The sequence below is a fragment of the Paenirhodobacter sp. YD-8 genome (assembly GCF_056590935.1).
Window position 1 is genome coordinate 714,993 of the sequence record NZ_CM152649.1, and the last position, 219,917, is coordinate 934,909.

The 219,917-nt window shown below is 69.1% G+C and carries 212 protein-coding genes, 3 tRNA genes, 1 other RNA gene and 1 riboswitch (2 of these 217 cut by a window edge); of the genes, 100 read left to right on the top strand and 116 right to left on the bottom strand.

The annotated features are described in order from the left end of the window. Both AC0QTQ_RS03500 and AC0QTQ_RS03505 read right to left on the bottom strand, forming a co-directional pair. A protein-coding gene (locus tag AC0QTQ_RS03500; RefSeq protein WP_480258269.1) for a MerR family transcriptional regulator crosses the window boundary here: on the bottom strand, positions 1-99 show its 5' end (the start). The gene continues 306 nt to the left of window position 1, outside the view; only the first 99 of its 405 coding nucleotides appear in the window; the start codon lies at positions 97-99; its stop codon lies off the left edge, out of view. A 240-nt stretch (positions 100-339) separates the two neighbouring features. Further along, complete coding sequence (locus AC0QTQ_RS03505; RefSeq protein ID WP_121531853.1) at positions 340-714, bottom strand: MerR family transcriptional regulator; 375 nt, start codon at positions 712-714, stop codon at positions 340-342. Positions 715-870: 156 nt separating this feature from the next. Between AC0QTQ_RS03505 and AC0QTQ_RS03510 the strand changes: the two genes are divergently transcribed. Genes AC0QTQ_RS03510 through AC0QTQ_RS03520 form a run of 3 tightly spaced genes read left to right on the top strand, consistent with a single transcriptional unit; the run spans position 871 to position 3,138 of the window. Next, complete coding sequence (locus AC0QTQ_RS03510; RefSeq protein ID WP_121532052.1) at positions 871-1,314, top strand: PaaI family thioesterase; 444 nt, start codon at positions 871-873, stop codon at positions 1,312-1,314. After that, positions 1,311-1,820, top strand: coding sequence for a PaaI family thioesterase (locus AC0QTQ_RS03515; protein WP_480258270.1), 510 nt, complete (start codon positions 1,311-1,313; stop codon positions 1,818-1,820). The genes AC0QTQ_RS03510 and AC0QTQ_RS03515 overlap by 4 nt, the downstream gene beginning before the upstream one ends. Beyond that, positions 1,813-3,138 carry an MATE family efflux transporter gene (locus tag AC0QTQ_RS03520; protein ID WP_480258271.1) on the top strand — a complete coding sequence of 442 codons (1,326 nt, stop codon included), beginning with the start codon at positions 1,813-1,815 and terminating at the stop codon, positions 3,136-3,138. The genes AC0QTQ_RS03515 and AC0QTQ_RS03520 overlap by 8 nt, the downstream gene beginning before the upstream one ends. 118 nt (positions 3,139-3,256) lie before the next feature. Here the strand turns inward: AC0QTQ_RS03520 and trpS are convergent, their stop codons facing one another. Next, on the bottom strand, positions 3,257-4,300 hold the full coding sequence (gene trpS / locus AC0QTQ_RS03525) for a tryptophan--tRNA ligase (protein WP_480258272.1): 1,044 nt from the start codon (positions 4,298-4,300) through the stop codon (positions 3,257-3,259). Positions 4,301-4,394: 94 nt separating this feature from the next. Between trpS and AC0QTQ_RS03530 the strand changes: the two genes are divergently transcribed. Beyond that, entirely contained in the window at positions 4,395-5,078 is a 684-nt protein-coding gene (locus AC0QTQ_RS03530) for a rhomboid family intramembrane serine protease (protein WP_480258273.1), read from the top strand. 31 nt (positions 5,079-5,109) lie between these two features. Here AC0QTQ_RS03530 and murJ read toward each other — a convergent pair whose 3' ends face one another. From murJ to AC0QTQ_RS03545, 3 genes are read right to left on the bottom strand one after another with little or no spacing between them, the layout of a single operon-like run. Further along, on the bottom strand, positions 5,110-6,657 hold the full coding sequence (gene murJ, locus AC0QTQ_RS03535; protein WP_480258274.1) for a murein biosynthesis integral membrane protein MurJ: 1,548 nt from the start codon (positions 6,655-6,657) through the stop codon (positions 5,110-5,112). Beyond that, positions 6,654-9,416, bottom strand: coding sequence for a [protein-PII] uridylyltransferase (locus AC0QTQ_RS03540; protein ID WP_480258275.1), 2,763 nt, complete (start codon positions 9,414-9,416; stop codon positions 6,654-6,656). The genes murJ and AC0QTQ_RS03540 overlap by 4 nt, the downstream gene beginning before the upstream one ends. A 50-nt stretch (positions 9,417-9,466) precedes the next feature. Continuing rightward, a complete protein-coding gene (locus tag AC0QTQ_RS03545; protein ID WP_480258276.1) occupies positions 9,467-10,642 on the bottom strand; it encodes a penicillin-binding protein activator in 1,176 nt (391 codons plus the stop codon). Between the two features lie 97 nt (positions 10,643-10,739). Between AC0QTQ_RS03545 and rsmI the strand changes: the two genes are divergently transcribed. From rsmI to AC0QTQ_RS03565, 4 genes are read left to right on the top strand one after another with little or no spacing between them, the layout of a single operon-like run. Beyond that, entirely contained in the window at positions 10,740-11,645 is a 906-nt protein-coding gene (gene rsmI / locus AC0QTQ_RS03550) for a 16S rRNA (cytidine(1402)-2'-O)-methyltransferase (RefSeq protein WP_480258277.1), read from the top strand. Continuing rightward, positions 11,642-12,001: a YraN family protein gene (locus AC0QTQ_RS03555; protein ID WP_121531871.1), complete on the top strand. Its 360-nt coding sequence runs from the start codon at positions 11,642-11,644 to the stop codon at positions 11,999-12,001. The genes rsmI and AC0QTQ_RS03555 overlap by 4 nt, the downstream gene beginning before the upstream one ends. Positions 12,002-12,057: 56 nt before the next feature. Continuing rightward, a complete protein-coding gene (gene gshB, locus AC0QTQ_RS03560) occupies positions 12,058-13,005 on the top strand; it encodes a glutathione synthase (RefSeq protein WP_480258278.1) in 948 nt (315 codons plus the stop codon). Beyond that, positions 13,002-13,913 (top strand): alpha/beta hydrolase, encoded by a 912-nt coding sequence (locus AC0QTQ_RS03565; RefSeq protein ID WP_480258279.1) that lies wholly within the window; start codon positions 13,002-13,004, stop codon positions 13,911-13,913. Before gshB ends, AC0QTQ_RS03565 begins: the two co-directional genes overlap by 4 nt. Here AC0QTQ_RS03565 and AC0QTQ_RS03570 read toward each other — a convergent pair. Then, positions 13,891-15,405: a YifB family Mg chelatase-like AAA ATPase gene (locus AC0QTQ_RS03570; protein WP_480258280.1), complete on the bottom strand. Its 1,515-nt coding sequence runs from the start codon at positions 15,403-15,405 to the stop codon at positions 13,891-13,893. The two genes, AC0QTQ_RS03565 and AC0QTQ_RS03570, sit on opposite strands and share 23 nt — an antisense overlap. Before the next feature lie 237 nt (positions 15,406-15,642). Between AC0QTQ_RS03570 and AC0QTQ_RS03575 the strand changes: the two genes are divergently transcribed. The 8 genes from AC0QTQ_RS03575 (at position 15,643) to AC0QTQ_RS03610 (ending at position 23,836) form a co-directional block, all read left to right on the top strand. After that, positions 15,643-16,521, top strand: coding sequence for an RNA polymerase factor sigma-32 (locus tag AC0QTQ_RS03575; protein ID WP_121531879.1), 879 nt, complete (start codon positions 15,643-15,645; stop codon positions 16,519-16,521). Then, positions 16,518-17,324 carry a ChaN family lipoprotein gene (locus AC0QTQ_RS03580; RefSeq protein ID WP_480258281.1) on the top strand — a complete coding sequence of 269 codons (807 nt, stop codon included), beginning with the start codon at positions 16,518-16,520 and terminating at the stop codon, positions 17,322-17,324. The genes AC0QTQ_RS03575 and AC0QTQ_RS03580 overlap by 4 nt, the downstream gene beginning before the upstream one ends. A gap of 51 nt (positions 17,325-17,375) precedes the next feature. Then, positions 17,376-18,578 (top strand): bifunctional phosphopantothenoylcysteine decarboxylase/phosphopantothenate--cysteine ligase CoaBC, encoded by a 1,203-nt coding sequence (gene coaBC, locus AC0QTQ_RS03585; protein ID WP_480258282.1) that lies wholly within the window; start codon positions 17,376-17,378, stop codon positions 18,576-18,578. A 19-nt stretch (positions 18,579-18,597) separates the two neighbouring features. After that, complete coding sequence (dut, locus tag AC0QTQ_RS03590) at positions 18,598-19,065, top strand: dUTP diphosphatase (RefSeq protein WP_480258283.1); 468 nt, start codon at positions 18,598-18,600, stop codon at positions 19,063-19,065. Continuing rightward, a complete protein-coding gene (locus tag AC0QTQ_RS03595) occupies positions 19,065-20,159 on the top strand; it encodes a HesA/MoeB/ThiF family protein (RefSeq protein ID WP_480258284.1) in 1,095 nt (364 codons plus the stop codon). Before dut ends, AC0QTQ_RS03595 begins: the two co-directional genes overlap by 1 nt. A 37-nt stretch (positions 20,160-20,196) precedes the next feature. Further along, entirely contained in the window at positions 20,197-20,973 is a 777-nt protein-coding gene (locus AC0QTQ_RS03600; RefSeq protein WP_480258285.1) for a transporter substrate-binding domain-containing protein, read from the top strand. Further along, positions 20,970-21,752: an amino acid ABC transporter permease gene (locus tag AC0QTQ_RS03605; protein WP_480258286.1), complete on the top strand. Its 783-nt coding sequence runs from the start codon at positions 20,970-20,972 to the stop codon at positions 21,750-21,752. Before AC0QTQ_RS03600 ends, AC0QTQ_RS03605 begins: the two co-directional genes overlap by 4 nt. Positions 21,753-21,817: 65 nt before the next feature. Beyond that, entirely contained in the window at positions 21,818-23,836 is a 2,019-nt protein-coding gene (locus AC0QTQ_RS03610) for a M3 family metallopeptidase (protein WP_480258287.1), read from the top strand. 65 nt (positions 23,837-23,901) lie between these two features. Here AC0QTQ_RS03610 and AC0QTQ_RS03615 read toward each other — a convergent pair whose 3' ends face one another. Both AC0QTQ_RS03615 and AC0QTQ_RS03620 read right to left on the bottom strand, forming a co-directional pair. Next, positions 23,902-24,798: a cation diffusion facilitator family transporter gene (locus tag AC0QTQ_RS03615; protein WP_480258288.1), complete on the bottom strand. Its 897-nt coding sequence runs from the start codon at positions 24,796-24,798 to the stop codon at positions 23,902-23,904. A gap of 53 nt (positions 24,799-24,851) precedes the next feature. Further along, on the bottom strand, positions 24,852-25,418 hold the full coding sequence (locus AC0QTQ_RS03620; protein WP_480258289.1) for an SH3 domain-containing protein: 567 nt from the start codon (positions 25,416-25,418) through the stop codon (positions 24,852-24,854). Between the two features lie 176 nt (positions 25,419-25,594). On the opposite strand from AC0QTQ_RS03620, the gene AC0QTQ_RS03625 reads away from it, so the two are divergent. Next, entirely contained in the window at positions 25,595-26,587 is a 993-nt protein-coding gene (locus tag AC0QTQ_RS03625) for a 2-hydroxyacid dehydrogenase (RefSeq protein WP_480258290.1), read from the top strand. A gap of 72 nt (positions 26,588-26,659) precedes the next feature. On the opposite strand, the gene AC0QTQ_RS03630 is transcribed toward AC0QTQ_RS03625, so the two are convergent. Continuing rightward, positions 26,660-27,433, bottom strand: a complete 774-nt coding sequence (locus tag AC0QTQ_RS03630) for a PRC-barrel domain-containing protein (protein ID WP_480258291.1) — start codon at positions 27,431-27,433, stop codon at positions 26,660-26,662. 251 nt (positions 27,434-27,684) lie between these two features. Between AC0QTQ_RS03630 and AC0QTQ_RS03635 the strand changes: the two genes are divergently transcribed. Continuing rightward, the gene (locus AC0QTQ_RS03635) at positions 27,685-30,186 is read left to right on the top strand and encodes a GcvT family protein (protein WP_480258292.1); all 2,502 of its coding nucleotides are present in this window, start codon (positions 27,685-27,687) and stop codon (positions 30,184-30,186) included. Positions 30,187-30,347: 161 nt separating this feature from the next. On the opposite strand, the gene AC0QTQ_RS03640 is transcribed toward AC0QTQ_RS03635, so the two are convergent. The 5 genes from AC0QTQ_RS03640 to AC0QTQ_RS03660 all read right to left on the bottom strand — a co-directional run bounded on the left by AC0QTQ_RS03640 (position 30,348) and on the right by AC0QTQ_RS03660 (position 33,696). Continuing rightward, on the bottom strand, positions 30,348-31,181 hold the full coding sequence (locus AC0QTQ_RS03640) for a GH25 family lysozyme (RefSeq protein ID WP_480258293.1): 834 nt from the start codon (positions 31,179-31,181) through the stop codon (positions 30,348-30,350). A gap of 95 nt (positions 31,182-31,276) precedes the next feature. Next, complete coding sequence (locus tag AC0QTQ_RS03645) at positions 31,277-31,819, bottom strand: EF-hand domain-containing protein (RefSeq protein ID WP_480258294.1); 543 nt, start codon at positions 31,817-31,819, stop codon at positions 31,277-31,279. A 90-nt stretch (positions 31,820-31,909) separates the two neighbouring features. Further along, positions 31,910-32,251: a carboxymuconolactone decarboxylase family protein gene (locus tag AC0QTQ_RS03650; protein WP_113899760.1), complete on the bottom strand. Its 342-nt coding sequence runs from the start codon at positions 32,249-32,251 to the stop codon at positions 31,910-31,912. Positions 32,252-32,404: 153 nt separating this feature from the next. Continuing rightward, complete coding sequence (locus tag AC0QTQ_RS03655) at positions 32,405-33,094, bottom strand: EI24 domain-containing protein (protein ID WP_480258295.1); 690 nt, start codon at positions 33,092-33,094, stop codon at positions 32,405-32,407. Further along, positions 33,091-33,696, bottom strand: coding sequence for a nitroreductase family protein (locus AC0QTQ_RS03660; protein ID WP_480258296.1), 606 nt, complete (start codon positions 33,694-33,696; stop codon positions 33,091-33,093). The genes AC0QTQ_RS03655 and AC0QTQ_RS03660 overlap by 4 nt, the downstream gene beginning before the upstream one ends. 101 nt (positions 33,697-33,797) lie before the next feature. Here AC0QTQ_RS03660 and AC0QTQ_RS03665 point away from each other — a divergent pair, with 101 nt between their 5' ends. Then, positions 33,798-34,046, top strand: a complete 249-nt coding sequence (locus AC0QTQ_RS03665) for a DUF167 domain-containing protein (protein WP_480258297.1) — start codon at positions 33,798-33,800, stop codon at positions 34,044-34,046. Positions 34,047-34,193: 147 nt separating this feature from the next. On the opposite strand, the gene AC0QTQ_RS03670 is transcribed toward AC0QTQ_RS03665, so the two are convergent. Beyond that, on the bottom strand, positions 34,194-34,454 hold the full coding sequence (locus AC0QTQ_RS03670) for a hypothetical protein (RefSeq protein WP_113899756.1): 261 nt from the start codon (positions 34,452-34,454) through the stop codon (positions 34,194-34,196). A 141-nt stretch (positions 34,455-34,595) separates the two neighbouring features. Between AC0QTQ_RS03670 and AC0QTQ_RS03675 the strand changes: the two genes are divergently transcribed. The 4 genes from AC0QTQ_RS03675 to AC0QTQ_RS03690 all read left to right on the top strand — a co-directional run bounded on the left by AC0QTQ_RS03675 (position 34,596) and on the right by AC0QTQ_RS03690 (position 37,330). Then, positions 34,596-35,351 (top strand): M48 family metallopeptidase, encoded by a 756-nt coding sequence (locus AC0QTQ_RS03675; protein ID WP_480258298.1) that lies wholly within the window; start codon positions 34,596-34,598, stop codon positions 35,349-35,351. A 63-nt stretch (positions 35,352-35,414) separates the two neighbouring features. Further along, positions 35,415-36,674 (top strand): DUF2254 domain-containing protein, encoded by a 1,260-nt coding sequence (locus tag AC0QTQ_RS03680; RefSeq protein ID WP_480258299.1) that lies wholly within the window; start codon positions 35,415-35,417, stop codon positions 36,672-36,674. A gap of 68 nt (positions 36,675-36,742) precedes the next feature. Further along, positions 36,743-37,057, top strand: a complete 315-nt coding sequence (locus AC0QTQ_RS03685) for a DUF6455 family protein (protein WP_480258300.1) — start codon at positions 36,743-36,745, stop codon at positions 37,055-37,057. A 12-nt stretch (positions 37,058-37,069) separates the two neighbouring features. Then, on the top strand, positions 37,070-37,330 hold the full coding sequence (locus tag AC0QTQ_RS03690; protein ID WP_480258301.1) for a DUF6455 family protein: 261 nt from the start codon (positions 37,070-37,072) through the stop codon (positions 37,328-37,330). 4 nt (positions 37,331-37,334) lie between these two features. Here AC0QTQ_RS03690 and AC0QTQ_RS03695 read toward each other — a convergent pair whose 3' ends face one another. Beyond that, positions 37,335-37,604 carry a DUF1467 family protein gene (locus AC0QTQ_RS03695; protein ID WP_480258302.1) on the bottom strand — a complete coding sequence of 90 codons (270 nt, stop codon included), beginning with the start codon at positions 37,602-37,604 and terminating at the stop codon, positions 37,335-37,337. Further along, a complete protein-coding gene (gene mce / locus AC0QTQ_RS03700) occupies positions 37,604-38,008 on the bottom strand; it encodes a methylmalonyl-CoA epimerase (RefSeq protein ID WP_121531915.1) in 405 nt (134 codons plus the stop codon). Before mce ends, AC0QTQ_RS03695 begins: the two co-directional genes overlap by 1 nt. A 138-nt stretch (positions 38,009-38,146) precedes the next feature. Here mce and AC0QTQ_RS03705 point away from each other — a divergent pair, with 138 nt between their 5' ends. Then, entirely contained in the window at positions 38,147-38,854 is a 708-nt protein-coding gene (locus AC0QTQ_RS03705; RefSeq protein WP_480258303.1) for a response regulator, read from the top strand. Between the two features lie 4 nt (positions 38,855-38,858). Here AC0QTQ_RS03705 and AC0QTQ_RS03710 read toward each other — a convergent pair whose 3' ends face one another. After that, the gene (locus AC0QTQ_RS03710; RefSeq protein WP_480258304.1) at positions 38,859-39,584 is read right to left on the bottom strand and encodes a GNAT family N-acetyltransferase; all 726 of its coding nucleotides are present in this window, start codon (positions 39,582-39,584) and stop codon (positions 38,859-38,861) included. 140 nt (positions 39,585-39,724) lie between these two features. On the opposite strand from AC0QTQ_RS03710, the gene AC0QTQ_RS03715 reads away from it, so the two are divergent. Next, positions 39,725-39,859, top strand: coding sequence for a hypothetical protein (locus AC0QTQ_RS03715; protein WP_480258305.1), 135 nt, complete (start codon positions 39,725-39,727; stop codon positions 39,857-39,859). 2 nt (positions 39,860-39,861) lie between these two features. On the opposite strand, the gene AC0QTQ_RS03720 is transcribed toward AC0QTQ_RS03715, so the two are convergent. From AC0QTQ_RS03720 to aspS, 3 genes are all read right to left on the bottom strand, one after another. Then, positions 39,862-41,133 (bottom strand): DUF1501 domain-containing protein, encoded by a 1,272-nt coding sequence (locus tag AC0QTQ_RS03720; RefSeq protein WP_480258306.1) that lies wholly within the window; start codon positions 41,131-41,133, stop codon positions 39,862-39,864. Between the two features lie 4 nt (positions 41,134-41,137). After that, entirely contained in the window at positions 41,138-42,505 is a 1,368-nt protein-coding gene (locus AC0QTQ_RS03725) for a DUF1800 domain-containing protein (RefSeq protein WP_480258307.1), read from the bottom strand. Between the two features lie 119 nt (positions 42,506-42,624). Next, positions 42,625-44,403 (bottom strand): aspartate--tRNA ligase, encoded by a 1,779-nt coding sequence (gene aspS / locus AC0QTQ_RS03730; protein WP_480258308.1) that lies wholly within the window; start codon positions 44,401-44,403, stop codon positions 42,625-42,627. Positions 44,404-44,674: 271 nt separating this feature from the next. On the opposite strand from aspS, the gene AC0QTQ_RS03735 reads away from it, so the two are divergent. The 4 genes from AC0QTQ_RS03735 (at position 44,675) to AC0QTQ_RS03750 (ending at position 51,401) form a co-directional block, all read left to right on the top strand. Further along, positions 44,675-46,009, top strand: a complete 1,335-nt coding sequence (locus tag AC0QTQ_RS03735; RefSeq protein ID WP_480258309.1) for a glycosyltransferase family 87 protein — start codon at positions 44,675-44,677, stop codon at positions 46,007-46,009. Between the two features lie 79 nt (positions 46,010-46,088). Then, entirely contained in the window at positions 46,089-49,421 is a 3,333-nt protein-coding gene (carB, locus tag AC0QTQ_RS03740; RefSeq protein ID WP_480258310.1) for a carbamoyl-phosphate synthase large subunit, read from the top strand. A 308-nt stretch (positions 49,422-49,729) separates the two neighbouring features. Continuing rightward, positions 49,730-50,164, top strand: coding sequence for a YqaA family protein (locus AC0QTQ_RS03745; protein WP_480258311.1), 435 nt, complete (start codon positions 49,730-49,732; stop codon positions 50,162-50,164). A 13-nt stretch (positions 50,165-50,177) separates the two neighbouring features. Then, positions 50,178-51,401, top strand: a complete 1,224-nt coding sequence (locus AC0QTQ_RS03750; protein WP_480258312.1) for an MFS transporter — start codon at positions 50,178-50,180, stop codon at positions 51,399-51,401. A gap of 20 nt (positions 51,402-51,421) precedes the next feature. On the opposite strand, the gene AC0QTQ_RS03755 is transcribed toward AC0QTQ_RS03750, so the two are convergent. The 4 genes from AC0QTQ_RS03755 to AC0QTQ_RS03770 all read right to left on the bottom strand — a co-directional run bounded on the left by AC0QTQ_RS03755 (position 51,422) and on the right by AC0QTQ_RS03770 (position 54,482). Then, positions 51,422-53,032, bottom strand: a complete 1,611-nt coding sequence (locus AC0QTQ_RS03755) for an ABC-F family ATP-binding cassette domain-containing protein (RefSeq protein WP_480258313.1) — start codon at positions 53,030-53,032, stop codon at positions 51,422-51,424. A gap of 317 nt (positions 53,033-53,349) precedes the next feature. Further along, positions 53,350-53,424, bottom strand: a tRNA-Asn gene (locus AC0QTQ_RS03760). Positions 53,425-53,464: 40 nt separating this feature from the next. After that, positions 53,465-53,539 (bottom strand) — tRNA-Asn (locus tag AC0QTQ_RS03765). A 70-nt stretch (positions 53,540-53,609) separates the two neighbouring features. Then, a complete protein-coding gene (locus AC0QTQ_RS03770) occupies positions 53,610-54,482 on the bottom strand; it encodes an MBL fold metallo-hydrolase (protein WP_480259189.1) in 873 nt (290 codons plus the stop codon). A 48-nt stretch (positions 54,483-54,530) separates the two neighbouring features. Here AC0QTQ_RS03770 and AC0QTQ_RS03775 point away from each other — a divergent pair, with 48 nt between their 5' ends. Together AC0QTQ_RS03775 and lon are read left to right on the top strand one after the other, a co-directional pair. Beyond that, the gene (locus AC0QTQ_RS03775) at positions 54,531-55,880 is read left to right on the top strand and encodes an ATP-binding protein (RefSeq protein WP_480258314.1); all 1,350 of its coding nucleotides are present in this window, start codon (positions 54,531-54,533) and stop codon (positions 55,878-55,880) included. A 183-nt stretch (positions 55,881-56,063) separates the two neighbouring features. Continuing rightward, on the top strand, positions 56,064-58,478 hold the full coding sequence (lon, locus tag AC0QTQ_RS03780) for an endopeptidase La (protein ID WP_480258315.1): 2,415 nt from the start codon (positions 56,064-56,066) through the stop codon (positions 58,476-58,478). Between the two features lie 91 nt (positions 58,479-58,569). Here the strand turns inward: lon and AC0QTQ_RS03785 are convergent, their stop codons facing one another. Beyond that, positions 58,570-58,788, bottom strand: coding sequence for a hypothetical protein (locus tag AC0QTQ_RS03785; RefSeq protein WP_480258316.1), 219 nt, complete (start codon positions 58,786-58,788; stop codon positions 58,570-58,572). Positions 58,789-58,963: 175 nt separating this feature from the next. Here AC0QTQ_RS03785 and AC0QTQ_RS03790 point away from each other — a divergent pair, with 175 nt between their 5' ends. From AC0QTQ_RS03790 to AC0QTQ_RS03820, 7 genes are all read left to right on the top strand, one after another. Then, positions 58,964-59,344, top strand: coding sequence for an HU family DNA-binding protein (locus tag AC0QTQ_RS03790; protein WP_480258317.1), 381 nt, complete (start codon positions 58,964-58,966; stop codon positions 59,342-59,344). Between the two features lie 19 nt (positions 59,345-59,363). Next, positions 59,364-59,438, top strand: a tRNA-Val gene (locus tag AC0QTQ_RS03795). A gap of 152 nt (positions 59,439-59,590) precedes the next feature. Beyond that, complete coding sequence (locus tag AC0QTQ_RS03800; RefSeq protein ID WP_480258318.1) at positions 59,591-61,072, top strand: FAD-linked oxidase C-terminal domain-containing protein; 1,482 nt, start codon at positions 59,591-59,593, stop codon at positions 61,070-61,072. An 11-nt stretch (positions 61,073-61,083) separates the two neighbouring features. Beyond that, positions 61,084-62,154 carry an FAD-binding protein gene (locus AC0QTQ_RS03805; protein WP_480258319.1) on the top strand — a complete coding sequence of 357 codons (1,071 nt, stop codon included), beginning with the start codon at positions 61,084-61,086 and terminating at the stop codon, positions 62,152-62,154. After that, positions 62,154-63,437, top strand: a complete 1,284-nt coding sequence (glcF, locus tag AC0QTQ_RS03810) for a glycolate oxidase subunit GlcF (protein ID WP_480258320.1) — start codon at positions 62,154-62,156, stop codon at positions 63,435-63,437. The genes AC0QTQ_RS03805 and glcF overlap by 1 nt, the downstream gene beginning before the upstream one ends. Positions 63,438-63,496: 59 nt before the next feature. Then, positions 63,497-64,276 (top strand): trypsin-like serine peptidase, encoded by a 780-nt coding sequence (locus AC0QTQ_RS03815; RefSeq protein WP_480258321.1) that lies wholly within the window; start codon positions 63,497-63,499, stop codon positions 64,274-64,276. Positions 64,277-64,436: 160 nt separating this feature from the next. Continuing rightward, positions 64,437-64,916, top strand: a complete 480-nt coding sequence (locus tag AC0QTQ_RS03820) for an Hsp20 family protein (RefSeq protein ID WP_121531947.1) — start codon at positions 64,437-64,439, stop codon at positions 64,914-64,916. A gap of 60 nt (positions 64,917-64,976) precedes the next feature. On the opposite strand, the gene modC is transcribed toward AC0QTQ_RS03820, so the two are convergent. From modC to AC0QTQ_RS03840, 4 genes are all read right to left on the bottom strand, one after another. Next, positions 64,977-66,062, bottom strand: coding sequence for a molybdenum ABC transporter ATP-binding protein (gene modC, locus AC0QTQ_RS03825; protein ID WP_480258322.1), 1,086 nt, complete (start codon positions 66,060-66,062; stop codon positions 64,977-64,979). Next, positions 66,059-66,754 (bottom strand): molybdate ABC transporter permease subunit, encoded by a 696-nt coding sequence (gene modB / locus AC0QTQ_RS03830; protein WP_480258323.1) that lies wholly within the window; start codon positions 66,752-66,754, stop codon positions 66,059-66,061. The genes modC and modB overlap by 4 nt, the downstream gene beginning before the upstream one ends. A gap of 4 nt (positions 66,755-66,758) precedes the next feature. Beyond that, on the bottom strand, positions 66,759-67,499 hold the full coding sequence (modA, locus tag AC0QTQ_RS03835; RefSeq protein WP_480258324.1) for a molybdate ABC transporter substrate-binding protein: 741 nt from the start codon (positions 67,497-67,499) through the stop codon (positions 66,759-66,761). A gap of 64 nt (positions 67,500-67,563) precedes the next feature. Continuing rightward, positions 67,564-67,947 (bottom strand): winged helix-turn-helix domain-containing protein, encoded by a 384-nt coding sequence (locus tag AC0QTQ_RS03840; RefSeq protein ID WP_480258325.1) that lies wholly within the window; start codon positions 67,945-67,947, stop codon positions 67,564-67,566. Positions 67,948-68,054: 107 nt separating this feature from the next. Here AC0QTQ_RS03840 and AC0QTQ_RS03845 point away from each other — a divergent pair, with 107 nt between their 5' ends. The 5 genes from AC0QTQ_RS03845 to AC0QTQ_RS03865 all read left to right on the top strand — a co-directional run bounded on the left by AC0QTQ_RS03845 (position 68,055) and on the right by AC0QTQ_RS03865 (position 73,818). Continuing rightward, the gene (locus AC0QTQ_RS03845) at positions 68,055-69,245 is read left to right on the top strand and encodes an MFS transporter (RefSeq protein WP_480258326.1); all 1,191 of its coding nucleotides are present in this window, start codon (positions 68,055-68,057) and stop codon (positions 69,243-69,245) included. 9 nt (positions 69,246-69,254) lie between these two features. Beyond that, positions 69,255-70,292, top strand: coding sequence for a glycosyltransferase family 4 protein (locus tag AC0QTQ_RS03850; RefSeq protein WP_480258327.1), 1,038 nt, complete (start codon positions 69,255-69,257; stop codon positions 70,290-70,292). Next, positions 70,289-70,906: a glycosyltransferase family 29 protein gene (locus AC0QTQ_RS03855; RefSeq protein ID WP_480258328.1), complete on the top strand. Its 618-nt coding sequence runs from the start codon at positions 70,289-70,291 to the stop codon at positions 70,904-70,906. Before AC0QTQ_RS03850 ends, AC0QTQ_RS03855 begins: the two co-directional genes overlap by 4 nt. 69 nt (positions 70,907-70,975) lie before the next feature. Next, entirely contained in the window at positions 70,976-71,998 is a 1,023-nt protein-coding gene (locus AC0QTQ_RS03860) for an aspartate-semialdehyde dehydrogenase (RefSeq protein WP_121531961.1), read from the top strand. 236 nt (positions 71,999-72,234) lie between these two features. Continuing rightward, the gene (locus AC0QTQ_RS03865; protein WP_480258329.1) at positions 72,235-73,818 is read left to right on the top strand and encodes a DUF4139 domain-containing protein; all 1,584 of its coding nucleotides are present in this window, start codon (positions 72,235-72,237) and stop codon (positions 73,816-73,818) included. Between the two features lie 71 nt (positions 73,819-73,889). Here the strand turns inward: AC0QTQ_RS03865 and AC0QTQ_RS03870 are convergent, their stop codons facing one another. After that, the gene (locus AC0QTQ_RS03870) at positions 73,890-74,540 is read right to left on the bottom strand and encodes a carbonic anhydrase (RefSeq protein ID WP_480258330.1); all 651 of its coding nucleotides are present in this window, start codon (positions 74,538-74,540) and stop codon (positions 73,890-73,892) included. A 174-nt stretch (positions 74,541-74,714) separates the two neighbouring features. Here AC0QTQ_RS03870 and AC0QTQ_RS03875 point away from each other — a divergent pair, with 174 nt between their 5' ends. The 3 genes from AC0QTQ_RS03875 to AC0QTQ_RS03885 all read left to right on the top strand — a co-directional run bounded on the left by AC0QTQ_RS03875 (position 74,715) and on the right by AC0QTQ_RS03885 (position 77,430). Beyond that, positions 74,715-75,101, top strand: coding sequence for a hypothetical protein (locus AC0QTQ_RS03875; protein WP_480258331.1), 387 nt, complete (start codon positions 74,715-74,717; stop codon positions 75,099-75,101). 101 nt (positions 75,102-75,202) lie between these two features. Further along, positions 75,203-76,603: a leucyl aminopeptidase family protein gene (locus tag AC0QTQ_RS03880; RefSeq protein ID WP_480258332.1), complete on the top strand. Its 1,401-nt coding sequence runs from the start codon at positions 75,203-75,205 to the stop codon at positions 76,601-76,603. Then, a complete protein-coding gene (locus tag AC0QTQ_RS03885) occupies positions 76,600-77,430 on the top strand; it encodes a C40 family peptidase (RefSeq protein ID WP_480258333.1) in 831 nt (276 codons plus the stop codon). The genes AC0QTQ_RS03880 and AC0QTQ_RS03885 overlap by 4 nt, the downstream gene beginning before the upstream one ends. Here AC0QTQ_RS03885 and AC0QTQ_RS03890 read toward each other — a convergent pair. Then, positions 77,427-77,774 carry a DUF2794 domain-containing protein gene (locus AC0QTQ_RS03890; protein ID WP_113899826.1) on the bottom strand — a complete coding sequence of 116 codons (348 nt, stop codon included), beginning with the start codon at positions 77,772-77,774 and terminating at the stop codon, positions 77,427-77,429. The genes AC0QTQ_RS03885 and AC0QTQ_RS03890 overlap by 4 nt on opposite strands. 274 nt (positions 77,775-78,048) lie before the next feature. After that, on the bottom strand, positions 78,049-78,384 hold the full coding sequence (locus AC0QTQ_RS03895) for a hypothetical protein (protein ID WP_121531972.1): 336 nt from the start codon (positions 78,382-78,384) through the stop codon (positions 78,049-78,051). 71 nt (positions 78,385-78,455) lie between these two features. Here AC0QTQ_RS03895 and AC0QTQ_RS03900 point away from each other — a divergent pair, with 71 nt between their 5' ends. After that, a complete protein-coding gene (locus AC0QTQ_RS03900; RefSeq protein ID WP_480258334.1) occupies positions 78,456-79,586 on the top strand; it encodes an S-(hydroxymethyl)glutathione dehydrogenase/class III alcohol dehydrogenase in 1,131 nt (376 codons plus the stop codon). Between the two features lie 53 nt (positions 79,587-79,639). Here AC0QTQ_RS03900 and thiQ read toward each other — a convergent pair whose 3' ends face one another. From thiQ to AC0QTQ_RS03920, 4 genes are all read right to left on the bottom strand, one after another. After that, complete coding sequence (gene thiQ, locus AC0QTQ_RS03905) at positions 79,640-80,335, bottom strand: thiamine ABC transporter ATP-binding protein (protein ID WP_480258335.1); 696 nt, start codon at positions 80,333-80,335, stop codon at positions 79,640-79,642. Further along, positions 80,319-81,875, bottom strand: a complete 1,557-nt coding sequence (locus AC0QTQ_RS03910) for an ABC transporter permease family protein (RefSeq protein ID WP_480258336.1) — start codon at positions 81,873-81,875, stop codon at positions 80,319-80,321. The genes thiQ and AC0QTQ_RS03910 overlap by 17 nt, the downstream gene beginning before the upstream one ends. Beyond that, entirely contained in the window at positions 81,851-82,840 is a 990-nt protein-coding gene (locus AC0QTQ_RS03915; RefSeq protein ID WP_480258337.1) for a thiamine ABC transporter substrate-binding protein, read from the bottom strand. The genes AC0QTQ_RS03910 and AC0QTQ_RS03915 overlap by 25 nt, the downstream gene beginning before the upstream one ends. 39 nt (positions 82,841-82,879) lie before the next feature. Then, positions 82,880-82,987, bottom strand: a riboswitch (TPP riboswitch). A gap of 270 nt (positions 82,988-83,257) precedes the next feature. Continuing rightward, a complete protein-coding gene (locus AC0QTQ_RS03920; RefSeq protein WP_480258338.1) occupies positions 83,258-83,674 on the bottom strand; it encodes an SRPBCC family protein in 417 nt (138 codons plus the stop codon). Between the two features lie 155 nt (positions 83,675-83,829). On the opposite strand from AC0QTQ_RS03920, the gene aroC reads away from it, so the two are divergent. Continuing rightward, a complete protein-coding gene (gene aroC, locus AC0QTQ_RS03925; RefSeq protein WP_480258339.1) occupies positions 83,830-84,930 on the top strand; it encodes a chorismate synthase in 1,101 nt (366 codons plus the stop codon). 91 nt (positions 84,931-85,021) lie between these two features. Further along, positions 85,022-85,651, top strand: a complete 630-nt coding sequence (locus tag AC0QTQ_RS03930) for a TetR/AcrR family transcriptional regulator (protein ID WP_480258340.1) — start codon at positions 85,022-85,024, stop codon at positions 85,649-85,651. 12 nt (positions 85,652-85,663) lie between these two features. On the opposite strand, the gene AC0QTQ_RS03935 is transcribed toward AC0QTQ_RS03930, so the two are convergent. The 6 genes from AC0QTQ_RS03935 to AC0QTQ_RS03960 all read right to left on the bottom strand — a co-directional run bounded on the left by AC0QTQ_RS03935 (position 85,664) and on the right by AC0QTQ_RS03960 (position 90,700). Next, positions 85,664-86,437, bottom strand: coding sequence for an NYN domain-containing protein (locus tag AC0QTQ_RS03935; RefSeq protein ID WP_480258341.1), 774 nt, complete (start codon positions 86,435-86,437; stop codon positions 85,664-85,666). Between the two features lie 103 nt (positions 86,438-86,540). Next, on the bottom strand, positions 86,541-87,323 hold the full coding sequence (locus tag AC0QTQ_RS03940; protein ID WP_480258342.1) for a cytochrome c1: 783 nt from the start codon (positions 87,321-87,323) through the stop codon (positions 86,541-86,543). Between the two features lie 18 nt (positions 87,324-87,341). Further along, on the bottom strand, positions 87,342-88,655 hold the full coding sequence (petB, locus tag AC0QTQ_RS03945; protein ID WP_480258343.1) for a cytochrome b: 1,314 nt from the start codon (positions 88,653-88,655) through the stop codon (positions 87,342-87,344). Between the two features lie 18 nt (positions 88,656-88,673). Then, complete coding sequence (gene petA, locus AC0QTQ_RS03950) at positions 88,674-89,243, bottom strand: ubiquinol-cytochrome c reductase iron-sulfur subunit (protein ID WP_480258344.1); 570 nt, start codon at positions 89,241-89,243, stop codon at positions 88,674-88,676. A gap of 237 nt (positions 89,244-89,480) precedes the next feature. Further along, positions 89,481-90,200 carry a response regulator gene (locus AC0QTQ_RS03955; RefSeq protein WP_480258345.1) on the bottom strand — a complete coding sequence of 240 codons (720 nt, stop codon included), beginning with the start codon at positions 90,198-90,200 and terminating at the stop codon, positions 89,481-89,483. Beyond that, positions 90,200-90,700 (bottom strand): MarR family winged helix-turn-helix transcriptional regulator, encoded by a 501-nt coding sequence (locus tag AC0QTQ_RS03960; protein WP_121531998.1) that lies wholly within the window; start codon positions 90,698-90,700, stop codon positions 90,200-90,202. The genes AC0QTQ_RS03955 and AC0QTQ_RS03960 overlap by 1 nt, the downstream gene beginning before the upstream one ends. Before the next feature lie 148 nt (positions 90,701-90,848). Between AC0QTQ_RS03960 and AC0QTQ_RS03965 the strand changes: the two genes are divergently transcribed. Further along, the gene (locus AC0QTQ_RS03965) at positions 90,849-91,718 is read left to right on the top strand and encodes a branched-chain amino acid aminotransferase (protein WP_480258346.1); all 870 of its coding nucleotides are present in this window, start codon (positions 90,849-90,851) and stop codon (positions 91,716-91,718) included. Positions 91,719-91,769: 51 nt separating this feature from the next. Here the strand turns inward: AC0QTQ_RS03965 and AC0QTQ_RS03970 are convergent, their stop codons facing one another. The 13 genes from AC0QTQ_RS03970 to ileS form a co-directional block, all read right to left on the bottom strand. Beyond that, positions 91,770-91,961 (bottom strand): hypothetical protein, encoded by a 192-nt coding sequence (locus AC0QTQ_RS03970; protein ID WP_480258347.1) that lies wholly within the window; start codon positions 91,959-91,961, stop codon positions 91,770-91,772. 107 nt (positions 91,962-92,068) lie between these two features. Then, positions 92,069-92,995 carry a DMT family transporter gene (locus AC0QTQ_RS03975; protein WP_480258348.1) on the bottom strand — a complete coding sequence of 309 codons (927 nt, stop codon included), beginning with the start codon at positions 92,993-92,995 and terminating at the stop codon, positions 92,069-92,071. A 5-nt stretch (positions 92,996-93,000) separates the two neighbouring features. Beyond that, a complete protein-coding gene (gene queG, locus AC0QTQ_RS03980) occupies positions 93,001-94,062 on the bottom strand; it encodes a tRNA epoxyqueuosine(34) reductase QueG (protein WP_480259190.1) in 1,062 nt (353 codons plus the stop codon). 147 nt (positions 94,063-94,209) lie between these two features. Beyond that, positions 94,210-94,875, bottom strand: a complete 666-nt coding sequence (fzlA, locus tag AC0QTQ_RS03985) for an FtsZ-binding protein FzlA (protein ID WP_113899694.1) — start codon at positions 94,873-94,875, stop codon at positions 94,210-94,212. Positions 94,876-94,928: 53 nt separating this feature from the next. Then, positions 94,929-95,285, bottom strand: a complete 357-nt coding sequence (locus AC0QTQ_RS03990; RefSeq protein ID WP_480258349.1) for a TfoX/Sxy family protein — start codon at positions 95,283-95,285, stop codon at positions 94,929-94,931. Next, a complete protein-coding gene (recR, locus tag AC0QTQ_RS03995) occupies positions 95,285-95,884 on the bottom strand; it encodes a recombination mediator RecR (RefSeq protein ID WP_480258350.1) in 600 nt (199 codons plus the stop codon). Before recR ends, AC0QTQ_RS03990 begins: the two co-directional genes overlap by 1 nt. Position 95,885: 1 nt before the next feature. After that, on the bottom strand, positions 95,886-96,233 hold the full coding sequence (locus AC0QTQ_RS04000) for a YbaB/EbfC family nucleoid-associated protein (protein WP_113899691.1): 348 nt from the start codon (positions 96,231-96,233) through the stop codon (positions 95,886-95,888). Positions 96,234-96,298: 65 nt separating this feature from the next. Beyond that, positions 96,299-98,074 (bottom strand): DNA polymerase III subunit gamma/tau, encoded by a 1,776-nt coding sequence (locus AC0QTQ_RS04005; protein WP_480258351.1) that lies wholly within the window; start codon positions 98,072-98,074, stop codon positions 96,299-96,301. A 72-nt stretch (positions 98,075-98,146) separates the two neighbouring features. Further along, positions 98,147-98,989: a class I SAM-dependent methyltransferase gene (locus AC0QTQ_RS04010; RefSeq protein ID WP_480258352.1), complete on the bottom strand. Its 843-nt coding sequence runs from the start codon at positions 98,987-98,989 to the stop codon at positions 98,147-98,149. 91 nt (positions 98,990-99,080) lie between these two features. Continuing rightward, entirely contained in the window at positions 99,081-99,569 is a 489-nt protein-coding gene (locus tag AC0QTQ_RS04015; RefSeq protein ID WP_480258353.1) for a cell wall hydrolase, read from the bottom strand. Between the two features lie 123 nt (positions 99,570-99,692). Beyond that, a complete protein-coding gene (locus AC0QTQ_RS04020; RefSeq protein ID WP_480258354.1) occupies positions 99,693-100,613 on the bottom strand; it encodes an endonuclease/exonuclease/phosphatase family protein in 921 nt (306 codons plus the stop codon). A gap of 97 nt (positions 100,614-100,710) precedes the next feature. Beyond that, positions 100,711-100,809, bottom strand: an RNA gene (gene ffs / locus AC0QTQ_RS04025) — signal recognition particle sRNA small type. 124 nt (positions 100,810-100,933) lie between these two features. Next, complete coding sequence (gene ileS, locus AC0QTQ_RS04030) at positions 100,934-103,840, bottom strand: isoleucine--tRNA ligase (RefSeq protein WP_480258355.1); 2,907 nt, start codon at positions 103,838-103,840, stop codon at positions 100,934-100,936. Positions 103,841-104,218: 378 nt separating this feature from the next. Between ileS and AC0QTQ_RS04035 the strand changes: the two genes are divergently transcribed. From AC0QTQ_RS04035 to AC0QTQ_RS04110, 16 genes are all read left to right on the top strand, one after another. Beyond that, entirely contained in the window at positions 104,219-104,878 is a 660-nt protein-coding gene (locus AC0QTQ_RS04035; RefSeq protein ID WP_480258356.1) for a hypothetical protein, read from the top strand. Further along, the gene (ybgC, locus tag AC0QTQ_RS04040) at positions 104,875-105,276 is read left to right on the top strand and encodes a tol-pal system-associated acyl-CoA thioesterase (protein ID WP_480258357.1); all 402 of its coding nucleotides are present in this window, start codon (positions 104,875-104,877) and stop codon (positions 105,274-105,276) included. Before AC0QTQ_RS04035 ends, ybgC begins: the two co-directional genes overlap by 4 nt. A 163-nt stretch (positions 105,277-105,439) precedes the next feature. Further along, on the top strand, positions 105,440-106,135 hold the full coding sequence (gene tolQ, locus AC0QTQ_RS04045; RefSeq protein ID WP_128152067.1) for a protein TolQ: 696 nt from the start codon (positions 105,440-105,442) through the stop codon (positions 106,133-106,135). 3 nt (positions 106,136-106,138) lie between these two features. After that, positions 106,139-106,624 carry an ExbD/TolR family protein gene (locus AC0QTQ_RS04050; protein ID WP_121532022.1) on the top strand — a complete coding sequence of 162 codons (486 nt, stop codon included), beginning with the start codon at positions 106,139-106,141 and terminating at the stop codon, positions 106,622-106,624. 6 nt (positions 106,625-106,630) lie between these two features. Further along, a complete protein-coding gene (locus AC0QTQ_RS04055; protein WP_480258358.1) occupies positions 106,631-108,100 on the top strand; it encodes a cell envelope biogenesis protein TolA in 1,470 nt (489 codons plus the stop codon). A gap of 107 nt (positions 108,101-108,207) precedes the next feature. Further along, positions 108,208-109,527, top strand: coding sequence for a Tol-Pal system beta propeller repeat protein TolB (gene tolB, locus AC0QTQ_RS04060; RefSeq protein ID WP_480258359.1), 1,320 nt, complete (start codon positions 108,208-108,210; stop codon positions 109,525-109,527). Positions 109,528-109,595: 68 nt separating this feature from the next. Further along, complete coding sequence (gene pal / locus AC0QTQ_RS04065; RefSeq protein WP_121532028.1) at positions 109,596-110,123, top strand: peptidoglycan-associated lipoprotein Pal; 528 nt, start codon at positions 109,596-109,598, stop codon at positions 110,121-110,123. Between the two features lie 4 nt (positions 110,124-110,127). Continuing rightward, the gene (gene ybgF, locus AC0QTQ_RS04070; protein ID WP_480258360.1) at positions 110,128-110,976 is read left to right on the top strand and encodes a tol-pal system protein YbgF; all 849 of its coding nucleotides are present in this window, start codon (positions 110,128-110,130) and stop codon (positions 110,974-110,976) included. Between the two features lie 95 nt (positions 110,977-111,071). Further along, positions 111,072-112,196 carry a tRNA lysidine(34) synthetase TilS gene (gene tilS, locus AC0QTQ_RS04075; RefSeq protein ID WP_480258361.1) on the top strand — a complete coding sequence of 375 codons (1,125 nt, stop codon included), beginning with the start codon at positions 111,072-111,074 and terminating at the stop codon, positions 112,194-112,196. Positions 112,197-112,273: 77 nt separating this feature from the next. Then, the gene (ftsH, locus tag AC0QTQ_RS04080; RefSeq protein ID WP_480258362.1) at positions 112,274-114,169 is read left to right on the top strand and encodes an ATP-dependent zinc metalloprotease FtsH; all 1,896 of its coding nucleotides are present in this window, start codon (positions 112,274-112,276) and stop codon (positions 114,167-114,169) included. Positions 114,170-114,184: 15 nt separating this feature from the next. After that, positions 114,185-114,979, top strand: coding sequence for a methyltransferase domain-containing protein (locus tag AC0QTQ_RS04085; protein ID WP_480258363.1), 795 nt, complete (start codon positions 114,185-114,187; stop codon positions 114,977-114,979). After that, positions 114,979-115,572 carry an MOSC domain-containing protein gene (locus AC0QTQ_RS04090; RefSeq protein ID WP_480258364.1) on the top strand — a complete coding sequence of 198 codons (594 nt, stop codon included), beginning with the start codon at positions 114,979-114,981 and terminating at the stop codon, positions 115,570-115,572. The genes AC0QTQ_RS04085 and AC0QTQ_RS04090 overlap by 1 nt, the downstream gene beginning before the upstream one ends. A 52-nt stretch (positions 115,573-115,624) precedes the next feature. Continuing rightward, positions 115,625-117,292 carry a formate--tetrahydrofolate ligase gene (locus tag AC0QTQ_RS04095; RefSeq protein ID WP_480258365.1) on the top strand — a complete coding sequence of 556 codons (1,668 nt, stop codon included), beginning with the start codon at positions 115,625-115,627 and terminating at the stop codon, positions 117,290-117,292. A 67-nt stretch (positions 117,293-117,359) separates the two neighbouring features. Next, positions 117,360-117,665, top strand: coding sequence for a chorismate mutase (locus AC0QTQ_RS04100; protein WP_480258366.1), 306 nt, complete (start codon positions 117,360-117,362; stop codon positions 117,663-117,665). Beyond that, a complete protein-coding gene (gene folD / locus AC0QTQ_RS04105) occupies positions 117,662-118,552 on the top strand; it encodes a bifunctional methylenetetrahydrofolate dehydrogenase/methenyltetrahydrofolate cyclohydrolase FolD (RefSeq protein WP_480258367.1) in 891 nt (296 codons plus the stop codon). Before AC0QTQ_RS04100 ends, folD begins: the two co-directional genes overlap by 4 nt. A 184-nt stretch (positions 118,553-118,736) precedes the next feature. Continuing rightward, positions 118,737-119,516 carry a LytTR family DNA-binding domain-containing protein gene (locus AC0QTQ_RS04110; RefSeq protein ID WP_480258368.1) on the top strand — a complete coding sequence of 260 codons (780 nt, stop codon included), beginning with the start codon at positions 118,737-118,739 and terminating at the stop codon, positions 119,514-119,516. A gap of 11 nt (positions 119,517-119,527) precedes the next feature. Here AC0QTQ_RS04110 and AC0QTQ_RS04115 read toward each other — a convergent pair whose 3' ends face one another. Then, positions 119,528-120,838, bottom strand: coding sequence for an ATPase (locus AC0QTQ_RS04115; protein ID WP_480259191.1), 1,311 nt, complete (start codon positions 120,836-120,838; stop codon positions 119,528-119,530). A gap of 116 nt (positions 120,839-120,954) precedes the next feature. On the opposite strand from AC0QTQ_RS04115, the gene AC0QTQ_RS04120 reads away from it, so the two are divergent. Beyond that, entirely contained in the window at positions 120,955-122,601 is a 1,647-nt protein-coding gene (locus AC0QTQ_RS04120; RefSeq protein ID WP_480258369.1) for a hypothetical protein, read from the top strand. 9 nt (positions 122,602-122,610) lie between these two features. Here AC0QTQ_RS04120 and AC0QTQ_RS04125 read toward each other — a convergent pair whose 3' ends face one another. The 13 genes from AC0QTQ_RS04125 to AC0QTQ_RS04185 form a co-directional block, all read right to left on the bottom strand. Then, positions 122,611-123,114, bottom strand: a complete 504-nt coding sequence (locus AC0QTQ_RS04125; protein WP_480258370.1) for a prepilin peptidase — start codon at positions 123,112-123,114, stop codon at positions 122,611-122,613. A 3-nt stretch (positions 123,115-123,117) separates the two neighbouring features. Beyond that, positions 123,118-123,984 (bottom strand): tetratricopeptide repeat protein, encoded by an 867-nt coding sequence (locus tag AC0QTQ_RS04130; protein ID WP_121534933.1) that lies wholly within the window; start codon positions 123,982-123,984, stop codon positions 123,118-123,120. A 26-nt stretch (positions 123,985-124,010) separates the two neighbouring features. Further along, entirely contained in the window at positions 124,011-124,574 is a 564-nt protein-coding gene (locus AC0QTQ_RS04135; RefSeq protein ID WP_480258371.1) for a tetratricopeptide repeat protein, read from the bottom strand. Then, positions 124,574-125,575 (bottom strand): type II secretion system F family protein, encoded by a 1,002-nt coding sequence (locus tag AC0QTQ_RS04140; protein ID WP_480258372.1) that lies wholly within the window; start codon positions 125,573-125,575, stop codon positions 124,574-124,576. Before AC0QTQ_RS04140 ends, AC0QTQ_RS04135 begins: the two co-directional genes overlap by 1 nt. Before the next feature lie 10 nt (positions 125,576-125,585). Then, positions 125,586-126,554, bottom strand: a complete 969-nt coding sequence (locus AC0QTQ_RS04145) for a type II secretion system F family protein (protein WP_480258373.1) — start codon at positions 126,552-126,554, stop codon at positions 125,586-125,588. Between the two features lie 9 nt (positions 126,555-126,563). Continuing rightward, a complete protein-coding gene (locus tag AC0QTQ_RS04150; RefSeq protein ID WP_480258374.1) occupies positions 126,564-128,042 on the bottom strand; it encodes a TadA family conjugal transfer-associated ATPase in 1,479 nt (492 codons plus the stop codon). A gap of 23 nt (positions 128,043-128,065) precedes the next feature. Beyond that, positions 128,066-129,328: a CpaE/TadZ family protein gene (locus AC0QTQ_RS04155; RefSeq protein ID WP_480258375.1), complete on the bottom strand. Its 1,263-nt coding sequence runs from the start codon at positions 129,326-129,328 to the stop codon at positions 128,066-128,068. A gap of 230 nt (positions 129,329-129,558) precedes the next feature. Then, positions 129,559-130,227 carry an OmpA family protein gene (locus AC0QTQ_RS04160; protein WP_480258376.1) on the bottom strand — a complete coding sequence of 223 codons (669 nt, stop codon included), beginning with the start codon at positions 130,225-130,227 and terminating at the stop codon, positions 129,559-129,561. Between the two features lie 3 nt (positions 130,228-130,230). Beyond that, complete coding sequence (locus tag AC0QTQ_RS04165; RefSeq protein ID WP_480258377.1) at positions 130,231-131,664, bottom strand: type II and III secretion system protein family protein; 1,434 nt, start codon at positions 131,662-131,664, stop codon at positions 130,231-130,233. 180 nt (positions 131,665-131,844) lie between these two features. Next, positions 131,845-132,714, bottom strand: coding sequence for a Flp pilus assembly protein CpaB (gene cpaB, locus AC0QTQ_RS04170; protein ID WP_480258378.1), 870 nt, complete (start codon positions 132,712-132,714; stop codon positions 131,845-131,847). A 51-nt stretch (positions 132,715-132,765) separates the two neighbouring features. Continuing rightward, a complete protein-coding gene (locus tag AC0QTQ_RS04175; protein ID WP_480258379.1) occupies positions 132,766-132,912 on the bottom strand; it encodes a hypothetical protein in 147 nt (48 codons plus the stop codon). 243 nt (positions 132,913-133,155) lie between these two features. Next, positions 133,156-133,341: a hypothetical protein gene (locus AC0QTQ_RS04180; protein WP_480258380.1), complete on the bottom strand. Its 186-nt coding sequence runs from the start codon at positions 133,339-133,341 to the stop codon at positions 133,156-133,158. A 248-nt stretch (positions 133,342-133,589) separates the two neighbouring features. Further along, entirely contained in the window at positions 133,590-133,775 is a 186-nt protein-coding gene (locus AC0QTQ_RS04185) for a hypothetical protein (protein ID WP_480258381.1), read from the bottom strand. Between the two features lie 346 nt (positions 133,776-134,121). Here AC0QTQ_RS04185 and AC0QTQ_RS04190 point away from each other — a divergent pair, with 346 nt between their 5' ends. Together AC0QTQ_RS04190 and AC0QTQ_RS04195 are read left to right on the top strand one after the other, a co-directional pair. Next, positions 134,122-134,991 carry a lytic transglycosylase domain-containing protein gene (locus AC0QTQ_RS04190; protein WP_121534944.1) on the top strand — a complete coding sequence of 290 codons (870 nt, stop codon included), beginning with the start codon at positions 134,122-134,124 and terminating at the stop codon, positions 134,989-134,991. Positions 134,992-134,993: 2 nt separating this feature from the next. Then, entirely contained in the window at positions 134,994-136,427 is a 1,434-nt protein-coding gene (locus AC0QTQ_RS04195) for a UbiA family prenyltransferase (RefSeq protein ID WP_480258382.1), read from the top strand. 135 nt (positions 136,428-136,562) lie between these two features. On the opposite strand, the gene AC0QTQ_RS04200 is transcribed toward AC0QTQ_RS04195, so the two are convergent. The 7 genes from AC0QTQ_RS04200 to dprA all read right to left on the bottom strand — a co-directional run bounded on the left by AC0QTQ_RS04200 (position 136,563) and on the right by dprA (position 145,117). Further along, a complete protein-coding gene (locus tag AC0QTQ_RS04200) occupies positions 136,563-137,294 on the bottom strand; it encodes an SDR family NAD(P)-dependent oxidoreductase (RefSeq protein WP_480258383.1) in 732 nt (243 codons plus the stop codon). Continuing rightward, a complete protein-coding gene (locus AC0QTQ_RS04205; protein WP_480258384.1) occupies positions 137,294-138,589 on the bottom strand; it encodes an FAD-binding protein in 1,296 nt (431 codons plus the stop codon). Before AC0QTQ_RS04205 ends, AC0QTQ_RS04200 begins: the two co-directional genes overlap by 1 nt. 10 nt (positions 138,590-138,599) lie before the next feature. Beyond that, positions 138,600-139,586, bottom strand: coding sequence for a lysylphosphatidylglycerol synthase transmembrane domain-containing protein (locus tag AC0QTQ_RS04210; protein ID WP_480258385.1), 987 nt, complete (start codon positions 139,584-139,586; stop codon positions 138,600-138,602). A gap of 209 nt (positions 139,587-139,795) precedes the next feature. Further along, entirely contained in the window at positions 139,796-140,440 is a 645-nt protein-coding gene (locus AC0QTQ_RS04215) for a 3-oxoacid CoA-transferase subunit B (protein WP_480258386.1), read from the bottom strand. Next, entirely contained in the window at positions 140,440-141,144 is a 705-nt protein-coding gene (locus AC0QTQ_RS04220) for a CoA transferase subunit A (protein WP_480257295.1), read from the bottom strand. The genes AC0QTQ_RS04215 and AC0QTQ_RS04220 overlap by 1 nt, the downstream gene beginning before the upstream one ends. A gap of 110 nt (positions 141,145-141,254) precedes the next feature. After that, on the bottom strand, positions 141,255-143,876 hold the full coding sequence (topA, locus tag AC0QTQ_RS04225) for a type I DNA topoisomerase (protein ID WP_480258387.1): 2,622 nt from the start codon (positions 143,874-143,876) through the stop codon (positions 141,255-141,257). A 128-nt stretch (positions 143,877-144,004) separates the two neighbouring features. After that, entirely contained in the window at positions 144,005-145,117 is a 1,113-nt protein-coding gene (gene dprA / locus AC0QTQ_RS04230; RefSeq protein ID WP_480259192.1) for a DNA-processing protein DprA, read from the bottom strand. 261 nt (positions 145,118-145,378) lie between these two features. Between dprA and AC0QTQ_RS04235 the strand changes: the two genes are divergently transcribed. From AC0QTQ_RS04235 to AC0QTQ_RS04245, 3 genes are all read left to right on the top strand, one after another. Next, positions 145,379-147,544 carry an esterase-like activity of phytase family protein gene (locus tag AC0QTQ_RS04235; RefSeq protein ID WP_480258388.1) on the top strand — a complete coding sequence of 722 codons (2,166 nt, stop codon included), beginning with the start codon at positions 145,379-145,381 and terminating at the stop codon, positions 147,542-147,544. A 171-nt stretch (positions 147,545-147,715) separates the two neighbouring features. Continuing rightward, the gene (locus AC0QTQ_RS04240; protein WP_480258389.1) at positions 147,716-148,579 is read left to right on the top strand and encodes a L,D-transpeptidase; all 864 of its coding nucleotides are present in this window, start codon (positions 147,716-147,718) and stop codon (positions 148,577-148,579) included. 507 nt (positions 148,580-149,086) lie between these two features. Continuing rightward, positions 149,087-149,251, top strand: coding sequence for a hypothetical protein (locus tag AC0QTQ_RS04245; RefSeq protein WP_480258390.1), 165 nt, complete (start codon positions 149,087-149,089; stop codon positions 149,249-149,251). An 82-nt stretch (positions 149,252-149,333) separates the two neighbouring features. On the opposite strand, the gene AC0QTQ_RS04250 is transcribed toward AC0QTQ_RS04245, so the two are convergent. Together AC0QTQ_RS04250 and AC0QTQ_RS04255 are read right to left on the bottom strand one after the other, a co-directional pair. Next, on the bottom strand, positions 149,334-149,675 hold the full coding sequence (locus AC0QTQ_RS04250) for a cupin domain-containing protein (RefSeq protein WP_480258391.1): 342 nt from the start codon (positions 149,673-149,675) through the stop codon (positions 149,334-149,336). 5 nt (positions 149,676-149,680) lie between these two features. Then, the gene (locus AC0QTQ_RS04255; protein WP_480258392.1) at positions 149,681-151,153 is read right to left on the bottom strand and encodes an ABC transporter substrate-binding protein; all 1,473 of its coding nucleotides are present in this window, start codon (positions 151,151-151,153) and stop codon (positions 149,681-149,683) included. Positions 151,154-151,365: 212 nt separating this feature from the next. Between AC0QTQ_RS04255 and panB the strand changes: the two genes are divergently transcribed. After that, positions 151,366-152,190: a 3-methyl-2-oxobutanoate hydroxymethyltransferase gene (gene panB, locus AC0QTQ_RS04260; RefSeq protein ID WP_480258393.1), complete on the top strand. Its 825-nt coding sequence runs from the start codon at positions 151,366-151,368 to the stop codon at positions 152,188-152,190. Beyond that, entirely contained in the window at positions 152,187-153,026 is an 840-nt protein-coding gene (gene panC / locus AC0QTQ_RS04265; RefSeq protein ID WP_480258394.1) for a pantoate--beta-alanine ligase, read from the top strand. The genes panB and panC overlap by 4 nt, the downstream gene beginning before the upstream one ends. A gap of 126 nt (positions 153,027-153,152) precedes the next feature. On the opposite strand, the gene AC0QTQ_RS04270 is transcribed toward panC, so the two are convergent. After that, positions 153,153-154,430, bottom strand: coding sequence for an acetylornithine deacetylase/succinyl-diaminopimelate desuccinylase family protein (locus tag AC0QTQ_RS04270; RefSeq protein ID WP_480258395.1), 1,278 nt, complete (start codon positions 154,428-154,430; stop codon positions 153,153-153,155). A gap of 120 nt (positions 154,431-154,550) precedes the next feature. On the opposite strand from AC0QTQ_RS04270, the gene AC0QTQ_RS04275 reads away from it, so the two are divergent. Genes AC0QTQ_RS04275 through AC0QTQ_RS04290 form a run of 4 tightly spaced genes read left to right on the top strand, consistent with a single transcriptional unit; the run spans position 154,551 to position 156,570 of the window. Next, entirely contained in the window at positions 154,551-155,273 is a 723-nt protein-coding gene (locus AC0QTQ_RS04275; protein WP_480258396.1) for a hypothetical protein, read from the top strand. 24 nt (positions 155,274-155,297) lie between these two features. Next, positions 155,298-155,606: a hypothetical protein gene (locus tag AC0QTQ_RS04280; RefSeq protein WP_480258397.1), complete on the top strand. Its 309-nt coding sequence runs from the start codon at positions 155,298-155,300 to the stop codon at positions 155,604-155,606. Between the two features lie 24 nt (positions 155,607-155,630). After that, positions 155,631-155,909: a hypothetical protein gene (locus AC0QTQ_RS04285; protein ID WP_480258398.1), complete on the top strand. Its 279-nt coding sequence runs from the start codon at positions 155,631-155,633 to the stop codon at positions 155,907-155,909. Positions 155,910-155,916: 7 nt separating this feature from the next. Continuing rightward, positions 155,917-156,570 carry a DUF1523 family protein gene (locus AC0QTQ_RS04290; protein WP_113899117.1) on the top strand — a complete coding sequence of 218 codons (654 nt, stop codon included), beginning with the start codon at positions 155,917-155,919 and terminating at the stop codon, positions 156,568-156,570. A gap of 45 nt (positions 156,571-156,615) precedes the next feature. On the opposite strand, the gene AC0QTQ_RS04295 is transcribed toward AC0QTQ_RS04290, so the two are convergent. The 7 genes from AC0QTQ_RS04295 to AC0QTQ_RS04325 all read right to left on the bottom strand — a co-directional run bounded on the left by AC0QTQ_RS04295 (position 156,616) and on the right by AC0QTQ_RS04325 (position 164,864). Continuing rightward, positions 156,616-158,808 (bottom strand): aldehyde dehydrogenase family protein, encoded by a 2,193-nt coding sequence (locus tag AC0QTQ_RS04295; RefSeq protein WP_480258399.1) that lies wholly within the window; start codon positions 158,806-158,808, stop codon positions 156,616-156,618. A gap of 7 nt (positions 158,809-158,815) precedes the next feature. Beyond that, positions 158,816-159,769 carry a deoxyribose-phosphate aldolase gene (deoC, locus tag AC0QTQ_RS04300; protein WP_480258400.1) on the bottom strand — a complete coding sequence of 318 codons (954 nt, stop codon included), beginning with the start codon at positions 159,767-159,769 and terminating at the stop codon, positions 158,816-158,818. Between the two features lie 127 nt (positions 159,770-159,896). After that, positions 159,897-160,256 (bottom strand): Grx4 family monothiol glutaredoxin, encoded by a 360-nt coding sequence (grxD, locus tag AC0QTQ_RS04305; RefSeq protein ID WP_480258401.1) that lies wholly within the window; start codon positions 160,254-160,256, stop codon positions 159,897-159,899. A 31-nt stretch (positions 160,257-160,287) separates the two neighbouring features. Next, on the bottom strand, positions 160,288-160,530 hold the full coding sequence (locus AC0QTQ_RS04310) for a BolA/IbaG family iron-sulfur metabolism protein (protein WP_480258402.1): 243 nt from the start codon (positions 160,528-160,530) through the stop codon (positions 160,288-160,290). Between the two features lie 172 nt (positions 160,531-160,702). Then, positions 160,703-162,865, bottom strand: coding sequence for a phosphoribosylformylglycinamidine synthase subunit PurL (gene purL, locus AC0QTQ_RS04315; protein ID WP_480258403.1), 2,163 nt, complete (start codon positions 162,863-162,865; stop codon positions 160,703-160,705). A gap of 133 nt (positions 162,866-162,998) precedes the next feature. Continuing rightward, positions 162,999-163,553, bottom strand: a complete 555-nt coding sequence (locus AC0QTQ_RS04320) for a hypothetical protein (protein ID WP_480258404.1) — start codon at positions 163,551-163,553, stop codon at positions 162,999-163,001. Positions 163,554-163,955: 402 nt separating this feature from the next. Continuing rightward, a complete protein-coding gene (locus AC0QTQ_RS04325; RefSeq protein ID WP_121530135.1) occupies positions 163,956-164,864 on the bottom strand; it encodes a LysR family transcriptional regulator in 909 nt (302 codons plus the stop codon). Between the two features lie 303 nt (positions 164,865-165,167). On the opposite strand from AC0QTQ_RS04325, the gene murI reads away from it, so the two are divergent. Continuing rightward, entirely contained in the window at positions 165,168-165,980 is an 813-nt protein-coding gene (gene murI, locus AC0QTQ_RS04330; protein ID WP_121530136.1) for a glutamate racemase, read from the top strand. 30 nt (positions 165,981-166,010) lie between these two features. Here the strand turns inward: murI and AC0QTQ_RS04335 are convergent, their stop codons facing one another. After that, positions 166,011-166,742 carry a DUF805 domain-containing protein gene (locus AC0QTQ_RS04335; RefSeq protein ID WP_480258405.1) on the bottom strand — a complete coding sequence of 244 codons (732 nt, stop codon included), beginning with the start codon at positions 166,740-166,742 and terminating at the stop codon, positions 166,011-166,013. A 102-nt stretch (positions 166,743-166,844) separates the two neighbouring features. Here AC0QTQ_RS04335 and argC point away from each other — a divergent pair, with 102 nt between their 5' ends. From argC to AC0QTQ_RS04355, 4 genes are all read left to right on the top strand, one after another. Beyond that, positions 166,845-167,873, top strand: coding sequence for an N-acetyl-gamma-glutamyl-phosphate reductase (gene argC / locus AC0QTQ_RS04340; RefSeq protein ID WP_480258406.1), 1,029 nt, complete (start codon positions 166,845-166,847; stop codon positions 167,871-167,873). A gap of 64 nt (positions 167,874-167,937) precedes the next feature. Continuing rightward, positions 167,938-168,387 carry a cytochrome c maturation protein CcmE gene (gene ccmE, locus AC0QTQ_RS04345; protein WP_480258407.1) on the top strand — a complete coding sequence of 150 codons (450 nt, stop codon included), beginning with the start codon at positions 167,938-167,940 and terminating at the stop codon, positions 168,385-168,387. 73 nt (positions 168,388-168,460) lie between these two features. Further along, the gene (locus tag AC0QTQ_RS04350) at positions 168,461-169,072 is read left to right on the top strand and encodes a holin-associated N-acetylmuramidase (protein WP_480258408.1); all 612 of its coding nucleotides are present in this window, start codon (positions 168,461-168,463) and stop codon (positions 169,070-169,072) included. Then, complete coding sequence (locus AC0QTQ_RS04355) at positions 169,063-169,560, top strand: holin family protein (protein ID WP_480258409.1); 498 nt, start codon at positions 169,063-169,065, stop codon at positions 169,558-169,560. The genes AC0QTQ_RS04350 and AC0QTQ_RS04355 overlap by 10 nt, the downstream gene beginning before the upstream one ends. 3 nt (positions 169,561-169,563) lie before the next feature. Here AC0QTQ_RS04355 and rocF read toward each other — a convergent pair whose 3' ends face one another. Continuing rightward, the gene (gene rocF, locus AC0QTQ_RS04360) at positions 169,564-170,487 is read right to left on the bottom strand and encodes an arginase (protein WP_480258410.1); all 924 of its coding nucleotides are present in this window, start codon (positions 170,485-170,487) and stop codon (positions 169,564-169,566) included. A gap of 55 nt (positions 170,488-170,542) precedes the next feature. Beyond that, positions 170,543-172,252 carry a methionine--tRNA ligase gene (metG, locus tag AC0QTQ_RS04365; RefSeq protein ID WP_480258411.1) on the bottom strand — a complete coding sequence of 570 codons (1,710 nt, stop codon included), beginning with the start codon at positions 172,250-172,252 and terminating at the stop codon, positions 170,543-170,545. 147 nt (positions 172,253-172,399) lie between these two features. On the opposite strand from metG, the gene AC0QTQ_RS04370 reads away from it, so the two are divergent. The 10 genes from AC0QTQ_RS04370 (at position 172,400) to AC0QTQ_RS04415 (ending at position 182,398) form a co-directional block, all read left to right on the top strand. Continuing rightward, positions 172,400-173,488 carry an ABC transporter ATP-binding protein gene (locus AC0QTQ_RS04370; protein ID WP_480258412.1) on the top strand — a complete coding sequence of 363 codons (1,089 nt, stop codon included), beginning with the start codon at positions 172,400-172,402 and terminating at the stop codon, positions 173,486-173,488. Beyond that, entirely contained in the window at positions 173,488-174,567 is a 1,080-nt protein-coding gene (locus AC0QTQ_RS04375) for an MBL fold metallo-hydrolase (protein ID WP_480258413.1), read from the top strand. The genes AC0QTQ_RS04370 and AC0QTQ_RS04375 overlap by 1 nt, the downstream gene beginning before the upstream one ends. Continuing rightward, complete coding sequence (locus AC0QTQ_RS04380; RefSeq protein WP_480258414.1) at positions 174,564-175,127, top strand: histidine phosphatase family protein; 564 nt, start codon at positions 174,564-174,566, stop codon at positions 175,125-175,127. Before AC0QTQ_RS04375 ends, AC0QTQ_RS04380 begins: the two co-directional genes overlap by 4 nt. Positions 175,128-175,199: 72 nt before the next feature. Then, on the top strand, positions 175,200-176,189 hold the full coding sequence (locus AC0QTQ_RS04385; protein ID WP_121530146.1) for an ABC transporter substrate-binding protein: 990 nt from the start codon (positions 175,200-175,202) through the stop codon (positions 176,187-176,189). Next, positions 176,182-177,915 (top strand): ABC transporter permease, encoded by a 1,734-nt coding sequence (locus AC0QTQ_RS04390; RefSeq protein ID WP_480258415.1) that lies wholly within the window; start codon positions 176,182-176,184, stop codon positions 177,913-177,915. The genes AC0QTQ_RS04385 and AC0QTQ_RS04390 overlap by 8 nt, the downstream gene beginning before the upstream one ends. 477 nt (positions 177,916-178,392) lie before the next feature. Continuing rightward, positions 178,393-179,223, top strand: a complete 831-nt coding sequence (locus AC0QTQ_RS04395; RefSeq protein WP_121530148.1) for a substrate-binding periplasmic protein — start codon at positions 178,393-178,395, stop codon at positions 179,221-179,223. A gap of 65 nt (positions 179,224-179,288) precedes the next feature. Further along, a complete protein-coding gene (locus AC0QTQ_RS04400) occupies positions 179,289-180,050 on the top strand; it encodes an amino acid ABC transporter ATP-binding protein (RefSeq protein ID WP_480258416.1) in 762 nt (253 codons plus the stop codon). 7 nt (positions 180,051-180,057) lie between these two features. After that, entirely contained in the window at positions 180,058-180,726 is a 669-nt protein-coding gene (locus AC0QTQ_RS04405; RefSeq protein WP_480258417.1) for an amino acid ABC transporter permease, read from the top strand. Positions 180,727-180,738: 12 nt separating this feature from the next. Next, positions 180,739-181,407, top strand: a complete 669-nt coding sequence (locus AC0QTQ_RS04410) for an amino acid ABC transporter permease (protein WP_121530151.1) — start codon at positions 180,739-180,741, stop codon at positions 181,405-181,407. 70 nt (positions 181,408-181,477) lie between these two features. Further along, a complete protein-coding gene (locus AC0QTQ_RS04415) occupies positions 181,478-182,398 on the top strand; it encodes a LysR family transcriptional regulator (RefSeq protein ID WP_121530457.1) in 921 nt (306 codons plus the stop codon). Here AC0QTQ_RS04415 and lhpI read toward each other — a convergent pair whose 3' ends face one another. From lhpI to AC0QTQ_RS04445, 6 genes are all read right to left on the bottom strand, one after another. Next, a complete protein-coding gene (lhpI, locus tag AC0QTQ_RS04420; protein ID WP_480258418.1) occupies positions 182,399-183,337 on the bottom strand; it encodes a bifunctional Delta(1)-pyrroline-2-carboxylate/Delta(1)-piperideine-2-carboxylate reductase in 939 nt (312 codons plus the stop codon). A gap of 10 nt (positions 183,338-183,347) precedes the next feature. After that, positions 183,348-184,610, bottom strand: coding sequence for an FAD-dependent oxidoreductase (locus AC0QTQ_RS04425; RefSeq protein WP_480258419.1), 1,263 nt, complete (start codon positions 184,608-184,610; stop codon positions 183,348-183,350). A gap of 10 nt (positions 184,611-184,620) precedes the next feature. Then, positions 184,621-185,238: a helix-turn-helix domain-containing protein gene (locus AC0QTQ_RS04430; protein WP_183077410.1), complete on the bottom strand. Its 618-nt coding sequence runs from the start codon at positions 185,236-185,238 to the stop codon at positions 184,621-184,623. 118 nt (positions 185,239-185,356) lie between these two features. After that, entirely contained in the window at positions 185,357-186,589 is a 1,233-nt protein-coding gene (locus tag AC0QTQ_RS04435; protein ID WP_480258420.1) for an efflux RND transporter periplasmic adaptor subunit, read from the bottom strand. 1 nt (position 186,590) lies between these two features. Next, positions 186,591-188,960 carry an ABC transporter permease gene (locus AC0QTQ_RS04440; RefSeq protein ID WP_480258421.1) on the bottom strand — a complete coding sequence of 790 codons (2,370 nt, stop codon included), beginning with the start codon at positions 188,958-188,960 and terminating at the stop codon, positions 186,591-186,593. Then, a complete protein-coding gene (locus AC0QTQ_RS04445; RefSeq protein WP_480258422.1) occupies positions 188,954-189,664 on the bottom strand; it encodes an ABC transporter ATP-binding protein in 711 nt (236 codons plus the stop codon). Before AC0QTQ_RS04445 ends, AC0QTQ_RS04440 begins: the two co-directional genes overlap by 7 nt. 176 nt (positions 189,665-189,840) lie before the next feature. Between AC0QTQ_RS04445 and AC0QTQ_RS04450 the strand changes: the two genes are divergently transcribed. Next, positions 189,841-191,058, top strand: a complete 1,218-nt coding sequence (locus AC0QTQ_RS04450; RefSeq protein ID WP_480258423.1) for a bifunctional alpha/beta hydrolase/OsmC family protein — start codon at positions 189,841-189,843, stop codon at positions 191,056-191,058. On the opposite strand, the gene AC0QTQ_RS04455 is transcribed toward AC0QTQ_RS04450, so the two are convergent. The 9 genes from AC0QTQ_RS04455 to AC0QTQ_RS04495 form a co-directional block, all read right to left on the bottom strand. Continuing rightward, a complete protein-coding gene (locus tag AC0QTQ_RS04455) occupies positions 191,059-191,802 on the bottom strand; it encodes a glycerophosphodiester phosphodiesterase family protein (protein ID WP_480258424.1) in 744 nt (247 codons plus the stop codon). Positions 191,803-191,813: 11 nt separating this feature from the next. Next, positions 191,814-192,668 carry an ABC transporter permease gene (locus AC0QTQ_RS04460; protein WP_480258425.1) on the bottom strand — a complete coding sequence of 285 codons (855 nt, stop codon included), beginning with the start codon at positions 192,666-192,668 and terminating at the stop codon, positions 191,814-191,816. A 10-nt stretch (positions 192,669-192,678) separates the two neighbouring features. After that, positions 192,679-193,605, bottom strand: a complete 927-nt coding sequence (locus AC0QTQ_RS04465; protein ID WP_480258426.1) for an ABC transporter permease — start codon at positions 193,603-193,605, stop codon at positions 192,679-192,681. 11 nt (positions 193,606-193,616) lie between these two features. Beyond that, positions 193,617-194,606 (bottom strand): ABC transporter ATP-binding protein, encoded by a 990-nt coding sequence (locus AC0QTQ_RS04470; protein WP_480258427.1) that lies wholly within the window; start codon positions 194,604-194,606, stop codon positions 193,617-193,619. Continuing rightward, positions 194,603-195,595, bottom strand: coding sequence for an ABC transporter ATP-binding protein (locus tag AC0QTQ_RS04475; RefSeq protein WP_480258428.1), 993 nt, complete (start codon positions 195,593-195,595; stop codon positions 194,603-194,605). Before AC0QTQ_RS04475 ends, AC0QTQ_RS04470 begins: the two co-directional genes overlap by 4 nt. A gap of 92 nt (positions 195,596-195,687) precedes the next feature. Beyond that, positions 195,688-197,325, bottom strand: coding sequence for an ABC transporter substrate-binding protein (locus AC0QTQ_RS04480; RefSeq protein ID WP_480258429.1), 1,638 nt, complete (start codon positions 197,323-197,325; stop codon positions 195,688-195,690). A 148-nt stretch (positions 197,326-197,473) separates the two neighbouring features. After that, on the bottom strand, positions 197,474-198,370 hold the full coding sequence (locus AC0QTQ_RS04485) for a LysR family transcriptional regulator (RefSeq protein ID WP_480258430.1): 897 nt from the start codon (positions 198,368-198,370) through the stop codon (positions 197,474-197,476). 49 nt (positions 198,371-198,419) lie between these two features. Further along, positions 198,420-198,749, bottom strand: a complete 330-nt coding sequence (locus AC0QTQ_RS04490; protein WP_480258431.1) for a GNAT family N-acetyltransferase — start codon at positions 198,747-198,749, stop codon at positions 198,420-198,422. Then, positions 198,742-200,271: a VOC family protein gene (locus AC0QTQ_RS04495; protein WP_480258432.1), complete on the bottom strand. Its 1,530-nt coding sequence runs from the start codon at positions 200,269-200,271 to the stop codon at positions 198,742-198,744. Before AC0QTQ_RS04495 ends, AC0QTQ_RS04490 begins: the two co-directional genes overlap by 8 nt. A 163-nt stretch (positions 200,272-200,434) precedes the next feature. On the opposite strand from AC0QTQ_RS04495, the gene AC0QTQ_RS04500 reads away from it, so the two are divergent. The 3 genes from AC0QTQ_RS04500 to AC0QTQ_RS04510 all read left to right on the top strand — a co-directional run bounded on the left by AC0QTQ_RS04500 (position 200,435) and on the right by AC0QTQ_RS04510 (position 203,918). Beyond that, positions 200,435-201,367 carry a pirin family protein gene (locus AC0QTQ_RS04500; RefSeq protein ID WP_480258433.1) on the top strand — a complete coding sequence of 311 codons (933 nt, stop codon included), beginning with the start codon at positions 200,435-200,437 and terminating at the stop codon, positions 201,365-201,367. A 170-nt stretch (positions 201,368-201,537) separates the two neighbouring features. Beyond that, entirely contained in the window at positions 201,538-202,605 is a 1,068-nt protein-coding gene (locus tag AC0QTQ_RS04505) for a phosphotransferase (RefSeq protein WP_480258434.1), read from the top strand. After that, positions 202,602-203,918: an aspartate aminotransferase family protein gene (locus tag AC0QTQ_RS04510; RefSeq protein WP_480258435.1), complete on the top strand. Its 1,317-nt coding sequence runs from the start codon at positions 202,602-202,604 to the stop codon at positions 203,916-203,918. Before AC0QTQ_RS04505 ends, AC0QTQ_RS04510 begins: the two co-directional genes overlap by 4 nt. Positions 203,919-203,920: 2 nt before the next feature. Here AC0QTQ_RS04510 and AC0QTQ_RS04515 read toward each other — a convergent pair whose 3' ends face one another. Continuing rightward, positions 203,921-204,721, bottom strand: a complete 801-nt coding sequence (locus AC0QTQ_RS04515) for an AraC family transcriptional regulator (protein ID WP_480258436.1) — start codon at positions 204,719-204,721, stop codon at positions 203,921-203,923. A gap of 85 nt (positions 204,722-204,806) precedes the next feature. On the opposite strand from AC0QTQ_RS04515, the gene AC0QTQ_RS04520 reads away from it, so the two are divergent. Next, on the top strand, positions 204,807-206,192 hold the full coding sequence (locus AC0QTQ_RS04520) for an SLC13 family permease (protein ID WP_480258437.1): 1,386 nt from the start codon (positions 204,807-204,809) through the stop codon (positions 206,190-206,192). 4 nt (positions 206,193-206,196) lie between these two features. Here the strand turns inward: AC0QTQ_RS04520 and AC0QTQ_RS04525 are convergent, their stop codons facing one another. From AC0QTQ_RS04525 to AC0QTQ_RS04560, 8 genes are all read right to left on the bottom strand, one after another. Continuing rightward, positions 206,197-207,168 (bottom strand): quinone oxidoreductase family protein, encoded by a 972-nt coding sequence (locus AC0QTQ_RS04525; protein WP_480258438.1) that lies wholly within the window; start codon positions 207,166-207,168, stop codon positions 206,197-206,199. Positions 207,169-207,180: 12 nt separating this feature from the next. Further along, complete coding sequence (locus AC0QTQ_RS04530; RefSeq protein ID WP_113899162.1) at positions 207,181-207,585, bottom strand: carboxymuconolactone decarboxylase family protein; 405 nt, start codon at positions 207,583-207,585, stop codon at positions 207,181-207,183. Positions 207,586-207,607: 22 nt separating this feature from the next. Further along, positions 207,608-209,107 (bottom strand): sugar ABC transporter ATP-binding protein, encoded by a 1,500-nt coding sequence (locus tag AC0QTQ_RS04535; RefSeq protein WP_128147915.1) that lies wholly within the window; start codon positions 209,105-209,107, stop codon positions 207,608-207,610. A 2-nt stretch (positions 209,108-209,109) separates the two neighbouring features. Next, a complete protein-coding gene (locus AC0QTQ_RS04540; protein WP_480258440.1) occupies positions 209,110-210,156 on the bottom strand; it encodes an SMP-30/gluconolactonase/LRE family protein in 1,047 nt (348 codons plus the stop codon). Continuing rightward, positions 210,153-212,276 carry an ABC transporter permease gene (locus AC0QTQ_RS04545; protein ID WP_480258441.1) on the bottom strand — a complete coding sequence of 708 codons (2,124 nt, stop codon included), beginning with the start codon at positions 212,274-212,276 and terminating at the stop codon, positions 210,153-210,155. The genes AC0QTQ_RS04540 and AC0QTQ_RS04545 overlap by 4 nt, the downstream gene beginning before the upstream one ends. A 90-nt stretch (positions 212,277-212,366) precedes the next feature. Further along, positions 212,367-213,392 carry a sugar ABC transporter substrate-binding protein gene (locus tag AC0QTQ_RS04550; protein WP_480258443.1) on the bottom strand — a complete coding sequence of 342 codons (1,026 nt, stop codon included), beginning with the start codon at positions 213,390-213,392 and terminating at the stop codon, positions 212,367-212,369. Positions 213,393-213,453: 61 nt separating this feature from the next. Next, positions 213,454-214,425 carry an ABC transporter permease gene (locus AC0QTQ_RS04555; protein WP_480258446.1) on the bottom strand — a complete coding sequence of 324 codons (972 nt, stop codon included), beginning with the start codon at positions 214,423-214,425 and terminating at the stop codon, positions 213,454-213,456. A 132-nt stretch (positions 214,426-214,557) separates the two neighbouring features. Next, the gene (locus tag AC0QTQ_RS04560) at positions 214,558-215,505 is read right to left on the bottom strand and encodes a LysR family transcriptional regulator (protein ID WP_480258450.1); all 948 of its coding nucleotides are present in this window, start codon (positions 215,503-215,505) and stop codon (positions 214,558-214,560) included. Positions 215,506-215,754: 249 nt separating this feature from the next. On the opposite strand from AC0QTQ_RS04560, the gene AC0QTQ_RS04565 reads away from it, so the two are divergent. Next, on the top strand, positions 215,755-216,993 hold the full coding sequence (locus AC0QTQ_RS04565) for an aromatic ring-hydroxylating oxygenase subunit alpha (RefSeq protein ID WP_480258454.1): 1,239 nt from the start codon (positions 215,755-215,757) through the stop codon (positions 216,991-216,993). Positions 216,994-216,997: 4 nt separating this feature from the next. Continuing rightward, positions 216,998-218,089, top strand: coding sequence for an FAD-binding oxidoreductase (locus tag AC0QTQ_RS04570; RefSeq protein ID WP_480258458.1), 1,092 nt, complete (start codon positions 216,998-217,000; stop codon positions 218,087-218,089). A gap of 87 nt (positions 218,090-218,176) precedes the next feature. Here AC0QTQ_RS04570 and metH read toward each other — a convergent pair whose 3' ends face one another. Then, positions 218,177-219,917: the 3' portion of a methionine synthase gene (gene metH, locus AC0QTQ_RS04575; protein WP_480258461.1), read on the bottom strand. The gene runs 983 nt beyond the window's last position; only the last 1,741 of its 2,724 coding nucleotides appear in the window; the start codon falls outside the window, past its right edge; it ends in the stop codon at positions 218,177-218,179.

Genomic DNA, 219,917 nt, shown 5'->3' on the forward strand with positions numbered 1-219,917 from the left:
CGGGAACAGCAGTTCCTTTGCCTCGTAGAAGCGCAAGGTGCGCGGCGTCACGTCGAACGCATCGCACATCTCGCGAATCGTCATCACTTCATCACTCATTCGACCGCCCCTCGCGTTGTCCCTGCGTAATGCGACGCGGCAGATCGAATTTCCGCAACCACATTACAAGTGAAGTTGACGTTTGCGTCACTGTAACGTGGCGTCACGGTGACGCTGACGTAATGTCAGCAAAAAGCCACACGGGAAAAAGCAATAATCTGTTGGCTGGAAACGACGTCGGGCGGCCGCGAGGGTCGCCCGGCGAACGGTTCGGCTGAACAGATCGAAGCGCTTTGGCGCTCAGGAATCAAGGGATTTCGCGACCTGGTCGCGCAGCTCGCGCAGATCGCCGATGGTCCCGGCAAGTTCGTCATACTGCTCTTGCAGCACCTTGAGCTGACGATCGGCCAGTTCGACCCAGACACGGCTTTGCTCTTCCGTGCCCTTCTTGTCGTAGATGTCGAGCCATTGCCGCAGCTCCTCGAGAGAGAAGCCGAAGCGGCGGCCACGCAGGATCAGCGTCATCCGCGCGACTTCGCGCGGCCCGTAGAAGCGGGCGCGGCCCTCCTTCTGCGGCGACAGCAATTCGATATACTCGTAATAGCGCAATGTGCGGGGCGTCACGTCGAAGCGGGCGCACATTTCCTTGAAGGTCAAAACATCAGGTTCGGGCATAGTGGTCTCCCCTGGCGCGGAAGCTAGCGCCTCGCCGGACGGGCTTCAACTGCGATTGCGCCCTTTCGTGACGCTGCGACCCGGGGGCGGCCGACTTGCGCGGCGGCGCGCGGCGAAGGATAGTCGGCGCAAACGGGAGGAACGGAGATGGCGCAGATGTCGGAAGACGAGGAAAAGCTCGCGCTGGCGCGACGCTTCATCGAGGCGATCCCGCACAGCCGGGCGCTGGCCATGCACCTCGAGGCGATCGGCGGCGGGCATGCGGTGATCTCGATGCCCTGGGACGAGCGGCTGGTGGGCGATCCGCGCACCGGGGTGATCCATGGCGGCGCGGTCTCGGCACTGATGGACACCTGCTGTGGCGCCGCGGTGATGAGCCACCCCGAGGCGCCCGCGGGCACCGCGACGATCGACCTGCGCATCGATTACATGCGCGCGGCGACGCCGCGCCAGCGCATCACCGCCCGCGCCGAGGTCTATCACATCACCCGCACCGTCGCCTTCCTGCGCGCCACCGCGCATGACGAGGAGGCGGGCCTGCCCGTCGCCACCGCGACCGGCGCCTTCACCGTCGAACGTCCGAAGGGAGAGGCGAAATGACCCGCGTGAAACCGGAGCCGATGCAGGTGGTCAAGCAGCGCCGCGACGCCGCGCTGCGTGCGCTCGTGTCGGGCGTGCCCTATATCCGCTTCCTCGGCATCGAGTTCGACCGTCGCGGCGACGAGATCACCGCGACGCTGCCCTTCGACGAGAAGCTGATCGGCAACCCGATGCTGCCCGCCCTGCACGGCGGGGTGACCGCGGCCTTCCTCGAGGTCACGGCGATCGTCGAACTCAGCTGGGCGACGCTGTGGGAGGATGTCGAGACCGGGCGGATCGACCTGAGCGCACCCGAGCCGGTGCTGCCGCGGCTGCCGAAGACGATCGACTTCACGGTGGATTACCTGCGCTCTGGTCTGCCGCGCGACGCCTATGCGCGGGCGCGGGTGAACCGCTCGGGCCGGCGCTATGCCTCGGTGCATGTCGAGGCCTGGCAGGACAACCGCACCCGTCTCTACGCGCAGGCCACCGGGCATTTCCTGATGCCCGAGCGGCCGCATGGCTGAGATCAGCCACGCGCGGGTTCTGAAGATCGCCGCGCCGATCGTGCTGTCGAACGCCACCGTGCCGATCCTCGGCGCGGTTGACACCGGCGTGGTCGGGCAGATCGGCACGGCCGCCCCGATCGGGGCGGTGGGGATCGGTGCGGTGGTGCTGGCCTCGCTTTACTGGATCTTCGGCTTCCTGCGGATGGGCACGACCGGCCTTGTCGCGCAGGCGAAGGGCGAGGGGGACGCGGCCGAGGTCGCCGCCGGGCTGATGCGGGCGCTGATCATCGCCGGCCTCGCCGGGCTCGGCCTTGTCGCGCTGCAATGGCCGCTCTTTTGGGCGGCCTTCCGCATCGCGCCGGCCAGCCCCGAGGTCGAGGCGCTGGCGCGGCAATACCTGGGCGTGCGGATCTGGGGCGCGCCCGCGACGATCTCGCTTTACGCCGTCACCGGCTGGCTGATCGCGCTCGAGCGCACGCGGGCGGTGCTGGCGCTGCAGCTGTGGATGAACGGGCTGAACATCGGGCTCGACCTTGCCTTCGTGCTGGGCCTTGGCTGGGGCGTGCGGGGCGTCGCGGCGGCGACGCTGATCGCCGAATGGTCGGGCGTGGCGCTGGCGCTCTGGCTGGCGCGGGCGGCCTTCGCGGCGGGGCTGTCCCGCGCGCTGGTGCTGGCCGCGGGCCCGCTGAAGCGGCTGGCGCGGGTCAATACCGACATCATGATCCGCTCGGTGCTGCTGCAGGCGAGCTTCGCCGCCTTCCTGTTCCTCGGCGCGGGGCAGGGGGATGTGACGCTCGCCGCAAATCAGGTTCTGGTGCAGTTCCTCGAGATCACCGCCTATGCGCTCGACGGCTTTGCCTTCGCCGCCGAAAGCCTCGTCGGGCAGGCGGTCGGCGCGCGGTCGCCCCTGCGGCTGCGCCGCGCGGCCCTGCTCAGCGGCGAATGGGCGGCAGGCGGTGCGCTGCTTCTGGGCGTGGTCTTCTTTCTCGCCGGTCCGGTCATCATCGACACCATGACCACGGCGCCCGAGGTGCGCGCGGCGGCGCGGCTTTATCTACCCTGGCTCGGCCTTGCGCCGCTGATCGGGGTGGCGAGCTGGATGCTCGACGGGATCTTCATCGGCGCGACGCTGACGCGCGAGATGCGCAACGCGATGGCGCTGTCGGTGCTGGTCTATGCGGCGGCGCTGGCGCTGTTGCTGCCCGCCTTCGGCAATCACGGGCTCTGGGCGGCGCTGATGGTGCTGAACCTCGCCCGCGGCACGACGATGGCGCGGCTTTACCCGCGGGCCGAGGCGCGGGCGGCGCCGGGGCAGGGGGGCGCTGCCCCCCTCTGACCTGCGGTCATTCACCCCCCGGGATATTTGAGGCAATTGGAAGCAGACGAGCCTTTCGCTTCCAATCGCTCCAATGATCCTGCGGGGGGGGCGGGGGCGCAAAGCCCCCGCGCGGTGCTTATCGCGCGCGCACCATGCCCATGATGTCGAGCGCGCCTTCGAGGATCGGCTGGGCGATGGCGCGGGCCTGCTCGGCGCCGGCGCCGAGGATCCGGTCGATCTCGGCCGGGTCGTTCATCAGCCGCGACATCTCCGACGAGATCGGCTCGAGCTTGGAGACGGCCAGATCGGCAAGGGCGGGCTTGAACGTGCCCCAGCCCTGACCGCCGAATTCCGCGATCACCGCCTCGGCGTTCCGGTTCGAAAGCGCCGCGTAGATGTTCACGAGGTTGCGCGCCTCGGGCCGCTCGGCCAGCCCCTCAAGGCTTTCGGGCAGCGGCGCGGGGTCGGTCACCGCCTTGCGGAACTTCTTCGCGATGGTGTCGGCATCGTCGGTCAGGTTGATCCGGCTGGCGTCCGAGGGATCGGATTTCGACATCTTCTTGGTGCCGTCGCGCAGGCTCATCACCCGCGTCGCGGTGCCCTCGATCAGCGGTTCGGGCATCGGGAAGAAGTCGGTCTTGTAATCGTGGTTGAACTTCGCCGCGATGTCGCGGGTCAGCTCGACATGCTGCTTCTGGTCCTCGCCCACCGGCACCATCGTCGCGTGATAGACGAGGATGTCGGCCGCCATCAGCGCCGGATAGGCGAACAGGCCCAGCGACTGCTGTTCGGCGTTCTTGCCCTGGGTCTTGTCCTTCCACTGCGTCATGCGGTTCATCCAGCCCATCCGCGCGACACAGTTGAGAAGCCAGGCCATCTCGGCATGGGCCGAGACCTGGCTCTGGTTGAAGAGCACGGAGCGCGACGGATCGACGCCCGAGGCGATGAAGGCCGCCGCCGCCTCGCGGGTCTGCCGCTTCAGCGCTTCCGGTTCCTGCCAGACCGTGATCGCGTGAAGGTCGACGAGGCAATAGATCGTCTCGATCCCTTCGTCCTGCTTCTCGGCAAAGCGCTTGAGCGCGCCGAGATAGTTCCCGAGCGTCAGGTTCCCCGACGGCTGGATCCCCGAAAACACGCGGGGCTTGAACTTGGCGTTGATGGCGGCAGGTTGATCGGTCATGGCAATGCTCCTCAGCCGGGCTGGAAATCGGCTGTGCGAGGGCTTATCGCTAAAGCGCGCGGGGCGTCAACCGGACCCGCCCGAGGGAGGCCTGATGGACCATCGCACGAACGAACACCCGCTGAACCCGCTGCCGCCGGTGGTCTGGCTTCTGGCGGGCCCGATCATCCTGGGCGAGATCCTGTTCGGGATCGGTCATGCCGGGGTGGCGGGGGATGCGGCGCTCGGCTGGCGGCTCGATGCGCTGCAGCGCTTTGCCTTCGACCCGGGCATCCTGCGCCAGATGATCGCACAGAACCTCTGGCCCTGGCGACAGGTGGCGCGGATCGTCACCTATCCCTTCGTGCATGGCTCGCTCACCCATGCGGCGATGGTGCTGGTGTTCCTGCTGGCGCTTGGCAAGATGGTGGGCGAGATCTTCCGCGGTTGGGCGGTGGCGGCGGTGTTCTTCGGCGCCTCGATCGTCGGCGCGCTGGTCTATACCGCGGTGCCCTTCACCCAGGGCGCGCTCTATGGCGGCTATCCGGGCGCCTATGGGCTGATCGGGGCCTTCACCTGGCTCCTGTGGGTGCGGCTTGGTGCGGCGAATGCGAACCGCACGCGGGCCTTCTCGCTCATCGGCATGCTGATGGCGATCCAGCTGGTCTTTGCCGCGATCTTCGGCGGCACCTCGGACTGGATCGCCGAATTCGCGGGTTTTGCCGCGGGCTTCGGGCTGAGCTTCCTGGTCGCGCCGGGCGGCTGGCGCCACACGCTGGCGCGGCTGCGCAAGCGCTGAGATTGCGCGCCAAGGCCCGGGCAGGCGGGGCTCAGCCCCGCTTGCGCCGCAGCATCGCCCTGAGCTCGCCCGCGCCATAGGCGCCGATCAGCGCGCCAAGGCCGAAGTAGACGGCAATCCCCGAGCCGCACAGGATCGCGAGCGCTCCCCAGCGGGCGCCATGCGCGGCCAGCATCGGCGCCAGTGCGTCGGCGGTGAACCACAGCTGCACCCCCATCACCGCCGAGGCGAGGGCGATGCGCCAGAACCGGCGCCAGAAGCGGGCGTCCGGATGTGCCGCCGCGCCCATGTTGCGCGCCCCCCACCACAGCTGCGCGACCATCACCCAGCCCGAGACGGTGGTGGCGAGCGCCGCCGCCATGAAGCCCATCACCGGCATCATGCCGACGGCAAAGCCCGCATTGGTGATCATCGAGACAACCGCGTAATAGAACGGCCTGCGTGTGTCTTCGCGCGCGTAGAACAGCGGTTGCAGCACCTTTTGCAGCACGAAGGCCGGCAGGCCGAGACCATAGGCGGCGAGTGCCAGCGCCGTCGCCGTTGTGTCCTCGGCTCGCCAGGCGCCGCGGTCGTAGAGCACCGAGATCAGCGGCGTCGCGATCACCACAAGGGCGACGGCGGCGGGCACGGTCAGGAACAGCGCGAATTCCGCGCCGCGCGAGAAGCTGTCGCGCGAGGCCGCCATGTCGCCTGCCCGCAGGTGGCGCGACAGCACCGGCAAGAGCACGGTGCCGATCGCGATGCCGACGACGCCGAGCGGCAGCTGATAGAGCCGGTCGGCATAGCTGAGCCAGGCGACCGCGCCCTCGGTGAAGGAGGCGACCTGACGGCCGACGAGCAGGTTCACCTGCACCACACCGCCCGCCAGCACCGCGGGGCCGGCGATGATCAGGAGCCGTTTCAGTTCGGGCGTCATCCGTGGTCGCCCGGGCCAGAGCGCAAAGCCAAGCCGCTGTGCCGAGACCCAGGTGAAGGCAAACTGCGCCACCCCCGTCGCCGGCACCGTCCAGGCGAGCGTCAGCCCCATGTCCCAGCCGGCCTTGTCCGCCATCCACATCGCCACGATGAACATCAGGTTCATCAGCACCGGCACCAGCGAGGCCTCGGTGAAATGGCCGAAGGCGTTCAGCACGCCCGAGAGCAGCGCGACGAGCGAGATGAAGAGGATGTAGGAGAACCCGATCCGGCCATAGAGCACGGCGAGGGTGAAACGCTCGTCCCCGTGAAAGCCCGAGGCCATCGCCCAGACGAGCCAGGGCATGGCGAGCGTGCCGAGCACGGTGAACAGGATCAGCACCGCGGAAAGCCCCGAGAAGGCGTCCTGCGCAAAGCCCTTCGGGTCGTCGCCCGCCTCGAGCTTCTTCGCGAACATCGGCACGAAGGCCATGTTGAACGCGCCCTCGGCGAAGAAGCGGCGGAACATGTTCGGCAGCGAGAAGGAGACGAGGAAGGCCTCGGCCACCGGGCCCGAGCCCAGATAGGCGGCAATCATCATGTCGCGGACGAATCCCAGCAGGCGGGAGCCGAAGGTCCAGCCCCCCACCGTCAGGAATCCGCGCACCAGGCGGACCGGTTTCATGCCGTGGCAGCCCTTTCCGCGCCGCGCGCGATCGCCTCGCGCAGCTTCTTGTCCAGTGCCTCCTGCTTGGTCTTCGACAGCTTCAGCCCGAAGGTGTCCTTGACGTAGAAGCTGTCGACCACCTGCGCGCCATAGGTCGCGATGACCGCCGAGGCGATGTAGATGTTCGACGAGGCCAGCGCGCGGGTCAGGTCGTAAAGCAGGCCCGGCCGGTCGCGGGTGTCGACCTCGACGATGGTGTAGATGTCGGAGCCCTCGTTGTCGAAGGTGATATGGGTCGGGAAGCGGAACTCGCGCTCGCGCTTCTTCACCTTGTCGCGGTCCTTCAGCGCGTCGCGCGCGACAACCTCGCCCTTCAGCGTGCGGTCGATCATCTTGCGCAGTCGCGGCAGGCGCGAGGCCTCGTAGGGGTGGCCCTCGGCGTCCTGCACCCAGAAGACGGCGGTCGCATAGCCGTCCTTCGAGGTATAGGTGCGCGCATCGACCACGTTCGCGCCGACAAGCGCCAGCGCGCCGGCAAGCCGCGAGAAGATGCCCGGATGGTCGGCCAGCGCAAAGGCCGCGCGGGTCGCGTCGTGATCGGGGTCGGGGTGCAGGTCGATGCGGATCTCGTCATCGCCGAGATCGCGCAGCAGTTCGGCGAAGATCACCTGGGTCTCGGTCGACAGACCCTGCCAGTAGGGATCGTAATGCCGGCCCAGCTCGGTGCGCAGGTCCTTCGCGTCCCAGCCCGAGAGCGCCTCGCGCAGCGCGCGCTTCGCCTCGCTCGAGCGCTGTTCGCGGTTCAGCGCCTCCATCCCGTGCTCGAGCGCGCGGGCGGTGTCGGAATAGAGCCGGCGCAGCAGCGAGGCCTTCCAGTTGTTCCACACCCCCGGCCCGACGCCGCGGATGTCGCATACGGTGAGCACGGTCAGCAGCTCGAGCCGGCGCTTCGACTTCACCATCTTGGCGAAGTCGCGGATCGTGCGCGGGTCCGACAGGTCGCGTTTCTGCGCCACGTCGGACATCAGCAGGTGATGCCGGATCAGCCATTCGACCGTCTCGCATTCCTCGGCGTTCAGACCAAGCCGCGGCGCCACCTTGCGCGAGATCTGCGCGCCGAGGATCGAATGGTCCTCGGGCCGGCCCTTGCCGATGTCGTGGAGCAGCAGCGCCACATACATCACCCGCCGGTTGATCCCCTCCTTCAGGATGTGGGAGGACAGCGGCAGCTCCTCGACCAGCTCGCCGCGCTCGATCTGCGCGAGGGTCGAGATCACCTGGATCGTGTGTTCGTCCACGGTGTAGCTGTGATACATGTTGAACTGCATCATCGCCACGATCGGCTCGAACTCGGGGATGAAGGCGGACAGCACGCCGAGTTCGTTCATCCGCCGCAGCGAGCGTTCCGGGTTGCCGTGCTTGAGCAGCAGGTCGAGGAAGATCCGCGACGCCTCGCGGTTCTCGCGCAGCTTGTCGTCGAACAGGTCGAGATGCGCCGAGATCACCCGCATCGCGTCGGGGTGGATCAGCATCCCGGTGCGCAGCGCCTCCTCGAAGATCCGCAGAAGGTTCAGCGGATCGGCAAGGAAGGCCTTCCTGTCGCCGATGTTGACCCGGCCGTTGTCGTCGACGAGGGGCGCGATCAGCGGCTTGCGGCGGCGGAACAGGCGCTTGTAGATCGGCGGCACGCGCACATGCTGCGCCTCGAGCTTGGTCAGGAAGATGCGGGTGACCTCGCCCACCATCGTGGCGTGGCGGAAGTAGTTCTGCATGAACACCTCGACGCCGCGGCGCCCGGCGGTGTCGGCATAGCCCATGCGCCGCGCCACCTCGACCTGCATGTCGAAGGTGAGCTGGTCCGAGGCGCGCCCGGCGATCAGGTGCAGATGGCAGCGCACCGCCCAGAGGAAATCCTCGGCATCGCGGAAATGCTGGTATTCCTCGGCGGTGAAGACGCCCAGCGGCACCAGCTCGGCCGCCTTGTGCACGCCGTGGATGTATTTCGCGATCCAGTAGAGCGTCTGAAGATCGCGCAGCCCGCCCTTGCCCTCCTTGACGTTCGGCTCGAGCACATAGCGCTGCCCGCCCTGGCGCTTGTGGCGCTCGGCGCGCTCGGCCAGCTTCGCCTCGATGAACTCGGGCCCGGTCGAGCGGAACAGGTCGTTGCGCAGCGTCTCGGTCAACTGCACGGCAAGGCCCTCGTCGCCGGCGACATGGCGCAGCTCCAGCAGCGCGGTGCGGATCGTCACATCCTCGCGGCCCAGATGCAGGCATTCGTCGATGCTGCGCGAGGCGTGCCCGACCTTCAGTTTCAGGTCCCACAGCATGTAGAGCATCGACTCGATCACGCTTTCCGCCCAGGGGGTGATCTTCCAGGGCGTCAGGAACAGCAGGTCGACATCCGAGGAGGGCGCCATCTCGGCGCGGCCATAGCCCCCCACGGCGAGCACCGAAAGCCGCTCGGCGTCGGAAGGGCGGGGGTGGGGATGCAGCCGGCCGGTGGCGACATGCAGCGCCGCGCGCACGATGCCGTCGGTCATCTGGGCATAATGCAGGACGGTCTCGCGCGCAGAGCGTGGATGGCCGGCGAAATCGGCCTCGATCCAGGGCGTCGCCTCCTCGCGCGCGGCGGCGAGGAAGGCCACGGTCTCGGTGCGCAAGGTGCGCTCGTCGCGCGTCTCGGAGAGCGCCGCGTCGAGCGCGGGGATCAGGCGGTCGGGGCTCAGAAGCAAGGGCGCCCCGGCGGTTGCCGGGGCGGAGGTCGGAAGGTCGGTCACTTGGTCGCCATGTCCCGGGTGGGGCCTCTGCTGGAAGGGGCGGGGCCGGCTCAGAAGCCGGCGCCGCCGAAGGATCTCGGGGCCGGGTCGATCACCACGACCTGGTTGTTGCGGATCTCGGCCACGGCCAGACCGCGCTCGTTGCTGCCGTCGGGGCGCAGACGGAAGATGCCGTTGACGCCGACGAAGCCCGCGGGCTGGGTCAGCGCGCCGCGCGAGAGCGCATCGGCATGGCCCGATTTGACCAGCGCGCCGATTGCCGCGATGCCGTCATAGGCAAGCCCGGCGATCGGATGCGGGGCGGAGCCGAAGGCGGTCTGATAGCGCGCCTTGAAGCGGGTGTTCAGATTCGGGTCCGGCAGCGCGAACCAGCCGCCCTGCAGCCCGGGCAGGGCGAGCGTGGCGGGCGGGATGTCCCAGCGGGTCAGGCCGATGAACTTGGTCTGCGCCGGATCGACCCCCTGCTGCGGCAGAAGCTGCGCCAGCAGCGGCAGCGCGCCGGCGGTGTCGGCGGTCAGGAACAGCGCATCGACGCCGCCGCCCTGCACCTGGGCGGCGATCTGCGGTGCGACATTCGTCACGTCCTGCTGCGAGAACGGGTAGGAGATCTGCCCGGCATTGCTCGCACCGCTGCGCGAGATTGCGGTCTGGATCGCCCGCGCGCCGATCTCGCCCGCGGTGGTCTGGTCGCTGACGGTCAGGATCCGCCGCTTGCCCTGCGCCGCGGCATAGCTGACCAGCCGGTTCGCGGTGTTCGGGAAGGTCGGGCCGAGCACGAAGACGTTACCGCCGGCGATATCGGTGTTGTTCGAGAAGGACAGCACGTTCACGCCGCGGCTGGCGACGGCGAGGCCCGCGGCATTCGCCGCCTCGGCGAAGACCGGGCCGAGGATGATCTTCGCGCCGGCGTCGACGGCCTTGGTCGCAGCCTCGGCGGCCTGCGCCGGGCTGCCGCCGGTGTTGTAGACGCGCAGGTCGATCTTCACCCCGTCGAGGTCGGAAATCGCCAGTTCCGCCGCCTGACGCAGCGATTTCGCCAGCGTCTCGTCGCCCGTCGCGCCCGAGCCGCCGGGCACCAGCAGCGCCACCGGCACCGCCTCGCCCGAGCTCAGCCGCGGCGCCGGCCCGCCGCTGGTGCCGGGCGTGCAGGCCGCGAGCCAGAGCGCCGAGAGCATCGCGCCGACCTTCAGCACGGGGTTGCGGGGGCTACGCAATTTCGCAAACATGTACGACCTCTGTTCCAACGGCAGGGGGACCACGGTCGAACCCTAAGCGTTTCGCCCCGTGAAGTAAACTTTGCAGCAGCGACGAAAGGTGCCGGCGATGGATCTGGAAGAGGAAGGCGGCGAAAGCCTGCCGGCGCGGGAACGGGGTGCGGGCGGACGGGCGCTGGTGCCGGGGCTGCATTTCATCGCGACGCCGATCGGGGCGGCCCGCGACATCACCCTGCGCGCCCTCGACATCTTGCGCGAGGCCGACGTGCTGGCGGCCGAGGATACCCGCACCCTGCGCCACCTGATGGAGATCCACGGCGTGCCGCTCGCCGGGCGGGCGGTCGTCGCCTATCATGACCACAGCGGCGAGGGCGCGCGGGCGCGGCTGTTGCGCGCGCTCGGCGAGGGGCGTTCGGTCGCCTATGCCTCGGAGGCGGGCACGCCGCTCGTCTCGGACCCGGGCTATCACCTCGGCCGCGCCGCGATCGAGGCGGGATACCCGGTCTATGCCGCCCCCGGTCCCTCGGCGGTGCTGGCGGCGCTGACCGTCTCGGGCCTGCCGACCGACCGCTTCCTCTTCGCGGGGTTTCCGCCGAGCAGCGGTTCCGCCCGCCGCAAGTGGCTGCGCGACTTCGCCGCCGTGCCGGCGACGCTGGTGTTCTACGAATCGCCCAAACGCGTTGGGGAAATGTTAGGGGATCTGGTGACAGAATACGGACCAGATCGCGATGCCGCGGTCTGCCGCGAACTCACCAAGCGATTCGAGGAGGTGCGGCGCGGCACCCTTGCCACCCTCGCCGCGGACTATGCGGCGGCACCGGTGAAGGGGGAGATCGTGGTTCTCGTCGATCGCGCTGCCGAGCGCGTGGTCGGCGCGGAGGAGGTGGAAGCTGCGTTGCGGGAGCGTCTCGCACGCATGAGCGTCAAGGATGCGGCGGCCGAGGTGGCCGGCCTGCTGGGGCTGCCCCGGCGGGAGGTCTATCAGGCCGCGCTGGAGCTGGAGAAGGACAGATGAGCGGAGCGATGTCCTATCATGCCGGCCTTGCGGCCGAGCATCAGGTCGCCGATCACTACCGGCAGGCGGGGCGGCGGATCACCGCGCAGCGCTGGCGCGGCCACTATGGCGGCGAGATCGACCTGATCGCGCGCGAGGGCGACACGGTGATCTTCATCGAGGTGAAGCGGGCGCAGACCCATGCCTGGGCGGCCGAGCGGCTGACGGTGCGGCAGATGCGTCGGATCTTCGTCTCGGCCGACGAATTCGTCGCGGGCGCGCCCGATTGCGCCAATCTCGACCGGCGCTTCGATGTGGCGCTGGTCGATGCCGAGGGGCGGATCGAGATTCTCGAGAACGCCTATCACTTCGACTGAGCCGATTGCATCGCGGTCACGGCCGGGGCATCAAGGGCGCAACGAAAGGGGGCGACATGGCCTTGAAAGTTGCGATCCAGATGGACCCGATCGGTGCGATCAACATCGACGCCGACAGCACCTTCCGGCTGGCCGAAGAGGCGCAGGCGCGGGGGCATGAGCTGTTCTATTACACGCCCGACAAGCTGATCTACCGCGAGGGCAGGGTGCTGGCCCGCGGCTGGCCGCTGACCGTGCGGCGCGAGAAGGGCAATCACTTCACCCTCGGTGCCGAGGCCGAGGTCGATCTGTCGGAGTTCGACGTGGTCTGGCTGCGCCAGGATCCGCCCTTCGACATGGGCTATATCACCACGACCCATATCCTCGAGCGCATTCACCCCGCGACGCTGGTCGTCAACGATCCGTTCTGGGTGCGCAACTCGCCCGAGAAGCTTCTGGTGCTGAACTTCCCGGACCTGACGCCGCCGACGCTGATCGCGCGCGACCTGGCCACGATCCGCGAATTCAAGGCGCGCCATGGCGACGTCATCCTGAAGCCGCTTTACGGCAACGGCGGTGCGGGCGTGTTCCGGCTCGATCCGAACGACCGCAATCTCGCCTCGCTGCACGAGCTGTTCACCGGCATCAGCCGCGAGCCGCTGATCGTGCAGAAATACGTGCCCGCCGTGGTCAAGGGCGACAAGCGCATCATCCTGGTCGATGGCGAGCCTGTCGGCGCGATCAACCGGGTGCCGGCCGAGGGCGAGACGCGCTCGAACATGCATGTCGGCGGGCGTCCCGAGCAGGTCGGCCTGACCGAGCGCGATCTCGAGATCTGCGCCCGCATCGGCCCGGTGCTGCGCGAGAAGGGCCAGGTCTTCGTCGGCATCGACGTGATCGGCGACTGGCTGACCGAGATCAACGTCACCTCGCCCACCGGCATCCAGGAACTCGAGCGGTTCGAGGGCACGAACATCGCCGAGAAGATCTGGCAGGTGATCGAGGCGAAGCGGGCAACGCGGTGAGCCTGCGGCTGCGGTTGCTCGGTCGCCTCGCGGGGCTGCTGGCAAAGCCGCAGATGGCGCGGGTGATCGATCCGGATCTGGCGCGGGGCGCGATGGAGCGCGGCGCGGTGCTGTTCTTCCGCATGCCGCCCTTCGTCGCCGCGCTGCCCCTGGTGCTGGGCGGGCGTCCGGCGCTCTCGGTGCGCTCCGGTCCCGCCGCCCGCGGGGCGCTTGTCCTGCATCTGCATGGCGGTGCCCATGTCGCGGGCGGGCCGCGCACGCATCTGGCGATGATGGCGCGATTTGCGCGACTGGCGGGCGTCGAGGTGATCCTGCCCGATCATCGCCTTGCGCCAGAACACCCGCACCCCGCCGCGCTGACCGATTCGCTTGCGGTCTGGGACGATCTGATCGCACGCGGCCATGCGCCGGGGCAGATCGTGCTCTCGGGGGACAGTGCGGGCGGCGGGCTGGCACTGTCGCTGCTGGCGCGGCTGTGCGCACGGGGCACGCCGCCGGCCGGGCTGATCGCCTTTTCGCCCTGGACCGACCTGACCGGTTCGGGCGCCTCGATCCGCGAGAATGCGGCGACCGACCCGATGCTGCCGGCCGAGCGGCTGGACGAGGTGGCGCGGCTGTACCTTGGCGCTCATGCTGCCGACGACCCCGATGCCTCGCCGCTGTTCGCGGCCTTCCCGGGCTGTCCGCCGGTGCTGCTGCACTGTTCGCAAAGCGAGATCCTGCGGGACGACAGTCTGCGCATGGCCGAGCGGCTGCGTGGCTTCGGCGCCGAGGTCACGGTGCAGAGCTGGCCCGATGCGCTGCATGTATGGCATTTCTTCGACGGCTGGGTGCCCGAGGCGCGCGCGGCGCTGAGCGATGCGGCGCGGGCGGCGCGGCGGATGCTCAGCCTGCCGGACCGGCAGTGAGGCGATAGCTGACCGCTTCCGCCAGATGCGGCAGGCGGACCCGGTCTGCCCCGTCGAGGTCGGCGATCGTGCGGGCGGTGCGCAGCACCCGGTGATAGCCGCGGGCGGTCAGCCCGAAGCGCTCGGCGACGCGGCCGAGAAGCGCGCGGCCCTCGGCGTCGGGGGCGGCGATCTCCTCCAGCAGCGCCCCCTCCGCCTCGGCATTCACCCGTACCCCGGGCACCTCGGCAAAGCGGCGCGCCTGCACGGCGCGCGCCGCCGCCACCCGTGCGGCCACCTCGGCCGAGCCCTCGCCCGCGGCGGGCAGCTCGAGCGCGCGCCAGTCGACCGCCGGCACCTCGATGCGCAGATCGAAACGGTCCATCAGCGGTCCCGAGATCCGGCCGAGGTAATCGGCGCCGCAGCCCGGTGCGCGGGCGCAGGCGCGGGCCGCGTCGCCCAGATGGCCGCAGCGGCAGGGATTCGCCGCCGCGACCAGCAGGAAGCGGCAGGGATAGCGCACATGGGCATTTGCGCGCGCCACCACCACCTCGCCGGTCTCGACCGGCTGGCGCAGGGTCTCGAGGACGGCGCGCGGGAATTCCGGGAATTCGTCCATGAACAGCACGCCATTATGGGCAAGGCTGACCTCGCCCGGCCGGGCGCCGCGGCCACCGCCGATCATCGCCGCCATCGAGGCGGTGTGATGCGGTTCGCGGAAGGGGCGGCTGCGCGAGATGCCGCCGTCGCCAAGCAGCCCCGAAACCGAGTGGATCATCGAGGTCTCGAGCGCCTCGAGCGGCGTCAGATCGGGCAGGATGCCGGGCAGGCGGGCGGCGAGCATCGACTTGCCGGCGCCGGGCGGGCCGACCATCATCAGGTGGTGCCGCCCCGCCGCGGCGATCTCGAGCGCGCGTTTCGCCCGTTCCTGCCCCTTCACGTCGCGCAGATCGCGCGCCGCGGCGGGGGCGGTGACCTCGCCCGGGCGGGCCGGGGGCAGCGGCGCCTGCGTCGTCAGGTGGCGGATCGCGTCGTTCAGCGTGGCCGCCGCAAAGACCGGGGTCGCGGCGACCCAGGCGGCTTCGGCGCCACAGGCGGCGGGGCAGAGAAGCGTGCGGTCCTCCTCGGCCGCGGCCATCGCCGCGGGCAGCGCCCCGGTCACCGCCACCACCCGGCCGTCGAGCGACAGCTCGCCCAGCGAGACCAGCCCCTCGACCTCCTCGGGCGGCACGATGCCGATCGCAGCAAGCAGGCCAAGCGCGATCGGCAGGTCGAAATGCGAGCCCTCCTTCGGCAGGTCGGCGGGCGACAGGTTCACCGTGATCCGCCGCATCGGCAGCGCGATCGACAGCGCCGCCAGCGCTGCGCGCACCCGCTCGCGCGCTTCGCTCACCGCCTTGTCGGGCAGGCCGACGATCGAGAAGGCGGGCATGCCGGCGGCGAGCGCACATTGCACCTCGACGAGTCGCGCCTCGACCCCCTCGAACGCCACCGTGTAGGTCGTCGCGACCATCGCCCCCTCCGCCAGATCGCTCCAGCCTCGCGCAGCATAGTTGCTGAAACGTTAACGATAACATCCCAATATTGCCTGGTCCTTCGTTGCGCCGAAAACCGCGCCCGGAAATCCTGCATGAAAGACTAAACTTTTTTGTGAGGAACCTTTCGCCGGGCGAGACATTGAGCCGGGGATGGGTCATAGTGTCGGGGCAGAGCACGCCGACAGTTGGGTGGGAGACCCGGGAGACTGGCCATGGCACTCGATGGAATGAACGACGAAACGCTGCCGCGGCAGGCCATGCGCGCGGAGTATCTCGACGCGGAGACCGAAGCGGAACTTGCCCGCGCCTGGCGTGACCGGCGCGACGAGCAGGCGCTGCATCGCCTTGTCACCGCCTACATGCGGCTTGCGATCTCGATGGCGTCGAAGTTCCGGCGCTATGGCGCGCCGATGAACGACCTGATCCAGGAAGCCTCGCTCGGGCTGATGAAGGCGGCCGACAAGTTCGACCCCGAACGCGGCGTGCGCTTCTCGACCTATGCGGTGTGGTGGATCAAGGCCTCGATCCAGGAATTCGTCATGCGCAACTGGTCGATGGTGCGCACCGGCTCGACCAGCTCGCAGAAGTCGCTGTTCTTCAACATGAAGCGCGTGCAGGCGCAGATCGAGCGCGAGGCCGATGCCGAGGGCGTCAGCCTGGATGGCGCACAGCTGCGCGAGCGGGTGGCGGCGGTGATCGGCGTGCCGCTCTCCGATGTCGAGATGATGGAGGGCCGGCTTTCGGGCTCGGACTTCTCGCTCAACGCGATGCAGTCGGGCGACGAGGACGGGCGCGAATGGGTCGACACGCTCGAGGACGACGGCGCAAGCCCGGAAGAGGCGGTGACCGAAAGCCATGACGGCGCGCTGATGCGGGGCTGGCTTGACGAGGCGATGGGGCGGCTGACGCCGCGCGAGCGCTACATCGTCACCGAGCGGCGGCTGATCGACGAACCGCGCACGCTTGAAAGCCTGGGCGCCGAGCTGGGCCTCTCGAAGGAGAGAATCCGCCAACTCGAGGCGCAGGCCTTCGGCAAGATGCGGAAAAGCCTTGAAGGTCACGGGCCGGAGGTTGCAAGTTTCTTCGCATGAAGACACTTGCCCTTTGCCTCGCCCTTCTCGCGGCGCCCGCCGCGGCGCAGGAGATTTCCGCCGACGCACTCATCGCCCGCATCACCGCCGATCCGCCGCAGGTCGCGGTGCTGGGCGAGGTGCATGACAATGCGCTTCACCACCGCACTCAGGCGGCGGCCGTGGCCGCGCTGAAACCCGCCGCGCTGGTGTTCGAGATGTTGAGCCCCGAACAGGCGGCGAAGGTCACGCCCGAGCTGCGCGCCGATCCGGTCGCGCTTGGCAAGGCGCTTGGCTGGGAAGAGGCCGGCTGGCCCGATTTCGCGATCTACGCGCCGATCTTCGCGGCGGCCCCGGCGGCGAAGATCTATGGCGCGGCGCTGCCGCGTGACGAGGTGCGCCGCGCGATGAAGGAGCCGCTGGCACAGGTCTTCCCGCAGGCGGCGCGTTTCGGCCTCGATCAGCCCTATCCGGCGGCGCTGCAGGCCGACCTGGAAGCCGAGACGCAGGCCAATCACTGCAATGCCCTGCCGGTCGAGATCCTGCCCGGCATGGTCGCGGCGCAGCGGCTGCGCGACGGCGCGTTCGCCGAGACGACGCTGCGCGCGCTGACCGAGACCGGCGGGCCGGTGGCGCTGATCACCGGCTCGGGCCATGCCCGCACCGACCGCGCGGTGCCGGCGCTGATCCGTGCCGCCGAGCCGGGGGTGCGGCTGCTGGCGCTTGGCCAGATCGAGGCGCCGGCCGAGGGAGCGCAGCCCTTCGATGTCTGGATCGTCACCCCGCCCGCCGACCGCGAAGACCCGTGCAAGGCCTTCCAATAGTTGCGCCCCCGCGACGGCGCGCCTAAAGCTGTGCGAAAGGCGGAGGGGACGATGCTCGCAGGCAAGCGGATACTTCTGATCATCGGCGGCGGCATCGCGGCCTTCAAGGTGCCCGAACTGATCCGGCTGTTGCGCGGGCAGGGGGCGGCGGTGACGCCGGTGCTGACCGCGGCCGGGGCGCAGTTCGTGACCCCGCTCACCGTCTCGACGCTGGCGGGCGAGGCGGCTCACACCGACCTCTTCGATCTGACGCACGAGGCCGAGATCGGTCATATCCAGCTCAGCCGTGCGGCCGATCTGGTCGTGGTGGTGCCGGCGACGGCCGATCTGATGGCGAAGATGGCGGCGGGGCTGGCGAATGACCTGGCCTCGACCCTGCTTCTGGCCACCGACAAGCGGGTGCTGATCGCGCCGGCGATGAACGTGCGGATGTGGGACCACCCCGCGACACAGCGCAACATCGCGACGCTGCGGGCCGATGGCGTGCTTTTCGCCGGCCCGACCGAGGGCGACATGGCCTGCGGCGAATTCGGTCCGGGCCGGATGGTCGAGCCCGCCATGATCGTCGCGGCGATCGGCCAGGCGCTGGCCACCGGGCCGCTTTCGGGGCGGCATATCCTTGTCACCTCGGGGCCGACGCATGAACCGATCGACCCGGTGCGCTACATCGCCAACCGCTCCTCGGGGGCGCAGGGAACGGCGCTCGCCGCGGCGCTGCGCGACCTTGGCGCGCGGGTGACCTTCGTCACCGGGCCCGCCACCGTGCCGCCGCCTTCGGGCGTCGAGGTGGTGCGGGTCGAGACCGCGCGCGAGATGCTGGCCGCCGTCGAGACCGCGCTGCCGGCCGAGGCCGCGGTCTTTGCCGCCGCCGTCGCCGACTGGCGGGTGGCGAACGAAAGCGGGCAGAAGATGAAGAAGGACGACACCGGCCGGGCGCCCATGCTCGACTTCGCCGAGAACCCCGACATCCTCGCCACGATCTCGCGCCGCGCCGAGGGGCGGCCGCGCCTTGTCGTGGGCTTTGCCGCCGAGACCCATGACGTGCTGCGCCACGCCACCGAGAAACGCGCCCGCAAGGGCTGTGACTGGATCGTGGCGAATGACGTCAGCCCCGCCACCGGGATCATGGGCGGCAGCGAGAACGCGGTGACGATCATCGACGCCGCGGGCGCCGAAAGCTGGGAGCGGATGGGCAAGGATGCCGTCGCCCGGCGTCTGGCCGCCCGCATTGCCGCCGCGCTGAATGCCGGCTGAGACAGGGAAGGAACGACAGGTGACGCCGATCATCAAGGTGATGCGCGAGGACTGGGCCGATCCCGAGATCGCCCTGCCGCGTTACGAGACCCCGGGCTCGGCCGGGGCCGACATCCGCGCCAACCTGCAGCCTGACGACCGCACGCACGGCTTCACCCTTTATCCGCTGCAGCGCGCCGTGGTGCCCACCGGGCTGCGGGTCGAGATCCCCGAGGGGTTCGAGATGCAGATCCGCCCGCGCTCGGGCCTCGCGCTCAAGCATGGGATCAGCCTGCCGAACACGCCCGGCACCATCGACAGCGACTATCGCGGCCCGCTTGGCGTGCTGCTGATCAACCTCGGCCGCGAGCCCTACACCATCCACCATGGCGAGCGCATCGCCCAGGCGGTGATCGCCCCGGTGCTGCAGGCGCGCTATGAATTCGCCGAGGCGCTGAGCGAGACCGATCGCGGCGCGGGTGGCTTCGGCTCGACCGGCAGGCAGTGATGACCGGCCTCGTGCTGCTTGCGGGCGTGATCGCGCTCGGCCTCGTGCTGCGGGTGCCGGGGCGGATGATCCTCGCCGTGCTGGCGGCACTCTGGGCGGCCTTCGTGCTGGCCCATCTGATCTTCGCCGAGGGGCATCCGCTGCGTGGCGCGGTCGGCGGCTCGCTTTCGGGCTGGCTTGGCCTTGGCGCCACGGCCGCGGTTGTGCTGACCTATCGCGCCGGGCTGCGCTGGCTGCGCGCCCATGCGCAGCCGCTGCCGGAACCCGCGCCGCCGCTGCCGCAGGCCGCCGCACCGAAGCCCGGCGCGCTGAGCCCCGAAGAGCTTGAACGCTATGCCCGCCACATCTTCCTGCGCGAAGTGGGCGGCACCGGGCAGCGCCGGCTGAAGGCGGCGAAGGTGCTGGTGGTGGGGGCGGGCGGGCTTGGCTCGCCGGTGCTGCTGTATCTGGCCGCGGCGGGGGTGGGCACGATCGGCGTGGTCGATGACGACACCGTCTCGCTCTCGAACCTGCAGCGCCAGGTGATCCACCGCACGGCCGACATCGGCCGGCCCAAGGTCGCCTCGGCCCGTGACGCGATGCTGGCGCTGAACCCCGACATCGAGGTGCGCACCCACCCCCTGCGCCTGACCGAAGCCGAGGCCGGGGCGCTGATTGCGGACTATGACCTGATCCTTGACGGCTCCGACAATTTCGAGACCCGCCATCTCGTCAACCGCGCCTGCGTGGCGGCGGGAAAGCCGCTTTTGTCGGGCGCGATCGCGCAATGGGAGGGGCAGCTGAGCCTCTTCGACCCGGCCCGCGGCGCGCCCTGTCTTGCCTGCGTCTTTCCGGTGATCCCGGCGGCGGGGCTCGCGCCCAGCTGCGCCGAGGCGGGGGTGGTCGGCGCGCTGCCGGGCGTGATCGGCACGATGATGGCGAGCGAGGCAATCAAGGAAATCACCGGCGCCGGGCAAGGCCTGCGCGGGCGGCTGCTCATCCACGATGCGCTCTGGGGGGAAAGCCGGCAGATCGTGGTGAAACGGCGCAACGACTGCCCGGTTTGCGGGGCGCGGCATGGTGCCCCGCTGGACACCCCGGCGTCCGGCGCATAGCTTTGGCCGCAGTTTTGTCCTGCGGAGTTTCATCGCAATGAAAGTCGCTTTTCTCCTCGCCACCCTTCTGGCCGCAGTTCCGGCCTTTGCCGAACTGCCCGATCTTGGCGGCAGGTCCGTCACGGTGGTCACGGAGAACACCTATCCGCCGCTGCAATTCCTCGACAAGGAAGGCGTCGCCGTCGGCTGGGAATATGACGCGATGAACGAGATCGCGCGGCGGCTGAACATGCAGGTCGACTATCAGCATTCGAGCTGGGACGCGATGATCCCGGCAATCTCCTCGGGTCAGTTCGACATCGGTATGGATGGCATCACCATCCGCGACGACCGCAAGGAATCGGTCGATTTCTCAACCCCCTACATGCGGTCCGAGATGATCATGCTGGTGCGCGGCGACGAGAGCCGCTTTGCCGATGCGAAGAGCTTTGCCGCCGATCCGAAGCTGCTGATGGCGGCGCAGCCCGGCACCACGCCCTTCTACGTCGGCGTCTACGAGGTGCTCGACGGCAATGAGGCGAACCCGCGCATCAAGATGTTCGAGACCTTCGGCGCCGGGCTCGAGGCGCTGAAGGCGGGCGATGTCGATCTCGTGCTGACCGACAGCGCCGCGGGCGAGGCCTATGCCGCCGCCTCGAACGGCGCGCTGAAGATCGTCGGCGGCCGGCTCGGCTCCGAGGATTTCGGCTTCATCTTCCCGAAGGGATCCGAGCTGATCGCCCCGGTCGATGCCGCGATCAAGGAGATGAAAGCGGACGGCACCTTCGCCAAGCTGACGAGGAAGTGGTTCGTCGACACCAAGCTCGGGGAATGACCCGGCCCGAGGGCAACGACTTCCCCTGGTGGCTCGTGGCGCTCGCCGCCGCGGGCCTTGTCGTGGCGGTGACAGTGGCGCGCGACCCGGTCTATGCGCGGATCCTCGCCACGTTGTCGCGCGGCATCGGCCTCACCCTCGCGGTGACGGTCACGGCCTTCCTGGGCGCGATGGTGCTTGGCCTCGCGCTCGCCGTCGCCTCGCTTTCGCGTCACCTCTGGCTGCGGCAACTGGCGCGGCTTTATGTCGAGGTGATGCGCGGCGTGCCGATCATCGTGCTGCTCCTCTACGTCGCCTTCGCGCTGGTGCCGCTGGGCGTCGCGGGCTGGAACGCGCTTGGCCTGCCCGAGGCGCAGACCCGCGCCGTGCCGCTGATCGCGCGGGCGGTCCTTGCCCTGATCCTTGCCTATGCCGCCTTCCTCGCCGAGATCTTCCGCGCTGGCATCCTCTCGGTCGCCGAGGGCCAGATCGAGGCCGCCTCGGCGCTCGGCCTCGGTCCCTGGCTGCGCTTTCGCCTGATCGTCTGGCCGCAGGCGCTGCGCACCATCCTGCCGCCGCTCGGCAATGATTTCATCGCCATGGTCAAGGACAGTTCGCTCGTCTCGGTGCTGGGCGTGGCCGACATCACCCAGCTCGGCAAGGTCGCGGCCTCGGGCAATTTCCGCTACCTCGAGACCTACAACATGGTGGCGCTGCTCTACCTCGCGATGACGATCACCCTGTCTTTGGCCCTGCGCCGGCTCGAGACCCGGCTGCGCGGGCGCGGCATGACGCGCTGAAAGGCGCCTCCGGCCCTTTCCCTTAGTGCTCCGCGCGCCTAGCTTGAGCGCAAAGGAGACATGCGATGACCAATCCGCTTCTGGCCGGCTGGACCGGCCCGTTCGAGCTTCCCCCCTTCGCCGAGATCCGCGACGAGGACTTCGCCCCCGCCTTCGAGGCGGCGCTGACCGAGGCACGCGCGAATATCGCGACGATTGCCGAAAATCCCGAGGCGCCGAGCTTTGCCAACACGATCGAGGCGATGGAACTGGCCGAGGGGCTGCTCGACCGGGTGGCGGGAGTGTTCTACAACCTCGCCGGCGCCGACAGCACGCCCGCGCGCGAGGCGCTGATGCGCGATCTGGCGCCGAAGATGGCGGGTTTCGCCTCCGAGGTGACGATGAACCGCCCGCTCTTCGCCCGCGTCGCGGCGCTGTGGGAGGGGCGCGAGGGGCTTGCGCTGACGGCCGAGCAGGCCCGGGTGCTGGAGCTCTACTACAAGATGTTCATCCGCTCGGGTGCGGCGCTCGAGGGCGAGGCCGCGGCGCGGATGAGTGCGGTGAAGGAGCGGCTGGCGGTGCTCTCGACCGCCTTTTCGCAGAACTTGCTCGCCGACGAGCGCGACTGGTTCCGCCCGCTTGCCGAGGAAGACCTCGAGGGCCTGCCCGAGTTCGTCGTCGAGGCGGCGCGCGAGGCCGGGCGCGAGCGCGGCGCCGAGGGGCCGGTGCTGACCCTCAACCGCTCGCTCATCGTGCCCTTCCTGCAGTTCAGCCCGCGCCGCGAGCTGCGCGAGATCGCCTATGAGGCCTGGACCGCGCGCGGCGCGAATGGCGGGCCGACCGACAACCGCGCGAACGCGGCCGAAATCCTGAGCCTGCGCGAGGAACGCGCCAAGCTTCTGGGCTATCCGAGCTTTGCCGCCTACAAGCTCGAACCCGAGATGGCGAAGACGCCCGAACATGTGCGCGACCTGCTGATGCGGGTCTGGGCGCCCGCCAAGGCGCGGGCCGAGGCCGATGGCGAGATCCTCGCCCGGATGATGCATGCCGATGGTCTGAACGGCGCGCTCGAGCCCTGGGACTGGCGCTATTACTCGGAAAAGCGCCGCGTCGCCGAACATGACTTCGACGAGGCCGCGCTGAAACCCTATCTCTCGCTCGAGGCGATGATCGGCGCGGTCTTCGACTGTGCGCACCGGCTTTTCGGCCTCGAATTCCGCGAGCTCGACGGCCCGTTCTACCACCCCGACGTGCGGGGCTGGGAGGTGACGCGCGCCGGCCGGCATGTGGCGGTCTTCCTCGGCGATTATTTCGCCCGCGGCTCGAAGCGCTCGGGCGCCTGGTGCTCGGCGATGCGCAGCCAGAAGAAGCTCGGCGGCGAGACCCATCCGATCGTCGTCAACGTGTGCAACTTCACCAAGGGCACGCCGGCGCTGCTGAGCCATGACGACGCGCGCACGCTGTTCCACGAATTCGGCCATGCGTTGCACCAGATGCTGAGTGACGTGACCTATCAGTTCGTCTCGGGCACCTCGGTCGCGCGCGATTTCGTCGAGCTGCCGAGCCAGCTGAACGAGCATTGGCTCGACGTGCCGGAGGTGCTCGAGAAACACGCGCGCCACTGGCAGACGGGCGAGCCGATGCCGAAGGCGCTGCGCGACAAGCTCTTGGCAGCGGGCACCTACGATCAGGGCTTCTCGACCGTCGAATACATCGCTTCGGCGCTCGTTGACCTTGAATTCCATGATGGCGCGGCGCCCGCCGATCCGATGGCGAAACAGGCCGAGGTGCTGGCCGCGATCGGGCTGCCGCATGCAATCCGGATGCGCCACGCGACGCCGCATTTCAGCCATGTGTTCTCGGGCGACGGCTATTCCTCGGGCTATTACAGCTACATGTGGTCCGAGGTGATGGACGCCGACGCCTTCGCGGCCTTCGAGGAGACCGGCAATCCCTTCGATCCGGCGACGGCGAAGCGGCTCGAGGCCTGCATCCTGTCGAAGGGCGGCTCGCGCCCGGCCGACGAGGAATGGCTCGATTTCCGCGGCAAGATGCCCGGGGTCGAGGCGCTGCTGAAGGGGAAGGGGCTTCTCGACGCGGCCTGAGCGCCGCGTCCCCTTTCATCTTGCCTGAAATACCTCGGGGGGCAGCGCCCCCGGGGGCTTGCCCCTCAGCGCCGCTTGTCGCGCAGCCAGGGGTCCATGTGGATGATCACGTCGGCCTGCGGATAGGCCTCGATGATCGCGCGCTTCAGGCTGGCGGCGATCTCGTGCGCGGCCATCAGGGACTGTTCGGGGTCGAGCTCGATGTGCAGCTGCACGAAGAGCTTCGCCCCGGCGGTGCGGGTCTTCAGGTCGTGGAAGCCATGCACGCCCGGCCAGATCTGCGCGATCTCGGCGATGCCCTCGACCACCTCATGCGGGGCCGAGCGGTCCATAAGCGCATGCCAGCCCTCGACGCCGATCTTCGCCGCGCCGCGCAGCATGATCAGCGCCGCGAAGATTGCCACCACGCTGTCGACCCGCGACCAGCCGAACTGTGCCGACAGGATCAGCGCGAGGATCGCGCCGAGCGTCGGCATCAGGTCGCCCACGTAATGCAGCATGTCGGCGGCGACGACCTTGTTGCCGGTGCGCCTGGCCACCCGCGCCTGCCAGCCGACGAGGGCGAGCGTCACAACGGCCGAGATCGACATCACCACGATGCCCGCGCCTTCCTCGGCCAGCTCGTGCGGTGCGGGTGTCACCAGCCGGTGACCCGCGGCCCACAGGATCGCGCAGCCCGAGCCGAAGACGAAGACCGCCTGACCGAGCGAGGTCAGATCCTCGACCGAGGTATGGCCAAAGGCATGGTCCTCGTCGGCGGGGCGGGCGGCATAGACGATGGCGCCAAGCCCGGCGAGCGAGATCAGCAGATCCATCGAGCTGTCGGCCAGCGAGGCGGCGATCGACAATGCGCCCGTCGCCCACAACGCCCAGAGCTTGAGCAGCACCAGCGCGGCCGCGACGCCGACCGAGGCGAGCCCGGCCGAGAGGTTCAGGCGTTGGTGGTCTTCGCTGTAGGACATGGCGCAGGGTCCTGAGTCGTTTCCGGGCCCCGTCCGTATCGCGTCAGGGCAGGCTAGTCACGGATTTCCTTGGGGTCGACGCCCCAGATCTTGGTCTTCGGCACCCAGCCGTCGGCATCGCCGGCACTGATCTCGCACCAGTCAAGCGTGCAATCGCCAAGCTTGGCGATGGCGCCGCTTTCGGCGAGGGCCACCACGGCGGATTTCTCGTCGCCGCGGGCGTGAAGCTCGGTCATGTCTTCCTCGACGATCACCGTGCGCACGCCCGACAGCATCGCGTAATGCACCCAGCCCCCGGCGCCGTCGCGGTCCTCGACCCGGCGCCAGTGGCCGAACTCGGCGGTGATCCGCAGCGGCATGCCGGCATGCTTGAACACCCAGTCGATGCGGTGGCTGAGCGAGGGGCCGCGGCGGGCGTTGCCCTCCGAGCCCTTGAGCGAGACATAGCGCGGCAGCGGCAGGTTGGTGACCGGGCCGCGCCCGCTTTGCGCCGCGACGGCGAGCGAGACGTCGAGATCCGAGGGCGGGGGAGAATCGTCTTCCTCCTCCTGCGCCAGCGCCGCGCCCGTCAGCGCCAGCACCAGCGCCACCGCAATCATCGTACCCTTGCCTGCCCGCATCGTCCTGCCCGCCCGGGATGCCCCGCCGCATCGGTTTCGACGCAACGGCCGCGCAATAAAATTGCGCTAACATCCACTTTTATGCCATATCTGCTCTCTCGGGGCCTTGTGCCTTGCCCCGTTGAAGGCCACTTTGCACCCAAGCAAAGGCGTTTGGAAGAGAGGAGAGTCCAGTCATGCCCGCACCGCGACTGACTGTTGTCGTGACGCGACGGTTGCCCGAGGTCGTCGAGACCCGGATGAAGGAGTTGTTCGACGTCGAGCTGCGCGAGAGCGATGCGCCGATGACCCGCGAGGAGCTGGTCGAGGCGATGATGCGCGCCGATGTCCTCGTTCCGACCCTCAGCGACACGATCGACGCCAACATGCTGGCCCGCGCCAGCGCCGGCCAGAAGCTGAAACTGATCGCGAACTATGGCGCCGGGGTCGATCACATCGACGTCGCCTCGGCCCGGCAGCGCGGCGTCCTGGTCTCGAACACCCCGGGCGTGGTGACCGAGGACACCGCCGATGTGGTGATGGCGCTGATCCTGTCGGTCACCCGGCGCCTGCCCGAGGGCCTCCACGCGATGCAGTCGGCCAGCTGGGAGGGCTGGTCGCCGAATGCGTTCCTCGGCGGACGGATCGGCGGCAAGCGGCTTGGCATCCTCGGCATGGGGCGGATCGGCCAGGCGGTGGCCAAGCGCGCCCGCGCCTTCGGCATGCAGATCCACTATCACAACCGCCGCCGCCTGCGCCCCGAGATCGAGGCGCCGCTCGAGGCGACCTGGTGGGAAAGCCTCGACCAGATGGTGGCGCGGATGGACGTGATCTCGGTCAACTGCCCGCACACGCCCTCGACCTTCCACCTGCTGAACGCGCGCCGGCTGAAGATGCTGAAACCGACGGCGGTGGTGGTGAACACCTCGCGTGGCGAGGTGATCGACGAGAACGCGCTGGTGCGCGGGCTGAAGGCGGGCGAGATCGCGGGGGCGGGGCTCGACGTCTTCGAGCATGGCGTCGAGGTCAATCCGGAGCTGCGCAACCTGCCGAACGTGGTGCTGCTGCCGCACATGGGCTCGGCCACGGTCGAGGGCCGCGCCGAGATGGGCGAGAAGGTCATCATCAACATCAAGACCTTCGCCGACGGGCACCGGCCGCCCGATCTGGTCGTGCCGGGCGTGGTGTGAGGTGAGAACGGGCCCGGAGCATCGCTCCGGGCCCGTGTCCTTTCGGTCCGTCGTGGGGATCAGCCTGCGGCATCAGCCCTTGTATTCGGGCATCGCGGTCAGTTCTTCCTCGGTCGCCGCGACATGCAGCGTCATCTCGCCGCCGTCGGTCGCGGGCTTCACCTCGATCTGCGCGGGCGAGAGCGCCACCGGCTTCGCGCCGATGCCAAGCACGCCGCCCACGTCGACGATCACCTTCTCGGTCGTGCCATCGGCGCCGGCGACGACATCGCTCACCTCGCCCAGCTTGGCGTCACCGATGCCGTAGACCGGCTTGCCGGTCAGCACGTCGGCGCTCAGCGCGGTGATGTCGGTCACCGGCAGGCTGCCGGCCGCGTTGCGGGCCTCGGTGGTGCCGGGCTCGACCGCCGCATAGGCCGGCGCGGCCTCGAGCGCGGCGCGGTCGCCCTGCATCACCACGAAGAAGCGCCCCGCCGTCGCCGCGTCGGGCACCAGGTGCAGCGCCTCCATGTTCACCGCCACGGTCTTCTCGCCGATGCCGAGGAAGCCGCCCACGTCAACGAGTGCCGCCTCGATGTCGCCCGCCGGGTCGATCACCAGGTCGCTCACCTCGCCCACATCTTCCCAGTCGTCGGCGGGTTTCTCCAGCGCGGCCTCGGTGCCGGTCAGGGGCTTCGCCGCATAGACGCGCTTGCCGACGAGGTCCGAGGCCTTCACCCCGGCGCCGACCCGGTCGAAGAAGACCTGCGGCGCGGTCTCGGTGCCGGTCGCGGCCGGAACCGTCTGCGCCGCCAGCGGCAGCGCCAGCATCATGCCCATGGCGGTGGTGAGAAGGACTTTCTTCATGACTGTCTCCCTTTCATCATGGCCCGGGACGTCTCGCCCCGTCTGAGCCCTCTCAACCCGGGCCGCGCCGCAGGGGTTTCGCCACGGACGATCAACACTCCTTGACCGCGCCCGGCGGAACCCCGCGCCGCCCCGTGCGTTCGCGCGCGGCCGCGCCGACATGTCGCTTTTCGCCCGCAAGCGTCGGGTGGAACGCCCCGAGCCTGCGTCAAACTGTCAGAACTGAGGGCAGGACCTCTAAGGAATCGCCCATGAAAACCCATGTCAAAGCTCTGGTCGTCGGCGGTGGCGCCGTTGGCGTGTCGATTGCCTATCATCTGGCGAAGGCCGGCTGGGAGACGATGCTTGTCGAACGCGACGAGCTCACCTCGGGCTCGACCTGGCACGCCGCCGGCCTGCTGCCGCTCTTCAACATGAGCTACGCCACCACCCATATCCACAAGTACTCGGTCGACTTCTACAAGACGCTCGAGGCGGAAACCGGGCTGAACGCGGGCTTTGCCATCGTCGGCAACCTGCGCATGGCGCAGACCCAGGAGCGCATGGACGAATACATGCTCTACTCCTCGGTCGCCGAGACCGCGGGCGTCTATCACGAGTTCCTCAGCCCGAAGGAGATGAAGGAGCGCTGGCCGCTGATGCGCTGCGACGACCTCGTGGGCGCGCTCTTCCACCCGCAGGACGGCTACATCAACCCCGCCGACGTGACCCAGGCGATGGCCAAGGGCGCACGTCAGCGCGGCGTCGAGATCAACCGCAAGCTGCAGGTGAACAGCTATTTCTGGACCGGCGACGAATGGATCGTCACGCTCGAGAAGATGGTCGAGAAGGGCGGCATGCTGGTCGGCTCGGGCGAACTCGTCGAGGTGCGGGCCGAGCATGTGGTGACCGCGACCGGCAACCACGCGCAGCGCACCGCACGGCTTCTGGGCATCAAGATCCCGGCGATTCCGGTCGAGCACCAGTATGTGGTGACCGAGCCCGACCCGGCGCTGGTCGCCTGGCGCGCCGCGGGCAACCCCGAACACCCGGTGCTGCGCGATTCCGACGCGCTGTGGTATGTGCGCGAGGAACGCGGCGGCTGGATCCTCGGCCCCTACGAGCGCAAGGCGCCGGCGCGCTTCCTCTATGACGTGCCGGAAAGCTTCCGCGCCGACCTGTTCCAGCTCGACCTCGAGCGGATCGAAAACGAATACATGTCCTTCATCCACCGCCTGCCGTCCTCCGAGACGGTGGGGCTCAAGGACGATTTCAACGGCCCGATCTGCTACACCCCCGATGGCAACCCGCTGGTCGGCCCGGCGCCGGGTCTGCGCAACATGTGGCTGGCCGAGGGCTTCAGCTTCGGCATCACCGCCGCGGGCGGCACCGGCCATTACCTCGCCCAGCTGATGACCCAGGGCGAGGCCGAGATCGACATGGCGAGCCTCGACCCGAAGCGCTACGGCAGCTGGATGACCACCGAATATGCCGCGCGCAAGAACGAGGAGTGCTATGAGCACGTCTTCATCCTGCACCACCCCGACGAGGAGCGCGAGGCCTGCCGGCCGCTGCGCACCGCGCCGAACTATGACGCGCAGAAGGCGCTTGGCGCCCAGTTCGGCCAGGTGAACGGCTGGGAACGGCCGAACTACTATGGCCCGCTCGACGCGCCGGCAAGCTTCGACCACGACGCCCGCAGCTTCCGTCGCGGCGGCTGGTGGCAATATGCCAAGGCCGAGGCCACGGCGCTGCGCGAGACCGCCGGCCTGATCGACGCCACCGCCTTCACCAAGCACCTCGTGCGCGGCCCGGGCGCCACCGCCTTCCTCGATGCCTTCACCTGCAACAAGCTGCCGAAGGTCGGGCGCATCAACCTGACCTATGCGCTGACCGAGGCCGGCACCACCCGCACCGAATACACCATCGTGCGGCTGGCGGAGAACGAATACTACCTCGTCTCGGCGGGCGCCTGGACCGCCTATGACGCCGACTTCCTGATGAAATCGGCCGAGGACTTCATCGCGGCCGGCGGCGGTCATCTCGACATCCACGATGTCACCACGCAATGGGGCGTCTTCGCGATCGCCGGCCCGAATGCGCGCGCGATCCTGAACGAGGTGGTGAAGGACGCGACGCCCGAGACGGTGCTCTCGAACAAGCGCTTCCCCTGGCTCAGCTGGCGCAACATCGAGCTTGGCATGTGCCCGGTGCGCGCGGTGCGCGTGGCCTATACCGGCGAACTTGGCTGGGAACTCCACCACCCGATCGAGATGAGCCGCTATCTGTGGAACCTGCTGCTCGAGGCGGGCGAGAAGCACGGGCTGAAGCTGGTCGGCGCGCGGGCACAGAACTGGCTGCGTCAGGAAAAGAGCTATCGCGCCTTCGGCACCGAGCTTGGCCGCGACGCGACGCCGCTCGAGGCCGGTCTCGACCGCTTCGTCGATCTCGAGAAGGAGTTCCACGGCAAGGCGGCGATGCTCGACACGGGCATCCGGGCGAAATGCGTGACGCTGCTGATCGACGGGCCCGAGGATGCCGATCCCTGGGGCAAGGAGGCGCTCCTGCTCGACGGCGAGAAAGTCGGGCGCCTGACCTCGGGTGGCTATTCGGTCGTCTTCGGCAAGTCGATCGGCATGGGCTATGTCCGCCCCGATCTGGCCGAGCCGGGCACGAAGCTGAAGGTGAAGATGCGTCTGCAGGAATGGGATGCGGTGGTGGCCGAGGACAGCCCGCACGACCCGTCGAACAGCCGCATCCGCGTCGACGGCTGAAACAGGGAGGGGGCGCTGCCCCCTCTTTTGCCTTTCGGCAAAATTCACCCCCGGGATATTTGGAGCAATTGGAAGACAAGGGCTTTCCTGCTTCCAATTGCTTCAAATATCCCGGGGGTGAGGCCGAAGGCCGAGGGGGCAGCGCCCCCTTCATTGTTTCCTCAGGACTGCCGGCGGGCGGAAAGCCAGCGCGACCAGCTCTCGGGCGAGCCGCCGAAGGCGTTGATGTCGACATTGCCGCCCACGCCCGGCACCACACCGGTGCCGGTGTATTGCCAGAACGACCAGTCCTCGCCCGGATAGCGCTCGGACGGGTGCGCGGCGACGGTGCGCAGCCAGAACTCGGCACCGCGCATCTGGCCGAGGTCATTGTCGGCGTAGAAGTCGGGCGTGGTATAGATCACCGGCAGCGTGCCGTAATGCTTGTTCAGGATGTTGACGAAGCGCGCCATCTCGCTGCGCACGGTCTGCGGGTCCGGCTGGCGCTTGCACGAGGACTGGTGGTTCCACTCGATGTCGAGCACCGGCGGCAGGTCGCCCGGCACATGCGGCACGTTCTGCATGAACCACTTCGCCTGCTCCTCGGGGGTGCGGCAGAAGTAGTAGAAGTGATAGGCGCCGACCGGCACCCCCGCAGCGCGCGCCTGCGGGGCATTGGCGGAAAAGCCCGGGTCGATGTGGTCGCCGCCCTCGGTCGCCTTCAGCCAGGCGAAGCTGACGCCGGCATTGCGCGCGGTCGACCAGTCGATCATCCCCTGATAGCGCGCCGCGTCGATGCCGTGCACCGAGTAGAGTGCCGGCACCAGACCGTCCCATTCATGCGGCGAGGTATCGCCGAAGCGCGAGGGCAGGCCCGAGGCGCTGAACGCCGCCGCATTCAGCTTTTCGGGTGCCATCAGCCGGCCCCGGCTCGGCGCGCTGTCGCGCCCGCCACCACAGGCGGTCAGCGCCACGGCCGACACGCCCATCATCATCCACGCAAGATACTGCCCCATCTGCGCCTCCTTTGTTTTTTGACAGAATCGCGCAAAAACGCCCGGCTGTCACGGGGGCAGCCGGGCGGGGGCGGCGGATTTTTGCGCGACGGTGCTCAGTTGCCGCGGCCGAAGTCGGCCGTGGTCAGCACGCCGTCACGGTTGCGGTCGCGCATCGCGAACCAGACATCGGTGCCGGCGATGAATTCATCGCGGGTGATGGTGCCATCCCGATTCGCGTCGAACATGCGCAACCCGTCCTCGGCCGGGCGGGTCAGGCCCTGGCCCGCGGCGCCCTGCTGCCGGCCCGGGCCCATGCCCATGCCCTGGCCGTTGCCGGGGCCCTTGCCGGGGCCACGACCGGCCGGCGGGGTCATGCCGGCAGGCATCTGGTGGCCGGGCCCCATGCCGGCCTCGAGCTGCGCCAGCTTGTGCTCGTCCATGCCCTTGATCTCGTCATCCGAATAGCGGCCGTTGCTGTCGGCGTCGAACATGTCGAAGATGTTGCCGCGCTGCTCGCGCGCCTCGGCAAGGGTGACCTGGCCGTTTCCGTCGAGATCCCACTGGGTCATGAACTGCTCGCCGGGGGTGACGGTCTGAGCCTGTGCCGCGCCGGCAAGAAGGGCGAGGGCGGCGGTGAGGGAGAGAAGGCGGTGCATGATCTGCGTCCTTTCATCAATCGCTTGATTGAAAAACGCGAGGGCCCGCAACTTCCGTCGCGGGCCCGTCGAATTTTCCGGGGCAGGGGCTCAGGCCTTGGCGGCGAGCTCGTCCCAGCAGCCAAGCGCATGGCCCGCATACATCACGCCCGGGCCGCCGCCCATCTGGATCGCCATCGCCAGCACGTCGCCCAGCTCCTCGCGGGTGGCGCCGGCCTTCATCAGTGCCTCGGTGTGGAACATGATGCAGGGCTCGCAGCGCAGCACCACGGCCATGCCGAGGGCGACGAATTCCTTCGTCTTGAGGTCGAGCTCGCCATTGTCCTTCACCGCCTTCGACAGCGTGCCGAAGCCCTGCATCGCGTCGGGAATGAGCTTGCTCATCACCCGCAGCTCGCCGCGCATGTCGTCGATTTTCACCTTGTAGCTCATGGGGTTCTCCTGTTCACGTTCTGGCGTGCAGGTGCCATGGCCGCGGGTGGGCGGCCTTGATTTGCATCAATCATCTGCGAATTTCTGAATGTGTTGCCGACTGACGCCGCGTCGCAGCAGAGGCCACGGCGCAGCGGTCAGAGGCGGCGGCGCTCAGCGCCGCGCGAGGCGGTGGAAGAGATGGGTGAAGGCCGCGGCGCCCACCACCGGCACCACCAGGTTCAGCACCGGGATCGACAGCGGCAGCGCCATCAGCGCGCCGGTCGCCCAGACGGTGGCGCGATTGCGCTCGTAGAGCGCGCGGGCTGCCCCGCGATCCATCCGCCGCAGCGAGGCCATCTGGAAATACTCGCGCCCGAGCAGATAGCCGTTCATCCCGAAGAACAGCAGCGGCGCGAAGGGGATGACGAAGGGATAGATCATCAGCGCCAGAAGGTTCGCGACGATGATGACGCCGAAGAAGCGCAGCGTGTCGCCCAGCCCCTCGAGGAAGCTCAGCTGCCGCACCTCGGGCAGGCTCGGGTAATGCTCCTTCTCCACCAGCTCGGCCACGTCCTCGAGGAAGAAGCCGGTGAAGGCCGAGGCGACCGGCACCATCAGGAACATCGAGGCGAACATCATCAGCCCGAGCGTCGCCCAGTCGGCGGCGGTGCGCAGCCAGGTGACGGTGCCGATCCAGGGCAGGGTGATGGTGTCGGGCAGCACCCAGCCCATCACCCAAAGCAGCGCGAAATAGAGCGCGACGAAAAGGCTGAGCGACAGGGCCACGCCCAGGCCCACGATCTTCAGGGCGCCGGGGCGGAACAGATCCTCCCAGCCCCGCAGGAAGACGGAAACGATCATGCGGAAACCCAGGTGACGGCGGTGGCAAGGTCGGGGCGGGGGCGTTCGGGGGGGGGGGCGGTCTCGGTGCCGATATGGACATAGCCCGCGACCCATTCGCCGGGTGCGAGGTCGAGGGCGGGGCCGGCAAAGCCCAGATCATGCGCGACCCAGCCGGTGAGCCAGCCCGCGCCCCAGCCCGCGGCGAGCGCCGCATTCACCAGGCTGACACCCAGGGCACCGACCGAAAGCGTCTGCTCGATCGCGGGCACCTTGTCGGTCGGGCGCGGCACGGCAATGATCGCGACGCAGAGCGGGCTTTGCGCGAATTGCCCGACGCCCTTCGCGGCGTCGCGTTCGGGGATCGCATGGGCCTCGGCATAGCTGCTGGCGGCGGCGGCAAGCCGCTCGAGTGCGGGACGTTCGAGCACGATCAGCCGCCAGGGTTCGAGCTTGCCGTGATCGGGTACGCGCAGCCCGGCGGTCAGGATCTCGGTCAGCGCGGCGCGGTCGGGGGCGGGCGCCACCAGCGTCTTCGGCGGCCGCGAGCGGCGGGTGAGCAGGAAGCGCAGCGCCTCCTCGTTGCGCGTGGCGGGATTGACGGTGCCCGGGGCGATGTCCATCGCGGATCTCCTTCTGCTGCCCTCCCATATCGGCGTGGAAAACGTCGATTGCAACGCCGCAGCGGACTTTTCCGCGCCCGCGGCGGCGGTTAGGAAGGGGTATGACAGATCTTGCCCATCTTGCCGTGCCCGGCACGGAAATCGCCCTGCGGGTGACCCCCAAGGCCTCGCGCAACGCGATCGTCGCGGCGGAAGACGGGTTGCGCGCCTATGTCACGGTCGTGCCCGAGGACGGCAAGGCGAATGCGGCCGTGGCAAAGCTGCTGGCAAAGGCGCTGGGCGTCGCCAAGACCCGGCTCACCCTCGTGCGGGGGCAGACCGCGCGCGACAAGGTGTTCCGGCTCGACTGAGCGCGCAGGGGGCGCTGCCCCCTCGGCCTGCGGCCTCCCCCCCGGGATATTTGCGGCAATTGGAAGGGAGGACGGCTCCCTGCTTCCAATTGCCGCAAATATCCCGGGGGTGAATTTCGCGTCAGCGAAAGAGGGGGCAGCGCCCCCTCACTTCTTTTCGGTCTTCTCGGTCGCGCGCAACCGGTAGACGCCTTCAGGCAGGTTCAGCGCCGCGGCAAGCTCGCGCAGCTGGGCATGCGAGAAGACGATCCGGTGCACGGCCTCGGTCTGGTCGTCGACCTGCTCGAGCACCACGCAATCCTCGAAGGACTGGATGGTGATGTCTTCCTGCAGGTAGTCGCGCGGATCGTCGCCCTCGTCGACGAGGGTGATCACGGTCGCGTCGAATTCGTGCTCGATGGTGAACATGGGGTCATGCTAGCGCGCCGCGCCGCGGCGGGGAAGGGCAAACATTTCGGTGAGGCGGCCGCATGGGCTTTGCGCGCGCGGCAACGATGGCTAATGTGACGCGGTTGGCGCGCCGCGGGGCGCGTTCCTCGGGCCCTGATCATGCTGCATTCCCTTGGCCGTCCGCTGGCGGTCCTTCTCGCGATCCTCACCCTGGCGGCCTGCGAGGCGCCGCAGCCTGTCGGCACGCGCCCGGCGCCGGTCGCGCCGGTCGCGACGGTCGCCGCCGTGGCGCCGCCGCGGCTGACCGCGCGCGAGGCGGCCTCGAATTTCATCACCGTGGCCGAGGCGATGGAGCCGCGGATCGAGGCGGAATGCCGTGCCCGCACCCATGGCACCCGCGATTGCGATTATCGCATCATGGTCGACGATCGCCCCGACCGTTCGCCCAATGCCTTCCAGACGGTGGACAAGTCGGGCCATCCGGTCGTCGCCTTCAACCTCGCGCTGATCGCCGAGGCGCGCAATGCCGACGAGCTGGCCTTCGTCATGGGGCACGAGGCGGCGCATCACATCCTTGGCCATCTGCAGTCGAAGAGCGAGGATGCCGCGGCGGGGGCGATGATCATGGGGGTGCTTGCGGCCGCCTCGGGCGCGGACGCGACGCAGATTTCCCACGCGCAGGACATCGGCGCCACGGTCGGCAGCCGGGCCTATTCCAAGGATTACGAGCTGCAGGCCGACCGGCTGGGCACGATCATCACCTGGGACGCGGGCTATGACCCGCTGAACGGGGCGCAGTTCTTCGCTCGCATCCCCGATCCCGGTGACGTGTTCCTCGGCTCGCATCCGGCGAATGCCCTGCGCCTCGACGTGGTGCGCGCCACCGCGGCCGAGCTGCGCAGCGGCCGGATCTGAGCCCGGCCCTGGCGCGTTGCCCTGTCGCGCGCGGCGCGGCAGGATGGGCGCAAGGAGGCTGTGATGCGGGAAAGATGGCGCTGGCGGCTGCGGCGGCTGTTGCAACAGATCTGGGTGCCGGTGGCGCTGATGGGGCTTCTGGGCCTAGCGGCCTCGCTGGGGGCCGCGCTTTTCGCACCGGTGATCCCCGAAGGTGCGGTGACCCGGATCGGCGCCGATTCGGTGGGCAAGATCCTGACGATCATCGCCTCCTCGATGCTGACGGTGACGACCTTTTCGCTGTCGATCATGGTCACCGCCTTCGGCTCGGCGGCCAGCGGGGCGACACCGCGGGCGCTGGCGCTGTTGCAGGGCGACCGCACGACGCAGCGGGTGCTGGCCACCTTCATCGGCGCCTTCGTCTATGCCGTCGTCGGCATCGTCGCGCTCGAGACCCGGCTTTACGGCGATGCCGGGCGCTTCGTGCTGTTCGTCGTCACCATCGGGGTGATTGCGCTGGTGATCGGGGTGCTGCTGCGCTGGGTGCAGCACCTGACGGTCTTCGGCCTGCTCGATGACACCATCGGCCGGGTCGAGGCGGCGGCGCTCGAGGCGCTGCAGTCATGGGCCGCTGCGCCGCTGATGGGCTGTGCGCGCTGGCAGGAGCCGCCCCCCGGCGCCTTTGCGGTGACCGCCCGCCTCACCGGCCATGTGCAGCACATCGATCTTGCGCTGCTGCAGGAGACGGCCGAGGCAGAGGGCTTCCGGCTGTGGCTGCTGGCGCGGCCCGGCGCCTTTCTGCATCCGGCGACGCCGCTTCTGCTGTGCGATGCGCTGCCCGGCGACGCCGCGGCGCGCGCGGCGCTCGAGATGCGGCTGCGCGCCGGTTTCGACGTGGACCATGGCCGCAGCTACGAGCAGGACCCGCGTTTCGGTCTGATCGCGCTGGCCGAGATCGCACAGCGGGCGCTGTCGCCCGCGGTGAACGACCCGGGCACGGCGATGGATATCCTTGGCCGGCTGACCCGGGTGCTTGCCGAGTGGCGCCCGGTCGAGCTGCCCGAGGTGGTGCAGGACCGGATCTTCCTGCGCCCCGCCGCGCCCGGCAAGCTGATCGACGACGCATTCGGCGCGATCGCGCGCGACGGGGCGGGGATGGTCGAGGTGGCGGTGCGCCTGCAGGAGGCGCTGGCGGCGCTGGCCCATATCGCGCCGCGCGACTTCGGCGCGGCGGCGGTGCGGCAGGCCGACCGGGCGGCGCGGATGGCGGCCGCGGCGCTGCCGCTGCCCGAGGATCGCGAGCGGGTCACGGCGATGGCGCAGGCGCTTGCCGGGCAGGATTGATCTGAATCATGGCGCCGCGCGGGGCTTTCCCGCACCGTCCGGACAGTCCAGCCGGAAAGGAAAGGCCCATGTTCGGATTGAAGACTCTCAACCGCCACGCCGCTCTGGTGAACCGCATGGCCCAGGTTCTGGGTATCGACCTGACCGAGGCAATGGGCAAGGGCAAACTCTCCGGCGAGGACTGGCGCGAGGCGGTGGTGCGCTGCACCGGCTGCACGGCGCCAGAGGCCTGCACGGTCTGGCTGTCGGAACGTCCCGCCCCCGAGGATGCCGAGGGGGTCGCGGCCGCGGCTGCCCCGCATTACTGCAACAACCGGCTGATGCTGGCGCGCCTGCGTGATGCGATCGGGCGAGACGACGGGGCCGCCTGCGCGGCCGAGTGAGCGGAGGGTCCGATGGGCATTCAGGGAGGGCTCGATCTGCATTTCTGGATCACCCGCGGCATGGCCCGCCGGATGGGGGTGAACCTGAACGCGGCGATGCAGGAGGGGCGGTTGAGCCAGGCCGATCTGGCGCGCATGGTCGAGCGCTGCCGCGATTGCCCGGGCGCGCAGGGCTGTCTCGATTTCCTGTCGGAACGCGATGGCCCGGCGGCGGCGGTGCCCGACTGGTGCTGCCACACCGCGGTGCTGGGCCGGCTGCGCGCCGGGCGCTGAGTGCTCAGCGGTTAAGCCGGCCGAACCAGTCGAGATCGGCGATCGAGACCGCGCCCGACAGGATCACCGCCGCGAGCGCGGCCCAGATCGGCACGGCGATCAGCGTGGTGATCTTTGCCTTGCGGCCGATCTGCGCATCGGCCGGGGCCGAGGGGGGCGTGCCGGGAACGATCTCGCCCGCCTCCTCCTGGCTGCGGAAGCGCACGGGCAGCACCACGAAGAACACCATGAACCAGATCACGGCGAAAAGCACGATACCGCCCGTGAGGTTCATCAGATCTGTTCCAGCTCGATCAGGCAGCCGTTGAAGTCCTTCGGATGCAGGAACAGCACGGGTTTGCCATGCGCGCCGATCTTCGGCTCGCCGGTGCCCAGGACGCGCGCGCCGGTGGCCTTCAGCGTGTCGCGCGCGGCGAGGATGTCCTCGACCTCGAAGCACATGTGGTGGATGCCGCCCGAGGGGTTCTTGTCGAGGAAGCCCTGGATCGGGGAATTCTCGCCGAGCGGATAGAGCAGCTCGATCTTGGTGTTCGGCAGTTCGATGAACACCACGGTGACGCCGTGGTCGGGTTCGTCCTGCGGCGGGTTCACCTTCGCGCCGAGGGTGTCACGGTATTTCGCCGCCGCCGCCTCGAGGTCGGGTACGGCAATGGCGACATGGTTCAGACGTCCGATCATGGCTTCCTCCGTTCGGTTTCCTTGGGCATAGGGGCGCCCGCGGCTTCATGCAAGCGTCGCGTGGCGGACTTAACCGGCCGTTAGGCGAAATCGGCTCTAGTGGGCGGGACCGCGATTCCTTGCCCGGGGATGACGCCGATGCCCGACACCATGAGCCCCTGCCTGCCCGCCGGCCCGCCAAGCTGGGCGCGCCCGCTGTTCGGGCTGACCGTGCTGGTGGTCGAGGACAGCCGCTTCGCCTCCGAGGCGCTGCGCCTGATGTGCGTGCGCTCGGGTGCGCGGATCCGTCGCGCCGATTGCCTGGGGGCGGCGCGGCGCCATCTGCAGACCTATCGCCCGGCGGTGCTGATCGTCGACATCGGCTTGCCCGACGGCTCGGGGGCCGAGCTGATCGCCGAGGCGAAGGCGCTGCCCGTGCCGGTGCCGGCGGTGCTGGGACTGTCGGGCGATCCTGCCCGCGCGGCCGAGGCGCTGCGCGCCGGCACGGACGCCTTCTTGCCGAAACCTGTGGAAAGCCTGGCGCTGTTCCAGCAGGCCGTGCTGTCGGTGCTGCCCAGCGAGGTGCGCGGCACGGTGATGCCGCAGGGCAGAGAGGACACCGTCACCCCCGATCCGCTGGCCTTGCGCGACGATCTCAGCCACGCGGCCGAGGTGCTGGCCGCGCGCCGCGACGCCGCGGCGACCGGCTATGTCGCGCAATTCGTCGCGGGGATCGCGCGGGCGACCCATGACGAAGATCTCGAGACCGCGGCCGAGGCCGTGGCGCGGCAGCGGCCCTCGCGCGCGGCAGTGTCGCGCCTGTGCGGCATCGTGCAGGCGCGGCTCGACCGCGCCGCGGTGTTCTAGCCCCTCAGCCGGGCAGGGTTGCCAGCACCGGGTCCGAACTCACCCGCACCAGCCGGGTCAGATCGGACAGGCGCTCGCGCTGCCGCCCCTCGGCGTCGAAATTCGCCGGGTCGAGCCAGGCCTCGAAGGCCGCAAGCAGCGCCGGCCAGTCGCCATCGGTCGCGGCGAACCAGGCGGTGTCGCGGTTGCGGCCCTTGACGATCGTCGCCTGGCGGAAGGTGCCCTCGTAGCTCAGCCCCAGCCGTTCGGCCGCGCGGCGCGAGGGCAGGTTGAGCGCGTCGCATTTCCACTCGAAGCGGCGATAGCCCGAGCCGAAGGCCCAGCTCATCAACAGCACCATCGCCTCGGTCGCGGCGCGGCTGCGCTGCAATTGCGGCGACAGGCAGATATGGCCCAGCTCGATCGTGCCGATCGCCGGGGTGATGCGCAGGTAGGACATCACGCCGCCGGGCGCGCCGGTCTCGCGGTCGATCACGGTGAAGAAATACGGGTCCGACAGCGCCGCCATGTCCTTGACCCAGCGGATATAGCCCACTTCCGAAGGGAAGGGGCCATAGGGCAGGTAATCCCAGATCGCATCATCGGCCGCATTCGCACGAAAGAGCGCGTGGGCGTGGCGTTCCTCCAGCCGCTCGAGCCGGGCATAGCGCCCCTCGAGCAGCGTGGCATCGGGGGCGGGCGGCGCCACCCAGTCCGGCAGCGGCGTGCCAAAGTCCTTCGTCGCCATCATATCCCCCCGCGTTCGATGTCCTTCGCGGCCACGCTAGCCTGCCGCGCCGGCCTCCGCAATTGCCGCCAAAGGGTGCGAATGGCTCCCGATTGCTGCCGCAATCGGACGCGAAACAGGGCAGACAGCCAGAGGAGCCGCCCATGAAGGATCACGCCATCCGCCTGTTCACCGACGAAAGCCTGATCCGGGCGACGCACTGGGCGGTTTTCACCCTTGGCGCGCTGAGCCTGACGGTCTCGGTCGCCGGCACGCTCTACAGCGCCTTCCTCGCCTGAGATCAGGCGAGGAAGCGCGGGTCGGCGCCGATGTCGAGCCCCGGGAAGATCGACTTTTCCAGGACGTCCACCGGCACGCCATACATGCCCCGCAGCGCCCAGCCGGCATAGGCGCGGATGTCCGCCGTGGGCATCAGGTCGCGCCCGGCGTAGAGGTCGGCATCCGCCAGCCCCGGCCACTTGCCATAGACCTTGCGCCCCTTCAGCGCGCCCCCCGCCATCAGCATCGCGCCGCCGGTGCCGTGATCGGTGCCCTTGGTGCCGTTTTGCCGCGCGGTGCGGCCGAATTCCGTCATGCCGAGCACCAGCGTCTTGTCCCAGACCGGGCCGAGCTGCTGCTTCAGCGTGGTGACCATCGCGGCAAGCTGCGTCGCCGGGCCGCGGATCGCCCCTTCCTGGGCGCGGTGCGTATCCCAGCCATTGAGCGAGAAGGCCGCGATCCGGGTCTCGCCGCGCAGCCGGCTTGCGGCGAATTCGGCGAGCGAGGCGGCCGCGCCGGCCGCGCCCTTCGGCGGTGCGGGCGTTCCGGGGGCGGCCATGCCGCCCGCCGGCATCTGCGCCATCGCCGGGTCGGCCATCGCCTCGGGGCTGTCGGGATCGGCCATGCCGTCATCGGCGGTCTTGCCGCCATCGGTGATCTGCACCGCTGCGCTGGCCGCCTGCCGGAACAGCGGGTCGTCGTGATAGATCATGTCGAGCAGCGTCCGCCCCTGCGAGGACAGGATCAGCGAGGCATCGGGCGCCCAGGACAGCGTCGGCGCGGTGCCTGACAGCACCTTCAGCTCGTCATCGCCGACGGAATAGGCGGTCTCGGCCCGCGCGCCGGGCATCTGCTGCAACAGCCGGTTCAACCAGCCGTCGCGCACCATCGACAGCGGCACGTCCATGCCGGTGCCGGCCTCGAGCATGTCCTGCCCGTCGAAATGGCTGCGCTTGTCGCGGTAGGGGGTGGAGACGGCATGGGCAAAGCCGAGCTCGCCGGTCTTCCACAAGGGCATCAGCTCGACCATCGCCGGGTGCAGCGCGAAGAAGCCGTCGAGATCGGCCGCGCCCTTGTCGGGGCCGACCGGGAAATCGGGGCGCAGCTGCGCGAGCAGCGGGTCGCCATAGGGCTGCACGATATCCAGCCCGTCCATCGCGCCGCGCAAGATGATGACGACAAGGCGCTGTTCGCCCGGCACCGCGGCCAGGGTGACCGAGCTCATGAACGGGTGGGCGGCGGCAGAACAGCCAGCTATGGCCGCGCCCTGCAGGAAGAAGCGACGGGAAATCATGGCGTTATCTCCTGTTCATCTCGGCAGAGGCGAGCACGAGGGCGGTGGCCTCGGCGCGGCTTTCGGACCGTGGCACGGCCTGGGCGACGAGCTCGCTCAGGCGCGGGCCAAGCGCGGTGCGGGCGAACTCGGCCGGTTCGGGCAGTTTCGCCTGCAGCCCCGCGGGGGCCCTCAGCGCCCAGTTGATCCGGGAGGCGAGCTGCTGCGGCGAGACCCATTCCTCGGCTTCCTCCGGCCAGCCGTTCGGCGCCGGCGCGCTGAGCCATCCCTGACCCATCTCGCGCAGCGAGCGGAAGGCGTGGCGGCGGATCTGCACGCCGTTGAAGGCCATCACCGCGGCCCCGTCGAAGCCCATGGCCCGATACCCGGTGGCGATGTAGTCGAAGGGCTGGCGCACCTTGGGGAAGCTTGGAAGCTGGGCCTCGGGGTGGGTCAGCAGCACCTCGTAGACCGGCATCAGCTGCCCCTTCGCGCCGAGATAGGCCTCGGCCATCGCGCCGGTCAGGGCCTTGTGGGGCTCGGGGCCGACGAAATGCACGGCGAGCTTGGTGGCGATGTGGCGGCTGGTGTCGGGGTGCAGGGCGAGCGCGGTCAGCACCTGCTCGATATCCGCAAGCTTGGCCGGGTCGCCGCCATAGGCGCGGCCGAGCACGGTTTCCGCGCCGGGTTCGGCGAAATCCGGGGCGAAGATCGTGCCCTGATCGTCCATCACCCGCAGCCCGGTCAGGAGCTCGGCCAGCTGGCGCACGTCGTCCTGGGTATAGCTGCCGCCGACGCCGAGCGTGTGCAGCTCCATCAACTCGCGCGCGAGGTTCTCGTTCAGACCGAGCTTGAGGTCGGGGCGCTTGCGGGCGCGCTTCGAATCGGGCCCGAAGGAGGCGACCTGATCGAGATAGATCAGCATCATCGGATGCAGTGTCGAGGTGCGCAGCAGGGCCGGGAAGCTGCCGGTGATCTCGGGGCGCAGGGCCTCGACATGGGCGATGGCGAGCGGCATTTCCGGGACGCGTTTCGCGCGCACGGTGAAGTGGTTGCGCCAGAAGGCATGCAGGCGCTCGCGCATCCCCGTCGGGTCCTCGACGGCGCGGGCAAGGGCGCGCTGCAGGCCGCCGAGATTGCTGGCGTCCATCGCCTGGCGCTGGCGCTTGAAGGCTTCGGTGGCGCCGGGCTCGTTCAGCGCCTCGGCCTTGCGCAGGCGCAGGAAATCAGCGCGCATCTGCAGGGCTTCCGGCGTCTTCTGGCCGGGCCAGCGCTGCGCCATCAGGTCGGGGCCGCGCAGGGCCGCCAGGATCTCGTCGGGAGAGGCCGGGGGCGCCTGCCGGGGCGAGAGCCCGAAGCCGAACCGCACCGGCGCCAGGGTCGAGAACTGCATCACCACCTCCGGGGCTGTTTCTCCGGATTGCGCCAGAAACAGGGGCAAAAGGAAAGGGCGCCGGGGATCAACCCGGCGCCCTTCCGCTCAATCCGGCGTGAGCTGCGCGAGAAAGCGCCTCAGGCCTCTTTCGGCAGCACGCGCAGCCGCAGTTCGCGCAGCTGCTCGTTGGTGGGCAGGCTCGGCGCACCCATCATCAGGTCCTCGGCGCGCTGGTTCATCGGGAACATGATGACCTCGCGGATGTTCGACTCGTCGGCCAGCAGCATCACCGCACGGTCGATGCCCATGGCGCAGCCACCGTGGGGCGGCGCGCCGAACTTGAAGGCCTTCGCCATGCCGCCGAAGCGCTTGTCGACCTCGGAGGCGGGATAGCCCGCGATCTCGAAGGCCTTGTACATGGTGTCGAGGTCATGGTTGCGGATCGCGCCCGAGATCAGCTCGTAGCCGTTGCAGGCGAGGTCGTACTGATAGCCCAGCACCTTGAGCGGGTCGCCCTGCAGTGCCTCGAGACCGCCCTGCGGCATCGAGAAGGGGTTGTGCGAGAAGTCGATCTTGCCGTCATCGGTCTTCTCGTACATCGGGAAGTCGACGATCCAGCAGAAGCGGAACACGCCTTCCTCGGTCAGGCCGAGCTCGCGGCCGATCTCGTTGCGGGCCTTGCCGGCGACCGCCTCGAACTGCTCGGCCTTGCCGCCGAGGAAGAACACCGCGTCGCCCTCGTTCAGGTCGAGCTGAGTGCGGATCGACTCGGTGCGCTCGGCGCCGAGGGCCTTGGCGATCGGGCCGGCGGCCTCCATCGTGCCGTCCTCGGCCTTGCGCCAGAAGATGTAGCCCATGCCCGGCAGGCCGTTCGCCTGGGCGAAGGCGTTCATCCGGTCACAGAACTTGCGGCTGCCGCCGGTCGGCGCGGGAATCGCGCGGATCTCGGTGCCCTCGTTCTCGAGCAGCTTGGCGAAGATGCCGAAGCCCGAGTCGCGGAACTGGGCGCTGACATCGGCCATCTTGATCGGGTTGCGCAGGTCGGGCTTGTCCGAGCCGTACCACAGCAGCGCGTCCTTGTAGGCGATCTTCGGCCAGACCGGGTCGACGGTCTTGCCGTTGCCGAATTCCTCGAACATGCCCTGCACCACCGGCTGCACCGTGGCGAAGACGTCTTCCTGCTCGATGAAGCTCATCTCGATGTCGAGCTGATAGAAGTCGGTGGGCGAGCGGTCGGCGCGCGGGTCCTCGTCGCGGAAGCAGGGCGCGATCTGGAAGTAGCGGTCGAAGCCCGCCACCATGATCAGCTGCTTGAACTGCTGCGGCGCCTGCGGCAGGGCGTAGAACTTGCCGGGGTGCAGACGCGAGGGCACCAGGAAGTCGCGCGCGCCCTCGGGCGACGAGGCGGTGATGATCGGGGTCTGGAACTCGTTGAAGCCCGCGTCCCACATCCGGTTGCGAAGCGAGCGCACGACGTTCGAGCGCAGGATCATCTTCTGGTGCAGGCTGTCGCGGCGCAAATCGAGGAAGCGATAGGCGAGGCGGGTTTCCTCGGGGTAGTCCTGATCGCCGAAGACCGGCAGCGGCAGCTCGTCGGCGGCGCCGAGGACTTCCATCTCGCGGGCATAGACCTCGATCTCGCCGGTCGGGATCTTCGGGTTGATCAGCTCGGGGGCGCGCGGCTTCACCGTGCCGTCGATGCGGATCACCCATTCGGCGCGCACCTTCTCGAGCGCGGCGAAGGCGGGGCTGTCGCCGTCGCAGATGATCTGGGTGATGCCGTAGTGGTCGCGCAGGTCGATGAACAGCACGCCCCCGTGATCTCGCACCCGGTGCACCCAGCCCGAGAGACGGACGGTTTCGCCGGCATTGGCGGCGGTGAGCGCGGCGCAGGTATGGCTGCGATAGGCGTGCATGAGGCTCCCCTTTCAACGGGCATGGCGGATTTGGGCCCGATCAACCGCGAAGGCGCGGCAAAGTCAAGCGATAGGGTGGGGTGGGGCCGGCCCGAAGCGGCCGGCGCGGCGGCTGTTCAGGCGATCGTGAGAAACGGCGCGAGGATTTTTCGCACGCGAGCGGCAATCGCCGCATTGAAGCCTCATTTTCGCGTGATCAGAAACGAAGCCCGCCAACGAGGCCCGCTGCGGCGGGGCAAGAAACAGATCCGGTGTTCGAGAGTTCGTTGCCATGATGCAAAGCCCCGCCCTGCGCCTTGCGGGACTCATTGCCCTCCTTGCCGTTGCGCTTGTCGTGGTGCGTTTCGGCCCAGCGGTTCCGTCGCGCGACCTGATGGCGCTGTGGCTGGCGGCGAAGGCCGTTGCCGCGGGCGATCCCGGATCGGTCTATCCGCCGCTTTCGCCGCTGTTCGAGATGCGCCCGCCGATTGACTGGTTCGCACAGGCGCGCGATCTCGGTCGGCCGGGGGAGGTCTATCCCTATCTCTACCCGCCGCTCTGGGCCTGGCTCCTGGCACCGGTGACGCGCTGGCTCGATTTCGGGACGGTCGCCGCGGGGGCCTTCCTGTTCAACAGTCTGATGCTGCTGACGGCACCGCTCGTCGGGCTGCGCCTTGCCCTTGGCGGGCAGGCCGCCGTGCGCGGCATGGGGCCGGCACTGGCTTTCGGGCTGGCCCTGCTGCTGCTGACCCGGATCGGACCGGTCGCGCTGTTGCAGGGGCAGCCGCAGATCGCGGTGGCCTTCCTCGTGCTGCTCGGGCTCGAGCGTGACCGCAATGGCCATCCTCTGGCAGGCGGTGTCGCCATGGGGCTGGCGATCGCACTCAAGCTCAGCCCGCTGCCGCTGGCGCTGATCTGGCTGGTCGCCGGGCGCTGGCGTGCCTTCGGTGCGGCTGCGGTGACGGGGGGCGTGCTGGGGCTCGCCTCGGTCGGGCTGGCGGGCTGGGCGCCGCATGCGCAGTTCCTGGCCGAGCTGCGTGCGATCGATCACACCATGCTGGTCAGCTCCGCCGCCTATTCGATGGACGTCATCGTCGCGGTTCTTGGCGGGGGCACGGGGGGGCAGCTGATCTCCTCGCTGCCCGCGGAGATCACCGACCCGACCATCGTCGGGGCGGCCGCCGCGCCGCAGCTGGGATGGCTCGTCCTGCCCAAGCCCCCGCTTTACAGCCTTGCACAGCGGGTCATCCTGATCGCCCTTGTTCTCGGCACGGGGCTTGCCCTGCGCCGCCTTGACGATCCGGCGCGCCGCGCCGCGCTCTGGAGTGCGGCGATGACCGCGATCGCCTTCTTCGGGCCGATCGGTTGGGTCTATTACTACATCGCGCCCGCCGCGCTGGCGCCGGCCGTGCTTCTGTGCCTGCCGCGACGGGGCTGGATCTGGCTTGGCTCGGCGCTCATCCTGCTGAGCGAGCCGTTCGGCATGGTGCTGAGCGCGGGCCCGCCGGCCCTGGCGCCGGTCGTCCGCATCACCGGAATCGGCGTGCTCTTCCTCGGTTCGCTCGTCGCCGCCTGCACGCCGATGCGCGCCGACCGCCTTTCACCCTTGCGCCGCGCGCGGGTCTGACTATAACGCCCATCAATTTGCGCGGGGCCTGCCGGCCCCGTTTCGCTGCTGAAAACCTGTCGCAAAAAAGGGGTCGTCCATGCCGAAGAGAACCGACATCAAGTCCATCCTCATCATCGGCGCAGGCCCCATCGTGATCGGCCAGGCCTGCGAGTTCGATTACTCGGGTGCCCAGGCCTGCAAGGCGCTGCGCGAAGAGGGCTACCGGGTGATCCTGGTGAACTCGAACCCGGCGACGATCATGACCGACCCGGAGATGGCCGACGCCACCTATATCGAGCCGATCACCCCCGAGGTCGTGGCGAAGATCATCGAGAAGGAACGCCCCGACGCGATCTTGCCGACGATGGGCGGGCAGACCGGCCTGAACACCGCGCTCGCCCTTGCCGACATGGGCGTTCTGGAGAAGTTCGACGTCGAGCTGATCGGTGCGAACCGCGACGCCATCGAGATGGCCGAGGACCGCAAGCTGTTCCGCGAGGCGATGGACCGCATCGGCCTCGAGAACCCCAAGGCCACGATCATCACCGCGCCGAAGCTCGAGAACGGGCATTTCGACATCAACGCCGGCGTGCAGCAGGCGCTGGCCGAGCTCGAGCACATCGGCCTGCCGGCGATCATCCGCCCCGCCTTCACGCTGGGCGGCACCGGCGGCGGCGTCGCCTACAACCGTGACGACTTCATCGAGATCTGCCACTCGGGCCTCGATGCCTCGCCGGTGGCGCAGATCCTCGTCGACGAATCCCTTCTGGGCTGGAAGGAATACGAGATGGAGGTCGTCCGCGACAAGGCGGACAACGCGATCATCGTCTGCGCCATCGAGAACGTCGACCCGATGGGCGTGCACACCGGCGATTCGATCACCGTCGCCCCGGCGCTGACGCTGACCGACAAGGAATACCAGATCATGCGCAACGGCTCGATCGCCGTGCTGCGCGAGATCGGCGTCGAGACCGGCGGCTCGAACGTGCAATGGGCGATCAACCCGAAGGACGGCCGCATGGTCGTGATCGAGATGAACCCGCGCGTGTCGCGCTCCTCCGCGCTCGCCTCGAAGGCCACCGGCTTCCCGATCGCCAAGATCGCGGCGAAGCTGGCCATCGGCTATACCCTCGACGAGCTCGACAACGACATCACCAAGGTGACGCCGGCCAGCTTCGAGCCGACGATCGACTATGTCGTGACCAAGATCCCGCGCTTCGCCTTCGAGAAGTTCCCGGGCGCCAAGCCCGACCTGACCACCGCGATGAAATCGGTGGGCGAGGCGATGGCGATCGGCCGCACCTTCCACGAATCGGTGCAGAAGGCGCTCGCGTCGCTGGAGACCGGGCTGTCGGGCTTCGACGAGATCGAGATCCCCGGCGCGCCCGACAAGGCCGCGGTGGTCAAGGCGCTGTCGCACCAGACCCCGGACCGGATCCGGATCATCGCCCAGGCGATGCGCCACGGCCTGAGCGACGACGAGATCCAGGCTGCGACCAGCTATGACCCCTGGTTCCTCGCCCGCATCCGCGAGATCGTCGATGCCGAGGCCGAGATCCGCAAGTCGGGCCTGCCGCTGACCGAGGAAGGTCTGCGCAAGCTGAAGATGATGGGCTTCACCGACAAGCGTCTTGCGAAGCTCACCGGCCGCGACGAGGCGCAGGTGCGCCGCGCCCGCCGCAACCTCGGCGTCAAGGCGGTGTTCAAGCGCATCGACACCTGCGCCGCCGAGTTCGAGGCCCAGACCCCCTACATGTATTCGACCTACGAAGCCCCGGCGATGGGCGATGTCGAATGCGAGGCGCGGCCGTCCGATCGCAAGAAGGTCGTCATCCTCGGCGGCGGCCCGAACCGCATCGGCCAGGGCATCGAGTTCGATTATTGCTGCTGCCATGCCTGCTTCTCGCTCAGCAAGACCGGCTACGAGACGATCATGGTCAACTGCAACCCCGAGACCGTGTCGACCGACTACGACACCTCGGATCGTCTGTATTTCGAGCCGCTGACCCTCGAATCGGTGCTGGAAATCCTGCGCGTCGAGCAGGAGAACGGCACGCTGCACGGCGTGATCGTGCAGTTCGGCGGCCAGACGCCCTTGAAGCTCGCGAATGCGCTCGAGGCCGAAGGCATCCCGATCCTCGGTACCACTCCGGACGCGATCGACCTGGCCGAGGACCGCGAGCGCTTCCAGCATCTGCTGAACGAGCTGGGTCTCAAGCAGCCGGTGAACGGCATCGCCCATTCGGCGGCCGAGGCCTTCGAGATCGCCGGCCGCGTCGGCTATCCGCTGGTGATCCGCCCGTCCTACGTTCTGGGCGGCCGCGCGATGGAGATCGTGCGCGACCTCGAACAGCTCAAGCGCTACATCACCACCGCGGTGGTGGTCTCGGGCGACAGCCCGGTGCTGCTCGACAGCTACCTCTCGGGCGCGATCGAGATGGACGTCGACGCGCTCTCGGATGGCGAGACCGTGCATGTCGCGGGCATCATGCAGCACATCGAGGAAGCCGGCGTCCACTCGGGCGACTCCGCCTGCTCGCTGCCGCCCTATTCGCTCTCTCCCGAGCTGATCGAGGAAGTGAAGCGCCAGACCGTGCTGATGGCCAAGGGGCTGAACGTCGTCGGCCTGATGAACGTGCAGTTCGCGATCAAGGACGGGGTGATCTACGTTCTCGAGGTGAACCCGCGCGCCTCGCGCACCGTGCCCTTCGTCGCCAAGGCGACCGACTCGGCCATCGCCTCGATCGCGGCGCGGCTGATGGCGGGCGAGCCGATGTCGGCCTTCCCGCACCGCGCGCCCTATCCGGCAGGCGTGGGCCCGGAAACGCCGCTGCCGCTGGCCGATTCGCTGACGCTGGCCGACCCGATCACGCCGTGGTTCTCGGTGAAGGAGGCGGTGCTGCCCTTCGCCCGCTTCCCGGGCGTCGACACCCTGCTCGGGCCGGAAATGCGCTCGACCGGCGAGGTCATGGGCTGGGACCGCAACTTCCCGCGCGCCTTCCTCAAGGCGCAGCTCGGCGCCGGCACGCAGCTGCCCGAAAGTGGCCGCGTCTTCCTGTCGATCAAGGATGCCGACAAGTCGGACGAGCTGGCCCAGGCGATGCGCGATCTGATCGGCATGGGCTTCACCATCGTCGCGACCCGCGGCACCAATGCCTGGCTGCAGGAGAAGGGCGTCGCCTCCGAGCTGGTGAACAAGGTCTACGAGCGCCGGCCGAACATCGTCGACCGGCTGAAGGACGGCGAAATCGCGCTGGTGATGAACACCACCGAGGGCACGCAGTCGATCTCGGACAGCCGCTCGATCCGTGCCGTCGCGCTGCACGACCACATCCCCTACTTCACCACGGCTGCGGCCTCGATCGCGGCGGTGGCGGCGATGAAGAGCCGGGCCGAGGGGGACATCGTCGTCCGCCCGCTGCAGGCGTAAGCCGCGCGGCACCGACAAGACGCGAAAGGCGGCCCTCGGGCCGCCTTTTTCCTGCGCTCAGATGAAGGGCACCAGCGGCACGCTGTCGCCGCAGGCGGCAAGCGTCAGCACCAAGGCCAGCAGAAGAACCGTTCGCATCGCATCCTCCTTTTGCAACGGTCCCAGCCTACGCCCCGCGGCCGGTTCGGTCGATGGGGTTCCGCCGCGGCCGATCGGCGCGTGCCGGGCTGGCCTTCGGCGGGGATTTCGGCGACGAAGGGGCGCCGGGAGCTGCCGGCGGGAACCATCGGCAGGGGGCGGTTCGGGTGATGGCGCTGACGGTCCTCTTTCTTGCCGCACTGGTCGCGGCGACGCTGATCCCGGCGCAATCCGAGGCGGTGCTGACCGGGCTGATCCTTGCGGGCGGCCACCCGGTCTCGCTGCTGCTGCTGGTGGCGACGGCGGGCAATGTTCTGGGCGCGGCGATCAACTGGGCGCTTGGCCGCTTCCTGATCCGCTATGCCGGCCGGCGCTGGTTTCCGGTCTCGGGCGCGGCGCTCGGCCGGGCGACGGGCTGGTATCGCCGCTGGGGGCACTGGAGCCTGCTCGGCGCCTGGCTGCCGATCGTCGGCGATCCGCTGACCTTTGCCGCCGGCGTGATGCGCGAGCCGCTGTGGCGCTTTCTCGTGATCGTGACGGCGGCGAAGGGCGGGCGCTATGCCGTGCTTGCCTGGGCCGTGCTAAGGGTGCAGGCATCGGTCTAGCAGGAGACGGGCGATGCGCGCAAAGACGGCGGCGAGGACGGGAAGCTGGCGCGTCTTGCCGGCGGGGATCTGGGCGCTCGGTTTCGTGTCGATGCTGATGGATGTCTCGTCCGAGATGATCCACGCGCTCCTGCCGATCTATCTGACCGCGGGGCTTGGCGCGACCGCGCTCGCCGTCGGCGTGATCGAGGGCATCGCCGAGGCGACGGCGGCGATCACCAAGGTCTTCTCCGGCGCGCTGTCGGACCGGATCGGCCGGCGCAAGGAGCTTGCGGCGCTTGGCTATGGTCTGGCCGCGCTGACCAAGCCGGTGTTTCCTCTTGCCTCCTCGCTTGGCTGGGTGGTTGCGGCGCGGTTCGTCGACCGGGTCGGCAAGGGCATCCGCGGTGCCCCGCGCGACGCGCTGATCGCCGATCTGACGCCCGAGGGGCTGCGCGGCGCGGCCTTCGGGCTGCGCCAGTCGCTCGACACCGTCGGCGCCTTCATCGGCCCGCTGGCGGCGATCGGGCTGATGGCGCTCTTCGCGGATGATTTCAGCAAGGTGTTCTGGGTGGCGGTGATCCCCGCCTTCCTGGCGCTTGCGCTGATCCTGACTGTGGTGCACGAGCCGCCCCGGCAGGACCGGCACCCGCCGCGCAACCCGCTGTCGCGCGCCGAGCTGGCGCAGCTGCCGCCCGGCTACTGGGCGGCGGTCGCGGTCTCGGCGGTCTTCACCCTGGCGCGGTTCAGCGAGGCCTTCCTGATCCTGCGCGCCGCCGAGGCGGGGCTTGCCGCGGCGCTGGTGCCGCTGGTGCTGGTCGGGATGAACCTCGTCTATGCGCTGGCCGCCTATCCGGTGGGGGCGCTGTCGGACCGCATCGGCCGGCGCGGCCTGCTGGTCGCGGGGCTGGCGCTGCTGATCCTCGCCGATCTGGTGCTGGCGCTCGGCCCCGGGCTGTGGGGCGTCGCGGTCGGGGTACTGATCTGGGGGCTGCACATGGGCGCGACGCAGGGGCTGCTGTCGGCACTTGTCGCCGATGCCGCGCCGGCGCCGCTGCGCGGCACCGCCTTCGGCCTTTTCAACCTCGTCACCGGCGGTGCGCTGCTGCTGGCAAGCGTCATCGCCGGGGCGCTGTGGGAAGGGATCGGCGCGCAGGCGACCTTCCTGACGGGCGCGCTGTTTGCCGCGTCGGCGCTGGCGGGGGTGCTATGGCTCGGCCGGGGCGGGGCGGGCCATCGCCCCGACGCGCCCCGCTGACCGCGGGTGACACGGGGGGCTCAGCAGGGCGCCTGCCGGTCACCGTCCCCGGGCCCGAGCCGCACCACCCTGTCCGCTGACAGTGACCCGACGAAGGCGGCGTCATGGCTGACGACCAGGACCGCGCCGTCATAGCCCTCCAGCGCGGCCTCCAGCGCCGCGATCCCGTCCAGATCGAGGTGGTTGGTCGGCTCGTCGAGGATCAGCAGCATCGGTGGCGGCAGCGCGCCAAGCGCACAGGCAAGACCCGCGCGCAGTCGCTCGCCGCCGCTCAGCTCGCCCGCCAGACGCAGCCCATCCTCGGCGCGAAAGCGAAAGCGGGCGAGCGCCGCATGGGCCGCATGGGCGTCGGCGGCGGGGTTCAGCTGCAAGAAGGTATCGCGCAGGCTGCGGGCCGGGTCGAGCAGACCGACATGCTGATCGAGCATCGCGAAGGGCACCCGCAGCTCCACCTGCCCGCGCTGCGGTGCGAGCTGCCCGGTGATGATCTTCAGCAGCGTGCTCTTGCCGCTGCCGTTCGGCCCGGCGATGACAACGCGTTCGGGGCCGCTCACGGTCAGCGACAGATCACGGATCACCGGATGGGCGGGGTCATGCCCGCCAGTCAGGTGATCGAGCCGCAGCACCACCCGGCCGGGAGCAAGGCCGGTCGGGGGGATGTCCATGCGCAGCGGTTGCAGCACCTCGATCTTCCGGCGGGCTTCGGCCATGGCCTCTTCCGCCGCCGCGCGCCGGGCCTCGCGCAGGCGCGCGCCGGCGCCCGCCGAGGCTTCGGCCCGCCCCCGCGCCGCATCCAGCCCGATCTTCGGCTGATCGCCGCGGGCCCGCGCGCGCTGCCCGGCGCCATCCTTGCGTGCCTTGCGCTCGCCCGCCTGTTGCGCGCGCCGCGCGGCTTCCGTGCGGGCCTTCTCGGCCTGATCGAGGTCGTGCGATGCCGCCTCCAGCTCGGCCGCCTTGCGCTGCCGGAAGGCGCTGTAGGCCCCGCCATGGCGGCGCGCCCCGAGCGAGCTCAGCTCGACGATGGCGTCCATCTCCTCGAGCAGCTCGCGGTCATGGCTGACGAGGATCGCCCCGCCGCGCCAGCTCCGGACCAGCTCGAGCACGGCGTCGCGCCCGTCGCGGTCAAGGTTGTTGGTGGGCTCGTCGAGCAGCAGGAAATCCGGTTCGGCAAGGATCAGGGCGGCCAGGGCGGCGCGGCTGCGCTGACCGCCGGAGAGCGTCGCAAGCGGGGTCTCGGGCGCCACGGCGAGGCGGCAGCGCTCGAGCGCCGCCTCGATCCGCGCGGGCAATGTCCAGTCCGCCTCCGCCAGCGCCGCCGCCTCCGCGCGCCCGGCCTCGGCCTGCGCGAGCAGGGCAAGCGCGGCGCGCACGCCGAACATGTCGGCGACGGTGTCCCCGGGGCGTTCGATCGCGTCCTGCCGCATCATCGCGACGCTGCCGGTCCGGTGCACCTGCCCCGAAGCGGGGCGCAGATCCCCCGAGATCAGGCGCAGGAGCGTGCTCTTGCCGGAGCCGTTGCGGCCGACGATGCCCGTTCGTTCCGGGCCGAAGGTCAGTGTGATGTCGGTGAGAAGCGGCGTGCCGTCAGGCGTTGACCAGGACAGGCCGGAAAGGGAAACGGAGGCGGGCATGGGACGAACTTTCGCGCAGCGAGGCCGAGGGGCGAACGGTGGCGAGGGTCTGGTCCATGGCGGTGGCATCTCCGATGGCGTGCTCCGATCAAGCTAGGACCTGATCGGCGGATTTTCAAGGCGGCCCCAGAGCCACGGGCGGTGGCTCCGCCGCCGGAGCGGGGGCCCTGCATCCCCGCGGTCCTGCCGCCCTGCGGCTGCGCCGTCCTGGAATGGTCGGAAGAGCCGACGCCGCGATGCGGGGTGTTGCCGCGGCCACGGAAGCGCGGGTCAGCTTGTCGCTGTCCTGCGGCTAAATTCCTGTTCTTGCTGGAATTTGGCTCCGGCGGTAGGGATCGAACCTACGACCAATTGATTAACAGTCAACTGCTCTACCGCTGAGCTACGCCGGAACACGGTATCTGTCATGCGTGCATCCCTGACAGGGGGATCTGGCTCCGGCGGTAGGGATCGAACCTACGACCAATTGATTAACAGTCAACTGCTCTACCGCTGAGCTACGCCGGAACACGCGCCGTTCTATAAAGGCGACGTGACAATGGCGCAAGGGGGACATGCGCGTTTTTTGCCGTTTCCGTCAGCGTCGCGCAAAACGCGCGCCGGGCGATAGGGGGCCTTCCGGCGATACGCAATTTTGTGACGTCATTTCAACGAGATGCGCAAAGACGTTGCGGGCGGCGGCGGGCATCAGGGCGGCGGGCGTATCGGTGTAGATCGCCGCGGTCAGCGCCGCAACCGTCGCCGGCCCGGCCTCGAGCGCGGCAAGGATCTGCGCGCTGCGGTCGCGCCGGTGCGCGGCAAGCTCGCCCAGCCGTGCGGCCGTCGCCCCGACCGGGGCGCCGTGGCCCGGGTAGAACACCCGCCAGTCCCGTGAGGCGAGCCGGTCGAGAGAGCGGAAATAGTCGCCCAGATCGCCATCGGGCGGCGAGATCAGCGTCGAGGCCCAGCCCATCACATGGTCGCCCGAGAACAGCGCATCGCCCCAGGCAAAGCTGAGGTGGTTGCAGAAATGCCCGGGCGTGTGCAGCGCCGTCACCTGCCAGTCGCCGAAGCCGATCTCTTCGCCATCGGCCAGTGTCACGTCGGGGCGGAAGGCGTGGTCGACGCCCTCGCCGCCGCCGGCCAGCCCTTCGGCCGCCAGCCGCGCCATCACCTCGGAGCGGCCGGCCTCGGGCGGGCCGAAGGCATGGACCTTCGCCCCGGTCGCCTCGGCGAGCAGACGCGCGCCGGGGGAATGGTCGAGATGGGCATGGGTGACGAGAATCGCCGCGACCCGCTCGCCCGGCTCGAGGCCGTCGAGAATCGCGCGCAGATGGCCCGCATCGGCCGGGCCCGGGTCGATCACCGCCACCGCGCCGGTGCCAAGCACATAGCTGCAGGTGCCGTCGAGCGTCATCGGCGAGGGGTTCGGTGCCACGATCCGCCGCAGCCCCGCCTCGAGCTGTTCCATCGCCATCTTCCGCTTCCTCTCTGCCGCCCGTCCGGCTAGGGTTCTGCCATGAAATTCGGCTGGCTCAAACAGATCATGCCACGCGGGCTTTACGGGCGGGCCGCGCTGATCCTGATTTTGCCGGTGGTCACCATCCAGCTTGTCGTCTCGGTGGTCTTCATCCAGCGCCATTTCGAGCGGGTGACGCGGCAGATGACGGCCTCGATGCTGCGCGAGATCGCGCTGGTCGTCGACCGGGTCGAGGCGGCGCCCTCGCTGGCCGCGGCGCAGGCGGTGATCGGCGATCTGGCCGAGCCGCTGGGGTTGCAGGTCGAGCTGCCGGCCGAGGACCCGGAAGATCAGATCACCTCCGACCAGCGCCCCTTCACCGACCTGACCGGCATCGTGGTGATCGACACGATCCGGGCGGGCGTTGCCGATCTGCGCGCGATCGACCTGAGCGAGGGCTCGCGCGTCAAGCTCCTGGTCGACACCCCCTGGGGAGTGGAGCGGATCACCTTCCAGCGTGCCTGGGTCTCGGCCTCGAACCCGCATCAGCTGCTGGTGCTGATGGTCGTGGTGTCGCTGCTGATGACGGTGATCGCCTTCATCTTCCTGCGCAATCAGCTGCGCCCGATCCAGCGGCTGGCGCGCGCGGCCGATGCCTTCGGCAAGGGGCAGGTGGTGCCCTATCATCCGTCCGGCGCCACAGAGGTGCGCACCGCGGGCGCGGCTTTCGTCGACATGCGCGCCCGCATCATCCGGCAGATCGAGCAGCGCACGCTGATGCTCTCGGGGATCAGCCACGACCTGCGCACGCCGCTGACCCGGTTGCGGCTTGGTCTGTCGATGCTGCCCGAAGATGACGACAGCCGTGACGAGATCGCCGCGATGGAGCGCGACGTGGCCGAGATGGGCAAGCTCGTCGACGCCTTCCTCGATTTCGCGCGCGAGGGGGCGACGGCGGGCGAGCCCGAGCGGGTCGACCCCTGCCGGCTGGTCGCGCGGGTGGTCGAGGATGCCGAACGCGCCGGGCAGCAGGTGGCGCTGACTGCCTGTCCGGGCCCCGGTCAGGTCGAGATCACCGCCCGCCCCGACGCGATCCGCCGCGCGCTCGAGAACCTGATCGGCAACGGCGTGCGCTATGGCACGCGGGCCGAGGTCTCGGTCGTGCTGTCGCCGAAGACGGTGCGGATCCTCGTCGAGGACGACGGCCCCGGCATCCCGCCCGAGCGACGCGAGGAGGCCTTGCGCCCCTTCGCCCGGCTCGATCCGTCGCGCAATCAGGACCGCGGGCCGGGGGTGGGGCTCGGGCTGTCGATCGCCGCCGACGTGATGCGCCGCCACGGCGGCAGCCTGCGGCTTGGCGAGAGCGCGCGGCTTGGCGGACTGTGCGCCGAACTGGTGCTGCCGCGCTGATCCCCGCTGCCGATCCGGGCTTGCCCCGGCGCCGGCCTGCCTGCAATGTAAAGGAGACGTGACGCGGTCCGCCGGTGCGCTGGTTGAAGCGGGCCTGCCTCACCCCTAGATATGGTCAAACCGGGAAGGGCCGGGGCTGCCGCAGGGGCGGGGCCGGTGCCCTTTCGCCAAAGAGGAATGATGATGACCGAGACCCTCTCGACCACCTATCCCGTCCTGCCGCTGCGCGACATCGTGGTGTTTCCGCACATGATCGTCCCGCTGTTCGTCGGCCGGGAGAAATCCGTCCGGGCGCTCGAGGCGGTGATGGCGGATGATCGCCAGATCCTGCTTGCGAGCCAGATCGACCCGGCGGTGGACGAGCCCACGACGGAGGGGATCTTCCGCACCGGCGTGCTGGCCAATGTCCTGCAACTGCTCAAGCTGCCCGACGGCACCGTGAAGGTGCTCGTCGAGGGGCGCACCCGCGTGCGCATCGCGGACTTCCTGCCCAATGACGCCTATTTCGAGGCCGAGGCCGAGGTGCTCGAAGAGACCGAGGGCGACACCGAGACGATCCGCGCGCTGCTGCGCTCGGTCGCCGAGGAATTCGAGCGCTACGCGAAGATCAAGAAGAACATCCCCGAGGAGGCGCTGGCCGCCGTTGCCGAGACGCAGGAGGCCGACAAGCTGGCCGATCTCGTCGCCGGCCATCTCGGGCTCGAGGTCAAGGCCAAGCAGGAGTTGCTCGAGACGCTCGACGTCAGCACGCGGCTCGAGAAGGTCTATGGCCTGATGCAGGGCGAGGTTTCCGTCCTGCAGGTCGAGAAGAAGATCAAGTCGCGCGTCAAGTCGCAGATGGAGAAGACCCAGCGGGAATATTACCTGAATGAGCAGATGAAGGCCATTCAGCGCGAGCTGGGCGACGGCGAGGAAGGCCAGAACGAGCTCAACGAGCTCGAGGAGAAGATCCGCGCCACGAAGTTCTCCAAGGAGGCCCGCGAAAAGGCCGAGGGCGAGCTGAAAAAGCTGAAGTCGATGTCGCCGATGTCGGCCGAGGCGACGGTGGTGCGCAACTATCTCGACTGGCTGCTGAGCCTGCCGTGGGGAGTGAAGAGCCGGGTGAAGAAGGATCTCGCCGCCGCCGAGAAGGTGCTCGATGCCGATCACTATGGCCTCGAGAAGGTCAAGGAGCGGATCGTCGAATACCTCGCCGTGCAGGCGCGGTCTGACAAGCTGAAGGGGCCGATCCTGTGCCTCGTCGGCCCGCCCGGCGTCGGCAAGACCTCGCTCGGCCGGTCGGTCGCCAAGGCGACGGGGCGCGAGTTCATCCGCATCTCGCTTGGCGGCGTGCGCGACGAGAGCGAGATCCGCGGTCACCGGCGCACCTATATCGGCTCGATGCCCGGCAAGATCATCCAGGCGCTGAAGAAGGCGAAGACCACGAATCCGCTGATCTTGCTCGATGAAATCGACAAGATGGGGCAGGACTTCCGTGGCGACCCGGCTTCGGCGATGCTCGAGGTGCTCGACCCGGAACAGAACGGCACCTTCGTCGACCACTATCTCGAGGTCGAGTATGACCTGTCCAACGTGATGTTCATCACCACGGCGAACAGCTACAACATGCCCGAACCGCTGATGGACCGGATGGAGATCATCCCGCTCTCGGGCTACACCGAGGACGAGAAGATCGAGATTGCGCGCCAGCACCTTGTCGACAAGGAGACGAAGGCGAACGGGCTGAAGAAGACCGAGTTCACCGTCACCGACGAGGCGCTGCGCGACATCGTGCGCTATTACACCCGCGAGGCGGGGGTGCGCTCGCTCGAACGCGCCATCGCCAAGCTGGCGCGCAAGGCGGTGACCGAGATCCTGAAGTCGAAGGGCACGGTCAAATCCGTCACCGTCGATGGCGCGAAGCTCGAGGATTACCTCGGCGTGAAGCGTTTCCGCTATGGTCTGGCCGAGAAGGAAGACCAGGTCGGCGTGGTGACCGGGCTTGCTTGGACCTCGGTCGGGGGCGATCTGCTGCAGATCGAGGCGCTGAAGCTGCCCGGCAAGGGGCGGATGAAGACCACCGGCAAGCTCGGGGATGTGATGAAGGAATCGATCGAGGCGGCGTCCAGCTACGTGCGCTCGATCGCGCCCGAGCTTGGCATCAAGCCGACGAAGTTCGAGAAGGTCGACATCCACGTCCACGTTCCCGAGGGCGCGACGCCGAAGGACGGGCCGAGTGCGGGCATTGCCATGGTCACCTCGATCGTCTCGGTGCTGACCGGCATTGCGGTGCACAAGGACATTGCGATGACCGGCGAGGTGACGCTGCGCGGCAACGTGCTGCCGATCGGCGGTCTCAAGGAGAAGCTGCTTGCCGCGCTGCGCGGGGGCATCAAGACCGTGCTGATCCCCGAGGAGAACGAGAAGGACCTGATCGACATCCCCGAGAACGTGAAGGAGGGGCTGACGATCATCCCGGTGAGCCATGTGCGCGAGGTTCTGCCGCGTGCGCTGGTGCGGATGCCCGAGCCGATCGAATGGGACGAGGAGGCCGAGGAGGCCGCTGCTGCGGCGGCCGCTCTTGCCGCCCGCGAAGGTCAGGCGGCCACCGCGCATTGAGCGCGGACCCGCCCGGAAAAGGAGAACGCGCCCCGCGAGGGGCGCGTTTTCGTTTCAGCCGGGTCCGATCGAGGCGATCCGATCGGGGGGATCAGCTGCCGGAACCGCCGGTCGAGCTGCTCGACGAGCCGCCGGCGGCGACGGCGAGCGCGAGCAGCAGCACCGCGGGAACAACAAGGCCCGGGTTGCTGGTCGAGGGCGCGGCGACGACCACGGGTTCGGCTTCGATCACGGGCTTTTCGTAACCGCCGGCAAACGCCGCGGGAGCAGCGAAGGACAGCGCGGCAGCCGTCAGAAACAGTTTGCGCATCGGAACTCCTTGATGGCTATGTCTGGTAGTTCCCTCAGCCTGCGGGCATCTTTCCCTTCGGTCAAGAATTCATGCCGCGGCTGCGAAAAAAATTGCCGACGCCATGCCGCGCCGGCACTGGTTCGACGTATTTTTGCACCGTATTCTCATCACGAATCAGTTGCGAGAGGCGCAGATGACCAGTTCCATGATGCAAGATCTTGTCGAGGACGACGCGCAGGCCGAAATGGCGGCGGGCGAGGCCGATTCGGCACAGGCGGAGGAGGCGGGCGCAAGCCTCGTGGTCCGCAAGAAGGACTTCGTCGAGCGCGTCGCGCTTGTCGCCGGGGTGAAGAAGGGCAAGGTGCGCGATGTCACCGAAGCCGTGCTGCAGGTTCTGGGCGAGGCGCTGGCCAATGGCGAAAGCCTGGCCATCCCGCCGCTTGGCAAGCTGCGCGTGACCCGGCAGGCCGGCAAGGACGGCGATCTGCTGCAGATCAAGCTGAAGCGGATCGAGGCCGGTGGCAAGAAGGGCGAAAAAACCGACGAGGCCCCTCTTGCAGAGGCCGAGGAGTGACGCTAGAAGCCACTCCACCGGGCGATTAGCTCAGCGGTAGAGCGCTTCGTTCACATCGAAGATGTCAGCGGTTCAAATCCGTTATCGCCCACCAGAATTCTCCGGCCCCCTCGTGGGGCCGGTTTTCGTTTCATGACCCCGCCGCTGCGTCGCAGCCGGCGGGGTCTTGCATTCTGGGGATCCTGCAAGCTCTGGCTTGATTCATGCGATAACTGGTTATAATTTTTTACCAGTGGAGGAGATCGCATGGATATGCCGGTGCCAGCCGCGCGCGTGCTCGCGCGCAAGCAAGAGATCGTGGCGCGGCTGCGTGCGGTGCTGCCCGCCGATTCGGTGATCGACGACCCGGCCGAGACGCGCGCCTATGAATGCGATGCGCTCTCGGCCTGGCGCTGTGCGCCGCTCGCGGTGGTGCTTCCGCGCACGACGGCCGAGGTGGCGGCGGTGCTGCAGGTCTGCACCGCGGAGGCGGTGCCGGTGGTGCCGCGCGGCGCCGGCACCTCGCTTGCCGGCGGCGCCATGCCCACGGCCGATTCCGTGGTGCTGGGACTCGCGCGGATGACCCGGGTGCTCGAGGTCGATTTCGAGAACCGCTTCATCCGGGTCGAGGCCGGGCGCACGAACCTGTCGGTCACCGCGGCGATCGAGGGCGAGGGCTGGTTCTATGCCCCCGATCCCTCGAGCCAGCTTGCCTGCGCCATCGCCGGCAACATCGCGATGAATTCGGGCGGCGCGCATTGCCTGAAATACGGGGTGACGACGAACAACCTGCTCGGCGTCACCCTGGTCACCGGTGCGGGCGAGGTGATCGAGCTGGGCGGTCCCTTCTGCGATGCCGCGGGGCTCGATCTGCTCGGCGTCGTGTGCGGCTCGGAAGGGCAGCTGGGCGTCGTCACCGAGGCGGTACTGCGCATCCTGCCGAAACCCGAGGGCGCGCGGCCGGTGCTGATCGGCTTTGCCGCGAACGAGATCGCCGGCGCCTGTGTCGCCGACATCATCCGCGCCGGCATCCTGCCCGTGGCGATCGAGTTCATGGATCGCCCCTGCATCGAGGCGACCGAGGCCTTCTGCGCCGCGGGCTATCCCGACTGCGAGGCGCTGCTGATCGTCGAATGCGAGGGCAGCCCGGACGAGATCGCCGAGCAGCTGGGCCTGATCCGCGAGATCGCGCTGCGCCACGATCCGGTCGAGTTCCGCGAGGCGCGCGATGCCGAGGAGGCGCGGCGGATCTGGCTTGGCCGCAAGTCGGCCTTCGGCGCGATGGGGCAGAAGGGCGATTACATCTGCCTTGACGGCACGATCCCGGTGAGCGCGTTGCCCGAGGTGCTGCGCGGCATCGCGGCGCTTGGTCGCGACTTCGGGCTCGAGGTGGCAAATGTGTTCCACGCGGGCGACGGCAACATGCACCCGCTGATTCTCTATGATGCCAACGCTCCGGGTGAGCAGGAGCGGGCCGAGGCCCTGGGGGCGGAGATCCTGAAGCTGTGCGTGGCGGCGGGCGGCTGTCTGACCGGCGAGCATGGCGTGGGCATCGAGAAGCGCGACCTGATGGCGGTGCAGTTCACCGCCGCCGATCTGGAGGCGCAGATGCGGGTGAAGGATGTCTTCGATCCGCCCTGGCTGTTGAACCCGGCCAAGGTGTTTCCGCTCTCTGCAAGTGCCGGGCGGCGCGCGGGCGGGGCGTCCCGGGGCGCTGCCCCGGACCCCGAGGTATTTGGGCCAAGATGAAAGCAGGGGCGATGCGGGTCGAAAGCGAGGCGGAGCTGGTCGAGGCGGTGCGGGGCGCGCGCGCGCCCTTGCGCGTGGTGGGCGGCGGCACGCGGGGCGAGGTCGGGGCCGGGGCGCGGCTCGAGGTCGCGATCTCGGGCGTCCGGCTTTACGAGCCCGGCGCGCTGACGCTGATCGCCGGGGCGGGCACGCCGCTTTCCGAGATCGAGGCCGCGGTGGCCGCCGAGGGGCAGCGCCTGCCCTTCGAGCCGCCCCGCTGGGGGGCGCTTCTGGGCCTTGCGGGGGAGAGCACGATTGGCGGGGTTGCCGCCGCGAATGTCTCGGGGCCGCGGCGGGTGCAGGCCGGGGCCTGCCGCGACAGCCTGATCGGGCTGCGTTTCGTCGATGGTGCGGGCATTGCGGTGCAGGCCGGCGGGCGGGTGATGAAGAACGTCACAGGCTATGATCTGGTCAAGCTGCTGGCGGGCAGTGGCGGTCGGCTTGGGGTGTTGAGCGAGGTGGCCTTCAAGCTGCTGCCGGCGGCGCCTGCCCAGGCGACGGTGCGGGCCGAGGTGCCGCTTTCCGAGGCCGGGCGGGTGCTGGCCGCGGCGCTGGCCTCGCCCTTCGATGTGTCGGGGGCGGGCTGGCTGCCGGGGCAGGGGGCGGTGGTGCGCCTCGAGGGGCTGGCGGGATCGGTCGAGTATCGCGCCGGGCGGTTGGCGGCGCGGCTTGCGCCCTGGGGGGCGCGGATCGAGCGCGAGGGCTCGGCCGCGATCTGGTGCGATCTGGCCGAGGTGCTGCCGTTCCATGGCCGCGCGGGCGACATCTGGCGGTTTTCGGTGAAACCCTCCGAGGCGGCGGCGATCGCGGCGCGGCTGGGCGGCGAGGTGGTGCTCGACTGGGGCGGCGGGCTGATCTGGGCATTGCTGCCTGAGGGCACGGATGCCCGGGCGCGCGCCGCGCCCTATACCGGCCACGCCACCTGCCTGCGCGGTCGCGCGCCCCGCGCCGAGCCCGAGGTGCCCGCCGTCGCCGCGCTGAGCCGCGCGCTGCGGGCGCGCTTTGACCCGCGCGGCATTCTCGATCCGGAAAGGGCCGGCTGATGCAGACCTCCTTCACCCCCGAGCAGCTGGCCGACCCGGGCATCGCACGCGCGAACGAGATCCTGCGCGCCTGCGTGCATTGCGGCTTCTGCACCGCCACCTGCCCGACCTATCAGGTGCTGGGCGACGAGCTCGACAGTCCGCGCGGCCGGATCTATCTGATCAAGGACATGCTGGAGAGCGGCCGGCCGGCGGATGCGAAGACCGCGCGCCACATCGACCGCTGCCTCGGCTGCCTTGCCTGCATGACCACCTGCCCCTCGGGCGTGCATTACATGCATCTGGTCGACCATGCCCGCGCCCATGTCGAGCGCACCTTCCGCCGGCCCTGGCACGAGCGTGCGCTGCGCGTCGTGCTGGCGAAGCTCGTGCCCTATCCGGGCCGCTTCCGGCTGGCGCTGCACGCGGCGCGGCTGGCCCGGCCGTTCGCCCGCCATCTGCCCGATGCGCGGTTGCGCGCGATGCTCGAGATGGCGCCCGCGCGCCTGCCGCGGCCAAGCCCGAACGACCGCCCGCAGGTCTTTGCCGCCGAAGGGACGCGGCGCTTTCGCGTGGCGCTGCAGATCGGCTGCGCGCAGCGCGCGCTTGATACCGACATCAACGACGCGACCATCCGCCTGCTGCGCCGGATCGGCTGCGAGGTGGTGGTGCCGCGCGGGCTGGGCTGCTGCGGGGCGCTCAGCCATCACATGGGCCGGGCGGGCGAGGCCCATGCGCAGGCGGCGGCGAACATCCGCGCCTATGGCGCCGCCGGGCCGCTCGATGCGATCATCCTCAACACCTCGGGCTGCGGCACGACGGTGAAGGATTACGGCCACATGTTCCGGGGTGATCCGCTGGCGGCAGAGGCCGGGCGGGTCGCGGGCCTTGCCTGCGACGTGACCGAGTTCCTGGCCCGTGCCGACCTGCCCCAGGGCGGGCCGAAGGGGCTGCGCGTCGCCTATCACGCCGCCTGTTCTTTGCAGCACGGTCAGCAGGTGAAGACCGCGCCGAAGGATCTGTTGCGCGCGGCGGGCTTCGAGGTGGTCGAGCCGCTCGACAGCCATCTGTGCTGCGGCTCGGCCGGCACCTACAACCTGCTGCAGCCCGAGATCTCGGCCGAGCTGAAGCGGCGCAAGGTCGCCACGCTCGAGGCGACGGCGCCGCAGGTGATCGCCGCGGGCAACATCGGCTGCATGCTGCAGATCGGCTCGGGCACCGAGGTGCGGGTGGTGCACACGGTTGAACTGCTTGACTGGGCGACGGGCGGGCCCTGCCCGCGCGCACTCTCGAAAACGCCATAATCTCGCCGCAGGGGGCGCCTAGCACTTGGACTTGTTCCCAGCCCTTTCACGGAGGCCCGATGCACCGCCTTGCCAGAGCCTTTGCCGTCTTTGCCCTGCTTGCCGGGCCGGCTGCGGCTTTCGAGAGCGGGCTGAAATTGCTGGCGACCGGGGCGGAGAGCCGGGGCTGGGAGGCCGTGGGGCGGCTTGACCTTGGCCGGGGCAGTTTCTGCACTGGCACGCTGATCGCGCCCGACCTCGTGCTCACCGCGGCGCATTGCCTCTACGATCACCGCTCGGGGCAGATGATCCCGGCCCAGCAGATCGAGTTCCGCGCCGGCTGGCGCAATGGCCGGGCGGTCGCCTATCGCGGCGCGCGCCGCGCGATGGCGCATCCGTCCTATCTCTATCAGGGGCCCGACCGGTTCGACCGTGTCGCCTGGGACCTCGCCCTCGTGCAGCTTGACGCGCCGATCCGGCTGCCGCAGGTGCAGCCCTTCGCGCTCGATCGCGGGCCGGGCGAGGGGGATCAGGTCGGTGTCGTCTCCTATGCCCATGACCGGGCCGAAGCGCCGGCGCTGCAGTCGATCTGCGAGGTGCTCAAGCGCGAGGCGGGGGTGGTGCTGATGAACTGCGCCGCCGATTTCGGCGCCTCGGGCGCGCCGGTCTTCGCAATGCGCGAGGGCGAACCGCGCATCGTCTCGATCGTCTCGGCCAAGGCCGAGCTGCGGCAGGAGCCGGTCTCGCTCGGTGCGCTGGTCGACGGGGTCAGCGATCTCGAAGAGGCGATGGCGCGCCGCGACACCGCCCCCGCGACGCAGGAAACCCGCACCAGCGGGGCGAAGTTCGTCCGCCCCTGAGGGGGCCGGATTTTGCCGCCACGCCCCGCGCGCAGGCCTTGAAACGGGCTGTTCTCCTTCCCAGATTCCCACCACCGGGGTGCCATGACGGGCCCCGGCGAACCCCATGCCCGGCCCCGTCGGGGCGGGCGCAACGACATCGCTCATGTGAGGATGACCCATGCGTACTTTTGATTTTTCGCCGCTTTACCGTGCCACCGTCGGCTTTGATCGCGTCGCCGACATGATGGATCGGGTGCTTGCCGCCGATGTGGCGCAGCCGACCTACCCGCCCTACAATATCGAGAAGACCGATGAGAACGCCTATCGCATCTCCGTCGCCGTCGCGGGCTTCGGCTCGGACGAGCTGAGCGTCGAGCTGCGCGAGGGCGCGCTGATCGTCGCCGGTCGCAAGGCCGAGGAGGCGGGCGAGACCACTTTCCTGCATCGCGGCATCGCCACCCGCGCCTTCGAGCGCCGCTTCGCGCTGGCTGACCACATGAAGGTCACCGGCGCCTCGCATGCCGATGGCATGCTGCACATCGACCTTGTCCGCGAGGTGCCCGAGGCGCTGAAGCCGCGCCGGATCGAGATCGCGGGCCCGGCGACCGTCGAGGCGAAACGCGTCGAGACGGTTGAGGCAAAGCCGCTGAACGCCTGATCGCCGTGACCGGATGAACGGAACGGGGCGCGGGGGAGACCCTCCGCGCCCCGTTTCGTGTCAGCCCGCCCCCAGATCGTCGCGGCTGACCGCCACCGTCTTCAGGATCGCGTGGCAGGCGACGCCCGGGGCAAGGCCAAGCGCGGTGACCGAGCGTTGCGTCAGCCGGGCAAGCACCGCCTCGCGTCCCATCCGCAGCCGCACGAAGGCGCGCCCGCCCGGTTCGGGCTCGATCCGCTCGACGATGCCGGGCAGGATGTTCAGCGCCGACAGCCCCTCGGGGCGCGCGCGCGACAGGATCACGTCCGAGGCATGGAGCCGCAGCCGCAGCCGGGTGCCGGGAGCGCCCGGGCTCTCGGCCACCCAGACCGGCCCGGCGTCGGTGTCAAGCCGGACCAGCCCGTCGGGCGCGGTTTCGCCCACGGTGGCGGCCAGCACGGTGCCGGCCTCGGCCCCGCCAAGGCGGGCGGCCAGCCCGGGGTCCGAGAACACCTCGGCCGCGGGGCCGGCGGCCAGCACCCGGCCGGCATCGAGCAGCACCACGGTCGAGGCGAGCCGCGCCACCTCGCCGATCGCGTGGCTGACGTAGAGAACGGGCAGCCCCGCATCGCGCAGCCGCTCGATGAAGGGCAGGATCTCCTCGCGCCGCGCGGCGTCAAGCGCGGCGAGCGGCTCGTCCATCAGCAAGAGCCGCGGTTTCGACAGCAGCGCCCGCCCGATCGAGACACGGGCCTTCTCGCCCCCCGACAGCGCGCCGGGGCGGCGCTCGAGCAGCGCGCCGATGCCGAGCATCTCGATCACCTGATCGAAGCCCGGCCCGGGCGCGGCCTTCGGCGCGAAGCGGGCGCCATAGAGCAGGTTCGAGCGCACCGAGAGATGCGGGAACAACCGCGGTTCCTGAAAGACATAGCCGACCCGGCGCCGGCGCGCGGGCAGGTTCACCCCGCGCTCTGTGTCCAGCAGCACCTCGCCCTGCGCCACGACCCGGCCCCGCGTCGGGCGGAAGAGGCCCGCGACGGCGTTGATGACGGTGGTCTTGCCCGCGCCGGAGGTCCCGAAAAGCGCGGTGACGCCGGCGGGCGCGGTGAAGGCGACATCGACGGCGAAGCTGCCGAAATCGTGGCTAAGTGACACTTCCAGCATCACGCGCCCCCGATCCGTTTCGCCACCCGCCGCGCCACCCCTTCCGAGATCAGCACCGCGCCAAGCGCCACCACGACCGAGACCCCGGCCAGCCGCGCCGCCTGCAGCTCGCCGCCCGGGATCTGCAGGAAGGCATAGATCGCCGAGGGCAGGGTCTGGGTCTGGCCCGGGATGTTCGACACGAAGGTGATGGTGGCGCCGAACTCGCCCATGGCCTTGGCAAAGGCGAGGATCGCGCCGGCCAGCACCCCGGGCAGGATCAGCGGCAGGGTGACGGTGGCGAAGACCGCGATCCGCGGGGCGCCGAGCGTCGCCGCCGCCTGCTCGAGCTTCGGATCGACCGCCTCGATGGCGAGCCGGATCGCCCGCACCATCAGCGGAAAGCCCATCACCGCGGCCGCAAGCGCCGCGCCGGTCCAGCGGAAGGCGAAGACCAGGCCGAAGACGTCATAGAGAAAGCCGCCGATCGGCCCCTTGCGGCCGAAGCTCAGCAGCAGCGCATAGCCCGTCACCACCGGCGGCAGGATCAGCGGCAGATGCACCAGCGCATTGAGCAGCCACATTCCCGGCAGCCGGCTGCGGGCGAGCAGCAGCGCCACGCCGATGCCGAACGGCAGCGAGGCCGCCACGGCGACCGTGGCGACCTTCAGCGACAGCAGAACCGCCGTCCATTCTTCCGGGCTGAGAAAGCTCACCGGCTCATTTCACCTCGAATCCCTGGGCCTCGAAGATCGCGGCCGCCTTGGGCGTGCCGAGGTAGTCGAGGAAGGCCTTCGCCTCGGCGGGCGCCGGGCCGTCCTTGATCAGCGCGGCGGGGTAGGTGATCGGCTTGTGGCTGTCTTCGGGGAAGGTGGCGACGACATGCACCTTCGGCTCGGCCGCGGCATCGGTCTTGTAGACGATGCCATAGGGCGCCTCGCCGGTCGCGACGAGGGCAAGCGCCGCGCGCACGTTGTCGGCCTGCGCCACCTGCGGCTCGACCTTGTCCCACAGCCCCATGAAGGTCAGCGCGGCCTTGCCGTACTGGCCCGCCGGCACGGAATCCACCAGCGCCATGGCCAGCTTGTGATCGCCGAGCACCGCGGGCAGCTTGGGCAGATCGACCGGCGCCTCGCTGTCGGACACCAGCACCAGCGTGTTGCCGAGCAGATCCTTGCGGCTGTCGGGCAGCACCATGCCGGCCTTCTCGACATCGTCCATCCAGGCGACCGAGGCCGAGATGAACATGTCGGCCGGCGCGCCGGCGTCGATCTGCTTCGCCAGCGCGGAACTCCCGGCATAGGAGATCACCGGCTTGGTGCCGGTCTCGGCGGTGAACTCGGTGGCGATCTCGTCCAGCGCGGTCTTCATCGAGGCGGCGGCGAAGATCACCGGATCGGCGGCAAGGACAGGGGTCGCGCCGGCCAGCAGCAGGCCGAGGGCGAGGGATGCGAGACGCATGGGGACCTCCGGGTCACGTTATGTTTGCGCGACCATAACCGCCGCTCCCGGCTGGCGGCAAGCGTTATTTCCCATCGGGAATATCCCTTTCCTGCCCCTCTGCCGCGCCGTCGCGCAGCCGTGCGCCGATCGCCGCAATCTCGCCCGCGCCGTCCGCAAGAAGTCGGGCGAGCAGGGCGCGATATTCGGCCAGAACCGCCTGACCCGTGGCAGTCAGCTGCGCGCCGCCACCGTGCGCGCCGCCGCGCGCACTCAGCACCAGGGGCTCGGCAAAGGCGTCGTTCATCTCCTCGACCAGAGACCAGGCACGCTTGTAGCTCATCCCCATCCGCCGCCCGGCGGCCGAGATCGAGCCCTCCTCGGAGATCGCCTGAAGCAGGTCGGCCTTGCCCGGCCCGAAGACCAGCTTGCCGTAGTAAAGCCGCAGCGTGGCGCGTGTCAGGTCCATGGGCTCCTCCTGTGCCCATCCTGTCGCGTTCGGCCCGCTCAGGCAAGCCGCCCCCTTGCACCGCGCGGCGGCATCGGTCAGCTTCGCCGGGCTGGGGGGAGGAAACCATGCGCATGACCATCGTCTTTCTGCTGGCCGCCTATGTGCTGAGCCAGTTCTACCGGGTGTTCCTGGCGGTGCTGACGCCGGTTCTGGGGGCGGATCTCGGGATCAGCGCCGAAGAGCTGGCGCTGGCGCTCGGCTTCTGGTTCGCCGCCTTCGCGGCGATGCAGATCCCGGTGGGCACCGCGCTCGACCGTTTCGGGCCGCGGATGACGACGGCGCTGCTTCTTGGCCTTGGCGGGGCCGGCGGCGCGGCGCTCTTCGCCACGGCGCAGGGGGCGGTGCAGATCCATCTGGCGATGGCGCTTCTGGGGTTCGGCTGCTCGCCGGTGCTGATGGCGGGCTATTACGTCGTCGCCCATGCCTTCCGCCCGGCGCTGTTCTCGATCCTGGCCGCGGCGCTTCTGGGTGGCGGCAGTCTGGGCAACATCCTCGGCGCGGCGCCGATGGCGGCGGCGGTCGAGGCCTGGGGCTGGCGCGCGGTGATGTGGGGGCTGATGGCGGCGACGCTGGTCGTCGCGGCGGGGCTCGCGGTCTTTGCGCGCGACCCGGCACGCGAGGGCGGCCATGACGCCCGCCGCGGCTCGCTTCTCGACGTGCTGCGCAATCCGGGCTTCCTGCTGATCCTGCCGCTTGCCTTCACCAACAATGCCGCCTCGGCCGGCATCCGCGGCCTCTGGGCCGGGCCCTGGGCGGGCGAGGTGCATGGCGCCGATGCGCTGACCATCGGCCATGTCACGCTGGCGATGAGCCTTGCCATGGTGCTGGGCAATTTCGTCTACGGGCCGGCCGACCGCATCCTTGGCAGCCACAAGCGCGTGGTTCTGGTGGGGAACCTGTGCCTGTGCCTGGCGCTCGCCGTGCTGGTCGCGATGCCCGGGATGTCGCTGGTCGGCGGCGCCGTGGCGCTGGCCGCGGTGGGCTTCTTCGGCAGCTCCTACCCGGTGCTGATGGCACATGGCCGCGCCTTCTTCCCGGCGCATCTGGTCGGGCGGGGCATGACGGTGCTGAACCTGATGTCGATCGGCGGCATCGCGGTGGCGCAATTCGGCACCGCGCCGCTGTTCCGCGCGGCCTCGGCCGGGGGCGACGTGACCTTCGCCTATGGCATGCTGTTCCTGTTCTTCCTCGTGCCGCTGGTGCTCTCGCTTGCCTTCTATCTCTTCGCGGCAGACAAGCCCGTGGCACTCGACTAGAAAGACCGCATGAAGACGTCCCTTCCCGACCCGATCGAGGTCATCGCACCGAACCTGAAACGCCGCCTGTCGGGGGTCACCGCCACCATCGCGCGGCTGGTGCCGGTGCAGGCGCGGATGATCGGCATCGTCACCACCGGCCCGGGCCTGCCCGCCGCGCTGCCGCATGTGCCCGTCTGGCGCCTGCCGCTGCTGCCGCGCCGGCGCCGGGTCTGGCACGCGCGGCGCAACACCGAGATGCTGCTGGGGCTGGCGCTGAAACGCCTCTTCGGGATGGAGCTGAAACTTCTCTTCACCTCGGCCAGCCAGCGCCGCCACACCGGCTATACGAAATGGCTGATCGGGCAGATGGACGACGTCGTCGCCACTTCGTCGCGCACTGCGGCCTATCTCGAGCGCCCGGCGCATGTGATCTTGCATGGCATCGACACCCAGGGCTTCACCCCGCCGCGCAGCCGCGCCGCGCTGCGCGCCCGGCTCGGCCTGCCCGAGGGGGTGCTGGTCGGCTGCTATGGCCGGATCCGCGCGCAGAAGGGAACAGATGCCTTCGTCGATGCGATGCTGTCGCTGCTGCCGACCCGACCCGGCGTCACCGCCCTGGTGATGGGCCGCGCGACCGAGGGGCAGGGGGCCTTCCTCGACGGGCTGAAGGCGAAGGTGAAGGAGGCGGGGCTTGAGAACCGCATCCTCTTCCCGCCCGAGGTCACCGTCGACAGGATGGCTGACTGGTATCGCGTGCTGGACCTCTACGTCGCGCCGCAGCGGTGGGAGGGCTTCGGCCTCACCCCGATCGAGGCGATGGCCTGCGGCGTGCCGGTGGTGGCGACCCGCGTCGGCGCCTTCGAGGAGATCGTCACCCCCGAGACCGGCGCGCTGGTCGATCCGGGCGACATCCCGGCGCTTGCCGCCGCCTGCGCGCCCTTCCTCGACGATGCCGCCCGCCGCGCGGCGGCGGCCGAGGCCGCCCGCGCCCATGTCGAGGCGCGCTTCCGCATCGAGACCGAGGCCGCGGCGCTGGTCGCGCTCTATCGCGACCTGCTGGCATGACCCGGCTCGGCTTCCTGATCGCCCGCACCCTGCGCCGCGAGGCGCCGCTTGCCGCGCTGTCGGTGCCGCAGGCGGCGCTGCTGGCCGATCTGGCCGGCCGTTCGGTGGCGCTTGTCGGCAATGCGCGCTCGCTCGCCGGGACGCAGCACGGCGCGGCGATCGACGGACATGACCTCGTGGTGCGGATCAACCGCGCGCCGATGCCCGCGGCGCAAAGCCACGGCACCCGCACCGACTGGCTGGCGCTCGCGACCGCGCTGCCGGCCGCCGATCGCGCCCGGCTGCATCCCGGCCGCTATCTGTGGATGAGCCACAAGCGCAAGCGGCTCGACTGGGAAACGGCGACGAGCCCGGGGTTCTACCTGCATCCGCGCGCCGACTATGCCGGGCTGAAGGCGCGGCTTGGCGCGCAACCGACGACCGGGGCGATGCTGATCGACCTCTTCGCACGCTCGGAGCTGTCGCGCCTCACCCTCTTCGGCTTCGACTTCTTCGCCTCGCTCTCGCTCTCCGGGCGGCGCACGGCCGAGCAGGTGCCGCATGACTTTGACGCCGAGGCGCAATTTGTCGCGGCTCTGATGGCGCGGGATTCGCGCATCAGCCGCGTGATTTGAGCGCAAATCGCTTCCCAAGCCATCGCTTTTCCGATATGGCCTGCCTGCTTTGAGCATGGAGGTCCCAAGATGGGCTATAAAGTCGTCGTCGCGGGCGCCACGGGCAATGTGGGCCGCGAAATGCTGAACATTCTCGCCGAGCGCGAGTTTCCTGCTGATGAGGTTGTCGCTCTGGCTTCGCGCCGGAGCCTTGGCACTGAGGTCAGCTACGGCGACAAAACCCTGAAGACCAAAGACATCGAAGGCTTCGACTTCACGGGCTATGACATCGCGCTCTTTGCCATCGGCTCGGAGCCGACGAAGAAGTATGCGCCGATCGCCGCCTCGCAGGGCTGCGTGGTGATCGACAACTCGTCGCTCTACCGCTACGACCCGGAGATCCCGCTGGTGGTTCCGGAAGTGAACCCGGAAGCGGTCGAGATGTACAAGAACAAGAACATCATCGCGAACCCGAACTGCTCGACCGCGCAGCTCGTCGTTGCGCTGAAGCCGCTGCATGACCGCGCCAAGATCAAGCGCGTCGTCGTCGCGACCTATCAGTCGGTCTCGGGCGCGGGCAAGGAAGGCATGGACGAGCTCTGGGATCAGACCAAGGCCGTCTACAACCCGACCTCGGACGTGCCGCCGAAGAAGTTCACCAAGGAGATCGCCTTCAACGTGATCCCGCACATCGACGTCTTCATGGAAGACGGCTCGACCAAGGAAGAGTGGAAGATGGTCGCGGAGACGAAGAAGATCGTCGATCCGAAGATCAAGCTGACCGCGACCTGCGTGCGCGTGCCGGTCTTCGTCGGCCACTCGGAAGCGGTGAACATCGAGTTCGAGGAGTTCCTCGACGAGGACGAGGCGCGCGACATCCTGCGCGAGGCGCCCGGTGTCATGGTGATCGACAAGCGCGAGAACGGTGGCTACATCACGCCGAAGGAATGCGTGGGCGACTACGCCACCTTCATCTCGCGCATCCGCCAGGACAGCACGATCGACAACGGCATCAACCTGTGGTGCGTGTCGGACAACCTGCGCAAGGGCGCGGCGCTGAACGCGGTGCAGATCGCCGAAACCCTCGGCAATCGTTGCCTGAAGAAGGGGTGAGCCGCGGTCGGGGGGCCATGCACCCCGATCAAACGCTCCGGTGGAGCGTTTGAAGCGGCGAACGCCCGGAGCGCAAGCGAGGGCCGGGTGCCTTTGGCGAACGCCCGGAGCGCAAGCGCAGGGCCGGGCCGTTCTCCCCATCCTCTGACCTGAACGTGAGGGCGCCGTGAACCGGCGCCCTCTTGCTTTTGCACCGCCCCCCGGCGACCCTGCACGGGAAAGTCGGAGGAGTTTCCATGCGTTCCCTTTTCATCGCGCTTCTTGCATCCACCGCCCCCGCGGCGCTCTTCGCGGCCCCGGTCGCACTGCCCGCCACCGTCACCGCCGTCACCCTTTTCCCCGAGGGGGCGCAGGTCACCCGCACCGTCGCGGTGCCCGCGGGCGGCGAGATCCTGGTGCCGAACCTGCCCGACGGCACCGATCCGGCCGGGCTGCGCGTCACCGGAACGGGGCTTGCGATCGGCGCCGTCACGTTGATCGACGAGCGCCAGCCCGCGGCCGAGGACGTCGTCTCGCCCGCCCTCGCCGCGGCGCGGGCGAAGGTCGCCGACCTGACCGAGGCGCTGGCGGCAAAGCAGGACGGCATTGCCCAGATCCGCGCCAAGGCCGAGGCGGCGCGGGCGAAGGCCGAGTTCCTCAAGGGGCTCGACACCGCGAACACCGCGCCCGCCGATATCGCCAAGCTTGCCCAGACCGTGGCCGAGGGCGTGCTGGCCGCGAATGGTGAGGCGATCGCCGCCGAGGCCGAGGTGCGCCGCGCCGAGGTCGCGCTGCAGCCCGATCGCGACGCGCTCGAGGCGGCGCAGAAGGCGCTTGCGGCGCTCGAGCACCCCGAGAAGGGCAGCGATTCCCTGCTGGTCACCGCCACGGGGGCGGGCACGCTGACGATCACCACCTTCGTGCAGGGGGCCGGCTGGACGCCGAGCTATGACCTGCGCCTGGACGGCACGGCGGGCCGGCTTGCCATCGACCGCTTCGTCTCGGTGCGGCAGGCGACGGGCGAGGACTGGACCGGGGTCGATCTGACGCTGTCGACCGCGCGCCCCTCGGACCGCACCGATCCGTCCGAGCTCTGGCCGCAGCTTCTGCGCATCGGGCCGGAACAGCCGGTGGGGGTGATGGCCAAGTCCGCGATGCGCGAGGCCGACAGCTTCGCGATGCCGGTGGCCGAGGCCGCGCCGATGCCGATGACGCTTGCGATGCAGGGCGAGACGGTGACCTATCGCTATGCGACGCCCGTCGACATCCGCGACGGGGTCGAGAACCTGCGCCTTGGCCTCGATACGCTCGAACGCCCGGCGAAGGTGCTGGCCGAGGCGGTGCCGGCGCGCGACGACACCGCCTATCGCGTGGCCGAGGGCACCAACACCGGGGTCGAGGCGCTGCTGCCGGGCCCGGCGACGCTCTTCGTCGACGGCGCGGTCGTTGGCACCGCCGAGATGCCCGCGGTCGCGGCCGGCGCGCCGTTCCGCTTCGGCTTCGGGGCGATCGACGGGCTGCGGCTGAAGCGCCTTGTCCCCGAGGCGAACGAGGGCGACCGCGGCCTGATCTCGAAATCGAACGAGCGGCGCGAGGTGGCGCAGATCTCGGTCGAAAACCTGAGCGGCCGCGACTGGCCGGTGCGGCTGATCGATCAGGTGCCCTATTCCGAGCAGGAGGACCTGAAGATCGACTGGACCGCCACGCCGGCCCCCACGGCGACCGACTGGACCGACAAGCGCGGGCTGCTGGCCTGGGAGTTCGACCTTGCCGCCGGCAAGACCCAGGCGGTGAAACTGGAGACCACGATCCGCTGGCCGGCCGATCAGGTCCTGCAATGACATGAAAAGGGGCAGCCCTGCGGCTGCCCCTTCCTGTTCCGTCCCGGTGCCGGCCCTTGCGGGCGGCGCCGTCAGATCTGTTCGAAGACCCCGGTCTCGGGGTTGAACTGCTCGAGCCCGCCCGAGCCGATCTCGTGCCACAGGCCATGCAGCGTCATGTTGCCCGCCTCGATCGCGGCGCGCACGAAGGGGAAGGTCATCAGGTTCTCGAGGCTGGTGATCACCCCCTGCTTCTCGAGCGCCTCGATCTGCGTCTCCTCGGGCAGCTCCTTCACCTCTTCATAGGCAGGGCGCAGCAGGTTCAGCCAGGTGCCGACGAAGGAGGTCTTTTCCTCCAGCTCGGGCGCGTGGCCGGTGCACATCGCATGGCAGCCGTGCACGCCGCCGCATTGCGAATGGCCCAGCACGATCAGATGCGCGACCTTGAGCGAGGTCACCGCATATTCGACCGCGGCCGAGGTGCCGTGGTGGTCGCCGTCCGGGTTGTAAGGCGGCACCAGGTTCGCGATGTTGCGGTGGCTGAAGAACTCGCCCGAGTCGGCGCCGAAGATCGAGGTCACGTGGACCCGCGAGTCGCAGCAGGCGATGATCATCGCTCGCGGGCGCTGGCCTTCATCGGCGAGGCGGCGATACCAGGAGCGGTTTTCCGTGTAGGTGGTCGCTTTCCAGCCATGATAGCGGCTGACCAGATACGAAGGCAGAGGCCGAACGTGTTCCTTCATCGTGATCCCCATTGATTGCAGGCACTAGATAGGCCGAGCCGCGTGCAAGTGCGAGGAAATTTTCGCGGCCGTCATTCTTTGGCCAAGGTCTCAACGTTTTCTTGAGGCATCCGTGCCAGTCTGGTTTCGGAGGAGACCGCGCGCGGCGCCAGGCTGCGCACTGTGGGAAGGAGGATGGCTGTGGGAACCGTGTCCAGTATCCGGATCGAGGAGGGCGTGCGTGTCGATCCCGACCGCGTGCTGAGGCTGGCGGCTCGGCTCGGCCGGATCGACGCCGCGCATCTGATCTCGGCCACACGGCAGGATCTGATCGAGCAATTCGCCCGCATCGAGCTGGCGGTCGGGCAGGGCGATGCCGAGCAGGCGGCCTGGACCGCGGTCGAGGTCGAGCGGCTGGCCGATCAGGTCGGGATGATCGGGCTCGCGCGCGTGGCGCGCGATCTGCAGGACTGCTGCGCCCGCGACGACCGTCCGGCGCTCGAGGCCGTGACCGCGCGGCTGATCCGCATCGGCGAGCGTTCGCTTTCGGCGATGGGTGTGCTGGCCGGACGCCGCGGCTGAGCCTCGCCCGATCGTGATGCGGGGCCGGGGGTTGCGGCTGCCGGTCGGGGCGCTACCCTTGCGGCGCGGGGCGGCGGCGCTCCGCCTGTCCGGAGACCGAGATGACCGACGCGCCCTTTTCTGACCACCCCGAGATGCGTTTTGCCCCCGCTGATGCCGCGGCCCTGCCGCTGTGGCTGGTGGACAGCGGCGCCGAGCTGCCCGCGGATCTGAGCCCGGCGCAGCGGGCCTTCGCGCAGGCGCAGGGCTTCGACGGGGCCGCGGGCACGCTGTGCCTGCTGCCAGGTGCTTCGGGCGCGCTCGAGGGGGCGCTTTTCGGCTGGGGCAGTGCCGCGAAACGCCGCCGTGGCCGCTTCCCGCTCGCCCGTGCCGCGGCTGCGCTTCCCGCCGGTGCCTGGCGGCTGGCGACCGATCTTCCCGAGGCCGAGACCGAGGCGCTTGGCTGGTTGTTCGAGGGCTATCGCTTTGGCCGCTATGCGCCGGCGAAGGCGCCCGGCGCGCGGCTTGTCTGCCCGGCGGGCGTCGATGCCGCGCGGCTCGAGGCGATTGCGGCAGGCGAGGCGCTGACCCGCGATCTGATCAACACGCCGCCGAACGACATGGGGCCCGACGAGCTCGAAGCCGCGGTGCGGGCGCTGGCCGGTCGCCACGGCGCGACGGTGAGCGTGATCGCGGGCGATGACCTTCTGGCGCAGGGCTATCCGCTCATTCACGCCGTCGGCCGGGCCAGTCCGCGCGCGCCGCGGCTGATCGAGCTGAGCTGGGGCGGCGAGGGGCCGGAGCTTGCGCTCGTCGGCAAGGGCGTGTGCTTCGACACCGGCGGGCTGAACCTGAAGCCCGGCTCGTCGATGGGGCTGATGAAGAAGGACATGGGGGGCGCGGCCACCGTGCTCGGCCTTGCCGCGATGATCATGGCGCTCGCGCTGCCCTTGCGGCTGCGGGTGCTGATCCCGGCGGTCGAGAATGCGGTCTCGGGCGCCGCCTTCCGGCCGCAGGACATCTACACCTCGCGCAAGGGGCTGACGGTCGAGATCAACAACACCGACGCCGAGGGGCGGCTGGTGCTGGCCGATGCGCTGGCCGCGGCCGACGAGGCCTGCCCGGACCTGATCCTGTGCATGGCGACGCTGACCGGCGCCGCCCGCGTGGCGCTTGGCCCCGAGGTTCCGCCCTTCTACACCGATGACGACGCCCTTGCCGCGGCGCTGGCCGGGGCGGCGGGGGCGGTCGCCGACCCGCTCTGGCGGATGCCGCTGTGGGAGCCCTACGAGACGCTGATCGAGCCCGGCATCGCCGATCTCGACAATGCGCCCTCGGGTGGCATGGCGGGCTCGATCACCGCCGCGCTGTTCCTGCGCCGCTTTGTGACCGAGACCGAGCGGTTCGCCCATTTCGACATCTACGGCTGGCAGCCCGCAGCGGCGCCCGGCCGGCCGAAGGGCGCGGTCGGGCAGGGCGCGCGGGCGATCCTTGCCGCGCTGCCCGGGGTGCTCGGGCTGTGAGTGACCGGCGCCTCACCCCGTTCTCGGGCCGCATCGCGCTTGAAACCCTGCGCGGGCAGGTGGCGGCCGAGGCCTTCACCGAGGGCGAGCCCGCCCGCGTTATCCTGCCGGTGGTCGATCTGAGCCCCGCGCCCGGCGCGCTGCGCGACCGTCAGCTGATCTTCGGCGCCGCGGTCACGGTGATCGAGCGGCGCGGGGCGGCGGCCTTCGTGCAGGCCGCGGCGGACGGCTATTGCGGCTGGGTTCCCGCGGTGGCGTTCGGCGCGCCCGCGCGGCCGACCCATGTCGTCAGCGCCGCCGCGACCCATGTCTATCGCGAAGCCTCGATCAAGCGCGGCGAGGTGATGTCGCTCAGCCTTGGCGCGCGGCTTGCGGTGCTCGACGAAGACGCGAAATTCCTGCGCATCGCCGAGGGATACGTGCCGCGTCCGCATCTGCGCCCGCTCGCCCCGCCCGAGACCGACCCGGTCGCGGTGGCCGAGCGGCTGCTGGGCACGCCCTATCTGTGGGGCGGCAATTCGCGCGAGGGGATCGACTGCTCGGGCCTCGTGCAGATCGCGCTTGCCCTGTGCGGGCGCGTCTGTCCGGCGGATTCCGACCAGCAGAGCCGCGCCTTCGGCGATTTCCTGCCCGCGGGCACGGTGCCGCAGCGGGGTGACCTGTTCTTCTGGAAGGGGCATGTCGCCATGGCCTGCGACGGCGAGCGGCTGATCCACGCGAACGGCCACACGATGAGCGTCGCACATGAGGGCATCGCCGCCTGTCTGGCGCGGATCGAGGCGGCGGGCGACGGGCCCTTCCTCGGGCTGAAGCGGCCCGGCGCCTAGTCGACCGGGCGGATCAGCTTGCGTTCAAGCACGCGCAGCACGGTCGCCAGATCCTGCCCGCGCTTGAGCACCTGCCCGTCCATGCCGATCACCGCATACATGCCCTGCCGGTTGCGCAGGGCGGGGCGCTTCTCGATGCGGTAGAGCGGATTCTCGGCGGCGCGGCGGAAGACCGCGAAGATCGCGACGTCGCGCAGGAAGCTCATGCCATAGTCGCGCCATTCGCCGGCGGCGACCATCCGGCCGTAAAGGGTGAGAATCGCGCCAAGCTCCTGCCGATCGAAGGCGATCTGCTGCGGGGCAGAGGGCTGGGCGGGAAAGGGCGTGGGCGACTGGACCGTCATGACAAAAGGGTGACACCGCGGCGCCGGCAAATCAAGCCCGCGCGGCGGGGCGGGCGCCATGAAATCGCCGTGAAACGGCCCGCAAAAGACCCGCTTTGCCGCCGCATTCCGCCGCGATCGCGGTGGAGGATCGGGGCAGCGGAAAACGCTGCCTCCCGGGGATGCGGTCGAAAGCCCCCACCCAGTTCGCGCCCCCGGGAGGCTTTCCGCGCCCCAGATGCAAAAACCCCGCCCGAAAGGGCGGGGTTTTGTCGTCGGGACGCTGCGCCGGGGCTCAGCCGCAATCGATGTTGAAGATCTTGCCGGTCTGGTCGAGACGGAACACGATGCGCTGCGGGTTGTATTCCTGCGGCTCGAGCCCGCGCCATTCGACGACATTGATCGGACGCGAGATGCCGAGCGTCGGGATCACCGAGCCGGGCTGGCCAAGCGCCGAGACGTAATCGGCGGCGTGGCAGGTGTCGGGCTCGCGCTGCTCGAGCGCGCCCTCGGTGACCTTCGGCGTCAGGTGCGGCGTCGGCATCGGCTCGGCCGGCTCCTCCCGGGTCGTGGTCTGGCAGGCGGCGAGGAGCACCGCACAGGTGGCTATGACGGAAATTCGGAACAACATGTCGCACCCATTGCTTGCGTTGACGGGCATATTGGCTCAGTTTGCCCTCTCTATACAGCGAGGAAACGCCGATGAGAACCCGTGCCGCAGTGGCTGTTGCCCCCGGAAAACCGCTTGAAATCATGGAAGTGAACCTGGAAGGCCCGAAGAAGGGCGAGGTTCTGGTCGAAATCAAGGCAACGGGCATCTGCCACACCGACGAATTCACGTTGTCGGGAGCCGACCCCGAGGGGATCTTCCCGGCGATTCTCGGCCATGAGGGCGCCGGTGTGGTGCTGGAAGTCGGCGAGGGCGTGACGACGCTGAAGCCGGGCGATCACGTGATTCCGCTCTACACCCCGGAATGCCGCGAATGCCCGTCCTGCCTCAGCCGCAAGACGAACCTGTGCACCGCGATCCGCTCGACCCAGGGGCAGGGGCTGCTGCCCGACGGCACCACGCGCTTCTCGATGCTCGATGGCACGCCGATCCATCACTACATGGGCTGCTCGACCTTCGCCAACCACACCGTGGTGCCCGAGATCGCGCTCGCCAAGATCCGCGACGACGCGCCCTTCGACAAGGTGTGCTATGTCGGTTGCGGCGTCACCACCGGCATCGGCGCGGTGCTGAACACCGCGAAGGTCGAGATCGGTGCGAAGGCGGTGGTCTTCGGTCTGGGCGGCATCGGCCTGAACGTCATCCAGGGCCTGAAGATGGCCGGCGCCGACATGATCATCGGCGTCGATCTGAACGACGACAAGGAAGAGTGGGGCCGTCGCTTCGGGATGACGCATTTCGTCAATCCGAAGAAGATCGAGGGCGGCATCGTGCAGCATATCGTCAACATGACGAAGACCCCCTTCGACCAGATCGGCGGCGCCGATTACAGCTTCGACTGCACTGGCAATGTGCAGGTGATGCGCGACGCGCTCGAATGCACGCATCGCGGCTGGGGCGTGTCGGTGGTGATCGGCGTGGCGCCGGCGGGGGCCGAGATCCAGACCCGGCCGTTCCAGCTGGTGACCGGGCGCGTCTGGAAGGGCACCGCCTTCGGTGGCGCGCGCGGGCGCACCGACGTGCCGGGCATCGTCGACTGGTACATGAACGGCAAGATCGAGATCGACTCGATGATCACCCACACCCTGCCGCTCGAGCGCATCAACGAGGCCTTCGATCTGATGCACAAGGGCGAGTCGATCCGTTCGGTGGTGATCTACTGAGGCCGGCCGGGGGCCTTGCCCCCGGCCCCCCAGAGCCTTTCCGCCGGGAAAGATCAGTCGCCCAGATAGGCCCGCAAGGCCGGCGGCGGGCTGTCGAGCAGCGGCGCGGTCGGCTGCGGTGGCAGTGCCCGGCCCTCTGCCACGAGGATCGTCTCGGGGCAGAGGCTGCGGGCATCGGCCGGGTCGTGGCTGACCATCAGCACCGTCGTGCCCTGGGCCGAGGCGATCGTGGCGACGAGGGCGAGCATCTCGGCCTTGAGTGCGGGCCCAAGCGCCGCGAAGGGTTCATCGAGCAGCAGGAGCGGGCGGTCGCGCAGCAGCGTGCGGGCAAGGGCGACACGGCTTTGCTGCCCGCCCGAGAGCTCGGCGGGCTTGCGCCGGGCCATGCCGTCGAGCCCAACTTGCGCGAGGGCCTCCGCGATCCGGGTGTGCTCGGCCCGGCCAAGGCGGAGCTTCGGGTCGAGGCCGAGGCCGATGTTCTGTTCGACGCTCAGATGCGGGAAGAGGTTCTGGTCCTGGAACAGGATCGAGAGCGGCCGCGCGCCCGGGGCAAGGCGGGTGATGTCGGTGCCAGACCACAGGATCCGGCCGCGCGCCGGGGCGAGGAAGCCCGCGATCGCGGCGAGCAGCGTCGACTTGCCCGCGCCCGACGGCCCCATCACCGCGACGCGCGCGCCTCTGGTCACCGTCAGGTCGGCGCTCAGGCGGAAGTCGCCCTGTTCCAGCAGAAGATCATCGAGGGTCAGCATGGCGTCCGATCCGGTCGAGCGCCCAGAAGAGCGCGAAGGTGAGGCCCATCAGCAGGCAGGCGGCGCCGGCGGCCTGATCCATCCGGTAGCTGCCCATCAGCGCGTAAAGCGCAAGCGGCAGGGTCTGGGTGCGGCCGTCGGAGAAGAGGGTGATGACGCCGAGATCGCCCATCGAGAAGGCGGCGGCGATCCCCGCGGCAAAGCCGAGCGGCCGCGCGAGGCGGGGCAGGGTCAGCAGCCGCAGCCGCGCGAGGCCCGTCAGGTTCAGCGCGGCGGCCAGCCGGTCGTAATCGGCCTGCAGGCTGCGCACCTCGGGCAGCAGCAGGCGCAGCGCGAAGGGCAGGCTCATCGCGGCATTGACGATCAGCGTGACCGGCAGGGTGAGGGCGGTGGGGCTGACGACGGGGCGCGCAAGGAGAAAGAGCCCGGTGCCGAGGACGAGGGGAGAGGCCGCCATCGGCAGCATCGCCGCCGCCTCGGCCCAGCGGGCGCGGGGGGCGGCAAGGGAAAGCGGCAGGGCGAGGGCGAGGGTGAGAACCGTCGAGCCCGCGGCAAGCGCGAGCGAGGTCGCGGCGGCGCGCCAGACCGAGGGCGGCAGGTCCGTGAGCGCCGGCAGCCCGCGCAGCGCGATCGCGCCGAGGGGGGCGATCAGGAAGGCCGCGGCAAGGGTGATCGCCACGCCGTCCTTGATCCGGCGCAGGCCCGGGGAGGGCAGGGGGGCGCCCGGCCGGTCAAGCCCGGCGCCGAAGCCCGCGGGCAGGGTGAAGCGTGCGGCGAGTGCGAGCGCCGCGAGCGCCAGCCCCACCTGCACCAGCGCCAGCGCTGCCGCCCGCCCGAGATCGGCATCGAAGCGGAAGGCCTGATAGATCGCCAGCTCGACCGTCGTCGCCCGCGGCCCGCCGCCCAGCACCAGCGCCACGGCGAAGGAACTGAGGCAGACGAGGAAGATGGCGAGCGCCGCGCCGGGCAGCACCGCGCGCAGCATCGGCCGCTCGAGATGGCGCGTCACCTCGGCCGGGCCGAGGCCGAGGCTGGCGGCCAGCCGCAGCCGCTCGGACGGGATCGCCTGCCAGCCGTGCAGCACCATCCGCGTGGCGAGCGGCAGGTTGAAGAAGACATGGGCGAGGATCACCCCATGCGCGCCATAGACGCTGAGCGTGGGCAGGCCGAGCGCGGCAAGCGCGGCGTTCAGCGCGCCGCGCCGGCCGAAGACCGCGATCAGCCCGAGGATCGCGACGATCGAGGGCAGCAGGAAGGGCGCGCCCATCAGCGCAATGAGCGCCTCGCGCCCCGGGAAACGGCGCCGGTAGAGCGCGCGGGCAACCGGCACCGCAAGCAGGCACGACAGCAGCGCCGACAGCGCCGCCTGCCACAGCGTGAACCACAGCGCCGCCCCGTCGGCCCGCGTCAGCGCCGACAGCCCCCCGGCCCGGCCGATCACCGCGGCCAGGGGGGCGAGCACCAGCGCCGCGGCAAGCACCGCCGCCAGCGCCGCCGGAAGGGCGCGCGCGGGGCTCACTTGCCGAAGGCCGCCCGCCATTCCTCGAGCGCCGGGCCGCGCAGCGCCTCGGCCTCGGTCTCGGAGAAGAACAGGCTCTTTTCCGGCCGCGGCAGGGTCTCGAAGCCCTCGGGCAGGAAGCCCGGCTTGATGATCGCGGGATAGGACCAGTTCGCGGTGGCGATCATGCCCTGGAACGCGTCCGACAGCAGGTAGTCCATGAATTTCTGCGCGAGCACGGGCTGTTTCGAGGTCTTCAGCTGCGCCGCCACCTCGGTGTAGAAATAATGCCCCTCGGGGAAGATCGCGGCGACCTTGGTGTCGTCGTTCTCGGCGATGCGGTGATAGGCGGGCGAGGTGGTGAAGCTGAGCACCATGTCGACCTCGCCATCGGTGAAGATACCATAGGCGGTGGACCAGTCGTGGGTGACGGTCAGCACCTTGGGCGCGAGCTTTTCCCAGGCTTCGCCGGCCTTCTCGCCATAGACCGCCTTGACCCAGAGCAGGAGGGCGAGCCCCGAGATTGCCGAGCGCGGATCCTCGATCGCGATCTTGTAGGCATCGGCGGGCGCGTCGAGCAGATCCTGGAACGACTTCGGCGGGGTCTTCAGCTTCGTCCTGTCATAGACGAAGGCGGTCTCGCTCCAGTCGAAGGGCAGGAAGATGACGTCGGTCCAGGCGATCGGCAGGGTCAGGCGGCCGACATCCTCGCCATGCGGCGCGAAGAGGCCGGTGGCGCGGGCGCGGGCCATCACATCGGTGTTCAGCCCGATCGCGACATCGGCTGCGGTCTTGTCGCCCTCGAGCAGGATCCGCGGCAGCACGTCGCCCGCCACGAAGCGCAGATCGCAGCCGCAGTCTTTCTCGAAGCCCGCCTCGATCGCGGGGCCCGGGCCCCATTCCGAGGTGAAATAGTCGGGCGCATAGACGGTGAGGACGGGCTTGTCTTCGGCGAGCGCGGGGCTCGCCGCGATCAGACATGCCGCCAGCATCAGAGTTTTCTTCATCGGTCTCTCCAATGGCGTGACGGACGGGGTCAGGCCGGGAGAGTGCCCGGATACCTTCCCTCCGCCGGTCTTAACCGGTTCAGGTTCAACGGGTTCGCTTGCGCATCTCAGCCGGGCTTTCGGGCCCGGGCACCCCGAGGTGGGGCGCAGGATAGGGCCGCGCAGGGGCGATGCAAGGAAAATCGCGGCAGGAGCGCGTGCCTCGGGCGGCGCCTCCGGCGGAGGTATTTTTGCCAGGAAGAAGCGGCGGGCTTTCATCTTGCCCGAAATACCTCGGGGGGCTCCGCAGGAGCGGGGGCAGCGCCCCCTCCGTCCGCCGGGCTTGGAAAGGGGAGGCTTCGCTGCGCGACCGCGCCGCACGACGCGGTGGTTCCGGGCATGTCCTGCCTGGCCCGAGGCGCAGACCGCGAGCGCCGGTCAGAGTGCGGCGGCGTAGCGCGCGAAATTGTCGAGGATCGCCTGCCAGCCGGCGCGCTGCATCTCGACCGGGTTTTCGGTTTCCGCGTCGAAGGTGGTGGTGACGCGGGTGCCGCCGCCGATCGCCTCGAAGGTGGTCACGGCGCGCCGCCCGTCGGACAGGGTGAAGGCGATGCGCCGCTCGGGCTCGACGATGTCGAAGACCGCCTCGAGGTCGAAGCCGAAACTGCCGTCCTTCGCCTCCATCCGGGCGAGGTATCTGCCGCCCGGGCGCAGGTCGACCTCGGCCCGCGGGCAGTGCCAGTCGGGCGAGGCGAAGTTCCAGCGCGTGATATGGGCGGGGTCGGTCCAGGCGCGCCAGGTGGTGCAGGGCGTGGCGGCGATGGTGGCGGCGATCGTGAGCTGCTCGGCTGCCATGGCGGGCTCCTCCTGTGCCGGGAAAGTGTCGCAGGCGGCTGGCGTTGCGTCAATTGGCTGTAAGGAGCACGGGGGGTCGCCGCGCGCATCGCCGCACTTTCCAGTTTATCGACACGCCGCCATGCCTTAGGAGAAAGGCAAAGGGGAGGCCCGCGATGAGCTACAACACCTTCGGACACATGTTCCGCGTCACCACCTGGGGCGAAAGCCACGGGCCCGCACTTGGCGCCACGGTCGACGGCTGCCCGCCCGGCATCGAGATCTCGGAAGAGTTCATCCAGGTCTTCCTCGACCGCCGCCGTCCGGGCCAGTCGAAGATGACGACGCAGCGGCAGGAACCCGACCGGGTGAAGATCCTGTCGGGCACCTTCGAGGGCCGCACCACCGGCACGCCGATCCAGCTGATGATCGAGAACACCGATCAGCGCAGCAAGGATTACGGCGAGATCGCCCGGCAGTTCCGCCCGGGCCATGCCGACCTTGCCTATCACCAGAAATACGGCATCCGCGACTATCGCGGCGGCGGCCGGTCGAGCGCGCGGGAAACCGCGGCGCGGGTCGCGGCGGGGGGCGTCGCGCAGGCGGTGCTGAAGGCGCTGGTGCCCGGTCTGCGGATCACCGGCTACATGGTGCAGATGGGGGTGAAGCACATCAGCCGCGAGCGGTTCGACCGCGACGAGATCCTGCGCAACCCGTTCTTCATCCCCGATGCGGCGGTCGTTGACGAATGGGCCGATTACCTCGAGGCGGTGCGCAAGAACCAGAATTCGGTCGGCGCGATGATCGAGGTGGTGGCCGAGGGCTGCCCGCCCGGGCTCGGCGCGCCGATCTATGCCAAGATGGACAGCGATCTGGCCGCGGCGATGATGTCGATCAACGCGGTCAAGGCGGTCGAGATCGGCGAGGGCATGGCGGCGGCGGGGCTCACCGGCGCCGAGAATGCCGACCAGATCCGCATGGGGCCCTCGGGCCCGGTCTACGAGACCAACCACGCCGGCGGCATCCTCGGCGGCATCACCACCGGCCAGCCGATCGTGCTGCGCTTCTCGGTCAAGCCGACTTCCTCGATCCTGACGCCGCGCCGCTCGATCGACGTCGCCGGCAACGAGGTCGAGGTCATCACCAAGGGCCGCCACGACCCCTGCGTCGGCATTCGCGCGGTGCCGGTGGCCGAGGCGATGATGGCCTGTGTCATCCTCGATCACCTGCTGCTGGATCGCGGCCAGACCGGCGGCACCCGCGGCCGGATCGGCTGAGCCGCTCACGGCTGCGCGATCGGCTCCCTTGCTCCGGCCGGAGCGGAGGGGCTATGCTGGGGGGCCCGCAAGGTCGCGGGCAGGGGGCAAGATGGCGCAGACAGAGACGAAACCGGCTATCCGCAAGGGGCGCAAGTTCGACCAGGTGCTCGAGGGGGCGCGCAAGATCTTCCTGCGCGACGGCTTCGAGGGCGCCTCGGTCGACGATATCGCGCGCGAGGCGGGGGTGTCGAAGGCCACGCTCTACAGCTATTTCCCCGACAAGAAGCTGCTGTTTCTCGAGGTGGCGCGGGGCGAATGCGCGCGCCAGGCCGACGAGGCGGGTGAGCTTCTGGCGGCCGGTGCCCCGCCGCGCGAGGTGCTGGGCTTTGCCGGCGGCCGGATCGTCGAGTTCATGTCGTCGGATTTCGGCTTCGGCTTCTTCCGGATCTGCGTCGCCGAGGGCGACCGCTTTCCGCAGCTGAAGCAGGGGTTCTACCAGGCTGGGCCGATGCTGCTGCACAACCGGCTGGTCGATTACCTGAAATGCGCGGTCGAACGCGGCGAGCTGGCGATCGAGGATTTCGACCTTGCGGCCGATCAGTTCATCGAGCTGTGCAAGGCCGACATCCACGCCCGGCTGCTCTTCGAGGGGAGCTGCTGCTGCACCGCCCATCACATCAAGCGCACCGTCGACGGCGCGGTCGAGATGTTCCTTGCCCGCTATGGCGTGAAGGGCTGAGGCGCGCGGGGTTCAGGCCTTGTCGCGCACCATCAGGTGGTTGCCCTGGCCCTGCTTCACCTCGAAGCGGCCGGTCTTGCGCAGCAGATCCGACAGTTTCGCGCAGCCATAGGTGCGGGTGTCGAAATCCGGGTTCGCCTGGGTGATGAACTGGCCGATCTGGCCGAGCGAATACCAGTCCTCCTCGAGCCCGATGCGCTTCATCGCCGCGACGACGAGCGGGATCGCCTGCGGCGGCGCGAGCTTGCCCGAGGCGGTCGGCGCCGGAGCGGTGGGCATCGCCGTCGACGGGGTCGAGGGCTGCGCCTCGGAGCCGGTCTCGACCATCGGGGCCGGGGCCTCCTCGGCGCCGAGGTTTTCGACATAGATGAAGCGCTTGCAGGCGTTGCGGAAGGCCTCGGGGGTCTTCTTCTCGCCGATGCCATAGACATCGAGCCCCTGCTCGCGGATGCGCGAGGCGAGGCGGGTGAAGTCGCTGTCCGAGGAGACCAGCACGAAACCGTCGAAGAGGCCCGAGTGCAGGAAGTCCATCGCCGCGATGACGAGGCCGATGTCGGAGGCGTTCTTGCCCTTGGTATTGGCGAATTGCTGGTCGGCGACGAGGCCGAGCGAGTTCACCTTCTTCGCCCAGCCGGCCAGCCGCTGCGCCGACCAGTCGCCGTAGATGCGCCGCACCGAGGCCTCGCCGAGGCCGGCGATCTCCTCGAAGATCGCTTCCGCATGGGCGCAGGGGATGTTGTCGGCGTCGATCAGGACGCACAGGCGGGGCGCGCGGGGCTGGGTCATGGGGTCTCCTTTGACGGCGAGACTATGCCATCCGCGGCACGCGCACCACGGCAAAAGAAAACGCGCCCCGGAGGGCGCGTTTCGTGTCGTCCTTGCGGTGGGCTCAGTGCTTGCCCTTGTGGGGCGCCCAGATCCGCTTGTTGGTGAGGTAGAGCAGAACCGTCAGCAGGCCGAGCATGAGCACGGCGGTGAAGCCCATGTCCTTGCGCGCCATCATCTTCGGTTCGGCCGTCCACATCAGGAAGGTCGCGACGTCTTCCGACATCTGCTCGACCGTCGCCGGGGTGCCGTCCTCGTAGGTGACGATGTCATCCGAGAGCGGCGGCGGCATCTTGATCCAGCCGGTCGAGAAGATGTGGTTCTCGTAGAAGGTGTTGCCAGCCTCCTGCTTGTCCGCACCGGTGAAGCCGTTCAGCAGCGAGTGGATGTATTCCGGCCCGCCGATGCCGTTGAACAGCTGCGAGATGCCAGTGCCGTAGGGGCCGTGGAAGCCCGCGCGGGCCTTCGCCATCAGGCTCAGGTCCGGGCCCATGCCGTCGCCGGTCCGGATCGGGAAGAAGTCGGTGTCCTTGCGCGGACGCTCTTCCTGGGTGTCGGCGTCGATGACCGGGTCGAGTTCGGCCGCGTAGTCACGCACCCATTGCGGGTCCATCTGCGGGCCACCCTCGTCGGCGAGCGAACGGATCGGCACGAATTTCAGGCCGTGGCAGGCCGAGCAGACCTCCCGGTAGACCTGGAAGCCACGGCGCAGCTGCTGCTGGTCGAAGCGGCCGAAGGGGCCCTCGAAGGAGAAGGCGAAGTCCTTGACGCCGCCGGCCTCGCTCGCAGCCACCGCACCCGTGCTCAGCACGAGCGCGGAAAGGGCCGAGATCAGAAGTTTTTTCATGATGTACGGTCCTTGTCCTTACTCGGCCGGAGTGCCGTAGTGGTTGTTGAAGTCTTCTTCGATCGTCGCCGGCATCGGCGCCGGTTTCTCGACCAGGCCAAGCAGCGGCAGGATCACGAAGAAGTAGGCGAACCAGTAGGTCGCGCCGATCAGCGAGATGTAGGGATAGATCCCGTCGGTCGGCATCGCGCCCACCCACATCAGCACCACGAAGTCGATCGCGAGCAGCCAGAACCACCATTTGAACACCGGACGGAACTGGCCCGAACGGATGCGCGAGGTGTCGAGCCAGGGCGCCAGCGCCATCGCGATGATCGCGCCGAACATGGCGAGCACGCCGAAGAACTTCGCGTCGACGATGCCGAAGGTGATCCAGTGCACGAACTGCACGGCCCAGACGTCCGCGGTGAAGGCGCGCAGGATCGCGTAGAACGGCAGGAAGTACCATTCCGGCACGATATGCACGGGAGTCGCGAGCGGGTTCGCCTCGATGTAGTTGTCGGGGTGGCCGAGGTAGTTCGGCATGAAGCCGACGACGGCGAAGAAGATGGTGACGATCAGGGCCAGTGCGAACAGGTCCTTGATCACGAAATACGGCCAGAAGGGCAGGGTGTCCTTCTTCGCGTCTTCCTTCGAGGTGCGACGCACTTCGACGCCCGTCGGGTTGTTGTTGCCGGTGGTGTGGAAGGCCCAGATATGGACGATCACCAGCCCGGCGATGACGAAGGGCAGCAGGTAGTGCAGCGAGAAGAAGCGGTTCAGCGTCGCGTTGTCGACGGCCGGCCCGCCCAGCAGCCAGGCCTGGATCGACGGCCCGATGCCCGGGATCGCGCCGAACAGGCCGGTGATGACGGTGGCGCCCCAGAAGGACATCTGGCCCCAGGGCAGCACGTAGCCCATGAAGGCGGTGCCCATCATCAGCAGGTAGATGATCATGCCGACGATCCAGGTCACTTCGCGCGGGGCCTTGTACGAGCCGTAGTAGAGGCCGCGGAAGATGTGGATGTAGACGGCGAAGAAGAACAGCGAGGCGCCGTTCGCATGCACGTAGCGGAGCGCGTAGCCGCCGTTCACGTCGCGCATGATGTGCTCGACCGAGGCGAAGGCCAGCGAGACGTGGGGGGTGTAGTGCATCACCAGCACAACGCCGGTGCCGATCTGCAGCACCAGGCAGAAGGCGAGGACGATGCCCCAGATCCACCACCAGTTGAGGTTCTTCGGCGTCGGGATCATGATCGTGTCATAGATCAGCGCCACGACGGGCAGACGCTCGTGCAGCCACTTCTCGACGCCCGTCTTGGGCTCGTAATGGTCGTGCGGAATTCCAGCCATGTTCCTGTCCCTTTGCCCTTAGCCGAGCTTGATCGTGGTGTCGTCGGTGAAGGCCGCGACCGGGATGTCCAGGTTGCGCGGCGCCGGGCCCTTGCGGATGCGGCCGGCCGAATCGTAATGCGAGCCGTGGCACGGGCAGAACCAGCCGCCGAAGTCGCCCGCATTGCCGAGCGGCACGCAGCCGAGGTGGGTGCACACGCCCATCATCACCAGCCACTCGCCCTTGTCCTCGCCCGAGAAAGGCGGCAGCGAGCGGTTCTCGTCCGAGGCGTCAGCGCCCGGCTTGTTCGCGTTCTCGGCGGTGGTGTCGGTCAGCGTCGCGACGTCGACCGAACGGGCGAGATCGATGTCTTCCTGGGTGCGGCGACGGATGAACACCGGCTTGCCGCGCCATTTCACGGTCAGCTGGGTGCCCGTCTCAATCCCCGAGACATCGACGTAGATCGAAGCCATGGCCTTCACGTCGGCCGAGGCGTTCATCTGGTTGATCAGCGGCCAGACGGCCATGCCGGTCACCACCGCGCCGGTTCCGGCGGTGGCATAGTAGAGGAAATCCCTCCGGGTGCCTGCGTCTTCTGCGTGGGACACGAATTCTTCTCCCTTCCCGGGCCTGGGATCAGGCCGATGCGACTTGCCGGGCCGCACGTGACGTGCCGCCGAACATGCGTTTCGTTTAGCAATCACGATGTTGTCAGTCCAGCGAACATTCTTGTCCCCGTGGGGCGAAATGCCGCAGGATCCTTGCCCTTGCCGGCCTTTCGGGCCGCGCCACGGCCTGCGCGCCGGCTGGTAGCGCTCACGTCTCGGGGCGGGGGCTGGCGCGGCTCAGTCGGGGGCGAGCATGTAGCCCAGGCCCCGCACCGTCTGCAGATAGCGCGGTTCGCGCGGGTCGGGCTCGATCTTGCGGCGCAGCCGGGTGATCTGCACGTCGACGGCGCGGTCGCCCGCGCCCTCCTCGGTCGCCGCCTGGCGGTCGCGGCCCAGCTCGTCGATCAGGTCGGCGCGGCTGACCACCTCGCCCGCGTGGGCGGCGAAGATCCGCATCAGCGCCATCTCGGTCGCGGTCAGCCGCACCGGGCTTTCGCCCTGCCACAGCTCGCCGCGGTCCTGGTCATAGCGCAGCGGGCCGAGCGTCAGGTATTTCGGCCCGGCCTGCACCTCGGAGGGCACGCGGCGCAGGATCGCGTTGATCCGCAGCAAGAGTTCCTTCGGCTCGAAGGGCTTCGGCAGGTAGTCGTCCGCCCCGGCCTCGAGCCCCTCGATCCGCTCGCGGGTCTCGCCGCGCGCCGTCAGCAGCAGGATCGGCGTCGCCACCCGGCGCGCGCGCAGATCGCGCGTCAGGCTCAGCCCGTCCTCGCCCGGCATCATCACGTCGAGCACGATCATGTTGAACTCGAGCCCGGCCAGCAGCCGCCGCGCATGCGCCGCATCGCGTGCCGCGGTGACAAGAAAGCCGTTTCGGATCAGGAACTTCTGCAGAAGGCCACGGATCCGCTCGTCATCGTCGACGATCAGTAGGTGGGGAACTTGCGCGGCGCCCGGCATCAGCTGTCATCCTTCAGCATCTGGTAGTGGCGGCGCATCTCGGGGTCCATCATCGCCTCGAGCACCTGGCGGAAGCCGGCGACGGCCTGCGGCCCGGCGGTGCGATAGGCGCCGCGCATCCGCTCGCGCTGCGCCCCCGACAGCTCGCGTTCCAGTGCCTCGCCCGTCGCGGTCAGGTGCAGGTGACGCGCGCGCTTGTCCTTGCGCCCGACCCGGCTTTCGACGAGCCCGTCGTCGATCAGCGTGCGCAGCACCCGGTTCAGCGACTGCTTGGTCACACCGAGCACCGAGAGCAGCGTCGTCACCGTCAGCCCCGGCTCGCGGTTGATGAAATGGATCGCGCGGTGATGCGCCCGGCCATAGCCGTGCTTGTCGAGAATCCGGTCGGGATCGGCGGTGAAGCCGCGATAGGCGAAGAACATCGCCTCGATCCCCTTGCGCAACTGCTCGTCGGTCAGAAACAGCAGGGTCTCGCCGCCCTGGGTGCTGCTGTCGGCCATCGGTCTTCCTCGCTTTTTCGCGACTTTATGTCAGTGTTGTTGACTTTCCAAGAATGAATTGTTAGCCGGACACACAATCTGCGCAACATTATGATTCGAAAGTGTCGTTGTGCGCAACTTGTGTAAAAACAACCCGAGGGGGACCAGTATGGCCGGGTCTTATGACGATCGCGATGGATGGATCTGGATGGACGGCACGCTCGTCCCCTGGCGCGAGGCGCAGGTCCATGTCCTGACCCATGCGCTGCACTATGCCTCCTCGGTGTTCGAGGGCGAGCGCTGCTATGGCGGGCGGATCTTCAAGGGGGTGGAACATTCGCACCGCCTGCGCCGCTCGGCCGAGCTTCTCGACATGGAGATCCCCTGGACGGTGGACGAGATCGAGGCGGCGAAATACGCGATGCTGAAGGCGAATGGCTGGACCGATGCCTATGTGCGGGCCGTGGCCTGGCGCGGGGCGGGGGACGACATGGGCGTCTCGGCCCGGCGCAACCCGGTGCGGCTTGCGGTGGCGGGCTGGGAGTGGGGCGCCTATTACGGCGACGCCAAGATGAAGGGCGCGCAGCTCGACATCTCGAAATGGTGCCGGCCCGATCCGCGCACGATCCCCTGCGAGGCGAAGGCGGCGGGGCTGTACATGATCTGCACCATGTCCAAGCACGCGGCCGAGGCGAAGGGCTGCTCGGACGCGCTGATGATGGATTACCGCGGCTATGTGGCCGAGGCGACGGGGGCGAACGTCTTCTTCGTGAAGGACGGCGAGGTGCACACGCCGCTGCCGGATTGCTTCCTCAACGGTCTCACCCGGCAGACGGTGATCGGGCTGTTGCGCGAAAAGGGCATTGCCGTGCACGAACGCCACATCAGCCCGACCGAGATGGCCGGCTTCGAGCAATGCTGGCTGACCGGGACTGCCGCCGAGGTGACCCCGGTCGCACGGATCGGCGACTTCCGATTCGAGGTCGGCGCGCTCGCGCAGGAGATGGTGCGCAGCTACGAGGCGCTGGTCCGGGCCTGATCGGGCCCGTCCCGGAACGGCGCGCCCCCGGGCGCGCCGGCACGGTGCGGCTCAGGCCTCGGCCCGTTCCTCGCGATCAATGCGCAGGAATTCCTGCACTTTGCGGGCGCCACGGTCTGCCGGGCGCTGGTTCAGCTCGAGAACCGCGGGATGGACCCCTTCCTTGCGGGCAAGGTCGAGGAAGTGCTTCACGCGGGCCCCTTCGGCCTTCGGTGCCGCACGGTCGATGATGTGACGGGTCATGGCAGCCTCCTTCTGATGCTTGCGCGCAACCCTAGCACGAAAAACCACCGGTTTCGACCGGACCTTCCGCCGCAGCGCGGCGCCTCGGCGGGGATCGGCGCAGGGCCTCAGCCCGGCGGCGTCATCGCCTTGCGCTGCTTGCGTCGCTCGAGGCCCAGCTGATGCTCGCGCCAGATGATCAGCACCCCTGCCGCGATCACGATGGCCGAGCCCGCAAGCGTGCTGGCCGAGGGGACCTCGGCGAAGACGGCATAGCCGATCACCAGCGCGAAGAGCATCGAGGCATAGTCGAAGGGCGCGACGACCGAGGCATCGGCAAAGCGATAGGCCGAGGTCATCAGGATCTGCGCGATCCCGCCGAGCAGCCCGGCCCCGATCAGCAGTGCCGCCTCGGTGGGCGAGGGCACGACCCAGCCGAAGGGGAGCGTCAGCAGCGACAGCGCCGTCGCGGTGAAGGAGAACCAGAACACGATCGCCGAGGTGCGCTCGGACCCCACCAGCCGGCGGATCTGGATCTGGGCGAGCGCCGCACAGGCCGCGCCGGCAAGCGCAAGCCCGGCGCCAAGCGCCTCGGTGCCGCCGGCGCTGCCGCCGAACTGCGGCCAGAGCACGATCAGCACCCCGGCAAGCCCCATCACCACCGCCGAGATCCGCACGAGGCGGACCTGCTCGCCGAGGAACAGCGCGGCGAAGACGACGACGAGGATCGGTGTCGCATAGCCGATCGCCGTCGCTTCGGGCAGTGGCAGGAAGGCCAGCGCGGCAAAGCCGAGCCCCATCGCTGTGGTGCCGATCACGCCGCGCCAGACATGACCGAGCGGGCTTTGCACCCGCAGCCCGCCCGAGAGCTCGTGGGTGACGGAAAGCCAGACGAGGATCGGCACGATGCCGAAGGCCGAACGGAAGAACACCGCCTCGCCCGGCGGCACATGCGGCGCGACGGCCTTGATCATCGCCTGCATCACCACGAAGCCGACGACGGCACCAAGTTTCAGGGCGATGCCCTTGGCGGGGGAGGGGGAGGTCTCGATCATCGGCCTCACCTATCGTGCGGCGCGGGGCCGGCAAGGGGAGAAAGCCGGGCCAGGGCCCAGCGGGCGGCATCGGCGACGGCCGGGTCGGCGTCATCCACCAGCCGGGCGGCCACCGCGGCGAGTTTCGGTGCACCCGAATTGCCGATCGCGTAGAGCACGTTGCGCACCATCCGGTCGCGGCCGATGCGCTTGATCGGCGAGCCGGCGAAGCGGGCACGGAAGGCCGCGTCATCGAGTGTGGCCAGCTCGGCGAGCCGGGGCGCCCCGGCCTCGCGCGCGGCATAGCCGATCTCGCGCGCCGCGGCGGCGAACTTGTTCCAGGGGCAGGCGGCCAGGCAATCGTCGCAGCCATAGATCCGGTTGCCGAGTATCGGGCGCAGTTCGGCATCAATCGGGCCGCGATGCTCGATCGTCAGGTAGGAGATGCAGCGCCGCGCATCGAGCCGGTAGGGCGCGGGAAAGGCGCCGGTCGGGCAGGCGTCGAGGCAGGCGGTGCAGCGCCCGCAATGGCTGACCTCGGGGGCGTCGGGGGGCAGCGGCAGGGTGGTGAAGATCGCACCGAGGAAGAACCAGCTGCCCAGATCGCGGGCAAGCAGGTTGGTGTGCTTGCCCTGCCAGCCGAGCCCCGCCGCCTGCGCGAGCGGCTTTTCCATCACCGGCGCGGTGTCGACGAAGACCTTGATCTCGGCGGTCTCGCCCTGACGCTTGGCCTCTTCGATCAGCCAGCGACCGACCCGTTTCAGCCGGCGCTTGACCAGGTCATGATAATCCTTGCCCTGGGCATAGACGCTGATCGCGCCGTGCTCGCGCGCCTCCAGCACGGCGCGCGGGTCCTCGGCCGGGGTGTAGGGCTCGGCCAGCATCACCACCGCCCGCGCCTCGGGCCAGAGCGCGGCGGGGTTGCCGCGCCATTCCATCCGCTCGGCCATCCAGCCCATCTGCCCGTGCATGTCGGCCGCGACGAAGGTCTTCAGCCGAGCCATTGCCTCTGGGATCGCGTCGGGGGTGGTCACCCGCGCCTTCGCGAAACCCTCGGCCCGGGCGGTCTCGATCAGGCGGCGCTTCAGATCGTCCACGTCGGTCTCCGTGATGCCGGGCGGGGGCGCTGCCCCCGCGCCCCCGGGATATTTGCAGCAATTGGAAGAGAAGACGGTCCTTTGCTTCCAATTGCCCGAAATATCCCGGGGGTGAGGGGGCAGCGCCCCCTCTCGCGCTCAGAAATCGAGCTCGGCGTATTGCGGGGCGGGCGGCATGCCCGGCAGCTGGTCGGCCAAGAGCGAGCGGAAGGCCGGGCGCGACTTGATCTTCGCATACCAGTCCTTGACGGCGTCCGAGCGGTTCCAGTCGACATCCGAGATGTAGTCGAGGCAGCTCAGATGCGCGGCGGCGGTAAAATCGGCGAGCGTCATCACATCGCCTGCAAGCCAGCGCCGCTGATCGAGCAGCCAGCTCATGTAGTCGATGTGGAACTTGATCGCCGACAGCCCTTCCTTGACGGTCTTGCTGTCGGGATAGCCCTTCTTCATCACCTTCTTCCAGACCCGCTCGCCCATCACCTTGCGGGTGACTTCCTGGTTGAACTTGTCGTCGAACCAGCCGCAGAGCCGGCGCACCTCGTAGCGGCCCTCGGGGTCGCGCGGCAGCAGCGGCGGCGTGGGCACCGTTTCCTCGATATATTCGCAGATCGCCTGGCTTTCCGACATCATCCGGTTGTCGAGGCGCAGCACCGGCACCTTGCCGGCCGGGTTGCGGCGCAGGAAATCGGGGCTCGGCTCCCAGTAGCGCTCCTCGATCAGCTCGACCTCGATCTTCTTCTCGGCGAGGGTCAGGCGCACCTTGCGGCAAAAGGGCGAGAGCGCGACGTGGTACAGGCGGTTCATGGACACGGCCCCGGTTGGTGTTTTCCCCGTGATAGCGGCCGGGGGCGGGGCGTTCAATGCTCTGCGGGCGTCTTTGCGCGACGGGTGCGGCGCGGGCGGCGGGCGGGGGCGGCCTCGGAGGCCGCGCGCAGCAGGTCAAGCAGCCAGTCGGGGTCTTCCCAGAGGTCGGGTTCGATTCGCCAATAGGGCTGCGCGCCGCGCACCGGCGGTTCGGCCGGCGGGCGTTCGGGGAGGAGGTCGAGCAGCGGCTCGAGCGCGGGCAGCCGGCGCAGATAGAGCGCGTCGTTGAACAGGTATCCCGCGGGCTTTTCACCGAGATAAAGCCCGAAGCCGCCGAACATCGGGCGCGAGTGCACGCGGCCCTGCAACTGCTCGCGGAAGAACAGCTCGAGATCGGGAGAGACCGGCATCAGAGGCTGTGCCGGGCGCGCAGCGCGGCCTGGATCGTGCCGTCGTCGAGATAGTCGAGCTCGCCGCCGATCGGCACGCCCTGGGCAAGGCCGGTGACGGCGGTGCCGCTCTCCTCGAGCGCCTCGGCGATGTAATGGGCGGTGGTCTGGCCCTCGACCGTGGCGTTGAGTGCGACGATCACCTCGCGCGTGGCCTCGGAGCGGACCCGTTCGATCAGCCGCGGGATGCCGAGTTCCTCGGGCCCGACGGCGTCAAGCGCGCTCAGCAGCCCGCCCAGCACGTGATAACGGCCCTTGAAGGCATGGCCGCGCTCCATCGCCCAGAGGTCGGCCACATCCTCGACGACGCAGATCTCGCCCGTCGCGCGGGCCGGATCGGCGCAGATCTCGCACAGCCCGCCCAGCGAGATATTGCCGCAAACCGGGCAGTCTTGCGCGGTCTCGGCCACATGCGCCATGGCGCGGGCGAGCGGTTCCATCAGTTGCGTGCGACGGCGGATCAGTTGCAGGACGGCGCGGCGCGCCGAGCGGGGGCCAAGCCCCGGCAGCCGCGCCATCAGCGCGATCAGCGCCTCGATCTCGTCCTGCGCGCCGGCCATCTTACACGGGCGGCAGGTTCATGTCGGCGGGCAGGCCCATCTCGGTCAGCAGCTTGCGCTGTTCGTCCTGGGCGCGGGCCGCGGCACGGGCCTGGGCATCCTTGATCGCGGCAAGGATCAGATCCTCGACCACTTCCTTTTCAGAGGCGACGAGGATCGAGGGGTCGATCGACAGGCCGGTGAGCTCGCCCTTGGCGGTGGCGCGCGCCTGTACAAGGCCGGCGCCCGCCTCGCCCACCACGACGATGCGGCCGAGGTCTTCCTGGAGCGTCATCATCCGCTCCTGCATCTCTTTCGCGGCCTTCATCATCTTGGCCATGTCGCCGAGCTGGCCCAGTCCCTTGAACATCGTCATTCCCCGCTATGAGTGTCTGTCACAGATACGCAGCCCGACCGGGCGGAACAAGGGGGGCGTCAGCCGTCCTCGAACGGGTCCCATTCGTCCTCGACCTCGGGCAGGGCCTCGGCGGCCTGTTCCTGGGCGAGGTCGGCGGCGAGCTTGATGTCGTCGAAGACGGCGCCCGGGAAGGCCGCGAGGATCGCCTGCACCACCGGGTTCGTCTCGCGCGCCTCGGCCTCGGCGGCGCGGCGGCCGGCGTCGCGGACCTCGGCGATGGTGGGCGCGCCGCCCTCCGACACCACCGAGACCCCCCAGCGGGCGCCGGTCCAGCCCTGCAGCCGGGCGGCGAGGGTGGCCGCAAGGTCGCGCGGTGCCGCGGGGGTGGGCTCGAACTCGATCCGGCCGGGGGCATAGCGCACGAGCCGCAGGCAGGTCTCGACCTCGACCAGCAGCTTCACGTCCCGCATCCGCTGGATCAGCTCGACCACGTCCTCGAACCGGGCAAAGCGGGCAAGCGCACCGGTGGCGGGGGCGGCGGCAAGGGCCACCGCGGCGCCCGAGGGGGCGCGGCCGACCGGCGCCCCGCCGAGCATTGCGCGAGTGGTCGCGGCAGCCAGCGCCGCGGGGCCGTGCACCGGACCGCCACCCGGGGCGGGGCCGCGCCCGGCCGGCGCCGGGGCGCCGGGGCCGGACTGGATCTTGCGCATCAGCGTTTCCGGGTCGGGCAGGTCGGCCACATGGGTCATGCGAATGAGCGCCATCTCGGCCGCCATCATCGCGTTCGGCGCGGCCGAGACCTCCTCGATCGCCTTCAGCAGCATCTGCCACAGCCGCGAGAGCACCCGCATCGGGATCGCCGCCGCCATCGCCTGGCCGCGGGTGCGTTCCTCGGGCGGCACGGTCGGGTCATCGGCGGCCTCGGGGGTGATCTTGATGACCGAGACCCAATGGGTGATCTCGGCCAGATCGCGCAGCACCGCCATCGGATCGGCACCATCGGCATATTGCTCGGCCAGTTCGGTCAGGGCGCCCGCCGCATCGCCCTTCAGCACCATGTCGAAAAGGTCGAGCACGCGGGCGCGGTCGGCCAGACCCAGCATCGCGCGCACCTGCTCGGCCGTGGTCTCGCCCGCGCCATGGGCGATCGCCTGATCGAGGAGCGACATCGCATCGCGCACCGAGCCCTCGGCCGCGCGGGTGATGAGCGCCAGCGCGTCGCCCGCGATCTCGGCGTTTTCCTTCGCCGCGACGCCCGCCAGATGCGCCATCATCACCTCGGGCTCGATCCGCTTCAGATCGAAGCGCTGACAGCGGCTGAGCACGGTGACCGGCACCTTGCGGATCTCGGTGGTGGCGAAGATGAATTTCACATGCGCCGGCGGTTCCTCGAGCGTCTTCAGAAGCGCGTTGAAGGCCGAGGTCGACAGCATGTGGACCTCGTCGATGATGTAGACCTTGTAGCGCGCCGAGGCGGCCCGGTAATGCACCGATTCGATGATCTCGCGGATGTCGCCCACCCCGGTGCGCGAGGCCGCGTCCATCTCCATCACGTCGACATGGCGGCCCTCGGCGATCGCCCGGCAATGCTCGCACACGCCGCAGGGCTCGGTGGTCGGGCCGCCGGTGCCATCGGCGCCGATGCAGTTCAGCCCCTTGGCGATGATCCGCGCGGTGGTCGTCTTGCCGACCCCGCGCACGCCGGTCATGATGAAGGCATGGGCGATTCGGTCGGAGGCGAAGGCGTTCTTCAGCGTGCGCACCATCGCCTCCTGACCGATCAGATCGGCGAAGGTGGCGGGGCGATACTTGCGGGCAAGGACCTGATAGCCGGTCGCGGGCGTGTCGGACATGAGTGCTCCTCTCGTCGGCGCGCAGTCTAGTCGCGGGGCGGGCCGAGTCAAACCGATGAGGGGGCGGGGCGCTCAGGAACCGGCGGGCGCGGGCTTGTGGCAGAGGATCTGAACCGGGTGGGTGCGGCGTTCCTCGATGTTGCGTGCGGTATTGCGCACGATCTGCAGCGCCTCCTTGCCCAGAAGGATGTGCAGGCCGAAGACCGGGGCCTGGCCTGCCTCCGCAAGCGCGATCGCGGCCCGGTAGCTTTGCAGGTATCTCTTGCCGGTATCCGTCACCTCGATCTGCGTGAACCCGGCCCGCTCGAGCGCCGCGACGGTGTCTTCGGGGCGCATCAGATAGGCGCCGCTGCCATCCTTCGACCAGGGCACCGGGTGGTGCGGGTGACCGACCTCGCCGAGCCCGTGTTCGGTCAGCGCAAAGAAGGCGCCGGGCTTCAGCACCCGGAAGGCCTCGGCGAAGAAGGCGTCGCGGTCGGGCACGTTCATCGTGACGTGCTGGGCGTAACCGCCGTCGAAGGTCGCGTCGCCATAGGGGAGCGTTTGCCCGTCCCCGAGCCGGCACTCCACCGCGTCCTGCATCCCGACCAGCGCGCTCAGCCGGTTGGCGGCCTCGACGAAGGGGGCGGTGATGTCGATGCCGTCGACATGACAGTGGAAACGCCGGGCAAGATATCTGGCGGGTCCGCCGATCCCGCAGCCGATGTCGACAAGGCGGTCTCCCGCATGGATCGGCAGGACCTCGGCAAGTTCCACGGTGGCCTGAAAGCTCCTTGCGTGGAAGTGGTCCACCGGGGCGAGCTGTTCGATCGTCACGGTCTCCGGGGCAAGCCCGGCCTGCCGCATCGCCTCCAGAATTCTGGAATAGACGTCGCCGTTGCCCCAATGATCAGAAATGGCCTGTGCGTCGGTCATCTGAACCTCCCTACTGGCTGCGACAGAATAGCACAGTTCAGGGTTTCTGCGGGAGATTCGCGTGACGGGCGCCGGGCGCCGATGAGGGGATTCAGCGCCCGGTGATGCCCTCGATCGGGGCCGGCGGGACGGGCTGCGTGACATAGGCGGAAGGCCGGCGCTCGTAGAAGGAGTTCCCGCCGGCGGTCAGCACGTAATTCATGTTGTCGTAATGATAGCTGCGGTTCGCGGTGTGGAAGAACATCGCGTCGCCGATCAGCGGGTGGCGCTCGCCGCGCAGCACGGATTGTGCCGCCTCGCGCACATTGGTCTTCTCCTTCATGCGCTTGGTCATGATGCCGGGGGCGAACTGGCCGCGCTGGCGCACCACGCCGCAGACCGAATTCGGGTATTTCCCCGACTCGACGCGGTTCATCACCACGCTGCCGACGGCGACCATGCCGTCGCGGCTCGAGCGGTTCGATTCGAAATACATCGCCCGCTCCATGCAATCGAGCGGCGTGTGTCCGCAGCTTGCCAATGCGCCCAGTGCGGCGGCAAGGACAAGGGGGCCGCGCATGCCCGGTGTAACGAATGCCATGATGTGCCTGCTTCTCTGCCCGGGGCGTTTCGCCCTCGTTGCCGGGAAGAATACCAGAGCGCGCGAGTCGCGCCAAGGGATGCGGGCCGGGGGGGCGGCGGTGCGTCGCGTGGTCAGGGGCGGTCACAGGCCCGGCAGGTCGATCATCACCGCGGCATGGTCGCTGGCATGGGGCCGATGCTGCCCGACGCCTGAAAGACGCGCGCTGGTGTCGCGCCGCGCCTCGCGGCCCAGTCCCGCGCGCAGGATCACGGGCACCGCCTGCGGAAAGACGTGCGCAAGGGCGGGCGAGGCCAGCAGGACGTCAGGGCAATCGTAGCGCCCGGAATGCACGTCGAAATAGGTCCAGCGCTCGGGTTCGGGCAGGCGCTCCATCAGGTTGACGGTGAAGCCGTTCTCCAAGGGCGCAATGGCGCGCTCGGCACCGGGCAGGGCGCCGTGCGGCTCGTTCAGATCGCCGACGATCAGCCACAGCCCCGCTGCGGGCGTCTCGAAATAGCGCTCGATCAGACGCCGCACCGCCAGGGCCTCGAGCCGGCGCGTGGTCCAGGCGGTGGCGACATCGGGGTAGGGCGACTTGAAATGGCACAGGAACAGGGTGAGCTGCCCCGCCGTCGCCATCAGGCAGTCGCGGCGGAAGACCGGGGCGAGCGGGTCGACGCCCGGCGGCGGCGCGATGTCGAAGTCATCGAGCGTCAGCGCGGCATGGCTGCGCAGCTCGTCGAGCGGCCGGCGCGAAAGGAGTGCAAGATCAAGGCCGCGGCCGTCATTGCCGGGCAGGCAGATCCTCTCGGGATAGGGGCGCAGCCCGGCGGGGAGCATGTGGCGCTGATAGAAATGCTCGAGCGTCGCGAGGTCATAGACCTCCTGCAGCGCCAGAAGATCGGCGTCGATCTTTGTCAACACCTCGGCCGTCAGGCGCCGGTCGATGGCATCAAGGCCCGTCTCCTCGGGATCGTCGCTGTCCCATGCCCCGTGCAGCTGCGGCCCGTCTGCGGATTTCAGCAGTTTCAGGTTCTGAAGGTTGAAGGTCGCGATGCGCATGATGGGGCAAGCATCGCACCGCCCCCGCGCCGAGGCAAAGGCTGAATCGCCACGCGGAGCCCTGAAGGGCTGTCGCGTCGGCGGCGGTGAAGGGGAGGGGTGAGAGGCTGGACATCGACCCAAGCGGGGCTCGTTGCGGCTGCTTCCTTCCGGACCTGACCGGGTTGGCGAGGCGCTCGCCCGCGCCAACCTCTCAAGCGGTCATATAGGCAAGCCGTTCCGGATTCGCAACCCCGGCCTTGCACGGAACGAAGGGCTTTGGCGGAATGCGAAAGGGCGCCCGCATGGGGCGCCCTTCGAGTGCGGGATCGGGCTTCAGCTCAGGCGAGCGCGGCGTCGCAGCGCTTGCAGGTGTGCGCATGCGCGTGGGTGCCGACGTCGGGCAGGATCTTCCAGCAGCGCTGGCATTTCTCGCCCTCGGCGGTCTCGAAGACCACCGCGACGCCCGGAACCTCGGGCAGGCGGAAGGCCTCGTTCGGCGCCGGATCGGTGGTCACGGTCAGCGCCGAGGTGATGCACAAGTCATCGAAGCGGACCGAGCGCAGCGCCGCGGCAAGGCCTTCGTCCTCGACATGCACGACCGGCGCCGCCTCGAGCGAGGCGCCGATCACCTTGGCGGCACGCTGCACCTCGAGCGCGGCAGTGACCGCACGGCGGGCGCGGCGGATGCCCTCCCATTTCTGCGCGAGCGCCTCGTCCTTCCAGTCGGCGGGCGTCGCCGGGAAGTCCTGCAGATGGACCGAGCCATCCTCGGACGGGAAGCGGCTGAGCCAGACGTCCTCCATGGTGAAGGGCAGGATCGGTGCGAGCCAGGTGCTGAGCCGGAAGAACAGCAGGTCCATCACCGTGCGCACCGCGCGCCGGCGCAGGCTGTCGGGCGCGTCGCAGTAAAGCGCATCCTTGCGCACGTCGAACCAGAAGGCCGAGAGGTCGACGGTGCAGAAGTTGAACAGCACCTGGAACACGCCCGAGAAGTTGAAGGCGCGGTAGTTGGCGTGCACCTCGGCATCGAGCTCGGCCAGACGGTGCAGCATCCAGCGTTCGAGCTCGGGCATCTCGGCAACCGCCACGCGCTCGGCCTCGTCAAAGCCCGCGAGCGCGCCCAGCATGAAGCGCAGCGTGTTGCGCAGGCGGCGATAGCTGTCCGCGGTGCCCTTCAGGATCTTCGGCCCGATGCGCTGGTCGGCGGTATAGTCGGTCTGCGCCACCCACAGCCGCAGGATGTCGGCGCCGTATTCGTCGATCACCTCCTGCGGGGCGACGGTGTTGCCGATCGACTTGGACATCTTCATGCCCTTCTCGTCGAGCGTGAAACCATGCGTCACCACGTTGCGATAGGGCGCGCGGCCGATCGTGGCCGAGCCCTGCAGCAGCGAGGAGTGGAACCAGCCGCGGTGCTGGTCGGTGCCTTCCATGTAGACGTCGGCGATGCCGTCCCTGGTGCCGTCCGCGCGGTCGCGCAGCACGAAGGCATGCGTCGACCCGCTATCGAACCACACGTCGAGCACGTCATAGACCTGTTCATAATCCGACGGATCGACGATGCCCGCGAGCACCTTTTCCTTGAAACCTTGCACATACCAGACATCGGCGCCGTCCACCTCGAAGGCGGCGGCGATCCGGGCGTTGACCTCGGCATTGCGAAGCAGGAAGTCGGCGTCGGTCGGCTTCGCGCCCTTCTTCGTGAAGCAGGTGAGCGGCACGCCCCAGGCGCGCTGACGCGACAGAACCCAGTCCGGCCGGTGCTCGATCATCGAATGCAGGCGGTTGCGGCCGGAGACCGGGGTGAACTTCACCAGCTCCTCGATCGAGCGCAGGGCGCGGGCGCGGATGGTGTCGCCATAGCTGCCCATGCCGTCGTCGAGTTTGTGGTCGATCGCGGCGAACCACTGCGGCGTGTTGCGATAGATCACCGGCGCCTTCGAACGCCAGGAATGCGGGTAGGAGTGCTTGATCTTGCCCTTCGCCAGCAGCGCACCCGCCCAGGCAAGCTGCTTGATGTTCGACACGTTCGCCGGGCCTTCCTTGCCGTCCTGGTCCAGAATCGCCTGACCGCCAAAGATCGGCAGGTCGGTGCGATAGGAGCCGTCGGCCTCGACATTGTAGGTCATCGGCAGCTTGAACTTCACGCCGAGCTGATAGTCGTCGTCGCCATGCGAGGGCGCGGTGTGGACAAAGCCGGTGCCGGCGTCCTCGGTGACGTGATCGCCGGGCAGCATCGGCACGTCATAATCCCACTCGCCCTGCGCCTCCTCGAGCCCGGCATAGGGGTGCTTCAGCACCACGCCCTCGAACTCGGCGGTCGCGACGTCGCGCAGCCGGGTGAAGCCCGTCACCTTCGCCGCGGTCATCACGGCTTCGGCCAGCGCATCGGCCAGCACCAGAAGCTCGCCCGCGACGGCGGTCGATTTCTCGTCCGCCGCATCGACGCGGTAAAGCCCATAGGCGATGCCCGGGCTATAGGCGACCGCGCGGTTTTGCGGGATCGTCCAGGGGGTGGTGGTCCAGATCACCACCGCCGCCCCGTCAAGCCCGGCAACCGGGCGGAACCGCACCCAGATCGTGTGGCTCGTATGGTCGTGATACTCGACCTCGGCCTCGGCGAGCGCGGTCTTCTCGACCGGCGACCACATCACCGGCTTCGAGCCCTGATAGAGCGTGCCGTTCATCAGGAATTTCATGAATTCCTCGGCGATCACCGCCTCGGCATGGAAGTCCATCGTCAGATAGGGATCGGCCCAGTTCCCGGTCACGCCGAGCCGCTTGAACTCCTCGCGCTGCACGGTGACCCAGTTCTCGGCGAACTTGCGGCATTCCTGGCGGAAGGTGACGGTGTCGACGTCGTCCTTGTTCAGCCCCTTGGCGCGATACTGCTCCTCGATCTTCCATTCGATCGGCAGGCCGTGGCAGTCCCAGCCCGGGACATAGCGGCTGTCGTGGCCCATCATCTGGTGGCTGCGCACGATGATGTCCTTGATCGTCTTGTTCAGCGCATGGCCGATGTGCAGATGGCCGTTCGCGTAGGGCGGGCCGTCATGCAGCACGAAGGCGGGGCGGGCGTCATTGCTGCCTTTGGCGCGCAGCTGGTCGTAGATCGCCAGACGCTCCCAGCGGGCCAGCCATTCGGGCTCGCGCGCGGGCAGGCCGGCCCGCATCTGGAATTCGGTTTCGGGCAGGAAGACGGTGTCGCGATAGTCGACGGTGGTTTCGGGCGTGTCAGCGCACATCGGAAGAATATCCTCGGCTTGAAGGAAGAGGGGCGCGCAGCCCGCGCCCGCGGCTTGCAGCAGTCCCGGCCACCCTGACGCGTCAGAGCGCCGGGCCGGTAATTCGACGAATGATGTGCACAAGCCGGGTCATGGCGCGCCTTATAGGCGGCGCGCGCGCGCGCGGCAAGCGCCGGTTGGGGGCGCTGCCCCCTCTTGGCTGCGCCAATTCACCCCCGGGATATTTCAGGCAATTGGAAGCCGAGACCCGCGCCCCTCTTCCAATTGCTCCAAATATCCCGGGGGTGAGGGCGAAGCCCGAGGGGGCAGCGCCCCCTTGCCCGGCCTTTTCCTTGCCCGGCCGATGGCCTAGGGTGGCGCCGATCTGCGGAGGGGCCGATGAGCGACGAGATGGGGATGCCGAAAGCCGAAGACATCGCGGCGATGTTCACGCGCGCGGGCGAGGACTATCTCTTTGCCCGCTGGGGGCGTCCGGTGGTGCCGGTGGTCTTCGGCGTCGATGCGGCGACGCTTGCCACGGTGAAGGGCGCGGTCGAGGCGGTGGTGACGCTGGCCGGCCATCAGATGGCCGAGACCGACCCCGAGCTTGGCGCGAACCTGATGATCTTCTTCTTCCGCGACTGGCAGGAACTGCTCGAGGTGCCGAACCTCGACCGGATGATCGAGGGGCTCGGCGACCTTGTCGGCCGGCTCGAGGGCGCGGGGGCGAACCAGTATCGGGTCTTCCGCTTCGATCCGGCGGGGGCGATCCGCGCCTGCTTTGCCTTCGTGCGGATGGATGCGGCGCTCGACGAGGTGCCGGCCGAGACCATCGCGCTGAGCCAGGCGGTGCAGATGATCCTGCTCTGGGGCGAGGGCGCCTTTGCCGGCCATCCGCCGCTTGCCACGGCGCGCGGCGTGACGGTGCTGCGCCCCGAGGTGGCGGCGCTGATCCGTGCGGCCTATGACCCGGTGCTGCCCGCCGTCGCCCAGGACGCGAGCCATGCGCTGCGGCTCGCGGCCCGGCTCGCCGCGCCGCGACCGGAGGCCTCGGCATGACACATGAATTCCCGGTCCGGGTCTATTACGAGGACACCGACCTTGCCGGTATCGTCTATTACGCGAATTACCTGAAGTTCATCGAGCGCGGCCGCACCGAATGGGTGCGCAGCCTCGGCATCGATCAGGTCGCGCTGAAGCGCGATCACGGTCTGGTCTTCGCGGTGCGCCGGGTCGAGGCGGAATACCTGCGGCCGGCGAAATTCGACGACGAGCTGACGGTGACGACCGGGCTGTCCGCCGTGGCGGGCGCGCGACTCATCGTCGAACAGGCGGTGTGGCGCGCGGGCGAGAAGCTGTTCAGCGCCGCGGTGACCATCGTGTGCCTGAGCGAGACCGGCGCGCCCGCGCGTCTGCCGGCCGAATTGCGTCAGCGTCTGGTGCCCTCGCGGCACTGAGACCTGGGCCGGAACGAGCCCTGCATCTGCTGCAATGCCGCATCAGCCGTGGCGCGATGACGCAGATGTTATGGCGCTCCCCCTGAACCTCGGATAGAATCACTGTTAAGAGAGCCGCGAAAACGGCTTCGACCGAGAGCAGTGAACGCCTAAAGGCACGATTATGGACCAGCAAACCCTTGCGATGGGGCAGGAGATCGATTTCTCGCTGCTTGCACTTTTCCTGCGCGCATCGCTGACAGTGAAACTTGTGATGATTATGCTCACCATGGCCAGCTTCTGGTCGTGGTCGATCATCATCCGGAAATTCATCACCTTCCGCGCCGCGCGCGCCGAGGCTGATGCCTTCGACCGCGCCTTCTGGTCGGGGGAACCGCTCGACGAGCTCTTCGACCAGATCGGGCCTTCGCCCGAGGGCGCGAGCCAGCGCATCTTCGCCGCGGGCATGCTCGAGTGGCGACGCTCGCACCGACATGACGGCGAGCTGATCGCCGGCGCACAGGCGCGCATCGACCGCTCGATGGATGTGGCGATCGCGAAAGAGGCCGAAAACCTGAACTCGGGGCTGAGCTTCCTCGCCACGGTGGGCTCGACCTCGCCGTTCATCGGTCTGTTCGGGACCGTCTGGGGGATCAAGGTCGCCTTCGAGGAGATCGCGATCTCGCAGAACACCTCGCTTGCCGTCGTGGCACCGGGCATCTCGGAGGCGCTCGTCGCCACCGCGATCGGCCTGATCGCCGCTATCCCGGCGGTGATCTTCTACAACAAGCTTTCGGGCGATGCCGACAAGATCACCTCGGGTTACGAGGCCTTCGCCGACGAATTCGCCACCATCCTTTCGCGCCAGCTGGACGCCTGAGCCATGGGCGCGGGGGTGATGAAGAAGGCCGGTGGCAGCGGACGCCGCCGGCGCGGGGGCAAGGGCCGGCACGCCGTGATGGGCGAGATCAACGTCACGCCGATGGTCGACGTGATGCTGGTTCTGCTCATCATCTTCATGGTGGCGGCGCCGATGATGACGGTGGGTGTGCCGCTCGAGCTGCCGAAGACGGCGGCGAAGGCGGTGCCGACCGAGCAGGAAGAGCCGCTGACGGTCTCGCTGCAGCTTGACGGCACGGTGTCGCTGATGAACTCGACGGTGCCCGAGGCGGAACTCGTCGACCGGCTGCACGCCATCGCGCAGGAGCGCGACAGCGACAAGATCTACCTGCGCGCCGATGGCGGCATCGAATATTCGCGCGTCGTCGAGGTGATGGGGGCGCTGAACGCGGGCGGCTTCAACAACATCATTCTGGTCACCGACACCGGCGGCCCCTCGCTGACGGGCAAGGCTCCTTCGGGGAACTGACGCGCCATGCGCATGGACAGGGCAGAGAAGATCGGCACGGAGGTCTCGGCGGCACTGCATATCGCGGTGATTCTGCTGGCGATCTTTGGCACCGACTGGTTCCCGCCGGAGCCGCAGGAACAGGTGCAGATGACGCAGGTCTCGGTGATCTCGCAGGCCGAGTTCGACGCGATCGCCGCCGCCGCACCGAAACAGGGCGCGAACAGCGAACCCGCCGTGCCCGCGGGCGGCGAGGCCTCGGCCGCGACCGATGCGCCGGCACAGCCGGAACCCGCCCCCGCGGCCGCCGAGCCCGCCCCGGCGCCCGCCGAGGAGGCGCCCGCGCCTGCGCCGCAATCCTCGCCCGTGCCGCCCTCGAAGCCCGCCCCGGCGCCCGAGCCGCAGCCCGACATGACCGCGGTCGCGGAACCGACGCCGCCCGCCGAGGTGGTCGAGATGCCGCCGACGATGATGCCGCCGGTGGTCGAGCCGCAGGACACGACCTCGCCCGATTTCTCGCCGCGCCCGGTGGCCAAGCCCGCGCCGCGCGTCGCGCCGACCCCGGCGCCCGCGCCGGAGCCTGACGCGAAGGTCGCCGAGGCGCCTGTCGCCGAGACGAAGCCCGCCGACACGCCGAAGCCCGAGCCGGTCGAGAAGCCGAAGCCCGAGGCGGCGCCGAAGGAGGCCGCGACCGAGATCACGCCCGAGACGAAGCCGGTCGAGGAGCCCGCCAAGACCTCGGCGCCTGCCAGCGTGCCGCGTCCGCAGACGCGCCCGACGAAGCCCGCCCCGACCGAGACGAAACCGGCCGAGACGAAGCCCGCAGAGACGAAGCCCGCGGAGACCAAGACCGCCTCGAACGACAGCGCGACCGACAAGGCCTCGGACAAGCCCGCCGACAAGGCTGCCGACAAGGCGCCGGCGGCGAAGCCCGCGGCGAAGCCGGCCGACAAGGCGACGGACAAGGCCTCTGGCACCGGCACCGGCAAGGCGACGGACAAAGGCACCGGCAAGGCGAGCGACAAGGCCACCGACAAGGCTTCGGGCACGCCCGCGAAATCGGGCACCTCCGGCAAGTCTGGCAGCGCGAGCGGGGTGAACGACGCGCTGGCCGAGGCGATGACCTCGGAAACCGGCACCGGCACCGGCGGTCTCGGCATCGCCGAGAACGGCCCGCCCGTGACCGCCGGCGAGAAAGAGGCGCTGATCGTCGATGTGAAGGCCTGCTGGAACACCGGCGCGCTCAGCTCGGAAGCGCTGCGCACCACGGTGACCGTGCTCGTCGACATGGGCCAGAACGGCAAGCCGGACGTGAAGTCGATCAAGATGAAGGGCTTCACCGGCGGCTCGGAAACCGCGGCGAAACAGGCCTTCGAGGCGGCGCGCCGCGCGATCGTGCGCTGCGGCTCGGACGGTTTCCCGCTGCCCGCCGAGAAATACGGCTGGTGGAAGCAGATCGAGATCGTCTTCGACCCGAACAAGATGAGGATGAAGTGACGCGTGCGCCGCGGGGAGCCGGAAAAATCCGGCTCTCCGCCGCTTGTGATGTGCCGCGACGCAGAAATTGGATACAACGGGCAAAAGCCCAAGCCAGGGAAAAGAGCATGTTCCGTTTTGCATTGGCCGCACTGGCGGCGCTGATGATCGGCCCGGGGGCGGCGCTGGCGCAGCAGGGCCCGCTGCATATCGAGATCGACGAGGGCGTGATCGAGCCCTTGCCCTATGCCCTGCCGAGCTTCGTCGCGGAAACCGGCGGCGCCTCCGAGATGGCGGCGCAGATCTCGCAGGTCATCAATGCCGACCTGAGCGGCACGGGCCTCTTCCGGCAGATCCCCGAGAACGCCTATCTGCAGCGCTTCTCGAGCTTTGACACCCCGGTCAGCTATGCCGACTGGCAGGCGATCAACGCGCAGGCGCTGATCGTCGGCGGCGTGTCGATGTCGGGCGGCAAGGTGGTGGTCAAGTTCCGCCTGTTCGACGTCTACTCGAACCAGCAGCTCGGCGATGGCCAGCAGCTTGCGGCCAGCCCGCAAAGCTGGCGCCGTCTGGCGCACAAGGTGGCCGACGTGATCTACAGCCGGATCACCGGTGAAAGCGGCTATTTCGACAGCCGCGTGGTCTATGTCTCGGAGAGCGGGCCGAAGGACAAGCGCCTGAAGCGCCTCGCGATCATGGATTACGACGGGGCGAACGTGAACTATCTCACGGATTCGAGCACGATCGTGCTGGCCCCGCGCTTCTCGCCCACCGGCGACCGCATCCTTTATACCACCTTCGAGACCGGCTTCCCGCGCATCAAGCTGATGAACGTCGGCAATGTCAGCGGCCAGCTGCTCCCCGAGGTGCCCGGCACGATGACCTTCTCGCCGCGCTTCTCGCCCGATGGCGGCTCGATCGTCTATTCGCTCGAGCAGAACGGCAACACCGACCTGTGGAAGATGTCGGCCTCGGGTGGCGCGCCGACCCGGCTGACGAATTCGCCGGCGATCGAGACCGCGCCGTCCTTCAGCCCCGATGGCTCGCGCATCGTCTTCGAAAGCGACCGCTCGGGTGGCCAGCAGCTCTACATCATGCCGGCAGGCGGCGGCGAACCGACCCGGATCTCCTATGGCGACGGCCGCTATGGCACCCCGGTGTGGTCGCCGCGCGGCGACATGATCGCCTTCACCAAGCAGGCGGGCGGGCGCTTCTTCATCGGCGTGATGCGCACCGACGGTTCGGAAGAGCGGCTGCTGACGGCCTCGTTCCTCGACGAGGGCCCGACCTGGTCGCCGAACGGCCGCGTGATCATGTTCACCCGGGAAAGCCCCGGCGCCGGCGGCGGCGCCCAGCTTTTCACCATCGACATCTCGGGGCGGAACCTGAAGAAGGTCGGCAATGCCGGCGGGGCCTCGGATCCGGCCTGGTCGCCGCTTCTGCCCTGAGCCCGATTCACAAAGCATTCCGAACCTGTTACCTTCGCCCGAAAGGGCAAAACCAAAAGGCGGTACACATGAACTTTGCACCCAAGGCAGTGATCCTGCTGGCAGTCCTGGGCCTCGCGGCCTGTAACAACCCCGACAAGTACGGCTCGGGCAACGGCGTGGTCGATCCGGGTGGGGTCTACGGCGGCGGCGACGGCTCGGTCTCGCAGGGCTCGATCAGCGACCCGAACTCGCCGGCCTATTTCAACGCCACCGTCGGCGACATGGTGCACTTCGTGGTCGACCAGTCGACGCTGAACGACGAGGCCCGCAACATCCTGATGGGCCAGGCCAAGTGGCTGAACGCGCACGGCAAGTACTCGGCCATCATCGAAGGCCACGCCGACGAGCAGGGCACCCGCGAATACAACCTCGCGCTTGGTGCGCGCCGCGCCTCGGCGGTGCAGGAATTCCTGATCTCGCAGGGCGTGTCGGCCTCGCGTCTGCGCACCGTCTCTTACGGCAAGGAACGTCCGCTCGCCGTGTGCTCGTCGGAAGACTGCTACTCCAAGAACCGTCGCGCGGTCACCGTGATCTCGCTCGGCGCGGGGAGCTGATCTGATGCGGCGGGTGATGCTGGGGGCGGCCGTGGCGCTGGCGCTGGCAGCGCCCGCCCATGCGGCCGACAAGCAGACGCTGGCTGACATCCGCGCGGAACTCGCGCAGCTGTCGGCCCAGCTTCAGGACCTGCGTTCGGAGCTGGTGGCGTCGGGCGCGAAGGGCATGCAGGCGGCGGGCGGTGCCTCGGCGCTGCAGCGCATGGACACGATGGAGGCCGAGCTGAGCACGCTCACCTCCCGCACCGAGGAATTGCAGAACCGCATCGACCGGGTCGTCAAGGACGGCACCAACCGGGTTGGCGATCTGGAATTCCGCGTCTGCGAGCTCGAGGAGGGCTGCGATCCCTCCAGCGTCGGCCAGGGCGCGCCGCTTGGTGGCGCGGCGCCGGCCGCAAGCGCGGTGACGGCGCCGTCGGCGCCGAGCACCGGGTCCGCCTCCTCCTCCTCTTCGGGCGGTGGCGATCTGGCAATGAACGAGCAGAGCGATTTCGACCGGGCCAAGGGGGTGCTCGGTCAGGGTGACTTTCGCGGCGCCGCTGACCTCTTTGCGACCTTTGCCGAAACCTATCCGGGTGGCCCCCTGACCGACGACGCGATGTATCTGCGCGGCGACGCGCTGCATCAGGCGGGGGATGTTCCGGGTGCGGCCCGGGCCTGGCTCGACGCCTTCTCGGCGGCGCCCGAGGGCAAGCGCGCGGCGGACAACCTGCTCGAGCTCGGCAAGGCGCTTGGCGAACTCGGTCAGAAGAACGAGGCCTGCGCGACGCTGGCCGAGGTTCCGGCCCGCTTCCCCTCGTCGCAGGCGGCGGGACAGGTGTCCTCGGCACAGGCGAGCCTCGGCTGCCAGTGACGCCGGACCTGTCCGCGATCCTGAAACAGGCATTTGGCCCCGATGCGCCCCCGCGTGTCGGGGTTGCCGTTTCCGGCGGCGGGGATTCGACGGCGTTGCTGGTCGGGCTCCGCGAGGCGGGCTTCGACCTTGCCGCGGTGACGGTGGATCACGGGCTGCGCGCCGGCTCGGCCGAGGAGGCGGCCGGGGTCGGCCGGCTCTGCGCGGGTCTTGGCGTGCCGCACAGCGTGCTGAGCTGGGAGGGCGCTGCGGCCGAGGGCAACCTGATGGATGCGGCACGACGGGCGCGGTTGCGGCTGATCGGGGCCTGGGCGCGGGGGCGGGGGATCGGTCATGTCGCGCTTGGCCACACCGCCGATGACGAGGCCGAGACCTTTCTGATGCGGCTTGGCCGCGAGGCCGGGCTCGAGGGCCTTGCCGGAATGCGCCGCCGCTTCGTAACCGAGGGGGTCACCTGGCACCGGCCGCTTCTGGACGTGAGCCGCGCCGACCTGCGCGCGGCGCTGCGCGCACGCGGGCTTGGCTGGATCGACGATCCCTCGAACGACAATCCGCGCTTCGGCCGGGTGCGGGCGCGTCAGGCGCTGGCCACGCTCGCGCCCCTTGGCATCACGCCGGCGACGCTGGGCGCCGTGGTGCGCAACCTGGCCGCGGCCGATGCGGTGCTGAGCGAAACCCTGTGCCGCTTCGTGGCGGAGGCGGTGACGACCCCCGCGGGCGACGTGGTGATCGCGCGGGAAGGGGTCGAGGCGCTCGCCCCCGAGCTGCAGCGGCGGCTTTTGAACGCCGCGCTGCGCTGGATCTCGGGCAGCGATTACCCCCCGCGCGCGGCCAAGGTGGCGGCTCTGCTCGCGGGGCTGGCGGAGCAGGGCGACCGCACGTTGCATGGCTGCCGCATCCGCATCGGACGCGATGCGCTGCGCCTGACCCGCGAGGCGGCGGCGGTCGCCGCGCTGCGGGTGCCCGCGGGCGAGCGTTGGGACCGCTGGGACCTGACCGGCCCCGCCGCACCGGGGCTCGAGATCGCGGCGCTTGGCGAGGGCGGGCTTGCCCTGTGCCCGCACTGGCGCGAGACCGGACTGCCGCGTGCAAGCCTGCTCGCAAGCCCCGCAGTCTGGAGCGGCGCCACGCTGATCGCGGCGCCTCTGGCCGGGCTCGAAAACGGCTGGAAAGCGCGAATTGGCTGCGGCGCATTTGCGGAGTCGCTAATCAGACGTTGAACCTGACCGCGTAATCCCTATTTTCACCCGGTAAAGGCCCGGCGGAGACCGGTCCCCGTCTATTCTGGAGGTTCCCCTTGGGCAACGCACGCAATCTGGCCTTCTGGGCCGTGCTGTTCCTGCTGATTCTCGCGCTGTTCAACCTTTTCGGAGACGGGCAGGCCTCGATGAATGCGCGGCAGGTCGCCTATTCGGAATTCATGACCGCCGTCAACAAGGGCGAGGTCAAGTCCGTGCAGCTTGACGGCGAGGATGTGCGCTATCAGATCGCCGACGGCACCACCTATTCCACGGTGAAGCCCGAGGCGGACGAGATCGCCGAGAAGCTGATCGACAAGGGCGTGCAGGTCAACGTGATCAAGCAGGCGCAGTCGGGCTTCATGTCGCTGCTCGGCGTCTGGCTGCCCTTCATCGTGATGATCGGGATCTGGATCTTCTTCATGAACCGCATGCAGGGTGGCGGCAAGGGCGGCGCCATGGGTTTCGGCAAGTCGAAGGCCAAGCTGCTGACCGAAAAGCAGGGCCGCGTGACCTTCGACGATGTCGCCGGCATCGACGAGGCGAAGGAAGAGCTCGAGGAGATCGTCGAATTCCTGCGCAACCCGCAGAAATTCTCGCGCCTCGGCGGCAAGATCCCGAAGGGCGCGCTGCTCGTCGGCCCGCCCGGCACCGGCAAGACCCTTCTCGCCCGCGCCATCGCCGGCGAGGCGGGCGTGCCCTTCTTCACCATCTCGGGCTCCGACTTCGTCGAGATGTTCGTGGGCGTCGGCGCCTCCCGCGTGCGCGACATGTTCGAGCAAGCGAAGAAGAACGCGCCCTGCATCGTCTTCATCGATGAAATCGATGCCGTGGGCCGCGCCCGTGGCGTCGGCATCGGCGGCGGCAACGACGAGCGCGAGCAGACGCTGAACCAGCTTCTGGTCGAGATGGACGGTTTCGAGGCGAACGAGGGCATCATCATCATTGCCGCCACGAACCGCAAGGACGTGCTTGACCCGGCGCTGCTGCGCCCCGGCCGCTTCGACCGTCAGATCCACGTGCCGAACCCCGACATCAAGGGCCGCGAGAAGATCCTCACCGTGCACGCCCGCAAGGTGCCGGTCGGCCCCGATGTTGACCTGCGCGTGATCGCGCGCGGCACGCCGGGCTTCTCGGGCGCCGATCTCGCGAACCTGGTGAACGAGGCGGCGCTGATGGCCGCCCGCGTCGGCCGCCGTTTCGTCACCATGGAAGACTTCGAGCAGGCGAAGGACAAGGTGATGATGGGGGTCGAGCGTCGCTCGATGGTCCTCACCCCCGAGCAGAAGGAAATGACCGCCTATCACGAGGCCGGCCACGCCGTCGTCGGGATGAAGTTGCCGAAATGCGACCCGGTCTACAAGGCGACGATCATCCCGCGCGGTCAGGCGCTTGGCATGGTGGTGTCGCTGCCCGAGATGGACAAGCTGAACTACCACAAGGACGAGGCCAAGCAGAAGATCGCCATGACCATGGCGGGCAAGGCGGCCGAGATCCTGAAATGGGGCGAGGAACATGTCTCGAACGGCCCGGCCGGCGACATCATGCAGGCCTCGGCGATTGCCCGCGCGATGGTGATGCGCTGGGGCATGTCGGACAAGGTCGGCAACATCGACTATTCCGAGGCGCATGAGGGCTATCAGGGCAACACCGGCGGTTTCTCGGTCTCGACCAAGACCAAGGAGCTGATCGAGGAAGAGGTCCGCGAACTGATCGACGCCGGCTACAAGGAGGCGCGCCGCATCCTCATGGAGAACCAGGAGGACTGGGAGCGTCTGGCGCAGGGGCTGCTGGAATACGAGACCCTCACCGGCGAGGAGATCCGCAAGGTGATGGCGGGCGAGGCAATCCACGGCGACGACGGCAACACGCCGGGCGGCCTGCCCTCGGTCACCTCGGTGCCGAAGACGAAACCCGCCAAGGGGCCCGACGCCGCGCCGGAACCCTCGGCGTAAGCGGGGGCGGCGGCGATGGCCCGGTCTCGCACCGAAAGCGCCGACTGGAATCCCGAAAGCTACGGCCGCTTCCGCGATCTGCGGGTGCGGCCGGCGCTCGATCTGATGGCGCGGGTGGGCGAACTGCCCGCCGGCAAGGTGATCGACCTCGGCTGCGGCGCGGGGGCAGTGGGGGCGGCGCTCGCCGACCGCTGGCCCGGGCGCAAGATCGTCGGCGTCGATGCCTCGCCCGCGATGATCGGCAAGGCGGCCGCGACCGGCGTCTATCGCCGCTGCGATCTGGCCGATATCCGGACCTGGGAGCCGGGCAAGCCGCCGGCGCTGATCTTCTCGAACGCCGCGCTGCACTGGCTTGACGATCACGCCACGCTTCTGCCGCGGCTGGCGGGGCTGCTGGCGCCCACGGGGGTGCTGGCGGTGCAGATGCCGATGCAATGGGGGGCGCCCTCGCATCGGTTCCTGCGCGATCTGGCAACCGAGATGTTCCCCGACCGTTTCGATTTCACCGGCTGGGAGCCGCCGGTGGCGCCACCGCTCGACTATGCGCGGATGCTCGCCCCGCTCGGCGAGGTCGACGTCTGGACCACCGATTACATCCACCGCCTCGGCTCAGAGGGGGCGGTGCACCCGGTGCGCCGCTTCACCGAGTCGACCGCGCTGCGCCCCTTCGCCGCGAAGCTGAACGAGAGCGAGCTTGCGGGCTTTCTCGTGCGCTACGAGGGGGCGCTCGACGCCGCCTATCCGGTCGAGCCGGACGGCACCGTGCTCTTCCCCTTCCGCCGTCTCTTCCTGGTTCTGAGGGTCGCCTGATGCCTGCGCTGAAATCCACCCAGTTTCATGGCGAGATCGTCTTTCTGGGTCTTGTGCGCCCCGGCGCCGGGCTGGCGTCCGAGCCGGTGTCGCAGCTCGTTCTGGGCTTTGACGGCGCCACGGGGGAATCCCATTCCGGCCGCACCCGCGTCAGCTGTTCGCGCGTGACCGAGCAGCACCCGCCGGGCACCGAGATCGCCAACACCCGGCAGCTGACGATCCTGTCCGAGGAGGAGCTGGCCGAGACCGCTTTTGCCATGCGCCTGCCGCATCTGGCGCCCGAATGGGTCGGCGCCTCGATCGTGCTGCGCGGCTTGCCCGATCTGACGCATCTGCCCCCCTCGTCGCGGCTGCAGGGGCCCGATGGCGCGACGCTTGTCGTCGACATGGAGAACCGCGCCTGCGTGCTGCCCGGCAAGGTGATCGAGACCGTGCACCCGGGCGCCGGGCTGCGCTACAAGCCCGCGGCGCAGGGCCGGCGTGGCGTCACCGCCTGGGTCGAGCGGCCGGGCGTGCTGGAACTCGGTCAGAGCCTGCGCCTGCACATCCCCGATCAGCGCGCCTGGTCGCGGATGTCCGACGTCCGCGGCTGAGCCCGCTTTCCCCTGTCGCCGTAACGGGTTAGGCTCCGCCGAGGAGGACCCGATGCTGCCCGATATCGAGATTGCCCGCGCCGCCCCGAAACGTCCGATGCCCGAGGTCGCCGCAAAGATCGGCATCCCGGATACCGCGCTGATCCCCTATGGCCGCGAGATCGCCAAGATCGACCGCGCCTTCCTGGACGAGATCGAACCGCGCGCCGAGGGCCGGCTGATCCTCGTCACCGCGATCACCCCGACGCCGGCGGGCGAGGGCAAGACCACCACCACCGTGGGGCTTGGCGACGGGCTGAGCCGGATCGGCAAGCGCGCCGCGAGCTGCATCCGCGAGGCCTCGCTCGGCCCGAACTTCGGGATGAAGGGGGGCGCGGCCGGCGGCGGGCGGGCGCAGGTGGTGCCGATGGAGGCGATGAACCTGCATTTCACCGGCGATTTCCATGCCGTGACCGCGGCGCACAACCTGCTTGCCGCGATGATCGAGAACCACCTCTACTGGGGCAACGCCCTTGGCCTCGATCCGCGGCGGATCAGCTGGCGGCGGGTGATCGACATGAACGACCGGGCGTTGCGCGACATCGTGACGGGGCTCGGTGGCGTCGCGAACGGGGCGCCGCGGCAGACCGGTTTCGACATCACCGCGGCCTCGGAAGTGATGGCCTGCCTGTGCCTCGCGCGCGATCTGGGCGATCTCGAGGCGCGGCTTGGCCGGATCGTGATCGGCGAGCGGGCCGACCGCAGCCACGTGACCTGCGCCGAGCTGGGCGCGGCGGGGGCGATGGCGGTGCTGTTGCGCGACGCGTTGCAGCCGAACCTCGTGCAGACGATCGAGCACACGCCGGCCTTCGTCCACGGCGGCCCCTTCGCCAATATCGCGCATGGCTGCAGCTCGGTCATCGCCACCCGCACGGCGTTGCGGCTGGCCGATTACGTGGTGACCGAGGCGGGCTTCGGCGCGGATCTCGGCGCCGAGAAGTTCTTCGACATCAAGTGTCGCAGCGCCGGGCTGGTGCCCTCGGTCGCGGTGATCGTGGCGACGGTGCGGGCGCTGAAGATGCAGGGCGGCACGGCGCTCGCCGACCTTGGCCGCGAGGACGTGGCGGCGCTGAGCCGGGGCTGTGCGAACCTTGGCCGCCACATCGCCAACACCCGCGGCTTCGGTGTGCCGGTCGTTGTGGCGATCAACGCCTTCGACAGCGACACCGAGGCCGAGATCGCGGCCCTCGTCGACTATGCCGCGCATCAGGGCTGCCGCGCGGTGCTGTGCCGGCACTGGGCCGAGGGCGGCGCCGGGGCCGAGGACCTCGCGCGCGAGGTGGTGCGGCTGGCCGAGGGGCCGGGCGGTTTCGCGCCGCTCTATCCTGACGAGATGGGCCTCTTCGAGAAGATCGAGGAGGTGGCAAAGCGGATCTATCACGCCGATGCGGTGATCGCCGAGGCCTCGCTGCGCGCCCAGCTTGCGGCATGGGAGGCGCAGGGTTTCGGTGCGCTGCCGGTCTGTGTCGCGAAGACGCAATATTCCTTCTCGACCGATCCGAAGCGGCGCGGCGCGCCGAACGGTCACAGCGTCACCCTGCGCGAGCTGCGGTTGTCGGCCGGGGCGGGCTTCGTCGTGGCGATCTGCGGCGAGATCCTGACCATGCCGGGCCTGCCGCGCGCGCCCGCGGCCGAGCGCATCGGCCTGACCCCCTCGGGCGAGGTCGAGGGGCTGTTCTGAGCGGCCGGGCTTGAGCCGCGGCGCGGAAGCTGCAATAGATCCCGCACAGCAAATGCGAAGGATGCCGATGAAAGAGCCCTCCACGATTGCGACGATGGCCGAGTTGCGCGCCGAGATCGATGCGCTTGACGAACGTCTCGTCGCGCTTCTCGCCGACCGGGCCCGGCTGATCGACCGCGCGGCCGAGCTGAAGCCCGGCGAGGGCATGCCGGCGCGGATCACCGCGCGGGTCGAGGAGGTGGTCGGCAATGCCGCCGCCGCCGCCGCCGCGCGCGGGCTCGACCCCAGGCTGGTCGAAGGCATCTGGCGCGCGCTGGTCGACTGGTCGATCGCGCGCGAGGAACGGGTTCTGGGCAAGGGAGATGCCGAATGACCGCGACGATCATCGACGGGAAGGCCTTTGCGGCCAAGGTGCGGGCGCAGGTCGCCGGGCATGTGGCGCGGCTGAAGGAAGAGCAGGGGATCACCCCGGGCCTCGCCGTGGTGCTGGTGGGCGAGGACCCGGCCTCCGAGGTCTATGTCCGCAACAAGGGCAAGCAGACCGTCGAGGTCGGGATGAACTCCTATGAGCACAAGCTCTCCGCCGAGACCACCGAGGCCGAGCTGCTGGCGCTGATCGCGCGGCTCAATGCCGATCCGGCGGTGCACGGGATCCTGGTGCAGCTGCCGCTGCCGAAACATCTCGACAGCGATCTTGTCATCAACGCCATCGATCCGGCGAAGGACGTCGACGGCTTCCACATCTCGAATGTCGGGCTGCTGGGCACCGGGCAGAAGGCGATGGTGCCTTGCACGCCGCTCGGCTGCCTGATGATGCTGCGCGACCATCTGGGCGCGCTGAGCGGCCTCGATGCCGTGGTCGTGGGCCGCTCGAACATCGTCGGCAAGCCGATGGCGCAGCTGCTTCTGGGCGACAGCTGCACGGTGACGATCGCGCACAGCCGCACGAAGGATCTGGGCGCGGTCTGCCGGCGCGCGGATATCCTGGTGGCGGCCGTCGGACGTCCCGAGATGATCCCCGGCGATTGGGTGAAGCCGGGCGCGACGGTGATCGACGTCGGCATCAACCGCATCGAGCGCGACGGCAAGACGAAGCTGGTGGGCGATGTCGATTTCGCGAGCGCCGTCGAGGTCGCCGGTGCGATCACCCCGGTGCCGGGCGGCGTCGGGCCGATGACCATCGCCTGTCTGCTGGCGAACACGCTCACCGCCTGCTGCCGCGCCAACGGATTGCCCGAGCCCGAGGGGCTCACGGCGTAAGTCAGCTGACGTGAGGGGCTGGCCGCGTCAGAAACGCCGATAGCGTGTTGCGGGATCGGGATTGAGGCGCTAGCACGGTAATGAGTAAACCTTAACTGCGGGGGGGCCGGGCGAAATGACCTCCTTCGTCCAAGCGTATCAGCGGGCCCTGTTTCAGCCCGTGGTCCCCGTGATCTGGGGGGTGATGTCGATTTTCGGCATCGTCGCGGGGCCATTCGGGACCTTGCAGTCGATCTCACTCGGCATGCGCTGCATCTACTGGCCGGTGATCATCGGGCTTGGCGTGCTGGTCGGTGCGGTGCTGCGCGTGGTGGTGCAGGACTACATGGGACTGCGCCGCTATGCGACAGAGGCGCCGGCGCTTGCCCTTTTCTCCGCCCTGCTGCTGACCCCGCCGTTCTGGTGGCTGACCGATCTGCTGGCCTCGGATCGCGGCGCGGCGCCCGATGTTGCGGCGATGGCGCTTTACGTCTTCGTCGCCTCGATGGGGGTCTCGACCCTGCGCCATGCCTTCAACCCGAACTCCGACCTGATGCGGATGTGGAGCGAGGAGGAGGGCGGCGCCGCGCTTGCCGAGGCGGAGGAGGCGGACGCGAAGGAGGAGGCAAGCCCCCGTTCCGACCCGCGCGAAAGCGGCCCGCGGCTTGCCGCGCGCCTGCCCGAGGGCGATGGTGGCCCGATCATCCGGCTGCAGGTCCGCGACCATTATGTCGAGGTCGTGACCCGCGCCGGGCGCGCCTCGCTGCTGATGCGCTTTGCCGATGCGGTGGCCGAGATGGAGGGCGTCGAGGGGCTGCAGGTGCATCGCTCGCACTGGGTGGCGCGGGCGGCGATCCGGGCGATTGCGCGGCGCCGCGGCAAGGTGCTTCTGGTGATGTGCGACGGGTCCGAAGTACCGGTGTCGCGCACCTATCTGCCGCAGGTCGAGGCGCTTGGCCTGCCGCCTGCGGAGGCCGGGGCCTGAGCCGGTCAGGCTCAGTGGATGATCTCTTCCTCGCGCACGAACATGTTCGACCAGGCGCGGTCGATCAGCTCGGGGCTCATCTGGTAGGGGATGCCCTCGAACTCGCAGATCGCGATCATCTGGTCGATCAGGAAGATCGGCTGATAATTCGCATAGACGTTGTCGATGGTGGGGTATTTCACCTTCAGCAGATGCAGCAGCGCCTTTTCGTCGAGCGGCATCTTCCGCTTCTTCGCGACGAGCGAGAAGATCTTGAGATAATCCGACTGGCTCGGCCCGTCGATCTTGATCTTGAAGAAGATCCGGCGCAGCGCCGCCTTGTCGAAGATCTCGTTCGGGTGGAAGTTGGTCGAGAAGATGACGAGCGTGTCGAAGGGCACCTCGAATTTCTCGCCCGATTGCAGGGCCAGGATGTCGCGGCTTTCCTCGAGCGGCACGATCCAGCGGTTGACGAGCTTCTGCGGCGGTTCCGCCTGGCGGCCAAGGTCGTCGACGATGAACACGCCCCCCGAGGATTTCATCTGCAGCGGCGCGGTATAGGTGCGCGCCGTCGGATTGTAGGTGAGGTCGAGCATGTCGAGGCTGAGCTCGCCGCCGGTGATGACGGTGGGCCGGTCGCACAGCACATAGCGGTTGTCGAAGCGGTTGCCGCTCTTGCGCAGGGCGGTCGGGTCGTCCTCGCTCTCGACCGCGGCGGAATGTACGATCGGGTCATAGACGACGATCACCTGGCCCGCGTATTCGACCGCGCGGGGCACGAAGATGCGGTCGCCGATCGCGTCGCGGATGCCGTTCGAGATCGAGGACTTGCCGTTGCCGGGCGGGCCATACATCAGGATCGAGCGGCCCGAGGACACCGCCGGCCCAAGCTGGTCGATCAGCGTCGGCGGCAAGATCAGATGCCCCATCGCCGCGGTCAGCTGCGCCCGCGTCAGCTGGATGTTGCGGATCGACTGGCGCTTGACCTGTTCGCGGTAGATCGCGAGCGGCACCGGCATCGCGCCGTAATATTCCGATTGCGACAGCGCATCGAGAGCGCGCGCCTTGCCGGCATCGGCGAGCTGATAGCCCATCTCGCCGCCTGAATTCGCATGCAGCGTGCCCGTCGCCTCGACCAGACGCTGGCTGCGGCACAGGTCGATCAGCTCTTGTGTCAGGGTGAGCGGCAGGCAGACCAGCTTCGACAGGCCGGTGGCCGTGTCCATGTTGGTGCGGAACATCGTCTTCAGCAGGATGTCACGCATCATCACCGTGTTCAGCCCGACCTCGGCCAGCGTGCGCGGCGGCGGCGGGGCGATCACATTCGAGGCCATCATGTTCATCGGCGGTCCTGCCATGGCTGTGCCGCCACGCCTTGGGCGCTGCGGCATCGGGATTCACAGCGCGACCTTGCGCGGCTATTGTGGCCAAAAATTGGAAATTTGGCGGAGAGGCTGGGATGGCGGAGAAACGGCAGGCGGCGCAGCCGGGGCGGCTTGCGGCGGGGATGGCGGTCCTTGCGCTGGTGCTGGCGGGGCTGCCCTTCGCGGGGCAGGGGCTGCCGGTGACGCTCTACGAGGGCGATGCACAGCATCTTGTCGATATCGTGCTGCGCATGGCCCTGTTCGGAGAGCTGCCGCACCGTGATTTCATGACGCCGCTCGGCGTGCTCGGCTTTGCGCCGATCGCGGGGGTCGTGCGGCTGGGGCTGTCCTTCGGGCCGGCTTTCCTTGCGGCGCAGGCGTTGGTTGCGGCGCTTCTCTTCGGGCCGATGCTGCGGGTGGCGCTCTCGCGCTTTCCGGGGGGGCTGGCCTGGCTTTACGGGGCCTGCGTGCTGGTGCTGTGCCTTGGCCTCGTGCATGGCGAGACGGTGCCGGGGCTGGCGCTGTCGATGCATTACAACCGCTGGGCCTGGGCGCTGGCCTATCTGGCGCTGCCGCTGGCGCTGCTGGCGCCGATCGGGCGGCGGCGTCCCGTTCTCGACGGGGCCCTGCTCGGCACGGCGATGGCCATGCTGGTGCTGCTGAAGGTCACCTATTTCGTCGCCTTCGCTCCGGCGATGCTGCTTGGCCTGATGGCGCGCCGCGACGGGGCGGGGCTGCTGGCGGCGGTGCTTGCGGGGCTTGCGGTTGCGGGTCTTGCGACGGCGCTGCTGGGCGTCGATTTCTGGGTGGGCTACCTGCACGATCTGCGCGCGGTGGCGGGATCGCAGACGCGCGCGGCGCCCGGCGACGATTTCGCAACGGTGATGACCGGGCCGAAGTATTTCGCCGCCACCGTTCTCGTGCTGGTCGCGGTGATCTTCCTGCGTCAGGCGGGCGAGCGGGCGGCGGGGCTTGTGCTGCTGTTGCTGGTGCCGGGCTTTCTCTATGTCACCTACCAGAACTTCGGCAATGATCCGCAATGGCTGTCGCTGCTGGGGTTGGTTGCGCTGGCGCTGCGGCCGGCGGAGGCGCTGACGAACGGGCTGGGCTGGCGCCTGCGTCCGGCGCTGTTCGGCGTCGGTCTCGCGGCGCTGGTTCTTGGCGCGGGGCCGATGCAGAACCTGCTGCTCAGTCCGCTGCGGGCGGCGACGATGTCGCGCGAGGGGTTGATGCCGATGCTGCCCGCACGGCCCGAGGCGGCGGGGCTGCTTTTGCGGACCGAGCACGCCTACGGGCTGCAGCGCCGGCTCTCTGGCTTCGGGGCCGGGTCCGCCCTGGCCTCGCTCGGCACGCAGGTGCCGGAGAAGGACAGGGAGAAGCCGGTGGTGCTGAACGGTGAGACGCTGCCCCTGTGCACGCTTGAGCTCGGTGGCCAGGGCTGGTTCGAGGGGAGCGCGGCGGACCTGCGGGCGGCGGGCTATGACGGCAGCGCGATCCTGGTCGCCGACCTGCTGTCGGGGCTGTGGCTCTATGGCGATTTCCGCCCGGTCGAGGGCGCGGCGCCCTGGTATTATGCCGGGGCGCCCGGGATCGCGGCGGCCGATCATCTGCTTGTGCCGCTGTGCCCGATGCAGCCGAAATATACCGCGACGATGCTGAAGGCGATCGCCGAGGCGGGATGGCGGCTCGAGGAAGAGCGGCGCACCGCGGATTATATCCTGCTGCGCCCGGTCCGGGACTGAGCGCCGCCGTCAGGCCAGCACGGCAACGATGGCGAGATAGGCCCAGAGCGTGCCGGCAAGGCCCAGGCCGAAGGGGAAGTCGCGCCGCCGCCAGCTGACCCAGTCGGGGGCGAGCGCACGCACCGCCGGGATCGCGCGCAGCAGCCGATGCGCCGTGAAGGCGGCAAGCGTCAGCCCGGCGAGCAGGATCACGGTCAGCCGGATCGAGTCGGGCGAGGACGAGAAGAAGGGCGCGGCCGCGGCTGCGAATTTCGCGTCACCCGCGCCGAAATGCGCGATCACGTTCAGCACGATGCCGATTGCCAGGATCACCACGAGATGGGTCCAGCGCCACAGCCAGACCTCGACCGGCAGCACCAGCACGCCCGCCACCGCGAAGACCGCCACCAGTGCCAGCACGGCGCTGTTGCGGATCTTCATGTATTTCAGGTCGGTATAGATCACCCAAAGACAGATCGGGGTGGCCAGAAGCAAGAGGATGATGGCCGCGGCCGAGGCGGAAAGGCCCAGCATCGCTCAGCTCTTCTTCGAGCCGGAATCGAGCGCCTCGAGCGCGCGTGCCGCTTCCTCGAAATAGGTGGGCGAGGTGTCGACCGCGTCCTGCAAAAGCCCCTTGCCGATCGTCACATCGCCCTGCTTCACCGCCGACAGCGCCGCGGTGTAAAGCAGCCGCGCGCGTTCGGTCTGCGTCATCTCGATCACCGGCAGGTCATACTTGCGCTGTGCCGCGCGGGCGAGGACGAGGTTGTTCTTGGTGGTGAAGCTTGACGGGTCGTAGGTCAGCGCCTCGGAGAACAGCTTCTCGGCGCCCTTCGCATCGCCCCGGGTCAGTTTCGAGAAGCCCCAGTTGTTCAGCACCCCGCCCGGCCGCGTCGTGAGCCCGACGGCGGTGTCATAGAAGCTGTCCGCCTTGGTCCAGTTCTTCTCGCTGTCGGCGACCAGCGCCTCGAGCTTGTAGCGCTCGAAGGTCTCGTGCGTGGGCGGGATGGTGTTCAGCGTCGCCTTGGCGCCGGTCCAGTCGTTCGAGCGGATCTGCGCATCGGCGAGCCCCACCTTGTCGTCGGGGGTGGCGCCGGGCATGGTGATGACCTTGGCCCAGGCCTTCGCCGCCTCGGCGGGCTGGCTGTTGCGGATCAGCGATTTCGCCAGGCCGCGCTGGAGGTCGATGCGGTCGGGGTTCTCGGCCGCGGTGCGGGAGAAATAGTTCACCGCCTCCTGCGGGTCGCCCACCGTCAGCATGATGTCGGAAAGGTTCGTCTCGTCGACGGCATTCACGCTTTTCAGCGCCCGCGCTGCCTCGGCATCCTGACGGCCGCCGCAGCCGGCAAGCACGAGACCAAGGGCGGCACCCGCGAGCACCGTTGACAGGATCGGGTGGCGCATTTGTCTGCGTCCTTCTTGCTCGTACCTCATTGCCGGGTCAGCAGAAGGTATTCGCCAGCCCCGCGCCGGACCAGCTTGAACGGCTTGTCCTGCGGCGGATCATAGGCGGGTTTCTCCATCTTTGCGAGCGCGAGGCGCAGGTTTTCCCGGATCGCGTCCGATTGGCCACTGTCGAGCGCATAGGCGGTCTGGAACACGCGCGCGGCCTCGGGCACCTTGCCACGCTCCATCAGCACGACGCCGAGGTTGTTCCAGGCGGGCACGAAGGTCTGGTCCTCCTCGACCGCGCGGCGCAGCATCTGTTCGGCCTGGTTCAGCCGGCCGAGCTTGAGATCGGCCGAGCCGATCGCCGAGAGCACGTCGGCATTCGCCCCGTGTTCGGCCGCGGCGCGGTAATAGGCCTTGAGCGCCAGTTCGTATTCCCCCGCCGCCATCAGCCGATGGCCGACGATCAGCCCGTCGACGCCGTCGCCCTGCGCGGCCCCGGGGGCATAGGGGCTGTTCTTCGGGGTCGAAAGGCCGCCCGTGCAGGCGGCCAGAAGACACAGAAGCAGGGCAGCCAGCGCCGGGCTGCGCGGGAAACGGACCATCACTGAACGCCGATTGACTTGAAGTTCTCAATCATATCATGGACCGAGGGGCCGACAAGAATGATCAGCAGCGGCGGGACGGTGAACATCATCGTGCCGAGCGTCATCTTCGTCGGGATCTTGTTCGCCGCCTCCTCGGCGCGCATCACGCGCTTGTCGCGCATGTCGGCGGCGTACAGGCGCAGCGCGTCGGCGATCGAGGTGCCGAACTGCTGGCTCTGGATCATCACCGTGGTGAAGGACATCACGTCGCTCACCCCGGAGCGCTCGCCGAAGGCGCGCAGCACGACGGCCTTGTCGAGGCCGGCCTTGATCTCGTGCGCGATGGTCTCGAATTCCTCGGCCATCGCCGGGTAGGAGCTTTGCAGCTCCTTGGCGACGCGCACGATGCCCTGGTCAAGCGACTGGCCCGCCTCGACGCAGACAAGCAGCATGTCGAGCGCGTCGGGAAAGCCGTCCTGGATTTCCTGGGTGCGGGCCTTGACGCGGTTGTTCACCCAGCGTTTCGGCGCGATGTAGCCGAAGGCGCCGGGCAGCAGCACATAGAGGATCATCTGCGTGGGGGTCAGCGGCGTCGGGCCGACGGTGTTCATGTAAAGCGCATAGGCGATGCCGAGCCCGAGCAGCCCGAGCCCCATCGCGAACTGGATCGCGTGGAAGGTGCGCACCGCCGAGGGGCTGCGATAACCCGCGCGATGCAGCCACTTGCGCGCCTCGGTCATCTCGTCCTTGTTCTTCGGCTCGAGGAAGCCCGCATACTTGTCGAGCTTGTCCGAGCCCTGATCGGCGCGCAGTTTCTGCGGCTTGCCCTTGCCACGGGCGGCGCCCTGCGCCGGGGCGGGGGCCTCGCTTGCCGCGCGCAGCTTGTCGAGCGGGTCGGCCTGCTTCTTCAGCAGCGCGGGCAGGGTGGCGACGACAAGCAGAAGGCCGATCACCGCCATGGCGAGAACCGGGCCCATCGGACCGAAGGCGCCCGTCAACATGTTCAGGATGTCGCTCATCGGGGCCTCCTCAGACCTTGATCGTGGTCATGATCTTCATGAACAGCATGTTCGCGCCGAGCAGGGCGAAGACGATCAGCGCCGCGGGCATGAACTGCGGCGTGTCCTTCACCGTGTCGTAATAGTCGGGCGCGACGATCTGGATGACCAGCAGCACGGCCAGCGGAAAGCCCGACAGGAACATGCCCGACCATTTCGGCTCGGCGGTGATGGCGCGGACGCGGCGGAACAGCCGGAACCGGGCACGGATCACCTTGGCAAGGCCATCGAGCACCTCGGCGAGGTTGCCGCCCGAGGTCTGCTGGATCGACACCGCCACGGCGAGGAAGCGCAGGTCCTGCATGTCGAGCCGCTCGGCCAGATCGCGCAGGCTGTCGACGACGTTGCGGCCATAGGCGGCCTCGTCGGCGATGATGCCGAATTCGGTGCCGAGCGGGTCGGGGATCTCGCGCGCGACGGTCTGGATCGCCGAGGAGAAGGGGTGGCCGACGCGCAGCGCGCGCACGATCAGCTCGACTGCGTCAGGCAGCTGTTCCTCGGCGAGCTTGATCCGCTTCGAGGCCTTCGACGAGACCCAGAAATAGATGCCGCCGACGCCCATGGCCACCGACAGTGCGACGCGCACCGGCGCGCTCGTGTCTGTGCCGATCGACAGGCCGAGGAAGGCCACGACGCACAGCAGCGCCATGATCCCGACCAGCATCTTCGGCGAGAAGGCGATGTTGGCCTTCTGCGCCTTCGAGGCGAGCATCGAATAGAGCGGGATCCCCTTCGAGGTCAGGTGCTGCGTCGCCTCCTTGCGCAGACGTTCGAGCACCTCCTCGCGGCGCACGCCCTTGTCGAGCATCTCGAGTCGGCGGTTGACCTTGCGGTTGAGCGAGATCGACTTGCCGAAGGCCAGCAGGTAGATGCCTTCGACGAGCAGGATGACGGCGACGAAGATTAGGCCGTAGATGATCGGGGTTGGGGAAATCACCATGGCGTCACCTCAGTCCTGGACGGGTTCGTAGATCGCGGCCGGCAGGTCGTAGCCCCATTGCCGGAAGCGTTCCGAGTAATGCGAGCGCACGCCGGTCGCGGTGAAGCGGCCGATGATCTTGCCGTCGGGGGCCAGCCCCAGCCGCTCGTAGCGGAAGATTTCCTGCATCGAGATCACCTCGCCCTCCATCCCCGTCACCTCGGTGATCGAGACCATGCGGCGCGAGCCGTCCTGCAGGCGCGAGGCCTGCACGATCAGGTTGACGGCCGAGGCGATCTGCGAGCGCATCGCCTTGATCGGCATGTCGATGCCCGACATCGCGATCATGTTCTCGAGGCGCGAGACCGCGTCGCGCGCCGAGTTGGCGTGGATCGTGGTCATCGAGCCGTCGTGGCCGGTGTTCATCGCCTGCAGCATGTCGATGACTTCCTCGCCGCGGGTTTCGCCGACGATGATGCGGTCAGGCCGCATCCGCAGGGCGTTTCTCAGACAGTCGCGCTGGGTGACGGCGCCGCGGCCCTCGACGTTGGCCGGGCGGCTTTCCATCCGGCCCACGTGGGTCTGCTGCAGCTGGAGTTCGGCCGTGTCCTCGATCGTCAGGATGCGTTCGGAGTTGTCGATGAAGGAGCTGAGCGCGTTCAGCGTCGTCGTCTTGCCCGAGCCCGTCCCGCCCGAGACGATGACGTTCAGCCGGGTGGCCACGGCGGCCTGCAGATAGGCGGCCATCTCCTCGGTGAAGGCGCCGAAGCGGACGAGGTCGTCGATGCCGAGCTTGTCCTTCTTGAACTTTCGGATCGAGACGAGCGAGCCGTCGACGGCGACCGGCGGCACCATCGCGTTGAAGCGCGAGCCGTCGGCAAGGCGGGCGTCGACATAGGGGTTCGATTCATCGACGCGGCGGCCGACGGCGGAAACGATCTTGTCGATGATCCGCAGCAGGTGCTTCTCGTCCTTGAAGGTGACGTCGGTCAGCTGCAGCTTGCCGCTGCGTTCCACGAAGATCTGCTGCGGGCCGTTGACGAGGATATCCGAGACGGTCTCGTCCTTCAGCAGCGGTTCGAGCGGGCCGAGGCCCATCACCTCGTCGTAGAGCTCCTGGTACAGCGTCTGCCGTTCCGTCGCGTTCAGCGCCACCGACATCTCGGACATCGCCTCGTTCGAGATCGCGGCGATCTCGGCCTTGAGCTCGGCCTCGGAGGCGTGTTCGAGCGCGGCGAGGTTAAGGTTCTCGAGCAGGCGCTTGTGCAGCTCGACCTTCAGCTCCCCCATGCGCTCCTTGCGCTTGCGGTCCTTCTCGGCCTGCACCACCTGGGCGGGCGCGGCCGCGGCGGGCGTGGGCTTGCGGTGCACCGTGGCGTGCTTGGCGGCCTCGGTCTTCGGCAGCGGAAGCGGCGGCGGCGTGGCACCGGCGGCCGAAGCCGCGGCAGGGGCCGCGGCGGGCGCGGCGGTCCGGGTGGCAGGCGTGGATTTCTTGTAGCGGGAGAACATCATCTACCTCCGGACGCGCGGACTCAGGCGGCGGCTTCCGCCTCCTGCTGGTTGCGTTCGATCACCGACTGGGCGATCTTCTGGATGTCGCGGCGCAGCGGCGCCTTGGCCGCGCTGAGCGCGAGCGGCAGGCCGTGGTCATTCGCCTGGGTCACCAGCTTGCCGCAATCCGACAGCTGCACCTCGATCGCGATATCGAGGCTTTCGGCCAGCCGCTTGACCCGCGACTTGCCGTTCAGGTCGGTGAATTTCGGTGCCCGGTTCAGGATGTAGCGCAGCTTTTCCGTGGCGAGCCCCTCGGCCTTGAGCGCGCGGATCATCCGCAGCGCGTTCTGCGCCGAGCGCATGTCGAGTTCGAGCAGGGCAAGGTAGACATGGGCCTGGTTCAGCACCGTCTCGGTCCAGCTCACCACCGTCTTCGGCATGTCGATCACGACATAGTCGAAATTGGTCCGCGCCATCTCGATCAGCCGCTCGATGTCCTCGCCGCTGACGATGTCGAGCGGCAGCATGTCGGAGGGCGCGGTCAGCACGTGCAGCTTGTCGTTGAAGGTCAGCAGCGCCTGGCTGAAGCTGTCGGCATCCATCTGCGCGGTGTCCGAGAGCAGCTCGAAGATCACCTCGCGGCGGGGCAGGTCGAGATAGGTCGCGACCGAGCCATACTGGAAGTCGAAATCGAGGATGCAGACCCGCGGCGGCGTCACCGGGTTCTTCTTGCTCGCTTCGGGATTGGCGAGTTCCCAGGCCAGGTTGACCGCGAAGGTGGTGGCCCCGACCCCGCCCGCGAGCCCGTGCACGGCGAGCACCGCGCCGTTGCGTCCGCCGGTCGGCTTGAAGGCCGGCGGTGCGGCATGGGCGGGCAGTTCGGGCGGCAGTTCGGACTGGCCGAGCCGCTCGATCGCCTCGTGCAGCGCCCCTTCGGGCAGCGGGTAGGGAACGAAATCGTCGGCGCCAAGACGCAGCAGCTGATGCAGGGCGATCGGGCTCACCTCCTCGGCGATCAGGATCACGCGGATGCCGCGGTTCTTCGCCTCGGTGATGATGCCCGAGATCCGGGCAAGGTCGTCCTCGTCGTCATTGTCGATGGCGATGGCGATGAATTCGAGCGTCTGCGCATCCGGCTGACCAAGGAACACGACCGCATCGTCAAAGCTGAGGTCGCCCCAGCTTTCGCCCAGCTCGGCTTCCATGTCCTCGATCAGCAGATCGAAGTTCGAGACGTCGCGGGACACGGTGCAGGCCACGATCGGTGCCGGTTCCGGGGTCAGTACAGCTGCTGCAGTCATTGCCTCACGTCCTTTGTTGCGCGTTCCGCAGCCGGGGCCGGGAGGCCGGCGCGGATGCGATCCGGGCACGACTCGGATGTCGTGCCTTTCCGTCTGCGCTCAAGGTCGCGGTCAATCTGGGCGACATTGGGGCCGGATTGTTCCAATTGTGGGGTATCGGGCGACGATCAAAGCAAAGGGGCGGGCTTTGTTGCAAAGCCCGCCCCGACTGTTGACGTTTTGCGTGAGGCTCAGTTGCCGCCGCCTGCCATGCCGACACCCGCCGCGTTCTGGTTGTTGACCCGGTTGGTGGGGATCTGCGTCGCGCCGCTCACGTATTCGCGGAAGATCACCTCGGCATATTTGCCGTTCAGCAGCTGCGGGGTGCGTGCCATCAGACCCGAGACCTCGGTCACGGTGCGGCGGTTCTGCTCGTTCGGGGCCTGGGTGTAGACCAGCGGCTGGGTCTTGCCGAAGGACACGACCGCCTCGAGCCGGGCGCGCGAGATCCCCTGCGAGGTCAGGAAGGCGACCACCGCCTGGGCGCGGCGCAGGCCGAGCGCCTTGTTGTAGGCATCCGAGCCGACAAGGTCGGTATGGCCATAGACACGGAAGCGCACCTCGGGGAACTGCCGGATCCAGTCCGCCTGGCGGCGCAGGATCTCCTGTGCCTGGCCGTCGAGCGTCGAGGAGTTGAAGGCGAAGTTCACCGTGTTCTGCACATCGGCGGCGAATTTCTTCGTCAGGCTGATGGCGATGTTGCGTTCGCCGCTCATCATCAGGGTGTTGTTCATCGTGGCGTTGCCGAAGCCGCCGCCCTCGTAATCGGAGCCGACCTCGCGATCGGAGGTGCAGCCCGCCAGCGCGAGGGCCGCTGCCAGGATCAGGCCAAACCGCAGTGCCGGACGTTCCCGTTCCATCGCTTACTCCATCACATAGCCATAGGAGCCGGAAAAGTCCTGCTTGGCAACCTCGGCTGCCGGGCCGGAGGTCGGCGCGCCGGAGCCCGCGGTCTTGCCGAACAGGAACAGCTCCTTCTCGCTCGGCAGCCGGACCCGGTCGGTCGGCAGCGCCAAGGCCTCGCCGCGGGTCGGCTGGACAAGGTGCGGCGTGACGATGATCACCAGTTCGGATTGCTTGCGCTCGAACGAGGTCGAGCGGAACAGCGCGCCCAGAACCGGCACGTCGCCGAGCCACGGGATCTGGTCGTTCAGGTCGTTGAAGTCGTCCTGCAGGAGGCCGGCGATGGCAAAGCTTTCGCCGTCGCGCATCTCGACGGTGGTCGAGGTCTCGCGCTTCTTGAAGGCGTTCACCGAGAAGCTGCCGTTCGACATCGTCACCGAGGTGTCGATGGCCGAGACCGACGCCGCGATCTCGAGGTTGATCAGGTCGCCGTCAACGACGCGGGGGGTGAACGCCATCTCGACGCCGAAGGGCTTGTATTCGATCGAGATGCCGCCGGAGGTCGAGTCGATCACCGGGATCGGATATTCGCCGCCGGCGAGGAACTTCGCCTGCTGGCCCGAGAGCGCGGTCAGGTTCGGCTCGGCGAGGGTGCGCACCATGCCCTTCGATTCGAGCGCCTCGAGCAGCACCGCGAATTCGAGGTTGCCGGCGGTGAAGCCGAGCCCGAGCGCGCCCTTGCCGCCGCCCGAAAGCGGCATGGTGCCGTTGTCGAAGGCATTGTTGATCGCGGTGGCCGAGCCGAAGTTGCCGGTGCCGGTGATCACCCCCGTCTGGGCACTGCCGCCGCCCACGGTGCCGCGCACGCCCAGAGAGGCGGCGAGGTTCTTCGAGACCGAGCGCTGCATCTCGGCAAAGCGGACCTTCAGCATCACCTGCTGCGTGCCGCCGACGGTCATCAGGTTGGAAACGCGGTCGCCCGCATAGCGCTTGGCCAGATCGAGCGCGCGGTCGAGCTTGGCGGCCGAGGAGACGGTGCCCGACAGCACGATGCCGTCGTTCGCCGTGCGCACCTCGATGCTCTCGCCGGGCAGGATCTGCTTCAGCCGTTCCTTGAACTCGGCGATGTCGGGGGTGACCTGCACCTCGACGTTCGAGATCAGCTTCCCGTCCGGCCCGAGGATGGTCATCGTGGTGCGGCCGGGCAGCTTGCCGAGCACGTAGATCGTCTTGTCGGAGAGGGTGGTGATGTCGGCGATGCCGGGGTTGGCGATCGACAGTTCCGAGAAGGGCTGATCGCTTTCGACCACCACGGCGCGGTTCATCGGCACGCTCAGCGGGGCAGAGGTCGAGCCCGACATCACCCGCAGCGTCTCGGCCTGGGCCATCGGCACGACACCACATCCAAGCGCGACGCCGACCGCGCAGGCCCTCAGGAAACCCTTGATCTTCATTGTGATCCTGCCTCTCCGATCACGTCACACTGCCCGGAACGCGCGTCCGTTTCTGGGTCTTGCATGCCCACTTCCGACCGACTGTGCCGGAAAGCGTTAATTATTGCAAGAATCAACCGATTGTGAGGTGAAATTCACGCACCCCGGCAGGGGCCGGGGCGGGCGGCGGATCGGCCGGGGTCAGTTCGCGCAGGGGATCTGCGTCTCGACCGCCTCGCCGCCCCTGCGGGTCGTGATCGTGCAGACCTTGGGCGCCTCGACCTTCACCGCTTCCTGCGCCTGGATGCCCAGAAGCTTGTCGCGGTCGATCTCGATCGCGCCGAGCTCGGCGGTGTTCTTCATCCCGACGAGCGACAGGGTGAGTTTCCCGGTCGATTGCGCCAGCGTCAGCGCCGCGACCTGCTCGGGGGTGACCTCGGCGGTGACGGTGCGGGCGATCTTGGTTTCCTCGCTGCGGTCGGCATCGGCGCTCTGGTCAATGGCGATCAGCGGCAGGTTGGTGTCGATCAGCTTCGTCACCGGCTCGTTGTTGACGGTGCCCGACCAGTAGACGTCGACGCGGTCACCCGGCCGCAGGAAGCCCGACACGCCCGAAGCGACGTCGACCTGGATGGTGAAGGCGCGCATGTCGGGGGCGAGATTGGCCATGATCCCGGCATCGACGCCCGGAACGGTGATCTTGGTGCCGAGAATCGGCTCGTTCGCCTCGTAGGAGCGCAGGGCCGCGCGCGGCCGCGTCTCGCCTTCGAGGAAGGCGGCGACCTGGGCCTCGGGCGTGCCCTGTTTCGCGGTCAGCAGGTGGAAGACGCCGTCGGGCACCTTGTCGGCCTGGACCTTGGCGATGTCGAGATCGGCGATGGTGAAGCGTTCGCCGTATTTCAGCGCGCGCTTGGCGACGACGACATCGGTCAGCGGAGGGATCTTCTCCTGAATGGCCATCAGCATGTCGCGCTGCTGCTGGAACTGCGTCAGCTGTCCCTGAAACATGTAGACCGCGACGCCGGCGAGCGAGACGCCGAGAGCCAGGACAAGAACGACGATGAGTCGCATTTCACACTTCCTTCGCTGCGGGGGCGGCCGGCGGCTGCCGGGAGCATGCCATCAGTTGCCGGGCACCAGCGTCGTCTGTGCTCCGATGAAACTTGCGATATGTTCGGCGGCATTTTCAGTCGGGCCCCAGATCAGGGTGCCGACCACCATGCCGAGCGGGACCAGCAGGGCCGTCAGCACGACCCAGTCGACAGTCACGGCCCCCTCTTCGGAACGGAGCCTCCGAAGCCAGTGCGGAAACAGTCTCATGAATGCACCTCTCCTCTGCCGGGGCGGGTATGGGGACGTCGCGGAAAACACGCGCACGAGAATTTCCAGAACCTGCGACCGCAGTATTGCGGCAGGGGCGGGCACCTCGGGAACCGGTGCCCGGACCGGGCCTCTCACGCGAAGGGAGGTGCGCCTTTCGGCGCATCCCCAATCTCATGCAGGCGCGTCGCCTCAGTTCACGCTGACCGTGGCAAGGTAGCTGCCGATCTTGCCGGCCGCAGTCTTGGTGTTCGAGCTGATGGTCAGCAGCGCGGCGGCGCCGAGGCCGACGACGGCGGCGGTCAGCACGACCCAGTCAACGGTCACGGCGCCGTCTTCTTCGGTGCGGATCTTGCGGGCGAGTTTGAAGAAGTTCATGGGATCTCTCCTTTGGGGGTCAGGTTGCGGGGTGCCGCGGTGCCGTCATGGGCACCTCTGCTCGGCCCCTGCATCGCGGTATGGAGATGTTTTGCCGGCGAATCTTGTCCTGATTTGGGCTGATTGCGCTCTTCTTTGCGGCGTTTGCGGAGGAGGCGCTCGCGACTGGGTGGGGGTGGTGGCGGCATGGACATGCGAAAGGGGCCGCGCCTTTCGGCACGGCCCTGATCTCATGCGAGAAGATCGCCTCAGTTCACGCTGACCGTGGCGAGGTAGCTGCCGATCTTGCCGGCCGCAGTCTTGGTGTTGGTGCTGATGGTCAGCAGCGCGGCGGCGCCGAGGCCGACGACAGCGGCGGTCAGCACGACCCAGTCAACGGTCACGGCGCCGTCTTCTTCGGTGCGGATCTTGCGGGCGAATTTGAAGAATTTCATGTCTGTCTCTCCTGGGATCTGGTTGCTCCGCGCTTCGGCTGCCACTTTCGACCTTGGCGCTTCGCCTTGCGGGATGAGTGCAGTTAGCTCCCCGATCGTGGCTCGATTGGGGCAGCTGCCGGGCGTTTTTACGAAAAATGAAGACTTTTGGCGGACTGGCATCAGGTCATTGAAAATAAAAGATATAATTGTGGCAATGCCATTGGCTTTTGCTCTGCACGTGGCGGATTGGCTGCGAATCGCACTCCCGGATGCCCGATTCCGCTCCGTTCTTCTGGATTTTTTCGCGATTTTCACGGATAAGGGAGCAAAGGGCAGCAGACCCGTAACGAGCAGGACAGCGCAGATGCGCAGCAGATGGGCAGCGAGTATCTTGGTCTGCGCGGCAGTTCTGGCCGCGCCGGTCGGTGCCGAAGTGCGCCATGACACCCCCACCGTGAACTTTTTCAAGCCCAAGCGCGTTCTGCCGCCCGCGCCGGGCACGAAGCGATTCCTGACGATCCAGATCAACCCCGAGGAACAGGCGCGCGAGCTTGCCGCCGCCGCGTCCCGTCCCTTCGCGCCGGTGACCCGGATGCCGGGGGCCGAGATCATCACCCCGGGCGGAGTGATGCCGCAGGGCGCCCCCTCATCCTATGGCTGGTACTGGACCGCGGTCTCGCCGGCGCTTGGCGACCGCGCCGGGCGGTTCCAGAAGGCGCTTGAGGCGCTCTCCTCCGGTCCGGGCGGGCAGAGCGTGCGCGCGCCGCGTCTGGCGCATCTGCAGGACATCGCCGATCGCCACGGCCGCGACATCCTGGCGGCGACGATCGGCACCGAGGTCTCGCCGGCGCTGGTGCTTGCGGTGATCTCGACCGAATCGGGCGGGCGGCCGGATGCGGTGTCGCGCTCGGGCGCGGTCGGGCTGATGCAGCTGATCCCCGCGACGGCCACGCGATTCGACGTCGACGACAGCACCGACCCGGGCAAGAACATCCGCGGCGGGGTGGCCTATCTCGACTGGCTGATGAAGGAATTCGACCGCGACCCGTTGATGGTCATCGCCGCCTACAACGCCGGCGAGAACGCGGTGAAGCGGGCAGGGGGCGTGCCGCCCTATGCCGAGACGCGCGATTACGTGCCGAAGGTGCTGGCCGCCTGGCAGGTGGCGCGGGGGCTGTGCCTCTCGCCGCCCGAGCTGGTGACGGACGGCTGCGTCTTCGCCCTGAAAGGATAAGCATGACCGATACCAGGCCGCTGGTGCTGGACGTCGACGGGACGTTCCTGAAAACTGATCTGTTGTTCGAGACCTTCTGGGCCGGGCTTGGCCGCGATCCGCTTGCCACGCTCGCCGCGGCGGCGCGGCACGCGCGCGATCCGGCGCGGCTGAAGGCCGCGCTGGTCGAGATTGCGCCGCTGCGCACCGACCTGATGCCGGTCAATCCCGAAATCGCGGCGATGGCCGAGGAGGCGATGTCCGAGGGGATCGAGGTCTGCCTTGCCTCCGCCTCGGACCGGCGTCTGGTGTCGGCGCTGGCCGCCGATTACGGGCTTTCGGCGCGGGTCTTCGCCTCGGACGGGGTCACCAACCTGAAGGGCGAGGCGAAGGCCGGCGCGCTGATCGACGCCTTCGGCCGTGCGGGCTTCGACTATGCCGGCAACGAGGCCGCCGACCTGCCGGTGTGGCGTGCCGCGCGGGCCGCGGTGGTGGTGGGGGAGGTGGCCGAGGTCACCCAGCTCGAGACCCTTGGCCAGCCCGTCGCGCGCGTCCCCGGCGGCTGGAGCGCGGCGGCGCTGTGGAAGGCGATGCGCCCGCACCAATGGGTGAAGAACGTGCTGTTGCTGCTGCCGCTGATCGCGGCGCATCGTTTCGACGGCGCGACCTTCTGGCCGGTGTTCTTCGGCATCATCGCCTTCTCGGCCGCGGCCTCGGCGATCTACATCGTCAACGACCTCCTTGACCTCGAGGCGGACCGGCTGCATCCGACGAAATGCCGCCGGCCCTTTGCCTCGGGCGCGGTGCCGATCCGGGTGGGGATGATCGCCTGCGCCGGGCTGATCGTGCTGGCGCTGGGCCTTGGCGCGGCGCTGAATGCGGGCTTTGTCGGCGTCGTGCTGCTCTACATGGCGCTGTCGCTTGCCTATTCGCTCAAGCTCAAGCGGATGCGCTGGGTCGATATCGCGACGCTCGCCACGCTTTATACCATCCGCGTCGTGGCGGGGGCCGCGGCGGGGCAGGTCGATGTCTCGATCTACATGCTGATCTTCGTCTTCCCGGTGTTCCTCGCGCTTGGCTGCGTGAAGCGGTTGACCGAGCTGACACTGGCGAAGAACGACGAGCGCCTGCCCGGGCGCGGCTATGGCCGGCCCGACCGGGGCGACCTGCTGAACGTCGCGGGGATCGGTGTCGCCGGGGCGCTGGTGATCTTCTTCCTCTATTCGGTCTCGCCGCAGGGACAGGCGCTTTACCCCGACACCTGGCTGCTGTGGCTCGCCATGCTGCCGATGGGCTGGTGGCTGGTGCGGATGGTGATGCTCGGCTGGTTCGGCAAGCAGGATTACGACCCGATCGTCTTCGCGATGAAGGACAAGTTCGGGCTTGGCCTGCTGATGATCACGCTCAGCCTGATGTTCTGGGCGGCCGGGCTCTGGGCGAAGTGGTTCGGCGGCTGAGCGGGTGCGGCGGGGGCTGCCTGCCCCCGCACCCCCGGGCGTATTTCCGCCATGAAAAAGGGCCGGGGGTCTTCCCGGCCCAAATCCTCTTGCCGGAGGCGTCCGGCGCTTGCGGCAGCGCGGCTGCCTGCCCGTTCAGAACGACATCTTCTTGAAGACGGGTTCGGGGATCAGCCGGATCACCGCCATCACCAGCCGCCAGATCGGTGCCGAATAGATCACGTTGCGGCGGCGTTTCACCGCGCGGGCGATATCGGCGGCGACGGCCTCGGGGCTGGTCATGAAGGGCATCTTCATCCCCCAGGTCATCGAGGTGTCGACCGGTCCCGGCTTCACCGTCAGCACATGCACGCCCTTGCGGGCGCAGCGGTTGCGCAGGCCCGACAGATAGGTCGCAAACCCCGCCTTCGCCGCGCCGTAGACGTAATTGCCAAGCCGCCCGCGATCGCCCGCGACCGAGCCGATGCCGACGATCGTGCCCGCGCCGCGCGCCTCGAGGAGCGGCGCGAGCATCTGCAGGAAGGTCGCGGGGCCGGTGAAGCTGTCGGCGATGACGCCGGCGATCAGCCGCGGTTCGGCGTCGATCGCCGCCTGTTCGGGCATCGAGCCGACGAAGGAGGCGGCGTTCAGCACGCCGTCCTGCGCCGCGAGCCGCTCGATCAGCGCGGGATAGCCCGCCGGGTCGCGTGCGTCGAAGGCCAGCACCTCGGCCCCGGCTGCGCCGCGCAGCCGGCAATCGGCGGCGATCGCCTCAAGCTCGGCCTCGTCGCGGCCGGCCAGGACGAGGGTGGCGCCCTCGGCCGACAGGCGGCGGGCGAAGGCGCGGGCGATGGCCGAGGTCGCGCCGAGGAGGATCCAGGTTTCCATCACGCGTTCCTCAGGTTCAGCCGGCGGACAAGGTCGGTTTCAAAGCGGCGGTCGGGATCGACCCTGGCCACCTCGGCCTGCCAGTCGGAAAGCTCGGGATACATCGCGCGGATCTGCGCGCCGCGGGCAAGCGCATCCTTGGCGAAGTAAAGCCGCCCGCCGGCGTCTGCGGTGCGGTCCTCGAGGCGCGCGATGAGGGCGCGGGCGGCCTCGCGGTTCGGGAAGTCGACGGCGAGGGTGTAGCCCTCCATCGGGAAGCTGAGAAAGCCCGCGCGCCCGGGCCCCATGCGCTTGAGCACGGCAAGCGGCGAGGCAAGGCCCGAGGTCGCGATCTCGGTCAGCATCTCGCGCAGCGCAGGCGCGGCGGCGAGCGGCACGACGCATTGGAACTGGTGGAAGCCGCGCTTGCCATAGAGCCGGTTCCAGTCGTGGATCTTGTCGAGCGGGAAGAAGAAATCGCCGATCGGCTTCACCAGCGTCCGGCCGCGGGCGGGTACCCGGCCGTAATAGGCGCGGTTGAAGAGATGCACGACCGGGGCGGAGAGCGCGAAATTCGGCGCATCCATCGGCACGCGCCGGGCCTTTTCGCGCCGCCGGACGAGGCCGGCGCCGGTCTCTCCCTCCTCGACGATGCCGCGGCCAAGCGCCTTGCCGGTCGCCGTCGCGTCGATCCAGCCGACGGTATAGGTGGCGGTCGAGCCGTCGAGGAAGGCGAGATGTTCGTCCCAGTCCCTTGCGCGACGCTCGGTCACCAGCATGACGTCGCCCTTGCAGGGGGTCATGCGCAGCTTGGCCGCGACGATCACCCCGGTCTGGCCAAGCCCGCCCACCGTCGCGCGGAACAGCGGCGCGCCGGGCTCGACAGTGATCTCGGTCTCGCCCTGCAGCAGGGTGATCTCGGCGACATGGACGCCGAAGCTGCCGGCGTGGTGATGGTTCTTGCCGTGCACGTCCTGTGCGATGCAGCCGCCCACCGTGGCAAAGCCGGTGCCCGGCATCACCGCGGGCAGCCAGCCGCGCGGCGCGAAGGCCTGCGCCAGATCGCCGATCCGCGCACCGGCCTCGACCGAGAGCACCCCGGTTTCGGGCTCGAAGCCGAGCAGCCGGTCGAGACGGGTCATGTCGATCGCCCGCCCGCCCGCGTTCAGCGCCGCATCGCCATAGGAGCGGCGCATGCCGAAGGCGGGGGCGGCGTCGAGGCCGGTGAGCGCCGCGCGCCGTTCGGGACGGGCGACTTCGCCGCGGGCGCTGAGGGCACGCCCCCAACCGGTATAGTCTGCCTGTTTCCAGTCCATTGTCAGACCCTTATCCTTGGGCTTTCAGGGAAGCGCGCTCGGCCATGGGGAAGGCCGCAAGGCCGATCGCGATCGCGAACCACAGCGTGGTGAGGCGGATCAGCGCCGTTGCGGGGACCGAGACGGCGAGCGGCACGCCTTCGAGGGACAGCAGCGCGACCATCGCCGCCTCGGCCCCGCCAAGCCCGCCCGGTGCGCCGGTGAGCCCGCCCGCGAGCGTGGCGAAGACGAAGATCGCGACGGCCTTCCACAGCCCGACATCGGCGCCCATCCAGCCGAGCAGGAGGTGGAAGGAAAACGCCTCGGCGCCCCAGCCGGCAAGGCCGAGGGCGAGGGCAAGGGTCAGGGTCGGACCATGGCTGAAGCGGGAAAGCGAGCGTGCGGCGCCGCGGGCGCGGGCAAAGGCGCGCGGGAAGCGGCCGAGCGCACGGAAGGCCAGCGTGACGAGCGCTGTCAGAAGCGCCGGGCGGGTGGCGATCACCGCGGCCGCCAGCGCGAGCCCCGTGACCGGCAGCGCGCCGGCGACGCCACCGGCGGCGAGCGAGAGCGAGAGTGCGAGCAAAAGCCCCATCGCGGCCAGATCGCCCGCCCGGTCCATCAGCGCCAGCGGGGCGGTGCGGGTCGCGCTCCAGCCCGTCTCGCGGCGCAGCCAGCGCATCCGCACCAGCTCGCCCACCCGACCCGGCGTCACCGCCATCGCGAAGCCGCCCAGATAGTGGCGGGTGTCCTGCGCGAGATCGGTGGGCAGGCCGAGCCGGCGCGCCAGCCGGTGCCAGCGCACCGCCCGGGCAAGGTAATTCGCGAGCGAGAGGCCGAGGAGCACGCAGAGCTGCCAGGGGCGCAGGGCGCCGATCTGCTCGCGGATCTCGTCCCAGCCGGTCCCGGCGGCAAGTCCCACAAGCCCGCCCAGCACCGCAAGCAGCAGCACCGGGATCAGCAGCCGATCGCGCAGCCGGGGGCGGCGGGGGGGGCAGGAGAGGTCGGGTGTGAGGCTCATCATTGGTCCCGGATACTCGGGGATTCAGGCGGAATTGTGATGCTGTTGCGGAATTGGAGACAATTTCTTTCGGGTCTGAGGGGGAGAGGGGGCGCTGCCCCCTCGGCCTTCGGCCTCACCCCCGGGATATTTTGGGGCAATTGGAAGCGCCGCCGGCGGGATGGGATGTGAAGGCCCCGCGGTGGCGCGGGGCCTTCGCGGCGGTCGGATCAGTCGACGATCGTCGCCTCGGTCGCGGCGCGCAGCTGCTCCTCGGTCACGCCATCGGCGAGCTCGACGATGTGCAGCCCCTTGTGCGTCACATCGAGCACGCCGAGATTGGTGATGATCCGGTCGACCACGCCCTGGCCGGTCAGCGGCAGGGTGCAGGCCTTCAGCACCTTCGACTCGCCGTGCTTGTTGGTGTGGTCCATCACCACCACGACGCGCTTGACGCCGGCGACGAGGTCCATCGCGCCGCCCATGCCCTTGACCAGCTTGCCCGGGATCATCCAGTTCGCCAGATCGCCCTTTTCGCTCACTTCCATCGCGCCGAGGATCGCCATCGCGATCTTGCCGCCGCGGATCATGCCGAAGCTGGTGGCGCTGTCGAAATAGGCGGTCTGCGGCAGTTCGGTGATCGTCTGCTTGCCGGCGTTGATCAGGTCGGGATCCTCGTCGCCCTCATAGGGGAAGGGGCCCATGCCGAGCATGCCGTTCTCCGACTGCAGCGTCACGTTCACCCCCGCGGGGATGAAGTTCGGCACCAGCGTCGGGATGCCGATGCCGAGGTTCACATAGGTGCCGTCGTGCAGCTCCTTCGCGGCGCGCGCGGCCATCTGGTTGCGGTCCCAGCCCTTCACGACCTCGGCCATCACACTGCCTCCCGCTTGCGCACGGTGCGCTGTTCGATGCGTTTCTCGTGCGTGCCCTGGATCAGCCGGTGCACGTAGATCCCGGGCAGATGGATCAGGTCGGGGTCGATCGAGCCGGTCGGCACGATCTCCTCGACCTCCATCACGCAGACGCGCCCGCACATCGCCGCCGGCGGGTTGAAGTTGCGCGCGGTCTTGCGGAAGATCGCGTTGCCGCTCTCGTCCGCCTTCCAGGCCTTGACGATCGAGACATCGGCGACGATGCCGCGCTCGAGGATATAGGTCACGCCGTCGAAGTCCTTGTGCTCCTTGCCCTCGGCGACCACGGTGCCGACGCCGGTCTTGGTGTAGAAGCCCGGGATGCCGGCGCCGCCGGCGCGCATGCGCTCGGCCAGGGTTCCTTGCGGGGTGAATTCGAGCTCGAGCTCGCCCGACAGGTATTGGCGCATGAATTCCGCGTTCTCGCCGACATAGGACGAGATCATCTTGCGGATCTGGCGGGTGTCGAGCAGCTTGCCGAGGCCGAAGCCGTCGACGCCGCAATTGTTCGAGGCGATGGTGAGGTCCTTGACCCCGCTTGCGACCAGCGCGTCGATCAGAAGTTCCGGAATGCCGCACAGGCCGAACCCGCCCGCCGCAATCGTCATCCCGTCGACCAGAAGCCCGTCCAGGGCCTCCGACGCCGAGCCGTAGATCTTTCTCATGAAATCCTCCCGTTTCCTGTGCGGAATTTGTGACCAAGGGGAGGGCGCGAGTCAATCGCGGCGATGCTGCGCAGCGGCGCGGGCCCTCCGCCGCGCCGCCGCAACAGGCATCATTCCGGCGCGGCGTCGGCTTTGCCGGCGGTTTTCTTCGGCGCGGCCTTCTCCGGGGGCGCCTTCGCGGCGGCGGTGGTCTTCTTCGCTGCGGGCTTCTTGGCCGCCGCCTTTTTCGGTGCGGCCTTCTTCGGTGCGGCTTTCTTCTTGCCGCCCTTCGCCGCCTTCGCCTCGAGCAGCGGCAGCGCGATCTCGAGCGTCACCGCCTCGGGTTCGACATCCTTCGGCAGGGTGGCGTTGACCTTGCCCCATTTGACATAGGGCCCGTAGCGGCCGGGCATCACCTGCACCTCGCCGCCCTCGGGATGCTCGCCGAGCACCTTGAGCGGCTGCGCGGCAGCCCCGCCACGCCCCGGGCTGCGGGCGAGCTTTTGCGCCAGCACCTCGACGGCGCGGTTCATGCCGATGCTGAAGACCTCTTCGGCATCGGGCAGGTTCGCATAGGTCTTGCCCCATTTCACGTAAGGGCCGAAGCGGCCGAGATTGGTCTCGACCGGCTCGCCATCCTCGGGGTGCGGGCCGATCACCCGCGGCAGCGACAGCAGCATCAGCGCGCGCTCGAGGTCGATCGACTCGGGGGACCAGCCCTTCGGCAGGCTGGCGCGCGGCGGTTTCGGCACCTCTTCGCTCGCCTCGCCCTTCTGCACATAGGGGCCGAAGCGGCCGATGCGCAGCGTCACCGGCTGGCCCTCGTCATGGCCCAGAACCTTGCCGTCGAGCGCCGCCGCCTCGCCGTCGCCCGGGGCCGAGAGCGGCCGGGTGTAGCGGCATTCGGGGTAATTGCCGCAGCCGATGAAGGCGCCGCCAGAGCGCGCGGTCTTCAGATGCAGACGGCCCTTGTGGCACACCGGGCATTCGCGCGGGTCGGTGCCGTCGGGGCGCGGCGGATAGAGATGCGGGCCGAGAACCTCGTCGATCTTGTCGAGCACCTCGGAGATCCGCAGCTCCGACGTCTCGCCGATCGCCGCCGAGAAGTCGCGCCAGAAGCGGGCCAGCACGTCCTTGTAATCGCGGTCGCCGGCCGAGATGTCGTCGAGCTGTTCCTCGAGATCGGCGGTGAAATCATATTCGACGTAGCGGCGGAAGTAGTTCGTCAGGAAGGCGGTGACGAGGCGACCGGTGTCCTCGGGAATGAGCCGGTTCTTGTCCTTGCGCACATAGCCGCGGTCGACGATCGTGGTCAGGATCGAGGCATAGGTCGAGGGCCGGCCGATGCCGAGCTCTTCCATGCGCTTGACCAGCGTCGCCTCGGTGTAGCGCGGCGGGGGCTGGGTGAAGTGCTGCTCGGGGGTGATCTGGCTCTTCTTCGCGGGGTCGCCCTGCATGATCTGCGGCAGGCGGGCGCCGTCCTCGCCCTCGTCGTCGTCGCGTCCCTGATCGTAGATCTTCAGGAAGCCGTCGAAGGTGACGACCTGGCCGGTGGCGCGCAGCTCGACCTGACCATCGGCCGAGCCGACGTCGACGGTGGTGCGTTCCATCACCGCGGCGGCCATCTGGCTGGCGAGGGTGCGCTTCCAGATCAGCTCGTAGAGCTTGCGCTGGTCATCGGCGAGCTTGAGCTTCTCGGGGCTGGCCGACATGTCGGTCGGCCGGATGCACTCGTGCGCCTCCTGCGCGTTCTTCGCCTTGTTCTTGTACATGCGCGGGCTCGACGGCACGTAATTTTCGCCGAAGCGGCGCTTGATCTCGTCGCGCGCGGCCATCACCGCCTCGGGCGCCATGTCGATGCCGTCGGTTCGCATGTAGGTGATGTAGCCTGCCTCGTAGAGCCGCTGCGCCGCCGACATGCAGGCCTTGGCGCCCATGCCGAACTTGCGGCTGGCCTCCTGCTGCAGGGTCGAGGTCATGAAGGGCGGGTAGGGGTTGCGGGTGGCGGGTTTCGCCTCGACCGCCTTCACCGTCAGATCGCGCGAGGTGACGGCCTGCACCGCCAGCTCCGCATCGGTCGCGGTGGCGAGGTCGAACTTGTCGAGCTTCTTGCCGCCCAGAACGGTCAGCCGGGCGGTGAAGACCTGGCCGCGGGGCGTGGTCAGCTCGGCGGTGACAGTCCAGTATTCGCGGGCGTGAAACGCCTCGATTTCCATCTCGCGCTCGACGATGAGGCGCAGACAGACCGATTGCACCCGGCCGGCCGAGCGCGCGCCGGGGAGTTTCCGCCACAGCACCGGCGACAGGTTGAAGCCCACCAGATAGTCGAGCGCGCGGCGGGCGAGATAGGCCTCGACCAGCGGGCCGTCGACCTGGCGGGGGTGTTTCATCGCCTCGGTGATCGCCGATTTGGTGATCGCGTTGAAGGTGACGCGCGACACCTTCTTGCCCTTCAGCTTCTTCTCGAGCGCCTGTTCGAGGTGCCACGAGATCGCCTCTCCCTCGCGATCAGGGTCGGTTGCGAGGATCAGTTCGTCATCGGAAGCGAGCGCGTCGGTGATCGCCTTGATGTGCTTCTTCGAGTCGGCGCCGACTTCCCATTTCATCTCGAAATCATGCTCGGGATCGACCGAGCCATCCTTCGGCGGCAGGTCGCGAACATGGCCGAAAGAGGCGAGAACCGTGTAATCGGAGCCCAGATATTTGTTGATCGTCTTGGCCTTGGCGGGAGATTCGACAACGACGACGGCCATGACTTCCTCTTCAATGCGCAGGTTCAGCACTTGGGCGCGGAACATGTGGGCGTTGGGGGGGGATTGTCAATGACGCACCGACAGGCGGTTTTCCCGCCGGGGCTTTCGTGCCTGTGCCTCCGGGGGCGTCAGCCAAGGCTCAGCAGCCCGCCGGGATGGCGGATCACCCGCCCCTCGATCTCGAGCAGGACGAGGCTCCGGGCCAGCTCCGCGGGGGCAAGGCCCAGGCTGCGCAACAGCAGGTCTTCGGGCGTCGGACTGGGGCCGAGGGCCGCCAGGATGCGGGCCTCGGCCGCGCCGGTCTCCGGCCCCGGGAGCGGGGACTGAACCGGCGCCGCGACAGGGGGCGGGGCTGGCCCGGAGGCGACGGGCGCGGGGCCGCCAAGCGCCTCGATCACGTCTTCGGCATTGCGCACCAGAACCGCGCCGTCGCGGATCAGCAGATTGCAGCCGGCGGCACGCGCATCCATCGGATGGCCCGGCACCGCCATCACCTCGCGCCCGTAATCAAGGGCGTTGCGCGCCGTCAGCAGGCTGCCCGAACGCGCCGCGGCCTCGATCACCACCGTCGCGCGGGCCAGCCCGGCGATGATACGGTTGCGCTGCGGGAAGTGGCGCGCCTGTGGCTGTGTGCCGGGGGGCAGCTCGGCCAGCCGCAGCCCCTCGCGCGCCATGCGGGCGGAAAGGGTGGCGTTTTCAGCTGGATAGACCACGTCGATGCCGCCCGCCTGCACACCGATCGTGCCGGTGGCAAGCGCCGCCTCATGCGCTGCGGCGTCGATGCCGCGGGCAAGGCCCGAGACCACGGTGAAGCCCGCCGCGCCCAGCTCCCGCGCCAGCCGCTGCGCCATGCGCAGGCCGAGCGACGAGGCGTTGCGCGCGCCCACAAGCGCGACCATCGGCCGCGCAGCCAGCGCCGGATCGCCAAGCGCCCACAGCAGCGGCGGCGCATCGTCGAGATCGTCGAGCGCCGGCGGGTAGCCCGGCGCACCGAAGGGCAGAAGCCGCGCCCCGGCACGCCGGCCGGCCGCAAGCTCGGCCCGCGCGACGCCCTCGGGGCAGGGCTCATAGCCCTCGGCCCCGGCGGCGCGGGCAATCGCGGGCAGGGCGGCAAGGGCGGCCTCGGCGCTGCCATGTTCGGCCAGTAGGCGGTGAAAGGTGGTGGCGCCGACACGGCGGGACCGCGCCAGGCGGAGACGGGACAGCGTTTCCGCTTCCGTGATCGGCGGGGTATCGGGCATGGGACCAGAAAACACGCTGCTTCCTCCGATCTTCGCCCCGTCGCTCCTCCAGCATTCCGGCGAAGAGTTAACGGAAGGTTTGCGAATCAACCCTGGGATGAACATGATTCGACATGTGCGCGCCCGGAGTGTGTGTGACACCCGCAAAATGCCTCCGCGGGCGCCGATCACGGCCGCGTTACCGAAACGTCACCTGCACGTCGCTCCGCTGTTACCCGCGCCGGGCATCCGCAGCGCATCACGTAATTGACGGAGCATCCGATGATCCTGCGACTGACGCTCGGCGGCGTTCTTGCCCTGACCACCGCGCTTCCGGCCCTGGCCGAGATGAATTTCAACCGCATCGCCGCCTTCCCGGTGGCCGACAACACCCCCGCCGGCACCGATGCCGCGCGCGAGACCTCGGCCGAGATCATCTCGGCGACCGAGGACGGCATGACGCTCGTCTACACCGACAGCCCGGCGGGCGTGATCGGTCTGATCGACATCACCGACCCGGCGGCGCCGAAGGGGCTGGGCGAGGTATCGGTGAAGGGCGAGCCGACCTCGGTCACGGTGCTGGGCGGCAAGGCCTTCGTCGCGGTGAACACGTCTGAAAGCTATGCCAACCCGTCGGGGCGTCTCGACGTCGTCGACCTTGCGACCAAGACCGAGGTGGCCAGCTGCGATCTCGGCGGTCAGCCCGATTCCATCGCGAAATCGAAGGACGGCCGGTTCCTCGCCATCGCGATCGAGAACGAGCGTGACGAGGAGCTGAACGATGGCGCGCTGCCGCAGATGCCGGCGGGCACTCTGGTCAAGCTGCCGCTGAAGAAGGGCCTGCCCGATTGCGGCGCGCTGCAGACGATCGACGTGACCGGGCTGTCCGAGATCGCCGGCGAGGACCCGGAGCCCGAATTCGTCGACATCAACGGCAAGGGCGAGATCGCGCTGACCCTGCAGGAGAACAACGCGATCGTCATCGTCGGTGCCGACGGCAAGGTGGCCAAGGCCTTCGGCGCCGGCACCGCGACGGTCGAGGGGATCGACACCAAGAAGGACGGCAAGCTCGACTTCACCGGCAAGATCGAGAACATCGCGCGCGAACCCGACGCGGTGAAATGGATCGACGACGACCATATCGCCATCGCCAACGAGGGCGACTGGAAGGGCGGCACCCGCGGCTGGACGATCTTCGCCAAGGACGGCACGATGGTCTATGACAGCGGCAACAGCTTCGAACGCGCGGTGGCGGCGATCGGGCATTTCCCCGACAAGCGTGCCGGCAAGAAGGGCGTCGAGCCCGAGTCGGTCGAGACCGGCACCTTCGGCGGTCAGAAGCTGATCTTCATCGGTTCGGAACGCGGCTCGGTCGTCGGCGTCTATGACGGCACCGATCCGGCGGCGCCGAAGCTTTTGCAGCTCCTGCCCTCGGGCATCGGGCCGGAAGGCTATATCGCGATCCCCGAGCGCAACCTGCTGGTCTCGGCGAACGAGACCGATCTGGGCGCCGACGGCGCGGCGCGGGCGCATGTGATGATCTATCAGCGGCAGGAGGCGCCGGCCGCCTATCCGATGCTGACCTCGGCGGGCTCTGACCCGCTGATCGGCTGGGGCGCGCTTTCGGGTCTTGCCGCCGATCCCGAAAAGGCGGGCATCCTCTACACGATCTCGGACAGCTTCTATTCGGCCGAACCGCGGATCTTCACCATCGACACCACCCAGAAACCCGCCAAGATCGTCGCCGCGCTCGACATCACCCGCGACGGCGCGCCGGCGCAGCTGACCGACCTCGAGGGCATCACGCCCGACGGCAAGGGTGGCTTCTGGCTGTCGACCGAGGGCAACAGTGCCAAGATGGTGCCGCACGGGCTGCTGCATGTCGACGCCAAGGGCAAGATCAAGGAGCAGGTCGGCCTGCCGCCGGAGCTCGCCGCGGTCGAGACCCGCTTCGGCTTCGAGGGCATCGCGAAGGACGGCGACACGCTGTGGATGGCGGTGCAGCGCGAGTGGAAGGACGACCCGAAGGGGATGGTCAAGCTCGTGTCCTACAACACCGAGACCAAGGAATGGGGCGCGGTGCACTATCCGCTCGAGCCGAAGGGCGAGGGCTGGATGGGGCTGTCCGAGCTGACCTTCCACGGGGACTGGGCCTATGTGATCGAGCGCGACAACCTGATCGGCGACAAGGCCGTGGTGAAGCGGCTCTACCGGGTGAAGCGCGCCGATCTGGTCGCGGCGCCGCTCGGCTCCGAGCTGCCGGTGGTGGCGAAGGAAGAGGTGCGCGACCTGATCCCCGACCTGAAGGCCACGGGCGGCTATGTCGTCGACAAGGTCGAGGGCTTCACCGTCGACGCGGCCGGCACCGGCTGGGTGGTGACCGACAACGACGGCGTCGACGACAGCTCGGGCGAGACCCTGTTCTTCCCGGTCGGCACGGTCGAGTGACGCCGGAAAAAGCTCGATTGGCCCGGAAACCCTGTGGTTTCCGGGCCATTTTCACATTTGATGGAACCGGAACGCACGCACGGGACTTGACCAACGGAGGTGGCGATGGCCTTTCTTGGGAAAAGGCTGACGTCGCGTCGGCCCGAATGGTTTTCAGGAACAGGTGTTGCCGTGCTGTCTGTCTCGCTGCGTCGTCATGCGATCGTGTTTCCCGTGTTGCTGGTGGCGGCCCTTGCGGGCTGCGCGCAACAGCCGATGACGCCCGCCACCGTGTCGTCGAGTTCGGCGGTGCCGCCCGAGTATCAGTCGCGGCCCGACGAGGACCGGGTGATCCCGGCGGTCAATCCGCATTACCTCAATGACCGCAACCGCCGCCGCTGGGTCGATTACACCGGCCCCGAGGAGCCGGGCACGATCGTCGTCGACCCCTATGCGCGGCTTCTCTATCACGTTGTCTCGCCCGGCCGGGCGATGCGTTTCGGCATCGCCGTGGGCAAGGCGGGCAAGGGCTTTTCCGGCAATGCAGTGATCTCGCGCAAGGTCGAATACCCGTCCTGGACGCCGACGAAGAACATGATCCGCAACGACCCCGACCTCTACGGGCCGCTCGCGGGCGGGCTTCCGGGCGGGCTCGACAACCCGCTCGGGGCGCGCGCGCTTTACCTCTACCGGAACGGCAAGGATACCTATTACCGCATCCACGGCACGATGGACCCGTCCTCGATCGGCAAGGCCACCTCGGCAGGCTGCATCCGGCTGTTCAACCAGGACATCATCGACATGTTCGACGAGACCGAGCTGGGCACCAAGGTCAAGGTCCGCTCGCGTGAGGAGAGCCTGGCGATGGAAGGGCCGGTGGTCGAGCTGCACACCGGCTATGTCGTGCCCGCCGCCGACGCCGAGGCGATCGCCGCCGATCAGGCCGCCTATGAGGCCGGGCAGATCCAGGATTACTCGCAGGTCGAGCAGGAACAGCACGAGGCCGCCGTCGCCTCGGCCGAGGAGCGTGAGGCGCAGCTGCACGGCACGAATTGATGCGTGGCGGATTCGGGGGACGCCTTGCTTCCATTTCTCCTCGGGGCCGGCGTGGCCCCGATGGACTTTCTGACTGTTTCGATCTGAGCCTTTGGCTGCCGGTCAAAGGCAGTACATCAGCATGTGACCGAGAGTTGCGTGTTGCCTTGCTGAACTTCACGGGGCACACTTCCACGTGACGATGGGACGACCCTTGGTATTTTAGACCAGGCAGAAATATGCGCTACATTTTTGTTTTCGTGCTTCCCGTCGTCGCGGCGACGGTGCTCTTCTACGCATCGTTGGGGATGAGGCAGGAAGCACACCGAGCTTCAGCCGATTTCCTTATCCTTGTCCTCTCTGAAGAAGCTGATGCGGGTCCCAAATTACATAAGATGATAGAAAAATAGCGCGCCACCGGTATTCCAGCGTCTGAGGATTTTGGCGATTGGCACCATGATCTGTGCAGCAGGTGTCGCCTCACTTGCGATACCCATGGAATATTCAATCAAGCGTAAGGTGAATATGATGACCGCAATGGTTGCGGGCTTCTGTGTCGCCAAGGGTGTTATCGGCTTTAGTCTCTTCAACTGGCTAGACTTTTGGAAAGCGATGATCCCCTGCTTGGCGCTTGCGGCGTTCGTGGTGTGGCTTCGCCCCGCGATCAGGAATATGCGCAACAACTCGACCTGAGCATTGCACCGGTAGCATCTCCGCCCAACGTCCGCTCCGTTCGCCTCGCCTTCCCGCAGCGCCTCGGAAAAGCCCGCGCCGCTCAGCGATAGAGGATGACGTAATCCTTGCGCAGGGTCTCGAGCACTCGCCAGATGCCGGAAAAGCCCGGGCGCAGCACGAAGGCATCGCCGGGGCCGACCTCGAGCCGGCTGCCGTCGTCGCCCTCGATCACCGCGCGGCCGGTCAGGATGCGGCAGTATTCCCACTCCTCGTAGGAGGCGCGCCAGGCCCCCGGCGTCGACTGCCAGATGCCGCAGTAAAGCCCGTTCTCGTCCTCGACGTTCCAGGTGGTGTGGACGGGATCGCCCTCGACCAGTTTCGCGGGATCGGGGCGGGTGACTTCGGGCTCCGCCGCGGCGGGGGTGAGCGCTTCGAGCAGCATCGGTCTTACTCCGTCCAGTGCACCTGGGTCAGGTCGTTCGCGGGGGTCGGCGCGTTCAGCCACAGCCCTTCGAGTTTCGCATTCGCGACGCCGGTCTTCGCCAGCTGGAACAGGTAGGCGTTGACGTAATCGCGCGCGATCGTCTCCTCGGCGCGCTGCGTCAGCGTCCGGCGCGTGGCGGGATCCGTGGCGCGGTCGAGCTCGCTCATCAGCGAGACGAAATCGGGGTTGTTGTAGCCGAAATAGTAATCCGGCCGGGCGTAGATGTTGATGTCGGCGGGCTCGGTGTGGCTGACGATGGTCAGATCGAAGTCATGGCCCTTGAACACCTGCTCGAGCCACTGCGCCCATTCGAGATTGGTGATCTCGGTCTTGATCCCTACGGCGGCGAGCTCCGCCGCGACGATCTCGCCGCCGCGCCGGGCATAGGTCGGCGGCGGCAGGGCAAGGCGCAGCGTCAGCCCTTCGGCCCCGGCCGCCGCCAGCAGCGCCTTCGACTTCCCGGGGTCATAGGCGGAGAGCGCCGTCAGATCCTCGTAATCGGGATTGTGCGGCGCGAAATGGGTGCCGATCGGCGTGCCATAGCCGAACATCGCGCCGTCGATGATGTCCTGGCGGTTGAGCGCATGGGCGATCGCCTCGCGCACCTGCACGTTGTTCAGCGGCGGGGTGCGGTTGTTCATCGCGAGGATGGTCTCGCCCTCGGTGGTGCCGACCATCACCTTGAAGCGCGGATCGGCCTGGAACTGCACCAGCGTCTCGGGGGCGGGGAAGTTCGGGAAGGCGTCGACATCGCCCGACATCACTGCCGCGAAGGCCGCGGTCGGGTCGGCGATGAAGCGGAAGGTGGCCTTGGCAAGCGCCGGCTTCGCGCCCCAGTAGCCCGGATAGGCGGCGAGCGTGACGTGATCGCCCTGCACCCAGTCGGCGAGCGCGAAGGGGCCGGTGCCGACGGGATGGGTGGCCTCGGTCGCGACGCTTTCGGGGGCGACGATCACCGCATCGCCCCAGGCCATCTTCGCCGGGAAGGCGCCGTCGGGGGCGCTCAGCACCACCTTCACCGTCGCCGGGTCGATCACCTCGACCGTGGCGATGCCGGCGAAGAGCGCCTTTTGCGCATTGGCGCTGTCCTCGGCGCGGGCGCGGTCGAGGCTGAACTTCACGTCCTCGGCGTCGAAGCCGGTGCCGTCGTGGAAGGTCGCGCCGGTGACCAGGTGGAAGGTGTAACTGGTGCCGTCCTCCGACACCTCCCAGCTGCGGGCAAGTGCGGGCAGCACCGCGCCATCGGGGCCGAAACGGGTCAGCCCCTCGAAGAGGTTGGCATAGACCACCTCGTCGATCGCCGCGGCGGCGCCTGCGGTCGGGTCGAGGTTCGGCGGTTCGAGCACCATGCCCAGGGTGACAGCATCGGGCGCGGCGATGGCGGCGGTTGCCGAAAGCGCAAGGGCGGCAAGCGCCGCGGTCAGGCGATGGGGCATCGGTTCTCCTCGGGCGCGCGCCGGCAGGGCGCGGTTCGCGCCATGATTGATGCGAAGCCCGCCGGGGATCAAGGCATTTGCGCCGCCGCCCCGCTGCAACGCGGCGACAGTCGCACAGGCCGCCGCGCCGCGGCATTCTTTCTTTGCATTGCCGGGCCCGGGGGATTAAGGCTGCGCCCCGAGGAAGAGGAGCCTCGGGACAGGGGGAAGCCATGAGCGCAACCGCAACCACCCGCCGCCTGATGCCGGCGGAGATCACCGCGATGAAGGGGCGCGCGCCCGTCGTCTGCCTGACCGCCTACACCACGCCCGTCGCGCGTCTGGCCGATGCGAGCTGCGACGTGCTGCTCGTCGGGGATTCGCTCGGCATGGTGCTGCACGGGCTGCCGTCGACCCTTGGCGTGACGATGGAGATGATGATCCTGCACGGCCAGGCGGTCGCGCGCGGCTCGGATCGGGCGCTGATCGTCATCGACATGCCGTTCGGCAGCTACGAGGAGGGCCCGGCCCAGGCGTTCCGCAACGCCGCGCGGCTGATGGCCGAGACCGGCGCAGGCGCCGTCAAGCTCGAGGGCGGGCAGCACATGGCCGAGACCATCGCCTTCCTGACCGCCCGCGGCATTCCGGTGATGGCGCATATCGGTCTGACCCCGCAATCGGTGAACACGCTCGGCGGCTACAAGGTGCAGGGCCGGGGCCATGACGCGGCGCGGCTGCGTGCCGATGCGCTGTCGGTGGCCGCCGCCGGCGCCTTCGCCGTGGTGCTCGAGAAGGTGCCCGCGGCGCTGGCCGCCCAGGTCTCGCGCGAACTCGCCATTCCCACGATCGGCATCGGCGCCGGTGTCGATTGCGACGGTCAGGTACTGGTGATCGACGACATGCTCGGCCTCTTCACCGATTTCCGGCCGAAATTCGTCAAGCGCTATGCCGAGCTTGGCGCGCAGGCGGCCGAGGCGATCACCGCCTATGCCGCCGAGGTCCGCACCCGCGCCTTCCCGGCCCCCGAACATTCCTTTGCCGACGAGGTGAAAAAATGACCCAGGTGATCCGCTCCTCGGCCGAGCTGCGCGAGAAGGTCGCGGGCTGGAAACGCTCGGGGATGCTGGTCGGCGTGGTGCCGACGATGGGCGCGCTGCATGATGGCCACCTGTCGCTGGTGCGCGAGGCGCGGCGGCAGTCGGACCGGGTGATCGTGACGATCTTCGTCAACCCGATGCAGTTCAACAATGCCGACGACCTGAAGAAATACCCCCGCGACGAGGACCATGACCTCGCGCTGCTCGATGCCGAGGGGGTGGATGTGCTCTTCGCCCCCGAGGTCGCCGAGGTCTATCCCGAGGGCTTCGCCACCAAGGTCTCGGTTTCTGGCGTGTCGGAGCCGCTCGAGGGCGCCTTCCGTCCGGGCCATTTCGACGGCGTTGCGACGGTGGTCGCGAAGCTGTTCGGCATGACCCAGGCCGGCCGCGCCTTCTTCGGCGAGAAGGACTGGCAGCAGCTGCAGGTGGTGCGCCGGCTGGTCGAGGATCTGAACATCCCGGTGAGGATCATCGGCTGCCCGACGATCCGCGAGACGGACGGGCTGGCGATGTCCTCGCGCAACGTGCGGCTGAGCACGGCCGAGCGCGCTGCGGCCCCGGCACTGCACCGCATCCTGCAGGCCGCCGCCGCGACGCTGCGCGATGGGGCTTCCGCGCGTGAGACGCTGCTCGACGCCGAGGCCGAGATCCTCGAGGCGGGGTTCCGCGAGGTCGAATATCTCGACCTGCGCTCGGTCGAGGGGCTGCGCCCGCTCGGGCACGCCACCGAACCGGCCCGCCTGCTGGTCGCCGCCTGGATCGGCGACGTGCGGCTGATCGACAATATCGCGGTCTGAACCCGACGCCCGGGGGCGCCGCCCCCGGACCCCCGAGGTATTTTTAGCAAGATGAAAGCTGTGTTCGTTTCATCTTGCTAAAATACCTCGGGGGGAGCGCAGCGGGGGGCAGCGCCCCCCTCGCGATCAGGCGAGCAGTTCTGCCAGCGCCAGCGCCAGCACCTTCGCGCTGTCGAGCATGTCCTCGACTCCCACCCATTCATCGGGCTGATGCGCCAGTTCGAGCTGCCCGGGCCCGTAGGCGATGCAGTGCTTCAGCCGGCCGATGCGGTCGATATGCTTCTGGTCATAGGTGCCGGGCGAGACGACATAGCCCGCTTCGCGGCCCAGCACCGCCTCGATCGCCGCCGCGGTGGAGCGCACCACGGGCGCCGCGCGCTCGGTCATCGAGGGGATCACCTCGAAGAGCGTGCGGATTTCGTAATCAAACGCGGGCCGGCGCGCCTTCAGCCCGTCGAGAAGGCGGGTGACCTCGGCCTTCACCTCCTCGAGGTCCTCCTCGATCAGGAAGCGGCGGTCGATCACGATCCGGCAGCGGTCGGCGACGCAGGGCGCGGGCAGGGCGGTCGAGCCGGGCTCGGGTTCCGCCTCGCCGCCGTGGATCGAGTTGATGTTCAGCGTCGAGTGTCGCGCCCCCTCGGGGATCACCGGCATCGCGGTGTGCTTGTGTGCCAGAAGCGGGTAGAGCGTGTCCTCGATCTCGGCCAGAACCGCCCCCATGTGGCGGATCGCGCTGTCGCCGAGGAAGGGCATCGAGCCATGCGCGATGCGCCCCTTCGTCTCGATCTCGGCCCACCACACGCCGCGGTGGCCAAGGCAGATCCGGTCCTTGTGCAAGGGCTCGGGGATGATCACGTGATCGACCCGGCCGGGCGAGAAATAGCCCCGTTCGGCAAGCCAGGCGACGCCGCCGAAGCCGCCCGATTCCTCGTCCGCCGTCGCCGAGATCTCGATCGCGCCGGCGAAATCGGGGCAGGTGGCAAGGAAGGCCTCGGCGGCGATCACGGCGCTTGCGAGGCCGCCCTTCATGTCGCAGGCGCCGCGGCCGTAGATCCGGCCGTCGATCAGCTCGCCCCCGAACGGATCGCGGCTCCAGCCATGGCCGACCTCGACCACGTCGTGATGGCCGTTGAAGTGCACGCATGCGCCGGGCCGTGCCCCCTCGCGCCGGGCGACGAGGTTCCAGCGCGGAAACTCCTCGCAATCGCCCGGCGTGCCGGTGGCGCGCAGCAGCTCGATGGCAAAGCCCTGCCGCGCCAGCCGTTCGGCCAGGAGCTCGCAGATCTCGCGGTAATTGCGCCCGGGCGGGTTCAGCGTCGGCACGCGGATCAGCGCCTGCGTCAGCGCAATGAGCGCGTCGCGGCGGTTCTCGACCTCGGACTTGAGACGGGCAGTGATGTCCATGCGGGCGAGGCTAGCGCTGCCGATTGCCGCGGTAAACCGGAAAGGGTGGCGGGACAGGGGTGTTTTCGCTAGCCTGCCGGGCAAGAGGACGGAGCGGGGGCGCAGGCGAAGGAGGGCGGCGTGAAGGGGGGACTGACGAGACTTCTGGGGCAATGGCGCCGCTCCGCGCCGCCGCCGCATCTGCGCATGGTCATCGTGCATGTCGGCAAGACCGGCGGCACGGCGCTCGCCTCGGCGCTGGCGGCGGACCGGGCGCAGTGCGGGATCGAGCGGGCGCGGGTGCTGGGCCATTCCGAAACGCTGTCGCGCGCTGCGCACAGCTATCCCGGCCGCGAGATCGGCTTTTGCCTGCGCGACCCGGTCGACCGGTTCATCTCGGGCTTCTACAGCCGGCAGCGCCGCGGCAGGCCGCGCTATGACAATGCCTGGACCCCGGCCGAGGCCGAGGCCTTCGCGCGCTTCGCGACCCCCGATGCCCTGGGCCGGGCGCTGGCCGCCGACGACCTCGCCGCGCATCGGGCGATGGAGGGGGTTCTGCACCTGCGCCGCGGCCTTGCACATTACCTCGAAGGGATTGCTGTGCTCGAACGCCACGCGCCGCGGATCGGTTTCATCGGCCGGCAGGAGACCCTTGCAGCCGATGTCGCCTGGCTGCGCCGGCGGCTTGGCCTGTCGGCCGCGGCAGCGCTGCCCGACGACGACATCGGCGCGCATCGCAACCCCGCGAAGGTGGAGAAGGTGCTGTCGGACAGGGCGCGCGCCGCGCTTGAGGAATGGTATGCGCCCGATTACGCAGTGCAGGACTGGTGCCTGCGGCACCGGCGCGACTTGGGGCTCGGCTGAGGCCGGGCGGAAAGGGATGACGGAATGAACCTCTTCGTGATTGTCCTGGTGACGATCTCGCTCGCCATGGCGTTGTGGCTCGCGCGGGCCGATTGGGCGAAGATGCTGGCGCTGGTGCCGCTCGGCGCGCTGGTGCCCGGGTTCTACGGCGCGGCGGTCAACTGCGGCATCGGCTTTCTGGCCGATATCTTGGGCGACGGCGCCTGCACCGGCGGCGCGACACCGCGGGCAGCCTTCGCGGCGCTTTACGTGATCTCGATCCCGATGGTGCTGGCGGGTAGCGTGGTGTTCAAGCTGATCGGCCTTGGCCTGTCGCGCCGGCGCGCGGCCTGAGCCGGGGCGCGGGGGAGGGGACGCATGATCGGGTTCCTGCGCTTTGCGGTCTTCGGGCTTGCGGCCCTCACCATCCTGTTCTGGCTGGTGCGGATCTATGCCCGCTCGCTGCGCCGCGAGGCGCTCGAGAAACACTGGGCGCGGGAAAGCGCGGCGGGAGTGGACCTCGGCCCGCGCGATGCCTATGTCGAGGCCGGAATGCAGGATTATGAGCACGGGCTGACGCGGTGGCTCGTCTGGCTTGTCTTCCTCCTCCCGATCGCGGTCTTCGCGGTCGTGGTCTTTGTCATGAACTATCGGTGAGGCGATCATGCGCTATGTGAAATGGGCTTTCTGGACGGTGATCGTGCTCGTGGTGGGGGGCTTTCTGCACTACACGCTGCCCCAGCATGACATCGTGCGCGTCGTCGGCACCTATCAGGAACGTCAGGACCTGACCGACTGGACGCGGATCTTCTGGTCGACGCCCGACGACCAGTCCGGCACGCTGACCAATCGCGACGTGCAGTTCATTCAGGCGATCCGCGCGAACGGCAAGCCGATGGTCTATCGCAACGAGGATACCGGCTGGCGCTGGCCGCCCTATTTCAAGTTCGACACGGCGACGCTGCAGACCCAGGCCGACGACCTGCGCTCGACCGCCGAGGCGCCGAAATGGGCGGTCGTCACCCATTACGGCTGGCGCAACCAGTTCCTGTCGATCTTCCCGAACGCGGTCGGCATCCGGCCGGTGGCGGGGCCCGATGTGCGGATCATCCCCTGGGTGAACATCGTGATCCTTGGCGGGCTGCTGGTGCTGATCCTGCTCATTCGCGCGATGTGGCGACAGTTCCGCGAACGCACCATCGACCCGCTGATCGACGAGGCCGCCGACAAGTGGGACGAGCTCGGTGACCGGGCCGAGGCGATGGACGGCAAGGCGCGCGGCTTCTGGGCGCGACTGGTCGGGCGCGGCCGCAAGTAAGCCCCTTGTCAGATTGAAAAAGGCCCGGGAGTTCCCGGGCCTTTTTCATGCGCCGTAGGGCAGCCAGATCGTCTTGTGCTGCTGCGCCTCGGCCAGCGTCGCGCGGATCGGTGCGGCGGCCCAGTCCTGCGGGACGGGGCACCAGACGGGCTTGAGCGAGGTGGCGGTTTCGGCGCACAGCCGCGCCGCGGTCTCGGGCGTGCCGCAATACCAAAGCGCCGCGACCTCGTCGTGACCGGCGAGCACCGAGGCCAGCGCGTCGCGCGGGCCGGAAACGAGGGTCACCACCCCGGCCGGCAGGCCCGCGCTGGCGAAGACCTGCGCAAGCTCCGTCGCGGCGGCGGGGAAGGCCTCGGCCGGGATCGCGACGACGCGGTTGCCGGCGGCAATCGCGGGCAGCACCAGCGCGGCAAGCCCCAGCAGCGGTTGCGCGTTCTGGCTCGCGATGCCGATCACCCCAAGGGGCTCGGCGCGGAGCAGCGTCTGCATCTGCGCCCCGGTCGCGGCCAGATGGCCCGCGCCGGCATCGGCCAGCGCCGCGGCGCGGACGGCAAGCTCGATCGTCGCCGCGACCTCTCCGGCGTCATGGCCGGCCGCCTGCAGTCGCGCGGCAATCTCGGCGTGGCGCCGCGACAGGGTCTCGGCGATGGACCGGAGCACCTGCGCCCGGCCATGGCCCGACATCTTCGCCCAGCCCGCGGCCTTCTGCGCCGCCTCGACGGCGCCGGGGATCGTGCCGGGGCCCGGCGCCGGGGCGGCATCGAGCCCCCCCGTCGCCGCCTCGGGCAGGGCCCTCGGGGGCAGGGGGGCGAGGGCGGCCTCGAAGCCCGTGGCGCCGAAGCCGCTGTCGCGGCGCGCACCCGCGGGCGCGGCGGCGTCGAAAATCGCGGTGCTGTTGATCCAGACCGTGGCCGTGTGCAGCCGCGCGGCGATGTCGGTGGCAAGGGTGATGTTTTCCGACCAGACCGAGGCGGCGGCGCCGAAGCGGCTGGCATTCGCGAGCTCTACCGCCTCGGCGGGCGTGCGGAAGGTCATCAGCGTCGCGACGGGGCCGCGCAGCGGCGCCGCGTTGAGCGGGGTTGCCGGGGCGGTGCCCAGAAGGAGCGTCGGGGCGACGAAGGCGCCGGTCTCGGGCAGCGGGTCCGCGGGGCGGAGTGCCACGGCGCCCTCGGTCTCGGTCGCCGCGATCAGGGCGGCGAGGCGGGTGGCCTCGGCCTCGGAGACCAGCGCGCCGATGTCGCTGCCCCTGGCGAGCGGGTCGCCCACCTGCAGCTTCGCGAGGCGGGCCGTGAGGCGGGCGGTGAAGGGCTCGGCCACCGCTTCCGCGACCAGCAGTCGCGCCCCGGCCGAAGGGAGCTGGCCGCCGGCGAGCCAGCCTGCCACCACGCCCTCGACCGCCGCATCCAGATCGGCGTCGGGGAAGACGAGGACGGGGCTGCTGCCGTCGAGCCTGAGGCTCAGCGCCGGGCCGTGGGGGGCGCTGGCGCGGCGTGCCGCGCGGCCGTCCTCGGTCGTGCCGGCGAAGATCAGCCGGTCGAGATCGGCGCCCGCGAGGGCGAGCGCGGTGTCGGCATCGCCGGTGACGATGTTGACCACGCCCGCGGGCAGGCCGGTCTCGGCGCAGATCTCGGCGACTGCAAGGGCCGCGAGCGGCGCCTCGGGCGCGGGCACGACGACGACGGTGCCGCCCGCGGCGAGCACCGGGGCGATCGCGGTTGCAAGCCCCATCAGCGGCAGGGCCGGGGCGAGGACGACGCCGGTCACCGCATGGGGCGCGCGGCCGGGATGATCCATGCCACGCAGCGCCGCGCGGCCGGCGGCGTGATGGAAGGCCCGCACCGCCTGCGCGAGGTCGGGATCGCGGCTTTCGCGGATCGGCGTGCCGGTGTCGAGCGTGGCAAGACCGGCCAGGAAGGCGGCGCGTTTCTGCAGCTGGTGCGCGAGGGCATGAAGCGCCTCGGCGCGCGCCTGATCGGGCAGCGCCGCCCAGCCGGCTTGCGCCGCGCGGGCGGCGGCGAGCGCCGCGGCGATGTCCTCGGCACTGCCCCGCGCCACCTCGGTGAGCACCGCGCCGGTGGCCGGGTTCTGCACCGCGCGCACGGCGCTCGAGGCGGTGAAGGCGCCGGCGATGAAATGGCCGAAGCGGCCGTGCGTGGCAAGCCAGGCGCGGACCTCGGCCGGGTTCTCGGCGCCGGGGCCATAGTCCATCGTCTCGAGGATCTCTTTCACGGTGACCATCTTTCCCTCAGGCAAGCGCGTGGCGGGAGGAGGACGCAAAGCGTCCGGTGACATGCTGTTCGAGCTGGCGCTCGATATCGCCCAGAAGCGAGGAGGCGCCGATCCGGAAGAGGGCGGGGGTGAGCCAGTCGCGCCCCATCTCCTCGCGCATCAGGATCTGCCAGGCGAGGGCGTCCTTGGCCGTGCGCAGCCCCCCCGCCGGCTTGAAGCCGATGCGGGCGCCGGTGCGCGCGCCATAGTCGCGCAGCGCCCGCACCATGGTGAGCGAGACCGGCAGGGTGGCGTTCACCGCCTCCTTCCCGGTCGAGGTCTTGATGAAATCGGCCCCCGCCTGCATCGCCACCATCGCGGCGCGATAGACATTGGCGAGCGAGCCAAGTTCGCCGGTCGCCAGGATCGCCTTCATGTGGGCGGCGCCCGAGGCCTCGCGCATCGCGGCGATCTCGTCGTAAAGCGCGGCCCAGTCGGCGCGCAGCACATGGGCGCGGGTGATGACGATGTCGATCTCGGCGGCGCCTTCCTCGACGGCATAGCGGATCTCGGCCAGGCGCAGCGGCAGCGGCATCAGCCCGGCGGGAAAGCCGGTCGCGACCGAGGCCACGGGGATGCCCGAGCCCGCGAGCGCGCGCACCGCGGCGCCGACCATCGTCGGATAGACGCAGACCGCGCCGGTGGTCAGCGCCTCGAGCCCCAGCCCTTCAAGGATGTGATCGGCGAGCGGGCGGCGGGCCTTGGCGCAGAGCCGCGCGACGCGCGCCTCGGTGTCGTCGCCCGCCAGGGTCGTCAGGTCGATGCAGCGGATGGCATTGACGAGCCAGGCCGCCTGCCACTCGCGCGTGAGACCGCGGCGCGCGGTCAGATCGGCGACGCGGGCCTCGGCGGCGGGGGTGTTGACGGCGACATGCTCGAACCAGGAGGGCTCGAGGGGGTGGCCTGGATTGCGCGGATGGGTCTGGGTCATCGGCTCCGCCGGGGTTGAGGGCGTTCGGGGGCGAGGCTAGCGAAGCGCGGGGCCGGCCGCAACGGGCGCCTTCGGACATGCGAAGGGCCCCGCACGGCGGCGGGGCCCCGAAACCTTGCGGCTGCGTTCAGGCGTTCGCGGCGCGGATCTGGTCCGCCGCATCCTTGTTGTAGGCGACGCCCTTGTCGTCGAAGAGCTTGTCGAGCTCGCCCGACAGCGTCATCTCGGTGACGATGTCGCAGCCGCCGACGAACTCGCCCTTGACGTAGAGCTGCGGGATCGTCGGCCAGTCGGAGAAGTCCTTGATGCCCTGGCGGATGTCGGCATCGGCGAGGACGTTGACGTCCTTGTAGGTGACGCCGAGATAGTTCAGCACCCCGGCGACGCGGCTGGAAAACCCGCACTGGGGCATTTCCTTGGTGCCCTTCATGTAGAGCACCACGTCGTTCGCCTCGATATCGGCCTTGATCTGGTCAAGCGCGCTCATTCCTGTCGTCCTTTCTGACCCTGGGAGGGGATTATTCCAGCGCCTTCGTCGTCAGCGCGAGAGCGTGGAGCGGCGCGTTCGGTCCGTCCATCGCCCCTTTCAGCGCGGCGAAGACGGCACGTTGCTGCTGCACGCGGTTCATGCCCTTGAACGAGGCGTCGATGACTTCGGCCGCCCAGTGATTGCCGTCACCGGCCAGGTCGGTGATGGTGATCTTCGCGTCGGGGAACCCGTCGCGGATCAGGGCTTCGATGTCCTTGGCTTCCATCGGCATGTGGCACTCCTCGTCCTTTGCCCCAATCTAGGCCGGGCCGGGAGGGGGGGCAAGGGGCCGCCCGCGGGCGCGTGGAGCAAGGCGCCTCCGGCGGCAGGATTTGGGCCAGGGAAAGCGGCATGAAAAAGGGCCGGAAGGCCGGCCCTTTCCCAAGTGTGACTGTGCGCCCGTCTCAGTCGCCGATCGCGGCGGCGAAGGCGGCGCGGTAGAGCGCCGAGAGCTCGGCGAGCGGGGCGCTGTCGGTGCCAAGGGTCACTGCGGTGCCACCGAAGCGGCCGACACGGGCGAGCGGCACGCCCGCGGTCTTGGCGGCCGCTTCCAGCGCGGCGGCGCCGGTCGCGTCGCAGGCGACGAGATAGCGCGCCTGATCCTCGCCGAAGAGCTGGTCGATCTCGGCCAGGTCAAGCGTCACGCCAAGGCCCGCGCCCTCGGCCATCTCGAAGGCGGCAAGCGCCAGCCCGCCATCGGCGAGGTCGGTCGCGGCCTTGAGAGCGGCGCGGTTCGCGCGCAGGAACTCGCCGTTGCGGCGCTCGGCCGCCAGATCGACAGGCGGCGCGTCGCCGGTCTCGAGCCCGAAGGCCTCGAGCGCCAGCGCCGACTGGCCAAGGTGCCCCGCGGTCTCGCCGATCACCAGGGCGATGTCACCCTCGCCGGGCAGGCCGGCGATCATCTCGTCGAGCGATTTCAGCAGGCCCACGGCGCCGATCGTCGGCGTCGGCAGGATGCCCGAGCCGTCGGTCTCGTTGTAGAGCGAGACGTTGCCCGACACGATCGGGAAGTCGAGCGCGCGGCAGGCCTCGCCGATGCCTTTGATCGCGCCGACGAACTGGCCCATGATCTCGGGCTTCTCGGGGTTGCCGAAGTTCAGGTTGTCGGTGGTGGCAAGCGGCAGGGCGCCGGCGGCGGTGAGGTTGCGATAGGCCTCGGCCACCGCCTGCTTGCCGCCCTCGAACGGGTTCGCCTTGACGTAGCGCGGCGTCACGTCCGAGGTGAAGGCGATCGCCTTGTCGGTGCCATGCACGCGCACGACGCCGGCGCCAAGGCCCGGACGGCGCACGGTGTCGCCCATCACCTGGGTGTCATACTGCTCGAAGACCCAATCCTTCGCGGCATAGTTCGGCGAGCCGATCAGCGCCTTCAGCGCGGCGATCGGCGCAATCGCCGGCAGCGGCGCCATCGCGGCGGGGGCGGGGGTCTCGATCCACGGGCGGTCGTATTCGGGCGCCGAGGAGGAGAGCTTCGACAGCGGCAGGTCGGCCTTCACCTCGTTGCCGTGCAGGATCAGGAAGCGGTCCTCGGCGATGGTCTCGCCGACCACGGCGAAGTCGAGGTCCCATTTCGCGAAGATCGCGCGGGCCTCGTCCTGCTTGTCGGGATGCAGCACCATCAGCATGCGTTCCTGCGATTCCGACAGCATCATCTCGTAGGCGGTCATCGCGGTTTCGCGCTGCGGCACGGCGTCGAGCACCAGCTTGATGCCCAGCCCGCCCTTGTCGCCCATCTCGACGGCCGAGCAGGTCAGACCCGCCGCGCCCATGTCCTGGATCGAGATCACCGCGTCGGTCTGCATCAGCTCCATGCAGGCTTCCATTAGGCATTTCTCGGTGAAGGGGTCGCCGACCTGGACGGTGGGGCGCTTCTCCTCGATGGTGTCGTCGAACTCGGCCGAGGCCATGGTGGCGCCGCCGACGCCGTCCCGGCCGGTCTTGGCGCCGACATAGACGACGGGCATGCCCACGCCCGAAGCCGCGCAATAGAAGATGCGGTCGGTGTCGGCGAGGCCCGCGGCGAAGGCGTTGACCAGGCAGTTGCCGTTGTAGGAGGGGTGGAAGCGCACTTCGCCGCCGACGTTCGGCACGCCGAAGCAGTTGCCGTAATGGCCGATGCCCTCGACCACGCCCTTGACCAGCTGCGCGGTCTTCGGATGCGCGGGCACGCCGAAGGACAGGCTGTCCATCGCCGCGATCGGGCGCGCGCCCATGGTGAAGACGTCGCGCAGGATGCCGCCGACGCCGGTCGCGGCGCCCTGATGCGGCTCGATGTAGGACGGGTGGTTGTGGCTCTCCATCTTGAAGATCACCGCCTGGCCGTCGCCGATGTCGACGACGCCGGCGTTCTCGCCCGGGCCGCAGATCACCTGCGGGCCCTCGGTGGGCAGGGTGCGCAGCCATTTCTTCGAGGATTTGTAGGAGCAGTGCTCGTTCCACATCGCCGAGAAGATGCCCAGCTCGGTGAAGGAGGGCTCGCGGCCGATGATCTCGAGGATGCGCTGATATTCGTCGGGCTTGAGGCCGTGGGCGGCGACGATTTCGGGGGTGATCTGCGGCTCGGTCATCGATGTCCTCCGGGGATGCGGGGCGGGCGGCTTTGCGCATCCCATAAGCCATGTGGCCTTGCGGGGAAAGAGGCTGCGCACGCGAAAAGGGCCGGCGCGACGGCCGGCCCCTCGTGCTGCGGGCGGGGTCGGATCAGACCTGCGCCTCGAGATGGTCGAGCAGGTCGGAGAGCGTCCAGCCAAGCTGCACCCTGCCATCCTTGTGCGCGCCCTTCGGCACCTCGACCTTGAACATCGAGACATTGGTGTTCAGCGTGTCCGAGACGCGAATGAAGACGGTGTCGGTGGTGTCGCCGGGGATCACGCGCTCGACCTGACCGATCGCGGCGTCGTCGGCGGTCACCACGGCGCCCGGGGTCCCGGTCTCGGACTTGTTGTCGGCGATGCCGGCGTCGCGGGCGAGCTGCTGGTCGGCGGGAATCGTGTCGGCACCCGTCGAGCTTTCGAGCGTGCGGGCGGTGCCGGTCTTGATGTCGGCAATGCCATACTGGTCCAGCGCGTCGCCGTTCTTGGTGCCCGGGTCGGGGGCGGTGATCGTCATGTCGGCGGGCGTCTGCGTCACCTGGGCCGGTGCGATGCCCATGGTGTAGTCGATCAGCCCGTGCGGATCATCGGCGGCGACCGCGGCCAGCGGCGCCGCCAGAAGGCCGGAGACGAGGGCGGTGCTCAGGACGAAATTCTTCTTCATGTCGAACTCCTTTCGGAACTGCAGCCGTTGCGGCTTGTGAGAAGGCAACGGACATCGGCCGGAAAGGTTCAGACGCGTTTTCGTGAGCGCGGCGTGAGCGGCGGCGGCCCTTGGGCGGCAAGACGATTCGTGCGCGACCGGCGAGGGGCGGCGGAGCATAGGGCCAAAAAAAAGGCCGAGACAAAGTCTCGGCCGTAGTCCAACAGGGAGGTAGAAGGTGATGAGAGTTTCCTCGTATCATCCCCTTCTGCGCCTGATTTATGTGCAGAGTTGAAACGGTTCAAGGAGAATTACGCTGCATCTGCAACATGCCCGCCATGCGTTGCGGTTATGCCTCAGTGCAACCTGCGGTTGCAGCCTGAATCCGGCGTCATCCGCGGGGGAAAACACCGGGCAAAAACCTCAGTCGAGGCTGGGTTCGCCGGTCTGTTGACGACGGTAGGCGATGATCTCTTCCTGCACGAAGTCGCGGAAGGCGGTGACGCGGCGCGACTGGCGCAGTTCCTCGGGGTAGGCGAGGAAGACCGGCACCTCGACCGACTCGATCTCGGGCAGGACGCGCTCGAGATTGTTGAAGTCGACGGTCAGGTAATCGGGCAGGATGCCGATGCCGATATGGTTCAGCACGCCCTGCAGCACGCCGAAATAGCTGTTCACCGTCAGCATCGAATGCACATCCTGCGCCATCACCATATGCGCAAGCTGCGCGCCGGCATGGACCTGCGGCGTGGTCGGGTTCTGGCAGATCAGCCGGTGGCGTTCGAGATCGGCGAGGCTTTCGGGCCGGCCGACGGCATCGAGATAGGTGGGCGTCGCATAGAGCCGCATCCGCAGCGTCAGCAGCCGCTTGCGCACCAGATCGGCCTGCGAGGGCTCCTTCATCCGGATCGCCACGTCGGCCTCGCGCATCGGCAGGTCGAGCACGCGTTCCTCGAGCAGCAGGTCGATCTTCAGCTCGGGGTAGCGCTCGTAGAGCTTCGACAGCCGCGGCGTCAACCACAGCGTGCCGAACCCGACGGTGGTGGTCACCTTCAGCTCGCCGAAGACCTCTTCCTCGCTGTCGCGGATGCGCGCGGCGGCGGAATCGAGCTTCTTCGCCATGGTCGAGGTCGCCTCGAACAGAAGTTCCCCCTGTTCGGTCAGAATCAGGCCGCGGGCGTGGCGGTGGAACAGCGTGGTGCCAAGCGCATCTTCCAGCGCGCGGATCTGCCGCGACACGGCCGATTGCGACAGGTGCAGCGCGTCGCCGGCATGGGTCAGCGAGCCGGCATCGGCCACCGCGTGAAAGATTCGCAACTTGTCCCAGTCCATGCCACTCATGATCGCGTCGTCGGCCCCGTGTTACCACTTTTCTGCATATAGGGATCATGGTCCGAAGCCAAACCCGTTCACGCCGAAAAACGTCCTTTCGGCCCAAGGATTTCCGCCTTTCGGCGCGAAGACGCCACCGGCCGGCCGGGGGCTGCCCAAGGGACGGGCAGCGCGGGGCTGGCCCCGGGCTTGCATGAGGGGGGCAGGACCGGCGCGTTTTCGGCTTTCCCTCCGGTCGTCCGCGGGACTAGAAGAGACAACCCCCGCCCGGTTCGGCGGGGCGCTCTGGCGTGGGAGGGAGCAATGGCGGTTGGTGTTTTTGACAGCGGTCTCGGTGGGTTGACCGTCTATGAGGCGATCTCGCGCAAGCTGCCTGATCTGGCCCTCGTCTATTACGGCGACAATGCCAACGCGCCCTATGGCGTGCGCGACGCCGACGACATCTTCAACCTGACCTGCAAGGGCGTCGAGCGGCTGTGGAATGAGGGCTGCGACCTTGTCATCCTCGCCTGCAACACCGCGTCGGCCGCGGCGCTGAAGCGGATGCAGGAGACCTGGATCCCGAAGGACAAGCGCGTTCTCGGTGTCTTCGTGCCGATGATCGAGGCGCTAACCGAACGGAAATGGGGCGACAACTCTCCGCCGCGCGAGGTCGCGGTGAAGCATGTCGCGCTGTTCGCCACCCCGGCCACCGTCGCCTCGCGCGCCTTCCAGCGCGAACTGGCCTTCCGCGCGATCGGTGTCGACGTCGAGGCGCAGCCCTGCGGTGGCGTCGTCGACGCGATCGAGACCGGTGACGAGATCCTCGCCGAGGCGCTGGTGAAATCCCATGTCGAGGCGCTGAAGCGGCGAATGCCGCATCCCGAGGCGGCGATTCTCGGCTGCACCCATTACCCGCTGATGCAGAAGACCTTCCAGGAGGCTCTTGGCGCGCAGGTGAAGGTCTATTCGCAGGCGAATCTGGTGGCCGACAGCCTCGAGGATTACCTCGAGCGCCGGCCGGAATTCGTGGGCAAGGGCACGGTGTCGAAATTCCTGACCACCGGCGACCCGGCCTCGGTCTCGGTGCATGCGACGCAGTTCCTGCGTCACGAGATCCGGTTCGAGGCGGCCTGAGCCGCCCCGACCCCGTTCCGGCCGCGGGCCTCAGCCGAAACGGTTCGGCCCGCGCGTGCCGCGTTGCACCATGAACACCAGCATCGCGATGGCATAGGCGAAGATCGCGATCCCGAAGATCGCGAGCAGCCCGAGCCCGGTGCTTTCCGAGGCGCCGGCCTGCGAAGTGATGGCGGCGAAGACGCCGATCGCCAGCCCGAGGCCGATCATCGCGAGGTAGAAGCCCCCGACCCACCAGCCGGAGCGGTCGGTGTCATGCAGCCGCCGCACCGTCACCGCAAGCGAGGGCAGGAAGGTGGCCAGACCGAACAGCCCCGAGATCGCCGCGCCGTCATTGCCCATGGCGGCTTCAAGCACGCCACCGACGGCGCTGCCGAGCGTGGTGAAGAGGGTGAACCACCAATATTCCGAGCGGCTCGCCCGGCCCTTGAAGGTGGCGTATTTCGTGAAGCAGACCTTGATCGCCTCGCCGAAGCTGCGCCGTGGTGCCCCAGGGTAAAGCCCGTCCGGCCCTACACCCGAGCCGCCGGCCGCCGTGCCCTGCGCCATCCATTGCGCGCGCGGCGCCGGGGCGCCCGCGGGCAGCGGCGGCGGCGCGCCGAAGTCGAAATGGACCGAGGCGGCTTCCCAGTTCGCCATCCCCTCGCTCCACACCAGCGTGTCGGCGCGCAGCCGGCCGGCGCGGATCAGATCGGCCATCGTCTCGGCGCTCACCGGCCCGTGGCTTTCCCCCTGCCAGGCGTAATGCCAGTCTTTCGTCATGCAATTCCCTTCCGGCCGTTCAAATTCTGCGTGGGCGGTAAACATCGCTTGCGCGGGACTTTAGGCTGAGGCAGGACAGGCCGACAAGTCGCGGAGATTGCCATGACCCAGAATATCGCCATCCTCGGCGCCTCGGGCTACACCGGTGCCGAACTCGCCCGGATCATCGCCACCCATCCCTCGATGCGCATCACCGCGCTCTCGGGCGACCGCAAGGCGGGGATGAGCATGGGCGAGGTCTTCCCGCATCTGCGCCACATGAACCTGCCCGATCTGGTGAAGATCGAGGAGATCGACTTCTCGACCATCGATCTGGCCTTCTGCGCGCTGCCGCATGCGACCAGCCAGGCGGTGATCAAGGAGCTGCCGCGCGATCTGAAGGTGGTCGATCTGTCGGCCGATTTCCGGCTGCGCGACCCGGCCGAATACGAGAAATGGTATGGCAAGCCGCATGCGGCGGTCGAGCTGCAGAAAGAGGCCGTCTATGGCCTGACCGAGTTCTACCGCGACGAGATCCGCGGCGCGCGGCTCTGCGCCGGCACCGGCTGCAACGCGGCGGCAGGGCAATATGCGCTGCGCCCGCTGATCGAGGCGGGGGTGATCGACCTCGACGAGATCATCATCGACCTGAAGGCGGGCGTCTCGGGCGCGGGCCGCTCACTCAAGGAAAACCTGCTGCATGCCGAGCTTTCGGGCGGCACCATGCCCTATTCGGCCGGCGGCAAGCACCGCCATCTGGGCGAGTTCGATCAGGAATTCTCGAAGATCGCGGGGCGCGACGTGCGGGTGCAGTTCACTCCCCACCTGATGCCCTTTAACCGCGGCATCCTCGCCACCGTCTATGTCCGGGGCGAACCGCAGGCGATCCATGACGCGCTTTCGCGCCGTTATGCGGACGAAGTGTTCCTCGAAATGCTACCTTTTGGCACACTCCCTTCGACTCGATCCATCGCCGGCTCGAACTATGTTCATGTCGGTGTGGTCGGCGACCGCCTTCCCGGCCGCGCGCTGGTGATGGTGGCGCTCGACAACCTGTGCAAGGGCTCCTCGGGGCAGGCGATCCAGAACGCCAACCTGATGCTGGGGCTCGAGGAGACAGCGGGGCTGATGCTGGCCCCCGTGTTCCCTTGATCAAGGTCAAGGCGGCGCGGGGCGTTTGGCCCGAGAACGCGCCGACACGGCGAAGGAGACGCGGATGAAGAGCCTGAAGAAGAAGCGCCGGATCCAGGTGCTGGTGGTCGCGGCGCTGGCGCTGCTGATCTCGACGGCGATGATCGGTTATGCGATGCGCGACGGGATCAACTTCTTCCGCGCGCCCTCGCAGCTGGCCGAGAACCCGCCGAAACCGGGCGAGACCTTCCGCCTTGGCGGGCTGGTCGAGACCGGCACGCTGAAGCGCGGGCAGGGCGAGACGGTCACCTTCAGCGTCACCGACGGCGGCGCCTCGGTGCCGGTGCGCTTCACCGGCGTGCTGCCCGACCTCTTCAAGGAAGGGCAGGGGATGATCGGCACCGGCAAGATGGAGGACGGCACCTTCGTCGCCTCCGAGATCCTCGCGAAGCATGACGAGAACTACATGCCGAAGGAAGTGATCGAGGCGCTGAAGGAACAGGGCGTCTATGAGCCGCCGAAGCCCAATTCCTGATCCGCGCGCCCGCTTGCGGCGCCGTTAACCGGATCGCGACAGCATTCCCCGGGGGAGCCTCTGGGGAATGCGCATGAAATCAGTCACCGACATTGCCAAGGAAATCGTCGCCCGCGAGGGCGGCTATGTGAAGGACCCCGACGATCCCGGCGGGGCCACGAACTACGGCGTGACGCTTGCCACGCTGCGCCGGCTCGGCATCGACCTCGACCGCGACGGGATGGTCAGCGAGCGCGACGTGAAACTGCTGACCCCCGCGCAGGCGGTGCAGATCTATGTGCGCCATTTCTTCGACGCGCCGCGCCTTGGCGAGCTGCCCGAGGCGGTGCAGCCCTCGGTCTTCGACATGCAGGTGAACGCCGGCGACAATGCGGTGAAGATCCTGCAGCGGCTGCTGAACCGGATGGGGCAGGCGGTCGCGGTCGACGGGCAGGTCGGGCCGCAGACGATTGCCGCCGCGCGCCGCGCCGCCGCCCCCGATACGGGGCTCTTCGCCGACGCCTATGGCATTGCCCGGCGCAACTACTATTACGACCTCGCCGCCGCCCGCCCGGCCTCGCGCAAATATGCGACGACCACGGCGGGCACCAAGGGCGGCTGGATCCTGCGTGCCGAGGAGTTCATCTCGCCGCGCTTCCACCTGAGCCCGGCGCAGCACAAGGCACGGGTGGCGGCATGGGGCTGATCGGGCGGATCCTTGGCGGGCCGGCCGCGACCTCGGCCCTCGGCACCGCGGTGACGCATGTCGCCGAGGTGTTCACCGTCAACGCGACGAAGAAGATGGAGGCCGAGGCCGAGGCCTATCGCGCCGCACTCGACGAGCACGGGGCCGAGTTCCGATATGCCCGGGCGGGCCTTTTCGACCGCGTCGTGAACGGGCTGAACCGGCTGCCGCGGCCGATGCTGGCGCTCGGCACGCTGGGGCTCTTCGTCTATGCGATGCTCGACCCCGTCGCCTTCGCGCAGCGCATGGTCGGGCTGAACTATGTGCCCGAGCCGCTGTGGTGGCTGCTGGGGGCGATCGTCAGCTTCTATTTCGGCGCGCGCGAGGCCTATTACCTGCGCCACCGCTCGACGCCCGCGCCGCCGCCCGCCCCGCTCGAGCCGGGCGAGAACCCGGCGCTCGCCGAGCTGATGGCGAAGGGCGCGGTGGCCGAGGTGCCGGCGGGCTAGGCCTCAGAACGAGCGGGTGGGCCGGTCGAAGACCTTCCGGCCCATCAGCGAGCCGACCAGATCGACCATCAGCTTCGCGGTGCGGCCGCGCTCGTCGAGGAAGGGGTTCAGCTCGACCAGATCGAGCGAGGTGACGAGCCCCGATTCGTGCAACAGCTCCATCACCAGATGCGCCTCGCGGAAGGTGGCGCCGCCCGGAACGGTGGTGCCGACCGCCGGCGCGATCGCCGGGTCGAGGAAATCGACGTCGAGCGAGACATGCAGCAGCCCGTTCGCCGCCCGCACCCGGTCGAGAAATTCGCGCAAGGGCGCACCGAAGCCGCGCTCGTCCAGGACGCGCATGTCGGCGATCTCGATCTCCTCGGGGATCAGCGCGGATTTCTCCGCCGGATCGACCGAGCGGATGCCCAGCATCGCGATCCGCTCGCCGGGCACCGGCGCAGGGAAGGGCGGGAACGGGGCAAAGCCCGGTCGGCCGGCGATATAGGCGACGGGCGTGCCGTGCAGGTTGCCCGAGACGGTGCTTTCCGGCGTGTGGAAATCGGTATGCGCATCGAGCCAGAGCACGAAAAGCGGCCGGCCTGCCTTCTTCGCATGGGCGGCCATGCCGGCGACCGAGCCGAGCGACAGCGAATGATCGCCGCCGAGGAAGACCGGCATCCCCTCGGCCGCCGCCGCCTCGCCGGCGCGCGCGAGCGCCTCGGTCCAGGCAAGGGTCTCGGCCAGGTGATGCACCGCCGGGTTCGGATGGGGCAGGGGGGCACAGGGCGCAATCGTCACGTCACCGCGGTCGAGCACCTTGTGGCCAAGCTCCTCGATTGCGGCGGCGATGCCGGCGACGCGATAGGCCGCCGGGCCCATCAAGGCGCCTGCACGCTTCTGCCCGCTGTCCACGGGGGCGCCGATCAGGATGCAGGTCTGGGCCATGGCTGTCTCCTTTTTCCCCGATGATGGGGCCTTGCGCGGGAAAGGAAAGGGGCGCTCAGTCGCGGATGCCGGCGAAGCGGTTTTGCCAGTCCTCGCGTTCCTCGTCGGCGATCTTGCGGAACAGCACCTCGGGCGTGGTGAAGGCATGGCCCACCGGCAGCACCTCGAGCGCGGCGCGGATGTCCTCGGGCCAGCTGCGATCCTCGGTCTGCATCGCGGCCAGCATCGTGGCGGCGGCATCGGGAATGAAGGGCTCGGACAGCACCGCATAGAGCCGCACCAGGTTCAGCGCGAGACGGGTCTGCGCCGCAGCCTGCGCCGGATCGGTCTTGAACACGGTCCAGGGCGCGGCGGCCTGCAGGTATTCGTTGCCCGCGACCCAGATCGCGCGCAGCTCGGTCGCGGCCTTGCGGACTTCCTTCTCGTCCATCAGCCGTTCGTACTCGCGCACGCGGGTGGCGAGCTCGGCGATCAGCGCGATCTCGCGCTCGCCCCAGAGCCCGCCCTCGGGCAGGGCCTCGCCGAATTTCGAGCGGCAGAACTTGGTGATGCGGCTGACGAAGTTGCCGAGGACATCGGCAAGGTCTTTGTTCACCGAGACCTGGAAATTCTCCCAGGTGAATTCGGCGTCCGCGCTTTCGGGCGCATGGCTCAGCAGCCACCAGCGCCAGTAGTCGGGCGGCAGCAGGCCGAGCGCCTGGTCCATGAACACGCCGCGCCCGCGCGAGGTCGAGAACTGGCCGCCGTCATAGTTCAGGTAGTTGAACGACTTGATGTAATCGACGAGCTTCCAGGGCTCGCCCGAGCCGAGGATGGTCGAGGGGAAGGAGAGCGTGTGGAAGGGCACGTTGTCCTTGCCCATGAACTGGGTATAGGTCACGTCCTCGGCGCCCTTGTCGGTGCGCCACCAGCGCGCCCAGTCCCCGCCGGTCTTGTCCGCCCATTCCTGGGTCGCGGCGATGTATTCGATCGGCGCGTCGAACCAGACGTAGAAGACCTTGCCTTCCATACCCTGCCACGGCGCGCCCTCGAACTGCGCCGGCACGCCCCAGGCGAGGTCGCGGGTGATGCCGCGGTCCTGCAGCCCGTCGCCATCGAACAGCCATTTCTTCGCGATCGAGGTGGTCAGCACCGGCCAGTCGGTCTTGCTGTCGATCCAGGCGGCAAGCTTGTCCTTCATCTCGGACTGGCGCAGGAACAGGTGCTTCGTCTCGCGCATCTCGAGATCGGTCGAGCCCGAGATCACCGAGCGCGGGTTGATCAGGTCGACCGGGTCGAGCTGCTTGGTGCAATTGTCGCACTGGTCGCCGCGCGCCGAGGTATAGCCGCAGTTCGGGCAGGTGCCCTCGATGTAGCGATCGGGCAGGAAGCGGCCGTCGGCGACCGAATACATCTGCTTTTCGGTCACTTCGCGGATCAGCCCGTGCTCGGCCAGGACCTTGGCGAAATGCTGGGTCAGCACCCGGTTCTGCGCCGAGGACGACCGGCCGAAGTGGTCGAAGCTCAGCCGGAAGCCGGCGGCGATCTCGGCCTGAACCTCGTGCATCTCGGTGCAATAGACATCGACCGGCTTGCCGGCCTTCGCCGCGGCCAGCTCGGCCGGCGTGCCGTGCTCGTCGGTCGCGCAGATGAACATCACCTCATGGCCGCGCGCGCGCAGATAGCGGGCGTAGAGGTCCGCCGGCAGCTGCGAGCCCACGAGATTGCCGAGGTGCTTGATGCCGTTGATGTAGGGAATCGCCGAGGTGATGAGGTGACGCGCCATGATCCCGCCCTTGCTCCGGTTTTGCGGCGGTTTAACGCGGTTGTGCGGGCAAGGCCAGAGACTTTGGCCAGACCGGGGCGGGGGCCGGGGTGTCATGCCACGGTCATCTTGCGGATGTAGGCGCCGCCCCGAACGGAAGGAACGGGAATGGCCAGCATCGAGACCTCGCACCTGCGGCTTGCCTTCGGGGCGACACATGCCGTCGACGGCATCACCATGGAGGTGCCCTCGGGCGCCTTCTTCGCGCTGCTCGGCCCCTCGGGCTGCGGCAAGACCACGCTGCTGCGCCTGATCGCCGGGCTCGAGCGGCCCGATGCCGGCACCATCCGCATCGCGGGTGAACAGGTGGCCGGGCCCGGGCGCTTCGTCGAGCCGGGCGCGCGCGGGCTTGGGATGGTGTTTCAGTCCTATGCGCTTTGGCCGCAGATGACGGTGGCGGGCAACGTGGCCTTCGGGCTGAACCGGCTGCCCGCAGCCGAGCGTGCGCGCCGGGTCGAGGAAGCGCTTTCCACCGTGGGCCTTGCCCATGCCGCCGGGCGGCGCCCGCATGAGCTGTCGGGCGGGCAGCGCCAGCGCGTGGCGCTTGCCCGCAGCCTCGCCGCGCGGCCGGCGCTCATCCTGCTCGACGAGCCGCTGGCCAACCTCGATGCGCATCTGCGCCAGTCGATGCTGGCCGAGTTCCGCCGCATCCACCGCGCCTCGGGCACCACCTTCGTCTTCGTCACCCATGACCAGAACGAGGCGATGGCGATCGCGAGCCTGGTGGGCGTGATGGACCGCGGCCGGATGGAGCAGATCGCCCCGCCCGAGGTGCTGTTCGACCGTCCGGCGACGCCGATGGTGGCGCGCTTCGTCGGCAATGGCCGGACGCTGCCGGTGACGGCACTCGCGGCGCAGGGCGGGCGGGTGAAGCTGCGGCTGGGATCGCGGCTCTTGTCGCTGCCCGGCGAGGCGCCGCCCGGCCCGGCCTGGCTGTGCCTGCGCCCGCGCGATCTGTCGCTGGCCGTGGGCACGGCGGATCTGGCGGCGCGGGTGATCGACCAGCGTTTCGAGGGCGGCGAATATGTGCTCGCCTGCCTGCCCGAGGGGCTCGATCTGCCCGAACCGCTCGAGCTGCGCAGCCGCGCGGCGGTGGCGCCGGGCACGCTCGTCGGGTTGCAGCTGCGCGGCGGCTGGGTCCTGCCGCGCGAGGAGCTGGCGCCCGACACCGCGTCCGCCGAGCCGGCCTTCGCCTGATGCCGTCCCTCATCGCGATCTCGGGCTTCGATGCGAAGGGGCCCGCCTGTTTCCTGCTGCACATCGCTGGCCGGCGGTTCCTGCTCGACCTCGGCACCGGGCCCGATGCCGGGCGGATGCCCGATCTGGCGGGGGTGGGGCATGTCGATGCGGTGCTGATCTCGCACGGCCACCCCGACCACATCGGGGCGCTGTCCCTGCTTGGTCAGATCGGCCTGCCGCCGGTCTTTGCCACGGCGCCGGTCACCGCGCTGTCGCCGGCGGTGCGGGCGGTCTCGGGCGGGCTGTTGCCGGCGCGCGGCGCGGTGCTGGGCGTGCCCATCGAGACTGGCCCCTCGGGCCATGCGCCGGGGGCGGTCTGGATGCGGGTCGGTGGCGAAGACGGGCTGCTCTACACCGGCGATCTGTCGGTCGAGGGCAGCCTCTGGCCCTGCATGACCCCGCCCAGGGCCCGCGCCGCGGTGCTGGACGCAAGCTATGGTGCGGCGGACGAGGCCTTGCCCGATCAGCGCGCGGCAGTGCTGGCGCTTGCCGCCGAGGGGCCGCTTCTGCTGCCCGCCCCGGCCGCGGGCCGTGGGCTCGAGATGGCGCGGGTCTTCCTCGAGGCCGGGCATGAGGTCTTCCTTTGCCCCGCGCATCGGCGTGTTGCCGCGGTGATGCAGGCCTTTCCGGGCTGGCTCGCGCCGGGTGGTGCGGCGGCGCTCGCGCAGCTGCTGGCGGCAACCCGACCGCTTGCCCCCGAGGCGCCGGCGCGTGGCGTGATGATCGCCGCGGGGCCGAATGCCGAGGGCGGTGTGGCCGCGGTGCTTGCCGCGCGCTTTGCCGAGACCGGGGCGGCGCGGATCGTCTTCACCGGGCATCTGGGCCTTGAAACCCCGGCCGAGGCGCTGACCCGCACCGGCCGGGCCGCGTTCCTGCGCTGGAACGTGCACCCGCCGCTTGCCACCACCCGCGCGCTTCTCGACGCGATCGCCCCCGCGCAGGCGATGGCGGCCTTCACCCCGGCCGCGGGCCGGCGCGCGCTGGCCGCCGCGCTGCCTGCTGCCCCCCTTGCCGAAACTGCGGAGCTGCACTGGTGATCCTGCCCTTCGACGCCCCCTTCCTGTTCCTGCGCCATGGCGAGACCGCGGCGAATGCCGCCGACCTCATTGCCGGCGCGATGGACCTGCCGCTGACCCCCACCGGCCGGGCGCAGGCACGCGCTGCGGCGCAGACCCTTGCGGCGCTGCCTGCCGAGGAGCGGCCGGCGACGATCTGGTGCTCGCCGCTCGCCCGCGCTCGCGAGACGGCGGCGCCGGTCGCGGCCCGCCTCGGCCTGCCGGTGCGGCTTCATGCGGGGCTTTCCGAGCGCAACTGGGGCGTCTGGGAGGGCGCGCCACGCGCCACGCTGCGCCGCGACGAGACCCCGGCGGGCGGCGAGGGGCCGCTCGATTTCCGTGCCCGGATCCGCGCCGCGCTCGCCGGGCTCGAGGGCCGCACTCCGGTGCTGATCGTCGCGCATTCGGGCGTGGCGCGCGAACTCCATGCGCTGATCGGCACGGGCGCCTTCCGCCGGCCGCTGAACGGCGAGGTCTCGCGCTGGTCGCCCGCCCCCGACGGGCGCTGGCACGAAAGACCGCTCGCCGACACGGAACTGTAAAGCCACCGTCACCCGGCTGTCGCATCGCGGCGCTAGCCCACGCCCAGTTTCAAAGATCAGGGATACCCTACAATGACGATCCTGCGCCGCCTCGCCCTCGGGCTCCTCACCTCCACCGCGCTCGCCACCGGCGCGCTGGCCCAGGCCGGGGGCACGATCACCGTCTACACCTCGCAGCCGAGCGACCAGATGGCCGCCGTCGTCGAAGCGTTCAACAAGGACCACCCGGAGATCACCGTCGAGGTCTTCCGCACCGGCACGACCGAGCTGATGTCGAAGCTGCAGGCGGAGTTTGCCGCGGGCAGCAGCCCGGCCGACGTGATGCTGATCGCCGATGCCGTGGCGATGACCCAGCTGAAGAACGACGGCCGCCTTTACGCCTATGACACTGCGCCGCTTGCCGGCATTCCGGCCGCGGTCGTCGATCCCGACCACACCTTCTTCGGCACCAAGCTGATCACCACCGGCATCGTTTACAACACCACGCTGGTGAAACAGGCGCCGACCTCCTGGGCCGACCTCGAGAAACCCGAGATCGCGGCGCAGACGATCATGCCGAGCCCGCTCTATTCCGGTGCGGCGGTGATCCATGTCGGCACCATGGTGCAGCAGCCCGAATTCGGCTGGCCCTATTACGAGGCGCTGGCGAAGAACGGCGCGGTCGCGGGCCAGGGCAATGGCACCGTGCTCGAGGCCGTGGCGCGCGGCGAGAAGGCTTATGGCATCATCATCGAATACATGGCGATGAACGCCAAGGCGAAGGGCTCGCCCGTCGATTTCGTCTTCCCGAAGGAGGGCGTCTCGTCGATCACCCAGCCGGTCGCGATCCTGAAGGACAGCGACAACATCGAGGCGGCGAAGGTCTTCGTCGACTGGGAACTGGGCCGGGCGGCGCAGGAACAGTCGGCTGCGCAGGGCTATTTCCCGATCCTCGAGGGCGTGGCCCAGCCCGCGGGCTATCCCGACCCCGCCTCGTTGAAGATCCTGTCGGCCGATCCGGCGAAGATGCTCGCCGCCGACAAGGAAACGAAAGAGACCTTCTCGGATCTCTTCGGTGGCTGATCTGACGGCCTCTGCCGCGCGCGCGGGTCTGCGCGCGCGCCTTCCGGGCGGTGACGGTCTCGTCATCGCCCTGATTGCCCTTTACGTCCTCGGCCTTGGCCTGTGGCCGCTGGCGCGGCTGCTGCTCGAGGCCTTCGGGCCCGACGATGCCGGCCGCCCCCTTGGCCTGATCCGCGAGGCGCTTTTCAGCCGCGCGGCGGGGGCGGCGCTGACGAACACGCTCGCCGCCTCGGCCGGATCGGTCGTCGTTTCCGTCACGCTCGGCACCGCACTGGCGCTGGCGCTCGGGCTGATGCGGCTGCCGGGGCGGGTGGCGATGACCTTCCTCGCGCTCGCGCCGATGCTGATCCCGTCGCAGATCATGGCGCTCGCCTGGATCGAGCTTTTCGGGTCATCCTCGCCGATCCTCGCGCCGCTGGGCCTTGCCCCCGGGGCCGGGGCGCGCAATCCGCTTTACTCGGGCGCCGGCGTCGCCTGGCTGATGGGGATCGAGCACATGCCGCTCGTCTTCCTGGCCGTGCGGGCGGCGCTGGGCGCGGTGCCCTCGGATCTGGTCGAGGCGGCGCGGATCGCGGGCGCGGGCCCGATGCGCATCGTCGCGCGGGTGATCGCGCCGCTCTGCCTGCCGCAGATCCTGGCCGGCGCGATCCTCGCCTTCGCGGCGGCGGTCGGCAATTTCGGCGTGCCGGCACTTCTGGGCATTCCCGGCCGTTTCCCGATGCTGACGACGCTGATCTATCAGCGGCTGAATGGCTTCGGCCCGCAGGTGCTCGGTCAGGTCGCGGTGCTGGCGCTGATGCTGATCGGGCTGGCGGGGCTGGCGCTGCTCGCCCGCGCCGCACTGATCCGCCGCCTGTCGGTGCCGGTGGCCGCGGGGCGGCCCTTCGCGGGCTTTGATCCGGGGCGCGGGCGCGGGCTGGCACTTGCGGCGCTCTGGGCCGTGCTCGGGGTGCTGCTGATCGCGCCGATCGCGGCGCTTCTCGGCACGGCGCTGGTGCCGGCGCTTGGCATGCGGCTGACGGCCGAGACGGTGACGCTCGCGAATGTCACGCAGACGCTCGCCGATCCGGTGATCCGCCGCGCCTTTGCGAATTCGCTGGGCCTGTCGCTGACCGCGGCGGCACTGTCGGCGCTGGTGGCGCTGCCCTTCGCCTGGTTCGCGCAGGTCGCCCGGCAGCCGCTTCTGCGCCGGCTCGACACGCTCGCCGACGCCCCCTTCGTGGTGCCGGGAACGGTGCTCGCTCTGGCGATGATCCTGGTCTTCCTGCCGCCGCTGCCGGGGCTGGGCGTGTCCGTCTATGGCACGCCGGCGATCCTGCTGTTTGCCTATCTCGCGCGCTTCCTGCCCCTGGTGCTGCGCCCGGTGGGGGGCGTCGCGCAGGCGATGGAGCCCGCGCTTGACGAGGCGGCGCGGATCGCCGGCGCCCCCGCGCTGCGCCGCATCGCGCTGATCTTCACGCCGCTTGCGGCGCCCGCCGCGGCCGCAGGCGCGGTGCTGGTGGTGATGACCGCCTTCAACGAGCTCACGCTCTCGGCGCTGCTGTGGTCGGCCGGGACCGAGACCGTGGGGGTGATGATCTTCGCGCTGCAACAGCAGGGCAACTCGACCGGAGCAGCGGCGCTCTCGGTGCTGTCGCTTGCCCTGGTGCTGGCGCTGGCGCTCCTGACCGACCGCATCGCGCGCCGCTCGGCCCCCTGGGTGCTGCCCTGGCGCGGCGGCGTCTGAGCTCGGCCGCCGCCGGCCACGCCCCGGCGGCGCGTCTTTCTGCCCTGTCATTCCGTTGCGGAATGCTGTGCCGCATGCGCTGATCGCACCTGCGCCGCGGAGCGAACCGACCGCGCTGTGCTGCCGATGTGGCCGCTTTCGAGGCCAGCGCGCGGCGGACTCGGCGGAAACGGACGGAAATTCCGAAAATCCCGTTCTTTCACAGCCGGCAAAGAATCGTTCTTTGCCGGCGAAATCGCGCCCAAAGATTGGGCGCTTCGCGGAGCGCGTTCCGCCGCAATGCTCCTGTGGCCCGCCGTCGCACTGTGCAGCCCGCTGGGATTCAATGGAAATCCGAATGTTCATTCTGAAACGGAATGAGCTTTTGCGCATCGCTTGATTGTCTGCGATGCCGCTTCGTCGCCGATCTGAAGACGAGCCCGCGGCCCTGCCGCCCCGGGTGCCAGCAGAAGAACCGTCTCATCAGGGAGTGCCCCCGTGATCCACCCGTTCAAGACCCTCGCCGCGCTCGGCCTTGCCGCCGTGCTCGGCCTTGCCGCCCCCCTCGCCGCAACCGCCGGCTCGCCCGAAGAGGGCTGGGCGGGCGTGCAGGCCGCGGGCAAGCTGCGCTGCGGCGCCGCCGTCTTCCCGCCCTATGTGATGCGTGACCCGGTCACCGGCGAATACAGCGGCTTCTTCGCCGACCTGTGCCGCGAGTTCGGCGAGGAAGTGCTGAACGTGCCGGTCGAATTCGTCGACACCACCTGGGACAACATCGTCGCCGGGCTGCAGGCCGGCAAATGGGACCTGTCGCTCGCGCTGAACCGCACGCCGACCCGCGCGCTCGCCATCGCCTTCTCAGACCCGGCCGTGCCCTACGAGATCACGCTCCTTTACAACAAGGACAACCCGAAGATCCCGGCGGGGGCGAAGAGCCTGGCCGATCTCGACAAGGAAGACGTCACCATCGCCGTCGTCTCGGGCACCGCAATGGACAAGTCGGTCTCGCCGCTGGTGAAGAAGGCGAAGATCGTGCGCCTGCCGTCCTCGGATGAGGCGCGCCTTGCGGTGATGTCGCGCCGCGCCGATGTGCTGGCCGACCCGTCCGACACCAACCGGCTGTTTATCGCCGCGAACAAGGACTGGGCCGTCGATCTGGCGCCCGAACCCGCCATCGCCAAGCAGGGCATCGGCTTCGGCCTGAATGCCGGCTTCCCGGCGAAGGACATCGACGCGCTGAACATCTTCATCGAGGAGAAGGTCGCCACCGGCCACGTCGAGGCGCTGGTCGAGAAATCGGTGCAGGAGGTTCTGGCCGAGGGCCAGTGAGCCCCACCCAAAACCGGCGGGCGGGGGCCGACCTCCGCCCGCCCCACTGCACGAAGGCAAGGACGATGGCTCAGGACAAGCTCCTCAAAATTCACAACCTGCACAAATCCTATGGCGATCTGGAGATCTTCAAGGGCCTGACGCTCTCGATGGACCGCGGCGACCGGCTGGTCATCATCGGCCCCTCGGGCGGCGGCAAGTCGACGCTCCTGCGCATCGTCATGGGGCTCGAGGACATCGTCGGCGGCGACATCTACATGAACGGCAAGCCCTATATCCTGCGCGACGGGGCGAAGACGAAGATCGACCGCAAGCTGCAGGCGCGCGTCGGCATGGTGTTCCAGCACTACACCCTGTTCCCGCATCTCGACATCCTGCGCAACCTGACCCTTGCCCCGGTGAAGACCCGCGGCATGTCGCGCGCCGCGGCCGAGGAAAAGGCGATGGGGCTGCTGACCCGCTTCGGGCTGGATGCGAAGGCCCGCGCCTATCCCTCGCAGCTGTCGGGCGGGCAGAAGCAGCGCGTTGCGATCGCCCGTGCGCTGATGCTCGATCCCGATCTGTTGCTGTTCGACGAGGTGACCTCGGCGCTCGACCCGGAACTCGTGGCCGAGGTCGAGGCGGTGATGATGGAGCTGGCCGAGGCCGGCATGCCGATGATGATCGTCACCCATGACATGCATTTCGCCCGCAACATCGCCAGCCGCGTGGTCTTTGCCGCCGGCGGCGTGGTGGTCGAGGACGGCCCGCCCGAGCAGGTGCTCGACGCCCCGCAGGTCGCCCGCACCCGCGAATTCGTCGAGCGCGTCTTCGCGAAGAAGAGGTGAGGGCGCGATGAGCTACGATCTGCAGTTCTTCTACGTCTGGCAGAACCTCGACAAGCTGGGGCAGGGGCTTGTGGTCTCGCTCGAGCTCACGGGGCTTGCGAACCTGATCGGGCTGACGCTGGGCTTTGGCGTCGCGCTGCTCCTGCGCGCGAAAAGCGCGCTGCTGCGCGCGCCCGCCGCGGCGATGGTCGAGGTCTTTCGCTGCACCCCGGTGCTGGTGCAGGTGGTGTGGTTCTTCTACTGCGTGCCGATCCTGTTCAACCTGTTCATCGACCCGATGGTGATGGGGGTGCTGGCGCTTGGGGTGAACCTTGCCGCCTTCAACGCCGAGGGCTACCGCGCCGCGATCCAGTCCGTCCCGCGCGAGCAATATGACGCCTGCGCGGCGCTTGGCCTGACCGGCTGGACCCGGATCCGCCATGTCATCCTGCCCCATGCCCTGCGCGCTGCGCTGCCGGTGCTGATGACGAATGGCATCACCATCTTCCAGCAAAGTGCGCTGGTCGCGCTCGTGGCGATTCCGGACCTGATGTACGAGGGCAAGATGCTTGCCACCGAGACCTATCGCCCGATCGAGACCTATACCGTCGTCGCCGCGATCTATTTCGCGATCTCGGCGCCGGTCTCGCTGATCGTGCAGCGCATCGAGGCGCGGTTCGACCGCGTCCAGGCCTGAGGAGGCGTTCCGATGATGCATTTCGACCCCATGGTCCCGTTCAAGTACTGGGACGCGCTGCTGATCGGGCTGTGGATGAGCCTGCGGCTGACGCTGATCTGCCTGGCCCTCGGCATCGCGCTCGGCTTCCTCACCTCGCAGGCGCGGCGGTCGCGGTTCATGCCGCTGCGGGCGCTCGCCACCTTCTATGTCGAGCTGTTCCGCGGCACGCCGGTGCTGATCCAGCTGTTCTGGATCTTCTACTGCCTGCCGCTGCTTCTGGGTTTCGAGCCGGGCAACTTCGCCTCGGCGGTGGTGGCGCTGACCCTCTATGCCGGGGCGATCACCTCGGAGACCTTCCGCGCCAGCCTGAAGTCGATCCCGCGCGAGCAATATGACACCTGCCGCGCGCTCGGCATCACCGGGATGAGCCTCGCGCTCTGGGTGGTGCTGCCGCAGGCGCTCTTGCGGGCGATCCCGACGCTTTTGTCGAACGCGGTCGCGCTCTTCAAGGAAAGCGCGCTGATCTCGGCGGTCGGCATGGCGGATCTGATGTTCATCGGCTCCTCGATCTCGAACCGCACCGGGCGCCCGGTCGAGATGCTGACGGCGATCGCGGTGATCTATTTCGCCGTGGCCTTCCCGCTGACCCGCATCGTCGGCCGCGTCGAGGCGCGGATCCTGCGTCGCCTTGCTGTCTGAGCGGCAGAAAATGCTTGTCTCGGCGCGGGGGGCGGGCGAAAGCAGGCGCGATCTGCTCGGAGCCCTGCTGATGAAAACCCCGCGCCGTTTTCTGCCGTCGCTGTCGCTGCTGCAGGCCTTCGAGGCTGCGGCCCGGCTGCAGTCGATCACCGGCGCCGCGCAGGAGCTGTCGCTGACGCAAAGCGCCGTGTCGCGGCAGATCCGGGCGCTCGAGGAACAGCTGGGCACCTGCCTGTTCCACCGCGAGAAGCAGACGATCCGGCTGACGCTGGGCGGCGCCTCCTATGCGCGCGAGGTGCGCGAGGCATTGCAGAAGATCTCGCAGGCCTCGATGAACCTGCGCGCGAACCCGCATGGTGGCACGCTGTCGCTCGCCATCCTGCCCACCTTCGGCACGCGCTGGCTGGCGCCGCGGCTGCCGGGGTTTCTGGCGGCGAACCCGGGCATCACTATCAACCTTGTCACTCGGCTGACGCAGTTCGACTTCCGCAACGAGGCGGTCGATGCCGCGATCCATTTCGGCCGCACCGACTGGCCGGGTGCCGATTGCGTCTATCTGATGGGCGAGGACGTGGTGCCGGCCTGCGCGCCGGAGGTGCTGGAACGCTATCGCTTCGGCACGGCGGCCGATCTGCGCACGGCGCCCCTTCTGCACCTGACCTCGCGCCCCGACGCGTGGGAGCGGTATTTCCTGCGCCATGACGTCGATGCGCAGAACGTGCATGGGATGCTGTTTGACCAGTTCGCGACGGCGGCGCAGGCGGCCGCGGCGGGGCTGGGCGTGGCGCTGCTGCCGACCTTCCTCATCGACGACGAGATCGCGGCGGGGCGGCTGGTGCGGGCGCTTGATGCGCCGATGCGCTCGGAAGAGGCCTATTACCTGTGCTGGCCGCACGATCAGGACAGCTACGAGCCGCTGCAGGTGTTCTGCAAATGGCTGACGGCCGAGACCCGCGCCTTCGAGGCGGCGCGGGCCGCTGCGGCGGGCTGATCAGCCCGCCATCCGGTCATGGGCGAGGATCGCCGCGGCCAGATCCTCGAGCCCCGAGCCCACCCCCTTGAACAGCGTGATCTCGCCCTCTGACCGGCGCGGGAACAGGTTCTCGCGGCACAGGGTGTCGAGCGTGCCCTCGATGTCCGCAAGGCCGATCGCGCCCGAGGCGAGCGGCTGCGCGATGTCGCCGCTTTCCACCCGCGCGTGATCGGTGTCGAGGAAGATCCGCGCGCGACGCATCACCGCGTCATCGGCCTCGCGCATCTCGGGGGTGAAGGAGCCGATCAGGTCGATGTGCTGACCCGGGCGCAGCCAGTCGCCGCGGATCAGCGGCGCGCGGGCGAGCGTGGCGCAGGAGATCACATCGGCGCGCCCGACCGCCGCGGCCAGGTCGGTGACCGCCTGCGCCGCCATGCCCTCTGCACGCAGCTCGGCCGCCAGCGCCTCGGCCGAGGCCGCGGTGCGGTTCCAGACCTCGACCGTCTCGATCGGCAGCGCGGCGCGATAGGCCTGCGCGAGGTTCGCGCCGACCCGGCCGGCGCCGACGATCAGATGGTGGCGGCTGTCGGGGCGGGCCAGGCGTTTCGCCGCCAGCGCCGAGGCCGCCGCGGTGCGCCGCGCCGTCAGCTCGCCGCCATCGAGGATCAGCGCATGCGCGCCGGTGCGCCGGTCGAACAGGATATAGCTCGAGGCGATCGCCGGCAGGCCGAGCGCGGCATTGCCCGGGTGCACGTTGACGATCTTCACCCCGCCCCAGCCCTCCGCCTGCCACGCGGGCATCAGCAGCAGCACGTCTTCGGGGCCGCCGGGGGTGGTCATCAGGTGCTGGTGTCGCAGCGGCACCTCGCCGCCGGCGCGAAAGCCGGCGTCGAGGGCCTCGATCAGCGCGTCGAAGGGCAGGGCGGCGCGGGTTTCCGCAAGGCTCAGGATCTTCACGGGCGTTCTCCTATGCGGCCTCGAGCCAGCGCGCGCGGGCCGAGACGTCGCGCAGCGCCGGGGTTTCGCCGGTGAGGTGCTGAGCCAGGATCTCGCCCGCACCAAGGCTCATGGTCCAGCCGAGCTGGCCGTGTCCGGCGTTGATCCAGAGGTTGGCGAAGTCCTTCACCTTGCCGAGGAAGGGCGGGCCCGCGGGGGTGGTCGGGCGCAGGCCGGTCCAGAATTCGGGCGTGTCGAGGTCGACCGCCGCGCCGAAGCTGCGCCGCACATAGTCATCGAGCAGCTTCACCCGCTCGGCCGGCAGGCTGCGGTCGCGCCCGGCGAATTCGGCAATCGCCGTCACCCGCAGCCGGTCGCCGTAATTGGCGACGGCCAGCAGCTCGGTCTCGTCGACGAAGGGCAGGCGCGGCACGCCGGCGGGGTCGGTGATCCGCCAGGTGCCGGAATAGCCCTTCACCGGATAGATCGCCGGCGCAAAGCCGAGCGGGCGGGTCAGGTCGGGGGTCTCGACCCCGGTCGCCAGAACCACCTGCGCGCAGGGCACCGGGCCGGCCGAGGTCTCGACCGTGACGATCCTGCCGTCGCGGCGGGTGAAGCCGGTGACGTCGGTGTCATAGCGGATCTCGACGCGGCCGGTTTCGGCCAGCCAGGCGGCGGTGCGGCGGGTGAAGAGATGGCAATCGCCGACCGAGTCGATGCGGCTGAGCAGCCCGCCCGCCAGACGCTCGCGCATCGCCGCAAGCCCCGGCTCGCGCGCGATCAGCGCCGCGGGATCCAGCGCCTCGATCTCGCCGCCGGTGCCGACCTTGGCGGCATAGCTGCGAAACTGCGCGCCGTCCTGAAACAGGTAGAGCGCGCCCTCGTGCCAGGTGGCGACGGGCAGGCCCATCTCGGTCTCGGCCGCCTTCAGCATGTCGCGGCTGAACCGCGCCAGCCGCCGCTCGCGGTCGCTGTTCACCGCATTGGCCGAGCCGGTGCAGTGGCGCAGGAAGTCGATCCCCCACCGCCACAGCGCCGGGTCCATCAGCCGGCTCACCCGCACCGCCGGTTCGCGACCGAGCAACGCCCGGCCAAGCGCTGGGATCGCCGCGGGCTCGGCCCAGGCCTTGGCATGGCCCACCGCCATCATCCCGGCATTCCCGCGCGAGCACAGCTCGGCCGCGCCCGGCAACCGCTCGATCAGCGTGACGCGCCGCCCGCGTTTCGCCAGGGCACGCGCCGTCATCGTGCCGATGACCCCCGCACCGATCACCACCACCCGGTCGTCTTGCATCTTTTTCTCCTTACGGGGTCTCGCGCAGGTCGCAGACCCACAGAACGATTGCCGGCTCCGCCTCCAGCGAGACCAGCGCATGCCCCATCGCACTGTCGAAGGCGAAGCTGTCGCCGGGGGCGAGGTCGACGGGGGCGTAATGTTCGGTGAAGACGCGCACGCGGCCGCTTTGCACCACCACCTGTTCCTGACCGGGGTGGGCCTGCAGCGTCTCGAATGCATCCAGGCTGCGGGCGCGGATCTCGGCGCGGAAGACGAGGTAGGGCTTGCGGATCACGTCGTCGCACAGCAGTTCGAGCCGGTAATGCGGCGTCTCGATCACCCGCCCGTCGCCGGCCCGGGTCAGCGAGCGCCAGCCCGCGAGCCGCTTCATCGTGCCATAGCTGAGCAATTCCTCGATGCCGGTGCCGAGGCCGCGGCAGATCTTCGCGATCACCTCGAAGGTGGGCGACAGCTGACCGCTTTCGATGCGCGACAGCGTCGCCGCCGAGACCCCGCTTTCCGTCGCCAGCGCGGTCAGGGTCAGCGCGCGGTCAAGCCGCATCGCCTTCAGGCTGGCGCCCAGCGAGGGCGCCGGCGCGGCGGCGGGGGCGGTTTCGGCGCTGTCACGGATTTCGGTCTTCCACATTGCGGGTCCTTTCGTTGCGCCGAACATGTGCAAGAATTTTGCGGATACGCAAATTATTTCCGGAACTGCGCGGGCGGAAATCGCCTCGGCCCGGCGGATCTGCCCAAGGATTGGGCGCTCATCCGCCCGGGGCGGCGGTGATGCGGCTGCCCTCGGCGATGCGCGCGCCGGGGAAGGCGATCACCTGCGCGCCCTCGGCCAGCCCCGCGGTGATCTCGGCGGCAAGGTCGGTCTGATGCCCGACGCTCACCACCTGTCGCCGCGCCCGCCCGTCCTCGGCGACGAAGACCGCCCAGGCCCCGCCGTCGCGGAACAGCGCCCCGATCGGCACCTGCAGTACCGCGGGCGCCTGCCAGGTCACCACCCGCACATAGACGCGATACTGATCGCCGAGCCCCGGCCGCGCCTCGGGCGGGGTGAGCAGGTCGAGCTTGAGATGCACCCGCTGCTCCTCGATGCCGAGGGCCGAGACCTTGGTGAAGGCGGCGGGCTCGATCTGGCGCACCCGCGCGGCCAAGGTCTCGGTCCCGCCCCAACGCTCGACATGGGCGCTCGCCCCCGGCGGCACCCGCACCGCGTCCGAGGAGAGCAGATCCACCTCGATCTCGAGATCGCCCAGATCGCCGAGCGTCATCAGCACATCGCCCGCCTGCACCGGCCGCGCGCTTTCGTTCGCAAGCTCGAGCACGGCGCCGCTCGCGGGGGCGCGGATCTCGATGCAGCAGGCGCTGCCGGCGCCATCCTCGCCCGGGCCGAGAAGCGCGGCCTGGCTGCGCGCCAGCGTCGCCTGTTGCAGGTCGACCGAGGATTGCGCCGCCTCGAGCGCGCTGCGGGCGACGGCGCGGGTGGTCGTCGCCTCCTCGAGCAGGTGCTGCGACACCCGGCCAAGCGCGGCCAGTGCTTCGTTGCGGGCATAATCGCTTTCCGCCTGCTCGAGATCGGCGCGGGCCTGCGCCAGCCGCGCGCGCGCCAGGGCGAGGGCCGCCTGTGCCTCGGCCACCGCGGCCTCGGCCCCGGCCCGCGCCCGGGCGTCGAGGAAGGCGGGTTCGAGCGGCTGGATCTGCGCGACGACGGTCTCGCCCGCCCGCACCGCATCGCCCACGGCGACCGGCGCGCGCAGGACCGTGCCGGCAAGCGGCGCCGTCACCTCGTAGCGGTCGCGCACCCGCGTCACCCCCTCGGCCGAGACCGTGACCTCCATCGGCGCGCGGGTGACGCGGGCCAGATCGACGGTGACCGGCTCGGGCCAGAACGCCCAGACCAGTGCGGCGGCGACAAGCAGACCGCTTGCGGCCCAGGTGAGGGAACGCGGGGCGAGGAAACGGCGGGCGGGGCGGCGGGGAGCGGTCATGTCATTCCCTCTGTTTCAGGGCAGTGGCGAGGCCGACGCGGTCAAGCCGGCGGCGCACGGCAAGGGCGGCGACAAGGGCCGAGACGGTGGCGATCAGCGCCGCCACGGCATAGGTGCGGCGCGCGATCACCAGCGGGATGCGCACGACATCGGTCGAGAAGCCCTCGGCGATCAGTGCGGCGAAACCGTAGCCGCCCAGCAACCCGGGCGGGATGGCGAGGAGCGTGAGCAGCATGAGTTCCCCCACCAGCACGGCGCCGACCTCGGCCCGGCTGAAGCCGAGCACGCGCAGGCTGGCAAGTTCATAGGAGCGTTCCGACAGCCGGATGCGCGCGGCATTGTAGACGACGCCGACGGTGATCAGCACGCCCAGCACGGCATAGATGCTGACCGAGCGGGTCAGGTTCTCGTTCAGCGTGGCGTCGAACTGGCGCTGCACGTCGGGCCAGAACAGCGTGCCGGCGATCGCCGGGGTGGCCTTCACCGCACGGTCGAACTCGGCCAGCCGGTCGGTGTCGAGCAGCAGGTCGATGCGGTTCACCTGTTCGGCCATGCGCATCCGCGCGGCGAGGGCCGCGGCGGGGATGCTGGCGGTCTCGCCCAGATCCTGACGGATCACCCGGGTCACCGGAATTTCGTAGCTGTCGCGCGGCGGCGCAAGCAGGGTGACGGTGACGCGCTCGCCCGCGTGCAGATCAAGCTTCGTCGCAAGGCTTTCGGGCAGGGCAAGCCCGTCAGCGGGCAGCGGCACGGCATGGCCCTCGGCATCGAGGGTCTGCACCAGCGTCGCCTCGGGGCTGCGCGCCTCAAGGAGCGTGCGTTCCGAGCGCGGCCCGTGGCTCAGCCGCACCGGCACGGCGAGCGCCCCCTCGGCGCGCAGCACGCCGGGCAGATGGGCCGCATCCTCGATCACCGAGCGCGGCGCGTTCTCGGCGAGCGTCAGGGTGACGCTCTGCCGGTTCGTCCGGCTGAAGGCGGCGTCGATCACCGAGGAGATCGCGTCATAGGTGAAGAAGCAGGCCACCAGCACCGCGATCGAGGCGGCGACGCCGAGCGAGGTGACCAGCGCCCGCCCCGGCCAGCGGGTGATCGCGCGCAAGATCATCATCGTCGTCTGCCGCAGGCCAAGCCGCACCGCCAGCGCGTCGATCTGGCCGCGGCGGAAGCGCGGCGGGGCCGGGGGCTGCATCGCCACCGCCGGGGCAAGCCGGGCCGAGCCGCGCACCGCGCGCAGCGCGCCCGCCACCACCGCGCCAAGCCCCATCAGCGCCGAAAGCGCGAAGCTTGCCGTGCCCGGGGTGTAGACGAGCCAGGGGAAGCGGTAGAAGCGGGTGTAAAGCGCCGTCAGCTCGGCGCCGAGCCACCAGCCCGCGCCCCAGCCGATCAGCACCCCGACCAACCCGATGCCGGCGGCGAGTTTCAGGTAATGCAGCGCGATCTCGCGTCCGGTGAAGCCCATGGCCTTCAGAAGCCCGATCACCGGCCGTTCGAGCCCAATGAGCCGCCCCATCACCATGTTCACCAGAAAGGCCGAGACGATCAGGAAGATCGGCGGCAGGATCACCGCCATCGCGCCGAGCTGATCGAGCTCGCCCGAGAGGAACTGGTCCGAGCTTTGCAGGTCGCGGCCATAGGCGCCGGTGCCGCCCCAGGGGGCAAGCTGCCGGTCGAGCGCGTCGATCACCCGATCGCGCGAGGCGCCGCGGGTCAGGGTGAGGCTGAGGTCGTTGAAGGCGCCGGTCAGCCCCGCAGCGGCGGCGGCCGGCACCTCGCCCATCCAGATCACGCCATAGCGGCTGTCGTCGGGCATCAGCGAGCCGGGCCCGATCAGATAGACGAATTCGGGCGAGAGCATCAGCCCGGTCACCCGCAGCTCGCGCCACTGCCCGTTCAGGATCGCGCCGAAACTGCTGCCGGGGAAAAGGCCGTTCGCCTCGGCAAAGCTTTCCGACAGCGCCACCTCGTCGGCGGCGCGCGGGTCGGGCAGGCGGCCGGTGCGCAGCACCGGGCGGTTCAGCACCGGCGCCCCCGCCTCGGGCAGCGAGACGAGCCGCGCTTGCGCCGGTTTCGTCTGCCCGGGCAGGTCGAGTACCACCTGCATCGAGATTCGCGCCTCGGCCTGCGCGACGCCCGGGATCGCGGCGATCTCGGCCAGCTGCCCCTTCGGCACGCGCGTCGCACTGGCGAAGACCTCGGCGAATTGCATGCGGTCGTAGAAGGATTGCCGCGCCAGCCGCAGCGAGCGTTCGGTGCCGGTCGCCAGCACCAGCACCATCACCCCGCAGCCAAGCACGAGGGCAATGGCAAGGGCCTGTGCCCAGATCCGGCGCAGATCGCGCAAAAGCTTGCGGTCGAGGGCGCGCATCACCATTCGATCCCCTGCGGCGGCTGCGGGTCGGGGTTCTCCTCGATCGCGGTGACGCGCCCGTCGGCCAGCCGGATCACCCGATGCGCCATCTGCCGGATCGCGGCATTGTGGGTGATGAGGGCGGTCACCGTGCCCAGATCGCGGTTCGCCTCCCAGATCGCCTGCAGCACCGTCACCCCGGTCGCACTGTCAAGCGCGCCGGTGGGCTCGTCGCACAGCAGCACCTCGGGCCGCTTGGCCAGCGCCCGGGCGATCGCCACGCGCTGCTGCTCGCCGCCCGAGAGCTCGGCCGGGAAATGGTCGAGCCGTGCGGCAAGGCCGACGCGGTCAAGCGCCTCTTCGGGCGGCATCGGGTTGCGTGCGATCTCAGTCACCAGCGCGACGTTCTCGCGCGCGGTGAGGCTGGGCACCAGATTGTAGAACTGGAAGACGAAGCCGACATGGGCGCGGCGGAAGGCGGTGAGCCCGGCATCGTCGAGCCCGGTCAGCTCGGTGTCGCGGAAGAACACCCGCCCGGTCGTCGGGCTGTCGAGCGCGCCAAGGATGTTGAGCAGCGTCGACTTGCCCGATCCCGAGGCACCGAGCAGCACCACAAGCTCACCCTCGTTCAGCGCCAGGTCGATGCCGCGCAGCGCGGCAACGGTGACGCTGCCGGTGACATAGGTCTTCGTCACCCCCTCGACGCGAAAGACGGCGGGCTGCGCCATGCGGTCTCCTCCTGTCCTGCGTCGATCATGCCATGAACCGGCCGCCCGCGCCTTGATCCCGCACAAGGCGCGGGCGGGTCGCGGCCGCCGTGGGGCGATGGGCCGCAGCCCCGCCCCTTGCCGCGGCCCGGGGCTTGCCCCACCTTTGCCTTCGGAACTTACGGAAGGAGGCTCCCATGCCCTCGGAATCGCTCACCTTTCCCGGCCACGACGGCACCCCGCTCGCGGCCCGGCTGGAGCTGCCGGCGGGGCCGGTGCTGGCCACCGCGCTGTTTGCGCATTGCTTTGCCTGCGGTGGCGACATCGCGGCGGCGCAGCGGATCGCGACGCGGCTGGCGGCGGCGGGGATCGCGGTGCTGCGATTCGATTTCACCGGGATCGGCGGGGCGGGCGAAGATTTCGCGACGCGGAGCTTTGCCGACAACGTCGCCGATCTGACCGCCGCGACGCGGTTCCTCGAGGGGCGGGGCATGGCGCCCGGACTGCTGATCGGCCATTCGCTTGGCGGCACCGCGGCGCTTCTGGCGGCTTCCGGGATGCCCTCGGTGACGGCGGTGGCGGTGATCGGCGCCTCGTTCGCGCCCGCCGCGATGGCGCGGCATTTCGCCGATGCGATGTCCGAGATCGCGGCCGAGGGCGCGGCGGAGGTCACCCTCGGCTCGGCCCGGCTGCGGATCGGGCGGGACTTTGTCGCGGGGCTTGGCGGCATCGAGGTCGGCACCGCGGCCGCGGCGCTGCACCGCGCGCTTCTGGTGCTGCACGCGCCGCGCGACATGGTGGTGGGGATCGAGAATGCGACGCGGATCTTCCTTGCCGCCAAGCATCCGAAAAGCTTCGTCACCCTTGATGATGCCGATCACATGATCAGCGACCCGAAGGAGGCCGATTACGCCGCCGGCGTGATCGCCGCCTGGGCCGCACATTACCTCGATCTTGCCGAACCGGCGCCCGAGGGGGTGCCCGAGGGCGTGGTGCGGGTGTCCGAGGCCGACCCCGCGCGGTTCGCGCAGGATGTCACCGCCGGCCCGCGCCATCACCTGATCGCCGACGAGCCGGTGGCGCAAGGCGGCACCGATCGCGGGCTCTCGCCCTACGGGCTGCTCTCGGCGGCGCTTGGTGCCTGCACCTCGATGACGATCCGGATGTATGCGCGGCGCAAGAAATGGCCGCTCGACCACGTCCGGGTCGAGGTCAGCCACCGCAAGCTCCATGCCGAGGATGCGGCGGCGGTCGAGGCCGCGGGCGGACGGATCGACGTCTTCTCGCGCGAGATCACGCTGGCCGGCCCGCTTGATGCCGAACAGCGCGCACGTCTGGTCGAGATCGCCGATCGCTGCCCGGTGCACCGCACGCTGTCGCACGGTGCCACGGTCGAGACCCGGCTTGCGGGCTGATCAGGCGGGCTCGGTGCTGCGCAGGCGCAGCGCGAGGTCAGGCCGGTCGCTGGTCAGATGGCCGACGCCGAGGTCGAGGAAATGGCGGATGCGCTCCTCGTCGTTCACCGTCCAGGCGCAGAGCCGTTCCTTCGGCCAGAGCGCGGTGATCGCGTCCCATTCCGCGTCGAGATAGTCGTGGCGCAGCGCCACGATGTCGACAAGCCGGCCCATCGTGGCGAGGAAGGTTTCAAGCCCCCCTTGCCGCGCCACCCAGTCGGCATCGGCCGAGACGAGGCGGGCGATCCCGGGGGCGACCTCGGCGCAGTCGCGCAGGATGCCCGCGTCGAAGGAGGTCAGATGGGCGCGGCGTTCAAGCCCGTGCGAGATCAGCGCATCGGCGACGCGGCCGGCGATGCCGGGGTAGGGCAGGCCGGCCTCGTCGAGCTTGATCTCGACATGCAGGCCAAGGCCGTGCACCGGCGCCAGCACCTCGAGCACCTCGCCGAGCGTCGGCACCACGGTGTCGCTGTCCTTCAGAAGCGTGCGGCGCCGGGTCTCGGGCGTCAGGGCGCGCACCGGGCCGGTGCCGTCGGTGGTGCGGTCGAGCAGCGGATCGTGGATCACCACAAGCTCGCCCGCATCGGTCAGATGCACGTCGAACTCGATCGCGTCGCAGCCGAGCTGCAGCGCGTTGCGAAAACCCGGAAGCGAGTTTTCGGGCCAGAGATTGCGGGCACCGCGGTGGCCGTTGATGGCGGTCATGGGAAGCTCCTTCAGCGAATGGTGGGATCGAGCCGGTCGCGCAGCCAGTCTCCGGCCAGCGAAATCGAAAGAGTTGTCAGGGTGATGACAACGGCGGGGGCAAGCATGATCCAGGGCGCGGTGGTCAGGTAATCGCGGCCGAAACCGACCATGTTGCCAAGGCTCGTCTCGGGCGGCTGCACCCCGAGGCCGAGGAACGAGAGCCCCGATTCCATCAAGACGATCTCGGGGAAGGTCAGGGTCATCGACACGATCAGCGTCGAGGCGACATTGGGCAGGATGTGGCGCAGATAGACGCGGGCGGGGGACGCGCCGAGCTGCACCACGGCCGCGGCATAGCCCTGCGCCCCGGCCGAGATCGCCAGGCCGCGGGCGATGCGGGCGTACCGCTCCCAGCCGTAAAAGCCCATCAGCCCGACCAAGAGCGGCATCGACGAGCCGAAGAAGGCAAGCACCGCCAGCGCCATGATGAGGAAGGGCAGCGCCGCCTGGAAATCGGCAAGCATGACGACGGCATGCTCGACCCAGCCGCGCGCCTTGGCGGCGAGAAAGCCGAGCGTCGTGCCGAAGACCGCCGAGAGGATCGTCGCGCCGAAGGCGATCACCAGCGAGACCCGCACCGACTGGATCAGCCGCGAGAGCACGTCGCGGCCCAGCTCGTCGGTGCCGAGCCAGTGGTGCGGCGTCAGCGGCGGGGCGAGGCGCGCGGCCAGATCCATGCGGGTGATCGGGTAGGGGCGCAGCAGATCGGCGAGCGCCGCACAAAGCAGCATCGCGGCCAGCCAGAAAAGGCTGAGCGCGACCGAGACGGGCAGGCCCGCGGGCAGCAGGCGGCGGGTGCGGGGCAGGATGTCGGCAAGGGCCATGGCGTCCTCCTCAGGTGGCGGGCTGCGCGCGCAGCCGCGGGTCGAGCGCGCCATAGAGCAGATCGACCACAAGGTTCGAGACGACCATCACCGCCGCGATCAAGAGCAGGATGCATTGCACCACGGCAAGGTCGCGGTTGCTGACCGAGACGATCAGCAGCCGCCCGATGCCGGGCCAGCTGAAGATCGTCTCGACCACGACGGCGCCGGCGATCAGCGAGCCGACCATGAAGCCCACCAGCGTCACGATCGGCACCGCGGCGTTCGGCAGCGCATGGCCGCGCACGACGTTGCGCCATTTCACGCCTTTTGCCGCGGCGGTGCGGATATAGGGCTGGCCCATCACCTCGATCATCGCCGAGCGCGAGAACCGCGCCAGAACGCCGATGCCGCCGATCGAGATGGTGAGCGTCGGCAGGATGCCATGCACCCAGGTGCCCGAGCCGCCCGAGGGCAGAACGCCCAGCGTCACCGCAAAGATCAGCACCAGCACCAGCCCCAGCACGAAGGAGGGGATGGTGAAGCCCGCGACGGCGAGCAGGATCACCCCGCGGTCGATCAGGCTGTCGCGGTGCAGTGCGGCATAGACACCGGCCGGGATGCCGAGGCCGAGCTTCAGGATCAGCGCCGGGATCGTCAGTTGCAGCGTCGCCGGTACGCGTTCGAGCACCAGCGCCAGCGCCGGCGAATGGTCGCGCATCGAGACGCCGAAATCGCCGCGGAAGATCGCGCCGAGATAGGCGAGGTATTGCTGCCACAGCGGCGCATCGAGCCCCCAGGAGCGGCGGAAGGCCTCGACCGCCTCCTGTGGCACGTCGGGGCCCAGCATCACCTGCGCCGGGTCTCCGGACAGGCGCAGCACGACGAAGGCGAAGGTCATCACGGCAATCACCGTGGCAAGCGCGCGGGCAAGCCGCAGGGCGACGAAGCGCAGCATCGGCGGTCCTTTCAGGCGGCGACGGGGCTTTGCGCCCCGGCGGTGACATGGCAGGCGACGGCGCGGCCGGGCTCGGGCACGCGCAGCGCCGGCACGCGGGTGCGGCACAGGCCCTGCGCCAGCGGGCAGCGCGGGTGGAAGGCGCAGCCCGCGGGCCGCGCGGCGGGGTTCGGCGGTTCGCCCTGCAGCAGGATGCGGGCATCGAGCGGCCGCCCCGGCACCGGGATCGAGGAGACGAGCGCCTGGGTATAGGGGTGGCGCGGCTCGGCGAAGATCTGCTCGGCCGGGCCCTCCTCGACGATCCGCCCGAGATACATCACCGCGACCCGGTCGGCGAGGTTGCGCACCACCTTCAGGTCGTGGCTGATGAACACCATGCCCAGCCCCTTCTGCCCCTGCAGGTCGCGCAGCAGGTTCACCACCTGCGCCTGGATCGAGACATCGAGCGCCGAGACCGGCTCGTCGCAGACCAGAAGCGCCGGATTGGTGGCCAGCGCGCGCGCGATCACCACGCGCTGGCGCTGCCCGCCCGAGAGCTCGTGCGGATAGCGCCCGCCCTGATCGGCGCGCAGCCCGACCGCGGTCATCAGCGAGGCGGTGCGGGCCGGGCGCTCCTCGGGCGTGCCGATGCGGTGGATGTCGAGCGGCTCGCGGATCTGCGCGGAGACCGTCAGCCGCCGGTCAAGCGCCGAGAGCGGATCTTGCCAGACCATCTGCATGCGCGCGCGCAGCCGGCGCCAGATCGGGGTGCCGAAGCGCGGCAGCGCCATCCCCTCGAACAGCACCGTGCCGCCCTGCGCCGGGTCAAGGCCCAGCAGCATCCGCCCGAGCGTCGACTTGCCCGATCCCGACTCGCCGACGATGCCCAGCGTCTCGCCGGCGCGCAGCTTCAGGCTGACCTCGTCGACGGCGCGGACCTCGGTCACGGCGCCGGTCAGGCCGCGGCGGGAACGGTAGATGCGCACCAGATCGCGCGCCTCGAGAAGCGGGGGCCGGCTCATGTCATCGCCCTTTCCGTGCTGAAACTGTCGTGCCGCGCCTCGGGCACCGGATAGGCGCAGGCGAGGGTGCGGCCGTCGGGCTGCGTGAGCAGATCGGGGCGGGTGCGGCTGCAGGCGTCATGCGCGCGGGTGCAGCGCGGGGCAAAGGCGCAGCCCGGCGGCAGGGCGCGCGGATCGGGCACGGTGCCCGGGATCGGCACCAGCCGCCGCCGCGGCCCGGTCATCTGCGGGATCGCGTCGAAGAGCCCGCGGGTATAAGGGTGGCGCGGATGCGCGAACAGGCGCTCGACCGGGCCCGCCTCGACGATCCGGCCGGCATACATCACGCAGACCCGCTCGCAGATCTGCGCGACGGCGCCCAGATCGTGGCTGATGAAGACGGTGGCCATGCCGGTCTCGCGCCGCAGCCGGGCCAGAAGTTCGAGGATCTGCGCCTGGATCGTGGCGTCAAGCGCGGTGGTCGGCTCGTCGGCGATCAGCAGGTCGGGCCGGCCGGCCAGCGCCATCGCGATCATCAGCCGCTGGCACTGACCGCCGGAAAACTCGTGGGTGTAGAGGTCGAAGCGGCGCGGCGCGTCGGGGATGCCGACCATCTCCATCAGCCGGATCGCCTCGGCCTTCGCCGCCCCGCCGCGCAGGTCGCGATGGAGCCGCAGCGCCTCGCAGATCTGCTTGCCCACCCGGATCACCGGGTTCAGCGCGCTCGACGGGTCCTGGAAGATCATCGCGATGCGCTTGCCGCGCACGGTTTCCAGTGTCTCGCGCGGCGCGCCCACGAGCTCGCCCGCGCCCAGCCGGACCGAGCCCGTGACCCGCGCCTTCGCCGGCAGGAGCCCAAGCGCCGCGAGCCAGGTCACCGACTTGCCGCAACCCGACTCGCCCACCAGGCCAAGCGCCTCGCCCGGCGCCACGTCGAGGTCGATGCCATGCAGCACCGGGACGCCGTCGAAGGCGACGCGCAGGTCGCGGATTTCCACCAGTCTGTCCATGAGATCCTTCCGAAAGGCGCGCGTCCGGCCGGGGCCGGAATGCAAAGCCCCGGCGGGCACGCGGCCCGCCGGGGAATGGCCGGGGCAGGGGGTCAGCCCGCGGCCCAGTTCGAGGCGCGGAAGTCCATCGCGAAGGCCGGCGCCGCCTTCCAGTGCAGGTCCGAGCGCATGCCGGTGAAGACCGCGTTCTGGTGCAGCACCTGATAGGCCGGGTCCTCGCGCTCGGCGATCTCGAGCATCCGCGCGATCGCCTTCTTGCGGGTGGCGTGATCGGTCGAGGTCTCCATCACCACCGAGAGCTGGTTCATCTCGGCGTTGGTCCAGTCCTTCTTCTGCTGGGCCTCGCCGTTCGGGCCGAACTGCACCACGAGCGGGGTGATCGGGTCGTTGATGAGGTTCGAGGCCGACCAGTCGCGCACGCCCTTGATCCCGGCGGGGTCGTGGATCTGCGCCCAGTTCTCCTTCATCTCGATCTCGACGTTCATGCCGACCTGACGCCACATCTCGACCATGATCTGCGCAGTCGGCGTCTGGTTGGTGTAGTAGTTGTTCAGGAGCCGATAGGGCACCGCATCGCCCTTGTAATTGGCCTGCTTCAGCAGGTCGCGGGCGAGCTCGGGGTTGTATTCCGGCGCGGCCCAGCCCTCGACGAACATGTCCGAGCGGCGGAAGCTGTCGAACTGCAGCCCCGCGGGCACCACCGTCTGCCCGGCCCAGAGCGCCTCGACGATTGCCTGGCGGTCGATCGCATGGGTCATGGCGCGACGCACGCGCGGATCGGCCAGCACCTCGTTTTGCGTGTTGAAGACCGAGATCCGGTGGTTCCAGATGGTCGAGCTTTGCACCTCGAAACCCGGGGCGCCGGTGACCGCGGCGATCTGGTCGGGCGGCAGGTCGCAGGCGAAGTCGTATTCGCCCGACAACAGGCCGTTCACCCGGCTCGACACTTCCGGCACCTCGACGAAGGTGATCTTCTCGAGCGGCGGCTGACCGCCCCAGTAGTCGTCGAAGGCGACGAGGGTCAGCGACACGTCGGGCTTGAACTCGGCCACCATGTAGGGGCCGGTGGTGACGGGCTTCGCCGCCCAGTCGGCATAGCTTGCCGCCTCGTCCCAGGCGCGGCGGTTGGCGATCTGGCTGCCGAAAGCATAGAGCCGGCCCTCGAGCGTCACGTCGGGCGTCGCGTTGTGGAAGCGCACGGTGTACTTGTCGACGATCTCGACGCCCTGCAGCGCCGGCCACAGGCGGCGTCCGATGCCCGGCACGTTCGCCGGCAGGTCCTTCGCCGTCGCGGGGGTGTAGTTCTCGGCGAAGATCGTGGTGCCGCCGACCGGCTGGGTGTCGCCGAAGACGCGCTCGGGCGAGAACGAGAAGGCCACGTCCTCGGCGGTCATCTCGTCGCCGTTGTGGAACTTGACGCCTTCGCGCAGCTTCAGCTCGATCGTCTTGTCGTCGATGCGCGACCACGAGGTCGCCAGTCCCGGCACCGGGCCCTGATCGCCCATCCAGTTGCGCAGGATCAGCCCTTCCCAGAGGTTCGGGAAGAACACCCGTTCGCCGACGTTCGACTGTTCATTCCAGATGTCGAGCGTGTTGTTGTTGGTGATCTTCTGCACCGCGACGGTGATCGAGCGGCGGGCGCCCTGCGCGCGCAGATAGCCGGGCAGCAGCAGGCTGCCGGTGGTGGCACCCATCAGTCCGAGGGCATGGCGGCGGTTCAAGCGGATCATCGGTGTCTCCTGAAATGGCACAAGACGGGGCCGGGCCCCGGGAGCAGGGACCGCCGCGGTGGAGCGGCGGGACTGCCGGTCATTGAACAGGTTCAGGTGACGTTCCGGCGACCGCCGTGCGAAACTTGCGTAACAGCGCCGCGCCGGCTCAGCCGCGGGGCAGCCAGGGCGGGTGCTCGCCGATGGTGGCGACGAGATGGTCGACGAAAAGGCGCAGCTTGCGCGGCATCGGCCGGATCGGCGGCCAGACCGCGCTGATCGGCAAGGGCGGCGGGGCAAGGCCCGGCAGCACCGCAACCAGTCGCCCGTCGGCCAGTGCGTCATGCACGATGAACGAGGGCAGAAATGCCAGACCCAGCCCCGCAATCGCCATGTCGCGCATCGCCTCGCCGTTGTTCGCGGCGACGCGGGCCGGGCGGGGGGGCGGCACGCCGGGGCCGAGCTCCCAGGCCTCGCCCGGGCGGGTGTTCAGATAGCCGATCGCCTCGTGCGCGGACAGATCCGCGGCGGTGGCGGGGGTACCCATGCGGGCGAGGTAGTCGGGGCTCGCGACGATCGCGCGCGGGTCCTCGCACAGCCGGCGCGCCATCAGCGTGCTGTCGCGCAGCCGGCCGATGCGCAGCGCCACGTCAAAGCCCGCCCGCGCCAGGTCGATGTGCTGGTCGTCATAGTTCAGCACGATCTCGAGCCCCGGATGGGCGCGGGCGAAGCCCGCCACCACCGGGCCGAGATGGCGGATGCCGAAGCTCATCGGCGCAGCGATGGCAAGCCGGCCGCGCAGCGCGCCGCTGGCGGCACTTTCGGTGGCGGCAACCAGGGTGGCCAGCGCCGGGCGCAGCCGCTCGGCCAGCTCCTGCGCGGCGTCGGTCGCGGTGATCCGCCCGGCGCTGCGCAGGAACAGCGCGGTGCCGAGCGCCGCCTCGAACTCGGCGATGCGCTTGCTGACCACCGATTTCGACAGCCGCAGCCGCGCGCCCGCGGCCGAGACGCTGCCGGTCTCCATCACCGCGAGGAAGGTCTCGATATCCGCGAGCGTCCAGGTCATGCGGGAAGGATATCCGCCGCCCGTGCCGTTCGCAAATCCAGAACGCGCCTCAGCGCGGCAGGTCCGGTTTCTCGCCCGGGGCGGTGGTGAAGACATCGGCCCAGTCCGGGTTCCGGGTATAGAGCAGCTGCACATAGGGGCAGAGCGGGATGATCTTCACCCCCTCGGCGCGGGCATCGGCCACCAGCCGCTCGACCAGCGCCGCGGCGGCGCCGGTGCCACGCAGGGCCTCGGGCGCGCCGGTGTGATCGGCGCTGAGAAGCGCCGGGCCACGGCGGGTGAAGGTGAGTTCCGCCTCGGCGTCGATACCGGCGACGCGGGCGACATAGCGCCCGTGCCGGTCGTCGCGCCATTCGCGGGTCAGGGTGATCTCAGTCATCGGTCTCTCCTGTCATCCAGTGGTGCACCGCGGCCTCGTCGGCCGTGGTGATCTCATGCCCGGCATCGAGCGCGCGCAGCGTGACCTCGGCCCCGGCCGCGGTCAGCGCCGCGGTGAGCTTCGGCGCCTCGGCGCGGAAGAAGTCGCGCGTGCCGGTCAGCGCCAGCACCCGGGTGCCGTGCAGGTCAGCCGCGGGGGCATGTTCCAGCGCCGCGGCCGGGCGCAGCAGCACCGCGCGCCGCACCGCGCCCGGGTAGAGCTGCAGCACCGCGCCGAGGAACGCCGCCCCGTTCGAATAGCCGATCACGCTCAGCCCGTCCGGGTCGAGCCCATAGGCGCGGCGGGCCTCGGTCAGGAAGGCGTCGAAGGCCTCGGTCTCGGCGCGGATGTCGTCCTGATCGAAGCGCATCAGCCCCTCGCGGCGGAACCAGCGCGGCGTGCCTTCCTCGACCGCCCGGCCGCGCAGGGCGACCAGCGTCGCGTGCGGGGCCACCCGATGCGCGAAGGGCAGCAGGTCGGCCTCGTTCCCGCCCGAACCGTGCAGCAGGACGAGCGTCGTGCCGTCCGGCTCCTCGGGGGTGAAGATCCGGTGCACGAAGGGCAGATCGCGCTGCGGCAGGCGCGGCGCGCCCGGCAGGGCGAATTGCGGCAGCATCACCCGCAGATCGGCGGCGCGGCGCGGGTCGTCGACCGGCACGAAGAGCGTCTCGCCCAGATGCCCGGGCGCCTCGTCGACCGCAAAGCCGGGCCCGTCCGTCGCGTATTCGAGCAGGCTGCCGCCCGGCTCGCGCACATAGAGCGAGGTGAAATAGGTCCGGTCGTGCAGCGCGGTGGGCTCGGCCGGGGCCAGCGCCGCCTCCATCGCCGCGACGGCCGCCACATCGGGGGCGCGGAAGGCGACGTGGTCGATGCCGCCGGTGCCCGGCGCCGCCTCCCAAAAGCCGGTCGCGTCGCGGATGTCGAGGGCGTCGGTCGCCGACACCAGCCGCCGCACCGCGCCCTCGCGCGCCGCCTCGCGATAGCCGAAGCGGGCGACGAAGGCCGCGGTCTCGTCCGGGCGCTCGGTGAAGAGCGTGACCGCACGCAGCCGGCGCGGTGCCTCGACGGGGCCGAGCGGCGCGGTGGCGGGCAGATCGGCGCCGACCAGCTTCACGATGATGCCGTCCGGGTCCTTCAGCCGCAGCACGGTCTCTCCGAATTCGCGCAGCGGGCCCTCGACCGGCACATGCGCGGCGAGCGCCCGGGTCAGCCACAGGCCGATGCTGTCGGCGGGAACGGCGAGCGCGATCTCGCCCGGCGCGCCATGGCCCGCGCGGCCCGGCCCGCCATCCTCCCACACGAGGAAGGTGACGAGCGAGCCGGGCGCGCCGGCTGCATCGCCGTAGAACAGGTGCAGCTGGTTCGCATCCTCGAAGCCGCCGGTGCGCTTGACGAGCCGCAGGCCGAGGAAGCCCGCGTAGAAGTCGACATTCGCCTGGACGCGGCGGGTGAGGGCGGTGACGTGATGGAGACCGGTGGTCATGGGAGTTCTCCTGAAGGAGGTTTGGCCAGAAGATAGGGCGCGGCCGCGCGCCGGCGAAGCGGCCCGGCACAGAACTCGGCGTTCTCGAAATGCGAACGAATTGCGTCTCACGTGTTTCATGATTTCGTGCTATCTCAGAGTCAATCAACGACAGGAGAACGCCATGAGCTGGAACCCCGCCCTCGCCCCGGGCGATCCCGACGCCGTCGGCCCCGACGCGATCGAGACCCTGATCATTCCCCGCGCCCGCGATCTGGGCGGCTTCGAGGTGCAGCGCGCGCTGCCCTCGGTGCAGCGCCAGATGGTCGGGCCCTTCATCTTCTTCGACCACATCGGTCCGGCCGAGTTCCTCACCGGCAAGGGCATCGACATCCGTCCGCACCCGCATATCGGGCTGGGCACGGTGACCTATCTCTATCGCGGCGACTTCCACCACCGCGACAGCACCGGCGCCGATCAGGTGATCGTGCCCGGAGAGGTGAACTGGATGGTCGCGGGCAAGGGCGTGACCCATTCCGAGCGCACCAGCGAGGAAGGCAAGCACGGGCCGCACAGCCTCTACGGCATCCAGACCTGGATCGCGCTGCCCGAGGACCGCGAGGACATGGCCCCGGTCTTCGAGCATCACGGCAAGGGTGCACTGCCGCTCTTCGAGGATGGCGGGGTCAGCGCGCGGCTGATCCTCGGCACCGCCTATGGCGAGGCGGCGCCGGCGACGATGTTCTCGGAAACCTTCTACCTCGACGTGACGCTGGCCCCCGGCGCCCGCTTCCCGCTGCCCGACGATCACGAGGACCGCGGCATCTATGTCACCGAGGGCGAGATCCGCGTCGCCGGTCAGCGCTTCGAGGCGGGGCGGATGATGGTCTTCCGCCCGGGCGACCGGATCACCGTCGAGGCGGGAGAGCGCGGCGCGCGGATCATGGCGCTTGGCGGTGCCACGCTGAACGGGCCGCGCCACATCTGGTGGAACTTCGTCGCCTCGAGCCGCGAGCGGATCGAGCATGCGAAGGAAGAGTGGCGTGCGGCGCGGTGGGGGCGGGGGCTGTTCGACCTGCCCGCCACCGACCACGACGAGTTCATTCCGCTGCCCTGAGCCGGTCTGCCTCACTCCGCTGCCCCGGTGCATTGACGCGCCGGGGCGCTTGGTGAACTAATCGGCGCCGGACGAAGGCTGCCCCATCGCGCGGGGCGCCGATGCGGAGGCGCTGCGATGACCCACTTCCCCTTGCGACCGGCGCGCGCGCCCCGTTTCCGGGCGTGCCGATGAGCGACGCGCTCTCCGACCCGATCTTCGCCGTCCTCCTCGACAGTCCGCCGCCGCCCGTCGATACCGCGGCGGCCGAGGCGCTGTTGCGCGATCTGTGGGGGATCGAGGGGCGGGCCGAGAGCCTCGCTTGCGAGCGCGACGCGAATTTCCGCATCACCACCCAGGCCGGGCCGGGCTATGTGCTGAAGGTCGCAAACCCGGCCGAGGCGCGCGCCACCACCGCGTTTCAGGTCGAGGCGCTGCGCTGGCTGGAAGGCCGCACCCCGGCGTTGCCGGTGCCGCGGATGGTCGCGACGCGGGCGGGCGATTTCCTTGCGCCGCTTGCCCTTGACGACGGACGGAACAGCACGGTGCGGCTGCTCAGCTGGGTGCCGGGCACGCCGGTGGCGCGCACGGGCGGGGCAGGGCGGCTGGCGGCGCAGATCGGCGCGCTGGCCGCGCAGCTGGGCGCGGGGCTGGCGGGCTTCCGCCATCCCGCCTCGGGGCACGAGATCCTGTGGGACATCCGCCACCTGCCGCGGCTGATGCCGCTGCTCGCATCGCTGCCCGCCGGCGCCTTGCGCGACCAGCTTCAGGCCGAGATCGAGCATTTCGCCGCCGCGGTGGCGCCGCGTCTGCCCGCGCTGCGCTGGCAGGTGGTGCACAATGACCTCAACCACCACAACATCGTCATCGACCCGCAGGCGCCCGAGCGGATCGCGGGCGTGCTCGACTTCGGCGACATGGTGCGCACGCCGCGCGCCGTCGATGTCGCGGTGGCGGCCTCCTATCTCACCCATCTCGAGGACGACCCGCTTGCGCCGGTGGCGCGGATGGTCGCGGCCTATGCCGCGGTCGCGCCGCTCGATGCGGCCGAGGTCGAGCTGCTGCGCGACCTGATCGTGGCGCGGCTGGTCGCCTCGATCACCATCACCGAGTGGCGCGCGGCGCGCTATCCGGAGAATGCCGAGTATATCTTGCGAAACAACCGCGGCGCGCGGGCGGGGATGGCGGGCTTTGCCGCCCTGCCGCGCGAAACGGTCACGGCGGCACTGCGGGCCGCGGCTGAGGAGGGCGTGCGATGACGCGCGAGACGATGGTGAACGCCTATGTCGAGGGGGCTGCCGACCTCGATGCGGAGACCGCGGCGCTGATCGCGCGGCGGCAGGCGCTGCTCGGGCCCGCCTATCGGCTGTTCTACGAAAAGCCGCTGCATCTGGTGCGGGGCGAGGGCGCGTGGCTCTATGATGCCGCGGGCGAGGCCTATCTCGACGGCTACAACAACGTCACCTCGGTCGGGCATTGCCACCCGAAGGTGGTGGCGGCGATTGCCGCGCAGGCGGGGGTTCTGGCGACCCATACGCGCTATCTGCACGTGGGCGTTCTGGACTATGCCGAGCGGCTGCTCGCCACGCTGCCGGACGAGATCGGGCAGATGATGTTCACCTGCACCGGCTCCGAGGCGAATGACCTTGCGGTGCGGATCGCCCGCGCCTTCACCGGCGGCACCGGCATCATCGTGACCGAGACCGCCTATCACGGCGTCACTCAGGCGGTGGCGGAGTTCTCGCCCTCGCTCGGCCCCGCGGTCGATCTGGGCGTGCATGTGCGCACCGTGCCCGCCCCCGACAGCTACCGCGAGGCGGATGTGGCAGGCGCCTTCACCGCCTCGGTCGAGGCGGCGATCGCCGATCTGACCCGCCACGGCATCCGCCCGGCGCTCTTCATCTGCGACGGCATCTTCGCCTCGGACGGGGTGTTCGACGGGCCGGCGGGCTTCCTGCAGGGCGCGGTGGCCGCGATCCGTGCCGCGGGCGGGCTTTACATCGCCGACGAGGTGCAGTCGGGCTTTGGCCGCACCGGCGACGCGATGTGGGGGTTCCAGCGCCACGGGGTGACCCCCGACATCGTCACCATGGGCAAGCCGATGGGCAATGGCTATCCGGTCGCGGGCGTCGCGCTGCGCCCCGAGGTGGTCGCCGAGTTCGGCCGCAAGGCACGCTATTTCAACACCTTCGGCGGCAATGCCGTGGCGGTTGCGGCGGCGACCGCGGTGCTGGACGTGATCGAGGGCGAGGGGCTGGTGGCGAACGCCCGCGATGTCGGCGCGCATCTGCGCGACGGGCTGCGCGGGCTGGCGGCGCGTCATTCCTGCATCGGCGACGTCCGCGGGGCGGGGCTCTTCATCGGCGTCGAGATCGTCTCGGACCGCGCCGCGAAGACCCCAGATCCGGCGCGCACGGCGGCCATCGTCAACGGGTTGCGTCAGCAGCACGTGCTGATCTCGGCCTGTGCCAAGGGCGCGAATGTGCTGAAGATCCGCCCGCCGCTGATCTTCACCCGGGAGCAGGCCGACCTGCTGGTGGCGCGGCTTGACCGGGTGCTTGGCGGGCTCTGAGCCTAACCCATCAGGAAGCTTTGCGGCGGCCGGCCGAATTGCGCGCGGAAGGCGGCGACGAAGGCGCTCGGGCTGCGATAGCCGAGCGACCAGGCAATCTCGGTGCTGCTTTGCCCGCGCTCGAGCCGCTCGATCGCCGCCATCAGCCGCAGCCGGCTGCGCCATTGCCGGAAGGTGAGCCCGGTCTCGGCGCGGAACAGCCGTTCCAGCGTGCGCGGGCTCGCCCCGGCTAGGGCCGCCAGATCGGCGAGCGGGCGCACCTCGTCGGGGCTCTCGCGCAGGTGCCGCATCAGCCGCAAGAGCCGCGCGTCATGCGCGCCGGGCAGGCTGAAGGGCGCCTCGGCCAGCGCCTCGATCTCGTCGGCGATGACTGCGGCCAGATGCAGCCGCCGCGCGTCGAAGGGGGCGTCGGTCGTCAGCGCGGCCAGCCGCAGGATCAGCTCGCGCAGCAGCGGCGTCAACAGCAGCACGGCGCAACGCGGCACCTGCCGGCGCAGCGGCAACGAGGGGTCGACGTAGAGGTTGCGGATCTCGACCTCGGTCTCGGTGGTGACGTGGTGGTCGGTGCCGCCCGGGATCCAGACCGCATGGCTGGGCGGCACGATCCAGACGCCGCCGCGGCTTGTCACCCGCAACACCCCCTGCATCGCCCAGATCAGCTGGCCGCGCGGGTGGCTGTGCGGCTCGACCATCTGCCCGGCCGGCATCCGCCCGCTGTGCACCAGCACCGGACGCGCGGGATCGCGCACGAAGCCCGCGCCGCTGGCGGGCCGGGTTGGCGTTTCGGCGACATCCTTTGTCATGATGATGGTCTAACGCAGGGGCGCGCGCCGGGCTAGTGTGGCGACGAGTGCGAACGGGGGTCCCATGTCTGTCGCAAGAATTTCGATGAAACCGCTTTTCGTCGGGCTGGTCGTGCTGGCGGCGCTGGTGCTGGCGTTGCTGCCGCCCGCCGGGCTGACACTCGAGCAGGCGCGCACGCTCGGCATCGTGCTGGTCACGCTGGCGCTCTGGGCGACGGGGGTGGTGCCGGGCTATCTGGCCAGCCTGATCTTCTTCGCCGTGGTGCTGATCCTCGGCCTCGCGCCGGCCGCCACGGTCTTTGCGGGTTTCGGCTCGACTGCGGTCTGGCTGATCGTCTCGGGCTTCGTCATCGGCACGGCGATCGGCGTGTCGGGCCTTGGCGGGCGACTGGCCGAAGCGGTGGGGCCGGTGCTCGGCCGCTCCTATCCCTGGCTCATCGGCGGGCTGATGGGCGTGGCGATGGCGCTCGGCTTCCTGATGCCCTCCTCGGTCGGGCGCGCCGTGGTGCTGGTGCCGATCGGCATGGCGCTTGCCGACCGGGCGGGCTTTGGCCGCGGCTCGAACGGGCGGATCGGCATTGCCGCGGTGCTGGCGATCGGCTGCAACATGCCGAGCTTCGCGATCCTGCCCTCGAACATCCCGAACATGGTGCTGTCGGGCGCGGCCGAGACCATCCACCACGTCCATTTCGGCTATACCGAATACCTGCTGCTGCATTACCCGGTGCTGGGCATTCTCAAGGCGGCGCTGACCGTCGCGCTGGTGCTGCGCCTGTTCCCGGCCGAGGTCGGTGCGCCGCTGCCGAGCGTGCTCGAGGCAGAGGCCGCGGCGGGCGCGAACCCCGGCGAGCGCGGCAAGCAGATCCGGGTGGCGGTGATCCTGCTTGCGACGCTCGTGCTGTGGATGACCGACAGTTGGCACGGGGTGAACGCGGCCTGGGTCGGGCTGGTCGCGGCGGTGATCCTGCTGATGCCCGGGATCGGCGTGGTGACGCCGCCGGCCTTCAGGCAGGGCGTCGACTTCGGCATGCTGCTGTTCGTCGTCGGCGCGCTGGCGCTTGGGGCGATGGTCAATGCCTCGGGGCTCGGTGCGCTGCTGGGCGCGGGGCTGCAAAAGGTGCTGCCGATGGCGCCCGGCGCCGAGGCGACGAATTTCCTGTCGCTCGTCGCGATGGCGAGCGGCACCGGCCTCTTCGCCACCGTGCCGGGGGTGCCCGCGGTGCTGACGCCGATGGCGCAGGATCTGGCCACCCTCACCGGTTTCAGCCTGAAGGCGGTGCTGATGACCCAGGTGATCGGCTTCTCGACGGTGTTCTTCCCCTATCAGGTCGGGCCCCTGGTGGTGGCGATGCAGCTCTCGGGCGAGCGGCTTTCCCACCTCGTCAAGGTGGTGCTGCCGCTCGCGTTGCTGACGCTTCTCGTGCTCGCGCCGCTCGACTTCCTGTGGTGGAAACTGCTGGGCTGGATCTGACGCGTCAGGGGATCAGGACCGTGGTGCCGGTGGTGCGCCGCCCCTCGAGTGCCGCATGCGCCTCGGCCGCCTCGCGCAGCGGCCGCGTCGCCACCACGTCGGCGCGGACCTCGCCGCGTTCGAGCCGGCCGAACAGATCGGCGGCGCGGCGTTCGAGGTCTTCGCGCGCATCGACATAATCAAAGAGCATCGGCCGGTTCGCCGACAGCGAGCCCCGGGCAAGGTCGGAGAGCTTGAAATCCTCGATCATCCCCGAGGACTGGCCGAAGTTCACGAACATGCCGAAGCGCTTCAGACAGGCGAGCGAGCCGCGCCAGGTGTCGCGCCCGACGCTGTCATAGACCGCGGCGCAGAGCGCGCCCCGGGTCAGCCGCGCGACCTCGGGGGCGAAGTCGGTGGCGGTGTAGTCGATGACGTCGCTGTAGCCATGCTGAAGCGCCAGCGCGACCTTGGCGGGCCCGCCCGCGGTGCCGATCGCCCGCGCCCCGATCGCGCGCAGCCATTGGCCGAGCAGCAGCCCGACGCCACCCGCCGCCGCATGGACAAGAACGGTGTCGCCCGGCTGCACCGCATAGGACGAGGTGACGAGGTATTGCGCCGTCAGCCCCTTCAGCATGACGCTTGCCGCCACCGTGTCGGGGATCGCGTCAGGGAGCCGCACCAGCCGGCCTGCGGGCACCACGCGGCGGGTGCGATAGGCGCCGAATTTCATCACATAGGCCACCCGGTCGCCGGGCCGCACCGTGTCGACGCCGGGGCCCACCGCCTCGACCACGCCGGCGGCCTCGGCGCCGGGGATCATCATGCCCTCGGGCCAGGGGTACAGGCCCGAGCGGTGATAGACGTCGATGAAATTCACCCCGATCGCGGTGTGGCGGACCAGCGCCTCGCCGGGGCCGGGGGCGGCGGTCTCGACCGCGCTCCATTCCATCACCTCGGGGCCGCCCGGGCGGCGGGCGACAAGGGCCATGTCCATCGCGCGGCCTCCTTACAGCTGGAATTCGGGATCGACCGGGATCTGCATCCCGGTGACGAGGTGGTTCGTCTGCGCGGCGAGCGCAACGATCGACAGAAGCTCGGCGTGCTCGGCCGCGCCCATGCCCTTCGCCTTTGCCTGCGCGGTGTGCGAATGCACGCAATAGCTGCAGCTGTTGGCGATCGAGACCGCGACATAGATCATCTCGCGCGTCTTCGGGTCGATCTCGCCGGGCACGGTCATCACCGCCTTCAGCCCCTCCCAGGTGCGCGCCAGAAGCCCCGCGTCGAAGGCCAGCGCGCGCCAGAAGTTGTTGATGAAGTCGGTCTTGCGCGTCGCGCGGATGTCGTCGAACACCGCCTTGACCGCCGGGATCGTCTCCGCCTCGGCATCGCTCATCAGTTTCACGGTCGCCATCGCGTCCTCCTTTTTCCGCCGCTCAATGCACGGCGGCATACATGATCCTGGCCTCGGTCGCCTCGCCGGGCGAGAATTCCTCGACGATCCGGCCCTGACGGCACACGAGGATGCGGTCGGAGAGGTTCATCACCTCGGGCAGGTAGGAGGAAATCACCACCACCGCGAGCCCCTCGTCCGCGAGCCGGTTGATCAGCGCGTGGATTTCCGCAATCGCGCCGACGTCGACGCCGCGGGTGGGTTCGTCGAAGATGACGAGCCGCGGTTTCTGCACCAGCCCCTTGCCGATCACCACCTTCTGCTGATTGCCGCCCGACAGCTCGACCACCCGGGCATTCTCGTTGATCGCGCGGATGTTCAGGGTCTGCGTCCACTCGGCCGCCACCGCCGCCATCTCGGCCCGCCCGACATACCAGGCGTGATCGTGCCCCGCCGCCAGAAGCCCGGAATAGATGTTCTCGGCAATCGACATCGTCTCGAAGAAGCCCTCGGCCTTGCGGTCCTCGGTGATGTAGACGATGCCGTCGCGCACCGCCTCGCGCGGGACGGTATAGCGCACCGGCCGGCCGTCGAGCGCCACCGCCCCGCCGCGCAGGAAGTCGCGCTTGTAGATCCCCGAGACCACCTTGAAGGTCTCGGTCCGGCCCGAGCCCACCAGCCCGAAGACCCCGGTGACCTGCCCGGCGAAGACGGAAAACGAGGTGTTGCGCACCATCGCCCCCATCGACAGGTCCTGCACCGACAGCACCTTTTGCCCGGCCTTGCGGGTGCCGGCGGCGGAGCGGTCGCGGTAGAGCGCATCGGACAGCGTGCGCCCGACCATCGCGGCGACGATCGTCTCGCGGGTGAAGTCTGCAGTGGGGCCGGTCGCCACAAGCTCGCCGTCGCGCAGGATGGTGATGCGGTCGGAGAGGTCGAGCGCCTCCTCGAGCGCGTGCGAGATGAAGACGATCGACACGCCGCGCGCCTTCAGCCGGCGGATCAGCGCGAAGAAATGGCGCTTTTCCTCGGGGGTCAGCGTCGCGGTCGGCTCGTCGAAGATGATGACCTCGGCGTTGTGATGGACGGCGCGGGCGATCTCGACCATCTGCTTCTTGGCGGCGCCCAGCGTCTCGACCATCGCCGCCGGATCGACCGGGAAGTTCAGCGATTGCAGGAATTGCTGGGCCGAGATGTAGGTGCCGCGCAGCCGGTTCAGGAATTTCTCGGAGCCGAGATAGAGGTTCTGTGCCACCGTCATCGAGGGCACGAGGGAGGTCTCCTGGAAGACCATCGCGATGCCGGCCTCGAGCGCCGCGTTCGGCGTGGCGAAGACCGTCTCGCGGCCATGGAGCCACATCCGCCCGGAACTGGGCGCGACGACCCCCGCCATCATCTTCGTCAGCGTCGACTTGCCGGCGCCGTTCTCGCCCAGAAGGGCGTGGATCTCGCCCTTGCGCAGTTCGAAATCGACCTCGCGCACGGCGGGGACGCCGCGATAGGCCTTGGTGATCTTCTCGAGCCGCAGGATCGCATCGTCCATGCTCAGCCCTCCGCCGGCAGGGTGACGAGGACGTCGCCGCCCTTCGAGGCGACGACAAGCCGGCCCGCATGCACGATCGCCGAGCACACGCCATGGCGGTGGCCGTTCGCCCGGCTGTGCGCGCTCGAGACCGGGTTCATCTGCCGGTCGAGCCGCACCACAAGGCCCCAGGAGCGTGAGGGCGACCAAGGCTTGTGCACGCCCATGGTGCGGATGCCGCCGCATTGCAGCGGTTCGAGGAAGCTGCGCCCCGAGGCGAGCGCCGGCGCGATCCAGTAGTCGCGCGGCACCTCGCGGATCATGTCCTCGCGGTAATGGGTTTCCTGCAGCACGAATTCGATCAGCCGGTTGCGCGGCGCAAAGACCGCAAGCACCGCACCGCCGTCGGGGGCGGGCGAGATCCGCGCGGGATAGCCCGGGATCATCTCGATCAGCGGTTTCAGCCCGCCCTCGGCATTCAGTTCCATCACCCGGTGCCGCCAGCTTTCGGAAAAGGCGATGGTGCCGCCCGGGCGCGGGCAGAGCCCGTTCGGCCAGGCGAGATCCTGTGCCACCTTGTGGAAGGGCTGCCCCTCGGCGCGGCGCACCCAGATCGAGCCGGTGGCGCGCCGCTTCATCAGATCGGCGGCCCAGTCCGAGGGCGCGTGCTCGGCCGAGCCGTTCGTGAGCCACAGCGCGCCATCGGCGGCAAAGGCAAGGCCGGTGATCGCGCGCACCTCGGGCAGCAGGTGCTGCGCCACCCCGTCGACCAGCAGCACGCCGGTTTCGAGCGCCACCGCAAGCTGGCACTCGGCCGAGACGGCGAGCGCGGTCACCGGTGCGTCGAAGCGCTGGAGGAGCAGGGGCTCGGCGCCCGGCACGAGGCGGTAGAGCGCATTGCCCGAGGAGGCGATGAGGTCGCCACCGAGCACGGCGAGGTTGTCGGGTTCGGCAAGCCGCGCCAGCACCGGCGCCTCGTCGAGTGCGGTATTCGGCCGGAAAGCGCCGTCCATCGGCGGGATCGTCACCGCCTTGCCGCGGAAGAGGTCGAGGATCGGATCGAAGATCATGCGCGGGTCCCCCAATAGGCGCGCATCCCGGTCCACTCGGGGTCGGCGCCCTCGATCCGGTAGCGGCCGATGCGGTTGTTCAGGATGCCGCCGATGAACAGCTCGCCCTTGTGCTCGCGCATCGAGGTGACCATCGGGTGGTTCTCGCCGGTGAGGTCGCCGAAGGTCTGCAGGATGCGGCCGCTGTCGTCGAATTTCACGATGCCGCCGGTGTTGATGTTCGGGAACAGCCAGTCGTCCTGCGGCAGGCGGCGGGTCATCCGCTTGCGCATCGCCGGATGGCGCAGGCTGAGATCGAAGCTTGGCGTGCGCATGCCGAGCCAGGCCATCCAGTAGGTGCCGTCCGAGGCGCGGTTGATGTTGTCGGTATAGCCCGGCATGTCCTTGATGACGCATTCCGCGGTGCCGGCCTTCGGCCCCTCGAGCCAGTAGCGGTGGATCCGGCAGGCCCAGCTTTCGGCGAAATACAGAGACTTGCCGTCATGCGCCATGCACACGCCGTTGGTGTAGCGATAGCCGTCGAGCAGCGTCTTCGTCGAGCCGTCCCTGGGATCATAGACCAGCAGCCGGCCGGTGCCGCGGTTCTCGATGCTGTCGAGTGTCCAGTCATGCGCGTCATAGCGCTTCGTCGAGTCGGTGAAATAGATCCGCCCGTCCGGCGCGATGTCGAGATCATTGGGGTCGCGCAGCCGCGCGTCATCCTGCACCGAGGTGAGCGAACGCCGGGTCTCGGCACTCAGCCGCGTCACGGTGCGGTCGGGCGCGATCTTGTAAAGCCCCATGGCGCCCACGCAGGAGATCAGGTTGCCGTCGCGGTCGAAGGCGAGGCCGAGCGGGAAGCCGCCGACATGGGCGAAGACCTCGGAACGGGTGTAGTCGGGCGCGAAATAGCGCACGATCTCGCCATGCCGGGTGCCGCAGTACAAATGGTCGTCGGCGTCGAGGATCACGTCCTCGGGCCCCTCGAGCTCGCCCAGCCCGATATGCTCGGCTGCGGCGAGGCGGTTGTTCAGCGCATAGGGCGTGCCCGAATGCGGCTCGGCCGACTGGGTCTCGCCCATCTTCAGATAGACCGGCGCGACATAGACCTCGTTCAGCACCTTGTGGCGGTTCTTCAGCCAGCGGATGTCGATGGTGACGGCGACGGCCAGCATGATGCCCACGACCATCTGGTTGGTGCCGGTGCCATAGCCCAGGCGAATGAGCCCGTTCGTCATCACCAGCACGATCACCGCGCCCATCAGCCCCTTGACCACCGAGCCGCGCCCGCCGCCGAGGGCATTGCCGCCGACGACCGCCGCGGTGAGGGCGAGGATCTCGAGCCCGGCGCCGGTGCCCGGGCCCGCGCCCGAGAGCCGGCAGGCGATCAGGAACCCCGCCGCGCCCGAGCACAGGCCGGAGAAGACATAGGTCAGGAACACCGTGCGCCGGACCTTGATGCCGGCGTTATGCGCCGAGCGGCGCGAGCCGCCGACGGCGAGGATGTGCCAGCCGATGCGGGCGCGGGTCAGGGTGACATGGGTCATCAGTGCCAGCAGCCCGGCCGCGATCACCGGCACCGACAGCCCGGCGAAGGTGCCGTCGCCGATGAAGTCCCACGCATCCGAGCTGGCGAAGGACATCTGGATCGCGGCGCCGAACTGCACCACCAGGATGTCGAAGACGGCGCGGCCGATGATGAAGGTGACCAGCGTGGTCAGAAACGCCCGCAGCCGCAGGAAGCCGACGAGATAGCCGTTGATCGCGCCGAAAAGCGCGCCGGTCGCCAGCGCCGCCAGGAAGGCCGCCCAGACCGGCAGGCCGAGGATGAAGAACGAGCCCACCGAGGCGAAGGTCGCCAGCGCGAAGATCGACCCCACCGAGAGGTCGATGCCGCCGCCGAGCATCACCACCGTGAGGCCGATCACCACGATCGCGAACTCGCCCAGCTGACGGGTCGATTCCTGCAGGCTGAACGGGTTGAAGAACCCAGGGATCGCCGTGCCGAAGAGCGCGATCACCGCCACCAGCACGAGGAACGGGATCGCGTTGTCGGTCCAGCGCTTGGTCAGGATCTCGCCGATCAGGTGATCGGGAATGAGGTTGTAGCGCAGGGCCTGCAGGCGTTCGCGTGACGGCATGTCGGGGATGTCCGGCTCGGGGGAGGGGAGGGCGGCCCCGCAGGGCCGCCCCGGTTCGCGTGAGTGGTCGTCGCGTGAGTGGGGAAGGGCTTACTTCGCCGCCGCCTGCAGCGCCTGCAGATCCCAGCAGGTGCCGGGGGTCAGGTCGGCCTTGGTGGTGGCCTTGAGCAGCGTGTAGAGATAGGCCGACGAGGTGCCCGGCGCCTGACCGCTTTGCAGCAGGTACTTGATCATCGCCACCATGTCGCTCGACTCGTGGGCGAGATCGGTCATCACCACGGCGTCATAGGTGCCATCCTCGAGCCGGTCGCAATCGGCGGTCTTCTCGCCGCCGCCGGTGGTCACGAGGTAGACCTTGTCCTGCAGCCCCGCATCCCGGATCGCGGCAGCGGCGCCGGTCGCGTCGCCGTCCCAGAAGTCGATGATGCCGCAGATGTCGGGGTTTTGCTGCAGCATCGTGGTGGTCACGTTGCGCGAGGTGGTGGCATCCCAGTTCGAGTCGGGTTTCGCCACGACCTGGAAATCGGGATATTTCGCCAGCACCTCCATGATGCCCGCATATTGGAACAGGCTGGTGGCGTTGACCTGATCGCCCTGGACAAGGCCGATCTTCTTCGAGCTGCCCTCGCCACAGCCCTTGACCACCGCCTCGGCCTCGAGCCGGCCAAGCTGGGTCCAGTCCGAGCCGGTGTAGACGTCGGCCTTGAAGTTCGCCGGGTTGTCGACAAGGATCACATAGATCCCGGCCTGCTGCGCCTTCTTCAGCAGCTTCGAATAGCTGTTCAGGTCGGGCGACATCACGATCAGCACGTCGGGCTTCTCGGCCGAGGAGATCGCCTCGGTGATCGCCTGCGCGCCGGCCTCGGCCGACCAGTTCGGGTCGCGGGTCTCGAGCGTGCCGCCGAAGGCGTCGATCTCGCGCTTGAGGAAGGCGGTCCAGCCCTGCGCCAGGTCGAAGCCCATCGACAGCGGCACCAGCATCACCTTCTTGCCCTTCAGCGCGGCCGAATAGGCGGCCGGGCCCGGATCGTCGAGGGCGGCGGCGGGCAGCGTCGCGGCGCCGAGGAACCCCGCGGCCGCGGCGGTCATCAAGGCAGTCTTCAGCAGTGTCTTCATGTCGTTACCCCTGTTGGAAATGGCCCGCCGCCCGGATCGCGCGCGGGGGCGGTCGTCGGTCTCAGATGTCGCCTTGCTGCGCGGTCTGCTCGTCGCGCGGGTTCAGCACGCCGTCGAAGATGATCGCGGCCAGCAGGATCGCGGACTTGATCAGGTTCTGATAGAGAAGCGGGATGTCGAGGATGGTCATCGCGTTCAGCATGATGCCGATCAGCGCGGCGCCGATCAGCACGTTGCGCACGCCGCCCTTGCCGCCCGCGAGCCCGATGCCGCCGATCACCGTCACCAGAACGATGTCGTAAAGCTGGGTCGAGTTCACCACGCGGGTGTTCATCGACTGCAGGCTGCCCGCGGTCAGGATCCCGGCGGCGAAGGCGACGAGCGACGAGATCACGTAACGCAGCACCAGCATCGGGCGCACCGGCATGCCGACATTGCGCGCCGCCGCCGGGTTGTCGCCCGCGTAATAGACATAACGCCCCCATTTGGTGAAGCGCAGGAAGACGAAGGCGGCAAGGGCGAGACCGGCGAAGACGAAGACCTCGACCGGCACGTCGGCAAGCCGCAGCGCGCCGAGCTCGGCCACCCAGTGCCCGGGCGGCACCGGCACCGCGTCCGAGCCGATCAGCTGCGAGCGCACCAGCCCGTAGACGAAGGAGGCCGAGGCGAGGGTGACGAAGATCGCCGGCACTTCGGCATAGGCGACAAGGAAGCCGTTCGCGAAGCCGATCGCCACCACGCCGGCAAGGGCCAGACCAAGCGCCGCGCCGTCGCTCATGCCGTTGCCCAGCATCTGCAGATACCACGCCACCGACATCGCCATCACCGCCACCATCGACAGGTCGATGCCACGGCCGATCACGATGATCGCCATGCCGAGCGCGAGGATGCCCAGCACCGAGACCGAGCGCACGATCGCCACCAGATTGTCGGCGGTGAAGAACCCCGGCAGGGTCAGCGCCGCGACGACGAAGATTCCCACCGCGATCGCGAAGACGATGCGCTCCTGATTGAGGGATCCGAGAAAACCCATCGGCAAGACCTTCCTGTGGCGGCCGTCCTCTTGCGGGGCGGGCCGATCCGGTCAGGCTAGTCGCGCGCGCGCAGCATGGTCCAATGAATAATTTCGACCAAAACCGATGCGAAACCGGAATGGATCCGGGGGTCAGACCACCTGCAGCCGGCCATAGCGGGCGGCGGGCAGGCGGCCGTCCTCGGGGGCCTGATCGGCGCGGATATGGGCGCCGAGCTCTTCGATGAAGCGCCGGCCATAGAGCGGCAGCCCGGCCCGCGCGTTCCACATCGCGCAGATGCCGAACTGCACCGGGTCGCCATTGAGCGCGATCGGCCGGCTCACCAGCCGCTCGACCGGGGGCTTGGCCGAAGAGGGCACCACCGCGATGCCGTTGCCGCCCTCGGCCATGGCGAACAGCGTGTGCGGTGAATAGCTTTCCAGCACGATGTCGGCGACGGTCCCCGAGACCCGGCAGGCGGCGTCGAACACCTCGCGCGAGGCGTGGCGGCGGTTCAGCGTCAGGATCGGCCGGTCGAGCAGATCGGCCAGTTCAACCGGCGCATTGCCCTCGGGCAGAAGTTCCGGCTCGGCCACGGCGAGAAAGCCGAGCCGGCCGAGCGGCAGGCTTTCGAGCACGTCGATCGGCGCCGAGGGCGCGGCCGAGAGGGTCAGGTGCAACTGCCCGTCCTTGAGCTTGCCGGCCAGTTCCGGCCCGCCGCCATCCTCGAGCCGCAGTTCGATCCCCGGATTGGCCGCGCGCCAGCCGCGCAGGAAGGTGGGCAGATAGCGCTCGATCATCTGCGAGCAGGCGCCGACGCGCAGAAGCCCGGTATCGCCCTTCGCCAGATCCTCGGCGCAGGCCAGCAGGCTGCGATCGGCGGCGAGCACCGCACCGACGCGGCCACGCAGCGCCTCGCCCGCGGCGGTCAGGCGGATGTTGCGCCCGGCCTTCTCGAACAGCGCCACGCCCAGGTGATCCTCGAGCGCCTTGATCTGCCGCGACAGCGCCGATTGCGTCAGGTTCAGCCGTTCGGCCGCGCGGGTGACGTTCAGTGTCTCGGCGGTGGCGGCGAAGGCGGTGTAGGTGCGGATGTCCATGGGCGCTCCGGTTTGGCCGGGGAAAGCCTAGGCGCGGGCAGGGCGATGCGTCAACAATCCTGCTGCATCCGCGGCGGTGCGAAGCGGCAGGTCTTTTTCCGTCGATCCGGTGTCGCAAATGTTGATCGGCGCCACGAAAACTCTGGCTAGAGTGGGCTCATGCGGCCCCGTCCGCAGCGAGTCACGGCGGCCTGCCGCCCCCCTTCAGCCCGATCCGTGCGCAAGGCGCGGAGCCAACAGAGGTGCCACATGCTGGGCAAGACCGAAATCCGCGCGCTTCTCGATGCACGCCGCCCGAACTATGCGCTCGAACGCGATCTCTACTGCGATCCGGGCGTCTTCGAGGCGGATCTCGAGCAGATCTGGTACAAGGAATGGCTGTTCGCGATTCCGGCGGTGCAGCTGACCAAGACCGGCGCCTATGCGACGCTGCAGATCGGCGCCTATCCGGTCGTCATCGTGCGCGGCGCCGACGGCGCGATCCGCGCCTTCCACAACGTCTGCCGCCACCGCGGCCAGCGGCTGTGCGCGAAGGAAACCGGCGCGGCGCCGAAGATCGTCTGCCCCTATCACCAGTGGACCTACGAGCTGGACGGCCGGCTGCTCTACGCGAAGGACATGCAGCAGAGCTTCGACCCGGCGGCGCACGGGCTGAAGCCGGTGGCGTGCAAGACCATCGGCGGCATGGTCTTCGTCTGCCTCGCGGACACGCCCCCCGACACCGCGCTTCTGGAAGAGAAGCTGTCGACCTATCTCGCCCCCTCGGGCATCGCGGACGCCAAGGTCGCCTTCACCTCGACCATCGTCGAGAAGGGCAACTGGAAGCTGGTGCTGGAAAACAACCGCGAGTGCTATCACTGCGGCGGCTCGCACCCCTCGCTGTGCCGCACCTATTCCGACAGCCCGACGATGACGGCGATGGAAGGCCCCGACAGCGCCGCGCCCGAGATCCTCGAGCACTGGAAGCGCTGCGAGGAGGCCGGCCTGCCCTCGCGCTTCACCAACGAGCCGAAGATGCAGTGGCGTCTGGCCCGCATTCCGCTGCTGAACAACGCCGAGAGCTACACCATGAGCACGAAGCGCGCGGTCAACAAGCTGATGGGGCAGATGCCCTTCTTCGATGCCGGCTCGCTGCTGTTCTACCACTACCCCAACAGCTGGAACCACTTCCTCGCCGATCACGCGATCGTCTTCCGGGTGCTGCCGGTCAGCGCCACGGAAACCCTCGTCACCACCACCTGGCTGGTGCCGAAGGATGCGGTCGAGGGCGAGGATTACAACCTCAAGGAACTGACCGAGGTCTGGGAAGCGACGAATGACGAAGACCGCCGCGTCGTCGAGGAGAACCAGAAGGGCATCCTGTCGCCGGCCTACGAGCCCGGCCCCTATTCGACCGTGGTCGAGGAGGGCGTGATCCAGTTCGTCGACTGGTATTGCGACCTGATGTCGGCGCGTCTTGCGCCCAGACCCGCGCTGGCGGCGGAGTGATCGGATGGCGAAACCCCGGCTGAACTGGGGCGCCGAGCCCTGGCAGGATTCGGAGCCGCTTGAATGCGCGATGGTGGTGCCGGAGACCTCTGACACCGCCACCTTCACCTTCCGCGCGCCTTCGGGCGCGTGGTTCGACTATCAGCCGGGGCAGTTCGTCACCCTCGACCTGCCGGTCGATCCGGCGAAGGGGGCGGCGGGGAACGTGCAGCGCACCTACACGATCTCGTCGAGCCCGTCGCGGCCGCTCTCGATCTCGGTCACGGTGAAGGCGCAGAAGGACAGCATCGGCACGCGCTGGATGCTCGATCACCTGAAGCCCGGGATGCGGATCCGCGCCTTCGGGCCCTCGGGGATCTTCTCCTTCCTGCGCCACCCGGCGAAGAAATACCTGTTCATCTCGGCGGGCTCGGGGATCACCCCGATGATGTCGATGACCACCTGGGCCTGGGATTCGGGCGAGATGCCCGACATCGCCTTCGTCCACGCCGCCCGCCGGCCCTCGGACATCATCTTCCGCGAGCGGCTCGAGCAGTTCGCGAACCGGGTGCCGGGGCTGCAGCTGCGCCTGACCGTCGAGGAGCCGGACCCGTTCCGCTCCTGGCCGGGCTATCACGGCCGGCTGAACCAGATCATGCTGGGCCTGATGGCACCCGACTATCTGGAGCGCGAGGTGTTCTGCTGCGGGCCCGAGCCCTTCATGCAGGCAGTGCGCGAGATGCTGATCTCGCTCGGCTATGACATGGAGCATTACCACCAGGAAAGCTTCGGTGCCCCGGTGGCGACCGAGGCTGAGGCGCCGGTGATCGAGGACGTCACCCCCGAGGAAGGGATGAAGGCCGAGGTCATCTTCACCGAGAGTGGCGTCACCGCGCCCTGCGCCGAGACCGACACGATTCTGGCCGTCGCCAAGCGGTCGGGGCTGAACATCCCCTCGGGCTGCACCTTCGGGCTGTGCGGCACCTGCAAGGTGAAGAAGGTCTCGGGCGAGGTGCACATGGTGCACAACGGCGGGATCTCGGACGAGGATATCGAAGAGGGCTGGATCCTTGCCTGCTGCTCGAACCCGATGGGCAAGGTCGAGGTCGAGGTCTGACCCGTTCAGGGGCCGGCAAGAGCCACCACTCACAGACTGAAACGCCCGCCATTTCCGGCGGGCGTTTTCTTGTCTGCGGAGGAGGGTTCAGGCGGCCGAGCTGGCCACCGGAACGTAGTTCAGCACCGGGGCAAGCCAGCGCTCGGCTTCGGTGAGCGTCATGCCCTTGCGCCGGGCGTACTCCTCGGCCTGATCGCGCTCGACCCGGGCGACGCCGAAGTAATAGGCCTCGGGATGGGCGATGTAGAGCCCCGAGACCGACGAGCCGGGCCACATCGCCATGCTGTCGGTCAGCGTCACCCCGGTCGCTTCGGTGGCGTCGAGCAGATCGAAGAGCGTGACCTTCTCGGTGTGGTCGGGCTGGGCGGGATAGCCTGGGGCCGGGCGGATGCCGCGATAGGGCTCGGCGATCAGTTCCTCGGGGCTATAGCCCTCGTCGGGCGCATAGGCCCAGAACTCGCGCCGCACGCGGGCGTGCAGCAGCTCGGCCAGCGCCTCGGCGATCCGGTCGGCGAGCGCCTTGACCAGGATCGCGCCGTAGTCGTCATGCGCGCGTTCATAGCGCGCGGCGATTTCCTGCTCCTCGGGGCCCGCGGTCACCACGAAGCCGCCGACATGGTCGGGCACGCCCGCCGGGCCGACGAAATCGGCCAGCGCCACGTTCGGCCGGCCCTCGCGCTTGCGGGTCTGCTGGCGCAGGGTATGCAGCGTAGCCAGCGGCGTCGCCCGGTCCTCGCCGGTGAAAAGCCGGATGTCGTCGCCCTCGGCATTCGCCGGCCAGAAGCCGACCACCGCCTTGGGGTTGAACCACTTCTCGGCGATGATGCGGTCAAGCATCGCCTGCGCATCGGCGAACAGCGCGCGCGCCGCCTCGCCCTGCTTCTCGTCCTCGAGGATGCGCGGATAGACGCCCTTCAGCTCCCAGGTCTGGAAGAACGGGGTCCAGTCGATATAGCGCGCGATCTCGGCCAAGTCCCAGTCGGCCAGAACCTTCGTGCCCAGGAAGTGCGGCGCCGGCGCGGCATAGCCCGCCCAGTCGATCGCCAGCGCATTCGCCCGCGCGTCCGCCAGCGGCAGGCGCTGTTTCGCCAGTTCCGCGCGCTCGTGCCGCTCGGCCACGTCGCGATACTCGGCGCGGACCTGGTCGATATAGGCGACCTTGTGCTCGGCGCTCAGCAGCTGGCTGACGACGCCCACGGCGCGGCTCGCGTCGGTGACATAGACCGCCTGGCTGTGGGTGTAGCGCGGCGCGATCTTCACCGCCGTGTGCACCTTCGAGGTGGTCGCGCCGCCGATCAGCAGCGGAATGTCGAAGCCCTCGCGCTCGAGCTCGGCGGCCATGTGCACCATCTCGTCGAGCGAGGGGGTGATGAGACCCGAGAGCCCGATCGCGTCGACCCGTTCGGCCTTCGCCACCTCGAGGATCTTCTGCGGCGGCACCATTACGCCAAGGTCGATGATCTCGTAATTGTTGCACGCCAGCACGACGCCGACGATGTTCTTGCCGATGTCATGCACATCGCCCTTCACCGTCGCCATCAGCACCTTGCCTGCGGTCTCGCGCCCGGTGCCGCCATTCGCGGCCTTTTCCTCTTCCATGTAAGGCAGCAGCACCGCCACCGCCTGTTTCATCACGCGGGCGGATTTCACCACCTGCGGCAGGAACATCTTGCCCGCACCGAAGAGGTCGCCGACGACGTTCATGCCCGCCATCAGCGGCCCCTCGATCACATCGAGCGGGCGGGCGGCGGCCTGACGGGCCTCCTCGGTGTCGGCCTCGATGAATTCGGTGATGCCGTTCACCAGCGCATGTTCGAGCCGCTTCGCC

Bases quoted from the DNA above. Each gene is read 5' to 3' on its own strand.
- AC0QTQ_RS04440 (WP_480258421.1), bottom strand. From the start codon at position 188,960: ATGGTGATGCGCGCCCTCGACCGCAAGCTTTTGCGCGATCTGCGCCGG.
- AC0QTQ_RS03555 (WP_121531871.1), top strand. From the start codon at position 11,642: ATGAGCGGAGCGATGTCCTATCATGCCGGCCTTGCGGCCGAGCATCAG.
- AC0QTQ_RS04375 (WP_480258413.1), top strand. From the start codon at position 173,488: ATGCCGTCCCTCATCGCGATCTCGGGCTTCGATGCGAAGGGGCCCGCC.
- topA (WP_480258387.1), bottom strand. From the start codon at position 143,876: ATGGCCGTCGTCGTTGTCGAATCTCCCGCCAAGGCCAAGACGATCAAC.
- AC0QTQ_RS03920 (WP_480258338.1), bottom strand. From the start codon at position 83,674: ATGGCAGCCGAGCAGCTCACGATCGCCGCCACCATCGCCGCCACGCCC.
- AC0QTQ_RS04000 (WP_113899691.1), bottom strand. From the start codon at position 96,233: ATGTTCAAGGGACTGGGCCAGCTCGGCGACATGGCCAAGATGATGAAG.
- AC0QTQ_RS04095 (WP_480258365.1), top strand. From the start codon at position 115,625: ATGCTGCCCGATATCGAGATTGCCCGCGCCGCCCCGAAACGTCCGATG.
- AC0QTQ_RS03770 (WP_480259189.1), bottom strand. From the start codon at position 54,482: ATGGAACAGCTCGAGGCGGGGCTGCGGCGGATCGTGGCACCGAACCCC.
- AC0QTQ_RS04445 (WP_480258422.1), bottom strand. From the start codon at position 189,664: ATGGCGCAGCCCGCCGTCTTTCGCGTCGAGGGGGTGACGAAGACCTAT.
- AC0QTQ_RS04010 (WP_480258352.1), bottom strand. From the start codon at position 98,989: ATGACCGACGCACAGGCCATTTCTGATCATTGGGGCAACGGCGACGTC.
- AC0QTQ_RS04460 (WP_480258425.1), bottom strand. From the start codon at position 192,668: ATGGCCCTTGCCGACATCCTGCCCCGCACCCGCCGCCTGCTGCCCGCG.
- AC0QTQ_RS04425 (WP_480258419.1), bottom strand. From the start codon at position 184,610: ATGCAAGACGACCGGGTGGTGGTGATCGGTGCGGGGGTCATCGGCACG.
- AC0QTQ_RS03685 (WP_480258300.1), top strand. From the start codon at position 36,743: ATGTTCGGATTGAAGACTCTCAACCGCCACGCCGCTCTGGTGAACCGC.
- AC0QTQ_RS04505 (WP_480258434.1), top strand. From the start codon at position 201,538: ATGAGCGACGCGCTCTCCGACCCGATCTTCGCCGTCCTCCTCGACAGT.
- AC0QTQ_RS04220 (WP_480257295.1), bottom strand. From the start codon at position 141,144: ATGAGAAAGATCTACGGCTCGGCGTCGGAGGCCCTGGACGGGCTTCTG.
- petB (WP_480258343.1), bottom strand. From the start codon at position 88,655: ATGGCTGGAATTCCGCACGACCATTACGAGCCCAAGACGGGCGTCGAG.
- AC0QTQ_RS04245 (WP_480258390.1), top strand. From the start codon at position 149,087: ATGACCGCAATGGTTGCGGGCTTCTGTGTCGCCAAGGGTGTTATCGGC.
- AC0QTQ_RS03625 (WP_480258290.1), top strand. From the start codon at position 25,595: ATGCCCGCACCGCGACTGACTGTTGTCGTGACGCGACGGTTGCCCGAG.
- AC0QTQ_RS04540 (WP_480258440.1), bottom strand. From the start codon at position 210,156: ATGATCTTCGATCCGATCCTCGACCTCTTCCGCGGCAAGGCGGTGACG.
- AC0QTQ_RS03900 (WP_480258334.1), top strand. From the start codon at position 78,456: ATGAGAACCCGTGCCGCAGTGGCTGTTGCCCCCGGAAAACCGCTTGAA.
- AC0QTQ_RS03870 (WP_480258330.1), bottom strand. From the start codon at position 74,540: ATGAAGGAACACGTTCGGCCTCTGCCTTCGTATCTGGTCAGCCGCTAT.
- AC0QTQ_RS03845 (WP_480258326.1), top strand. From the start codon at position 68,055: ATGCGCATGACCATCGTCTTTCTGCTGGCCGCCTATGTGCTGAGCCAG.
- aroC (WP_480258339.1), top strand. From the start codon at position 83,830: ATGAGCTACAACACCTTCGGACACATGTTCCGCGTCACCACCTGGGGC.
- panB (WP_480258393.1), top strand. From the start codon at position 151,366: ATGAGCGCAACCGCAACCACCCGCCGCCTGATGCCGGCGGAGATCACC.
- AC0QTQ_RS04295 (WP_480258399.1), bottom strand. From the start codon at position 158,808: ATGGTCACCGTGAAAGAGATCCTCGAGACGATGGACTATGGCCCCGGC.
- AC0QTQ_RS03930 (WP_480258340.1), top strand. From the start codon at position 85,022: ATGGCGCAGACAGAGACGAAACCGGCTATCCGCAAGGGGCGCAAGTTC.
- AC0QTQ_RS03545 (WP_480258276.1), bottom strand. From the start codon at position 10,642: ATGTTTGCGAAATTGCGTAGCCCCCGCAACCCCGTGCTGAAGGTCGGC.
- AC0QTQ_RS03670 (WP_113899756.1), bottom strand. From the start codon at position 34,454: ATGTTCACCATCGAGCACGAATTCGACGCGACCGTGATCACCCTCGTC.
- AC0QTQ_RS03975 (WP_480258348.1), bottom strand. From the start codon at position 92,995: ATGATCGAGACCTCCCCCTCCCCCGCCAAGGGCATCGCCCTGAAACTT.
- AC0QTQ_RS04085 (WP_480258363.1), top strand. From the start codon at position 114,185: ATGGCCCGGTCTCGCACCGAAAGCGCCGACTGGAATCCCGAAAGCTAC.
- AC0QTQ_RS04135 (WP_480258371.1), bottom strand. From the start codon at position 124,574: ATGGTCCGTTTCCCGCGCAGCCCGGCGCTGGCTGCCCTGCTTCTGTGT.
- gshB (WP_480258278.1), top strand. From the start codon at position 12,058: ATGGCCTTGAAAGTTGCGATCCAGATGGACCCGATCGGTGCGATCAAC.
- AC0QTQ_RS04470 (WP_480258427.1), bottom strand. From the start codon at position 194,606: ATGAGCCGGCCCCCGCTTCTCGAGGCGCGCGATCTGGTGCGCATCTAC.
- AC0QTQ_RS03580 (WP_480258281.1), top strand. From the start codon at position 16,518: ATGAAGACACTTGCCCTTTGCCTCGCCCTTCTCGCGGCGCCCGCCGCG.
- deoC (WP_480258400.1), bottom strand. From the start codon at position 159,769: ATGACCCAGACCCATCCGCGCAATCCAGGCCACCCCCTCGAGCCCTCC.
- AC0QTQ_RS03855 (WP_480258328.1), top strand. From the start codon at position 70,289: ATGACCCGGCTCGGCTTCCTGATCGCCCGCACCCTGCGCCGCGAGGCG.
- AC0QTQ_RS04560 (WP_480258450.1), bottom strand. From the start codon at position 215,505: ATGGACATCCGCACCTACACCGCCTTCGCCGCCACCGCCGAGACACTG.
- AC0QTQ_RS04545 (WP_480258441.1), bottom strand. From the start codon at position 212,276: ATGCCGTCACGCGAACGCCTGCAGGCCCTGCGCTACAACCTCATTCCC.
- AC0QTQ_RS03605 (WP_480258286.1), top strand. From the start codon at position 20,970: ATGACCCGGCCCGAGGGCAACGACTTCCCCTGGTGGCTCGTGGCGCTC.
- AC0QTQ_RS03705 (WP_480258303.1), top strand. From the start codon at position 38,147: ATGCCCGACACCATGAGCCCCTGCCTGCCCGCCGGCCCGCCAAGCTGG.
- AC0QTQ_RS03505 (WP_121531853.1), bottom strand. From the start codon at position 714: ATGCCCGAACCTGATGTTTTGACCTTCAAGGAAATGTGCGCCCGCTTC.
- AC0QTQ_RS04250 (WP_480258391.1), bottom strand. From the start codon at position 149,675: ATGCTGCTCGAAGCGCTCACCCCCGCCGCGGCGGAGCCCGAAGTCACC.
- AC0QTQ_RS03645 (WP_480258294.1), bottom strand. From the start codon at position 31,819: ATGCACCGCCTTCTCTCCCTCACCGCCGCCCTCGCCCTTCTTGCCGGC.
- ybgC (WP_480258357.1), top strand. From the start codon at position 104,875: ATGACACATGAATTCCCGGTCCGGGTCTATTACGAGGACACCGACCTT.
- AC0QTQ_RS04215 (WP_480258386.1), bottom strand. From the start codon at position 140,440: ATGGCCGAGGTCGTGAAGGGCTGGGACCGCAACCAGATGGCCGCGCGC.
- AC0QTQ_RS04530 (WP_113899162.1), bottom strand. From the start codon at position 207,585: ATGGCGACCGTGAAACTGATGAGCGATGCCGAGGCGGAGACGATCCCG.
- AC0QTQ_RS03755 (WP_480258313.1), bottom strand. From the start codon at position 53,032: ATGCCCGCCTCCGTTTCCCTTTCCGGCCTGTCCTGGTCAACGCCTGAC.
- AC0QTQ_RS03960 (WP_121531998.1), bottom strand. From the start codon at position 90,700: ATGGCCGACAGCAGCACCCAGGGCGGCGAGACCCTGCTGTTTCTGACC.
- AC0QTQ_RS04145 (WP_480258373.1), bottom strand. From the start codon at position 126,554: ATGGTGATTTCCCCAACCCCGATCATCTACGGCCTAATCTTCGTCGCC.
- AC0QTQ_RS03530 (WP_480258273.1), top strand. From the start codon at position 4,395: ATGGACCATCGCACGAACGAACACCCGCTGAACCCGCTGCCGCCGGTG.
- rsmI (WP_480258277.1), top strand. From the start codon at position 10,740: ATGGATCTGGAAGAGGAAGGCGGCGAAAGCCTGCCGGCGCGGGAACGG.
- AC0QTQ_RS04490 (WP_480258431.1), bottom strand. From the start codon at position 198,749: ATGACTGAGATCACCCTGACCCGCGAATGGCGCGACGACCGGCACGGG.
- AC0QTQ_RS03690 (WP_480258301.1), top strand. From the start codon at position 37,070: ATGGGCATTCAGGGAGGGCTCGATCTGCATTTCTGGATCACCCGCGGC.
- AC0QTQ_RS03880 (WP_480258332.1), top strand. From the start codon at position 75,203: ATGACCGACGCGCCCTTTTCTGACCACCCCGAGATGCGTTTTGCCCCC.
- AC0QTQ_RS04280 (WP_480258397.1), top strand. From the start codon at position 155,298: ATGAACCTCTTCGTGATTGTCCTGGTGACGATCTCGCTCGCCATGGCG.
- AC0QTQ_RS04405 (WP_480258417.1), top strand. From the start codon at position 180,058: ATGAGCTACGATCTGCAGTTCTTCTACGTCTGGCAGAACCTCGACAAG.
- AC0QTQ_RS04150 (WP_480258374.1), bottom strand. From the start codon at position 128,042: ATGTTCTCCCGCTACAAGAAATCCACGCCTGCCACCCGGACCGCCGCG.
- trpS (WP_480258272.1), bottom strand. From the start codon at position 4,300: ATGACCGATCAACCTGCCGCCATCAACGCCAAGTTCAAGCCCCGCGTG.
- AC0QTQ_RS04005 (WP_480258351.1), bottom strand. From the start codon at position 98,074: ATGTCCGACACGCCCGCGACCGGCTATCAGGTCCTTGCCCGCAAGTAT.
- metG (WP_480258411.1), bottom strand. From the start codon at position 172,252: ATGGCGCGTCACCTCATCACCTCGGCGATTCCCTACATCAACGGCATC.
- AC0QTQ_RS03790 (WP_480258317.1), top strand. From the start codon at position 58,964: ATGACCAGTTCCATGATGCAAGATCTTGTCGAGGACGACGCGCAGGCC.
- AC0QTQ_RS03595 (WP_480258284.1), top strand. From the start codon at position 19,065: ATGACCGGCCTCGTGCTGCTTGCGGGCGTGATCGCGCTCGGCCTCGTG.
- ileS (WP_480258355.1), bottom strand. From the start codon at position 103,840: ATGTGCGCTGACACGCCCGAAACCACCGTCGACTATCGCGACACCGTC.
- AC0QTQ_RS04210 (WP_480258385.1), bottom strand. From the start codon at position 139,586: ATGAGCCTCACACCCGACCTCTCCTGCCCCCCCCGCCGCCCCCGGCTG.
- AC0QTQ_RS04480 (WP_480258429.1), bottom strand. From the start codon at position 197,325: ATGATCCGCTTGAACCGCCGCCATGCCCTCGGACTGATGGGTGCCACC.
- AC0QTQ_RS04410 (WP_121530151.1), top strand. From the start codon at position 180,739: ATGATGCATTTCGACCCCATGGTCCCGTTCAAGTACTGGGACGCGCTG.
- AC0QTQ_RS04055 (WP_480258358.1), top strand. From the start codon at position 106,631: ATGCGCATGGACAGGGCAGAGAAGATCGGCACGGAGGTCTCGGCGGCA.
- AC0QTQ_RS04115 (WP_480259191.1), bottom strand. From the start codon at position 120,838: ATGAACATGATGGCCTCGAATGTGATCGCCCCGCCGCCGCCGCGCACG.
- AC0QTQ_RS03865 (WP_480258329.1), top strand. From the start codon at position 72,235: ATGCGTTCCCTTTTCATCGCGCTTCTTGCATCCACCGCCCCCGCGGCG.
- AC0QTQ_RS04290 (WP_113899117.1), top strand. From the start codon at position 155,917: ATGCGCTATGTGAAATGGGCTTTCTGGACGGTGATCGTGCTCGTGGTG.
- AC0QTQ_RS04415 (WP_121530457.1), top strand. From the start codon at position 181,478: ATGAAAACCCCGCGCCGTTTTCTGCCGTCGCTGTCGCTGCTGCAGGCC.
- AC0QTQ_RS03800 (WP_480258318.1), top strand. From the start codon at position 59,591: ATGGATATGCCGGTGCCAGCCGCGCGCGTGCTCGCGCGCAAGCAAGAG.
- AC0QTQ_RS04165 (WP_480258377.1), bottom strand. From the start codon at position 131,664: ATGAAGATCAAGGGTTTCCTGAGGGCCTGCGCGGTCGGCGTCGCGCTT.
- panC (WP_480258394.1), top strand. From the start codon at position 152,187: ATGACCCAGGTGATCCGCTCCTCGGCCGAGCTGCGCGAGAAGGTCGCG.
- mce (WP_121531915.1), bottom strand. From the start codon at position 38,008: ATGATCGGACGTCTGAACCATGTCGCCATTGCCGTACCCGACCTCGAG.
- AC0QTQ_RS04130 (WP_121534933.1), bottom strand. From the start codon at position 123,984: ATGCGCCACCCGATCCTGTCAACGGTGCTCGCGGGTGCCGCCCTTGGT.
- AC0QTQ_RS03520 (WP_480258271.1), top strand. From the start codon at position 1,813: ATGGCTGAGATCAGCCACGCGCGGGTTCTGAAGATCGCCGCGCCGATC.
- AC0QTQ_RS03815 (WP_480258321.1), top strand. From the start codon at position 63,497: ATGCACCGCCTTGCCAGAGCCTTTGCCGTCTTTGCCCTGCTTGCCGGG.
- pal (WP_121532028.1), top strand. From the start codon at position 109,596: ATGAACTTTGCACCCAAGGCAGTGATCCTGCTGGCAGTCCTGGGCCTC.
- AC0QTQ_RS04035 (WP_480258356.1), top strand. From the start codon at position 104,219: ATGAGCGACGAGATGGGGATGCCGAAAGCCGAAGACATCGCGGCGATG.
- AC0QTQ_RS04200 (WP_480258383.1), bottom strand. From the start codon at position 137,294: ATGGAAACCTGGATCCTCCTCGGCGCGACCTCGGCCATCGCCCGCGCC.
- AC0QTQ_RS04510 (WP_480258435.1), top strand. From the start codon at position 202,602: ATGACGCGCGAGACGATGGTGAACGCCTATGTCGAGGGGGCTGCCGAC.
- AC0QTQ_RS03875 (WP_480258331.1), top strand. From the start codon at position 74,715: ATGGCTGTGGGAACCGTGTCCAGTATCCGGATCGAGGAGGGCGTGCGT.
- AC0QTQ_RS04110 (WP_480258368.1), top strand. From the start codon at position 118,737: ATGTCGATTTTCGGCATCGTCGCGGGGCCATTCGGGACCTTGCAGTCG.
- AC0QTQ_RS03665 (WP_480258297.1), top strand. From the start codon at position 33,798: ATGACAGATCTTGCCCATCTTGCCGTGCCCGGCACGGAAATCGCCCTG.
- AC0QTQ_RS04140 (WP_480258372.1), bottom strand. From the start codon at position 125,575: ATGAGCGACATCCTGAACATGTTGACGGGCGCCTTCGGTCCGATGGGC.
- AC0QTQ_RS03675 (WP_480258298.1), top strand. From the start codon at position 34,596: ATGCTGCATTCCCTTGGCCGTCCGCTGGCGGTCCTTCTCGCGATCCTC.
- glcF (WP_480258320.1), top strand. From the start codon at position 62,154: ATGCAGACCTCCTTCACCCCCGAGCAGCTGGCCGACCCGGGCATCGCA.
- AC0QTQ_RS03915 (WP_480258337.1), bottom strand. From the start codon at position 82,840: ATGAAGAAAACTCTGATGCTGGCGGCATGTCTGATCGCGGCGAGCCCC.
- AC0QTQ_RS03620 (WP_480258289.1), bottom strand. From the start codon at position 25,418: ATGCGGGCAGGCAAGGGTACGATGATTGCGGTGGCGCTGGTGCTGGCG.
- AC0QTQ_RS03820 (WP_121531947.1), top strand. From the start codon at position 64,437: ATGCGTACTTTTGATTTTTCGCCGCTTTACCGTGCCACCGTCGGCTTT.
- AC0QTQ_RS04355 (WP_480258409.1), top strand. From the start codon at position 169,063: ATGGGGCTGATCGGGCGGATCCTTGGCGGGCCGGCCGCGACCTCGGCC.
- AC0QTQ_RS04555 (WP_480258446.1), bottom strand. From the start codon at position 214,425: ATGGGTTTTCTCGGATCCCTCAATCAGGAGCGCATCGTCTTCGCGATC.
- AC0QTQ_RS03575 (WP_121531879.1), top strand. From the start codon at position 15,643: ATGGCACTCGATGGAATGAACGACGAAACGCTGCCGCGGCAGGCCATG.
- cpaB (WP_480258378.1), bottom strand. From the start codon at position 132,714: ATGCGACTCATCGTCGTTCTTGTCCTGGCTCTCGGCGTCTCGCTCGCC.
- AC0QTQ_RS04495 (WP_480258432.1), bottom strand. From the start codon at position 200,271: ATGACCACCGGTCTCCATCACGTCACCGCCCTCACCCGCCGCGTCCAG.
- AC0QTQ_RS04570 (WP_480258458.1), top strand. From the start codon at position 216,998: ATGGCGAAACCCCGGCTGAACTGGGGCGCCGAGCCCTGGCAGGATTCG.
- AC0QTQ_RS03515 (WP_480258270.1), top strand. From the start codon at position 1,311: ATGACCCGCGTGAAACCGGAGCCGATGCAGGTGGTCAAGCAGCGCCGC.
- AC0QTQ_RS04450 (WP_480258423.1), top strand. From the start codon at position 189,841: ATGCCCTCGGAATCGCTCACCTTTCCCGGCCACGACGGCACCCCGCTC.
- ccmE (WP_480258407.1), top strand. From the start codon at position 167,938: ATGAAGAGCCTGAAGAAGAAGCGCCGGATCCAGGTGCTGGTGGTCGCG.
- purL (WP_480258403.1), bottom strand. From the start codon at position 162,865: ATGACCGAGCCGCAGATCACCCCCGAAATCGTCGCCGCCCACGGCCTC.
- AC0QTQ_RS04195 (WP_480258382.1), top strand. From the start codon at position 134,994: ATGACCGATACCAGGCCGCTGGTGCTGGACGTCGACGGGACGTTCCTG.
- rocF (WP_480258410.1), bottom strand. From the start codon at position 170,487: ATGGCCCAGACCTGCATCCTGATCGGCGCCCCCGTGGACAGCGGGCAG.
- AC0QTQ_RS03640 (WP_480258293.1), bottom strand. From the start codon at position 31,181: ATGGGGCAGTATCTTGCGTGGATGATGATGGGCGTGTCGGCCGTGGCG.
- AC0QTQ_RS03775 (WP_480258314.1), top strand. From the start codon at position 54,531: ATGAAATTCGGCTGGCTCAAACAGATCATGCCACGCGGGCTTTACGGG.
- AC0QTQ_RS04155 (WP_480258375.1), bottom strand. From the start codon at position 129,328: ATGACTGCAGCAGCTGTACTGACCCCGGAACCGGCACCGATCGTGGCC.
- ybgF (WP_480258360.1), top strand. From the start codon at position 110,128: ATGCGGCGGGTGATGCTGGGGGCGGCCGTGGCGCTGGCGCTGGCAGCG.
- AC0QTQ_RS04015 (WP_480258353.1), bottom strand. From the start codon at position 99,569: ATGGCATTCGTTACACCGGGCATGCGCGGCCCCCTTGTCCTTGCCGCC.
- AC0QTQ_RS03715 (WP_480258305.1), top strand. From the start codon at position 39,725: ATGAAGGATCACGCCATCCGCCTGTTCACCGACGAAAGCCTGATCCGG.
- AC0QTQ_RS04270 (WP_480258395.1), bottom strand. From the start codon at position 154,430: ATGGACATCACTGCCCGTCTCAAGTCCGAGGTCGAGAACCGCCGCGAC.
- AC0QTQ_RS03725 (WP_480258307.1), bottom strand. From the start codon at position 42,505: ATGCAGTTCTCGACCCTGGCGCCGGTGCGGTTCGGCTTCGGGCTCTCG.
- murJ (WP_480258274.1), bottom strand. From the start codon at position 6,657: ATGAAACCGGTCCGCCTGGTGCGCGGATTCCTGACGGTGGGGGGCTGG.
- AC0QTQ_RS04550 (WP_480258443.1), bottom strand. From the start codon at position 213,392: ATGAAGACACTGCTGAAGACTGCCTTGATGACCGCCGCGGCCGCGGGG.
- recR (WP_480258350.1), bottom strand. From the start codon at position 95,884: ATGGCCGGCGCGCAGGACGAGATCGAGGCGCTGATCGCGCTGATGGCG.
- tolB (WP_480258359.1), top strand. From the start codon at position 108,208: ATGTTCCGTTTTGCATTGGCCGCACTGGCGGCGCTGATGATCGGCCCG.
- AC0QTQ_RS03850 (WP_480258327.1), top strand. From the start codon at position 69,255: ATGAAGACGTCCCTTCCCGACCCGATCGAGGTCATCGCACCGAACCTG.
- AC0QTQ_RS04325 (WP_121530135.1), bottom strand. From the start codon at position 164,864: ATGGACTGGGACAAGTTGCGAATCTTTCACGCGGTGGCCGATGCCGGC.
- dprA (WP_480259192.1), bottom strand. From the start codon at position 145,117: ATGCCCGATACCCCGCCGATCACGGAAGCGGAAACGCTGTCCCGTCTC.
- AC0QTQ_RS04535 (WP_128147915.1), bottom strand. From the start codon at position 209,107: ATGGACGATGCGATCCTGCGGCTCGAGAAGATCACCAAGGCCTATCGC.
- coaBC (WP_480258282.1), top strand. From the start codon at position 17,376: ATGCTCGCAGGCAAGCGGATACTTCTGATCATCGGCGGCGGCATCGCG.
- AC0QTQ_RS04520 (WP_480258437.1), top strand. From the start codon at position 204,807: ATGAAACCGCTTTTCGTCGGGCTGGTCGTGCTGGCGGCGCTGGTGCTG.
- AC0QTQ_RS03890 (WP_113899826.1), bottom strand. From the start codon at position 77,774: ATGACGGTCCAGTCGCCCACGCCCTTTCCCGCCCAGCCCTCTGCCCCG.
- carB (WP_480258310.1), top strand. From the start codon at position 46,089: ATGCCGAAGAGAACCGACATCAAGTCCATCCTCATCATCGGCGCAGGC.
- AC0QTQ_RS04285 (WP_480258398.1), top strand. From the start codon at position 155,631: ATGATCGGGTTCCTGCGCTTTGCGGTCTTCGGGCTTGCGGCCCTCACC.
- murI (WP_121530136.1), top strand. From the start codon at position 165,168: ATGGCGGTTGGTGTTTTTGACAGCGGTCTCGGTGGGTTGACCGTCTAT.
- AC0QTQ_RS04515 (WP_480258436.1), bottom strand. From the start codon at position 204,721: ATGACAAAGGATGTCGCCGAAACGCCAACCCGGCCCGCCAGCGGCGCG.
- AC0QTQ_RS03860 (WP_121531961.1), top strand. From the start codon at position 70,976: ATGGGCTATAAAGTCGTCGTCGCGGGCGCCACGGGCAATGTGGGCCGC.
- AC0QTQ_RS04320 (WP_480258404.1), bottom strand. From the start codon at position 163,553: ATGAAGAAGAATTTCGTCCTGAGCACCGCCCTCGTCTCCGGCCTTCTG.
- AC0QTQ_RS03735 (WP_480258309.1), top strand. From the start codon at position 44,675: ATGATGCAAAGCCCCGCCCTGCGCCTTGCGGGACTCATTGCCCTCCTT.
- AC0QTQ_RS04485 (WP_480258430.1), bottom strand. From the start codon at position 198,370: ATGACCTGGACGCTCGCGGATATCGAGACCTTCCTCGCGGTGATGGAG.
- AC0QTQ_RS04455 (WP_480258424.1), bottom strand. From the start codon at position 191,802: ATGACCGCCATCAACGGCCACCGCGGTGCCCGCAATCTCTGGCCCGAA.
- AC0QTQ_RS03720 (WP_480258306.1), bottom strand. From the start codon at position 41,133: ATGATTTCCCGTCGCTTCTTCCTGCAGGGCGCGGCCATAGCTGGCTGT.
- AC0QTQ_RS04435 (WP_480258420.1), bottom strand. From the start codon at position 186,589: ATGACCGCTCCCCGCCGCCCCGCCCGCCGTTTCCTCGCCCCGCGTTCC.
- AC0QTQ_RS03965 (WP_480258346.1), top strand. From the start codon at position 90,849: ATGGCCGGGTCTTATGACGATCGCGATGGATGGATCTGGATGGACGGC.
- AC0QTQ_RS03805 (WP_480258319.1), top strand. From the start codon at position 61,084: ATGCGGGTCGAAAGCGAGGCGGAGCTGGTCGAGGCGGTGCGGGGCGCG.
- AC0QTQ_RS03510 (WP_121532052.1), top strand. From the start codon at position 871: ATGTCGGAAGACGAGGAAAAGCTCGCGCTGGCGCGACGCTTCATCGAG.
- AC0QTQ_RS03635 (WP_480258292.1), top strand. From the start codon at position 27,685: ATGAAAACCCATGTCAAAGCTCTGGTCGTCGGCGGTGGCGCCGTTGGC.
- AC0QTQ_RS03955 (WP_480258345.1), bottom strand. From the start codon at position 90,200: ATGCCGGGCGCCGCGCAAGTTCCCCACCTACTGATCGTCGACGATGAC.
- aspS (WP_480258308.1), bottom strand. From the start codon at position 44,403: ATGCACGCCTATCGCAGCCATACCTGCGCCGCGCTCACCGCCGCCAAT.
- AC0QTQ_RS04120 (WP_480258369.1), top strand. From the start codon at position 120,955: ATGGCGGAGAAACGGCAGGCGGCGCAGCCGGGGCGGCTTGCGGCGGGG.
- AC0QTQ_RS03660 (WP_480258296.1), bottom strand. From the start codon at position 33,696: ATGGACATCGCCCCGGGCACCGTCAATCCCGCCACGCGCAACGAGGAG.
- AC0QTQ_RS04310 (WP_480258402.1), bottom strand. From the start codon at position 160,530: ATGCCGATGGAAGCCAAGGACATCGAAGCCCTGATCCGCGACGGGTTC.
- AC0QTQ_RS03940 (WP_480258342.1), bottom strand. From the start codon at position 87,323: ATGAAAAAACTTCTGATCTCGGCCCTTTCCGCGCTCGTGCTGAGCACG.
- AC0QTQ_RS04100 (WP_480258366.1), top strand. From the start codon at position 117,360: ATGAAAGAGCCCTCCACGATTGCGACGATGGCCGAGTTGCGCGCCGAG.
- AC0QTQ_RS03910 (WP_480258336.1), bottom strand. From the start codon at position 81,875: ATGGCGGGCGGCCTTCGGCAAGTGAGCCCCGCGCGCGCCCTTCCGGCG.
- AC0QTQ_RS03840 (WP_480258325.1), bottom strand. From the start codon at position 67,947: ATGGACCTGACACGCGCCACGCTGCGGCTTTACTACGGCAAGCTGGTC.
- tolQ (WP_128152067.1), top strand. From the start codon at position 105,440: ATGGACCAGCAAACCCTTGCGATGGGGCAGGAGATCGATTTCTCGCTG.
- AC0QTQ_RS04205 (WP_480258384.1), bottom strand. From the start codon at position 138,589: ATGGACTGGAAACAGGCAGACTATACCGGTTGGGGGCGTGCCCTCAGC.
- AC0QTQ_RS03615 (WP_480258288.1), bottom strand. From the start codon at position 24,798: ATGTCCTACAGCGAAGACCACCAACGCCTGAACCTCTCGGCCGGGCTC.
- AC0QTQ_RS04525 (WP_480258438.1), bottom strand. From the start codon at position 207,168: ATGGACATGGCCCTTGTCGCCCGCCGCCCGGGCGGCCCCGAGGTGATG.
- AC0QTQ_RS04020 (WP_480258354.1), bottom strand. From the start codon at position 100,613: ATGCGCATCGCGACCTTCAACCTTCAGAACCTGAAACTGCTGAAATCC.
- argC (WP_480258406.1), top strand. From the start codon at position 166,845: ATGACCCAGAATATCGCCATCCTCGGCGCCTCGGGCTACACCGGTGCC.
- AC0QTQ_RS04255 (WP_480258392.1), bottom strand. From the start codon at position 151,153: ATGCCCCATCGCCTGACCGCGGCGCTTGCCGCCCTTGCGCTTTCGGCA.
- AC0QTQ_RS04565 (WP_480258454.1), top strand. From the start codon at position 215,755: ATGCTGGGCAAGACCGAAATCCGCGCGCTTCTCGATGCACGCCGCCCG.
- AC0QTQ_RS03680 (WP_480258299.1), top strand. From the start codon at position 35,415: ATGCGGGAAAGATGGCGCTGGCGGCTGCGGCGGCTGTTGCAACAGATC.
- AC0QTQ_RS04050 (WP_121532022.1), top strand. From the start codon at position 106,139: ATGGGCGCGGGGGTGATGAAGAAGGCCGGTGGCAGCGGACGCCGCCGG.
- AC0QTQ_RS04370 (WP_480258412.1), top strand. From the start codon at position 172,400: ATGGCCAGCATCGAGACCTCGCACCTGCGGCTTGCCTTCGGGGCGACA.
- AC0QTQ_RS03970 (WP_480258347.1), bottom strand. From the start codon at position 91,961: ATGACCCGTCACATCATCGACCGTGCGGCACCGAAGGCCGAAGGGGCC.
- AC0QTQ_RS03655 (WP_480258295.1), bottom strand. From the start codon at position 33,094: ATGATCGTTTCCGTCTTCCTGCGGGGCTGGGAGGATCTGTTCCGCCCC.
- AC0QTQ_RS04430 (WP_183077410.1), bottom strand. From the start codon at position 185,238: ATGTGGAAGACCGAAATCCGTGACAGCGCCGAAACCGCCCCCGCCGCC.
- AC0QTQ_RS03695 (WP_480258302.1), bottom strand. From the start codon at position 37,604: ATGAACCTCACGGGCGGTATCGTGCTTTTCGCCGTGATCTGGTTCATG.
- AC0QTQ_RS03650 (WP_113899760.1), bottom strand. From the start codon at position 32,251: ATGAGCTACAAGGTGAAAATCGACGACATGCGCGGCGAGCTGCGGGTG.
- AC0QTQ_RS03750 (WP_480258312.1), top strand. From the start codon at position 50,178: ATGCGCGCAAAGACGGCGGCGAGGACGGGAAGCTGGCGCGTCTTGCCG.
- AC0QTQ_RS04125 (WP_480258370.1), bottom strand. From the start codon at position 123,114: ATGCTGGGCCTTTCCGCCTCGGCCGCGGCCATCATCCTCTTGCTTCTG.
- AC0QTQ_RS04400 (WP_480258416.1), top strand. From the start codon at position 179,289: ATGGCTCAGGACAAGCTCCTCAAAATTCACAACCTGCACAAATCCTAT.
- AC0QTQ_RS03895 (WP_121531972.1), bottom strand. From the start codon at position 78,384: ATGTTGTTCCGAATTTCCGTCATAGCCACCTGTGCGGTGCTCCTCGCC.
- AC0QTQ_RS04335 (WP_480258405.1), bottom strand. From the start codon at position 166,742: ATGACGAAAGACTGGCATTACGCCTGGCAGGGGGAAAGCCACGGGCCG.
- fzlA (WP_113899694.1), bottom strand. From the start codon at position 94,875: ATGAACCGCCTGTACCACGTCGCGCTCTCGCCCTTTTGCCGCAAGGTG.
- AC0QTQ_RS03630 (WP_480258291.1), bottom strand. From the start codon at position 27,433: ATGAAGAAAGTCCTTCTCACCACCGCCATGGGCATGATGCTGGCGCTG.
- lon (WP_480258315.1), top strand. From the start codon at position 56,064: ATGACCGAGACCCTCTCGACCACCTATCCCGTCCTGCCGCTGCGCGAC.
- modA (WP_480258324.1), bottom strand. From the start codon at position 67,499: ATGCGTCTCGCATCCCTCGCCCTCGGCCTGCTGCTGGCCGGCGCGACC.
- AC0QTQ_RS03745 (WP_480258311.1), top strand. From the start codon at position 49,730: ATGGCGCTGACGGTCCTCTTTCTTGCCGCACTGGTCGCGGCGACGCTG.
- AC0QTQ_RS04465 (WP_480258426.1), bottom strand. From the start codon at position 193,605: ATGCTGCGCTTCGTCGCCCTGCGGCTTGCCCGCGCGCTTGCCACGGTG.
- folD (WP_480258367.1), top strand. From the start codon at position 117,662: ATGACCGCGACGATCATCGACGGGAAGGCCTTTGCGGCCAAGGTGCGG.
- AC0QTQ_RS03785 (WP_480258316.1), bottom strand. From the start codon at position 58,788: ATGCGCAAACTGTTTCTGACGGCTGCCGCGCTGTCCTTCGCTGCTCCC.
- AC0QTQ_RS04190 (WP_121534944.1), top strand. From the start codon at position 134,122: ATGCGCAGCAGATGGGCAGCGAGTATCTTGGTCTGCGCGGCAGTTCTG.
- AC0QTQ_RS04500 (WP_480258433.1), top strand. From the start codon at position 200,435: ATGAGCTGGAACCCCGCCCTCGCCCCGGGCGATCCCGACGCCGTCGGC.
- AC0QTQ_RS04385 (WP_121530146.1), top strand. From the start codon at position 175,200: ATGACGATCCTGCGCCGCCTCGCCCTCGGGCTCCTCACCTCCACCGCG.
- AC0QTQ_RS03600 (WP_480258285.1), top strand. From the start codon at position 20,197: ATGAAAGTCGCTTTTCTCCTCGCCACCCTTCTGGCCGCAGTTCCGGCC.
- AC0QTQ_RS04235 (WP_480258388.1), top strand. From the start codon at position 145,379: ATGATCCTGCGACTGACGCTCGGCGGCGTTCTTGCCCTGACCACCGCG.
- grxD (WP_480258401.1), bottom strand. From the start codon at position 160,256: ATGAGCGCGCTTGACCAGATCAAGGCCGATATCGAGGCGAACGACGTG.
- AC0QTQ_RS03990 (WP_480258349.1), bottom strand. From the start codon at position 95,285: ATGCCGGTCTCTCCCGATCTCGAGCTGTTCTTCCGCGAGCAGTTGCAG.
- AC0QTQ_RS03570 (WP_480258280.1), bottom strand. From the start codon at position 15,405: ATGGTCGCGACGACCTACACGGTGGCGTTCGAGGGGGTCGAGGCGCGA.
- AC0QTQ_RS04350 (WP_480258408.1), top strand. From the start codon at position 168,461: ATGAAATCAGTCACCGACATTGCCAAGGAAATCGTCGCCCGCGAGGGC.
- AC0QTQ_RS03610 (WP_480258287.1), top strand. From the start codon at position 21,818: ATGACCAATCCGCTTCTGGCCGGCTGGACCGGCCCGTTCGAGCTTCCC.
- AC0QTQ_RS04160 (WP_480258376.1), bottom strand. From the start codon at position 130,227: ATGGAACGGGAACGTCCGGCACTGCGGTTTGGCCTGATCCTGGCAGCG.
- AC0QTQ_RS04090 (WP_480258364.1), top strand. From the start codon at position 114,979: ATGCCTGCGCTGAAATCCACCCAGTTTCATGGCGAGATCGTCTTTCTG.
- AC0QTQ_RS03710 (WP_480258304.1), bottom strand. From the start codon at position 39,584: ATGATGGCGACGAAGGACTTTGGCACGCCGCTGCCGGACTGGGTGGCG.
- AC0QTQ_RS04180 (WP_480258380.1), bottom strand. From the start codon at position 133,341: ATGAACTTCTTCAAACTCGCCCGCAAGATCCGCACCGAAGAAGACGGC.
- thiQ (WP_480258335.1), bottom strand. From the start codon at position 80,335: ATGCTGACCCTCGATGATCTTCTGCTGGAACAGGGCGACTTCCGCCTG.
- AC0QTQ_RS04185 (WP_480258381.1), bottom strand. From the start codon at position 133,775: ATGAAATTCTTCAAATTCGCCCGCAAGATCCGCACCGAAGAAGACGGC.
- AC0QTQ_RS04475 (WP_480258428.1), bottom strand. From the start codon at position 195,595: ATGGACAGACTGGTGGAAATCCGCGACCTGCGCGTCGCCTTCGACGGC.
- AC0QTQ_RS03935 (WP_480258341.1), bottom strand. From the start codon at position 86,437: ATGACCCAGCCCCGCGCGCCCCGCCTGTGCGTCCTGATCGACGCCGAC.